This is a genomic window from Halorubrum rarum, from assembly GCF_048380895.1.
Classification (GTDB): domain Archaea; phylum Halobacteriota; class Halobacteria; order Halobacteriales; family Haloferacaceae; genus Halorubrum.
Map to the genome: position 1 here is coordinate 1 of NZ_JBLWMN010000006.1, position 225280 is coordinate 225280.

At 66.8% G+C, this 225280-nt stretch carries 223 protein-coding genes, 6 tRNA genes and 2 pseudogenes (1 of these 231 cut by a window edge); 124 read left to right on the forward strand and 107 right to left on the reverse strand.

Translation table 11 applies throughout. From position 1 onward, the window contains the following. Positions 1-203: 203 nt before the first annotated feature. The 3 genes from ACNSN7_RS05885 to ACNSN7_RS05895 form a co-directional block, all read right to left on the reverse strand. Positions 204-644 carry a DUF7346 family protein gene (locus tag ACNSN7_RS05885; protein WP_418281347.1) on the reverse strand — a complete coding sequence of 147 codons (441 nt, stop codon included), beginning with the start codon at positions 642-644 and terminating at the stop codon, positions 204-206. Positions 645-669: 25 nt separating this feature from the next. Continuing rightward, the gene (locus ACNSN7_RS05890) at positions 670-1197 is read right to left on the reverse strand and encodes a DUF7322 domain-containing protein (protein WP_418281348.1); all 528 of its coding nucleotides are present in this window, start codon (positions 1195-1197) and stop codon (positions 670-672) included. A 74-nt stretch (positions 1198-1271) separates the two neighbouring features. Further along, entirely contained in the window at positions 1272-1445 is a 174-nt protein-coding gene (locus ACNSN7_RS05895; RefSeq protein WP_418281349.1) for a DUF7331 family protein, read from the reverse strand. Positions 1446-1571: 126 nt separating this feature from the next. On the opposite strand from ACNSN7_RS05895, the gene ACNSN7_RS05900 reads away from it, so the two are divergent. The 4 genes from ACNSN7_RS05900 (at position 1572) to sufD (ending at position 10647) form a co-directional block, all read left to right on the forward strand. Further along, positions 1572-6899: a DNA polymerase domain-containing protein gene (locus ACNSN7_RS05900; protein WP_418281350.1), complete on the forward strand. Its 5328-nt coding sequence runs from the start codon at positions 1572-1574 to the stop codon at positions 6897-6899. 125 nt (positions 6900-7024) lie between these two features. After that, positions 7025-7948: an ABC transporter ATP-binding protein gene (locus ACNSN7_RS05905; protein WP_418281351.1), complete on the forward strand. Its 924-nt coding sequence runs from the start codon at positions 7025-7027 to the stop codon at positions 7946-7948. A gap of 52 nt (positions 7949-8000) precedes the next feature. Next, on the forward strand, positions 8001-9431 hold the full coding sequence (sufB, locus tag ACNSN7_RS05910) for a Fe-S cluster assembly protein SufB (protein ID WP_418281352.1): 1431 nt from the start codon (positions 8001-8003) through the stop codon (positions 9429-9431). 1 nt (position 9432) lies between these two features. Continuing rightward, entirely contained in the window at positions 9433-10647 is a 1215-nt protein-coding gene (gene sufD, locus ACNSN7_RS05915) for a Fe-S cluster assembly protein SufD (protein ID WP_418281353.1), read from the forward strand. Positions 10648-10736: 89 nt separating this feature from the next. On the opposite strand, the gene leuS is transcribed toward sufD, so the two are convergent. Both leuS and ACNSN7_RS05925 read right to left on the reverse strand, forming a co-directional pair. Then, the gene (gene leuS, locus ACNSN7_RS05920; RefSeq protein WP_418281354.1) at positions 10737-13481 is read right to left on the reverse strand and encodes a leucine--tRNA ligase; all 2745 of its coding nucleotides are present in this window, start codon (positions 13479-13481) and stop codon (positions 10737-10739) included. A 104-nt stretch (positions 13482-13585) separates the two neighbouring features. Further along, a complete protein-coding gene (locus tag ACNSN7_RS05925) occupies positions 13586-15787 on the reverse strand; it encodes a hypothetical protein (protein WP_418281355.1) in 2202 nt (733 codons plus the stop codon). A 227-nt stretch (positions 15788-16014) separates the two neighbouring features. Here ACNSN7_RS05925 and ACNSN7_RS05930 point away from each other — a divergent pair, with 227 nt between their 5' ends. Further along, positions 16015-16416, forward strand: coding sequence for an SHOCT domain-containing protein (locus ACNSN7_RS05930; RefSeq protein WP_418281356.1), 402 nt, complete (start codon positions 16015-16017; stop codon positions 16414-16416). A 43-nt stretch (positions 16417-16459) separates the two neighbouring features. Here the strand turns inward: ACNSN7_RS05930 and ACNSN7_RS05935 are convergent, their stop codons facing one another. Continuing rightward, positions 16460-17158 (reverse strand): queuosine precursor transporter, encoded by a 699-nt coding sequence (locus ACNSN7_RS05935; protein WP_418281357.1) that lies wholly within the window; start codon positions 17156-17158, stop codon positions 16460-16462. Beyond that, positions 17151-17354 (reverse strand): ribbon-helix-helix domain-containing protein, encoded by a 204-nt coding sequence (locus ACNSN7_RS05940; RefSeq protein WP_418281358.1) that lies wholly within the window; start codon positions 17352-17354, stop codon positions 17151-17153. Before ACNSN7_RS05940 ends, ACNSN7_RS05935 begins: the two co-directional genes overlap by 8 nt. Positions 17355-17652: 298 nt before the next feature. Between ACNSN7_RS05940 and ACNSN7_RS05945 the strand changes: the two genes are divergently transcribed. Together ACNSN7_RS05945 and ACNSN7_RS05950 are read left to right on the forward strand one after the other, a co-directional pair. Continuing rightward, positions 17653-19011, forward strand: a complete 1359-nt coding sequence (locus ACNSN7_RS05945) for a hypothetical protein (RefSeq protein ID WP_418281359.1) — start codon at positions 17653-17655, stop codon at positions 19009-19011. 238 nt (positions 19012-19249) lie between these two features. Continuing rightward, the gene (locus tag ACNSN7_RS05950) at positions 19250-19840 is read left to right on the forward strand and encodes a 50S ribosomal protein L15e (protein ID WP_418281360.1); all 591 of its coding nucleotides are present in this window, start codon (positions 19250-19252) and stop codon (positions 19838-19840) included. 142 nt (positions 19841-19982) lie between these two features. Here ACNSN7_RS05950 and ACNSN7_RS05955 read toward each other — a convergent pair whose 3' ends face one another. Continuing rightward, positions 19983-22151: a 4Fe-4S dicluster domain-containing protein gene (locus tag ACNSN7_RS05955; protein ID WP_418281361.1), complete on the reverse strand. Its 2169-nt coding sequence runs from the start codon at positions 22149-22151 to the stop codon at positions 19983-19985. A gap of 120 nt (positions 22152-22271) precedes the next feature. Next, positions 22272-24284, reverse strand: a complete 2013-nt coding sequence (locus tag ACNSN7_RS05960; RefSeq protein WP_418281362.1) for a helix-hairpin-helix domain-containing protein — start codon at positions 24282-24284, stop codon at positions 22272-22274. A 179-nt stretch (positions 24285-24463) separates the two neighbouring features. On the opposite strand from ACNSN7_RS05960, the gene ACNSN7_RS05965 reads away from it, so the two are divergent. The 4 genes from ACNSN7_RS05965 (at position 24464) to ACNSN7_RS05980 (ending at position 28015) form a co-directional block, all read left to right on the forward strand. Beyond that, positions 24464-26287, forward strand: a complete 1824-nt coding sequence (locus ACNSN7_RS05965; RefSeq protein ID WP_418281603.1) for an SLC13 family permease — start codon at positions 24464-24466, stop codon at positions 26285-26287. A 74-nt stretch (positions 26288-26361) separates the two neighbouring features. Next, entirely contained in the window at positions 26362-27318 is a 957-nt protein-coding gene (gene larE, locus ACNSN7_RS05970; RefSeq protein WP_418281363.1) for an ATP-dependent sacrificial sulfur transferase LarE, read from the forward strand. A gap of 100 nt (positions 27319-27418) precedes the next feature. Further along, positions 27419-27622, forward strand: a complete 204-nt coding sequence (locus ACNSN7_RS05975; protein ID WP_418281364.1) for a hypothetical protein — start codon at positions 27419-27421, stop codon at positions 27620-27622. 54 nt (positions 27623-27676) lie between these two features. Continuing rightward, positions 27677-28015 (forward strand): glutaredoxin family protein, encoded by a 339-nt coding sequence (locus tag ACNSN7_RS05980; protein WP_418281365.1) that lies wholly within the window; start codon positions 27677-27679, stop codon positions 28013-28015. Positions 28016-28083: 68 nt separating this feature from the next. Here the strand turns inward: ACNSN7_RS05980 and ACNSN7_RS05985 are convergent, their stop codons facing one another. From ACNSN7_RS05985 to ACNSN7_RS05995, 3 genes are all read right to left on the reverse strand, one after another. After that, positions 28084-30132, reverse strand: coding sequence for a DUF460 domain-containing protein (locus ACNSN7_RS05985; RefSeq protein ID WP_418281366.1), 2049 nt, complete (start codon positions 30130-30132; stop codon positions 28084-28086). An 81-nt stretch (positions 30133-30213) separates the two neighbouring features. Next, positions 30214-30693 (reverse strand): archaellin/type IV pilin N-terminal domain-containing protein, encoded by a 480-nt coding sequence (locus ACNSN7_RS05990; protein ID WP_418281367.1) that lies wholly within the window; start codon positions 30691-30693, stop codon positions 30214-30216. Positions 30694-30724: 31 nt separating this feature from the next. Then, on the reverse strand, positions 30725-32137 hold the full coding sequence (locus tag ACNSN7_RS05995) for a DUF7094 domain-containing protein (RefSeq protein WP_418281368.1): 1413 nt from the start codon (positions 32135-32137) through the stop codon (positions 30725-30727). Positions 32138-32373: 236 nt separating this feature from the next. Between ACNSN7_RS05995 and ACNSN7_RS06000 the strand changes: the two genes are divergently transcribed. The 7 genes from ACNSN7_RS06000 to ACNSN7_RS06030 all read left to right on the forward strand — a co-directional run bounded on the left by ACNSN7_RS06000 (position 32374) and on the right by ACNSN7_RS06030 (position 40519). Beyond that, entirely contained in the window at positions 32374-33648 is a 1275-nt protein-coding gene (locus ACNSN7_RS06000) for a helix-turn-helix transcriptional regulator (protein ID WP_418281369.1), read from the forward strand. 75 nt (positions 33649-33723) lie between these two features. Continuing rightward, positions 33724-34512 carry an electron transfer flavoprotein subunit beta/FixA family protein gene (locus ACNSN7_RS06005; protein ID WP_418281370.1) on the forward strand — a complete coding sequence of 263 codons (789 nt, stop codon included), beginning with the start codon at positions 33724-33726 and terminating at the stop codon, positions 34510-34512. Further along, positions 34512-35459, forward strand: a complete 948-nt coding sequence (locus ACNSN7_RS06010) for an electron transfer flavoprotein subunit alpha/FixB family protein (protein ID WP_418281371.1) — start codon at positions 34512-34514, stop codon at positions 35457-35459. The genes ACNSN7_RS06005 and ACNSN7_RS06010 overlap by 1 nt, the downstream gene beginning before the upstream one ends. A gap of 94 nt (positions 35460-35553) precedes the next feature. Continuing rightward, positions 35554-38481, forward strand: a complete 2928-nt coding sequence (locus tag ACNSN7_RS06015; RefSeq protein ID WP_418281372.1) for a replication factor C small subunit — start codon at positions 35554-35556, stop codon at positions 38479-38481. 94 nt (positions 38482-38575) lie between these two features. Further along, positions 38576-39439: a shikimate dehydrogenase family protein gene (locus tag ACNSN7_RS06020; RefSeq protein WP_418281373.1), complete on the forward strand. Its 864-nt coding sequence runs from the start codon at positions 38576-38578 to the stop codon at positions 39437-39439. Positions 39440-39528: 89 nt separating this feature from the next. Then, positions 39529-40014, forward strand: a complete 486-nt coding sequence (locus tag ACNSN7_RS06025) for a ferritin-like domain-containing protein (RefSeq protein WP_418281374.1) — start codon at positions 39529-39531, stop codon at positions 40012-40014. A 73-nt stretch (positions 40015-40087) separates the two neighbouring features. Beyond that, on the forward strand, positions 40088-40519 hold the full coding sequence (locus ACNSN7_RS06030; RefSeq protein WP_418281375.1) for a metal-dependent transcriptional regulator: 432 nt from the start codon (positions 40088-40090) through the stop codon (positions 40517-40519). Between the two features lie 34 nt (positions 40520-40553). Here ACNSN7_RS06030 and ACNSN7_RS06035 read toward each other — a convergent pair whose 3' ends face one another. Next, a complete protein-coding gene (locus ACNSN7_RS06035) occupies positions 40554-40838 on the reverse strand; it encodes a DUF7542 family protein (RefSeq protein WP_418281376.1) in 285 nt (94 codons plus the stop codon). A 189-nt stretch (positions 40839-41027) separates the two neighbouring features. Here ACNSN7_RS06035 and ACNSN7_RS06040 point away from each other — a divergent pair. Then, a tRNA-Gly gene (locus ACNSN7_RS06040) sits at positions 41028-41097 on the forward strand. A gap of 196 nt (positions 41098-41293) precedes the next feature. Here the strand turns inward: ACNSN7_RS06040 and ACNSN7_RS06045 are convergent. The 4 genes from ACNSN7_RS06045 to ACNSN7_RS06060 form a co-directional block, all read right to left on the reverse strand. Next, positions 41294-41369, reverse strand: a tRNA-Ile gene (locus ACNSN7_RS06045). Positions 41370-41410: 41 nt separating this feature from the next. Continuing rightward, a complete protein-coding gene (locus tag ACNSN7_RS06050; protein ID WP_418281377.1) occupies positions 41411-41563 on the reverse strand; it encodes a hypothetical protein in 153 nt (50 codons plus the stop codon). An 8-nt stretch (positions 41564-41571) separates the two neighbouring features. Then, a complete protein-coding gene (locus ACNSN7_RS06055) occupies positions 41572-41874 on the reverse strand; it encodes a group I intron-associated PD-(D/E)XK endonuclease (RefSeq protein ID WP_418281378.1) in 303 nt (100 codons plus the stop codon). 54 nt (positions 41875-41928) lie between these two features. Further along, a tRNA-Asn gene (locus tag ACNSN7_RS06060) sits at positions 41929-42037 on the reverse strand. A gap of 199 nt (positions 42038-42236) precedes the next feature. Between ACNSN7_RS06060 and cca the strand changes: the two genes are divergently transcribed. From cca to ACNSN7_RS06095, 7 genes are all read left to right on the forward strand, one after another. After that, a complete protein-coding gene (cca, locus tag ACNSN7_RS06065) occupies positions 42237-43637 on the forward strand; it encodes a CCA tRNA nucleotidyltransferase (RefSeq protein WP_418281379.1) in 1401 nt (466 codons plus the stop codon). Positions 43638-43825: 188 nt separating this feature from the next. Continuing rightward, positions 43826-44611, forward strand: coding sequence for a sulfite exporter TauE/SafE family protein (locus tag ACNSN7_RS06070; protein ID WP_418281380.1), 786 nt, complete (start codon positions 43826-43828; stop codon positions 44609-44611). Between the two features lie 99 nt (positions 44612-44710). Then, the gene (locus ACNSN7_RS06075; RefSeq protein WP_418281381.1) at positions 44711-45019 is read left to right on the forward strand and encodes a DUF7562 family protein; all 309 of its coding nucleotides are present in this window, start codon (positions 44711-44713) and stop codon (positions 45017-45019) included. 74 nt (positions 45020-45093) lie between these two features. Beyond that, the gene (locus tag ACNSN7_RS06080) at positions 45094-46395 is read left to right on the forward strand and encodes a ribonuclease catalytic domain-containing protein (protein ID WP_418281382.1); all 1302 of its coding nucleotides are present in this window, start codon (positions 45094-45096) and stop codon (positions 46393-46395) included. A gap of 286 nt (positions 46396-46681) precedes the next feature. Then, positions 46682-47017: a hypothetical protein gene (locus tag ACNSN7_RS06085; RefSeq protein ID WP_418281383.1), complete on the forward strand. Its 336-nt coding sequence runs from the start codon at positions 46682-46684 to the stop codon at positions 47015-47017. Between the two features lie 140 nt (positions 47018-47157). Further along, positions 47158-51072 carry an Eco57I restriction-modification methylase domain-containing protein gene (locus tag ACNSN7_RS06090; RefSeq protein ID WP_418281384.1) on the forward strand — a complete coding sequence of 1305 codons (3915 nt, stop codon included), beginning with the start codon at positions 47158-47160 and terminating at the stop codon, positions 51070-51072. Between the two features lie 455 nt (positions 51073-51527). Beyond that, on the forward strand, positions 51528-51839 hold the full coding sequence (locus ACNSN7_RS06095; protein ID WP_418281385.1) for a hypothetical protein: 312 nt from the start codon (positions 51528-51530) through the stop codon (positions 51837-51839). Positions 51840-52367: 528 nt separating this feature from the next. Here the strand turns inward: ACNSN7_RS06095 and ACNSN7_RS06100 are convergent. Next, positions 52368-52439: transfer RNA gene (locus ACNSN7_RS06100), tRNA-Ala, on the reverse strand. Positions 52440-52618: 179 nt separating this feature from the next. On the opposite strand from ACNSN7_RS06100, the gene ACNSN7_RS06105 reads away from it, so the two are divergent. The 4 genes from ACNSN7_RS06105 to ACNSN7_RS06120 all read left to right on the forward strand — a co-directional run bounded on the left by ACNSN7_RS06105 (position 52619) and on the right by ACNSN7_RS06120 (position 56776). Continuing rightward, entirely contained in the window at positions 52619-53179 is a 561-nt protein-coding gene (locus ACNSN7_RS06105) for a rhomboid family intramembrane serine protease (protein WP_418281386.1), read from the forward strand. 114 nt (positions 53180-53293) lie between these two features. Beyond that, complete coding sequence (locus ACNSN7_RS06110) at positions 53294-53794, forward strand: DUF5807 family protein (protein ID WP_418281387.1); 501 nt, start codon at positions 53294-53296, stop codon at positions 53792-53794. A gap of 68 nt (positions 53795-53862) precedes the next feature. Then, the gene (locus tag ACNSN7_RS06115; protein ID WP_418281388.1) at positions 53863-55371 is read left to right on the forward strand and encodes an RtcB family protein; all 1509 of its coding nucleotides are present in this window, start codon (positions 53863-53865) and stop codon (positions 55369-55371) included. Between the two features lie 100 nt (positions 55372-55471). After that, positions 55472-56776: an O-acetylhomoserine aminocarboxypropyltransferase/cysteine synthase family protein gene (locus tag ACNSN7_RS06120; RefSeq protein WP_418281389.1), complete on the forward strand. Its 1305-nt coding sequence runs from the start codon at positions 55472-55474 to the stop codon at positions 56774-56776. Positions 56777-56800: 24 nt separating this feature from the next. On the opposite strand, the gene ACNSN7_RS06125 is transcribed toward ACNSN7_RS06120, so the two are convergent. The 4 genes from ACNSN7_RS06125 to ACNSN7_RS06140 all read right to left on the reverse strand — a co-directional run bounded on the left by ACNSN7_RS06125 (position 56801) and on the right by ACNSN7_RS06140 (position 61283). Then, on the reverse strand, positions 56801-57616 hold the full coding sequence (locus tag ACNSN7_RS06125) for an ABC transporter permease subunit (protein ID WP_418281390.1): 816 nt from the start codon (positions 57614-57616) through the stop codon (positions 56801-56803). Then, complete coding sequence (locus ACNSN7_RS06130; protein WP_418281391.1) at positions 57613-58584, reverse strand: ABC transporter ATP-binding protein; 972 nt, start codon at positions 58582-58584, stop codon at positions 57613-57615. The genes ACNSN7_RS06125 and ACNSN7_RS06130 overlap by 4 nt, the downstream gene beginning before the upstream one ends. Positions 58585-58654: 70 nt before the next feature. Then, entirely contained in the window at positions 58655-60805 is a 2151-nt protein-coding gene (ligA, locus tag ACNSN7_RS06135) for an NAD-dependent DNA ligase LigA (RefSeq protein ID WP_418281392.1), read from the reverse strand. Between the two features lie 106 nt (positions 60806-60911). Further along, the gene (locus tag ACNSN7_RS06140) at positions 60912-61283 is read right to left on the reverse strand and encodes a hypothetical protein (RefSeq protein WP_418281393.1); all 372 of its coding nucleotides are present in this window, start codon (positions 61281-61283) and stop codon (positions 60912-60914) included. A 123-nt stretch (positions 61284-61406) separates the two neighbouring features. Here ACNSN7_RS06140 and ACNSN7_RS06145 point away from each other — a divergent pair, with 123 nt between their 5' ends. Together ACNSN7_RS06145 and ACNSN7_RS06150 are read left to right on the forward strand one after the other, a co-directional pair. Next, positions 61407-61871, forward strand: coding sequence for an SRPBCC family protein (locus ACNSN7_RS06145; protein ID WP_418281394.1), 465 nt, complete (start codon positions 61407-61409; stop codon positions 61869-61871). Between the two features lie 168 nt (positions 61872-62039). Next, positions 62040-64382, forward strand: a complete 2343-nt coding sequence (locus ACNSN7_RS06150) for a DEAD/DEAH box helicase (RefSeq protein ID WP_418281395.1) — start codon at positions 62040-62042, stop codon at positions 64380-64382. A 26-nt stretch (positions 64383-64408) separates the two neighbouring features. Here the strand turns inward: ACNSN7_RS06150 and ACNSN7_RS06155 are convergent, their stop codons facing one another. Both ACNSN7_RS06155 and ACNSN7_RS06160 read right to left on the reverse strand, forming a co-directional pair. Beyond that, complete coding sequence (locus ACNSN7_RS06155) at positions 64409-64882, reverse strand: pyridoxamine 5'-phosphate oxidase family protein (protein WP_418281396.1); 474 nt, start codon at positions 64880-64882, stop codon at positions 64409-64411. Between the two features lie 41 nt (positions 64883-64923). After that, positions 64924-66273, reverse strand: a complete 1350-nt coding sequence (locus ACNSN7_RS06160; RefSeq protein WP_418281397.1) for an ATP-grasp domain-containing protein — start codon at positions 66271-66273, stop codon at positions 64924-64926. 181 nt (positions 66274-66454) lie between these two features. On the opposite strand from ACNSN7_RS06160, the gene ACNSN7_RS06165 reads away from it, so the two are divergent. Then, positions 66455-67261 carry a DUF91 domain-containing protein gene (locus ACNSN7_RS06165; RefSeq protein ID WP_418281398.1) on the forward strand — a complete coding sequence of 269 codons (807 nt, stop codon included), beginning with the start codon at positions 66455-66457 and terminating at the stop codon, positions 67259-67261. Here the strand turns inward: ACNSN7_RS06165 and ACNSN7_RS06170 are convergent. Next, positions 67202-68137: a rhomboid family intramembrane serine protease gene (locus ACNSN7_RS06170; protein ID WP_418281399.1), complete on the reverse strand. Its 936-nt coding sequence runs from the start codon at positions 68135-68137 to the stop codon at positions 67202-67204. The two genes, ACNSN7_RS06165 and ACNSN7_RS06170, sit on opposite strands and share 60 nt — an antisense overlap. A 117-nt stretch (positions 68138-68254) precedes the next feature. Next, positions 68255-70516 (reverse strand): AAA family ATPase, encoded by a 2262-nt coding sequence (locus ACNSN7_RS06175; RefSeq protein WP_418281400.1) that lies wholly within the window; start codon positions 70514-70516, stop codon positions 68255-68257. Positions 70517-70653: 137 nt separating this feature from the next. On the opposite strand from ACNSN7_RS06175, the gene ACNSN7_RS06180 reads away from it, so the two are divergent. Together ACNSN7_RS06180 and ACNSN7_RS06185 are read left to right on the forward strand one after the other, a co-directional pair. Then, positions 70654-70788 (forward strand): DUF7128 family protein, encoded by a 135-nt coding sequence (locus ACNSN7_RS06180; protein ID WP_418281401.1) that lies wholly within the window; start codon positions 70654-70656, stop codon positions 70786-70788. Between the two features lie 105 nt (positions 70789-70893). Next, a complete protein-coding gene (locus ACNSN7_RS06185) occupies positions 70894-72945 on the forward strand; it encodes a formate/nitrite transporter family protein (protein ID WP_418281402.1) in 2052 nt (683 codons plus the stop codon). Between the two features lie 194 nt (positions 72946-73139). Here ACNSN7_RS06185 and ACNSN7_RS06190 read toward each other — a convergent pair whose 3' ends face one another. Next, complete coding sequence (locus tag ACNSN7_RS06190; protein ID WP_418281403.1) at positions 73140-74126, reverse strand: NOG1 family protein; 987 nt, start codon at positions 74124-74126, stop codon at positions 73140-73142. 160 nt (positions 74127-74286) lie between these two features. On the opposite strand from ACNSN7_RS06190, the gene ACNSN7_RS06195 reads away from it, so the two are divergent. Then, positions 74287-75507 carry an alanine--tRNA ligase-related protein gene (locus ACNSN7_RS06195; protein WP_418281404.1) on the forward strand — a complete coding sequence of 407 codons (1221 nt, stop codon included), beginning with the start codon at positions 74287-74289 and terminating at the stop codon, positions 75505-75507. Between the two features lie 31 nt (positions 75508-75538). Then, a complete protein-coding gene (locus ACNSN7_RS06200) occupies positions 75539-76552 on the forward strand; it encodes an AIR synthase family protein (protein ID WP_418281405.1) in 1014 nt (337 codons plus the stop codon). 95 nt (positions 76553-76647) lie between these two features. On the opposite strand, the gene rpsJ is transcribed toward ACNSN7_RS06200, so the two are convergent. The 6 genes from rpsJ to ACNSN7_RS06230 form a co-directional block, all read right to left on the reverse strand. Then, entirely contained in the window at positions 76648-76956 is a 309-nt protein-coding gene (gene rpsJ / locus ACNSN7_RS06205) for a 30S ribosomal protein S10 (protein WP_004048854.1), read from the reverse strand. A 3-nt stretch (positions 76957-76959) separates the two neighbouring features. Further along, positions 76960-78225, reverse strand: a complete 1266-nt coding sequence (gene tuf / locus ACNSN7_RS06210) for a translation elongation factor EF-1 subunit alpha (protein ID WP_418281406.1) — start codon at positions 78223-78225, stop codon at positions 76960-76962. Between the two features lie 175 nt (positions 78226-78400). Beyond that, entirely contained in the window at positions 78401-79369 is a 969-nt protein-coding gene (locus ACNSN7_RS06215; protein WP_418281407.1) for a homoserine dehydrogenase, read from the reverse strand. After that, on the reverse strand, positions 79366-79980 hold the full coding sequence (locus ACNSN7_RS06220; RefSeq protein WP_418281408.1) for an amino acid-binding protein: 615 nt from the start codon (positions 79978-79980) through the stop codon (positions 79366-79368). Before ACNSN7_RS06220 ends, ACNSN7_RS06215 begins: the two co-directional genes overlap by 4 nt. Next, positions 79977-80123: a hypothetical protein gene (locus ACNSN7_RS06225; protein WP_418281409.1), complete on the reverse strand. Its 147-nt coding sequence runs from the start codon at positions 80121-80123 to the stop codon at positions 79977-79979. Before ACNSN7_RS06225 ends, ACNSN7_RS06220 begins: the two co-directional genes overlap by 4 nt. A 294-nt stretch (positions 80124-80417) precedes the next feature. After that, positions 80418-82607, reverse strand: a complete 2190-nt coding sequence (locus ACNSN7_RS06230; RefSeq protein WP_418281410.1) for an elongation factor EF-2 — start codon at positions 82605-82607, stop codon at positions 80418-80420. Positions 82608-82826: 219 nt separating this feature from the next. On the opposite strand from ACNSN7_RS06230, the gene ACNSN7_RS06235 reads away from it, so the two are divergent. Next, a complete protein-coding gene (locus ACNSN7_RS06235) occupies positions 82827-83462 on the forward strand; it encodes a protein-L-isoaspartate(D-aspartate) O-methyltransferase (protein ID WP_418281411.1) in 636 nt (211 codons plus the stop codon). 122 nt (positions 83463-83584) lie between these two features. Continuing rightward, on the forward strand, positions 83585-84496 hold the full coding sequence (locus ACNSN7_RS06240) for a protein-L-isoaspartate O-methyltransferase family protein (protein ID WP_418281412.1): 912 nt from the start codon (positions 83585-83587) through the stop codon (positions 84494-84496). A 26-nt stretch (positions 84497-84522) separates the two neighbouring features. Here ACNSN7_RS06240 and ACNSN7_RS06245 read toward each other — a convergent pair whose 3' ends face one another. Next, a complete protein-coding gene (locus ACNSN7_RS06245) occupies positions 84523-84999 on the reverse strand; it encodes a DUF7382 domain-containing protein (protein ID WP_418281413.1) in 477 nt (158 codons plus the stop codon). A 124-nt stretch (positions 85000-85123) separates the two neighbouring features. Between ACNSN7_RS06245 and ACNSN7_RS06250 the strand changes: the two genes are divergently transcribed. From ACNSN7_RS06250 to metX, 6 genes are all read left to right on the forward strand, one after another. Next, positions 85124-86359 (forward strand): ATP-binding protein, encoded by a 1236-nt coding sequence (locus tag ACNSN7_RS06250; protein WP_418281414.1) that lies wholly within the window; start codon positions 85124-85126, stop codon positions 86357-86359. 72 nt (positions 86360-86431) lie between these two features. After that, the gene (locus ACNSN7_RS06255; RefSeq protein WP_418281415.1) at positions 86432-86779 is read left to right on the forward strand and encodes a fluoride efflux transporter FluC; all 348 of its coding nucleotides are present in this window, start codon (positions 86432-86434) and stop codon (positions 86777-86779) included. Then, positions 86776-87132 (forward strand): fluoride efflux transporter FluC, encoded by a 357-nt coding sequence (locus ACNSN7_RS06260; RefSeq protein ID WP_418281416.1) that lies wholly within the window; start codon positions 86776-86778, stop codon positions 87130-87132. The genes ACNSN7_RS06255 and ACNSN7_RS06260 overlap by 4 nt, the downstream gene beginning before the upstream one ends. A gap of 48 nt (positions 87133-87180) precedes the next feature. Next, a complete protein-coding gene (locus ACNSN7_RS06265; RefSeq protein ID WP_418281417.1) occupies positions 87181-87543 on the forward strand; it encodes a hypothetical protein in 363 nt (120 codons plus the stop codon). A 92-nt stretch (positions 87544-87635) separates the two neighbouring features. Then, positions 87636-88937 carry an O-acetylhomoserine aminocarboxypropyltransferase/cysteine synthase family protein gene (locus ACNSN7_RS06270; protein ID WP_418281418.1) on the forward strand — a complete coding sequence of 434 codons (1302 nt, stop codon included), beginning with the start codon at positions 87636-87638 and terminating at the stop codon, positions 88935-88937. Further along, entirely contained in the window at positions 88934-90298 is a 1365-nt protein-coding gene (gene metX, locus ACNSN7_RS06275) for a homoserine O-acetyltransferase MetX (RefSeq protein ID WP_418281419.1), read from the forward strand. Before ACNSN7_RS06270 ends, metX begins: the two co-directional genes overlap by 4 nt. A 103-nt stretch (positions 90299-90401) precedes the next feature. Here the strand turns inward: metX and ACNSN7_RS06280 are convergent, their stop codons facing one another. Continuing rightward, entirely contained in the window at positions 90402-90722 is a 321-nt protein-coding gene (locus tag ACNSN7_RS06280; protein WP_418281420.1) for a BolA family protein, read from the reverse strand. A gap of 98 nt (positions 90723-90820) precedes the next feature. On the opposite strand from ACNSN7_RS06280, the gene ACNSN7_RS06285 reads away from it, so the two are divergent. Beyond that, positions 90821-91264: a DUF7988 family protein gene (locus tag ACNSN7_RS06285; RefSeq protein WP_418281421.1), complete on the forward strand. Its 444-nt coding sequence runs from the start codon at positions 90821-90823 to the stop codon at positions 91262-91264. A 161-nt stretch (positions 91265-91425) separates the two neighbouring features. Here the strand turns inward: ACNSN7_RS06285 and ACNSN7_RS06290 are convergent, their stop codons facing one another. Continuing rightward, positions 91426-91764: a cupin domain-containing protein gene (locus tag ACNSN7_RS06290; RefSeq protein ID WP_418281422.1), complete on the reverse strand. Its 339-nt coding sequence runs from the start codon at positions 91762-91764 to the stop codon at positions 91426-91428. A gap of 134 nt (positions 91765-91898) precedes the next feature. Between ACNSN7_RS06290 and thrC the strand changes: the two genes are divergently transcribed. Next, complete coding sequence (thrC, locus tag ACNSN7_RS06295; RefSeq protein ID WP_418281423.1) at positions 91899-93182, forward strand: threonine synthase; 1284 nt, start codon at positions 91899-91901, stop codon at positions 93180-93182. Between the two features lie 25 nt (positions 93183-93207). Here the strand turns inward: thrC and ACNSN7_RS06300 are convergent, their stop codons facing one another. Next, positions 93208-94014 (reverse strand): N-acyl homoserine lactonase family protein, encoded by an 807-nt coding sequence (locus ACNSN7_RS06300; protein ID WP_418281424.1) that lies wholly within the window; start codon positions 94012-94014, stop codon positions 93208-93210. 105 nt (positions 94015-94119) lie between these two features. After that, positions 94120-95307 carry a twin-arginine translocase subunit TatC gene (tatC, locus tag ACNSN7_RS06305; protein ID WP_418281425.1) on the reverse strand — a complete coding sequence of 396 codons (1188 nt, stop codon included), beginning with the start codon at positions 95305-95307 and terminating at the stop codon, positions 94120-94122. 162 nt (positions 95308-95469) lie between these two features. Here tatC and ACNSN7_RS06310 point away from each other — a divergent pair, with 162 nt between their 5' ends. Beyond that, positions 95470-97659 carry a twin-arginine translocase subunit TatC gene (locus ACNSN7_RS06310; RefSeq protein WP_418281426.1) on the forward strand — a complete coding sequence of 730 codons (2190 nt, stop codon included), beginning with the start codon at positions 95470-95472 and terminating at the stop codon, positions 97657-97659. A 65-nt stretch (positions 97660-97724) separates the two neighbouring features. Here the strand turns inward: ACNSN7_RS06310 and ACNSN7_RS06315 are convergent, their stop codons facing one another. Then, the gene (locus ACNSN7_RS06315) at positions 97725-97985 is read right to left on the reverse strand and encodes a glycine zipper 2TM domain-containing protein (protein ID WP_418281427.1); all 261 of its coding nucleotides are present in this window, start codon (positions 97983-97985) and stop codon (positions 97725-97727) included. Positions 97986-98080: 95 nt separating this feature from the next. Between ACNSN7_RS06315 and ACNSN7_RS06320 the strand changes: the two genes are divergently transcribed. Further along, positions 98081-98581, forward strand: coding sequence for a dihydrofolate reductase (locus ACNSN7_RS06320; RefSeq protein ID WP_418281428.1), 501 nt, complete (start codon positions 98081-98083; stop codon positions 98579-98581). Between the two features lie 23 nt (positions 98582-98604). Here the strand turns inward: ACNSN7_RS06320 and ACNSN7_RS06325 are convergent, their stop codons facing one another. The 4 genes from ACNSN7_RS06325 to ACNSN7_RS06340 form a co-directional block, all read right to left on the reverse strand. Beyond that, the gene (locus ACNSN7_RS06325) at positions 98605-99609 is read right to left on the reverse strand and encodes a histone deacetylase family protein (protein WP_418281429.1); all 1005 of its coding nucleotides are present in this window, start codon (positions 99607-99609) and stop codon (positions 98605-98607) included. Then, positions 99610-100041 (reverse strand): histone, encoded by a 432-nt coding sequence (locus ACNSN7_RS06330; RefSeq protein WP_418281430.1) that lies wholly within the window; start codon positions 100039-100041, stop codon positions 99610-99612. It lies immediately after the preceding gene. Between the two features lie 92 nt (positions 100042-100133). Beyond that, complete coding sequence (locus ACNSN7_RS06335; protein WP_418281431.1) at positions 100134-101606, reverse strand: single-stranded DNA binding protein; 1473 nt, start codon at positions 101604-101606, stop codon at positions 100134-100136. Positions 101607-101773: 167 nt separating this feature from the next. Next, on the reverse strand, positions 101774-102391 hold the full coding sequence (locus ACNSN7_RS06340) for a riboflavin synthase (protein ID WP_418281432.1): 618 nt from the start codon (positions 102389-102391) through the stop codon (positions 101774-101776). Between the two features lie 145 nt (positions 102392-102536). On the opposite strand from ACNSN7_RS06340, the gene ACNSN7_RS06345 reads away from it, so the two are divergent. Next, positions 102537-102821 carry a DUF7533 family protein gene (locus ACNSN7_RS06345; protein ID WP_418281433.1) on the forward strand — a complete coding sequence of 95 codons (285 nt, stop codon included), beginning with the start codon at positions 102537-102539 and terminating at the stop codon, positions 102819-102821. Between the two features lie 253 nt (positions 102822-103074). Here the strand turns inward: ACNSN7_RS06345 and ACNSN7_RS06350 are convergent, their stop codons facing one another. From ACNSN7_RS06350 to ACNSN7_RS06365, 4 genes are all read right to left on the reverse strand, one after another. Further along, complete coding sequence (locus tag ACNSN7_RS06350) at positions 103075-104457, reverse strand: M24 family metallopeptidase (RefSeq protein ID WP_418281434.1); 1383 nt, start codon at positions 104455-104457, stop codon at positions 103075-103077. A 38-nt stretch (positions 104458-104495) separates the two neighbouring features. Then, a complete protein-coding gene (locus ACNSN7_RS06355) occupies positions 104496-106343 on the reverse strand; it encodes a UvrD-helicase domain-containing protein (RefSeq protein ID WP_418281435.1) in 1848 nt (615 codons plus the stop codon). 209 nt (positions 106344-106552) lie between these two features. Further along, a complete protein-coding gene (locus ACNSN7_RS06360) occupies positions 106553-106711 on the reverse strand; it encodes a DUF7563 family protein (protein ID WP_418281436.1) in 159 nt (52 codons plus the stop codon). Between the two features lie 117 nt (positions 106712-106828). Then, positions 106829-107008: an HVO_0416 family zinc finger protein gene (locus ACNSN7_RS06365; protein ID WP_418281437.1), complete on the reverse strand. Its 180-nt coding sequence runs from the start codon at positions 107006-107008 to the stop codon at positions 106829-106831. An 852-nt stretch (positions 107009-107860) separates the two neighbouring features. Here ACNSN7_RS06365 and ACNSN7_RS06370 point away from each other — a divergent pair. The 3 genes from ACNSN7_RS06370 (at position 107861) to ACNSN7_RS06380 (ending at position 111324) form a co-directional block, all read left to right on the forward strand. Continuing rightward, positions 107861-108544, forward strand: a complete 684-nt coding sequence (locus ACNSN7_RS06370; RefSeq protein WP_418281438.1) for a hypothetical protein — start codon at positions 107861-107863, stop codon at positions 108542-108544. A 195-nt stretch (positions 108545-108739) separates the two neighbouring features. Further along, complete coding sequence (gene npdG, locus ACNSN7_RS06375; protein ID WP_418281439.1) at positions 108740-109408, forward strand: NADPH-dependent F420 reductase; 669 nt, start codon at positions 108740-108742, stop codon at positions 109406-109408. A 197-nt stretch (positions 109409-109605) separates the two neighbouring features. Next, complete coding sequence (locus ACNSN7_RS06380) at positions 109606-111324, forward strand: L-lactate permease (RefSeq protein ID WP_418281440.1); 1719 nt, start codon at positions 109606-109608, stop codon at positions 111322-111324. Between the two features lie 45 nt (positions 111325-111369). Here the strand turns inward: ACNSN7_RS06380 and ACNSN7_RS06385 are convergent, their stop codons facing one another. The 3 genes from ACNSN7_RS06385 to ACNSN7_RS06395 all read right to left on the reverse strand — a co-directional run bounded on the left by ACNSN7_RS06385 (position 111370) and on the right by ACNSN7_RS06395 (position 114226). Beyond that, a complete protein-coding gene (locus ACNSN7_RS06385) occupies positions 111370-111792 on the reverse strand; it encodes a universal stress protein (protein WP_418281441.1) in 423 nt (140 codons plus the stop codon). 74 nt (positions 111793-111866) lie between these two features. Then, positions 111867-113039, reverse strand: a complete 1173-nt coding sequence (locus ACNSN7_RS06390; RefSeq protein WP_418281442.1) for a hypothetical protein — start codon at positions 113037-113039, stop codon at positions 111867-111869. A gap of 80 nt (positions 113040-113119) precedes the next feature. Next, positions 113120-114226, reverse strand: a complete 1107-nt coding sequence (locus ACNSN7_RS06395) for an asparaginase (protein ID WP_418281443.1) — start codon at positions 114224-114226, stop codon at positions 113120-113122. A gap of 302 nt (positions 114227-114528) precedes the next feature. Between ACNSN7_RS06395 and ACNSN7_RS06400 the strand changes: the two genes are divergently transcribed. From ACNSN7_RS06400 to ACNSN7_RS06410, 3 genes are all read left to right on the forward strand, one after another. Further along, positions 114529-114753: a DUF8028 family protein gene (locus ACNSN7_RS06400; protein WP_418281444.1), complete on the forward strand. Its 225-nt coding sequence runs from the start codon at positions 114529-114531 to the stop codon at positions 114751-114753. 195 nt (positions 114754-114948) lie between these two features. After that, complete coding sequence (locus tag ACNSN7_RS06405) at positions 114949-116607, forward strand: DUF255 domain-containing protein (RefSeq protein WP_418281445.1); 1659 nt, start codon at positions 114949-114951, stop codon at positions 116605-116607. Between the two features lie 109 nt (positions 116608-116716). Further along, the gene (locus ACNSN7_RS06410) at positions 116717-117523 is read left to right on the forward strand and encodes a TrmB family transcriptional regulator (RefSeq protein ID WP_418281446.1); all 807 of its coding nucleotides are present in this window, start codon (positions 116717-116719) and stop codon (positions 117521-117523) included. 51 nt (positions 117524-117574) lie between these two features. On the opposite strand, the gene mptA is transcribed toward ACNSN7_RS06410, so the two are convergent. Beyond that, complete coding sequence (mptA, locus tag ACNSN7_RS06415) at positions 117575-118501, reverse strand: GTP cyclohydrolase MptA (RefSeq protein WP_418281447.1); 927 nt, start codon at positions 118499-118501, stop codon at positions 117575-117577. Positions 118502-118645: 144 nt separating this feature from the next. Between mptA and ACNSN7_RS06420 the strand changes: the two genes are divergently transcribed. The 7 genes from ACNSN7_RS06420 to ACNSN7_RS06450 all read left to right on the forward strand — a co-directional run bounded on the left by ACNSN7_RS06420 (position 118646) and on the right by ACNSN7_RS06450 (position 126919). Beyond that, positions 118646-119602, forward strand: coding sequence for a 16S ribosomal RNA methyltransferase A (locus ACNSN7_RS06420; protein ID WP_418281448.1), 957 nt, complete (start codon positions 118646-118648; stop codon positions 119600-119602). A 1-nt stretch (position 119603) separates the two neighbouring features. Beyond that, positions 119604-120827: a mechanosensitive ion channel family protein gene (locus tag ACNSN7_RS06425; RefSeq protein ID WP_418281449.1), complete on the forward strand. Its 1224-nt coding sequence runs from the start codon at positions 119604-119606 to the stop codon at positions 120825-120827. Further along, entirely contained in the window at positions 120824-121405 is a 582-nt protein-coding gene (locus ACNSN7_RS06430; RefSeq protein WP_418281450.1) for a HemK2/MTQ2 family protein methyltransferase, read from the forward strand. Before ACNSN7_RS06425 ends, ACNSN7_RS06430 begins: the two co-directional genes overlap by 4 nt. A gap of 111 nt (positions 121406-121516) precedes the next feature. Beyond that, positions 121517-122518, forward strand: a complete 1002-nt coding sequence (locus ACNSN7_RS06435; RefSeq protein ID WP_418281451.1) for a 5-methyltetrahydropteroyltriglutamate--homocysteine methyltransferase — start codon at positions 121517-121519, stop codon at positions 122516-122518. Then, positions 122518-123591: a methionine synthase gene (locus ACNSN7_RS06440; protein WP_418281452.1), complete on the forward strand. Its 1074-nt coding sequence runs from the start codon at positions 122518-122520 to the stop codon at positions 123589-123591. The genes ACNSN7_RS06435 and ACNSN7_RS06440 overlap by 1 nt, the downstream gene beginning before the upstream one ends. Before the next feature lie 506 nt (positions 123592-124097). Next, positions 124098-125753 carry a thermosome subunit beta gene (gene thsB, locus ACNSN7_RS06445; protein ID WP_418281604.1) on the forward strand — a complete coding sequence of 552 codons (1656 nt, stop codon included), beginning with the start codon at positions 124098-124100 and terminating at the stop codon, positions 125751-125753. A 131-nt stretch (positions 125754-125884) separates the two neighbouring features. Further along, positions 125885-126919 carry an ornithine cyclodeaminase family protein gene (locus ACNSN7_RS06450; protein ID WP_418281453.1) on the forward strand — a complete coding sequence of 345 codons (1035 nt, stop codon included), beginning with the start codon at positions 125885-125887 and terminating at the stop codon, positions 126917-126919. Between the two features lie 42 nt (positions 126920-126961). Here ACNSN7_RS06450 and ACNSN7_RS06455 read toward each other — a convergent pair whose 3' ends face one another. Genes ACNSN7_RS06455 through pyrG form a run of 3 tightly spaced genes read right to left on the reverse strand, consistent with a single transcriptional unit; the run spans position 126962 to position 129885 of the window. Continuing rightward, positions 126962-127312 (reverse strand): DUF7126 family protein, encoded by a 351-nt coding sequence (locus tag ACNSN7_RS06455; protein ID WP_418281454.1) that lies wholly within the window; start codon positions 127310-127312, stop codon positions 126962-126964. Then, positions 127312-128229, reverse strand: a complete 918-nt coding sequence (gene guaA, locus ACNSN7_RS06460; RefSeq protein ID WP_418281455.1) for a glutamine-hydrolyzing GMP synthase — start codon at positions 128227-128229, stop codon at positions 127312-127314. Before guaA ends, ACNSN7_RS06455 begins: the two co-directional genes overlap by 1 nt. Continuing rightward, positions 128230-129885, reverse strand: coding sequence for a CTP synthase (gene pyrG, locus ACNSN7_RS06465; protein ID WP_418281456.1), 1656 nt, complete (start codon positions 129883-129885; stop codon positions 128230-128232). It abuts the gene before it with no gap. 398 nt (positions 129886-130283) lie between these two features. Between pyrG and ACNSN7_RS06470 the strand changes: the two genes are divergently transcribed. Beyond that, complete coding sequence (locus tag ACNSN7_RS06470; protein WP_418281457.1) at positions 130284-130772, forward strand: ester cyclase; 489 nt, start codon at positions 130284-130286, stop codon at positions 130770-130772. 72 nt (positions 130773-130844) lie between these two features. Here the strand turns inward: ACNSN7_RS06470 and ACNSN7_RS06475 are convergent, their stop codons facing one another. Continuing rightward, the gene (locus tag ACNSN7_RS06475) at positions 130845-132002 is read right to left on the reverse strand and encodes a metal-dependent hydrolase family protein (protein WP_418281458.1); all 1158 of its coding nucleotides are present in this window, start codon (positions 132000-132002) and stop codon (positions 130845-130847) included. A gap of 124 nt (positions 132003-132126) precedes the next feature. On the opposite strand from ACNSN7_RS06475, the pseudogene ACNSN7_RS06480 reads away from it, so the two are divergent. Then, positions 132127-133845, forward strand: a pseudogene (locus ACNSN7_RS06480) (HVO_2922 family protein). Between the two features lie 39 nt (positions 133846-133884). Here the strand turns inward: ACNSN7_RS06480 and rio1 are convergent. After that, positions 133885-134811 carry a serine/threonine-protein kinase Rio1 gene (gene rio1 / locus ACNSN7_RS06485; protein ID WP_418281459.1) on the reverse strand — a complete coding sequence of 309 codons (927 nt, stop codon included), beginning with the start codon at positions 134809-134811 and terminating at the stop codon, positions 133885-133887. Positions 134812-134901: 90 nt separating this feature from the next. Further along, a complete protein-coding gene (locus tag ACNSN7_RS06490; protein WP_418281460.1) occupies positions 134902-135525 on the reverse strand; it encodes a methyltransferase domain-containing protein in 624 nt (207 codons plus the stop codon). 153 nt (positions 135526-135678) lie between these two features. Between ACNSN7_RS06490 and ACNSN7_RS06495 the strand changes: the two genes are divergently transcribed. After that, entirely contained in the window at positions 135679-136374 is a 696-nt protein-coding gene (locus tag ACNSN7_RS06495; RefSeq protein ID WP_418281461.1) for a DUF6663 family protein, read from the forward strand. Between the two features lie 131 nt (positions 136375-136505). After that, positions 136506-137024, forward strand: coding sequence for a DUF4442 domain-containing protein (locus tag ACNSN7_RS06500; protein WP_418281462.1), 519 nt, complete (start codon positions 136506-136508; stop codon positions 137022-137024). A 61-nt stretch (positions 137025-137085) separates the two neighbouring features. Here ACNSN7_RS06500 and ACNSN7_RS06505 read toward each other — a convergent pair whose 3' ends face one another. The 3 genes from ACNSN7_RS06505 to ACNSN7_RS06515 all read right to left on the reverse strand — a co-directional run bounded on the left by ACNSN7_RS06505 (position 137086) and on the right by ACNSN7_RS06515 (position 139693). Further along, positions 137086-138018 (reverse strand): alpha/beta fold hydrolase, encoded by a 933-nt coding sequence (locus ACNSN7_RS06505; protein ID WP_418281463.1) that lies wholly within the window; start codon positions 138016-138018, stop codon positions 137086-137088. A gap of 109 nt (positions 138019-138127) precedes the next feature. Then, positions 138128-139273 carry a methylmalonyl Co-A mutase-associated GTPase MeaB gene (meaB, locus tag ACNSN7_RS06510; protein WP_418281464.1) on the reverse strand — a complete coding sequence of 382 codons (1146 nt, stop codon included), beginning with the start codon at positions 139271-139273 and terminating at the stop codon, positions 138128-138130. Beyond that, complete coding sequence (locus ACNSN7_RS06515; protein ID WP_418281465.1) at positions 139274-139693, reverse strand: cobalamin B12-binding domain-containing protein; 420 nt, start codon at positions 139691-139693, stop codon at positions 139274-139276. It abuts the gene before it with no gap. 114 nt (positions 139694-139807) lie between these two features. Here ACNSN7_RS06515 and ACNSN7_RS06520 point away from each other — a divergent pair, with 114 nt between their 5' ends. Further along, positions 139808-140230 (forward strand): RDD family protein, encoded by a 423-nt coding sequence (locus ACNSN7_RS06520; RefSeq protein WP_418281466.1) that lies wholly within the window; start codon positions 139808-139810, stop codon positions 140228-140230. Between the two features lie 27 nt (positions 140231-140257). On the opposite strand, the gene ACNSN7_RS06525 is transcribed toward ACNSN7_RS06520, so the two are convergent. Then, positions 140258-141718 carry a D-aminoacyl-tRNA deacylase gene (locus ACNSN7_RS06525; RefSeq protein WP_418281605.1) on the reverse strand — a complete coding sequence of 487 codons (1461 nt, stop codon included), beginning with the start codon at positions 141716-141718 and terminating at the stop codon, positions 140258-140260. Positions 141719-141793: 75 nt separating this feature from the next. Further along, entirely contained in the window at positions 141794-142744 is a 951-nt protein-coding gene (locus ACNSN7_RS06530) for a calcium/sodium antiporter (protein ID WP_418281467.1), read from the reverse strand. Positions 142745-142823: 79 nt separating this feature from the next. Between ACNSN7_RS06530 and ACNSN7_RS06535 the strand changes: the two genes are divergently transcribed. The 4 genes from ACNSN7_RS06535 (at position 142824) to mtnP (ending at position 145957) form a co-directional block, all read left to right on the forward strand. Next, on the forward strand, positions 142824-143333 hold the full coding sequence (locus ACNSN7_RS06535; RefSeq protein WP_418281468.1) for a metallophosphoesterase: 510 nt from the start codon (positions 142824-142826) through the stop codon (positions 143331-143333). Between the two features lie 331 nt (positions 143334-143664). Then, positions 143665-143793 (forward strand): DUF7859 family protein, encoded by a 129-nt coding sequence (locus ACNSN7_RS06540; RefSeq protein ID WP_418281469.1) that lies wholly within the window; start codon positions 143665-143667, stop codon positions 143791-143793. Between the two features lie 2 nt (positions 143794-143795). Further along, complete coding sequence (locus ACNSN7_RS06545) at positions 143796-144974, forward strand: inorganic phosphate transporter (RefSeq protein WP_418281470.1); 1179 nt, start codon at positions 143796-143798, stop codon at positions 144972-144974. Between the two features lie 116 nt (positions 144975-145090). Further along, a complete protein-coding gene (gene mtnP / locus ACNSN7_RS06550; protein WP_418281471.1) occupies positions 145091-145957 on the forward strand; it encodes an S-methyl-5'-thioadenosine phosphorylase in 867 nt (288 codons plus the stop codon). Between the two features lie 6 nt (positions 145958-145963). Here mtnP and ACNSN7_RS06555 read toward each other — a convergent pair whose 3' ends face one another. The 7 genes from ACNSN7_RS06555 to ACNSN7_RS06585 form a co-directional block, all read right to left on the reverse strand. Beyond that, positions 145964-147469 carry an ATPase domain-containing protein gene (locus tag ACNSN7_RS06555; RefSeq protein WP_418281472.1) on the reverse strand — a complete coding sequence of 502 codons (1506 nt, stop codon included), beginning with the start codon at positions 147467-147469 and terminating at the stop codon, positions 145964-145966. Continuing rightward, the gene (locus ACNSN7_RS06560) at positions 147466-147612 is read right to left on the reverse strand and encodes a hypothetical protein (RefSeq protein ID WP_418281473.1); all 147 of its coding nucleotides are present in this window, start codon (positions 147610-147612) and stop codon (positions 147466-147468) included. The genes ACNSN7_RS06555 and ACNSN7_RS06560 overlap by 4 nt, the downstream gene beginning before the upstream one ends. Next, positions 147605-149803, reverse strand: coding sequence for a PAS domain S-box protein (locus ACNSN7_RS06565; RefSeq protein WP_418281474.1), 2199 nt, complete (start codon positions 149801-149803; stop codon positions 147605-147607). Before ACNSN7_RS06565 ends, ACNSN7_RS06560 begins: the two co-directional genes overlap by 8 nt. Before the next feature lie 347 nt (positions 149804-150150). Continuing rightward, entirely contained in the window at positions 150151-150318 is a 168-nt protein-coding gene (locus tag ACNSN7_RS06570; RefSeq protein WP_418281475.1) for a hypothetical protein, read from the reverse strand. A 108-nt stretch (positions 150319-150426) separates the two neighbouring features. Then, positions 150427-150508 (reverse strand) — tRNA-Ser (locus tag ACNSN7_RS06575). A gap of 27 nt (positions 150509-150535) precedes the next feature. Next, positions 150536-150802, reverse strand: a complete 267-nt coding sequence (locus tag ACNSN7_RS06580) for a DUF7981 family protein (RefSeq protein WP_418281476.1) — start codon at positions 150800-150802, stop codon at positions 150536-150538. Then, positions 150803-151183 carry a Rid family detoxifying hydrolase gene (locus tag ACNSN7_RS06585; protein WP_418281477.1) on the reverse strand — a complete coding sequence of 127 codons (381 nt, stop codon included), beginning with the start codon at positions 151181-151183 and terminating at the stop codon, positions 150803-150805. It lies immediately after the preceding gene. Positions 151184-151236: 53 nt separating this feature from the next. Between ACNSN7_RS06585 and ACNSN7_RS06590 the strand changes: the two genes are divergently transcribed. After that, a complete protein-coding gene (locus tag ACNSN7_RS06590; RefSeq protein ID WP_418281478.1) occupies positions 151237-152235 on the forward strand; it encodes a hypothetical protein in 999 nt (332 codons plus the stop codon). Between the two features lie 29 nt (positions 152236-152264). Here ACNSN7_RS06590 and ACNSN7_RS06595 read toward each other — a convergent pair whose 3' ends face one another. The 7 genes from ACNSN7_RS06595 to ACNSN7_RS06625 all read right to left on the reverse strand — a co-directional run bounded on the left by ACNSN7_RS06595 (position 152265) and on the right by ACNSN7_RS06625 (position 157923). After that, a complete protein-coding gene (locus ACNSN7_RS06595; RefSeq protein WP_418281479.1) occupies positions 152265-152849 on the reverse strand; it encodes a hypothetical protein in 585 nt (194 codons plus the stop codon). 83 nt (positions 152850-152932) lie between these two features. Next, positions 152933-154090 carry a DR2241 family protein gene (locus tag ACNSN7_RS06600; protein WP_418281480.1) on the reverse strand — a complete coding sequence of 386 codons (1158 nt, stop codon included), beginning with the start codon at positions 154088-154090 and terminating at the stop codon, positions 152933-152935. A 2-nt stretch (positions 154091-154092) separates the two neighbouring features. Then, positions 154093-154962, reverse strand: a complete 870-nt coding sequence (locus ACNSN7_RS06605; protein ID WP_418281481.1) for a CbiX/SirB N-terminal domain-containing protein — start codon at positions 154960-154962, stop codon at positions 154093-154095. Between the two features lie 77 nt (positions 154963-155039). Beyond that, positions 155040-155489: a DUF7577 domain-containing protein gene (locus tag ACNSN7_RS06610; RefSeq protein ID WP_418281482.1), complete on the reverse strand. Its 450-nt coding sequence runs from the start codon at positions 155487-155489 to the stop codon at positions 155040-155042. A gap of 79 nt (positions 155490-155568) precedes the next feature. Continuing rightward, the gene (locus ACNSN7_RS06615; RefSeq protein WP_418281483.1) at positions 155569-155823 is read right to left on the reverse strand and encodes a glutathione S-transferase N-terminal domain-containing protein; all 255 of its coding nucleotides are present in this window, start codon (positions 155821-155823) and stop codon (positions 155569-155571) included. A 149-nt stretch (positions 155824-155972) separates the two neighbouring features. Beyond that, the gene (locus tag ACNSN7_RS06620; RefSeq protein ID WP_418281484.1) at positions 155973-156443 is read right to left on the reverse strand and encodes an HNH endonuclease; all 471 of its coding nucleotides are present in this window, start codon (positions 156441-156443) and stop codon (positions 155973-155975) included. A gap of 49 nt (positions 156444-156492) precedes the next feature. Further along, positions 156493-157923, reverse strand: coding sequence for an NCS2 family permease (locus ACNSN7_RS06625; RefSeq protein WP_418281485.1), 1431 nt, complete (start codon positions 157921-157923; stop codon positions 156493-156495). A 265-nt stretch (positions 157924-158188) separates the two neighbouring features. Between ACNSN7_RS06625 and ACNSN7_RS06630 the strand changes: the two genes are divergently transcribed. Beyond that, the gene (locus ACNSN7_RS06630; protein WP_418281486.1) at positions 158189-160321 is read left to right on the forward strand and encodes a helicase HerA domain-containing protein; all 2133 of its coding nucleotides are present in this window, start codon (positions 158189-158191) and stop codon (positions 160319-160321) included. 96 nt (positions 160322-160417) lie between these two features. Here ACNSN7_RS06630 and ACNSN7_RS06635 read toward each other — a convergent pair whose 3' ends face one another. Continuing rightward, positions 160418-161251, reverse strand: coding sequence for a methyltransferase domain-containing protein (locus ACNSN7_RS06635; protein ID WP_418281487.1), 834 nt, complete (start codon positions 161249-161251; stop codon positions 160418-160420). 113 nt (positions 161252-161364) lie between these two features. Beyond that, positions 161365-162183: a helix-turn-helix transcriptional regulator gene (locus tag ACNSN7_RS06640; RefSeq protein WP_418281606.1), complete on the reverse strand. Its 819-nt coding sequence runs from the start codon at positions 162181-162183 to the stop codon at positions 161365-161367. Between the two features lie 382 nt (positions 162184-162565). Here ACNSN7_RS06640 and ACNSN7_RS06645 point away from each other — a divergent pair, with 382 nt between their 5' ends. Both ACNSN7_RS06645 and ACNSN7_RS06650 read left to right on the forward strand, forming a co-directional pair. After that, entirely contained in the window at positions 162566-162811 is a 246-nt protein-coding gene (locus tag ACNSN7_RS06645) for an AbrB/MazE/SpoVT family DNA-binding domain-containing protein (RefSeq protein WP_418281488.1), read from the forward strand. Continuing rightward, entirely contained in the window at positions 162808-163194 is a 387-nt protein-coding gene (locus ACNSN7_RS06650; RefSeq protein ID WP_418281489.1) for a PIN domain-containing protein, read from the forward strand. Before ACNSN7_RS06645 ends, ACNSN7_RS06650 begins: the two co-directional genes overlap by 4 nt. Before the next feature lie 209 nt (positions 163195-163403). Here the strand turns inward: ACNSN7_RS06650 and ACNSN7_RS06655 are convergent, their stop codons facing one another. Next, positions 163404-163811, reverse strand: coding sequence for a nuclear transport factor 2 family protein (locus tag ACNSN7_RS06655; protein ID WP_418281490.1), 408 nt, complete (start codon positions 163809-163811; stop codon positions 163404-163406). 300 nt (positions 163812-164111) lie between these two features. Between ACNSN7_RS06655 and ACNSN7_RS06660 the strand changes: the two genes are divergently transcribed. From ACNSN7_RS06660 to ACNSN7_RS06690, 7 genes are all read left to right on the forward strand, one after another. After that, on the forward strand, positions 164112-164348 hold the full coding sequence (locus tag ACNSN7_RS06660; protein WP_418281491.1) for a hypothetical protein: 237 nt from the start codon (positions 164112-164114) through the stop codon (positions 164346-164348). Next, positions 164345-164695 (forward strand): type II toxin-antitoxin system PemK/MazF family toxin, encoded by a 351-nt coding sequence (locus ACNSN7_RS06665; protein ID WP_418281492.1) that lies wholly within the window; start codon positions 164345-164347, stop codon positions 164693-164695. Before ACNSN7_RS06660 ends, ACNSN7_RS06665 begins: the two co-directional genes overlap by 4 nt. 508 nt (positions 164696-165203) lie before the next feature. Next, entirely contained in the window at positions 165204-165638 is a 435-nt protein-coding gene (locus ACNSN7_RS06670; RefSeq protein WP_418281493.1) for a DUF7344 domain-containing protein, read from the forward strand. A gap of 60 nt (positions 165639-165698) precedes the next feature. Then, positions 165699-166208, forward strand: coding sequence for an Lrp/AsnC family transcriptional regulator (locus ACNSN7_RS06675; protein WP_418281494.1), 510 nt, complete (start codon positions 165699-165701; stop codon positions 166206-166208). A 165-nt stretch (positions 166209-166373) separates the two neighbouring features. Then, a complete protein-coding gene (locus ACNSN7_RS06680; RefSeq protein ID WP_418281495.1) occupies positions 166374-166670 on the forward strand; it encodes a HalOD1 output domain-containing protein in 297 nt (98 codons plus the stop codon). A gap of 76 nt (positions 166671-166746) precedes the next feature. Then, positions 166747-167391 (forward strand): helix-turn-helix domain-containing protein, encoded by a 645-nt coding sequence (locus ACNSN7_RS06685; RefSeq protein WP_418281496.1) that lies wholly within the window; start codon positions 166747-166749, stop codon positions 167389-167391. Between the two features lie 229 nt (positions 167392-167620). Then, a complete protein-coding gene (locus ACNSN7_RS06690) occupies positions 167621-167890 on the forward strand; it encodes a HalOD1 output domain-containing protein (RefSeq protein WP_418281497.1) in 270 nt (89 codons plus the stop codon). A gap of 253 nt (positions 167891-168143) precedes the next feature. Here ACNSN7_RS06690 and ACNSN7_RS06695 read toward each other — a convergent pair whose 3' ends face one another. The 5 genes from ACNSN7_RS06695 to ACNSN7_RS06715 all read right to left on the reverse strand — a co-directional run bounded on the left by ACNSN7_RS06695 (position 168144) and on the right by ACNSN7_RS06715 (position 171822). After that, entirely contained in the window at positions 168144-168440 is a 297-nt protein-coding gene (locus ACNSN7_RS06695) for a chorismate mutase (RefSeq protein WP_418281498.1), read from the reverse strand. Between the two features lie 21 nt (positions 168441-168461). After that, positions 168462-169361, reverse strand: a complete 900-nt coding sequence (locus tag ACNSN7_RS06700; RefSeq protein ID WP_418281499.1) for a shikimate kinase — start codon at positions 169359-169361, stop codon at positions 168462-168464. Between the two features lie 72 nt (positions 169362-169433). Continuing rightward, positions 169434-170036: a hypothetical protein gene (locus tag ACNSN7_RS06705; RefSeq protein ID WP_418281500.1), complete on the reverse strand. Its 603-nt coding sequence runs from the start codon at positions 170034-170036 to the stop codon at positions 169434-169436. A gap of 56 nt (positions 170037-170092) precedes the next feature. After that, entirely contained in the window at positions 170093-170554 is a 462-nt protein-coding gene (locus ACNSN7_RS06710) for a hypothetical protein (RefSeq protein ID WP_418281607.1), read from the reverse strand. Beyond that, on the reverse strand, positions 170554-171822 hold the full coding sequence (locus ACNSN7_RS06715; RefSeq protein ID WP_418281501.1) for a hypothetical protein: 1269 nt from the start codon (positions 171820-171822) through the stop codon (positions 170554-170556). The genes ACNSN7_RS06710 and ACNSN7_RS06715 overlap by 1 nt, the downstream gene beginning before the upstream one ends. Positions 171823-171919: 97 nt before the next feature. On the opposite strand from ACNSN7_RS06715, the gene ACNSN7_RS06720 reads away from it, so the two are divergent. From ACNSN7_RS06720 to ACNSN7_RS06745, 6 genes are all read left to right on the forward strand, one after another. Next, positions 171920-172378, forward strand: a complete 459-nt coding sequence (locus ACNSN7_RS06720; protein ID WP_418281502.1) for a DUF5796 family protein — start codon at positions 171920-171922, stop codon at positions 172376-172378. A 31-nt stretch (positions 172379-172409) separates the two neighbouring features. After that, the gene (locus ACNSN7_RS06725; RefSeq protein ID WP_418281503.1) at positions 172410-172652 is read left to right on the forward strand and encodes a DUF7508 domain-containing protein; all 243 of its coding nucleotides are present in this window, start codon (positions 172410-172412) and stop codon (positions 172650-172652) included. Between the two features lie 35 nt (positions 172653-172687). Next, the gene (locus ACNSN7_RS06730) at positions 172688-172897 is read left to right on the forward strand and encodes a hypothetical protein (RefSeq protein WP_418281504.1); all 210 of its coding nucleotides are present in this window, start codon (positions 172688-172690) and stop codon (positions 172895-172897) included. Positions 172898-172991: 94 nt separating this feature from the next. Then, entirely contained in the window at positions 172992-174272 is a 1281-nt protein-coding gene (hisD, locus tag ACNSN7_RS06735; protein ID WP_418281505.1) for a histidinol dehydrogenase, read from the forward strand. 487 nt (positions 174273-174759) lie between these two features. After that, positions 174760-175125 (forward strand): HesB/IscA family protein, encoded by a 366-nt coding sequence (locus ACNSN7_RS06740; RefSeq protein WP_418281506.1) that lies wholly within the window; start codon positions 174760-174762, stop codon positions 175123-175125. Between the two features lie 46 nt (positions 175126-175171). Then, on the forward strand, positions 175172-175417 hold the full coding sequence (locus tag ACNSN7_RS06745) for a DUF5816 domain-containing protein (protein ID WP_418281507.1): 246 nt from the start codon (positions 175172-175174) through the stop codon (positions 175415-175417). Between the two features lie 132 nt (positions 175418-175549). Here the strand turns inward: ACNSN7_RS06745 and ACNSN7_RS06750 are convergent. After that, positions 175550-175624: transfer RNA gene (locus ACNSN7_RS06750), tRNA-Arg, on the reverse strand. Positions 175625-175772: 148 nt separating this feature from the next. On the opposite strand from ACNSN7_RS06750, the gene ACNSN7_RS06755 reads away from it, so the two are divergent. The 5 genes from ACNSN7_RS06755 (at position 175773) to ACNSN7_RS06775 (ending at position 178380) form a co-directional block, all read left to right on the forward strand. Further along, a complete protein-coding gene (locus tag ACNSN7_RS06755; RefSeq protein WP_418281508.1) occupies positions 175773-176372 on the forward strand; it encodes an AAA family ATPase in 600 nt (199 codons plus the stop codon). Then, the gene (locus ACNSN7_RS06760) at positions 176369-176821 is read left to right on the forward strand and encodes an RNA-binding domain-containing protein (RefSeq protein WP_418281509.1); all 453 of its coding nucleotides are present in this window, start codon (positions 176369-176371) and stop codon (positions 176819-176821) included. The genes ACNSN7_RS06755 and ACNSN7_RS06760 overlap by 4 nt, the downstream gene beginning before the upstream one ends. 70 nt (positions 176822-176891) lie before the next feature. Next, complete coding sequence (locus tag ACNSN7_RS06765) at positions 176892-177239, forward strand: hypothetical protein (RefSeq protein WP_418281510.1); 348 nt, start codon at positions 176892-176894, stop codon at positions 177237-177239. Between the two features lie 72 nt (positions 177240-177311). Next, entirely contained in the window at positions 177312-177773 is a 462-nt protein-coding gene (locus tag ACNSN7_RS06770; RefSeq protein ID WP_418281511.1) for a TRAM domain-containing protein, read from the forward strand. A gap of 106 nt (positions 177774-177879) precedes the next feature. Further along, positions 177880-178380, forward strand: coding sequence for a Tfx family DNA-binding protein (locus ACNSN7_RS06775; RefSeq protein WP_418281512.1), 501 nt, complete (start codon positions 177880-177882; stop codon positions 178378-178380). A 39-nt stretch (positions 178381-178419) separates the two neighbouring features. Here ACNSN7_RS06775 and ACNSN7_RS06780 read toward each other — a convergent pair whose 3' ends face one another. The 9 genes from ACNSN7_RS06780 to ACNSN7_RS06820 form a co-directional block, all read right to left on the reverse strand. After that, entirely contained in the window at positions 178420-179994 is a 1575-nt protein-coding gene (locus ACNSN7_RS06780) for an ABC transporter permease (protein WP_418281513.1), read from the reverse strand. 111 nt (positions 179995-180105) lie between these two features. After that, entirely contained in the window at positions 180106-181290 is a 1185-nt protein-coding gene (locus ACNSN7_RS06785; RefSeq protein ID WP_418281514.1) for an extracellular solute-binding protein, read from the reverse strand. Positions 181291-181578: 288 nt separating this feature from the next. Beyond that, positions 181579-182538, reverse strand: a complete 960-nt coding sequence (locus ACNSN7_RS06790) for a phytoene/squalene synthase family protein (RefSeq protein WP_418281515.1) — start codon at positions 182536-182538, stop codon at positions 181579-181581. A gap of 126 nt (positions 182539-182664) precedes the next feature. Next, positions 182665-182892 carry an HVO_2523 family zinc finger protein gene (locus ACNSN7_RS06795; protein WP_418281516.1) on the reverse strand — a complete coding sequence of 76 codons (228 nt, stop codon included), beginning with the start codon at positions 182890-182892 and terminating at the stop codon, positions 182665-182667. 83 nt (positions 182893-182975) lie between these two features. Then, positions 182976-183515, reverse strand: a complete 540-nt coding sequence (locus ACNSN7_RS06800; RefSeq protein ID WP_418281517.1) for a hypothetical protein — start codon at positions 183513-183515, stop codon at positions 182976-182978. Between the two features lie 566 nt (positions 183516-184081). Further along, on the reverse strand, positions 184082-185800 hold the full coding sequence (locus ACNSN7_RS06805) for a methyl-accepting chemotaxis protein (RefSeq protein ID WP_418281608.1): 1719 nt from the start codon (positions 185798-185800) through the stop codon (positions 184082-184084). A 201-nt stretch (positions 185801-186001) separates the two neighbouring features. Further along, complete coding sequence (locus ACNSN7_RS06810) at positions 186002-186190, reverse strand: DUF8014 family protein (RefSeq protein WP_418281518.1); 189 nt, start codon at positions 186188-186190, stop codon at positions 186002-186004. 71 nt (positions 186191-186261) lie between these two features. Continuing rightward, positions 186262-187044: a CPBP family intramembrane glutamic endopeptidase gene (locus ACNSN7_RS06815; protein WP_418281519.1), complete on the reverse strand. Its 783-nt coding sequence runs from the start codon at positions 187042-187044 to the stop codon at positions 186262-186264. A gap of 65 nt (positions 187045-187109) precedes the next feature. Continuing rightward, positions 187110-188402, reverse strand: a complete 1293-nt coding sequence (locus tag ACNSN7_RS06820) for a phosphoglucose isomerase-related protein (protein ID WP_418281520.1) — start codon at positions 188400-188402, stop codon at positions 187110-187112. 235 nt (positions 188403-188637) lie between these two features. Between ACNSN7_RS06820 and cofD the strand changes: the two genes are divergently transcribed. From cofD to ACNSN7_RS06860, 8 genes are all read left to right on the forward strand, one after another. Then, the gene (gene cofD / locus ACNSN7_RS06825; RefSeq protein WP_418281521.1) at positions 188638-189684 is read left to right on the forward strand and encodes a 2-phospho-L-lactate transferase; all 1047 of its coding nucleotides are present in this window, start codon (positions 188638-188640) and stop codon (positions 189682-189684) included. Next, positions 189681-190535, forward strand: coding sequence for a tRNA-dihydrouridine synthase (locus tag ACNSN7_RS06830; protein WP_418281522.1), 855 nt, complete (start codon positions 189681-189683; stop codon positions 190533-190535). The genes cofD and ACNSN7_RS06830 overlap by 4 nt, the downstream gene beginning before the upstream one ends. Then, on the forward strand, positions 190532-191545 hold the full coding sequence (locus ACNSN7_RS06835; RefSeq protein WP_418281523.1) for a triphosphoribosyl-dephospho-CoA synthase: 1014 nt from the start codon (positions 190532-190534) through the stop codon (positions 191543-191545). Before ACNSN7_RS06830 ends, ACNSN7_RS06835 begins: the two co-directional genes overlap by 4 nt. Next, positions 191542-192225 (forward strand): DUF447 domain-containing protein, encoded by a 684-nt coding sequence (locus tag ACNSN7_RS06840; RefSeq protein ID WP_418281524.1) that lies wholly within the window; start codon positions 191542-191544, stop codon positions 192223-192225. The genes ACNSN7_RS06835 and ACNSN7_RS06840 overlap by 4 nt, the downstream gene beginning before the upstream one ends. 77 nt (positions 192226-192302) lie before the next feature. Further along, positions 192303-192497, forward strand: coding sequence for a 30S ribosomal protein S17e (locus ACNSN7_RS06845; protein WP_418281525.1), 195 nt, complete (start codon positions 192303-192305; stop codon positions 192495-192497). Between the two features lie 67 nt (positions 192498-192564). Continuing rightward, the gene (locus ACNSN7_RS06850) at positions 192565-193800 is read left to right on the forward strand and encodes a tripartite tricarboxylate transporter permease (RefSeq protein WP_418281526.1); all 1236 of its coding nucleotides are present in this window, start codon (positions 192565-192567) and stop codon (positions 193798-193800) included. 97 nt (positions 193801-193897) lie between these two features. After that, positions 193898-194077 (forward strand): HVO_2753 family zinc finger protein, encoded by a 180-nt coding sequence (locus ACNSN7_RS06855; protein ID WP_418281527.1) that lies wholly within the window; start codon positions 193898-193900, stop codon positions 194075-194077. A 1-nt stretch (position 194078) separates the two neighbouring features. Then, the gene (locus ACNSN7_RS06860; protein WP_418281528.1) at positions 194079-194345 is read left to right on the forward strand and encodes an elongation factor 1-beta; all 267 of its coding nucleotides are present in this window, start codon (positions 194079-194081) and stop codon (positions 194343-194345) included. A 129-nt stretch (positions 194346-194474) separates the two neighbouring features. Here the strand turns inward: ACNSN7_RS06860 and ACNSN7_RS06865 are convergent, their stop codons facing one another. Both ACNSN7_RS06865 and glmM read right to left on the reverse strand, forming a co-directional pair. Further along, positions 194475-195650 (reverse strand): inorganic phosphate transporter, encoded by a 1176-nt coding sequence (locus tag ACNSN7_RS06865; protein ID WP_418281529.1) that lies wholly within the window; start codon positions 195648-195650, stop codon positions 194475-194477. Positions 195651-195731: 81 nt separating this feature from the next. Beyond that, entirely contained in the window at positions 195732-197096 is a 1365-nt protein-coding gene (gene glmM / locus ACNSN7_RS06870) for a phosphoglucosamine mutase (RefSeq protein ID WP_418281530.1), read from the reverse strand. 156 nt (positions 197097-197252) lie between these two features. Between glmM and ACNSN7_RS06875 the strand changes: the two genes are divergently transcribed. From ACNSN7_RS06875 to ACNSN7_RS06890, 4 genes are all read left to right on the forward strand, one after another. After that, entirely contained in the window at positions 197253-197855 is a 603-nt protein-coding gene (locus ACNSN7_RS06875; protein WP_418281531.1) for a hypothetical protein, read from the forward strand. A 145-nt stretch (positions 197856-198000) separates the two neighbouring features. Continuing rightward, positions 198001-198297, forward strand: coding sequence for a DUF7990 family protein (locus ACNSN7_RS06880; RefSeq protein WP_418281532.1), 297 nt, complete (start codon positions 198001-198003; stop codon positions 198295-198297). Next, a complete protein-coding gene (locus tag ACNSN7_RS06885) occupies positions 198297-199292 on the forward strand; it encodes an ArsA family ATPase (RefSeq protein ID WP_418281533.1) in 996 nt (331 codons plus the stop codon). The genes ACNSN7_RS06880 and ACNSN7_RS06885 overlap by 1 nt, the downstream gene beginning before the upstream one ends. A 201-nt stretch (positions 199293-199493) precedes the next feature. Beyond that, the gene (locus tag ACNSN7_RS06890) at positions 199494-201341 is read left to right on the forward strand and encodes a carbon starvation CstA family protein (protein ID WP_418281534.1); all 1848 of its coding nucleotides are present in this window, start codon (positions 199494-199496) and stop codon (positions 201339-201341) included. Between the two features lie 114 nt (positions 201342-201455). On the opposite strand, the gene ACNSN7_RS06895 is transcribed toward ACNSN7_RS06890, so the two are convergent. After that, positions 201456-202112 (reverse strand): DUF8052 family protein, encoded by a 657-nt coding sequence (locus ACNSN7_RS06895; protein WP_418281535.1) that lies wholly within the window; start codon positions 202110-202112, stop codon positions 201456-201458. Positions 202113-202114: 2 nt separating this feature from the next. Then, complete coding sequence (locus ACNSN7_RS06900) at positions 202115-202516, reverse strand: cupin domain-containing protein (RefSeq protein WP_418281536.1); 402 nt, start codon at positions 202514-202516, stop codon at positions 202115-202117. Positions 202517-202624: 108 nt separating this feature from the next. On the opposite strand from ACNSN7_RS06900, the gene ACNSN7_RS06905 reads away from it, so the two are divergent. From ACNSN7_RS06905 to ACNSN7_RS06920, 4 genes are all read left to right on the forward strand, one after another. Beyond that, on the forward strand, positions 202625-202858 hold the full coding sequence (locus ACNSN7_RS06905; RefSeq protein WP_418281537.1) for a DUF8007 family protein: 234 nt from the start codon (positions 202625-202627) through the stop codon (positions 202856-202858). A 93-nt stretch (positions 202859-202951) separates the two neighbouring features. Next, positions 202952-203638: a DUF5828 family protein gene (locus ACNSN7_RS06910; RefSeq protein WP_418281538.1), complete on the forward strand. Its 687-nt coding sequence runs from the start codon at positions 202952-202954 to the stop codon at positions 203636-203638. Positions 203639-203648: 10 nt separating this feature from the next. Beyond that, the gene (locus tag ACNSN7_RS06915; protein ID WP_418281539.1) at positions 203649-203900 is read left to right on the forward strand and encodes a DUF8001 family protein; all 252 of its coding nucleotides are present in this window, start codon (positions 203649-203651) and stop codon (positions 203898-203900) included. A gap of 25 nt (positions 203901-203925) precedes the next feature. Next, positions 203926-204321 (forward strand): helix-turn-helix domain-containing protein, encoded by a 396-nt coding sequence (locus ACNSN7_RS06920; RefSeq protein ID WP_418281540.1) that lies wholly within the window; start codon positions 203926-203928, stop codon positions 204319-204321. Between the two features lie 41 nt (positions 204322-204362). Here the strand turns inward: ACNSN7_RS06920 and ACNSN7_RS06925 are convergent, their stop codons facing one another. Both ACNSN7_RS06925 and tbsP read right to left on the reverse strand, forming a co-directional pair. Then, a complete protein-coding gene (locus ACNSN7_RS06925; protein WP_418281541.1) occupies positions 204363-206054 on the reverse strand; it encodes a YcaO-like family protein in 1692 nt (563 codons plus the stop codon). Between the two features lie 111 nt (positions 206055-206165). Then, entirely contained in the window at positions 206166-206975 is an 810-nt protein-coding gene (gene tbsP / locus ACNSN7_RS06930) for a transcriptional regulator TbsP (RefSeq protein WP_418281542.1), read from the reverse strand. A gap of 262 nt (positions 206976-207237) precedes the next feature. Between tbsP and glyA the strand changes: the two genes are divergently transcribed. The 4 genes from glyA to ACNSN7_RS06950 all read left to right on the forward strand — a co-directional run bounded on the left by glyA (position 207238) and on the right by ACNSN7_RS06950 (position 211565). Beyond that, positions 207238-208485: a serine hydroxymethyltransferase gene (glyA, locus tag ACNSN7_RS06935; RefSeq protein WP_418281543.1), complete on the forward strand. Its 1248-nt coding sequence runs from the start codon at positions 207238-207240 to the stop codon at positions 208483-208485. A gap of 162 nt (positions 208486-208647) precedes the next feature. Continuing rightward, positions 208648-209610, forward strand: coding sequence for an HhH-GPD family protein (locus tag ACNSN7_RS06940; RefSeq protein WP_418281544.1), 963 nt, complete (start codon positions 208648-208650; stop codon positions 209608-209610). A gap of 252 nt (positions 209611-209862) precedes the next feature. Next, the gene (locus tag ACNSN7_RS06945) at positions 209863-211017 is read left to right on the forward strand and encodes an acyl-CoA dehydrogenase family protein (protein WP_418281545.1); all 1155 of its coding nucleotides are present in this window, start codon (positions 209863-209865) and stop codon (positions 211015-211017) included. After that, entirely contained in the window at positions 211014-211565 is a 552-nt protein-coding gene (locus ACNSN7_RS06950) for an HAD family hydrolase (RefSeq protein WP_418281546.1), read from the forward strand. Before ACNSN7_RS06945 ends, ACNSN7_RS06950 begins: the two co-directional genes overlap by 4 nt. A gap of 126 nt (positions 211566-211691) precedes the next feature. Here ACNSN7_RS06950 and ACNSN7_RS06955 read toward each other — a convergent pair. Beyond that, positions 211692-211931: pseudogene (locus ACNSN7_RS06955) on the reverse strand (DUF5822 domain-containing protein); the annotation flags it as partial. Positions 211932-212055: 124 nt separating this feature from the next. On the opposite strand from ACNSN7_RS06955, the gene panB reads away from it, so the two are divergent. The 7 genes from panB (at position 212056) to ACNSN7_RS06990 (ending at position 218029) form a co-directional block, all read left to right on the forward strand. Beyond that, a complete protein-coding gene (gene panB, locus ACNSN7_RS06960; protein ID WP_418281547.1) occupies positions 212056-212862 on the forward strand; it encodes a 3-methyl-2-oxobutanoate hydroxymethyltransferase in 807 nt (268 codons plus the stop codon). 114 nt (positions 212863-212976) lie between these two features. After that, positions 212977-213819, forward strand: coding sequence for a polyprenyl synthetase family protein (locus ACNSN7_RS06965; RefSeq protein ID WP_418281548.1), 843 nt, complete (start codon positions 212977-212979; stop codon positions 213817-213819). A gap of 44 nt (positions 213820-213863) precedes the next feature. Further along, positions 213864-214322 (forward strand): DUF7529 family protein, encoded by a 459-nt coding sequence (locus tag ACNSN7_RS06970; RefSeq protein WP_418281549.1) that lies wholly within the window; start codon positions 213864-213866, stop codon positions 214320-214322. A 104-nt stretch (positions 214323-214426) separates the two neighbouring features. Continuing rightward, entirely contained in the window at positions 214427-215140 is a 714-nt protein-coding gene (locus ACNSN7_RS06975) for a phosphoribosyltransferase family protein (protein WP_418281550.1), read from the forward strand. Positions 215141-215217: 77 nt separating this feature from the next. Continuing rightward, positions 215218-216093 (forward strand): molybdopterin synthase, encoded by an 876-nt coding sequence (locus ACNSN7_RS06980; RefSeq protein WP_418281551.1) that lies wholly within the window; start codon positions 215218-215220, stop codon positions 216091-216093. Positions 216094-216456: 363 nt separating this feature from the next. Then, a complete protein-coding gene (locus tag ACNSN7_RS06985; protein WP_418281552.1) occupies positions 216457-216717 on the forward strand; it encodes a DUF7123 family protein in 261 nt (86 codons plus the stop codon). Between the two features lie 160 nt (positions 216718-216877). Continuing rightward, positions 216878-218029, forward strand: a complete 1152-nt coding sequence (locus ACNSN7_RS06990) for a site-2 protease family protein (RefSeq protein ID WP_418281553.1) — start codon at positions 216878-216880, stop codon at positions 218027-218029. Between the two features lie 109 nt (positions 218030-218138). On the opposite strand, the gene icd is transcribed toward ACNSN7_RS06990, so the two are convergent. Together icd and ACNSN7_RS07000 are read right to left on the reverse strand one after the other, a co-directional pair. After that, positions 218139-219401, reverse strand: a complete 1263-nt coding sequence (gene icd, locus ACNSN7_RS06995) for an isocitrate dehydrogenase (NADP(+)) (RefSeq protein WP_418281554.1) — start codon at positions 219399-219401, stop codon at positions 218139-218141. A gap of 76 nt (positions 219402-219477) precedes the next feature. Next, entirely contained in the window at positions 219478-220395 is a 918-nt protein-coding gene (locus ACNSN7_RS07000) for a glycosyltransferase (RefSeq protein WP_418281555.1), read from the reverse strand. Between the two features lie 131 nt (positions 220396-220526). On the opposite strand from ACNSN7_RS07000, the gene ACNSN7_RS07005 reads away from it, so the two are divergent. Beyond that, entirely contained in the window at positions 220527-221441 is a 915-nt protein-coding gene (locus ACNSN7_RS07005) for an isoaspartyl peptidase/L-asparaginase (RefSeq protein WP_418281556.1), read from the forward strand. Between the two features lie 27 nt (positions 221442-221468). On the opposite strand, the gene ACNSN7_RS07010 is transcribed toward ACNSN7_RS07005, so the two are convergent. Then, complete coding sequence (locus tag ACNSN7_RS07010; RefSeq protein ID WP_418281557.1) at positions 221469-222212, reverse strand: DUF7409 domain-containing protein; 744 nt, start codon at positions 222210-222212, stop codon at positions 221469-221471. 142 nt (positions 222213-222354) lie between these two features. Between ACNSN7_RS07010 and ACNSN7_RS07015 the strand changes: the two genes are divergently transcribed. Next, positions 222355-223212, forward strand: a complete 858-nt coding sequence (locus tag ACNSN7_RS07015) for a 3-hydroxyacyl-CoA dehydrogenase family protein (protein WP_418281558.1) — start codon at positions 222355-222357, stop codon at positions 223210-223212. Positions 223213-223216: 4 nt separating this feature from the next. Here the strand turns inward: ACNSN7_RS07015 and ACNSN7_RS07020 are convergent, their stop codons facing one another. From ACNSN7_RS07020 to ACNSN7_RS07030, 3 genes are all read right to left on the reverse strand, one after another. Further along, on the reverse strand, positions 223217-223891 hold the full coding sequence (locus ACNSN7_RS07020) for a phosphate ABC transporter permease (protein WP_418281559.1): 675 nt from the start codon (positions 223889-223891) through the stop codon (positions 223217-223219). 200 nt (positions 223892-224091) lie between these two features. Continuing rightward, a complete protein-coding gene (locus ACNSN7_RS07025; RefSeq protein ID WP_496923305.1) occupies positions 224092-224487 on the reverse strand; it encodes a DUF8062 family protein in 396 nt (131 codons plus the stop codon). A 198-nt stretch (positions 224488-224685) separates the two neighbouring features. Next, complete coding sequence (locus tag ACNSN7_RS07030) at positions 224686-224964, reverse strand: zinc ribbon domain-containing protein (RefSeq protein WP_418281560.1); 279 nt, start codon at positions 224962-224964, stop codon at positions 224686-224688. A gap of 254 nt (positions 224965-225218) precedes the next feature. Here ACNSN7_RS07030 and ACNSN7_RS07035 point away from each other — a divergent pair, with 254 nt between their 5' ends. Next, positions 225219-225280 carry the beginning of a DNA polymerase Y family protein gene (locus ACNSN7_RS07035; protein ID WP_418281561.1) on the forward strand. The gene runs 1447 nt beyond the window's last position, so 62 of the gene's 1509 nt are visible here — the first part of the coding sequence; its start codon is at positions 225219-225221; its stop codon lies beyond the right edge, outside the window.

The window sequence follows — 225280 nt, forward strand, 5'->3', positions numbered from 1 at the left end:
CCTGGTGGGCGCTCGGAGGCACGCGCCACCGCGTCGTTCGTTTATAAGCGTCCGTCGCCGCTACTCACGGCCATTTAAATACTATGTCGCGACCGACGAACTGCAATACTCACTCCCGTCATCGATCGCCGCTGTGTCCGTACTGACCGTGATCGGGGCCCACATATGCCAAATATTACTTATTTAAACGGAGTCGGCTCTTCTTATGGCTCTCCGGAGTCGCTTCGGCGAAGTAGCCGGACGCCGTCCTCCGCGATCGCCGTGGCCTCGTAGCCTCGTCGTCCGGAGACCTCCGTCTCGTCGATCAGTCCGGCGGCGCGGAACTCCGCGAGTCGGCCGTGGAGGTCCGACTCGCACAGGTCGACGCGATCCATCAGTCCGAGCACGGACAGCGGCCCCTCGTCGACGATCACGACGAGCAGTCCCAACGCCCGGTCGTCGTGGACGGCACGGATCGTACGGCGGAGGGATTCCGGCACGCCGGCCGCCGCGGTCGCGAGCGCCGACGCGCCGTCGACGACCGTGAGCTCCGCGTTGTCGACGTAGCGCTCCGCTCCCGTCGCTGGGTCTCGAACCCGGCTTGACTCCTCGGACCGCTTCACGAGGAGATACGTCGCGCCGTCGGCGTCACGAACCGTCTGCATGGCCTGAAAACGGTCGGCCGACGGATTACCGTTCCGGGATCGGCGTCTTCTCTCCGTCACGGCCGCCGTCCGGTCCTTGGGCGTCGTCGTGGAGGTCGGTGTCGTCGTCCGGTCCTTGGGCGTCGTCGTGGAGGCCGGCGTCGTCGTCCGGTCCTTGGGCGTCGTCGTGGAGGTCGGTGTCGCCTCCCTCGTCGTTTCCGTCCGCATCCCGTTCGTCCCGAGACCGCTCCCACCCACGATACGTCTGGTACGTCCGGATTCCGGCGAGTATCCCGATAACGAACAGGGCGGGACCGACCCGCGTCCATCCCTCGAAGTACCACACCATCGGGCCGAGGCTGACGAGGAGAAGGGCCGCGTTCGCGTAGATAACGGCGAGCACGAACGCCCGGAGGGTATCCTGATCGACGTCCGCAGCGGCGCTGAAGTCACCGTCGTTGTCGAACGTCCGTACCGAGGGCGCTTTCGGAATGTCCGGGGTCATCTCGCGTTCGGCGGCCGAGCTCTCGCCGATGGAGATATCGCCCTCGTCGTCCTCGTCGAACGGGTTCACGAACCGACCTACGGTGTTGCGAAGCAAAAGGGGTTGTGTCACGCTTGGATCGGCCGTCGGCCCAGCGGTCCGTATTAGGCGGCGTCCGTGAGCCGAACGGTTCGGCTGGCCTCGACCCACGCGAGGGGATTCGCGGCGTCGAAAAGCACCACGCTCCCGCCGTCCTCGTACACCTCCACCTCGGCGTCGCCCGCGTCACGGTTGCCCGAGCGGTGCGTCTCGTCGTCCGCGTGTGGATTCGAGGTCACGAAGTCTGGTATGAGATACCATAATAAATGCCTTTCCGTGGTCGGGCTCATCGCTGGATCCGAAAGCCGGGCTCATCGCTGGACCCGAAAGCCGAGCTTTTTAGCACGGTACGCCGAAGGACCGCCATGAACCAGTCGGGTCTTTCGGACTTCTCAGCTCCCGACGCCGCGGACGGCGACGGCGCGGCGTCGCGAGCGGCGATCGCCGCCGAGGAGGCGCAGGTCGTCGCCGGCGGCGGTCGCGGTCACGTCAGCGACGTCGTCGATCTCGACGAGGCGAAGTTCCCGGAATCGACAGGGACCGTCGACCTGATGATCACCCAGATCGATTACGCCGTCGAGGGATACGGCAGCGACGAGTACCCCGTCGTCCACGTGTTCGGTCGCCGGCCGGTCGAGGGCGGCGACGACGAACACGAGCACGTCCGCGTACTGGGCGTCGAGCCGTACTTCTACGTCCCGACCGCCGACCTCGACGCGGATCCCGTCGAGTCGTACGACGTCGTCATCGGAACCCGTGAGGAGGGACCGGACGGCGAGCCCTACGAGAGCATTCGTGGCGAGCCGCTCACCCGGATCATCACCCGGACGCCCCGCGACGTCGGGAACATCCGCGACGACTTCGAGAACTCCTTCGAGGCGGACATCCTCTTTCCGAACCGCTTTCTGATCGACAACGGACTCACGGGCGGCCTCCGCGTCGAGGAGCGCCGGCTCGACGACGGCTCGGGGACGATCCAGGTCCACGAGGGCCACCTCGAACCCGCCGAGGTCGACGCCGAGATGCGAGTGAACACCTTCGACATCGAGGTCGACGACCGCCGCGGCTTCCCCGAGGACGGCGAGGAGCCGATCATCTGTCTCACGAGCCACGACTCCTACGACGACGAGTACGTCGTCTGGCTCTACGACGCGCCGGAAGCCGAGGTGCCACCGCCGCAGGATCTCCCCGACTACGAGGGGATCGTCGCCGATCAAGCGCTCAACTTCCGCGTCGAGACGTTCGACGAGGAGGCCGCAATGTTGGACGCGTTCGTCGAGTACATCGACGACACCGACGTCGATCTCATGACTGGGTGGAACTTCGAGGACTTCGACGCACCGTATCTCCTCGATCGCATGGAGGTCCTCGACGAGGAGACCGGCAGCGAGCACGACCTCTCGATCGACCGCCTCTCCCGGATCGGCGAGGTGTGGCGCTCCAGCTGGGGCGGCCCGGACATCAAGGGCCGGGTCGTCTTCGACCTGCTGTACGCGTACAAGCGCACGATGTTCACGGAACTGGAGTCGTACCGGCTCGACGCGGTCGGCGAGCGCGAACTCGGCGTCGGCAAGGAGCGGTACACGGGCGACATCGGTGATCTCTGGGAGCAAGACCCCGAACGGCTGCTGGAGTACAGCATCCGCGACGTGGAACTGTGCGTCGAGATCGACCGCGCGCAGGACGTGATCGCCTTCTGGGACGAGGTGCGAACGTTCGTCGGGTGTAAGATCGAGGACGCGCCGACGCCCGGCGACACCGTCGACATGTACGTCCTTCACAAAGCGTTCGGGAAGTTCGCGCTCCCGACGAAGGGCCAACAGGAGTCGGAGGAGTTCGAGGGCGGTGCCGTCTTCGATCCGATCACCGGCGTCAAGGAGATGGTGACGGTACAGGACTTAAAAAGCCTCTACCCGATGTGCATGGTGACGATCAACGCCGGCCCGGAGACGAAAGTCGAGGCGGACGAGTACGACGGGGAAACGTACGTCGCGCCCAACGGGACCCACTTCCGGAAGGAGCCGGACGGGATCATGCGCGAGATGGTCGACGAGCTCCTCTCCGAGCGCGAAGCAAAAAAGGCGCTCCGGAACGATCACGACCCCGGCACCGAACCCTACGAGCAGTACGACCGACAGCAGGGAGCTGTCAAGGTTATTATGAACTGCTTTACGCCGGATACCGAGGTCGTGACTCCCGAAGGCGTTCGGTCGATCACGGAGTTGGAGGTCGGCGACGCCGTGTACTCGCTCGACCCCGACACGGAGGAGATGGAGGTCAAGACCGTCGAGGAGACCCACGCGTACCCCGACTACCGGGGCGAACTCGTCGACATCGAGACCTCGAAGATCGACTTCCGAGTGACGCCGAACCACCGGATGCTGGTCCGGAAGAACGAGACGAACGGGATCACCGAAGACGGGTATAGCTTCGTGGAGGCCGGCGATCTCGATCGGGCGACCGACTACGAACTCCCCCATGATTGGGACGGACCGGACGGTGAGCGGATCGATGAGGTCGATCTGACCGAACTCGTCGATGACGAGTACGAAGTGTGGGTCCGGCCGAGCGTCCACGGTCACACGTTCACCGCTGAACTCGGTTGGACGCCTCGACGCGTTCCGAAGGCGGATGTCGGACGGACCGGCTACGTGTTCACGGCTTCGGAGTTCGAGGAACACCGCGAGTACGTCGAGTCGGTGTGTGAACGGAGCTTCATTCACCGTGAGTCCGGGCGAAAATGGGTCCCGCGGACGTTCGACGGCGACGACTTCCTCGAACTGCTCGCGTGGTACGTCACGGAAGGAAACGTGTACACGTCCGAGGAGAAGCAACTTGATGACGGGCTTCGTGGTTCCGCGACCACGGTGAGGATCGCACAGGGTGCCGTGGCGGACGGCGGCGACTCCGACCACGCGACGATCGGCGAGCTTCTCGATCGAATGGGGTTGGACTACGACGTCGACGAGCGCTGCTACCAGTTCACGTCGAAACTGCTCGGAGGCCTCCTCCGGGACCGCTGCGGAGACGGGAGCTTCGAGAAACGGATACCAGAGCGTGTCTTCGAGGCGACGAGGGCGCAGAAGCGCGCGTTCTTGGAAACGCTGATCGACGGCGACGGCGACCGCCGGACCGGATCGTGGCGATACACGACGTCGAGCGACGAGTTGCGGGACGGCGTGCTCCGTTTGTGTGCGCATCTCGGGATCACCGCGAGCTACAGTCACGACGGCGGGAGCTGGCGGATCTACGTCGCAGAAAACGCGAAGAACACGCTTCGGATGCATCGGAGCGGCTCGCGGAGCGAGGCCGAAGACGGCGTTTACTGTGTGACCGTCGAGGACAATCACACGCTCCTCGCAGGGCGGAACGGAACGTTCCAGTTCGTCGGTCAATCGCTCTACGGCGTGACGGGGTGGGATCGATTCCGCCTGTACGACAAAGAGGGTGCAGCAGCCGTCACAGCGACGGGTCGCGAAGTCATCGACTTCACCGAGGAGGCGGCTAACGAGCTAGGCCACGATGTCGCGTATGGGGACAGCGTCACGGGTGACAGGCCCGTCGTCGTGCGCGATCCGGACGGGACCGTTCGGATTCTTCCGATTGCTGACCTCTTCGAACGCTCTGACGCAACCGCGAACGAAGACGTGCTTATTACTGCCGACGGCGGATCGGTCGCTTCGGTGTCGATAGACAAGGAACGACGTCGCGTGGACGGGTGGGAGGCGCTTTCGGTGACCGAGAACGGCGAACCGGAGTGGCAGCCGATCGAGCAGGTGATCCGGCACGAGACCGACAAGCCGGTGGTCACTCTCCAGCACAAGTTCGGCGAGTCGACGACGACCAGAGACCACTCGTACGTCGTCGAAGACGACGGCGACCTCGTCGAAGCGAAGCCGGAGGAGGTCGAAGAGCCGCTTCGGGTACCCGGTCTCCCCGAGGTCGAAACGGTGGAGAGGATCGACGTGTACGACGTGCTGGAGGGATACACGCGGGAGTACGAGGACGGGCGAAGCGTCGGCAGTGAGGACGCGGAAACGAAAGTCAAGCGAGTCCACGCGGACGACGACTGGGTCTGGTTCGGCCACAAGCATCACGACACGATAGAGAAGAGCATCAAGGTACAGCGATACGTCGACTTGGACTCCGATGACGGACGGGCGTTCATCCGTTTGCTCGCCGCGTACGTTACTGAAGGGAGTGCCTCGACGATCGAGACGACCGATTCCAAGTTCGGTGCGAGTATCGCCGAATCCAGAACGGAATGGCTGGAGGGTCTCCGGGAGGACTACCAGCGTCTGTTCGACGGGGCGACTGCGAGTGTCATCGCGTCGGACGCGTCCGACGATCGAACCGTCGAGTACAAAACCGATAGCGGGGTTCAATCGGTGACGTACGACGATGGTACGAACAAACTCCAGATGATGAACGAGCTCTCGGCGGTGTTCTTCCGTGAGTTCGCCGGGCAAACGTCCCGGGGAAAACGGATCCCCGGGTTCGTGTTTAATCTCCCCGACGACCTCCAACAGCTCTTCGTCGACGTGCTCGTTGCGGGCGACGGGTCGCGTGAATTCCCGCGATACACGGCTGAGTACTGCGAGCAGAACTTCGACTTCGAGACGACGAGCCGAGAGCTCGCGGCGGGTCTCTCTACGCTTCTCACGCAGCGCGGAGAGAAGCACTCGCTGAAGTACAGGGAGAGCAAAAGGAGCTACACAATTCGAACGTGTGACTACTACAGAGGCGGCCGAGACCCGGTCGTCGAGGAGGTAGATCACGACGGATACGTCTACGATCTGAGCGTCGCTGAGAACGAGAACTTCGTCGACGGCGTCGGCGGAATCGTGCTCCACAACACCGACTCAGTCATGTTGTCTCTCGGACAGGAAGTCGATAAAGCGGAAGCGATCGAGACCTCCTTCGAGATCGAGGATCACATCAACGAGCGCTACGACGACTTCGCGCGCGAGGAGTTGAACGCCGAGATCCACCGCTTCCAGATCGAGTTCGAGAAGCTCTACCGGCGCTTTTTCCAAGCGGGCAAGAAGAAGCGGTACGCGGGCCACATCATCTGGAAGGAGGGAAAAGACGTCGACGACATCGACATCACCGGCTTCGAGTACAAGCGCTCTGACATCGCACAGATCACGAAGGAGGTCCAACAGAACGTCATCGAGACGATCGTCACGGGCGACGACATCGACGAGGACTTAGCGGCGGTGAAGTCGTACCTCGTGGACGTGATCGCCGAGGTGCTCGACGGCGACATCGACCTCGACGAGATCGGGATCCCGGGCGGGATCGGCAAGAAGCTGGACGCCTACGAGACCCCGACTGCGCAGGTACGCGGCGCGAAGTACGCCAACCACATGCTCGGTACGAACTTCGGGAACGGCTCGAAGCCCAAGCGGCTCTACCTGAAGAAGGTCCACCCCGACTTCTGGAAGCGAATGGAGTCGGAGAAGGGACTCGACCCGCAGCGCGATCCGCTCTACGGCGAGTTCAAGCGTGATCCGGACGTGATCTGCTTCGAGTACGCCGATCAGGTCCCCGAGGAGTTCGAGGTCGACTGGGAGAAGATGCTGGATAAGACGCTCAAAGGGCCGATCGAGCGGGTGATCGAGGCGCTCGGGCTGTCGTGGGAGGAGGTCAAAACCGGTCAGGAACAGACCGGACTCGGTTCCTTTATGTAGTCAATCGAGAGTTTCGTTTCTACATCTGAAAAATTTCTTTTTATAATTCGCTATTTGGACGGGGGATTCCGTAACCATTAACCCCGAGAACCCCTTCTCAACGGCCACGAGGAATCAGATTACATATGGCAACTCTCGAGATCAACAACCTCCACGCGCAGGTGGCCGAAGAGGACGGAGAACGGATCCTTCGAGGCGTCGACCTCGAAGTCGCGACGGGCGAGATCCACGCGCTGATGGGTCCGAACGGTTCGGGTAAGTCGACGCTCGCGAAAGTGATCGCCGGACATCCCGCCTACGAGGTAACGGACGGCGAGGTCCTGCTCCACCTCGAGGCGGAGGACGTCGCCGACGTCGACGCGGAGCTCGACGACGACGACTACCACTGGTCGCTCCTCGAGATGGAGCCGAACGAGCGTGCCGCGCTCGGCATCTTCCTCGGTTTCCAGTACCCGGCGGAGATCGAGGGCGTCACGATGACGAACTTCCTCCGACAGGCGCTCAACGCCAAGGCGGACGAGCGTGAGGAGCTGTTCGAGGGCGAGGAAGCGGACGAGGAGTCGGACGACGACGCGGAGGACACGGGCTACGACAGCTCTCCGATGGAGGGGCCGACGGACGACGGCGACATCGGCGTCGCCGAGTTCCAGTCGATCCTCAAAGAGAAGATGGAGCTGCTCGACATGGACGAGAAGTTCATGCAGCGGTACCTCAACGCCGGCTTCTCCGGCGGGGAGAAAAAGCAGAACGAGGTGCTGCAAGCCGCCATGCTCGAACCCGCGATCGCCGTGCTCGACGAGATCGACTCCGGGCTCGACATCGACCGTCTGCAGGACGTCTCCAAGGGGATCAACGCGCTCCGCGACGAGCAGGGCACGGGGATCCTCCAGATCACTCACTACCAGCGGATCCTCGAGTACGTCGAACCCGACTACGTCCACGTGATGCTCGACGGCGAGGTCGTCAAGAGCGGCGACGCCACGCTCGCCGAGGAGCTCGAGGACGAGGGGTACGACTGGGTCCGCGAGGAAGCGTTCGAGGCGGCGTAATCGGTTATGATTACTGATCACACATAAGCACCCGGAAACGTAAATCAATACCATGAGTTCAGAACAAGACCACCTGAAAGAGACCGACACCGAGGCCCGCTTCGAGTTCAAGAAGGAGGAGAAGTCCGCCTTCCGGACCGAGAAGGGCCTCACCGAGGAGACGGTCCGCGTCATCTCGGAGGACAAAGACGAACCGGAGTGGATGCTGGAGCGCCGGCTCCGCGCACTCGAACAGTTCCAGGCGATGCCGATGCCGACCGGCTGGCCCGAAGCGCCCGACCTCTCGGAGGTCGACATCGACGAGATCGTCCCGTACATCCGCCCGGACGTGGACGTCCGTGCGGGCGTCGACGACTGGACGGAGCTGCCGGACGAGATCAAGGACACGTTCGATAAGCTCGGCATCCCGGAAGCGGAGAAGAACGCGCTCTCGGGCGTCGGCGCACAGTACGAGTCCGAGGTCGTCTACCAGAACATGCAAGAACAGTGGGAGGAGAAGGGCGTTATCTTCTGTAACATGGACGAGGCCGTCCGTGAACACGAGGATCTCGTCCGCGAGCACTTCATGACGAAGTGCGTCCCCCCGAGCGACAACAAGTTCGCGGCGCTCCACGGCGCGATCTGGTCCGGCGGCTCGTTCGTTTACGTGCCGGAGAACACGACCGTCGACATGCCCGTGCAGGCGTACTTCCGGATGAACTCCGAGGGGATGGGCCAGTTCGAGCACACGCTCATCATCGCCGAGGAGGGCTCCGAGGTCCACTACATCGAGGGCTGTTCGGCCCCGAAGTACTCGGCGTTCAACCTCCACTCCGGCGGCGTCGAGGTGTTCGTCGGCGAGGACGCACACGTCCAGTACTCGACGGTGCAGAACTGGTCGAAGAACACGTACAACCTCAACACGAAACGCGCCATCGCCGAGAAGGGCGGGCGCATGGAGTGGATCTCCGGGTCGATGGGGTCGAAGGCGACGATGCTGTACCCCTCGACGATCCTCAAGGGCCGCGGTGCGTCGGACAACCACATCACGATCGCCATGGCCGGCGAGGGACAGGACATCGACACCGGCGCGAAGGTGTATCACAACGCGCCGAACACCAAATCCACCATCGAGTCGAAGTCGATCGCGAAGGACGGCGGCCGTACGAACTACCGCGGACTCGTCCACATCGCCGACGGCGCGGAAAATTCCTCGACGGCCGTCGAGTGTGACGCGCTGATGTTCGACAACGAGTCGACGTCGGACACGATGCCGTACATGGAGATCAACGAGTCGAAAGTCGACGTCGCTCACGAGGCGACGGTCGGCAAGATCGGCGACGAGGACATCTTCTATCTCCAGTCGCGCGGTCTCGACGACGACGACGCAAAGCAGATGATCGTTTCGGGCTTCATCGAGCCCATCACGGAGGAACTGCCCATCGAGTACGCCGTCGAGCTCAACCGGCTCGTCGAGCTGGAGATGGAGGGTTCACTCGGATAATATGAGTACGCAAGCTATCGAGAGCCTCTCTGAGGACACGGTACGACGTATCGCGGAGGAACGCGACGAGCCCGAGTGGCTCCTCGAAACCCGTCTCGACGCCCTCAACGCGTTGGAGGCGGCGGCACTACCGGACGTCATCCAGACGCCCGGCCGTCGCTGGACGGATCTGGAATCGCTCGACTTCGAGGCGCTCGTCGACCCCCTCAACCAGTCGGACGAGACCGAACGAGTCGGGGGCGACGACGAGGTCGTCGTCCTCCCGTTCACGGAGGCGCTCGACGAGTACGGCGACGTCATCGAGGCGAACTTCGGCTCCGTGATCGACTCCGAGGAGAACTACCTCACCGCCCTCTCGGTCGCCCTGTTCACGACCGGAACGTTCGTGTACGTTCCCGAGGGCGTCGACGTCGAGGACGTGACGGTCCGCGCGGAGATGAACTCCCGCTCGCTGTTCAGCCAGACGCTCGTCGTCGCCGAGGCGTCGTCGTCGATCACGATCCTCGAGTCGATATCGTCGGGTGACGGCGACGCCGAGGGAGACCGGTACTTCTCGAACCTCGTCGAGATCGTCGCCGGGGAGAACGCCAACGTCCAGTTCGGCTCGCTGCAGAACCTCGACGACGACACGTACACATACTCGCTGAAGCGCGGCGTGACCGACACGTACGCGACGGTGGACTGGATCGAGAGCAACTTCGGCTCGAAGCTCACGCGCTCCGACGTCGAGACCGAACTGACCGGCGACGGCTCCGAGAGCCAGATAGTCGGGACGTTCTTCGGCACCGAGGACCAGCACTTCGACGTCAACGCCCGCGTCTGGCACAAAGCCGAGCACACGACGGCCGATCTGGTCACGCGCGGCGTGCTCGACGACGTCGCCCGCTCGGTCTACGAGGGCGTACAGGACGTCGGTCAGGACGCGTGGAACACCTCCAGCTATCAGCGTGAGAACACGCTGATGCTGTCGGACGACGCCGAGGCCGACGCGTCGCCGAAGCTGATCATCCACAACCACGACACCGAGGCGTCCCACTCCGCGACGGTCGGACAGGTCGACGCCGAGGACCTGTTCTACCTGGAGAGCCGCTCGATCGATTCGCGGACCGCACGGAACATGCTCGTCGAGGGCTTCTTCGTGCCCGTGTTAGAGGAAATCGCCGTCGACGAGTTCCGCGACGACGTCGAGGCGCTCGTCGCCGAGCGGCTCCGGTAGTCGGAACTCACCGGGACGTTCGTGTTATTTCGACTCGAGAGAGACCGTGAGCCTCGCGGACCCACGACGTCGCCCGCATCCCGTGCGTACTACTCGCTGATGTCGATCGCCGGACGGCCCGGTTCGGCCTTTCGGACCACGCCGTCGTCGGCCTCGTCGGCCCGTTTCACCGTGACCGGCGCGTCGAACTCCCGCTCGATCAGCCACGCGGCGGCCGTCAGCGCCTCGTACTCCTCGTCGCTCGGGAGCGTCGCCGAGAGCGCCTCGCGTTCGGCCTGGAGATCCTGTCCGTAGGCGGCGGCGTCGTCGCCCCGCTCGCGGATGTGATCGTGTCTCATCAGCTCGCCGATGAGGTTGTCGGCGTCGCTGTCGATCGCGATCTCCAAGGCGTCGTACTTCCAGTCGGGTGCGACGACGACGTCGATGGCGCTGGGATCCTCGATGCCGGCGACGTCGACGATCTGGCGCACGTCCTCGCGGGTGTTCTCGACGAGACGGCGACGCAGCGCCGCGGCCTCGCGGTCGACGTCCGCGGTCGGCCAGTCGGCGTCGACGGCGAACTCGTCGGCATCGACGTCCACTCCGGCGTTCGCGTCGCCGCCGAGCTCAGCGTACAGTTCCTCGGCCAGATGGGGCGTGACCGGCGCGAGCAGGCGGACGGCGGCGGAGAGTCCCCGCTCGAACACGTCGGGATCCGGGTCGGCGTAATCGGCGTAGCTGCGCAGCGTCCCCACCAGCTCTTGGGCCTCCCGCAAGGCGACGTTGAACGTGAGATCGTCGTACTCCTCGGTGGCGATCGCCACCGTCGCGTCGGTCTCGGCGTCGACGTAGCTGGCGATCGCTGTGTCGGCCGCGGACGACTCCACAGCCGCCTCGGGGTCGTACCCCTCGACCAGCCGCTTCAACCGGGTCAAAAAGCGGTACGTCGACCTGACGCCCTCCTCGGACCAGTCGAAGTCGCGCTCGGGCTGAGCCGCCTGCATCATGAACAACCGGGCGGTGTCCGCACCGTACTCCTCGACGATCCGCTGCGGGGAGACGACGTTGCCGACCGACTTCGACATCTTCTCGCCGTCCAGTTGGACCATGCCCTGCGCCAGCAGGTTCGTGAACGGCTCGCGGTGCCGTAAGCCCTCCTCGTCGGCGAGCACCTTGGTGAAGAACCGCGAGTACAGCAGGTGCATCACGGCGTGCTCGATGCCGCCGACGTACTGGTCGACCGGCATCCAGTCGTTCGCGCGGTCCGGATCGAAGGGCACGTCGGTGGCGTCCGGAGAGACGTATCGCAGGAAGTACCACGAGGAGTCGACGAACGTGTCCATCGTGTCCGTCTCGCGGGTCGCGGGCTCACCGCAGTCCGGACAGGTCGTCCGCTTCCACTCCTCGGCCGCGTCGAGCGGGTTCCCGGTCGTGTTGATGAACTCCGGCAGCTCGACGGGGAGGTCCTCCTCGGGGACCATCACCGAACCGCAGTCGTCGCAGTGGACGACCGGGATCGGGGTTCCCCAGTAGCGCTGTCGGGAGATACCCCAATCGCGCAGCTGGTACTGGGTGCTCTCCTCGGCGCTCTCGATGTCCTCGGTCAGCCGCTCGCGGGCCGTCGCGCTGTCGAGCCCGCTGTACTCGCCGGAATCGATGACGACGCCGTCGGCGGTGAACGCTTCTTCGCTCACGTCGGGCGCGTCGGGGACCGTCTCGCCGTCCCAGTCGTCGGGTTCGGGCGCGATGACGGGCGTGATCTCGACGCCCATCTTCTCGGCGAACGCGTGATCGCGCTCGTCGTGGGCGGGGACGGCCATCAGCGCCCCCGTCCCGACGTCCGAGAGCACGAAGTCCGCCACGAACACCGGGATCTCCTCGCCGGTTGCGGGGTTGGTTGCGGTGAGATCGGTCGCGACGCCGTTCGGCTCGTCGCCCTCCGGATCCGCCTCGTGGTGGACGAACTCGTGGACCTCGTCGTTCTCGGCGGCCAGCTTCTCGCTGATCGGGTGGTCCGGCGCGAGCGCGAAGAACGTCGCGCCGTGGATCGTGTCGACGCGGGTGGTGAACGCCTCGACGGGGCCGTACTCCCGCGGCTCGGTTCCCTCGCCGCGTCCGTTCGAGGCGCTTCGCGCCTCGCTTACCTGAAAGTCCAGCGTCGTCCCGTACTGTCGGCCGATCCAGTTCCGTTGCATCTGCCGCACCGAGTTCGGCCAGCCCTCCAGGTCGTCGATGGCCTCCAACAGCTCGTCGGCGTACTCCGTAATCGACAGGAACCACTGGTCCAGCTCGCGGGCCTCGACGGGCGTGTCACAGCGCCAACACAGCTCGTCGTCGCCCTCGACCTGCTCGTCCGCGAGGACGGTCTCACAGGACGGACACCAGTTCACCTCGGCGTCCCGACGCTCGACGAGCCCCGCGTCGTGGAAGCGAGTGAACAGCCACTGGTTCCACTTGTAGTAGTCGGGCGTACAGGTGGTGATCTCCCGGTCCCAGTCGTAGCCGAACCCCATCGATCGCATCTGGTCGCGCATCGTGTCGATGCAGTCGAACGTCCAGTCGCGCGGGTTGGTGTCGCGCTCCTTGGCGGCGTTCTCCGCCGGAAGCCCGAACGCGTCCCACCCCATCGGATGGAGCACGTCGTCGCCGCGCATGCGACGGAAGCGGGCGTACGCGTCCGTGATGGTGTAGTTGCGGACGTGGCCCATGTGGAGCTTCCCGGACGGGTACGGATACATGCCGAGGACGTAGGTGGGATCGTCCACCTCGTCCGGCGTGCGATACACGGAGGCGTCGTCCCACGCCTCCTGCCACCGCTTTTCGACCGTCGTGTGGTCGTAGCCCTCCTGAGACATCTGCTTATATACGTCTGGTGCGGTCGGCGTCGTATACCTTTCCATCCAGTGCTGGCGGGTTGCACGGTCCGTGAGCCGGCGGAGACGGTCACCTCGGGATCCGGCTACAACGTCTTCGCGTCCTGTGCTTGCTCGGCGCGGCGCGTTGCCTGCTCGATCCGGTTCCCGGTTGCGGTTGCGAGCCTCGGCGGGAGGCCGTCTCGGGCCGCCGCGAGCCGCTCTTCGATCCGGTCTATCCGCTCGATGACGGTCTCCAGGTGGCGGTCCGTCCCCCCGCGGTCACCCTCGCGGGCACGCTCCTCCGCCCGCTCCGCGGCCTCGACCGCGGCGGCGAGAGCCCGTTCGAGCCCGTTCACCGCGTTCGACGGACCGCCGCCGGTGTCATCTTCGCTTCCCCCGTCTCCGGAGTCACCGTTATCGTCGTCGCCATCGTCGTCTCCGCCGTCGCCCTCCGCCGCCGCGGCCGCGACCTCGGCACGGGTCTCTTCGGCGACAGCCGCAACGAACCCGGCGAGCGAGGCCGCGCCCGTCTCGGGGCGTTCGATTCGGATCGGCTCCCCCGTCCCCGCGTCCTCCGAGGCCGGATTGACTCGATACGCACCAACCTCGTCGTTCGGGTCCCGCACCTCGGCCGTGTACGCGCCGCCGACGTGGACGTACATCGCGTCGCTCCCGTCGACCGCGGAGTCGTAGATCCGACCGGCGAAATCGTCCTCGATCGCCGCCCGAGTCACGTCCGCGTCGCTCTCGGCGTCGGACAGTTCGACCTTCGTCGCGTACTTGCGGGCGACAAGCGGAATCTCGCCGTCGGCACCGGCAACCGTGACGGGGTCGTCCTCCGAGACCACGAGCTGCTCGCTGTGGGGAGCCTGCCCGGCACCGTTGACGGTGAGCCTGTGCTCGCCGTCGGGCACCCCCTGAGCCACCGCGATCCCTCCGCCGAACGTCGGGACCGCTTCCGGATCGCTTTCGATCAGGACGAACGACTCGATGCTCGCGTCCGTTGTCGTCAGCCCTCCTCCGGCCGGCGCGTCCTCGCTCTCGGTCGCCTCGGTAACGCGGGCGACGACGCCGTCGAAGGCGTCGAGTACGTCGCCACCGATCCCGACCGCGTCGGCGATCGCGTCGTAGCGCTCCGCGAGTTCGGCGCGGTGGTTTCCGGCGGTGATGTCGGATGCTGGGTTCTCGTATCGGGGCTGTTCCCACGGGACATCGGTCGCCGTGATGTGCCCGGCGATGGCGTCCTCAGCGATCTTCGGAACCGTGAACTCGAAGCTCAGCTGCGGGCCGGTGAACGCCGAGATATCCTCCAGTTCGGTGCTCTCGACGAGTTCGTACGTGACGACCGACTCGATCCCCTCGTCGGCTGCCGCGGGCTCGGGATCGCCGTCCCTGCCGCGGTAGCGGAACGCGAGTCCCGTCTCCCGCAGCGGGAGGTCGGTCGGCGGGGATTCCAACGCGTCGAGCGAGCGAACGGTAAGCGCCTCGTCGACCAATGCGTCCGGAGTGACCGAAGGGAGTTCCGGATGCTCGTACAGCGGCTCGCCCTCGTATTCCGGAACGACGAACGGGAGCCGCATCCCCTCGTCGCGGGGAAGCCCGTACGCGAGCGGGATCCCGAGCAGGTCCTCGACGGTATCGACGGTCGTGTTCGTGATGTCCGCCAGGAGTCCCTCCTCGCCGACCCGCTGGAATCGATCGGGAGCGTCGTTTATCGAGAGCGTACTGGAGTGCGACCCGAGCTCGGGAAGGATGCGGGGAACGACGTCGGGGTCGGGATCGAGGAACTCGTTGTTCGGGACGCTGCGGGAATGCGAGCTGGCGACGTACAGCTGTGGATCGCCGGAGTCGAGATCGACGAAGACGTGGAACACCTCCCAGTCGTGCCAGTGGAAGTTGGCGGTGAACTGATCGAACGCCGAGTAGAACCAGAACTGCACCACGCCGAGCGACGAGTCCTCGTACCGAACCCCGTTGTAGAACACCGTCGGATCGGGGGGTTCACCCGCCTCCTCGTAGCGTTCGTGGTATCCGTCGAATGCGAGGAACCCGTCGACGACGGTTTCGCCGCCCTCCTCGACGGTGTAGGGGCGCGGATCGGTGGGAAACCACGGTTCGGCCGCGTCGAAGTACAGCGTCGGTGCGAATCGGGCGGCGAGCTCCTCGAGCGTTTCGCCGTCCATCGAGAGGGTCTCCGCGTCGTCGGGCTCCGAGCCCGAACAGCCCGCAACCGCAGCGCTCCCCGCGCCGGCGACCGCGCCGAGGACTGTCCGGCGGTTGATTCCGGCGTCAGGGCCATCGGTCACGGATCCACCTCGGTCCCGAGCGCTGTGCAAACACGACTCGATCGTGACGACAGTTCGGGACGCATTTCGTTCGGTTACGACCACAACGTCGGATAAGTCTTCTGACGAGAGAGCGCCCGCCCCGTGGCTGCGACCCTCGGTAACCCGGGGATGGCCGCGTTCGATCGCTCCGGGAGTTCGATCGCTCCGGGAGAAGGTATTTGCGCACGGGAGCGCGATAGCGGGGTATGGACGGGAAGAAGGCCCTCTACTACGGCGCGATCGCGCTCGCGATCCTGATCGCCGCCAGCGTCGTCGTCTCGATCGTCTCGGCGGTCCTGAGTCTGGCGTGGGCGGTCGTCTCCGCCGCGGTGTCGCTGGCGATCCTGATCGGCGTCGTCTACCTCGCGTATAAAGCGGGGGCGTGGCTGTTCGGCGGAAGCGACGACGGGCGAACGACGGCGGACGGGTTCGGATCGAACCGGTCGTCGTCGTCGACCGGGAGTTCGACGGATCCGCAGGAACGGCTCCGCACGGAGTACGTCGAAGGGCGGATCAGTGAGGAGGAGTTCGAGCGCCGGATCGCGAGCGAACTCGAAACGGAGTCGATCGAGGACGAACTCGACCGGGAACTGAACCGGGAGCGGTGAGTCCGGGTCGGTTCCGAACGCTCGCTCGGCGCTCCACTGGACGCTACCCTCGGACCGCGCGTACGACCAGATAGACGAACGGCGTGTCGAGGACGGCGATCAACAGCTTCAGGAGGTACTGTCCGACGACGAGCGTCGCCGCCGCACCGACCGACATCGGCATCCCGATACCGAGGACCGCGGGCGCGACGACGAACGCGACGCCGACGAAGATCACCGTATCGAGGATCTGGCTCGTCGCGGTCGACGCGAGGTTCCGGAGCCACAGCATCTCGGAGCCGGTGCGATCGCGAATCGCGTGGAACACGACCACGTCGTAGTTCTGGCTGACGACGTAGGCGAGGAGGCTCCCGATCACGACGTTCGTGGCGGGGCCGAGGGCGGTGTCGAACGCGGCGGTGACCTCGGGGTCGATGCCGGGCGCGGCGAGCGTCGACCACACCAGCGCGAGCACGACGAAGTTCATCGCGAACGCGACGTTGACGACGACCTGCGCGGCCCGTCGTCCGTACAGCTCCGCGTAACAGTCCGACGCGAAGAAGGTGAGCGCGTACGCGAGCGCCGCGCCGGGCAGCAGTATCTCCGGGCCGACCGCCGGGAGCGCGACCGGGAGCGGCAAGGCGAGCACCTTCGCGGCGGTCACCTGCGCGGTCGCCAGCGCGGTGACGAAAAGCGCCACGAGCCCGACCTGTGCCACCGCGGCCCGCCCCAACGGGTCGCCCGCGTACGGGTGCTCACTCATCGGTCCCGTCGTCGGCGTCCTCGGCGTCGTCCGACAGCCGACCGTGTCGCTCGTCGATGTCGTCGAGCACGTCCAGCGTCTTCCGGATCGACGCGCGCACCGCGTCGCTCCGGTTGACGAACTTCCCGTCGTCGCCGACGTGTTCGTCGAGGTCGTCGAGCAGTTCGCCCGGGATCTCGACGCTTATCTTGGGCATTCGTTGCCCACCCCTCGAGACCGGGTCGTCGGTTCGCGACTTCGGGCGACGACTCGCGCGGCTTCCTCAGTCGATATTCTCATGGTATTCGGCAGTGAATACTCACAGTAGTCGGTTCAAAAGCGCGTCGGATGTCGTTCGGGTCGTCGCTCCCGCGTTCGGCGGGCGGACGGGTCGACCGACGACCGGTCGGACGCGGTCCGCGGTGCGGTCGAGGTCGCCGGCGGGGTTCCGAGTATCATCACCATATTCGCGACAACGGTCCGTTAACAAAGCCGATGGATCCCCTCTCGCACGCATGCGCCACTCGCCGAGATCGAACCGTAGACGAGTCCTTGCGTCCACCGGGGCCGCACTCCTCGGAGTCTCGCTGCTTGGTCGGCCCGTCGCCGCGGACCACGAGTGGGACCCCGGCATCGAGATCCGTCACGACGGGCTCGTCGCGACGCTCGACCGTCGAGCGGCGCGGCCCGACGAGGTCACGGTGGAGACGACGACGGGGTACACCGAGACGTTCACGGGCGAGCAGAACTCGGAGCCGGAGTACGGATACACCACGTACGAATCCGGCAAGATCGACAGTTGGCGGGGTCATCTCGTCAGGGTGGAAGCCGTTCTCGGTGACGTCACACGGACGTACGCGTACGATCCGGGGTCGGACCCGACGAAGCCGACGTGTTCGCTGTGGCGCTACGATCCGCCGGTCCACGATCTGAACGTCCGTGGCGAGGGCTACGCCAAGAAGTACGACCCGGCGTTCGGACCGGTCCGAGTCTACGGATCCCCCGGCAGAACGCTCCACCGGGTCCGCGAGATCGAACTGTTCGACGTCACGTTCGACGTCGACTGCGAGCCGACCGAAGACAGGGGAGTGGTCTTCGACGGGGACGAAGTGACGGTCCGCGCGGAGGAGTTCGTGAACGGTTACGAACTCATCGTCCGTCCGGTATTGACGTTCCTCGACGGGGAACGCCAGCGGCTCGGCGAGCCGGGCGACGAGTGGACCCCGCCGCAGACGTTCGCCGGCGAGGGCGAACACGCGGGCAAGACGATCACCGGGTTCTCCATCTGGAACGACTCCGGCGGTGAAGCCATGTTCAGCTATTACCTGACCGACGAGCAACTCGCCGGGATCGAGGACGGGTCGGATGCGGACGCACACGAGACCGGCGAGGGACGTACGGACGACGCCGACGACGGGGGAAGCGTGGACGACGGTACTGGCGCGGACGACGGTACTGGCGCGGACGACGCCGATGACGTCGACGAGGGAAGCACGGACGACGCCGACGACGGGACCGAAGCGACCCCCGAGCCCTCGGAACCGTCCGAGTCGACACCCGAATCGTCCGAATCGACACCCGAATCGTCCGAATCGACATCCGGATCGTCCGAATCGACGCCGCTGGAGTCCCCCGATTCGGCATCCGTCATCGATGGCGGCGACGGCTCCGACGGAGACGCTATCGACGACGGGAGTACGGAAACGTCGTCGGAACCGGTCGTCGCGTCCGATGACGTCGAAACCGCCGACGGACACGCGGTCGGGTCTCGGACGGAGGACGACGTTCCGGGGTTCAGCGTCCTCGGTGGTCTCGCGTCACTGGGCGGCTTCGGGTACCTGATCAAGCGCTACGCCGATCGGGAGGACGACTGATCGTCCCGGCATCATCGGGACGGATCGATCGGCTCTGTCACTCTCACGCACACTCGTCGTGGAGCGAAGGCCTTACAACCGAACACGAGGTAGAGACGACAACTCGCTGGTACGGACGTCCAGCGGGCACTCGCCGCCGGGTCGTGACGTCGGGCGCGATCGACGCGCTCGCCGTCGCTCCGGGACGAGACGACATGTGGCCGCCTCGCGGCTGAATCGCAAGCGTCCGTGGACAACAATGGCACGAAGCTTCTACTCGCACATCAAGGACGCATGGCAGTCCCCCAAGGAGGGGAAACTCGCGGAGCTGCAGTGGCAGCGCAAACAGGAGTGGCGCGATCAGGGCGCGATCGAGCGGATCGAACGCCCCACTCGCCTCGATAAGGCCCGCGAACTGGGCTACAAGGCGAAACAGGGTATCGTCGTCGCCCGCGTGAGCGTCCGCAAGGGCGGTTCGCGCAAGCAGCGACACAAGGCCGGCCGCCGCTCGAAGCGCCAGGGTGTCAACCGCCTCTCGCGCCGCAAGTCGATCCAGCGCATCGCCGAGGAGCGCGCCTCCCGCAAGTACCGCAACCTGCGCGTGCTCAACTCCTACTGGGTCGGTGAGGACGGCTCTCAGAAGTGGCACGAAGTGATCCTCGTGGATCCCGCTCACCCCGCGATCGAGAACGACGACGACCTCAACTGGATCTGCTCGGACGACCACAAGGGTCGCGCGTTCCGCGGACTCACCTCCGCCGGTACCAAGGGCCGCGGCCAGCGCAAACGCGGTAAGGGTACGGAACACACCCGTCCGTCGATCGGCGGCGACCGGCGACGCGGCAAGTAACCCGACTCGACCCGGACGGTCCGCCCGTTCGGACCTCTCGTTCTTCGGTTATACGTCTCCTCGGAGACCTCTCGAACGGCGGCACGAACTGTCTCGCGATCGGTCCCGCTCGAGATGCTCTCGACCGAGTGCGGACGAGGTGCTACCGGCCGGCCTCGATCGCCTCGATCAGCAGTTCCGCGACGTCGACGATCTCGATGTCGGATTCGAACCCGCCGGTTTTGCGTCCGTCCTCGAACATGGTCGTACACATCGGGCAGGCGACGACGAACTTCTCGACCGCCTCGCCGGCGTCAGTGTCCTCGAGCGCCTCGCGAAGCCGCTCCTCGCTCGGCTTCGTCTCCTCGTCCACCTCGGTCCAGAGACCGCCGCCGCCGCCGCCACAGCAGAACGAGTCGTTGTGCGAGCGCGGCATCTCGTACAGGGTGGCCCCGGTCGCACGGATAAGCTCCCTGGGTGCCTCGTACTCGTCGTTGTACCGCCCCAAGTGACACGGGTCGTGGTAGGTGACCGTGTACTCGAGTTCGTCACCCGACAGTCCGAGCCGTCCGTCGGCGACGAGCTCCTCGACCGCCTGCGTCCAGTGTTGCACCTCGATCGATCCGTCGGGGTTCCACGGCTCCTCGCGGTCGAACGGCATCACGGGGTCGTCCGCGAACTCGGCCAGATCGAGTTCGGGATACTCGTTTCTGATGGTGTTGTACGAGTGCGGGTCCGTACAGACGATCCGATCGAACTCGCAGTCCGCGAACGTCTCGACGTGGTGACCGGCGAGCTCCAAGTAGAGGAACTCCTCGCCGATCCGCCGGATGTCGTTGCCGTCGTTCTTCTCGTCGTCGAAGAGGATCCCGAACTCGACGCCGGCCTCGTCGAACAGTCGAGCGAGCGCGCGCGCGACCTTCTTGTTGCGGTCGTCGTAGCTCGGGAAGTCGCCGACGTACCAGAGGTACTCCACTTCGGTCTCGCGGGCGTCCGCGACGTCGACGTCGACGTCCTCGGTCCAGTCGCCACGGGTCGACGCCGACTCGCCGAACGTGTTGCCGGTCCGCATCACGTCCTGGAACACGTCCTGGAGATGGGAGTCGACCGCGCCCTCGTCGGTGAGCTGGCGGTTGAGCCGGGTAAAGGAGGTGAGGTGTTCGATGTCGACCGGGCAGGCGTCCATACACGCCATACACGACATACACGACTCCATCGACTCGGCGGCGATCACGCCCCCCTCGTCCGCGACGATTGGGACCGAGCCGCCGTCGGACGCTGCCACGCCGCCGTCGGTCGCCATCTCGTCTCTGCCGACGACCGGATCGTCGCTAACGGACTCGCGGTACGCCTTGAGATCGAGGATGACGTCACGCGGATCGAGGTTTCGACCGACGGTCTTGGCGGGACACACCGACGAGCAGCGGCCGCACTTCGTGCAGGCGTCGCCGTCCATGAGCTCCTTCCAGGTGAAGTCCTCGATCGACTCGGCGTTCGTGTGATCGAGGTCAGCGGGCACGTTCGGGAGGCGTGCACCCGCCTTCTCGTCGCGAGCGACGACGTTCGCGAACGACGAGATCATGTGGAACGGCTTCGCGTACGGGATCCACGCGATAAACGCGAAGGCCAGCAGCGAGTGATGCCACCAGATGACGCCGTATGCGGCCTCCGCGCCCGCCTGCGTGAGTCCGGCCCACTGGAACCACGAGGCCATCGCCATCCCGACGAAACTCACCGTCTCGCCCGCGCGCTCGGGCTGACCGACGATGCCGATCGCCTGTACGAGGAAGCCGCCGACGCCCAGCAGGAACAGCGTCCAGACGAACGCGTCGTCCTCGAGAGAGGTGTGCTTCCCCCAGAGACGGCCCTCACGGGCCCGGTAGCGCTTATAAAGCGCCATGCCGACGCCGACGACGAACAGCAGCCCGAACGCGTCGACGACGAACTGGTAGGCGAGATAGAAGTCGCCGACCCAGAACGACTCGCCGGTCAGCGGGCGATACAGATCGATATCGATCCCGAGGATCGTCGTCGCGACGAGCAGGACGAGAAAGCCCCACAGCACGAACGTGTGCATCACGCCCGCGTACAGGTCTCGGTCGTACTGGTTGACGTTCGAGAGCACCGTCTTCGTCGCCGTCATCGTCCGGGACGGGAGATCCGAGAGCCGGTCCTGCGGGTCCGATCGACCCTGGGAGTACGCGGTAAAGCGCGCGTACACGCCGTACAGGAACACGAGGAGCGCGACGACCGCGAGCCAGTAGAACGCCGCCTTGCCGACTGGCCCGATCGTCCAGAACGTCTCTCGGGTCGCCGCCTGCAGTAGGTTCATGATCGATACCCCGAGCAGGATCGGGTTAAAAGTTGGCACAACTGCGTCCCCCGTGTCGATCGTTCCCAACGGGTTCCGCCGTCCGGCAGTGGTTTGGCGGTTTTCCGCCGATCGGGACCGTCAGAACTTCTCTAACAGGTCCGCGTAGAACGTTCCGCCGCGGTCGTCGGCGAGCTTCTCGACGATGAGCTCGGGGGTCGACCGCGCGAGGTGGTCCTTCTTCGGCGAGCGGTTCACTCTGAGCTCGCCGTCGACGAGCCCGACCGCCTCGATGCCGTCGACGGCGACGTCGGCGGCGGCCGCCTCGCGGATCTCCCTCGCGAGGTGGGAGACGAACACGGCGGTGGCGTCCTGTCCGTCCAACGCTTCGAGGATGCCCGCGATGATCTTCGCGGACGCGCCGGGCTCGGTGATCGACTCGAGCTCGTCCACGAGGACGAGTCGTCCGGCCGCGCCCTCGACGAGGTCGCCGAAGTCCCGGAGCGTCGCCTCGAACGCGCCCGCGTCGAGCGTCCCCTGCGATTTCGCGTAGTAGTGGAGCTCGGTGAACCGCTCCATCTCGACCTCCTCGGCGGGGACGGGCATCCCCATCCCCGCCAGGACGACGACGAGCGCGACGAGGTCGAGCGTCGACGTCTTGCCGCCGGAGTTCACGCCGGACAGAAGCGTCACGCCCGACACCTCGTAGTCGACCGGATCCACCTCGTCGAACCCGACGTCGAGCAGCGGAGACCGAGCCCCCTCGATCCTGAATCCGCCCGTGCCGGGACCGTCCGTCGGGTCCCGGACGGTCGGCATGACGCAGTCGAAATCGCGGGCGAACCGGGCGATCGCCAGCTCGACGTCGAGCTCCAGCGCGTCGCGGACCAGCGCCTCGACCGGCTCGCGAAGCTCGCCGAGATCGCTCGCGAGTTCCGATTTCAGTCGTCCGGCGCGCCGGTCCCGCCCGGCTGCGAGCTCCGTCCGGAGCCGGGAGACGGCGTCCGCCTCGTGTTCCACCGGAAACGTCGGGTCACCGCCGAAGACGCGCTCGGCGAGGTCGGACTCGCCCGGCTCCAGCCGGAGCGCGTCAACGAGATGCTCTCGAGCCCGAACGAGGGCGGTGTCGTACTCGTCCGCGAGCTCGCGGTCCAGCAGCGAATCGACGCGCGCGCCCTGCTCGACCAGCGAGAGGAAGTCGGTCCCCTCGATCGTGACGTCGCGCTCCCGGATCGCCTCACGGAGGTGGTCGTCGGCGACCGACTCCGCGGTCGACACCGCCGCGTCGAGGTCGTCGACGGCGTCGGCCAGCCGTTCCAGCTCCGCGTCCCCGACGATCGTTCCGTCGGCGTCGAGGCGGGCGAGCGCGCTCCGAAGCGCGGCGAGGTCGGCCGCGGGGGCCTCGCCGGAGCCGCCGTCGATGTCTCTCGACGCCTCGTGGACCTCGGCGGCGGCCTCCAGCCGGTCGCGGTTCGCGGCGAAGAAGGCCAGCAGCCGCTCCGGCACCGTCTCCGCGGGCGTCGCCAGCGCGTCCGGGCGGACGTGGACGTCGCCCTCAACGTCGAGTCCGGCGAACTCCTCGTCCAACACGATCACGGTCGCGTACGACCGCGCGAGCTCGGAGATCTCCCGCGCGTTCTCGACGGTCTCGATCGAGAGCTCCGGAACGGCCGCCTCCGCGCGGGCGTACACCTCCGCGTCGGCGGTCGCGAGACAGCGATCGCGGACGCGGACCGTGCCGGGGGTCTCGAGCGGTTCGACGCCGTCGAGCGCGTCGAGGACGGCGGGGTCCGGCTCTCGCTCCGTCGCCGCCTCGACGAACGCCTGCGCCTCCTCGATCCGGGACGCGGAGCCGCTCGGGTAGAACGTCTCCAGCCGCTTTTCGGCGTACTCCGTGACGGTTCGATCCTTTAACAGCCCCATCGCGTCTCGGTACACCTCTCGGGCGCGATCGGTCGCGAGAAGCCGGTCGTCGTCGTCGTGTCGCCGCCGTATCGCGCCGCGAGCGATCCGGGCCGCTCGAGCCTCGTTCACGCCGGGCGCGCGGGCGATCGCGGCGACGTCGCCGGACTCGACGGTCGCCTCCGGGTCGTCGAGCTCGCGCAGCGCCGTCGCCGTCTTCGCGCCGACGCCGGGGATCGCCTCCAACTCCATCTACTCGCGGGTCTCGCGGCAACGGCAAAAAGGGTACGGGCACGGGGGAGCGGGTCCAGGCGACGCCGAGCGACGATCCGCACGCGCTCGTCCTGCGGTACGCTTTTGAAGACTACGAGCATCCATCGATCCGAATGCCTCCGTCCTCGCTGCCGGTCCTCGCGCAGACGAGCGGCGGTATCCCGCCGCTCACGGCGGACATCCTGTTGATCTTCGCGATCATCGCGGTCGCGCTGGTCCTGTTCGTGACGGAGCCGGTCCCGATCGACGTGACCGCGATCGGCGTCATGTTCTCGCTGATCGTCTTGGAGCCCTGGACGCAGGTGGACCCCGCGACCGGGGTCGGCGGCTTCTCCAGTTCGGCGACGGTGACCGTCCTCGCGATGTTCATTCTCAGCGAGGGGATCCGCCAGTCGGGGCTGATCAACATCATCGGAGCGCGGATCGCCGAGGAGTTCGGTGACAGCCCGTTCAAACAGCTGCTCGCGGTGTTGGGTCTCTCCGGTGGAACGGCCGGGTTCATCAACAACACGCCGGTCGTCGCCATCATGATCCCGATGGTGAACACGATCTCGAAGAAGACGGGCGTATCCCCCTCCAAACTCCTGATGCCGGTGTCGTACGCCGCGATGCTCGGCGGGATGTTGACGCTGATCGGAACGTCGACGAACATCCTCGCGTCCGACGTCTCCGGTCGCCTCATCGGACGGCCGTTCTCGATGTTCGAGTTCACACAGCTCGGGGTCGTCGTCCTCGTGACCGGCGTCGTCTACCTCGCGACCGTCGGCCCCTATCTGCTTCCCGAACGGATCAAGATCGACGACGAGCTGATCGCGGGCTTCGAGATGACGGAGTACCTCACCGAAGTCGTCGTCCGCGACGACTCCCCGCTCGTCGGGAAGACGATCGATCGGAGCCTCGGGGACATCGACGTCGACGCGGACATCGTCCAACTGGTCCGCGGCGATCAGGTGTTCACCGAGCCGCTCGCGCCAAAGGAGATCCGAGCGGGGGACGTTCTCGTGTTACGCACCGACCGCGAGAGCCTCCTGACGCTCGTCGACGTCGAGGGACTCGACCTCGCGCCCGACGCCGACGTGAGCGAGGAGCGGCTGGAGGCCGAGGAGACGGACGTCGAGCCGGTCACGGAACAGAGCCTCGTCGAGGTCGTCATCTCTCCGGAGGCCTCGCTCATCGGGGAGACGCTGGAGTCGCTGAACTTCCGGAGCCGATACGACGCGACGGTCCTCGCCATCCGCCGCGGCGGGAAGGTCATCCACGCTCGCATGGACGAACGTCACCTCCGAGCGGGCGACACGCTGCTGTTGCAGGCGACCGAGGAGACGATCCAGCGGTTCAGCAACGACCGCAACTTCATCGTCGGCGGCGAGCTCACGCGGCCCGACTTCCGGACCGGTCGGATCCCCGTGGCGCTCGGCATCATCGCCGTCGTCGTCGCGCTCGCGGCGCTGAACGTCATGCCCATCGTCGTCAGCGCGCTCGGCGGGATCGTCGCGATGGTCGCGACGGGCTGTGTGAAGCCGAACGAGATGTACTCCGCGGTCGACTGGAGCGTGGTCTTCCTGCTCGCGGGACTCATTCCGCTCGGCGTCGCCATGGAGCGGACGGGTGCCGCCGAGTGGCTCGCGAGCGTCATCGTCGTCTCCTCGGGCGGGCTCGATACGGTCGTCGTGCTCGGGCTGTTCTACCTGTTTACCGCGCTGATCACGAACGTCGTCAGCAACAACGCCAGCGTCGTGCTCATGATACCGGTCGCCATCGACACCGCGCAGGCGATCGGAGCCGACCCCTTCTCGTTCGTGTTGGCCGTGACGTTCGCCGCGTCGACCGCGATGCTCACGCCGATCGGCTACCAGACGAACCTGATGGTGTACGGGCCGGGCGGGTACGAGTTCACGGACTTCTTCCGCGTCGGCGCGCCGCTCCAGTTGATCCTCACCGTGGTGACGACGCTCGGCATCGTCTTCTTCTGGGGGGTCTGACCGCTCGACGCGTCCGGCGAGTTCGGGCCTCCCGCTCCGATGCCCTTTTTCGCGCCCCTCACTAAACCGGTTCCATGACTCAGGACGCGCTCGACGCCGGCTCGGGTGAACTCGATCCCGAGACGGCCGAGAAAGCGGCGACCGCCCGCGCTCGGCTCGGCGAGCGCGACGGCGTTCTCGTCGCGTTCTCGGGCGGCGTCGACTCCTCCGTCGTGGCCGCGCTCGCGGCCGACGCGCTCGGCGACGACGCCGTCGCATGCACGGCCCGAAGCGAGACGCTCCCGGCCGCGGAGCTGGCGGACGCCGAGCGCGTCGCGGGGGAGATCGGGATCGCACACGAGACGGTGACGTTCTCCGAACTCGACGACCCGAACTTCGTCGAGAACGACGGTGACCGGTGTTACCACTGCCGAACGATGCGTCTCGGCGAGATGTACGACCGGGCCCGACAGCTCGGGATCGACACGGTCTGTGACGGGACGAACGCGGACGACCCCGGCGAGGGTCACCGTCCCGGACTGCGCGCCGTCGAGGAGCTCAATGTGTTCTCGCCGCTGCTCGACGCCGGAATCGACAAGTCGGCGGTCAGGGCGATCGCCGACGCGTACGGCCTGTCGGTCGCGGACAAGCCGTCGATGGCGTGTCTCTCCTCACGGATCCCGACCGGGCTGGCGGTGACTCCGGAGCGGCTCACGCGGGTCGAGAAGGCGGAGCGGCTGCTCCGCGAGTGGGGGTTCGAGGGCTTTCGCGTCCGCGACCACGACGGCCTCGCGCGCGTCGAGATCGCTCCCGACGAGTTGGCTCGGGCGCTCGATCCGGCGTTCGCCGACGCCGTCCACGAACACCTCTCCGATCTCGGCTTCGAGTACGTCACCCTCGACATGGCCGGCTACCGGACCGGAAGCGTGAGTCCGGGCGGGACCGAGGACGCCCCGGGCGACACCGACGACGACACGCGAAACGGCGATGGTGCGCGAAACGGCGACGGCCCCGCGGACGGACTCGACCTCGGTCGGGAGTATCCGCGGTAGCGCTCACGATCGCGGTCCCGGTGCCGTTGACTCGGCTCCCGTTATCAGTGTGGAGAACCCGACGCGAAGAGTTATTATCCGCTTGAAAGAAGTCGACGACATGAACGACGCGAGTACGCTCGCGATCATCGCGGGCGGCGTCGGGGGATCCGTCGGCGCGTTCGTCGGTGTCGCGATCGGCGGCGACGCGGTGACCGTCACGCTCGTCACGCTCGCCGTCGCGCTCGTCGTCGGCGGCGCAGTGATCGCGAGCGCGATGATCGCCGGCGACGTCGAGTTCGTCGTCGGGACCGACGCCGAGTGACCGACCCCTGCGCGAACCGAAACACACTCGCCGCGGGCGACCCGACGCCCGACCATGACCGACACCGCTTCGGACTCCGAACCCCCCGTCCGTGCGGACACCGCCGACGCCGCCTCCGGGGATGGCGACGACTCCGCCACCGATGGGGTCTCCGTGACGATCTACACCCGCGAGGGCTGTTCGCTGTGTGTCACCGCCCGAGAGACGGTCGAACGAGTCGCGGACGACGTCGGCGTCGCGGTCGATATCGCGATGATCGACGTCGACGAGGACCCCGAACTGGCCGCGGAGTACGGCGAGCGCGTCCCGTACGTCCTCGTCGACGGCCATCCGTCTTTCAAATACGAGATCGACGAGCGGGAGCTCCGGTTGAAGCTACTAGCGTCGTCGTGAGCCGACCGCGGCGTCTTCGTGGGTCGGCGGTGCCGTCTTCGTAACTCGACCGAACCGCCGTCGTCGGATCACTCCTCCGTCTCCGGGAGCGTCGTTCCCGCGCGATGTTCCGAGATGATCCGGTCGAGTCGTTCGGCCTTCTCCTCGCGTCGTCGCCGCTCGGCTCGGCGCGCCCAGTCGTCGACCGCGGCTTCGAGCTTCGACTCGCTGGCCACGGCGAGTTCGTCGATCTCGCGAACCGGGACCGCCTCCGCGGGGACGACCGGGACGTCGTGGTCGAACAGGACCTGGTCGGCCACCTCCGAGAGGTTCCCGTCGCGGATCACCGCCCGCGGATCGTGTGCCGCCAGCCGCTCCGCGGTCCGGCGGCCCGCCCCGGAGGCGTCTCGAAGGAAGACGACGTCGCCGGCCGCGATCCCGTACGCCTCGTCGGTCGCCTCGATCGCGTCGAGGGTGAACTGCTCGACCGTCTTCACGCTCACGAGGTCTCTCCCCTCGGCGACATCGCCGAAGTTCGAGTGATCGAGCTTCCAGATCTCCTTTAAACTCTCCACTTTCCCCTCCAGTTCCGCGACGGTCTCGCGGGCGTCGTCGCGCTCGCGCTCCAGCCGATCGGTCTCGCGCTCGAGTCGGGAGACGGCCCGGCGGCTCCGGGCCTCGATCCGTTCTTCACGTCTCGCCTCCTCCAGTTCGACCTCCAGTTCCTCGATGCGGTCGTCCCGTTCCGCGAGTTCCGCTTCCAACGTCTCCGCGTGCGTCTCCAACCGATCGACGCGTTCGCGGAGACGCCGGATCGTCTCCTCCTCTTCGGTCCGATCCGGTTCCGTTGGGTCCGCGTCGTCACCGTTCTCGTCGTCGCCACCTCCGCCGCCCGAGTCCTCACGGAGGTCGTCGACGACCGCCTCGACGGACGCGCCGCCGGCGACGACGCCCGCGATCACCTCCTCGCGGTCGAGCCGGGGTGGGGTCTTCTCGGAGATGCGCTCGAACTGGTCGGCGTGGTCGTCGTAGGCGTACAGCGCCGCCGCGAGCGCGTCGCGCTCGTGGTCGTTGTCGTAGCTGGCGTTCCGGGTGCGGTGGAGCTTCTCGTCGACCGGGAGGTCCGTGGTCGGCCGCCAGCCGGCGGCGTCGAACGACCGTCTGAACTTCTCGACGGTCTCGGGCATCGGCTCGACGTCGGCGGCGACGATGATCGGCCGCCCCTGTTCGACGATCCACTCGGTCACCGCGGCGGTGTCGCCGGTCCGCGAGGAGTAGAGCGCGTGGACGGTGCCGTCGAGGCCGACGACGGCGGCAGCGGTGGTCGTCCCCGGATCGATACCGACGATCACCCTGTCGCGGCGCTTCACGAGCGGCTCGTACTCGATGCCGTCGCGGCGCTCGCGCTCGACCACGACGCGGACGTCTCCCGCCCGCGAGTTCGACACCGGAATGTCCTCGGGCCGGGCCGAAACGGTGAACACGGCGTTCGAGTAGCCGCCGTACTTCTCGGTCACCTCGCGGTCGTACGCCAGGTTCGTGGAGCGTAGCTTCGATTCGACCTGTCGGCTCCGCTTCTTGACGTTGCCGTGGATCCGCCGCGTGTAGCGGTCCTGGCTCCACCCGCCCTTCCCGGTCGAGCGCCCCCGGGAGACCTTGACGGTCGTCTCGTCGGTGAACGCGGTCACCTCGTGGCCGACGTTCGCGGCCGCGAGTCTGGCCGACGCCTCCGCCTCCTTCATCGGCTCTTTTCCGTACGGGATCCCGTGCCGGGAGGCGACCCGCGAGAGCGGCTCCGGCCGCTCCGCACCGGTGACTTGAACGAGGCGGGTCCCGTCCGGAAGCGACCGGAGGAGGTTCACCAAGGCGCTCTTGTCCGCCGCCAGTTCGTAGGCGTTGTCCGTGGCGACGTACAGCGGCTCTCGGTCGTCGATGAGCCGGCGGAGCTTTCGGCGGGAGACGACGTCGCGAGTGACCCGTGCGAGCGGTCCGTCCGCGTCGGGTGCGTCGGGGTCGTCGTCGTCGACGGGGTCCAACACGACGAGAGCGTACGACGGATCGTCGCCGCGCACGTCGCCGCTCTGGACGTCGACGCCGAACACCGGTCGGTCGCGGGCCCGGATGGTTCGGGCGGTCACACCGTCGCGTAGGCGATCGGCGCGTATATACCCCACGCCGAATCCCGGGCCGTACCGCGCTCGCTGCACCCGATTTTCGGCTCATCCCGATCGAACCGTCGCGTCCAGCGTTACGATCTGTCGTCCGCGAGCGGACAGCCGGACCTCGACGGTCCGCCCCGGTTCGAGCGTGGGATCGTTGGTCCCGGCCACCGCGAACGACGCTGCCTCGCCGGGCTTCCAGACGTCATCGCTCGCGGCGTTGAACGGGCCGGTCGGTCCCGGTCGAAATCCGGCGGCCGAGAAGAACGGCACGGGCGGCTGCCGATCGAGCGGCTCGTCGTCGACTCGGACATGTATCGTCGCCTCCTCGATGTGGATCGGGTCGCCCGCACGGTGTCGGAGCTCGATCCGGTCGCCTTCGACGGAGAGCGACAGCGACGCCGTCGGTGCGGGCTCGGCCGGCGCGTCCAGAGTCGCCGCGGCGAGGCCGGCGGCGAGCACGACCGCGATAGCAACGAGGAGAACGACGCCGATCGGCGCTGTCCCGCGCCGCCGAGGCTCGTGGTGGTTCCGACGCACGGGGGGTCTGGCTCCCTATCCGGTTTAAGGATCAGGTGTCGCCGTCGTCGCCGCCGTTCTCGTCGTCGCCGTCGTCGCCGTCGTCGCCGCTCCCGCCTCCCGCGGCTTCGTCCGCGACTCGCGGCGTGTCGGTCGGAGCGATCCCGTCGAGGACGGCGACGCGCGGCTCGTCGACGACGGTGATACGGTAGGAGTCGGCGGGCGAGAGCGTCCACACGACGCCGTCGACGTCGGTCGTGTCGATCGCTTCGCTGTCGCCGCCCGAGACGCTCATCGTCACCGTCACGTCGGTGATCGGGTTGCCGTTCTCGTCGTCGAGAACGGCGACCTGCACCGGTCCGCCGGGGTAGCTTCGGTTGACGGTGACGTTGAACCCGTCCGCGGTCGTCGAGACGGGCTCGAAGTCCGGGAACGTCTCGAGGTCTATCCGCTGGTGTTCGACGAACACCCGATCGGTTCCGCCGCTGACGAACGTGCGGAGCTCGCCGAAGTCGTGCGAGACGGTGATCCGCTGGACCGCGCCGGCACCGAACGCGTCGGCCTCACGAATCGCGGCCGTCTCCGGGTAGCTCTCCGCCGTCGCGTTGATCGCGTCCTCGCTGCCGATCGTGCCGCCGCCCCGGTCCCAGCGGTCGGTCCGGAACGCCTCGCGAACGTACTCGTCGCCGTCGATCGTCGCGAGCACGACCGCACCATCGCTCGACTCGACGTGGATATCGCTGCCGCCGGTCTCGCCGCGCACGGTCGCAAGCGCGTGATCGCGGACCGGTCCCTCGTACACCTGCAACTGGATCTGCAGTTCGGCGAGTCGGCTCGGCGAGCTGAAGTCGTCGGTCTCCTCTGCCAACTCGTCGAGCACGTCGAGCCGCTCGTCGTACTCCTGGGCCGTGACCCCGATGGTCGCCAACTCGTCGAGCAGCTCCCTATCGGAGAGTTCCCCGGCCGCGTGCGCGTTGATCGCCGCGGTCTGTCGGCTGTTGAGGCTCACCTCGTCCTGCTCGATCTCGTTGATCGCGGCGAGGATGCGCCGCTGTCGCTGCTCCGAGCTTTCGGCGTTCTCGATCTCTCGAACGACCGCTTCGGTTTCGAGTGCCGCATCGACGTCTCCGACCTCCCACCCGAGTGCGGTTCCGAGGTTCGCCCCGTGGGTGCGAACGTCGGTTCTCGGCTCGGCGTCCGGAGGCGTCGACAGCACGCGGAAGGTCCGGCGCTCCTCCGCTAGCTGTGCGGTTTCGACGTCGGCGCTTCCGTCTCCGGCATCCGTGTTCGCGTCCTCGCCGCCGTTCGTGCCGTCGGACTCGTTCGAGCCATCCGACACGTCGGCGGCGTGTATCGACTCGGCGTCGGTCGTCGCTCCGTCGGCGTGTGGTTCCGCAGGAGCGACCGCTCCGGCGACCGGGGCGATCACCAGCAGCAGCGCGACGACGACCGGGAGGGCTCTCATCACCGTCCGTTCCGCCCCCGAGTACAAAAAATCCACCTCAATGTATCGAGCGTCCGGAGAGCCGACCGGATCTCGTCGGAGCCTCCCCGCTCCGCGCCGACGGAAACGGGACGGAACCGATCGACTCGTTCCGATCCGACCGTTCCGGAGCGATCCGGAGCCAACGCGTCGTATCCGACGGTCGAAAAGCCAAGTATGGAAAGGGTTTTGCCGAGGGGATGTGAGATTCGGGCTGTATGCGGTACCCCGCTCGCGTGCTCCTCGTCGCGGTCCTCGTCGTCGCCCTCGCGTCGGGCGTCGGTGTCGGCGGCGGCGAGAGCGCTCCGCTGGAGACGGCCGACACCCCCTCCCTCGTCGCCGAGACGTCCGTGCTGGGCAGCGAGACGGTAACCGACCGGTCCGTCGATCGTCACGCCATCGACCGTGGTCCCCATCGTGCACAGGTCGCGACGTTCGATCGACAGCCGGACACCGACATCCGGATCGATCTCCGTCCCGATCGCGACGCTCGCTGGGCGGTCGTCGTTCGCTACGAGCTCACCGACGCGAACGAGACGGCGGTGTTCGAGTCCGTCGGCGACCGGTTCGTCGACGGCGAGATCGGTCCGAGCGCGACCCTCTTCGAGCGACTCGCCGACGGGGCGAGCCGGAACGCCGACCGAGAGATGCGGATCGAGGACGTCGATCGGACCGTCGAGGTCCACGACGACGTCGAGGAGTTCGACGTCGACGAGGACGCCGTCGTGGCTGTGGGAGAGCTCCGACTCACGTTCGTCTGGACCGAGTTCCTGGCGGCGGACGGAGAGACTCTCGTGTTGGGCGACGCGCTCACGACGCCGACGAACGACACGTGGCTCCGGTCACTGGGGGAGGGACAGTCGATCGAGATCGCGACGCCGGACGGGTATTCGGTCTCGGGGACGCCGGGCGCGACCGTATCGCTCCGCGACAACGCCGTGATCATCGACGGCCCGAGAGCGTTTGACGACGAGGAACGCGTCGCAGTCGTGTACTCTCCGACGGGTACCGTCGGGTCGCCCCCGTGGACGATGCTCACCGTCGGAATCGTGCTCGCGGCGCTGCTCATCGCGGTCGGCCTTCTCGGCTACCGCCGGGTCGGATCCGGCGGCGGGTCGCCGGCGGTCGGTTCCGATGGTTCCGATCCGAAACCGGGTACCGGATCGGCCGCGGACGCCGACGGCGGCGTGGAAACCGGAACCGATGGGATGGGCGGAAGCGCGGCCGACGGATCCGAAGCGGACCTCTCGCTCCTCTCCGATGAGGAACGTGTCGAGCGACTGTTGGATCGACGGGGCGGCCGGATGCGGCAGGCGGACATCGTCGCCGAAACCGGCTGGTCGGACGCCAAAGTGTCACAGTTGCTCTCGACGATGGCCGCTGACGACCGCGTCGAGAAGCTTCGACTCGGACGGGAGAACCTCATTTCGCTCCCCGACGGCGACGATCCCGGCGTCGAGCAGGCGGACGGGATGAACTCCGAGAGCCGCTGAGGTCACAACGGCAACGGATCGTCCCGTGAAACGAGTTCCGAAAGCCCTTACATCACGACCCGCGGATCGTCGATCATGAAAGTCCTGGTAACCGTCAAGGAGATCGGTGAAGTCGACGACGACTTCGCGATCGATGGAACCGAGATCGCCGCATCCGATCTCGAGTACGACCTCAACGAGTGGGACGACTACGCCATCGAGGCGGGCGTCAGACTCGTTGAAGAGGGCCTCGCGGACGAGGTCGTGAGCGTCACAATCGGACCCAGCCGTGCCGAGGAGACGATTCGGATGGCGCTCGCGAAGGGCGTCGACCGCGCCGTGCGGGTCTGGGACGACGCGCTCGAGACGGAGTTCGCCGACGTCGAATCGAAGGTCGACGTGTTGGAGGCGGTCGTCGACGAGGAGGGCCCGGATCTCGTGTTGTCGGGCGTGCAGGCGGCGGACAACGCGTTCGGTGCGACCGGCGTGGCGCTCGCCGAGCGGATCGGCTTCGAGCACGCGGCGGTCGTCAACGACCTCGAGATCGACGCTGACGGCGGCATCGCGAACGTCCACCGGGAGCTGGAAGGCGGTATCGAGGAGCTGACGGAGGTCGACCTCCCGGCCGTGTTGACCGTCCAGACCGGTCTCAACGAGCCGCGATACGCGAGCCTTCGCGGGATCCGGCAGGCGCAACGCAAGGAGATCGCTGCCATGGACCTCGCGGATCTGGACCTTTCGGCCGCCGACGTCGAGAGCGCGCTGACGCTCACGTCGATGTACGAGCCCGAAAGCGAGTCGGACGCGGAGATGATCGAGGGTGACACCGGTGAGGCGGCCGGACGCCTTGCCGAGGTCCTCCGCGAGAAGGGGGTGGGCGCGTAATGAGCGACGTTCTCGTCGTCGCCGAACACCGTCGCGGCGACCTCCGTGACGTCTCCTACGAACTCGTCACTGCGGGCCGGGAGCTCGCGGACGAGCTCGGCGGGGACCTGAACCTCGCGGTGATCAGCGGCGACGTCGACAGCTTCGCCGAGCACCTCGATCGACCCGGAGTCGACACCATCTACACCGTCGAGGACGGCGAGGAGTTCGACCACAACGTCTACCAGTCGGCGATCGAGGAGCTACTCTCTCGGACCGACGCGACCGCGGTCATCATGCCGAACTCCGTCAACGGTCTCGATTACGCGCCCGCGCTCGCAGAGAGCGAGGGGATTCCACTCGTCACCGACGCGACCGCCATCGCGTACGACGACGGGCTCACCGTCACCCGCGATATGTACGGCTCGAAGGTGGAGACCACCGTCGACGTCGCGGGTGACCGATTCGCACTCACGATCCGCGACGGCGAGTGGGAGCCCGTAACGGGCGTCGGCGACGCGACGATCGAATCGATCACCATCGACACGCCGGAGTCGGGTGCGCGTGTAACGGGGTTCGAGGAGGTCGCGGCCGGCGACATCGACATCAGCGAGGCCGACGTGCTCGTCTCCGTCGGCCGCGGGATCGAGGAGGAGGACAACATCGACGTCGTTCAGGAGCTCGCGGACGCGCTCGGTGCGACGCTGTCCGCCTCCCGGCCGATAGTCGACAACGGCTGGCTCCCGAAGAGCCGGCAAGTCGGACAGAGCGGAAAGGTCGTCACTCCGGACGTGTACATCGCGATCGGCATCTCCGGCGCGGTCCAGCACGTCGCCGGGATGAAGGGCTCAGACACGATCGTCGCGATCAACACCGACCCGAACGCACCGATCTTCGACATCGCCGACTACGGGATCGTCGGCGACCTGTTCGACGTCGTCCCGGAACTCGTCGCGCAGTTCGAGTAAGGCGAACAGCAGCAGAGAATTATTTTGTGTTGACACGAGTGGTCGGTGGTGTGCTCTCGGGGCGTTTATCACCCCACCGACCCTCCGATCCGGCATGAGCGAGGCCGACGAGCAGACGGTTGCGACCGCGACCGGCCGGGAGATCTGGATCGAGAAGTACCGGCCGCAGTCGCTCGACGACATCCACGGGCAAGAGGCGATCGTCGAGCGGCTCCAGAGCTATATCGAGCAGGACGACATCCCCCACCTTCTTTTCAGCGGTCCTGCCGGTGTGGGGAAATGTGTCACCGGCGACTCTCCCGTCCTGACCGACGACGGTGTGAGACCGATCGAAGACGTAGTCGATAACGCGGATGGCTTCGACGCGCCCGAAGACGGGCTTCGCGTTGCGACATTAACAGACCGAAACCACTTCGAGTACGTCGAGCCGTCGCACGTGTTCGGGAAGCGGGCCGAGGAACTCGTCGAGGTGACGACCCGCGACGGATCTGCGTTCCGAGTCACGCCGGAGCACAAGTTCCGAGTCATCACCCACGACGGGTTCGAGTGGGTTCCCGCCGAAGATATGTCTGCCGACGACCGGATCGCCCGGCCCAGTCGGCTGCCGACGCCCTCGGACGATACGACGATCCGGTGGGACGACGAGATGAACCCAGAGTTGACCGAGGTAACACTCAACGCCGAAACCGCGAATCATCTGGGTCTCGATCGGACAATCTCCCTGTCGACACTTCGTTCGACGGCTGGTACTTCGGACGGGTGGGTAGACGGTGTCGAAACGATCGAGTACGTCACACAGGGTCGGCGGTCCCGGTCGATTACGCCGCCGACGAATGTGACACCCGAGCTCGCGCGCTTCGTCGGCCTCGCGATCAGTGAGGCACGGATCGACGACGGGCGAATCAAGTTCTACAACACCGACGACGCGCTCCTCGACGCGTTCGAGTCGGCCGCACACGACCTGTTCGACGTGGAGACGAGACGCGGGGTCCAGAAGGACGTCCCGTTCGTCGCGATCGGATCCCGAACTCTGACCCACTATCTGGAGTCGGTGTTCGACGTGTTCTCGAGCGCGAGCGGTAACGAGGGGATCGGCTCGACTCTCGTCACGGCCGGTGACGACGCGCGCGCCGCGTTCCTCCGGGCGATGTTCGACGCCGAGGCACACGTCGACGCCGGTGGGACAATCGAACTGACACAGCGAAACCCCGATCACATCACGCTGCTTTCGTACCTCCTCACGACGTTCGGTATCGCTTCTCGTCGAAAGGTAGTCCAGAAATCCGCAACCAACGGGTCCGGAATCGAACGGACGTACCACGCGCTGTACGTTTCGGGCGCACGGAACCTGCGTCGATTCGACGACGCGGTCGGGTTTTCGATCGCGTATAAGGCCGACCGACTCTCCGAGCACGCCGGCAAGGACGCCAATCCGAATCACGACACGATCCCGACACAGACCGTCCTTCGGGACCTCTGTCGACGACTCGATATCCCGATCACCGAACACCTCCCCAAGAGCCTCAATCCGGAATCGCCCGGCCGAGAGCGATACTGCTCGGTTCTCGACGACGTCGTCGATGCGGCGACCGAACGGATCGAAGACGCCCAGGAGGCGCTCGCTCGGCTTGAATCGCTTCGTCCCGAGCTGGAGGCGACGACGACCGTTCCGTCGAAGTGGGTCGATAGTCGGGAGGAACTGGCCCCGATAGAGACGCGGAAGGAGGTCTCTGCGGTCGTCGGCACACGTTCCGATCGACTGCTCGAGTACAGCGACGGACGCCGAACGCCACAGGCAAACCGGGCGATTGCGATTCTGGACGAACTGGATCGACCGGACGAAGATGCCCGCATCGACCACGTGAAAGCCGAACTACGAACGTGTGTCGACCTAATTGGCGCGGACTACGCGGAAATCGTGGACGGGCTCCGACTCGACACGCCGGATCTCACGAACCTCCTTCGGTCGGAAGATGCGATGCTCGCGTTGCTCACCCGACTCGAAACCGTCGCCGATCGACTTCGGGACATCGCCGTCGATCGGCTATCGGTGGAGACGATCGAACTCCTCGACGACGCGTCGCGAATCGCACGCGCCGATCTCCTGTACGACGAAATCGAAGCGGTCGAACGCGTTGAGACCGATGAGCGCGTCTACGACCTGACGGTCCCCGGTACGCGAAACTACGTCGCGGGTGAGGTTCCAACGGTCATGCACAACACCACCGCGGCCACCGCCATCGCCCGGCAGGTGTACGGCGACGACAACTGGCGCGGGAACTTCTTGGAACTCAACGCCTCCGACCAGCGCGGCATCGACGTGGTGCGCGATCGAATCAAGGGGTTCGCGCGGTCGTCGTTCGGCGGCGACTTCCGGATCGTGTTCCTTGATGAGGCCGACTCCCTCACCGACGACGCGCAGGCAGCGCTCCGCCGGACGATGGAGCAGTTCTCCGACAACACCCGATTCATCCTCTCGTGTAACTACTCGTCGAAGATCATCGACCCGATCCAGTCGCGGTGTGCCGTCTTCCGCTTCTCGCCGCTCACCGACGAGGCCGTCGCCGCCCAGACACGCGAGATCGCCGCAGCGGAGGGGATCGAGGTGACCGAGGCGGGCGTCGACGCCTTGGTGTACGCCGCCGACGGCGACATGCGACGCGCGATCAACTCCCTCCAGGCCGCGGCGACGACGGGCGAGATCGTCGACGAGGAGGCGGTGTACGCGATCACCGCGACCGCGCGGCCCGAGGAGATCGAGTCGATGGTGACGGACGCGCTCGCGGGCGACTTCGCGAAGGCGCGGGCAACGCTCGATACCCTGATCACGGAGACGGGGATGGCCGGCGGCGACGTGATCGACCAGCTCCACCGCTCAGTCTGGGAGTTCGACCTCTCCGAGCGGGAGGCGGTCCGGCTGATGGAGCGCGTCGGCGAGGTCGACTACCGGATCGCGGAGGGAGCGAACGAGCAGGTCCAACTGGAGGCGCTGCTCGCGTCGCTGGCGCTGAGCGACGAGTAGCCGTCGTCGAGCGACGAGCGCCCGGCGGCGACGGAGTGATTCCGATTCGACCCCGAACGGCGGCTTTTTACTCGCCGCACACGCGGTCCCGTCCATGGACGTCTACGGACTGATCGGGAACCCGGTCGGCCATTCGCTGTCGCCGCCGATGCACGAGGCGGGCTACGAAGCGCTCGACATCGATGCACGATACGTCACCTTCGAACCGGGGCTCGACGCCGCGGCTCGAGCGGTCGACGGGGCGGCCGCGCTCGGCGTTCGCGGACTCAACGTCACGATCCCGTTTAAACGGGACGTGCTCGATGCGGTCGATCCGGACCCGCTCGCCGAGCGGATCGGCGCGGTCAACACGATCGACTTCGGCCCCGTCTCCGGGACTGCCGATACTACTGACGACCGTACTGCCGACGGCGGGACCGCCGAACGTCGTCCGTCCGGGTACAACACCGACGCCGCCGGGGTGACGCGGGCGTTCACACACCACGGCGTCGAACTCGCCGGTGCTGACGCGCTCGTGATCGGCGCGGGGGGTGCCGGGCGCGCGGCGGCGTTCGCGCTGGCGGACGCCGGCGCGACGGTCCACGTCGCGAACCGCACCGTCGATCGTGCCGTCGCGCTGGCGGACGACGTCCCGGGCGCGACTGGCGGGGGGCTCGCGGATATGGCGGACCGGGTCTCGGCGGCGGACGTTCTGGTCAACGCGACGAGCGTCGGCATGGAGGACCCCGATTCGACGCCGGTCCCTGCCGAGGCGTTGCACTCGGACTTGGCCGTCCTCGATGCGGTGTACACGCCGATCGAGACGCGCCTGCTCCGCGATGCCGTGGATCGGGGGGCGACCGCCGTCGACGGCGCGTGGATGCTGCTGTTTCAGGGGATCGAGGCGTTCGAGATCTGGACCGGCGAGGCCGCACCGGTCGAGGCGATGAACGCGGCGCTGCGAGCCGAACTCGGGTGAGTCGTACGGATCGCATCGAGGGAACCCCTTAAGTCGGAGAGCCTCCGACGTCAACACATGCGAACGGGTGTATCGATCGGGTGGGTACCGTGAGTGTTGGTCGCCGGATCACGTCCGACGACCAGCTCGCACGTCTGCTCCAGATCGGGATCGTGTTAGAGGAGGTCGTCGAGGCGCGGGCGTACCACCACTATCGGAGCCTCGACGCGGCGCTCGACGACGACGTCGAGGAGCTGCTGGAACACGCGGCGACGGAATCGGCCGAACACCGGGAACGGCTCGAAGGACTCATCGAGGACCTCGACGTTCAGAGCGTCCCCTTCGACGAGATCGAATCGCTCGTCGAGGCGAGATACGGACGGACACAGCCCGACGACTTCGACGGCGTGTTGTACGACCAGCTGTGCAACGAGGAGACCGCCTACAAGTTCTACGACGATCTCATCGCGGCGATCGAGGAGTCGGACGCCGAGTTCTCGGTCGACCGCACGGAGCTACTCGACACGCTGCGAGCCATCCGTAACGAGGAGGCCGAGGGAGCCAAAGCGGTAACCGAGATCATGGAGGGACGATGATCGGAGGACCTGACGGGCGACGGACGATCACACGAACCGAACGATCACGGCGCGGCTGTGACGGAGGAAACGCGTGAACACCGCCGACCAGTATCTCAAAACGATCTACGTCATCCAGCAGTCGACTGACGGTCCCGCCTCCACCGGTGCCATCGCGGACGCGCTCGACGTCAGCCCGGCCAGCGCGAACGAGATGATCGGGAAACTGGAGGGTCGCGGGCTGGCCGAACACGAGAAGTACAAGGGCGTTCGCCTCACCGATGACGGGATCGTCCGCGCCCGCGACGCGCTCCAGACGTACTGTATCATCGAGCGGTTCCTCGCGAACGTGCTCGGCGTCGAGGAGTTCCGGGCGGAGGCCCGCGAACTCGAGGCCGTCATCGACGGTACCGTCGCCGAACGACTGGACACGATCATCGATCGCCGACCGGAGTGTCCCGACTGCTTCGATCCCGAGACGGACGCCTGCGCGTGTCTCGACGTGTCGTTCGACGTCTCCGACTGATCTCCACTCCAGATCGCCGAGTACGAACCGCGCGTCAGCGTTCCACGCCGTCCTCGCGTTCCACGCCGTCCTCGCGTTCCTCGTCGAACTCGCTCCGAACGAGCGGCGAGTCCGGGTTCTCACATCCGGACCGTCCGCACACCCCGGCGTCCGCGCCCGCCCGTTCGACGCCGGCAGCGAGCCGATCGATCTCCCAGTCGAGGTCGTGGCCCGTCTCCCGACCGTGCTCCGCGATGGCCATCCGTGCACGTCGAAGCGACCCGTACGTCTCCGCGAGCGTGCACGACTCACATCGGACCGTCACTCGAGTACGGGGCATACCCGAACTCCGTTGCCGACGACCGTTAACGTCTCGGGTCGACGCTGACGCGGCGATACACGCACCGTCGAACGGGCCGATACCGGGATTCCCGAAGCACACGTGAAAACACGACGTCAGTCGTCGACTACCGCTCGACAGCGACCGCATAACTTAGTCGGGATCGCCGGACGAGTCAAACGGGACCGCGCGACGGTGGTGTAGCGGAACACGTGGCTCATCCAGAGTCAAACCGGAGGTTCGAGTCCTCCCCGTCGCATTCCCTGCTCCGCTTCGACGGCACGACCCGGACTGCCGACTTGATCCGCCGCTCCGAGCTCGCGGCTCGCGAAGGTGCTCGCCGCGAGACATGGGCCTTGCCGGATTCGAACCCCAGTCGCTCCGCGTTGCTCCGCTCCCTGCTTCGAATCCGCCGCTCTGAACTCGCGGCTCGCGAAGGTGCTCGCCGCGAGACATGGGCCTTGCCGGATTCGAACCGGCGCTCGTCCCGTTATGAGCGGGAAGCTTTCGACCAGACTAAGCTAAAGGCCCTCGTAGGGTCGTATCCGAGGCGTACTCTTTAGCGTACCGAATTACTCCGATCGCAGCGCGTCCAATACGGTGTCCAAGAGATACTCCTCATGCCAGTTCACGTTCTTCCGGTTGTTGTTCGCTGCAGGTTCGTATCTGAGGTTCATCGCTGTATCCGGGGCGTCCTCGAATCGGACGAGATAGACGTCCTCCATTCTGACGTTCAGTACTGCGAAAACTCGATATCGTCTTCGTATCCCTCACGTTCGTAGCCGTCGCTTTTCGTGCGCGTGCTTCGTGTTCTGAACTGGACGACCCCGGCGATCGATGCGTCGTGTGCCGTCTTCGCTTGGATCCGGTGGAACTCGCCGTCCACCTCGACCACGAGATCGTACGGATCGTTGTCGTACTCCGGGGACAACACGGAGACGTCGCGTGCGAGCTGCTCCGCTTTCACGATCGCCTCCGTCGCCTGTCCGCGCTTCTGTGGCTCGCCGAGTCGGTCGTACTGGTCGCGTCTGGACACGTGGATCGTCGACTCGTTTCGTGTGAAAAACCCATGTGACCGGAGGAAAAGGGACGCCGAAGCCAGGACTCGAACCTGGGACCGCCTCGTCTCTGCGACGTCCGGGGGGAGATCCGCCGAGCGTCGTAACAGCGAGGCGCTCTACCAACTGAGCTACTTCGGCTCGCATCCTCTCGTACTCGCGTCGTTTTGATAGGGCTTTCGTTTCCACCCGACTGCGGGGACGGTCGACACGGTTGACGGACGCGACGTCCGTCGATCGGACCGGTGCACGCTCGCCGTCCCGTTCCCCGCTATCGGCCTCGACCGACACGGGCCCGAGGGACCGACACGCTTTCGGCCGAACCGCGAGACTCCCGACCATGAGCGAACTCGACGCGGTGCTGGCGCGCGTCCGTGAGCGCGTGACGCCGGAGCCGGCCGAGCGGGAGCGGCTTCGGGACACCGCCGCGGAACTCTCGGATCGCGCTCGTGACGCGATCGCGGAGCTGCCGGTCGACGCCGACGTGGTGCAGGTCGGCTCGACCGCACGCGGGACGTGGGTCGCCGGCGACCGCGACATCGACCTGTTCGTTCGGTTCCCGCCCGATCTCGATCGGGAGCTCCTGGAGACGTACGGGCTCGCAGTCGGTCACGCGGTGTTGCCGGACGGCCACGAGGAGTACGCCGAACACCCGTACGTCAAAGGCGAACACGACGGGTTCGACGTCGATCTCGTTCCCTGTTACCGCGTCGCTGCTGCCGCCGAGATGGTGTCCGCGGTCGACCGGACGCCGTTCCACGACGCCTACCTCACCGAACGGCTGGACGACGAGCTCGCGAGCGACGTCGTCCTCGCGAAGGCGTTCTTAAAAGGGGTCGGCGCGTACGGGAGCGACCTCCGTACCGAGGGGTTCTCGGGCTATCTCACGGAGCTGCTCGTCGTCGAACTCGGCGGGTTCGTACCGCTCGTCGAGTCGGCCCGGAGCTGGCACCCTCCCGTCGAATTCGACCCCGAGGGTCACGCCGAGACGACGTTCGACGATCCGCTCGTCGTCGTCGATCCCACGGATCCGAACCGGAACGTCGCGGCGGTCCTCTCGGCCTCGAATCTCGCCCGGTTCCAGCACTACGCGCGTGACCTGCTCGCGAACCCGCGCGAGGAGCCGTTTCTCGCGGCGGATCCCGACCCGCTCGATGCGGGCGAGGTCCGGGAGCATCTCGACCGGCGCGGTGCGACGCCCGTCGCCGTCGTCTTCGACGCGCCGGAGCTCGTCGACGATCAGCTGTGGCCCCAGCTTCGACGGTCGCTCGACGGTATCGTCCGCGGGCTGAACGGGCACGGTTTCGACGTCCTCCGCGCGCAGGCGATGGTGAGCGAGGAGCCGGCCGATCCGGCTGTCAGCGAGCGCGCCCGGCCGCACGACCGGGCCGCGCTGTATGCGGAGCTCGACGCCGCGGAGCGACCCCGCATCGAGCGACACGAGGGCCCGCCCGTCGCCGTACGGAAACACGCGGCGCGCTTTTACGAGACGTACGCGGACGACGTTGATCCCGACACGTACGGGCCGTTCATCGACGGGGATCGGTACGTCGTCGAGCGCGAACGCGAGTTCACGACGGCCCGCCAGTACCTCGAGAGCGACTCCGCGGGCGACGTGGCGCTCGGTGCGCACGTCGAGCGCGAGTTCGCTGACCGGGACGTGCTCGTCGGCGACGCCGTCGCGACGTTGACGGACGAGTTCGGGGGCGCGCTTCGGGAGTTCTACGAACCCCATCCGTGAGGGTCCGGTCGGCTGCAGGATTGCCTCCGGCGGGCGCTTCGGCACCCACTGTATCGTCTCCATCAACGCCCGCACGGGAAATTAACCCGTCGACACCGACCGTGATCGGTGAGCTTCGAAGGCGACGGTCGTGCGTTCCGTCCGCATTCGGGACCGGTTTTTACATAGGGAGCAAGCGACCGTTCGGCGTGTCGTTTCCGCTCACGCCGTCGTTCCTGTTGGCCGTTGCGCTGGTCGTCGCCGTCGCGGGCACCGTCAACGGCGTCGCGGGGTTCGGATTCGCGGTCGTCGGGACGATGGCGCTGGCCACCTTACTCGATCCGGCGACGGCGGTCGTGTTCATGATCGTTCCGATCCTCGCGGCGAACCTCTCGCTCGTCGACGAACTGTCCGGCGCGGAGCTCCGGTCGTGCGGTCGCCGTTTCGCGCCGCTTCTCGTCGCCGCGACCGTCGGCACGCTGCTCGGAATGGTACTGCTGGACCGACTTCCCGAGGCACCCCTTCGTCTCGGGCTCGGCGTCGTGACGCTCGCGTTCGTCGCCGTCAGCCAGCGGGTCGTCCCGATCGCCCTCCCGTCGAGCGTGACGGAGCCGAGGTTCGCGGAATCGCCGGGATGGATGGCGGCGATCGGAGGGGTGTCCGGCGTGTTGTTCGGTGCGACGAACGTCGGGGTCCAGATCGTCGCGTACGTCCGCAGCCGTGACCTCTCACACGGGGTGTTCGTCGGCGTGGTCGCGCTCGTGTTCCTCGGTGTCAACGGCGTTCGAGTCGTCGCCGCCGGCGCACTCGGGCTGTACTCGGGCGTGACGGTCGCTGCCGTCTCCGTCGCCGCCGCGGTTCCCGCAGCCGCCGGTGTCGCCGTCGGGAAGCGTCTTCGTCCCCGACTCGGCGCGTGTCGCCGCCGTGGGCTCGTATTCGGTCTCCTGACGGTCATCGGCGTTCGACTCGTGTTGGGCGGACTCGGTATCGTGTGAGTCGTCAGGCGCACCGAGCCGGGCACGTCGGGCCGGGGGCGTCGGACGGGCGTCTGCCGCGTACCAAACGCTAAGTGGACCGAGGTCGAGTGGATCGATATGTGGCGTGCCCGGAGGAGCCGGGAGCGGCGGACCGTGGTGTGTATCGCGTGTGGCGACTCGGTGTTGCGTGAGGACGCGCGCGAGTACGACAAGGAGGGGAACCGCTGGGACCGACTCGACAAGGAGTTCGAGTACCTCTGTACCGACTGCGACGACGAGATCTGTCACCAGCCGCGGGACGGGCTCGAATCGCTGATCCTCTCGATCGAGTCCGACGGCCTCTCACAGGAGGAGTTCCTCGACCGATACGCCGACGCCGTCGTCGCCGATGCCGGCTCCGAGACACGCACCGAACGCGACCGATAGCCGACGCGATCGGCCGTCTATCCGACGGCGCTCGCCCCGACAGGCCTTTCTAACGGACGCGCCTTGGTTCGCGTATGAGTGACGACGAGCCGAAACCCGGCTCCGCCGAGGACCAGGGTCCCGTAACGATCACCGAGGAGCTGGCGGATCGGCTGGCGGACAAACGCGAGGAGCTGTTCGAGGAGTTCGGCATCCGTGACGAGTTCCCCGCGGAGGTGCTCCGGGAGGCGGAGACTCGAACGGAGGGCGTGTACGACGAGATCGAGTCCGAGATCGACGAGCGCCGCGACCTCCGTGACCTGACGACGTGGACGACCGACCCGATCGACGCGCAGGACTTCGACGACGCCATCTCGATCGAACGCGAGGCGGACGCCTACCGACTGTGGGTGCACATCGCGGACGTCACCCACTACGTGACGCCCGACACCGCGATGTGGGACGAGGCGGTCGAGCGCGCGAACACCGTGTACCTGCCCGCGTACACGATCCACATGCTTCCGGCGGTCCTCGCCGAGACGGTCTGCTCGCTGGTGCCGGAGGAGGACCGACTCGCCCACACCGTCGAGATGGAGATCGACGACGAGACCCTCTCCTTCGAGAACATCGAGATCTACAAGTCCGTCATCAACTCCGACGAACGACTCACCTACAAGCAGTGTGAGGAGCGACTCGACGACCCGTCGCTCCCGCTCGGCGAGGAGAACGAGCTCGCCTTCGAGCTCGCCGATCGAATGCACGAACAGCGCAAAGCGGACGGATCGCTCGTCCTCAACCCGCGGCGCGACCGCGCCCACACGATCATCGAGGAGGCGATGTTGAAGGCGAACAAGGCGGTCACGCACACGCTCATGTGGGAGCGCGGCGTCGAGGCGATGTACCGCGTCCACCCGCAGCCGACGCCCGACCAGTGGAACGAGGCGCTTCGCGAGATACAGGAGCTGGAGTCCGTGTCGATCCCGGGCGACGCGTGGGGTGACGACCCGCGCAAGGCGGTCAACGCCGCCCTCGAGCAGTCGCCGGAGCGCCAGCTCAGTAAGATCCAGCGCGCCGTGTTGAAGGTGATGCCGCGAGCGAAGTACATGAACGACCCCTTCGGCGGGCACCACGCGCTCAACTTCGACATCTACGGACACTTCACCTCGCCGATCCGCCGGCTTTCGGACACGATCAACCACTGGATCGTCCACGAGAACGACGTCCCCGAGAACCTGATCGAGCTGTGTGACCGCGCCAGCGACAAACAGAAGGACGGTGAGACCGCCGAACGCCTCTACAAGCAGTTCCTCCAGGAGCAGGGCCTCGATCCGTACGCCGTGAACAATCGTGGGCTGGAGGTCGTCGAGGAGTCGGAGGAAGCGAAACACACGACGTGAGACGGTCTTCCGGATAGATCTCCTGAATCGGTCCGTGGTTGTGCTCGCCGTGAGCGTTCTGTACTCTTGTCGACGCTCCACTCGGTGTGCGGCGCAGCGTTGCTGACGACGGACATAGTGAGTCGTTTGGGCCACGCACTCCGTTCTCACTACGGATCACTTCGGATGGCGTCAGTGTGGACTCGACCGGCTTGCTGAATCCTATTCGGTCGATAAGAGCAACGCTGTTGAACACCTCGAATTTACCTCGCGCACGCTCAAGCGGGTTGAATGGAAACCGTGGGAAATGCCCGTGATCGGGCCGCACCTGATCGAAGTTACGAACGCGAGCTACGGCTTCGAGAAAGACGATCACTCGTACACGGTCGGCATGGATGTACCGGATGGTGTCGCAGTTCCGGTCAAGTGCGAGTGTCCAGCCGATATTCACCACGACACGGACTGTAAGCACAAGACCGCACTCGCGATCGTCGGGGGCCCGACCGTCTTGAACGCGGCCGTAAATTTCGAGGGCTCAAGCCCGGTCCTCGGCGTCGCTACCGACGGCGGGTGCGAGTGTGACGGAGACAGACTGCCCTGCTTTGACTACTTCTCCGCTGGCCGGCGAGAACTCCCTGAATAGGCGAGAACCCCGCCGCCCGCGATCCTTTGACTCGACGTTAGTGACTACCAGAAAGGACTATCCTCGCCGGCGGGTTCTATCGCTGTCGTGTATCCAAGTAGTCAGTAATCATTAAGGAACACCGGTCGACACAAGAGGCTATGCCTGACGCCGCCGCCGTCTCCGAGTCTCTCAAGGGAATTAGTACCCGCTCGGCGGGGGACATGAGCGAGCGCGACGTAGAGAATCTGTTTCTCGAAACGGGGTTCTACGACGCTCTCGGCTTCGAGGGAACCGGCACCGACCTCCGGAGCGAATTCACCCTCCCCGACGACCGCCGCCCCGACTACATCACGCTGGACTCGAACGAGGCCGTCACGACCGTCTACGAATTCAAGACCACCGGCGAATCCCTCCCGCAACACAAGTCACAGCTGTTCGGTTACATGGACTTCCTCCGGGCGGAACACGGCGTTCTGACGAACGGCGAGGAGCTACGCCTCTACCGACGCGGGGAGGACCGCCCCCAACTCGTACTCTCTCTCGACGCCGTCACCGACTCGGACGCCCGCGACCTCTTAAGCGCGCTTCAGAAACGCGAGTTCGACCTCACCGACCCCGACGACGTGAACAACTTCCTCGCGGACCTCGATCCGATCCCCTTGAACGAACAGGCGGAACTCGGGCAAGAGCATTTCTTCGACACGTTCCGACTTGAGGAGGGCAGCCCGTTTGCGGATCTCATTACGGGGATGATGGACCTTCTCGAAGAACTCCGCGACGATCAGGAAGCCAAGTTCGTCAAAGGGGCCTATGACTTCTGGGAGGCGACGTACGCGAGTGAACCCGACGAAGTGCCGGACTCGTGGGAGCCCTTTATCGGCGGGAACCAGTCACTCCGGGACTTCATGTTCTGTCTCGAAAGCGGGCACGCGCTTCTCGCCCGCCTTCTCCTCGCGAAAGCCACTGAGGACCACGACTTCTTCGCTGGCACTCCGTACGGAGGGATGGACGAGTACTTTCGCGGTCTCCAAGGATTCGGCCGGACGATCAATCTTGACGCGTTCCCCGTCGCCGCGGACAACCTGATCGACGACATGTCGGACCAACTCGTCGAGGGACTGTTTCAGGACGACATTTTCGTGTGGTGGACGGACGGCTACGCCGAGGAGCTATCTCGGGGACACGAAACGGGCGCAAGCCAGTTCGAGGAAGTCGCCAAGGAGACCAGTGGGATGGAACGGATCAGCGACGCGACCCGGGATCGATTCAGCCGGGCGGTGGCGGAGGTGTTCTTCAACGTACTCCGGTTCGACTTCGGAGACGTAGAAGGGGACCTTCTCGGAGACCTCTATCAACGGTACTTCGACCCGGAGACGCGGAAGGCCCTCGGAGAGTTCTACACGCCGCAGCCGGTGATCGACTACATCATGGACGGCGTCGGCTACGACCGCGGCGTCTCGAACGAGCGGCTCATCGATCCCGCCTGTGGCTCGGGGACGTTCCTCGTGGAGGCCGTCGAACGGTACATCGCGGACGTAGAGCAGTACGAGGAGGACCCAGACTGGAAAGACCATCTCCAAGACCTGTGTACCCGCCCGCGCGTGGTGGGGCTCGACATACACCCCTTTGCCGTTCTCATGGCGCAGATCCGCTTCGTCGTGGCAGTTCTCCCCGCGTATCGGAAGGCGAAACAGGAACACCCGGAGTACACGATCCGCCGGCTCCCGATCTACCGGACCGACACGCTCCGGAACGAGCGGGAACTGACTGGGACTGACCTCGGTGATGACGGGTCCCGACAGATGACCTTCGACGCGATGACCGACGACGAGCAGGACGTGCGGATCCCGGTTCCGCTCCCTGTCGAAGTAGACGAGGACGAAGTAGGCGAGACCGAGGACGGCTTCCTCGTTCGGCGGGTTCGGATGCCGCTGTTCGACACGATCCAGCTTGAGACGGGTGTGAGCAACTTCGGGGAGTACTTTGCCGCGTTACAGGGGGTTCTCGACACGGTGAAGGATCACATGGCACTCGCAGAGGAGTTCGGTGGGGACTTCGACTGGACCTATCAGAGCGGGCTTGAGGAGCGTATCCACCACCATACGGATCGCGAGTACGACGGCGTCGAGGAGTTCTTCGCCCCGTACGTGAACGACATGCTGGAGAACGTCCGGTATCTCAAAGAGGAACACAACGACGGGCGGCTATTCAAGATGTTCGAGGACACGGTTCTGGCGCTCGTCGCTAAGAATTATATGAAGTACGACTATGTCGTTGGTAATCCGCCGTACGTCCGTATCCAGAACCTCCCGGATAGTCAGAAGCAGATGATGAAGCAACTCTACGAGTCCACAACCGGGAACTACGATATTTACGGTCCGTTCTATGAGCGCGGCCTCGACTGGTTATCAGAGGATACGGGAAAACTCGGATTTATCACACCGAATCAGTTTATGACCACAGACTACGGCAAAGGGCTTCGTCGTGTGCTGTTGCGTGAAAGCCGAATCAAGGAGGTCTATGACTTCCGTGACTCGGGCGTGTTTGAGGATGCGAAGAACTACCCGGCTATCGTTATCCTCGAAGACGAGCCGGACGCGAACGAACGAAACGAGAATGAAATCCGGTGTGTTCGTGTAAAGGGAGATACGAAAGCGCCCACGAACCGGAGCCTCGATACCGCAATCCTCGACGCAGTCCGTCAACACCGTGACGAACCGGGATACGAAGACGAGTTCATCAACGTGTTCGACCATCCGCAGGGTGACTTAGATGACGGATATTGGGCGCTGATGCCACCAGAAGAACTGAATATTATTCACAAAATGGATGCGGCAAGTGACGCGACTGTGGGGGATGTGACGGACTCCGTTTTTGCTGGAACACAGACCAGCGCGAACGACGTGTTCCTCGTCACGCCAATTGATGCCGATCGGATTTCTGCCGACGAGACAGGTAACACGGTCACAGTTGTTCCGAAGGGGGCGAGCCGAGAGTACGAGATCGAGGCAGATACACTACGCCCTTGGTTACAGGGACGTGATATTAACCGATGGCGTGGAGACTGGTCTGGAGAACACGCGATCGTGCCGTACACACTCGACCGTGACGACGACGAGAATCTCACCTCGAACCTAATCACTCAGGAGAGACTCAAAAACGAATTACCCCTGACGTGGGAGTATCTGATGGAGCATCGGAATGCATTAGAAAGCCGTGAGGGTGGGAGGTTTGAAGACCGGGAGGATTGGTATGGATTCGGATACCCTAAGAGTATGACACGATTTGAAGATCCGAAGCTCATCTGCCCTGAAATCGCGGCAGAGGCGACGTTTATGCTGGATGAGGTCGGGACGTGGTTTTTCAAGGCCGCGTACGGTGTTCAACTCGAAGATGAGTTCAAGAGTCGGACAGATACGTTCGCCGCCCTGTTGAACTCTAATGCGTTAGACTTCTATCTCAAACACTATACGGCGCTGAAGGTCGATGGGTACTACAAGTACACGACGAACTATCTGACACCGCTTCCGATCACGTGGGGCGACGACGACAACCGCGACGAGATCCGGAAGTCTGTATCCACGATCACTACAGCGTTAGATACAGATACCAAGACTGCGCGATTCCCTGAAGCGTATCTTGGGGACTATGACGGTGAACTCGACTACATCACTTATGAATGGCAGACTCGCCGGTATCCGGTGAACGCCGAAGTACAGGGAGACGTAGAGGGCGACTTCACGGTACAGGCCGGTCGGTCGGACGTAATCAACGACCCGGCGATGTATTCCGACGACCGAGGAGCCCGGAAGCATCGTGCTGAGTACGTTCACGCCGCCGTGAATGGCCGGAGTGTCAAGAGCGGCGAGGAAACGACCATTCCTATTCCCCGAAGCGACGAGGGCGTGGTGGAGCTTCTGGAGCATCTGGAGGCGGATCGTGTCGAGGTAGAGGAGACGGACATCGAGGAACTGGAGAAAATGGTAAATGATGTTGTATACGATATGTTCGGAATCACCTCTGCGGAACAGGATGTGATTGAGGAGTTCTTAGAAACGTTCCGAGTATACTGATTTACCGAACCACCGTCGTTGAGGGTACTTCGAAGTGTTCTGAGCCGGGTGGGTGGTCGGGGGCGTTCTCACGCAAAATAGTCGTTTTTGTAACTTCTCAGGCACGTGTATATCAACCAACACCCCACGATTTCAGATACAACACGCTCTCCATCCTGTGATCTTTCTTTCCATCCTTTACTTTCACTCTGGTTCCAGCACAACTAAATTTCTCAAACACCACCTAATTGACATGGCATCAAGCCTGAATCTCGGAGACTTGCCGAGTTGGATCGTGGTACTGATAATCGGTCTCGGTATCGTGTGGGCCACCTCTAATGGTGTCCTTGGTAACGAGTATGAGTCGTGGGGTCGAATAATGATGATCGGCGCTGGCGGATTGGGGGCATTTTACTTTATGACCGATGTCGGACGGAAGCTCTGAAGATACACCCGCAGTTCCAGGGTAAACAACTATGAGATCAAAACGAAAATCCGGCGGAGGGTTGGTCGCGAAATTGATTTTTGTGAAGCGAGTAATCGGTGTTGTGGCAGTCTTAGGTGTGTTTTACCTAACAGTTCCATGGGCGATGATGAGCGCAGCCAGCCAAAGTGAAGGCCTCACCACGGCTGAGTTTATGAGTGCTATCAACGCATGGGCAACAGGGCTGATAGAGAATATACTGCTCGTTGTTTTGTTGCTGTTCATCGCTGTACTCACGTATGGCCCTGAGGTACTCGACCTCGTGGGAGGTCCGGGAAGACAGAACTCACCACCAAGATATTGAGATCCGATCAACGGTCTCGCCAGCGGTCACATTCTTCGGACAAATTACACCTATTTCAGAGTGTGATGTGTTCGGAAAGAGAGCCAACATTGCGATAGAACCGCCGCCGTCAACTTCCGTCCACCCTTGGACCAGTCCTACCCAAGTCTTCGCGGAATCGTATAGGACCGCCGTAAAATTCGAGATCGATTCTCGCCCGAACTCTGTGTCACGCACACAAATCGCCTGACCGTGATCTAACCGGTCCCCATGGGTCGTGTGGTATCGCCGGGAACGTTCTATCGCAACGAGGAGCTGCGCGAGGCTGCCAGCGAACGGACCCGCGCCTGAAGCTCGCCCCAATTCGGTTCCTTTGTACAGACCGCACCCCAGCTCACCCGCGACCCCGTTACCGAATCAAATGTTGGCGGCAATCTCGTCCGCGAGACCGAATCAAATGGCTCTCTCACGAGGTATCTGAATGCGAATATTGATGTAATAGGGCTTCTAAGGACTAGATACAGTTATTCGGCGGCTTCAAAAACTGAATGGACTCGCGGGGATTTGAACCCCGGGCCTCTTCCTTGCGAAGGAAGCGATCTGCCGCTGATCTACGAGCCCGCATCTCTTCGAAACCGTCGTTCGTACTTGTACCTTACCTTTCGACCGTCCGTGTGGGACCGTTCCCCTTGCGCTGTCGGAGGGCGTGCTCGGCTCGTCGCGTGTCGCTCCCTCGCAGTCGCCGGCGTCCCGATCGGTCGGTCGCGGGTTTATGAGCGCTCGTCCCCAACGATCGGGCGATGCGTGCCACGCTCGAAACGCTCGGGATCGTCGCCGTCGTCGGCGTCGTCCAGACCGCCTTGCGCGTCGTCGATCTCGCGTGGGCGCTCGCGCTGTCGGCCCCCGTCTCGGTCGCGCCGTGGACGGTCGTCACCAGCGTGTACGCACACGGCTCGCTCGCTCACCTGTTCGCGAACGCCGTCGGGCTCGCTCTCGTCGGTCCGCTCGTCGAGCGCCGAACGACTCGGCTTCGCTTTCACGCGTTCGTCGTCGCCACCGGCGCGCTCGCGGGCGTCTCACAGGTGACGCTCGGCTCGCTGATCGGCCCATCGCCAGCCGTACTGGGACTGAGCGGAGCCGTCTTCGCGCTCGGCGGCTACCTGCTCGCTGGCAACGTGGTGAGCACGACACTGTTCGACCGGCTCCGTCTCTCGACGCGCGCCCAGTTCGCGCTGTTCGGCCTCGTCGCCGTGTTCCTCACGCTCGCGACCGCCGCACCCGGCGTCGCGCTGATCGCCCACGCCACGGGGGCGTTCTGCGGGCTCGTCGCGGGTCGCGCGAGACTACTCGACGCGCAGTAGCGCCTCGCGACGACCGTGCTCGACGATCCCCCGTCGGCGTCGGCGACGGACTCGGCGGGTGTCGAGCTCGTCCCGACTCGGTCGCCTTTTAGGGTTCACGGCCGTGTCACCGACATGAGCAAACTCGACGAGTTCCTCGCCGGCGATCGACTCGACGACGTCGTCTTATTCATCAGCGACGCGTCCCTCGACGACGATTCCCGACTCCGGAACGTCGGCACCGAGACCGACGGTGGCGTTCGACTCGTTCTCGACGGAGAGACGGGTCGGGCGGCGTTCCAGGCAGGCACCGGGATGGGTGCGATGGAGTTCGCACAGACCGCGACACGAACGGAGGGCGAGATCGCGCGGTCGCTCGACGACGGGGACTGTCCGTTCGCGGACGACTCGGCGACGGAAGCCGGCGAGGAGTCGAACGACACCGGCGACGTGTCCGGTGACGCCGGCGAGTCGCCCGACGAGGACCACGAGATCAGTTTCGTGTTCGCGTTCGCGGAGGGACGAAACGAGGACGTCGGCGGCATCTACGCCGAGGGCGACGTCGTGCACGCGTACGCGCACTGTGCGTGCGGCGAGAGCTACTCGCAGAAGTGGGTCGTCGGGGACCGCGAGTAGACCGGCGTTCGCCCGAACACCGCCGACCGGACGCAACGCCCTTCCCCTCCGGTGGCGAAGCGATACGCATGACCACGCGCGAGTTCGACGACATCCGACTAGAGAAGCTCCGGGAGCACGTCTGGGAGATCCCGCGGGAGGGAGAGATGCGGGTTCCGGCGCGGGTGCTCGCCAGCGAGGCGCTCTTAGCGGAGATAAGCGAGGACAAGACGCTCCAACAACTGCGGAACGCGACGCACCTGCCGGGAATCGTCGAGCCGGCGATCTGTATGCCGGACGGCCATCAGGGGTACGGCTTCCCGGTCGGCGGCGTCGGCGCGATCGACGCCGAGACCGGCTGTATCTCGCCCGGAGCCATCGGCTACGACATCAACTGTGGCGTCCGAATGGTGCGCACGAGCCTGACGTACGACGACGTGCGCGGTCGCGAGGAGGAACTCGTTGACGCCCTGTTCGAGGCGGTCCCCTCGGGGCTCGGCGGCGGCGGCGTCATCGACGGCGGTATCGACGCGATCGAGGCGGCGCTCGAACGCGGCGTCGAGTGGGCGGTCGAGGCGGGCTACGGGATCGAAAGCGACCTCGACCACTGCGAGGACGAGGGTCGACGGCCGGACGCGCGCCCGGAGTACGTCTCCAAGAAGGCGAAGGACCGCGGGCGCAACCAGATGGGGTCGCTCGGGTCGGGGAACCACTTCCTCGAGGTGCAACGCGTCACGGACGTGTTCGACGACGCGACCGCGGAGGCGTACGGTCTCTCGGAGGGGCAGGTCGTCGTCCTGATCCACTGTGGGAGCCGCGGACTCGGCCACCAGACGTGTAACGACTACCTGCGCCGGATCGAGAAGGAACACGGCGACCTCCTCGATTCGCTGCCGGACAAGGAGCTGGCCGCCGCGCCGGCGGGCTCGGCGCTCGCCGAGGAGTACTACGGCGCGATGGGTGCGTGCATCAACTTCGCGTGGGTGAACCGCCAGCTCATCACCCACCGGACCCGAGAGGTGTTCGGCGACGTGTTCGACGCCGACCCGATCGAGGAGCTGGGAATGGAACTCCTCTACGACGTGGCCCACAACATCGGGAAAAAGGAGCGCCACGAGGTCGGCGTCGGTCCCGACGGCCTCCCCGCCGTGGGCGAGGACGTCGTCGACCGCGAAATGCGGGAGCTGTACGTCCACCGCAAGGGGGCGACGCGTGCGTTCCCCGCGGGTCACGAGGACGTGCCGAGCGCGTACCGCGCGGTCGGCCAACCCGTGATCATTCCGGGAAGCATGGGCGCGGGGTCGTACGTGCTCTCCGGCGGCGACGAGTCGATGCGCGTCTCGTTCGGCTCGACCGCCCACGGTGCCGGGCGGCTGATGAGCCGGACGCAGGCGAAACAGGAGTTCTGGGGCGGCGACGTCCGGGACGACCTCGCGGGGGGACAACAGATCTACGTGAAAGCGCAGTCGGGCGCGACGATCGCCGAGGAGGCACCCGGCGTGTACAAGGACGTCGACGAGGTGGTTCGCGTCAGCGACGAGCTCGGAATCGGAGACAAGGTCGCGCGGACGTTCCCGGTGTGCAATATTAAAGGGTAGCGCGAGTGCCTGCAACCGAACCCGTTCGGCCGCCTCTCAGATATCGGTAGGATACGTGACCGCCGGCCACTTTTAAGCGTCCGCCGGACGCAGGATCGGTATGGCACCCGACGACGCCGATGACGCCCCCAGGTTCAGCACGCGAAGCGTTCACGCGGGATCGGATCCCGATCCGACGACCGGAGCGCGAGCGACCCCGATCTATCAGACCACCTCCTACGAGTTCGACGACGCCGACCACGCGGCGCGGCTGTTCGCGTTAGAGGAGTTGGGCAACGTCTACTCGCGGATCATGAACCCGACGAACGCCGCCCTCGAAGAGCGGATCGCCTCGCTGGAGGGCGGCGTCGCCGCGATCGCCACCTCCTCCGGGATGGCGTCGTTCGATCTCGCGACGTTCATGCTCGCCTCGGCCGGCGACAACGTCGTCTCCTCGTCGGCGCTGTACGGCGGCACGTACACGTATCTCACCCACTCCGTCGAGCGACGTGGGATCTCGACGCGCTTCGTCGACCCGCTCGACTACGAGGGATACGCGGAGGCGATCGACGAGGACACCGCGTACGTCCACCTCGAGACGATCGGCAACCCCGCACTGGTCACGCCGGACATTCAGCGGATCGCCGACATCGCCCACGAGCACGGCGTGCCGCTGTTCGTCGACAACACGTTCGCGACGCCGTACCTGTGCCGGCCGCTGGAGCACGGGGCCGACCTCGTGTGGGAGTCGACGACGAAGTGGCTCACTGGTAACGGGACCACGGTCGGCGGCGTCCTGATCGACGGGGGATCGTTCCCGTGGGGCGAGTACCCCGAGAAGTTCCCCGAGATCGCACAGGACAACCCCGCATATCACGGGATCAACTACGTCGACGCGTTCGGCGAGGCCGCGTTCACCTTCGCCGCCGTCACCCGCGGCCTGCGCGATCTGGGCAACCAGCAGGCCCCCTTCGACGCGTGGAACACGCTCCAGCAGACGGAGTCGCTCCCCCTGCGGATGGAGCGTCACTGCGAGAACGCACAGGTCGTCGCCGAGTACCTCGACGAGCACGCCGACGTCGCGTGGGTGAACTACCCCGGCCTGGAGAGCCACGAGACCCACGAGGAAGCGAGCGAGTACCTCGAGGGAGGCTACGGCGGCATGATCACGTTCGGGCTGGAGGCCGGCTTCGACGCCGCGAAGGCGACCGTCGAGAACACGGAGCTCGCCTCGCTGTTGGCCAACGTCGGCGACGCGAAGACGCTCGTCATCCACCCCGCGTCGACGACCCACCAGCAGCTCACCGAGGACGAACAGGAGGCGGCGGGCGTCACCGGCGACATGGTTCGGATCTCGGTCGGCATCGAGGACCCCGCCGACATCGTCGCCGACCTGGAGGCGGCGATCGAGGCGGCGACCGAGTAATCCGGTCCGCGGCGCACAAACCGGTTACAAATCGTCGCGATCGAACTTCAACAGCCCGACGAGCGGCGGCGCGAGCGCCCAGAAGACCAGCATCGCCGCCGCCGAGATCTGTCGGTTCAACGTCTCGCCCGCGAACAGCTGATCACTGAGGAACGCGGTCGTCAGCACCTGCACGCCGGTGGTCGGGTTCGCGGTCTCGAGGAACGTTTGGATCTGTACCGTCGAGGCCGGGAGCCGTTCGACGACGGGATCGAACGCGCCGAGGAGCTGTCCGGTGAGCGTGCTCCAGAACAGCACGAACAGGAAGTAGATCCCGATCCCGCCGATCAGCGCGCGGCGCTGCGTCGAGGCGGCCGCCGAGCAGCCGACCGCGATGGAGACGAAGACGCTCCCGAGCACCGCGGCGAACACCGTGTATCCGAGGTACGACCCCGCGTTGAACGACACCGGGAGAACGATCAGCACGACCGCGGGCAGCAGGAACCCGGCGAACACCGCGAGCGACAGGGCGGCGGCGCGGCCGACGACCTTTCCGAAGACGACGTCCGCACGCGAGTGGGGCAGCGAGAGAAGCAGCTTCAGCGATCCCGACTCCCGTTCGCCGCTCACCGCGTTGTAGCCGACGACGACCGCGACGAGGGGGACGAGCGTCGTCACGAGGATGGGGCCGACGAAGATGCTGAGGAGGAGCTCCGTCGCGAACGCGTCGCTCTCCGGACCGGGACGGACCGCGTACGCCATCACGGCGACGAGCCCCGAAAAGAGCGCGACGAGCAGCAGCATCGCCCGCGATCGGACCGTGTCTTGGAAGTCCTTTTTCGCGACGGCGGGCAGGCTCATCGGTCCACCTCCTCGGTCGCGGCCTCGGCGTCGGGCGCTGCAGGCTCCTCAGCCCCCTCCGGCGCGTCGCCCTCCGTGTACGCCAAGAAGAGGTCCTCCAGCGACGCCGCCTCCGTACGGAAGTCCTCGACGTCGACGCCCGCGTCCTCCAACTCGGCGAGAACGCGAGTTTTCACCCCGCTCGCACAGCTCACGATCACCGTGTCTCCGTCGCGGTCGACGCGAGAGACGTCGTCGAGCGCGCGAACCGCCGCGAGGTCCTCGTCGCTCGCGCCGGCGGTCTCGATCTCCAGCGTCTCCTCGCCGCCGACCGCTTCGCGGAGCCCCTCCACGGAGTCCTGTGCGACGAGTTCGCCCTCGCGCATGATACCGACGCGATCGCACACCGCGTCGACCTGTCCGAGGACGTGCGAGGAGAAGAAGACGGTTGCGCCGCGATCGGCCTCCTCGCGGACGATCTCGCGCATCTCCTTTGCGCCCGCCGGGTCGAGTCCGGAGGACGGCTCGTCGAGGATGAGGAGGTCGGGATCGCCGACGAGCGCCATCCCGAGTGCGAGCCGCTGTTGCATGCCCTTCGAGTAGCCGCCCGCCGTACGGTCGCCGTCGTCGCCGAGACCGACGCGCTCCAGCACGGCGTCCGGGTCGACGTCCGCGTCCTTCGACTCTATCGCGAACTCGACGTGCTTCCGGCCGGAGAGTCGCTCGTACACCGAGAACCCCTCGGGGAGGACGCCGGTTCGTCGGCGGATCTCGACGCTGTCGGTCGTCGCATCTCGACCGAGGACCGTCACGGTACCCGCGGTCGGTCGAACGAGATCGAGGACCATGTTGATCGTCGTCGACTTGCCAGCCCCGTTCGGACCGAGGAAGCCGTACACCTCGCCCTCCTCGACGGTGAGATCGAGGTCTCGAACGGCGGTAACGTCGGCGAACTCCTTGGTCACGCCACGCAGCTCGATGGCGGTCATGGACACCGATTCACTCGGCGACCGATAAAGGGTTATGACTCGGCGATCACCCATCGGGCCGCGTTCCCGATCAGTCCTCGACGGGGGGCCACGTGACCCCGCGGTCTGCGAGGACCTCGGCGAACTCGTCCTCGTCGATGACGGGGACGTCGTTCGCCTCGGCGTCGTCGCGCTTCGAGCGCCCCGGGTTCTCGCCGACCACGAGGTAGTCGGTGTTTCCGGAGACGCTTCCGGTCGCGGATCCGCCGTGGCCCTCGACGACGTCCTCGGCCACCCGCCGAGTCGTCGACAGCGATCCGGTGAACACGAACGTGAGCCCGGCGAGCGCGTCGGCGGCCTCGTCGTCGTTCGACCCGACGTCACCCGACTCGGGTTCGATCCCGCGCTCGCGAAGCCCCTCGATGGCCGCGCGGTTCTCGGGCGTCGCGAGGAACTCGCGGATCGATCCGGCGACCTCGGGTCCGACGTCGTCGACCGCCCGCAGTTCGGCCTCGTCGGCGTCGAGCAACCGATCGAGGTCGCCGAACTCGCGGGCGAGCGCGCGCGCCGTGGTCGCGCCCACGTCCGGGATCCCGAGGCCGGCGAGGAACGCGCCGAGCGAGGGGCGCTTCGTCGACTCCAGCTCCTCGATCAGGTTGCGCGCGCTCGTTTCCCCCCAGCCGTCCAGGTCGGAGAGATCCTCGACGGTCAGGTCGTACAGCTCCGGCAGCGACTCGACGAGCCCCCGCTCCCTGAGGTCCGCGACGCGTTCGGGGCCCATCCCCTCGACGTCGAGCGCGTCGCGGCGCGCCCAGTGTTCGATCGCGCGGTCGAGCTGTGCGGGACAGCCGAGCCCGCCCGAGCAGAAGGCGAGCGGGCCGTCGCGCTCGACCGGTGCACCGCAGACGGGACACTCCTCGGGGAAGCCGTAGGTCCCGTCGGAGCGCTTCTCGACGACCTCGGGGACGTACGGGATCACGTCGCCCGCGCGGTAGATCCGGACGCGGTCGCCGACGTTCACGCCGAGCGCCTCGATCTCGGCGGGGTTGTGCAGCGTCGCGCGGGAGACGGTGACGCCGCCGACGTCGACCGGATCGAGCTCCGCGACGGGGGTGAGTCGTCCCGTCCGCCCGACCTGCACCGTGACGTCTCGGATCGTCGTCGTCGCGGTCCGCGGCGGGAACTTGTACGCGAACGCCCAGCGAGGTGCCCGCGAGGTGGAGCCGAGCGCCTCGCAGGCGGCCCGGTCGTTCAGCTTGATCACGACGCCGTCGATCTCGTAGTTCAGCCCGTCGCGCTCCTCGAGGATCCGGTCGCGGTAGTCGATCGCCGCCTCGACGTCATCGACCAGCTCGACCGCGCCGTTTCGACGGAGCCCGAACGCGTCGAACGCGTCGAGCTCGTCGCGGTGCGTTGCGGGGCGAGAGACGGCCCGATCGTCGGTGTCCGGCTCCCACGCCAACACGTCGAAGAAGAAGACCTCGAGGGGGCGCTCCGCGACCACCTCCGGGTCGAGCTGTCGGAGCGTCCCGGCGGCGGCGTTTCGGGGGTTCGCGAACGGCTCCTCGCCGCGCTCGATCAGCTCCTCGTTGTACGCCGCGAACGCGTCCCGCGGCATGTACGCCTCGCCGCGGACCGCGAGCAGGTCCGGCGGGTCGCCGCGAAGCCGTCCGGGAACCGACCGGATCGTGCGCACCTGTTCGGTGACGTCGTCGCCCACTCGTCCGTCGCCGCGGGTCGCCGCGCGGACGTACTCGCCGTCCTCGTAGACGACCTCGACGGAGAGCCCGTCGAACTTGGGCTCGCAGACGTACCGGCGCTCGTCCGGATCGAAGCCCGCGCCCGCGAGCCCGGAGCGGACGCGCTCGTCGAAATCCCGGACCGCGTCGGCGTCGACGCCGTTGTCGATCGACAGCATGGGCGCGACGTGCTCGACGGTGGCCAGTTCCGCGAGCGGCTCGCCGCCGACGCGCCCGGTCGGGGAGTTCTCGGTCGACAGACCGAACGCCGACTCCAACCGCTGGAGCCGGGTGAACAGTCGGTCGTACGTCTCGTCGTCGATGATCGGGTCCGCCTCGACGTAGTACCGATGGTCGTGTTCGCGGATCGCCGCCCGGAGCAGCTCCGCCTGCGTCTCAGCCGCTCCCTCGGACAGCTCGTCGACCGGATCGAAATCGGTCGGAGGAGCCTCCACGTAGGGGTTCTCGTCGGGATCGGCGTACCGGGGCGACGAGTTCGTCATGTACGGTCCGTTGGACGGCGATCGCTTAAAAGGGACCGAAGACGGCACACCGGTCGGCGACGTGGTGCGGTGACGCCGGCCGAGCGTAGTGACGTCGGCCGGGCGTTCAGGCCTCGGCGACGAACGTCGCGTCCGCGGAGGTCCGACCCTGATTGAACGACAGCACCTTCGCGCGGATCACGTCGCCCTCGTCGACGGAGCCGGGGATCCCCTCGGTGAACACGACGAATCCCTCCACCTTCCCGATCGCGACCTCCTCGCCGGAGTGGTGGTCCGTCAGTTCGGTCACTCCGAACTCGTAGGTCTCCCCGATCTCGACTGGCGGGTCGCGCCGTTTCGCCTGCTCGTGAGCGCGCTTCGATTCGCGAGCCGACGACGACGGACCGCGAACGCGGCGGACGGCGACGAGCAGGACGACGAGCAACAGAACGGCGAGAACGGCGGCCTCCCTGACACCGACGGCGGTGGCGAGTTCCATGGGATCCGGTCGTCGGGAGGCGTTTTAAGCGATCGGGACGGTGGCGATCGGGACGGAGGCAACCGCGGCCGACGGCGGCCACCGACCGTACACTCTTAAGGGCACGCCGAAAAGGGCGGATCGATGGCCGATCTGGGCGTGACGACGACGCTGCCGTGCGGGATCGAACGCGCCTACGAGCTGTCCCGCCGCGTCGGCGTTCACGAGCGCGCGATGGCGGGCTACGACGAACGAGTCGTCGACGGACCGGCAGACGGCGTCCTGGAGGCGGGCGACCGCGTGACTCGCGAGTCCCGGCATCTCGGGATGACCGTCACGCGAACGATCGAAGTCGTCGCCGCGACGCCGCCGCTGTCGGTCCGCGAGCGCGAGGTCGACGGCCCGTTCGTCGAGTTCGTCCACGACCACGAGTTCGAGCGGATCGACGCGACACACACGCTGGTCGACGACGCGATCAGCTACCGGCTTCCGGGCGGACGGCTCGGCGAGTTCGTCGACCGCCGGTACCTGAACGGGTATCTCCGACGCGTGCTGCGCGAGCGGAACCGACAGCTGGAGCGGATCGCCGAGACGACCGAAGAGTCGTAGTGGGCCGTCCTCCCCTCCGCTCGCGCGAGCCCCCTCGTCCGGGGCCTCGTCGCGGACGACCGCTCGCTGCGTGCCGCATGAGAAACGCCTTTCCCCGCGAAGCCCCCCTCACCGAGTAATGCGATCCAGCTCCCGGCGACGACGAGCCGTCCCCCGGCGTGGTGCGGCGTGAAGGTGGCGGAGGCGGTCCCGGAGTTCGCGGACGCGTTCGGCTTCGAGGAGTTCAACCGGATGCAACGGGAGGCGCTGCCCGGCATCATGGAGTCGGATCACAACGTCGTCGCGAGCGCGCCGACGGCGTCGGGTAAGACCGCCCTCGCCGAACTCGCCATCTGTAAGACCCTCTCGGAGGGCGGAACCGCGCTGTTCATCGCTCCCTTACGCGCGCTTACCAACGAGAAGGAGGACGAATGGGAACGCTTCGAGGAGCTCGGCTACTCCGTGTACGTCGTCTCCGGCGAGCGCGACCTCAATCCGCGGCGAGCCGAGCGCGCGGACGTGCTCGTCACGACCCCCGAGAAGGCCGACAGCGCCACTCGGAAGCACGACTCGACGCGGTACTCGTTTATCACCGACGTCGACTGCGTCGTCATCGACGAGGTTCACCTGCTCGACTCGGAGAAGCGCGGGGCCGTCCTCGAGGTAACCGTCTCCCGGCTCCGCCGGCTGCAGGCCCCCCGAATCGTCGCGCTGTCGGCGACGATGCCGAACGTCGGCGACGTCGCGGAGTGGCTCGACGCGCCGCCGGAGACGACCTACGAGTTCGGCGACGACTACCGACCCGTCGACCTCGAAACGGGTGTCAAGACGTACTCACACGGCTCGAACGCGTTCGCCGACAAGTACCGCCGGCTCTACCGCGCGCTCGATCTGGCCGAGCCGCACGTCCGCGAGGACGGGCAGGCGCTCGTGTTCGTTTCCTCGCGACAGGACACGGTACAGGCGGCGAAGAAGGCGCGCGACGAGATCTCGGAGCGTGACATCCCTATCGACTCGCGGGGCGATTACGACTTCCACAACGAGGCGAAAGAGCTGACGAACGACACGCTCCGCCAGTCCGTCACCGACGGCGTCGGGTTCCATCACGCGGGACTCGGCAAGGAGGACCGCGACAGGGTAGAGCAGTGGTTCAAGGAGGGGAAGATCAAGTTCCTCTTTTCGACCTCCACGCTGGCGTGGGGCGTCAACCTCCCTGCGCGCTGCGTGGTCATTCGCGACACGAAATACCACGACCCGCTGGAGGGGGAGACCGACATCTCTCCGCTGGACGTCCTCCAGATGCTCGGCCGTGCGGGACGACCCGGCTACGACGACGTCGGCTACGGCTGGGTCGTCTGTGACCGCGGTGACGCCGACAAGTACCGGACGCTGCTCCGGGAGGGCAAAGAGATAGAATCGCGGCTCGCGGCGGAGCTCGAGTCCCATCTCAACGCGGAGATCTCGATGGGGACGATCCGCGGCGTCGCGGACGTGATGGACTGGCTCGAAACGACGTTCTACTACGTCCGCGCGCGGTCGAAGCCGGACGAGTACGACTACGGGGGGCTTCGAGATCGGGTCCGGGAGACGCTCGACTCGCTCGTCTCGAACGGGTTCGTCGCGACGGACGACGACCTGTCGATCGAGCCCACGGCGCTCGGCCGGCTGGCCTCGAAGTACTATCTGCGGCTCGACACCGCCGACCGGTTCCACGCGCTCGCCGAGCGCGACACGCTCACGGTCGATGCCATCCTCGAAACGGTCGCGGCCGCGGGCGAGTTCGACTCGGTCTCCGCGCGCTCGGCGGAGGCGGACGCGATCGACCGGATCATCGACGGCCACGACACCGAGTTGGAGAACGGCCATCGAAAGGTGTTCGCCATCCTGCTCGCGGGGATGGCCGACTCGCTGCCGTCCGATCTCCGCGCCGACGCGTGGGTGATCCGGCAGAACGCGCTCCGGCTGATCGCGGCGCTGTGTGAGTTCCTCGACCGGTTCTCGGGACCGCGTGCGGCCAACCTCGCGCGCCGCGTCGAGGCGCGCGTCGAACACGGCGTGAGCCGAGACGCCGTCGCACTCACGGCGATCGACGGGGTCGGATCGACCCGCGCGGACCGCCTCGCGAACGCGGATCTCACCTCCCCGGCGGCCCTCGTCGACGCCGGCCCCGGCGCGCTGGAGCGCGCCGGCATGAGCGACTCGGTCGCCGAGCGTGTCGTCTCGGCCGCCGCCGACCTCCCGCGGATCGCGATCGAGTGGGGCGAGTTCCCGGAGACCGTCGCCGTGGGCGAGAACGAGCTGTGTGAGGTCGGCGTCCGGAACGCCGGCGGCGGCGCGCGGACCGGGATCCGGGTCACGGTCAACGACGTGGAGATGAACGAGACGACGACGTACCTCGACGGCGAGACGACGGTCCCGGTCGGCGTGTTCGGCACGCCGGAGGCAGAGGAACTCGAGTTCGTCGTCGAGATCGTCTTCCCCGACCGACCGTTGATGCCCGTCCGCGCGAGTCGGACGGTGCGGGTCGAGTGAACTAGCCCGCCCGTCCAGCGCCAGCCTCACTCGTCGAAGTCACTGTCCGGCGTGATACGACCGGTCACCCGCTCCGGTTCGAGCTCGACGATGGTGATCTCCACGTCCGCAATGGCTTCACCGAAGATGCGGATCGGAGAGAATCGGTCGTTGATCTCGGCAGTGTCGAACCGCTCGTACTCGTCGTCGGGGACCTCGGCGAGCCGTCCGGTGATCACGATGCTCCACGAGTCGAGCTCCCGAGGATCGTCCGTCGGATAGGTGTCGTAGAGCGTGTAACAGACCGTCTCCGCCGGCTCGACGAAGATTCGTTTCGTGCTGTCGTCGGTCGTTCCGAATCTGAAGTACAACTCGTCTCCGTCGTAGTAGTGGACCAGCGGGATCGCATGCACTTCCCCGTCGTGACACTGGGCGAGAACGCCCGAGTCGGTCTCGCGGAGCAGTTCGTCTACTTCCGCGTCGTCCATTCCTCTCGTGTACGCGTAGTCGATGTGTTTCATGTGGGTAACCCTCCGTTTGAATCGGTGTGGCTCGACGTCGCTCACTCCTCGGGAGCTCCCTTCGTGACGTTGATGCGGTACCCATCGAGGACGTCTCGACCGAGGAGCACGGGGTAGCTCATGTGGCTTCGGTTCTCGACGCTCGCGGTGACGGTGTGCCACCGGCCGCCGATCCGGACGTCGACCTCGACGAGCGCGCGCTTCCGCCGGCCCGTCCGCGATCCGGATTTCACCTGCGTCGTGTCGACGATCGGACCGGCACCGATCGTTGCCGCGACGTCGAGGTCGATGCTGGTCCGCCGCGCACCCGTGTCCGATTTGGCGATCACGTCGGCAGTTCCCTGTTCCGTGCTCACCGCCACGCGCTCGGTGTAGCCGATCGTCTCGGGCCCCTCGTCCGTCGGTTCGATCGGCGGTGTGCAGTCCGGGACCGAGTCATCGAGCGTCGTCGAGAGCGCCGTGACTCGGTCCGGGTCGACGCGACCGCCGGCACGCTCGATCGCGAGACGAGCGATGGACGGCGCGGGACTGATCCCGGTGGCGTCGAACAGTCCCTTGAATCCGGCCGTCACGTTTACCTCGAGGACGTACCACGCGTCGTCACGACACAGCAGGTCCACGCCGGCGTAATCGAGGTCGAGAGCGTCGGTCGCGTCCCGCGAGAGGCGCGCCGCCTCGTCAGGAAGAGCGGCGGTGAAATCCTCGACGTCACCACCCACGGCGACGTTCGTGCGCCACTCGTCGCTCGGCGCGTACCGCTTCATCGCACCGACGACGCGTCCGTCGACGACGTACACGCGGACGTCGAAGGCGCGTTCGGTACCCGTGTCGATGAACTCCTGTAAGAACGCGCGGCGGCGATCGATACGCGGGGAGACGGCGTCGGTTGCGTCGACCAGCGACATCCGATCGCCGTGCGTCCCGATCGCGGATTTGTGGACCACCGTTCCGGCCGTGAGCCGGTCGCGCTCATCGAGCGTTCGGTTGGTAAACGCCATGTACGCGTCCGGCACCGGCACTCCCGCTGTAGCGAGCAGCGCCGCGGCGGCGTACTTGTGGCTGGCTCGCATGACGGCGTCGGGCGGGTTCAGAACCGGTCGAGACGCGGTGTAGCCCGTTGCAACCCCGAGATCATCGAGCGGCTGCGAAGCCTTCGTCAGCAACAGTCGGTTTGCAACGACGTCCACGTCCGGATCGAAGCGAAGGGCTCCGGATTCGATCCACGTCCGAGCGCTCTCCTCCCGGAGCCACACCGGTTCATGCCCCAACGCACTGACTGCGTTGAGGATGGCTTTGGTCTCCTTGCTGTTGTGAAAGCTCAACACCCCGACGCGGACGCGAGACGATGGACCGTCCGAGTCCGAGGGTCCCGAACCGAGCGCGTTGCTCATACGTCCCTCTACGGACCCGGTCGTGTTAAATCAGTAATATTATTCACACTCCCCGAAGCAGCCCCGCGAGATCGACCGCCGCGGACGTCGCGTGACGGGTCACCGTCCGTCCCTTGACCTCGAATGTCTCGTAAGCCCCATCGGCTACCGCTTAAATCCGAAGCCGAGGCCATCCGACAGCATGCCCGAACGCCTTCGCGTGCTCGCCGGCGACTGTCACGTGACCGAACGCGGCGATCGAGCCCGCACCTATCGCGGGCGCGTCGTCGTCCTCATCAAGCCCGACGACACCACGCTCGTCCACGACGCGGACGGCTATCAACCGGTGGCGTGGCTCACGCGTCCCGACTCCGTCGTCGTCGAGGGCGACGGTGACGGGTTCACCGTCACGGCCCGCGACGGCACCCGCCGACTGCGTGTCGTCGCCGAGGAGGCCACCGCGAGCCGGGCACTGCCGATCACGGAGGCCGGCGTTCCGGTCGGAACGTGTCCCGACGACGGCGGTCCGCTCGTCAGATCCGGCGGCGACGTCGTCTGTCTCGACTGTGCGACCCGCTGGGGGCTTCCGGCAGGCGCGAGCGTCACCGACGCGACCTGCGAGGAGTGCGGGCTCCCGAAGCTCCGCGTGGAACGCGGCGAGCCGTTCCACCTCTGTCTCGATCCCGGATGCGACCCGCTCGCCGCGGCGGTCACGGAGCGGTTCGACCGCGTGTGGGACTGTCCCGACTGTGACGGCGAGCTGACCGTTCAGTCCGCGCCCGGCCGGGTGTTCCTCGCCTGCGAGGACGCCGCCGGCTGCGGGACGACGTTCTCGATCCCGAACGGCGTCGTCGTCGACGGCTGCGCCTGCGGCCTCCCCGTGTTCGAGACCGGGACGGGACGTCGCTGTCTCGACGGAACGTGTCCGGACGACGCGCCGCCCCGACGGTCATCCGTCGACGACGACGCCGAGGAACGCCACGGAGAACCCGACGACGTAGCCGACTAGGTGCGCGTACACGTTGCTTCCGAACGGCACGACCACGAGCGAGCCGAGCACGCCGGCGACGGCGACGCTCGCACCGGTCACGTACAGGAGCTCCCGTGCGGGCGTGAGGTTCAACCCGACGACCCGCGGGCGGCCGACGGCCCGGAACAGTCCGATGCCCGCGAGTCCGGCACCGATCGCGAACAGTCCCCCGACCGCTGGGATCGGCGGGAAGTAGTCCACGCCGCTCGGCGCGAGAAACGTCAGCGACAGCGACGCGAGGACGAGGACGAGCGCCCAGCGAGCGTCGACGCCGATCGGGCCCGGACCGTCCACGGTCGGCCGTTCGACGGCGTCCTCGGACCGTCCCTCGGTCGCCAGCGCGGCGAACCAGACGACGGCGAGGTAGCCCAGCAGCGCGCTGTTCACGTCGGAGAAGCCGGCCGCGGGCGCGTTCGTCACCGCACCGAGGACCGCGAGCGTCGCCCACGCGGAGACGAGCGGGACGACGGCGAGATAGACGACCGTCGCGTACAGGAGGCGGCGTTCCCAGCCCGCGATCGCTGAGAGCGGGTACGCGACGGCGACGAGGAGCCAGTAGTTGACGACGTTGTCGACGAGGTGTGTCGTGCTCGTGTGGACGAAGCTGGACGCGAACGCGGTCCACAGCGTCCACCGGCTCGCGAGAACGCCTTCGGCGGCCAGCGAGAGCCGCCAGGCGTCGCTTCCGGGGAGCAGCGAGACGGTCACCAAAAGCGTCGGGATCGGAACCGCGACGAGCGCGAGTTCGGCGCGAGGGCGCGAACGAATCGCTGCAATAACGGACGTGACGACGCTCCGGAGGGTGGGACCCGCCGCTGTCGTGCCGTCCACATCGGCGTCGCTCGCGTCGACCATACGTCCGGTCGGATGTGATCTCATAAAGGCGTTGCCCGAGACCGACTCCGGCGGAGACCATGTGCGGACGACGCCTGGCCTGGCGCGGGGACGAAGCGAGGGCGCGAACGCCGGCCGTCAGACCTGTGACGCCGACACGGTGGCCAGCGCCGCGGAGAAGTCGTCGTCCGTGATCCCGACATCGTCGGCGTGGTCGTTCGCGGCCTCGCCGTGCTCGTCGACGATCCGCTCGATCGCGAGGAGCGTGGCCTCCCGACAGACGGATGCGATCTCCGCGCCGGAGTAGCCCTCGGTCTCGTCGGCGAGTCGACCGAGGTCGACCCCGTCGACCACCGGTTTCCCGCGAGTGTGCACGTCGAGGATCTTCCGACGCGCGTCCCGATCGGGCTCGGGAACCTCGATGTGGGTTTCGAGTCGTCCCGGACGCAGGAGTGCGGGATCGAGTGCACCTCGGCGGTTCGTCGCCGCGAGCACGATCAGGTTCGGGTTATCGCTCGCGCGGTCCAGCTCCGTGAGCAGCTGGGAGACGACCCGGTCGCCGACTCCCGAATCGCCGCTCGCGGCGTCGCGGTCGGTCGCGATGGCGTCGATCTCATCGAAGAAGACGATCGCGGGCGCGGCCTGTCGCGCGCGGTCGAACAGGTCCCGAACCGCCTTTTCTGACTCGCCGACGTACCGGTCGAGCAGCTCCGGTCCGGCGACCTGAATGAAGTTGACGCCGCTCTCCCCGGCGATCCCGCGTGCGAGCAGCGTCTTTCCCGTGCCGGGCGGCCCGTGTAAGAGCACGCCGGTCGGCGGGTCGGCGTTGGACGCGTCGAACAACGGACCGTACGTCAGCGGCCACGTTACGGCTCGTCGGAGCTTCGCTTTTGCGTCCACCAGTCCCCCGACGTCCGAGAAGTCCGTCGTCGGCTTCTCGGCGACGTACTCGCGCATCGCGCTCGGCTCGACGGCGGCGTGTGCGGCCTCGAAATCCGCCTTCCCGACGGTCACCTCGTGGAGCGCCGTGGCGTCGGTCTCCCGTGCCCGCCGGAGCGCCGTCATCGCCGCCTCCTGTGTGAGCCCTTCGATGTCCGCACCGACGAACCCGTGCGTTCGGCTCGCGATCCGGTCGAGATCGACGTCGTCCGCGAGCGGCATCCGACGGGTGTGGACGTCGAGTATCTGTCTGCGGCCGGTCTCACCGGGGACGCCGATCTCGATCTCGCGGTCGAACCGGCCGCCGCGGCGGAGCGCGGGATCGAGGCTGTCGACGCGGTTCGTCGCACCGATGACGATCACGTCGCCGCGGGCGTCGAGCCCGTCCATCAGCGAGAGCAACTGACCGACGACGCGGTTCTCCACGTCGCCGCCGTCGTCGCGCTTGCCCGCGATGGAGTCCAGCTCGTCGAAGAAGACGATCGCGGGTGCCTCCTCGCTCGCGCGGTCGAACACCTCCCGGAGCCGCTCCTCGCTTTCGCCCTTGTACTTGGACATGATCTCCGGGCCGTCAATGGTGATGAACGTCGCGTCCACCTCGTTGGCGACGGCGCGGGCGATCAGCGTCTTCCCGGTTCCGGGCGGACCGTACAGGAGGACTCCTTTCGGTGGATCGACACCGAGACGGGTGAACACCTCCGGCTCGGAGAGCGGGAGCTCGATCGTCTCGCGGACGAGCTCCAGCTCCTCGTCCAACCCGCCGATGTCCTCGTAGGTCGCGCCCGCGGTCCGCTCCGCCGGCGGTGCGACCGCGTCGCCGTCACGCGTCCGCGACCGATCACCGTGATCGGACGCACCGTCACCGCCCCCCTCTCGCGGTCGTTGACGGGCCTGCTCGGGCGACGAGGCGCTCACGTCCCTCGGCGTCGTCGCCGCCCCACCGGCGCTCCCGCCGGCCCCGTATCGCACCGCCACGTCGGTTCCGGTCGTGACCCGGACCGTTCCGGGCGGCTCGGAGTCGGCGAGCACGAATCGGAGACCGCCGAGTCGCTCGACGTGGACCGCTTCCCCCGCCGTGACCGGACGGTCCCGGAGGTCGCGTGCGAGCGCGCGCTCGACGGCCTCACGGCTCACGTCGACGTCGGCGAGCCTGTCCGGCGCGGTAAACACCACCCGTTCCGCGTCGGCGACGTCGACGGGGGCCACCCGAACGGTGTCGCCGACCTTCACGCCGGCGTTGGCGCGGGTGTCCGCGTCGATGAGGATCGACTCCTCTCGCGCGTCGGCCCCGCCGGGCCACACCTTCGCGACCGTCGAGCGTTCGCCCCGTATCCTGACGGTATCGCCGCTGAGGAGGCCGAGCCGCTTCCGGGAGGATTCGGGGAGCCTGGCGATACCTCGTCCCGCGTCCCGCTTTTCGGCCGCTCGGACCGTGAGCCGGACGCCAGCGGTATCGTTCATACCGCTCGTTCCGCCCGGCGACTCTTTACGTTTGCCCGAACGCTCCGACGCGGACGCCCCCACGGAACGCCCCGATGCCCATCGGGTTCCCCGTGACGGCCGACAACCGTTTCACTCCTCGCGTGGTAGCAGGACGCATGGTCACGTCGACACGACGGGACGGCTCCACGTGGTTCGCCTGCGAGGTGTGCGGGCTCCTGTTCGCCGACGAGGAGGAGGCCGAAACACACGAGACCTCCTGTGACGGTGACGAGCCCGACTACCTCCAGTGAGGGCGGCTCCGACCGACACCGGTCGCGTCCGCCACCCGGGACGGCTGACCGTCTCGTCGATCGGAGAGACAAACGCTTTGGTTTTCCGCCTACGGTAGTAGGATAGTGACCGACGAAAATCGATCCGACGACTCGATACGAGAGGTCGTCGAGCGGTCCGCAAGCGGCGCTCCCGCCGTGGGCGAGGCCGTTCGAGACCGGTTCTCCTCCGACGAAGTGTTCCAACGGATCATCGCTGCCGCGGACGAGGAGGTGACCTCGGGAAGACGGGAACTGTTCTTCAGCGGAATCGCGGCGGGACTCGCGATCACGATCACGTTCCTGTTGTACGCCTCGATGACGGCGTCGACCGACGGTCATCCGGTGTTGAGCGTGCTTCTCTACCCGCTCGGCTTCATCTACATCATCGTCGGCGGCTACCAGCTGTTCACCGAGAACACGCTCCCGCCCGTCGCGCTGACGCTCGAGCGGCTCGCAAGCCTTCCCACGCTACTGCGGCACTGGAGTATCGTGCTCGCGGGCAACTTCGTCGGCGGCGCGATCGGTGCGTTGGTGCTGTCGTACGGCGGCGTCATTACCGGCGAGACGATCGAGTCGGCGATCTACGTCTCCAGCGCCGGCTTCGAGGTCGGCTGGTGGCCGCTGTTCTTCAAGGGGGCGGTGGCCGGCCTGATCGTCGCCGGCGTCGTCTGGGTCGGCTTCGCGTCGACGAACTCGGTGACCCGACTGCTCGTCGTCTACCTCGCCTTCCTCGCGATCCCGCTCGGCAACCTGTACCACGTCGTCGTCTCGTTCACGGAAGTGTTGTACCTACTGTTCGTCCAGAACATGGGGTTCCACGACGGCGGCATCACCCTGTACGGCGGCATGACGGAGTTCGTGCTTCCAGTGCTGCTCGGCAACACCGCCGGCGGGGTGGTGCTCGTCACGCTGGTGAACTACTTCCATACGAGCGAGAAGCGACTCGCGGAGGCGCGGTTCGAGGGCATGACGCGGCGGCTCTCGGTCCCCGAGTGGGTGCTCGGGCGGGCGGCCGGTCGCTCGTACGTCCCCATCCTCGACACCGCCGAGGCGGCGCTGTTCGCCAACGAGGGGTATCGCGTGATGGTGCCGATCACGAATCCCCGCACGGACGAGAAGACCGTCGAACTCGCGAGTGCGATCGCGAGCAACCACGACGACGGACTCGTCCACATCGTCCACGTCGTACAGGCTCCGAACCGGATGTCGCTCCGCTCCGGGGGCGACGGCGGTCGGATCGCGGACGTCTCCGAAGAACATATGAGGGGCCTCCGGGAGACCGCAGAAGAGTACGGCGTCGACGTGTCGACGTCGACGGTCGTCACCCACCGCTCGTTCGAGGAGGTGTTCAACATGGCCCGTCGGACCCGTCCCGAGACGGTGCTGATGGGATGGGGCGACGACCAGCTCTGGAACGCGGCGCGGGCCGAACGACCGATCGACGAGCTCACCAACCAGCTCCCCTGTGACTTCCTCATCCTGAGCGAAAAGGATCTCGACACCTCCCGGATCCTCCTGCCGACCGCGGGCGGTCCGGACTCGGCGCTCGCCGCCGAGGTCGCAAGCATCCTCTCGCGGACGGCCGGTGCCGAGGTGACGCTGCTACACGTCGTCGACGACCCCGACCACCGCGAGGAGGCCGAGGCGTCCCTCGCGGCGTGGGCGGCCGACCACGACCTGGCGGACGCCGAGATGACGGTCGACGACGGCGGCGACATCGAGGCGGCGATCGCCCGCGAAGCCGTCGATCACACGCTCGTCATCATCGGCGCGACGGAGAAAGGGCTGCTGTCGCGGCTCATCTCCGACTCGCTGCATCTCGACGTGCTCAAAGACGTCGACTGCTCGGTACTGCTCGCCGAGCGACCGCAGTACCGCTCGATCCGCGACCGGCTGTTCGGCAGCGGTCGCCGAAACGAGGGGTTGCCGACCGCCGCCGAACCGGACCGACCCGAGGGGGAATCCGTCTCTGGGGTCGACGGCCGAGACGGCGATCCCGATGCGGGGGCCGTGGAATCGCCGGAGGCGGACGGGGAGTTCCCGCCTGACAGGGCGATCGTCACCGATCACGACGACGAGCCGGAGGACGCGGACGCGGAGGCGGCGGAGTCCGACGACGACCCTCGATCGAACTGAGCGGTCGCCCGCCGCCGAGTTCGACCGATGAAAACGGCAGTTCGTGCCCTCGGCGACGTACTGTCCATATTCGACGTACTGTCCGTATTCGACGTACTGTCCGTATTCGACGTACTGTCCGTATTCGACGTACTGTCCGTATTCGACGTGCATCCGGATCTGAACCGGACACGAACGTGGACGCCGCGACGCTTCTACTCTCCGCCGTTGCGCGTCGGGAGGTCGGGCTCGAAGGCCGCGGCCTCGACCGCGAGATCGAGGACGTGTTCGACGTTCTCGTCCTCGGTGATGCTCATCGTGGCGTCGACCGACTCCGCTTGGACCGCCTCGAAGCGGTCGTGTTTGTTCGCCACCGTGAGGAACGGCACGTCGTCGCCGAACAGCTCGCGGATCTCCTCGCGGAGTTCGAGCTGCGATTCGAGCGGGTAGCCGCAGTCGCCGGACGGATCGAGCACGAACAGGACGACGTCCGCGAGGTGTTCGAGCGCGCTTATCGCCTGCGTCTCGATGTCGTTTCGCTCGTCGGCGGGGCGGTCGAGCAGTCCGGGCGTGTCGATGATCTGGTATCGGACGTGGTTCCGGTCGAAGTGGCCGATCTGAACGCCCTTCGTCGTGAACGGGTACTCGGCGATCTCGTTGGACGCGCGGGTCACTCGGTTGACGAACGACGACTTCCCGACGTTCGGGTAGCCGGCGACGACGATGGCGGGCTCGTCGGGACGGATGTCCGGCAGGTCACGGAGCGCGTCGCGGGCCTCGCCGATCGCGAGGAGGTCGTCGGCGATCTCGTCCATCAGGTCGGCCATGCGTGCGAACGCCTGCTTCCGGAGCTTCTTGGCCGTGTCGACGTCGGCGTTGCGGAGCCGTGAGGTGTAGTCGTCGCGGAGCGACTCGATCCGGCGTGCGGTCCACATCACTCGCGAGAGCGCCTGTCTGAGCTCGTCGACGTCGACGATCGCGTCCGCGAGCTCGTAGTAGAACGGGTCGACGTCGAAGCCGAAGTCCGGCCAGGAGACCACGACGTTCTCGAGGTTGTCCGAGAGGATGTTCCCCGCCGTCCGCAGCATCGACTCCTGGGCCTCGTGGCCGCTCTTGGCGTGGCCCGCACGCGCCGCCCGCGAGAACGCCTTGTCGAGGAGTTCCTCCGCACGGGGCGTCGTCGGGAGGCCCTCAAAGATCATGTTGTCCGTCTTTACCCGCCAACGCGTATAAGAGCGTCCGTTTCCCGACCCGAACGACACGCCGACACATGCCGCGGCGGACCGCCGCCACGACCGGTGACGGTTCGCCCCACGTTCCGCGGCGGCCAACTATTTATCCGACGCCGGACACCGCCAAACCATGACGGCATCACGCGCGCCCGAGTGCCCGGACGTCCGCGAGTTCGAGGCGACGGTCGAGTCGGTCGACGGCAGGGAGATCGTGCTCGACGAGACCTACTTTTATGCCGAGTCCGGCGGCCAGCCCGCCGATCGCGGTACGCTCGGCGGTATCGTCGTCGAGGACGTCGTCGACCGCGACGGCGACGTCGTTCACGTGCTCGCCGACGAACCCGGAACCGAGCGGGGAGCGACGATAGCCGGCGTCGTCGACGACGCGTTCCGGACGTACTGCGCCCGCGCACACACGGCCTCGCACGTCCTGTACGGCGCGGCACGGCGGATCACCGAGGAGCTCGGCTACGCCGGCTTCGACATCTCGCCGGAGAAGGTCCGCGTCGACCTCACGACCGCGGAGCCGCTCGACGACGACGATCTGATCGAACTGGAACGGCTCTCGAACCGCGCCGTGTGGGAGTCGCTGCCGGTGTCCTGGGAGACGATGCCGGAGGCGGACGCCCGTGCGCTGGCGGACATCGCGTTCAACGAGAAGACGGAGGAGGGGGCGATGGGCGGCGGCGGCTCCATCCGGGTCGTCACGGTCGACGACTGGGACGTCGCCGCCTGCGGCGGTACTCACGTCCGCAACACCGCGGAGATCGGACCGATCGAGGTGCTCGAGCGGTCGAACCCCGGTGAGGGGGTCACGCGCGTCGAGTTCGCGGTCGGTCCGACCGCGATCGACCGGGACGCCGCGGTGCACGCGGCCGCACTGGCGGCGTCCGCGGCCCTCGACGCCAACGTCGACGGGCTCGTCGACGCCGTCGAGCGGCTGCGCGAGGACAACGAGCGGCTCGAAGCCGAGCTCCGGGCGGTGCGAGCCGACCTCCTCGAAGCCACGCTCCGGGAGTTCCCGACGAGCGAGGTCGACGGAGCCGTCTGGGCGATCGGACCGATCGACGACGCCGACCCGAACGACCTCCAGGAGCCCGCACGCGAGGTCGTGAGCGGCGACGTCGATGCGCTCGCCGCGGTCGGTCCCGGACCCGCCCCGTTCGTCGTGGTTGCGGTCGACGGCGACACGGTCGACGACGGCGGCGTGGACCGCATCGACGCGGGCGACGTCGTCGAGGCCGTCACCGCCGAGTTCGGCGGTGGCGGCGGCGGCGGACCGACGTTCGCACAGGGTGGCGGGATCGACGCCGACCCGGAAGCAGTGGTCGAGTGGCTCCGCGACCGATGATCCGAACGACGGGGGAAGCGGGGGACGGTTGATGACCGGAAAGCTCGACCCGTCGGCGCTCGCGGCGCTCATCGGCGCGACGGGAGCGGACGATCCGGCGGTCCTCCAGGGTGCCGCCTACGGCGAGGACGCCGCGGCGATCGACCTCGGCGCGGGCGACGACCGGATCCTGGTCGTCAGTACGGACCCGCTCTCGCTGGCGGCCGAGGCGGTCGGGCGGCTCGCGGTCCACGTCGCCTGCAACGACGTGGCCGCGAGCGGCGCTGACCCGCGCTGGCTGACGAACACCGTGCTCCTCCCCGACGACGACCCGGAACCCCGACGAACCGTAGCCGAGCAGGTCGACGAGACGGCACGCGCGGTCGGCGTCGCGGTGGTCGGCGGCCACACGGAGGTGGTGCCGTCGTTGGAGCGACCCCTGCTTTCGATGACCGCGCTCGGGACGACCGACCGGTTCCTCCCGAGCGGGGGGGTCGAGCCCGGAGACCGGCTCCTGCTCACGAAGGGTGCGGGAATCGAGGCGACCGCGATCCTCGCGACCGACTTCCGCGAGGCGTGTCTCGACGACGGCGTCGACGCGGCGACCCTCGAGGCGGCCGCCGCGTTCCTCGACGACGTAAGCGTGATCGACGACGCGCGAGCGATCCGGGACCTCGCGACCGCGCTCCACGACCCGACCGAGGGCGGTGTGCTCACCGGGCTCGTCGAGATGGCGAGTGCAAGCGAGCTCGCGTTCGAGGTCGCACGCGAGCGCGTGCCGGTTCGACCCGAAACGCGGGCGTGCTGTGCTGCGTTGGGTATTGACCCGCTTGCGACGTTCGGATCGGGCGCGCTGTTGGCTGCGATCCCCGAGTCGCGCGTCGACGATGCGCTCGCGGCGCTTTCCGATATCGGGATCGACGGCGCGGTGATCGGGGAAGCGATCCGGCCGGACGGCGTCGATGCCGGCGACACCGACGCCACTCACGCTGCCGGCACCGTCCACCTCGATGGCGAGCCGATCACGGAGCCGCCGCGCGACGAGCTGTACCCGTTCTGGGAGTGACGGGACGGGAACCGTTCGGTTCCGCCGGTGGCCGCGCCGCTACTCGGGTGAAAAACATTGAGAGAGCGGCGGGTGGCGCGACTGCGCCCTAGCGCTTAGTCTTCGAGAACGATCTCGATGCTGACGTCGTTGGGCACTTGGACGCGCATCAGCTGGCGGAGCGCGCGTTCGTCGGCGTCGATGTCGATCAGACGCTTGTGGACGCGCATCTCCCAGTGCTCCCACGTCGCCGTCCCCTCACCGTCCGGGGACTTGCGCGACGGGATCTCGAGCGTCTTCGTCGGCAGCGGGATCGGGCCCGACAGGGCGACCCCCGTCGAGTCCGCGATCTCGCGGACGTCGTCGCAGATGTCGTCGAGGTCCTCGGGGCTCGTGCCGGCGAGGCGGACGCGTGCCTGCTGCATCGATTATCGCTCGTTGACTTCGAGCACCTTGCCGGCCGCGATGGTCTGACCCATGTCGCGGATGGCGAAGCTGCCGAGTTCCGGAATCTCGCCGGACGGCTCGATGCTGAGCGGTTTCTGCGGGCGAACGGTGACGACGGCGGCGTCGCCGGACTTGATGAAGTCCGGGTTCTCCTCGGCGACCTCACCCGACGACGGGTCGATCTTCTGGTTGATCTCCTCAACCGTACAGGCGACCTGCGCCGTGTGGGCGTGGAAGACGGGCGTGTAGCCGGCCGTGATCACGCTGGGGTGCTGCATGACGACGATCTGCGCTTTGAACGTCTCGGCGACGCTCGGCGGATCGTCGGCGGGACCACAGACGTCGCCGCGACGGATGTCGTCCTTACCGATACCGCGGACGTTGAACCCGACGTTGTCGCCGGGCTCGGCCTTGGGCACTTCCTCGTGGTGCATCTCGACCGTCTTCACCTCGCCGCCGACGTCCGACGGCTGGAAGGAGACGTTGTCGCCCGTGTTGAGGATCCCGGTCTCGATACGTCCGACGGGGACGGTCCCGATTCCGGAGATGGTGTACACGTCCTGGATGGGGAGACGCAGCGGTGCGTCCGTCGGCGGCTCCGACTCCGGAAGCTCGTTGAGAGCCTCGAGGAGGGTCGGACCGTCGTACCAGGGGGTGTTCTCGGACTCCTCGGCGACGTTGTCGCCGTCGAACGCCGAGATCGGGATGAACTTCGCGTTGTCGGCCTGGAAACGGACCTGGTTGAGGAGCTCCTTGACCTCCTCGACGACTCCATCGAACTTGGACTCGTCGTGGTCGACGATGTCCATCTTGTTGACCGCGATGATGAGCTCGTTGATACCCAGCGTGCGGGCCAGGAACACGTGCTCTCGGGTCTGGGGCGCGACGCCGTCGTCGGCCGCGACGACGAGCACCGCGTTGTCGGCCTGCGAGGCACCCGTGATCATGTTCTTCACGAAGTCACGGTGGCCCGGGCAGTCAACGATGGTGAAGTAGTACTTGTCCGTGTTGAACTCCTGGTGGGCGATGTCGATCGTGACGCCGCGCTCGCGCTCCTCGGCGAGGTTGTCCATCACGTAGGCGAACTCGAAGCCGCCCTTGCCCTTTTCTTCTGCTTCCTCGCGATGCTGCTCGATTACGTGCTCGGGGACGCTCCCCGTTTCGAAGAGGAGGCGGCCCACGAGCGTACTCTTGCCGTGGTCGACGTGGCCAATAATGGCCAGATTCTGGTGCGGTTTGTCACTCATGGGTAATCGCGCGCTAAGGCGCTCTGTGAGAACGTTTTCGGTTGATTCCACTAAAACGGTTTCGATACAGCCCACAGACTATCCCGCCGCCGTCCGGCGATTCTTGAGACACACACGCACGCGAAACCGACACACGCACGCGCAAAACCGGCACACGGTAGCGAGTCGCCGTCGACTACTGCAGCCGACCGACGTCGCCGAGGACCGCGCTCGCGGTCTCCGGACCGCCGGCACCGAGCCCGGAGATGTTGAGCCGTCCGGCGTGTGAGGTCTCGATCTGGACGATGTTCTGGGTCCCGGACACGGCGAGCGTGCCGTTCTCGGGGACGAGCCGCGGCGCGACTCGGACGGTCTCGCCGGTCGCCTCGCCGATCAATCGGACCGTCCGCCCGTCCTCCGCGGCCAGTCGCAGCGTCGAGCCAGGGACGTCCCTGATCCCCTCGACGTCGGCGTCGTCCAGCGTGAACTCTCGCGCGTCCGCCGGATCCTCGGCCGCACCGAACGAGAGCACGTTCGAGAGGATCACGCATTTCAGCGCCGCGTCGGTCCCGTCCACGTCGAAGGAGGGGTCCGCCTCCGCGACGCCGAGGTCCTGTGCCTCCGCGAGCACGTGTTCGTAGTCGAGCCCCTCCGCGGCCATCCGCGTGAGGATGAAGTTCGCCGTGCCGTTGAGCACGCCTCTGACCGCGGTGACGTGACCGGGCTCGACGTCCTCGACGGTCGACACCGCCGGGATCGCGCCGCCGACCGTCGCCTCGAAGCGCACGTCGCCCTCGCTGTCGGCCGCGAGCGCCTGCACCTCGCCGAACCGCTCCGCGACCGGCCCCTTGTTCGCCAACACGGCGTGCCGATCGCGCTCCAGTGCGGTCCGAACGTGGCTGAATCCGGGCTCCGCGTCGCCCAGCGTCGTCGGCGTCGCCTCGACGAGCGCGTCGTAGCCGGCCGCGAGCGCGTCGTCCGGGTCGTCGTCGCCGACGACATCGACCTCCGCCTTCCGCGTGAGGACGGCCTCGGCGTCCACGCCGTCCGGGTCGACGATGGCGCTCGAGGAGTCCGCGACCGCGACGACCTCGTGGCCGTATTCGCCCGCGAGTTCGACGACGGAACGGCCGACCGCTCCGGCTCCGATCACTGCGAGCTTCATGCCTCGACCCCCGTGAGCGGCTCGATCATGCGGAGCCCCTTCTCGTCGGCGAGCGACCGCACCGCCGACAGCGCCGTCGACGTCTCGCCCGCACGCGCCTCCAGCCGCAGCCGCGCGCTCGATGCCTCCTCGGTTCCCTGGGGTGCCGCGAGCGACACGTCGGCGACGGACGCCGATGCACACTCCTCGATCCGGGTGAGCGTGTCCGAGAGGTCGGTGTCGATGAGATGTCCGAACAGGACGATCGTGAGTTCCTCGGCGTACTCTTCCGTGCCGGCCTGCATCACGTTGACGCCCTCCGCTCGAAGCGCCTCGACGATACCGTCGAACCGGTCGTCGGTCGCCTCGAAGTCGACCTCGACCGGGATCCGACCGCGCGGCGTCTTGTTGCCCCGTTCGTGGTAGATCGACAGGAGATTTCCCCCGTTATCGGCGATCGGTTTCAGCGCTGCGAGCAGCTGTCCCGGCTCGTCGACGAGCTCGAGTCGAACCGTGTGCGTCGACGGGGCCGCCGCGTGGCCACCGTCGGGAGACGCGTCGTCGGGCCGTCCGTCCGGAGACGCGCTTGCCTCGCCGCCGTCGTCGCCATCGGACGTGGCGTCGTCGCTCATGCTGCCACCGTATCGAGCGCGTCCGTGATGGCGATCGATCCGTCTCGACGAACCGCGGTCCGGCACGTTCCTGTTGTCGGCGCGGAGCCGTCGCTTCCTTGCTCCATACCACTACGCCGATCGGGGATCGTGCCCGTCTGCATACACGAAGAAAGTCGCGGCAGGGTGTATAAGCCTTCGGCGTTGGCAGGCGTTGCCTCCCCTGATCGACAGTGAACTGTTGACACGGATCGATCTTCGCGAGATGCCATCGCGCCGATCCCAACCGACGCCTCGAACGGGCCAGTCGATCGTCAGCGACGTGGACCGGTCCCTACGAGACGGAGCGGTGTCCCTGCGCGCCGGAGAGATGTCTCTCCGAGACGGAGCGGTGTCCCTTGCGGGACGGAACAGGACGAAAAAACGAGCCTCGTGTGCGCGGCGTCCGACGTCGTCGACTAGATGTAGTCGATCGACGACGGCAGTTCCAGCTTCATGCCCTTGCGCTCGCGGATCTCCATGATCTTCTCGCGCTGGAGGTTGTCGACGAGCACGCGGAACCCGGCGTTCTCCGTGTTCCAGGAGGCACGCCCCTCGGTCGCGGAGCGGATGTCGGAGGAGAAGCCGATCATCTCCTCGACGGGCGCGATGCCCTCGACGACCATGAGGTCACCCTCCTGGTACATGTCGTCGACGCGGCCACGACGACCCTGGATCTCGCCGGAGGCGGCACCCATGTGCTCGCTCGGCACGTCGATCCGGACGTCCTGGATCGGCTCCAGCAGGCGGACCTCGCCGTCGATCAGCGCGCGGTGGACCGCGTTGCGGACGGCGGGAATGACCTGTGCGGGACCACGGTGGATGGTGTCCTCGTGGAGCTTCGCGTCGTGCAGGCGGAACAGCGACCCCTGGACCGGCTCGGCGGCGAGCGGACCGTCGTCGAGCGCCTCCTGAAGGCCCTCCAGGACGAGTTCCATCGTCTCGTTGAGGTGCTGGATACCCTTCGTGTCGTCGATGAGGATGTTCGTCCGGTGGATGTCCTCGACGTTCTGGGAGGTGTCCTTGTCCATGCCGGCCTCCTGGAGGGCCTCGCGGCGCTCCAGCTCGGGCATGTCCATCGAGACCTCACCGAGCTGGATCGCGTCGACGATCTCCTGGGCCATCGGCTCCACCGTGAGGTAGAACTTGTTGTGGCGGTTCGGCGACTGTCCCTCGACCTCGCGGGACGCCTCCTGTGGCTGTTCGCGGTAGACGACGATCGGTTCGCCGGTGATGACCGGAATACCCTGATTGTCGCGGATCCGCTGGGTGATCACTTCGAGGTGGAGCTCGCCCTGGCCGCTGATGAGGTGCTCGCCCGTGTCCTCGTTGATCTCGATCTGGATCGTCGGGTCCTCCTTGGCGACCTGCTGGAGCGTCTCGATGAGCTTCGGCAGGTCGTCCATGTTCTGGGCCTCGACGGACTTGGTGATGACCGGCTCGGAGATGTGCTCGATCGACTCGAACGGCGTCATCTCGACGGAGGAGACGGTCGATCCCGCGATGGCGTCACGCAGACCGGTGACGGACGCGATGTTACCGGCCGGGACGTGCTCGACCTCCTCACGTTCGCTCCCCATGAACAGGCCGACGCTCTGGATACGGTTCTTGCCCGCGGTGCCCGAGACGTACAGCTCTTGGCCCTTCTCCAGCGTACCGGAGAAGACCCGACCGGTCGCGATCTCGCCGGCGTGCGGGTCCATCGAGATGTCCGTCACCATGAAGACGACCTCGCCGTCCTCGTCGACCAGCCGCATCGTGTCGGCCAGTTCGGACTCGGGGTCACCGCGCCAGATGCGCGGGACACGACGGGGCTGTGCGTCGATGGGGTTCGGGAAGTGCTCACACACCATGTCGAGCACGACGTTCGACAGCGGCGTGCGCTCGTGAAGCTCGTCGCGCTTGTCGGCCTGTTCGAGGTCGATGATGTCGCCGAAGTCCATTCCGGTCCGCTGCATCGACGGCATGGAGACGCCCCACTTGTACAGTGCGGAGCCGAACCCGACCGTCCCGTCCTCGACGGAGACGGTCCAGTCCGTGGGAATGTCGTCCATGTTCTCGGCCATTCCGCGGATGAGCTCGTTGACGTCGGCGATGACGGCCATCAGCCGCTCCTGCATCTCTTGGGGTCCTTCCTGGAGCTCCGAGATGAGGCGGTCGACCTTGTTGATGAACAGCGCCGGCTTCACTCCCTCGCGGAGCGCTTGCCGGAGCACCGTCTCCGTCTGGGGCATCGCGCCCTCGACGGCGTCGACGACCACCAGCGCGCCGTCGACCGCGCGCATCGCGCGAGTGACGTCGCCACCGAAGTCGACGTGGCCGGGCGTGTCGATGAGGTTGATGAGGTGGTTGGTGTCGTCGTACTCGTGGGTCATCGAAACGTTCGCCGCGTCGATGGTGATCCCACGCTCCTGTTCGTCCTCTTTCGTGTCCATCGCGAGCTGCTCGCCCGCGGTGTCCTGTGAGATCATGCCGGCCCCGGCCAGCAGGTTGTCGGAGAGCGTCGTTTTGCCGTGGTCGACGTGGGCGGCGATGGCGATGTTCCGGATGTTCCCCGGCTCGTCCATCAACCGCTCACACTCTTGAACGATCTTCTTGCGTCGGCCCATTATACCGCTTGTTACCGACAGCAGGGTCAAAAGGGTAGTGTTTCTCTCCGGAGCCAACCACGGGATTCACCGTCTATCCTCGGCGTTTTCGTGTGGATCGGTCGCACGACCCGTTCGCGAATTCATCGCACGACTCGTTCGTGGCTCGGTCGCACGACTCATCAGATGACCGTCCGATCCACCGGAGGATTCACACGTTATCGTGTGGTATCACTACACATGGACGACACCGAGCAGGCGGTCGCTCGGCGACGATTGATCGAGCGGCTTCGCCGACGTACCGACGTCAGCGATCGGACGCTGGCCGCGCTCGAATCGGTGCCACGCCACGAGTTCGTCCCCGACCGCCTGCGGTCGGCGGCGTACGCGGACCGACCGCTTCCGATCGGACACGATCAGACGATCAGCGCGCCGCACATGGTCGCGATCATGACCGATCTGCTCGACGTCGACGAGGGCGATCGCGTCCTGGAGATCGGCACCGGCTGCGGCTACCACGCCGCGGTCGTCTCCGAGGTCGTGGGTCCGGAGACCGTGTACAGCGTCGAATACGTCCCGGAACTGGCGGCGGACGCACGACGCCGGTTCGATCGACTCGGCTACGACGTGAGCGTTCACGTCGGCGACGGCCGAGAGGGACTTCCCTCGGAAGCGCCGTTCGACGCCACCTATCTCACCTGTGCGGCGGCCGACGGCGTCCCGGATCCGCTGCTCGCGGACACCTGCGTCGGCGGCCGGATCGTCGCACCGATCGGTGGCGGACGCTCACAGCGACTCGTTCGGCTGACCGTTCGGGAGGGCGGCGACGTCGACCGCGAGGACCACGGCGGCGTCCGGTTCGTCCCGTTGCAGTGATCGCGCTCCGGCAGCGATCGTTCACCGACCGCGCCCGCGGTCGCCCGACGTCGGCGGTCAGTCGGCGAAGTCGGTGGGCGACCGAGCGTGCAGTTTTAAAGGAACCAGCGCCGAGAGCGGGTATGGACGAAGCGGCGCTGCGCGCGGACATGATCGAGGGGCTCGAGCACCGAATCGGCGAGCCGCTCGGCGCGTCCGTGTTGACCGCGCTCCAGCGGGTGCCCCGCGGGACGTTCGTCGACGACGACCCCTATGCGGACCGCGCCAGCGACGAGGTCGGAACGCGGGCGCTCGCGCCGGCGACGGTGGCGCGCATGCTCACCGCGCTCGCGGCCGACGAGGGCGACGAGATACTGATCGTCGGTGTCGGGATCGGCTACACCGCCGCGATGCTCGCCGAGATCGCCGGGGCGCGGCACGTTCACGCGATCGACATCGATCGTCGCGCGGTCCACGCCGCGAGATCGAACCTCTCCGAGGCGGGCTACGACGCCGTGCTCGTCGACCGCCGCGACGGCGCTCACGGGCTCCCGGAGTACGCCCCGTACGACCGGATACTGCTCGAGGCGGCGGTCGTCGAGCCGCCGCGCGCTCTCCGCGAGCAGCTCGCAGCCGACGGCCGGCTCGTCTATCCGAAGGGGACGGCGGTCCAGACGATCGCCGCGATCGAGCCGGAGCGAGAGAACGTGCCGGTCGGGGACGGCGAGACGGAGGGGCCCGTTTCCGAGCGGGCCGACGACGTTCCCGCTGACGGAGTGCCGGCTGACGGCGTTCTTGCTGACGACGTACCGGCGGACGACGTACCGGCAGACAACGTTCTTGCTGACGACGTGCCGGCCGCTCCACGAGGGTTCCGAACCGTTGAGACGGCCGGTCCTGCCCGGCTCAAGCCGATGCTCGTCGACGGCGAACAGGCCGGCGTCGAGCGCAACCGGACCCGCCGCGAGGACGCGGAGTTCGCCGAGCAGGGGTACTTCGCGAAGCACGGCTGGGAACAGGAGTGGATCGACTGGGACGACCGACTGTCGCGCTAGGCCCGACGGTCGCCAGCCCGTCACCGTCACTCGGCGACGACCAACACCGCCGTGTTCTCCCGCTCGTCGACGTAGTCGCTTCCCGCGGGCGGTTTGATGTCGATCGTGAGCGTGCCGTCGGGCTGGTTCGGCCCCAGTTCGGGTGCGACGTTCATCGTTGCGATCCCGTTCTCGTCGGTCGTCGCGGTGGCGACTCCGTCGATCCGGGCGGAGCCGCCACGGAGGATCACGGTCGCGTCCGCGACCCGAGTCCCGTCCGGATCGACGACGGCCACGTCGATCGACTGGCCGCCGGGCGTCGTCACCTCCGGCTGTGGCTGTGCGTCCAGTTCAGTCGCCGCGAGTCCATCGATGCTGCCGACCATCCCCATCATCACGCTGAGGCTGGCGACGCCGACGACCAAGGCGATCACGAGTCTGACCGGAAGCCCTTCGATCGCGCGGCGGTCCCTGCGGAACGCTCCGACCGCTCGACCGACCGTCTCCGAGTGCTGATCCGTCATGTGGCCCGATGGCCGCGGTATCCGTTATAAAGGGTCGGACGGAGCGGCGACCCGACGTCCCGTCCTTTTTGAGCCATCTCGAAACGTCCGACCACTTTTAACTCATGCCGAGGCCAGTCGCCCCATGCACGTGCTGGGCCGCGAGGTGGGAGCGAGTACCGGACGCGAACGCGGTCCGAGCGACGAACGCGAGACGGGGTCGGGGAGGTCACGGGAGGGGACCGTTCGGCTCGGATCGTTTCTCGCCCGCGACGGCAGCGCCGGAGCGACGGTCGGGCTCGACGTCGACGGGCCACACGCGGGCGTCGTGGTCGGAAAACGCGGGACCGGGAAGTCGTACACGCTCGGGGTCGTGGCCGAGGGACTCGCGGACGCGGCGGGGGTCGCACCCGTCGTCGTCGACCCGATGGGCGTGTTCGGCGGGCTGGAGGCGACGGGTGGGCACACGATCGATCCCGTCGTCCGTCCCGCGTCCGTCCCGCCGTCGGCGTGGCCGGAGCTGGTCGGTCTCGACCCGGAACGCGGGGCCGGAAGCCTGCTGTGGCGCGTCGTCGCCGATGCCGTTGACGGGACAGGGGTCGCCGGAACGGACTCTGACGGGACGGAGCCGACCGACTGTGCCTCCCCCTCCATCGCGATGCTCCGAGAGGCGGTCGAGCGAGCGGACGCCGCGCCCGCGGCCCGGCGCGCCGCGATCAATCACCTGGAGTTGGCGTCGTCGTGGGGCGTCTTCGACGCGGACGCGCCGCGCGTCTCCGCGCTGGTCGGCGACGGGGACCCGGTCGTGCTCGATCTCTCGGGCGCGCCGGAGACGGCCGCCGCGGCCGTGGTCAGGGCGGTCGCACGCGGCCTGTACGACGCACGGATCGCGGACGAGATCGACCGGCTTCCGTGGCTCCTGATAGACGAGGCGCACGCCTTCTTCGGTGGGATCGCTGACCCCGCGCTCCGAACGCTTCTGACACGGGGACGCGCGCCGGGCGTTTCGCTCGTCTGTGCGACCCAGCGTCCGGGCGTCCTCCCGCCGGTCGCGATCTCCCAGTCGGACCTCCTCGTCGCGCACCGGCTCACCGCCGAGCGCGACGTCGAACGGCTGGCCGACGCGGAGGCGACGTATCTCGCTGGCGACCTCGCCTCCCGACTCCCGACGGGAACGGGCGAGGCGCTCGTCGTCGACGACGCGACGGAGACGGCACACACGGTGCGAGTACGCGAACGACGGACCCCACACGGCGGCGGAAGCCCCCGAGCGAGCGAGACGGTCGCGGCACGGCGGCTCGGAGAGTCGACGCTCGGTGAGTCGACGCTCGGTGAGTCGACGCTCGGTGACGGTGGATCGACCGGCGGATCGATCGACTAACTACCGGACGGGGCACGGACCCTCCCTCTCGGCGATCCGAACACCCAACACGATCGCCGATGAGTGGCACGTATGGAACGGACGCCCGCCGGGTTCCTGCTCGTCGCGCTCGGCGGCTTCGTCGGTGCGGTCTCGCGTCACGGGGTCGACGTCGCGGTCGGTGACCTCACGGGGATCGGCACCCTCGTCGTGAACGTCGGCGGCTCGTTCGCGCTCGGGGTGCTGGTGACGCGTGCCGCGAGCCGTCGAACGCGACTGTTCGTCGGAACCGGTGCGCTCTCCTCGTTCACCACGTACAGCACGTTCGCGGGTGACGCGATCGCCTTGGGAACGACCGTCGGGACCGCCTACGTCATCGCCAGCTACGCCGTCGGCCTCGCGGCCGCGGTCGTCGGCCTCGCGGTCGGGAGGCGACTGTGACGGAGCCGCTGCTCGCGACCATGCTCGTCGGCGTCGGGGGCGCACTCGGCGCGTCGGCCCGACACGCAGTCGGGCTGGCGATCGACGGCCGGGAGTCCGTCGTCGTCGTCAACGCCGCAGGGAGCCTCGTCCTCGGTGGCGTGCTTGCGGCACCGCTCGGCTCGGCGGTGACGCTGGCCGTCGCGGTCGGGTTCTGTGGCGCGTTCACGACGTTCTCGTCGTTCGCGGTCGAGACCGTGACGACCGCGGACGGCGGTGAGATCGGGGTCGCGAGCGGATTCGCGGTCACGAACCTCGTCGCGGCGGTCCTCGCGCTGCTCGCCGGGTCCGGGATCGTCGCCGCGATCGTCTGACCCGCGGCGAACGACAGCTACAGGGGACCACGGTCCGTATCGAAGCGCGTGACTCAGGACGACACGCGATCGGACGGGGCGACGAGCGCCGATCGTGCGAGCGACGGGGACGGGGGCACCGACGATGCGGGAGCCGCGGTCGATGTCGACTCGGATGCGACCGGCGACGCCGCAGACGTTCCCGAAGACGTCGAATTCGGCGATCTCACGCTGCCACAGCGGGTGTTCGTCGCCGCAGTCCAGAACCCCACGCGCGGCGTCGTGATCGTCGCGCTGTTCGCGTTCGCCTTCTCGTTTTACGTCGCGTTCTGGATGGTGTTTCCGCGGGTCGCCGCCTTCCTCTCCGGGACCGCGGTCGTGCTCGCGCTGATGGCTCTTGGGATCTACTACCTGGTGAAACGGCTGTTCTGACCGATTCGGCGTGGTCGTTCACCGCTTCCGGGCCCGGCAGTCCTTGCCGTAACTGACAGTTATAGAAGTCTAAAGATATATGCACAGTATACATGACACGTGGGTTCAGCACCCGGAGTCTCCACGCCGGAGCCGAGCCGGATCCGGCGACCGGGGCGCGCGCGACGCCGATCCACCAGACGACGTCGTTCGTTTTCGAGGACGCCGACACGACCGCGGAGATGTACGCGCTCCGCGCGGACGGTTACATCTACTCCCGGCTCTCCAATCCGACGGTCAACGCCTTGGAGGACCGGATCGCCGACCTCGAAGGCGGTTCCGGTGCGGTCGCCACGGGTTCGGGTATGGCCGCGTTCGACACGATTACCACCGTGCTCGCGAGCGCGGGCGACAACGTCGTCGCCAGCTCCGAGATGTACGGCGGCACGTCCGCGTACCTCACGACCATCGCGAACCGCCGCGGGATCGAGGCCCGGCTCGTCGACACGCTGGACTACGAGGGGTACGAGGCGGCGATGAACGAGGACACGGCCTTCGTCCACGTCGAGACGATCGCGAACCCCTCGCTCGTGACGCCCGACCTCGAGCGGCTCGCGGAGATCGCCCACGATCACGCGGTCCCGCTCGTCGTCGACAACACGTTCGCGACGCCGTACCTCTGTCGACCGTTCGAGCACGGTGCCGATATCGTCTGGGAGTCGACGACGAAGTGGATCACCGGCAACGGGACCACGGTCGGCGGGGTCGTCGTCGACGGCGGGCAGTTCCCGTGGGACCACCCGGACGCCGACTACGACGAGCTCTCCGGTCGATCGCCGGCGTATCCGATCGATTTCGTCGAGCAGTTCGGCGACGCCGCGTTCGCCAACGTCGCTCGTCAGCGCGGCGTCCGCCCGACCGGGGGCCAACAGTCCCCGTTCGACGCCTGGCAGACGATACAGGGGCTCAACACGCTCTCGCTTCGGATGGACCGACACTGTGAGAACGCGCGTGCCGTCGCCGAGTTCCTCCGCGACGACGACCGCGTCGGATGGGTAACCTATCCCGGCTTCGAGGACCACCCGACCCACGAGGCGGCGAGCGAGTACCTCGACGGATACGGTGGCATGGTCACGTTCGGCGTCGACGGGGGCTACGAGGCGGCCAAAACGCTGTGTGAATCGGTCGATCTGACGAGCTTCCTCGCGAACGTCGGCGACGCGAAGACGCTCGTCATCCACCCCGCGTCGACGACTCACGCACAGATGTCGGAGATCGAACAGCACGCGGCCGGCGTGTTCCCGGACATGCTCCGGCTCTCCGTCGGCATCGAGGATCCCGAGGACGTCATCGCCGACCTGGACGCGGGGCTCGCTGCGGGCGAGCGGGCGGTCACGGAGCGTGAGCAGGAATGAGCACGACGGCAACGGATCGTGGCGTCGCTTCGCTCGGCGAGTTCACGTTCGAGTGCGGTCAGTCGATACCGGAGTTGGAGGTCGCCTACGAGACGTACGGCGAGTTCGACGGTGACAACACGGTGTTGGTCTGTCACGCGCTCACCGGCAGCCAGAACGTCGCACGAACGCCCGATCCGGTTGGCGGGGCGTCCGGCGGCGCGGACGCCGACTCGACGGACGCCGACTCGACGGATGGCGACTCGACGGACGACGCCGCCGTAATCGGACAGGCGGGGCAGGCCCGCGCGTGGTGGGACGACGTGGTCGGTCCGGGAAAGGCGATCGACACCACCGAGTACTACGTCGTCTGCGCGAACGTTCCCGGCTCCTGTTACGGTACCTCGGGGCCACCCAGCAAGCGACCCGTCGACCTCGATCTCCCGGAGGAGCCGGACCACGACCGCTGGGGGACCGCGTTCCCGCCCGTACAGGTGGAAGACTGGACCCGCGCGCAGCGCCGGCTCCTCGATCACCTCGGCGTCGGTCGGCTCCGAGCCGTCGTCGGCGGGAGCGTCGGCGGGATGAACGCCTTGGAGTGGGCGAAGCGCTACCCGGACGACGTGGACCGACTCCTGGTCATCGCCGCCGCCGCGCGGCTCGGTGCGCAGTGTCTCTCGCTTGATGCGATCGCCCGCCGCGCGATCCGTGCGGACCCGAACTGGGACGGCGGCAACTACTACGCGGACGGTCACCCGAAACCCGATCAGGGACTCGCGATCGCTCGACAGATCGGTCACGTGATGTACCTCTCGAAGGCGTCGATGGAGCGGAAGTTCGGCCGCAGATCCGCCGGTCGCGACTCGCTGAGCCGCGAGGAGGGCGGGTTGGGGTTGGAGACGGATCCCGCGGCAACCTTCTTCCCGTACCGCGAGGTCGAGTCGTACCTCGACTACCAGGCCGACGGGTTCTCCGACCGGTTCGACGCGAACAGCTACCTCTACCTCACGCGCGCGATGGACGAGTACGACCTCGCCGCGGGATACACGACCGACGCCGACGCGGTCGCCGCTTTCGAGGGCGAGACGCTACTCGTGAGCTTCACCGGTGACTGGCACTTCACGGTCGAACAGTCCGAGTCGCTCGCGACCGCGTTCCGCGACCGCGACGTCCCCGTCGCTCACCACGTCATCGACTCCGATCACGGTCACGACGCGTTCCTCGTCGAACCCGAGCGCGTCGGCCCCCCGATCCGCGACTTCCTCGTCGACGGCGTCGACGGCCGATCGGTCACCGACGGCGGTGGGGGCGGGGGCGACGACGGCTCGGCCCGCCCGGACTCCGACCACGCGCCCGTCCACGCGAGCCTGTTTAGCGGGTGAACCGCCTCGGGGTTCACCGGATAGACGCCGTCAGGGAGAGACGACTACGACCCGTCGCGCTCGTTCGCTTCTCGGCGTCTCGCGGCTCCTCGGCTGCGCGGGGTCAGTCCTCGACCGGAAGCAGTCCCGCGTCGCGGAGGTCGGCGTCGAGGCTCCCGTCGCCGTGCTCGGCGTACGCCTCCGGGGTGTACGTCTTGATCTCCAGTGCGTGGACCGATCGCGTCATGTGGTCGCCGACGGCGTCGTACACGCGCTGGTGTTGGTCGACGAGCGACTCGCCCTCGAACGCGGGCGAGACGACGAACGCCGCGAAGTGGGCGTCCTCGTCCTCGTCGTCGTGGATTCGCGGGGTGACGACGCGTGCGACGGCGTCCGGGATCCCGTCCTCGATCAGCTCCTCGACGGCTGCCGGCTGGATGGTCATGTCCGACCTATCGACCCGCGCGCGCAAAAACGGACCGCAACCGACGTTCGGCTCGACACACCACAACCGATTTTTCGACGCGACACGCAGCGGGGGTCGTGACGGACCGTCGTCCAACGCTCGACCCCGACGCGGCCCGCGAGCACCTGCTCGACGCGCACGGCGACCTCGTCGCGACGACCCTCGACTGCGCGGCCGCCGTCGCAGCCGACTTCGAGGACGTGGTCGGCGGCGACCCGGCGACGCGTGAGTCCCGCGCCGTCAGGTCCGCGCTTCGAGCCACGCTCGATCGAGCGGGTGTGCTCGACGAGTTCGCGGCCGCTCTGTCGGACCTCGTCGACGCCGCGGGCGGAGTGCTGTCCGTCTCACCCGTTCCGGCACCGCCGTACGTCGCGATCACCGCCGACGGTCCGGTGTTGCGTGCGACGGTGGACGAGCAGCGGCTGGTCGCCAGGATCGCGGTGTACGAGGTCGTCGACGGCGCGTTCGTCTGGCGGGACCCGTCGCCGGAGACAGCGGTTCGAGTCGAGATACGGGAGTGACGGCGGTCGATCGGAGGCGGATCGCCCGTCGAACGGCCCACGACCGCAGCCGTGTCCCGTCGGATCGTCGATTCGGACGGGCGTGTCTCGATCGAGTTCGGGGGCGAGTCGCGACTGGAGAGCGGTGAGCTGTTTATAAATATCGGGTGGACCCGTCCTCGTCACTCCCCCCAGTCCGGGTTCGGTCGCGCGGGCGAGAACACGTCGAACCCCTCGACCGGGTCCTCGCCGTCGTTGACGGCGGCGTGTGGCTCCCCGCCGGGGATCACGAACGTGTCGCCCTCGCCGACCGCGATCTCCTCGCCGTCGACGACGAACGTGAGGGTCCCTCGGGTGACCGTTCCGATCTGCTCGTGCGGGTGGTCGTGTTCGGGAACCTCCGCGCCCGGTTCGATAGTGAACCGCTGGATGCTCGCGTTCTCGCCCGCCGCACCCTGCGTGAGGTGGACGCCTTCGACGGCTTCGACCGGATCGACGTCGGTCTGGGAGGTGATCTCCATGCCGGGGACGGCGACGCGCGAACACTTAAAAACCTCGGCGGAGGCGCGGGCTCGTGCCCTTCGCCGACCGCGGCGTTCCGCGACGGCCGCTCGCATCGCCCGGCTTAAGAGGCGCGGGGCCCCACCTGCACGCAATGAGTCTCGCCATCGACGCGCCGACCCCGACGGCACCCGACTGCGCCGCGGACGGGACGTGGCTCGCCTGTATCGAGTGCGGGGAGACGTTCGCCCCCTTCGCGGGCGTTCGCTACACCTGTGACGACTGCGACGGCCTGCTGGAGGTCCGCTACGACGACCCGCCGACGTTCGAGGAGTTCGGATCCGGCGCGTCGACGGCGGGCCCGGACCGGGGGGTCTGGCGCTACCGCGAGGGACTCCCCTTCGATCTGGGCGTCACGCTCCCGGAGGGCGACACGCCGCTCCACCGCGTCCCGCGGATCGAGGAGTCGGTCGGCGTCGACGCGCTCCGGATCAAACACGAGGGGATGAACCCCACCGGCTCGTTTAAGGACCGCGGGATGACCGTCGGCGTTCGCGTCGCCGAGGAGCTCGGCGTCGGCGCGCTCGCGTGCGCCTCGACGGGCAACACGAGCGCGGCGCTGGCGGCGTACGGCGGTCGCGCCGGGCTCGAAACGCTCGTCCTCCTGCCGGAGGGGAAGGTCGCGGCCGGCAAGATCGCACAGGCGAGTCTCCACGGCGCGCGCATCCTTGAGGTCGACGGCAACTTCGACGCCTGTCTCGACATCGTTCAGGCGCTCGCCGCCCGCGGCGAGGCCTACCTGCTCAACTCCTTGAACCCGTTCCGGCTGGAGGGACAGAAGACGATCGGCTTCGAGATCTTAGAGGAGTTCCACGCCGACCACGGCACCTACCCCGACCGGATCGTTCTGCCGGTCGGCAACGCCGGCAACACCTCCGCACTTTATAAGGGATTCCGAGAGCTCGTCCAGTCGGGCGCGCTCGCGGTCGAGGACGTCCCCAAGCTGACGGGCGTACAGGCGGCGGGTGCCGCGCCGATGGTCGAGGCGATAGAGACGGGCGCGGACGAGGTCCGCCGTTGGGAGGACGTCGAGACGCGCGCGACCGCGATCCGCATCGGTAACCCCGTCAACGCGCCGAAGGCGATCCCCGGCATCCGGAACACCGGCGGCACCGCCGTCGCCGTCGAGGACGAGGAGATCACGGTTGCCCAGCGCGACCTCGCCGAGGAGGGCGTCGGCGTCGAGCCGGCCTCCGCCGCGAGTCTGGCGGGCCTTCGAAAGCTCCGCCGGCAGGGCGTCGTCGACGACGACGAGCGAGTCGTCTGCCTGACGACGGGACATCTCCTGAAGGACCCCGACGCCGCTTACGAGGCCGGCGGCGACCCCGAACCCGTCCCGAACGACGTCGACGCCGTCGTCGAGCACCTGGCGGAGTAGGACGCAGGCGGGGGACGAGGCGATCTCAGAGCCCCCAGCCGGGTCGCATCGCCTCGAACTGGTCGGGGTCGTGCCCGTACACGACCTCGGCGTCGTGGCGGCGCTCGATCGATTCGAGTCGTCTGAGGCTCTCGAACCACTCCGTTTTCCCCCACAGGAGCGACCCGCCGAGCGGAACCTCGCTCTCGTAGTTCTCCGCCATGTACACCTGATCGCCGGTGAACACGATCGTCCCCTCGTCGTCGAGATGGATCACTGAGCCGGTGAGTCCTGGCGTGTGGCCGGGAAACCGGACGAACTCCACGTCCTCGAAGCGTTCCTCGCGGTCTCGGTGAAGAATCCGCCAGTTCAGGTCGTGATCGAAGTCGTCGAGGACGTATCCGCTGGCTCCGTCCCTGACCTTCGCGTCGTAGTACGCGAACTTCAGCTCCCGCTCGTGGACGTACACGGGCGTGTCGGTCCCGTCGAAGACCTCCAGTCCGCCGGCGTGGTCGATGTGGAGGTGGCTCTGGAACACGGCGTCGATGTCGTCGACGTCGTAGCCCGCCGCGTCGAGGTCGTCCACGAGCCGGTGTTCGTGGGCGTCGTGCGGGTCGAACGCCTCGACGAACTCCGCTGGCCAGTGGCCCGCCGCCGCCTCGTGGTGGGAGCCCGTGTCCCAGAGGATCGTCGCTTCCGGATGGTCGATGACGAGACACCACACGGGAATCTCCCCGTAGTCGACGTCCGGGTTCGGATCCTCGCGCGTCCCGAGGACGTGTCCCTCCATCATGTAGTTCATGTCGCAGTACAGGCCGCCGCGGTCGATGACGTGGATCTCGGCGTCAACCATCTCTCTCCGGATCGGTCACGCTTCGGGATAAAGCTCGGTCCGGGAGCGGGCACGGAACCGCGCGTATCCGGGAAACCGCCGACGGTTGCGCGGACCGGCGGTGGGTCAGTTCCCGGTCCAACGCAGGATCGCGAGCGTCCCCTCGTACAACACGATCATCGTGAGCGTGACGATGATCGGGGCCATCCCGGTCGGATCCGGGCTGAAGAGGAACGCGATCCCGAGGAACGCCCCCCAGAAGATGAGACGTTTGTCCTCCAGCCACTGTCGGGTGACGAGGTTCATCATGATCGCGAGCATGATGAAAAGCGGGATCTGGAACACGATCGCCATGAACGCGAGCATGACGACGATGAGGTTGAACGTCTCCGCGAGCCCGAACGCGATCACGGCGGCGTCGGCGGTGTAGGTGGTGAAATACGAGAATATCGCGGGCAACACGAGGAAGTGCGCGAACGCGACGCCGATCGTCCCGAGCACGAGGCTGGTCGGCACCGCGGCGAGGTAGTAGCGCCGCTCGCTGTCGTACAGACCCGGTTTCATGAACCGGTACGTCTGGTAGACGAACGCCGGGAGCCCGACGACGACGCCGGCGATTCCCGCGACCTTCAACCGCGTCAGCGGAAGTTCGAGGGGGCCGTACAGCCGCGGCCGGTTCTCCATCGGTGCCGGGATGTGGTAGTCCCAGAAGTAGTTGATCATCACCGTCGACTCCGTCACCGCGACGAGCGTCGCGAGACCGCCGAAGAGGAACACGACCGCCAGCCGGCGCATCATCTCCTCGATGTGCTCCGCGAGCGGCATCTCCTCGTCGGTCTCGGGGCCGTCTATGCCGCCGATCCCGTCATCGAGATCGACGCCTCCGTCGTCGTCGTCACCGTCGTCGTCGTCACCGCCCTCGTCGTCTCCGTCGTCGTCGTCACCGCCCTCGTCGTCTCCGTCGTCGTCGTCACCGCCCTCGTCGTCTCCGTCGTCGTCGTCACCGCCCTCGTCGTCGTCACCGTCGTCGCCACCGTCGTCGTCCGTATCAGCCTCCGCTGCCTCGCTGTCGTCTGTCGGGTCGTCCGCGTCGGGGACGTAGAACAGTCCGTCCGCTTCGTCCTCGTCCTCGCCGGTCCCGTCCGCGGATGATTCCGCCTGCTCCTCGTCGTCGCCGTCGATGCTGTCGCCCGCAACGTTCCTCGCGTCTCCATCGGTCGATTCGTCGTCGGGGACCGCCCCGTCCTCGTCGCCCGTCTCCGAGGGTGTCTCGGGACCCGATGGCTCGTCACGCGACCGATCGGAATCGTCCATTCAGTTCTTCTACGCCGCCGGGTGATTATAGGCCTTTTCGGATGGCGCTGTCGACGCGGCGGGACGAGTCGTCCGTTTCCAGTCATCGATCGCCGTTCGACGGAGGGTCGATGTCGAGCGCGGTCGAAAAGGTTGATAACGGCGACGGACTTCGGAGTCGATATGGCGAGTGCCCTCGACGAGGATACCCAACAGTCGCTCGCGGCCGGCCGCGAGTCGGTGAAGGCCGTCCTTCGGTCGATCCAGAAGGACCTTCAGAAGGTCTTCATCGTCTTTATGTTGGGGTTTCTCGGAACGTTCTGGGCCCTCCGGATCTACGTGTGGGACTTCCTCAAGCGCGTCACCGAGGCGAACATGACGCCGGAAGTTGCGGAGCGGACCGAGATCATCGCGCAGACCCCCTTCGAGGTTATCCTCCTGCAAGCGAAGATCGGGCTGATAATCGGCGGGATCGTCGCGCTCCCGCCGCTGATCTACTTCGCCCGTGACGAGCTTCGCGACCGCGGGATGTGGCCGGACTCTCCCGTCGCCCGGTGGAAGCTCGTGGTGATCGGGCTGCTCGCGGTCGGGCTGTTCTCCGTCGGCGTCGCCTACGGGATCTACGCGTTCTTCCCGATCATGTTCTCGTTTTTAGCTGGGTTCGGGCTGGAGGCTGGCCTCCAGCCGACGTACTCCATCGTGATGTGGACGGAGTTCATCGTCTTCCTCTCGCTGTCGTTCGGCCTCGCCGGACAGATGCCGCTTCTGATCACCGGCCTCTCGTACTCGGGTATCGTCCAGTACGAGACGTTCCGTGACAAGTGGCGATATGCGGTCGTCGCCATCTTCGTGTTCGGCGCGCTGTTCTCGCCGCCGGACCCGTTCACACAGCTGATGTGGGCGTTTCCGCTGGTCGCGCTGTACGGGTTCAGCCTCTATCTGGCGAAGCTCGTCGTCACCGCTCAGCGGAGCTCCGACCGGATCGACGTGTTCGACGCGATACGGAACCACTGGAACGTCGTCGCCGGGGCGGGGGTGCTCGGCGGCGGCCTCGTGTACGCCTTCTACGAGTACGGCGGTCGAACCGGCGTGAACGACCTCCTTCGGTGGGCCGGGAGCGACTGGCGGTTTCTCCCGCCCGGCGGGGGGCTCGGTCTCGACCCGATCACGGCCGCGGCGCTGTACGCAGTCGGCTGGGCGGGTGCGTTCGCGTTCGTCGCGACTCTCTGGGCCGTGTACGTCGATCTCGACACGACGAGCGCGGGCTACCAGTACGGCGATCCGGCCGCCATCGACGTCGGCGAACTCGACGCCGCGGGCGTGCAGGCGGCCCCCGACGAGCCGTTCGTCGAGATGACCGAAGCGGAGTCGCTCGCGCTCGCACAGGCGGCACTCGACGACGACGACCCTGAAAAGGGACAGGCGATACTCGACCGCTTCGACGCGGTCGCGGACGAACGCGAGGCGGACGATGACGACGGATCCGACGGCGACGCCGCGTCCGACGGCATCACCAACAGCGTCGGTGACCGGACCTCTCGAGCGAGTTCGACGTTCCTCTCGGAGCTCACCGACGGCGAGGACGCCGAGGACGACATCGGCGGGTACTACAAGGACCTCCGATTCATCTTCGACTCGCTTCGTTCGCGCTCGTTCCGGATCGTCGCCGTCTTCGGCGGCGTGATGGCGGCCGTGTTCACGTGGCTGTATCTCGGTGGCCTCCGGACGATCGTCTCCGACCTCGAGTCGCGCGTTCCCGCCGAGATCGACGGCGGTATCAGCGTCATCACGCTCCACCCGGTCGAGGCGTTGATCTTCATGGTGAAGGTGTCCGTCCTGTTCGGGCTGATCGCGGTCTTCCCGGTCCTCCTGTACTACGCATGGCCCGCACTCCGCGAGCGCGGATTCGTCGCCGGACGGATCCGACAGGTGTACGTCTGGGCCGGCTCGCTGTTTGCCGGCCTCGTCGGCGGCTTCGCGCTCGGATACTCCTACATCGCTCCCGGGATCATCGGCTGGCTCGTGACCGACGCCGCGGACGCCCATATGATCATCACGTATCAGGTGAGCGACTTCCTCTGGCTCGTCATCTTCACCACGATCGGGATCGGGTTCCTTGCTGACGTGCCCGTCCTGATGGTGCTTTTGAACAAGGCGGGCGTCCCGTACGGCGCGTTCCGGGGACGCTGGCGGGAGGTCACCGTCGGCGTGCTGCTGTTCGCCGCCGTCTTCACTCCGGCGGACGTTATCACGATGTTCCTGATGACCGTCCCGCTCATGTTCGCGTACGGCGTCGGGCTCGGCGTGTTGTTCCTCGTCACCTTCGGCGGCAAGCGGAACCTCTCACCGCCGGCGGCGATCGTCGACCGGTAGCGTTTCGCTCCGACCTCGCGACGCGATACGGCAGTGCGATTCTGCACGCACAACGGAACTGCCCACTACTCCGTCGGCTCAGCGTCGTCGCTCCGGCGGTCCAACAGCTCGGTGACCACCGAGTCGACGTCGGTGCGCTTCTCGCCGACGATCGCTCCAAGGAGCGCGCCGAGCCCCGCGCCCGTGCTGGCCGCGTTCCGGCTGATCAGCCCGCCCGCTGCACCGCCGATCGCACCGCCGATGGCCGCGTATCGTGCACGCCCGAGCGCACGAACTATCCGTCCCTGAATCGTCGTCTGGACCGAACCGATCGTTTTGTCTTCCATACCATCATGTCCGACGCGAAGGGACATAAATCCGATGCCGATCGAACCGACGACGCCGGGATAGCTATTTGGGCTGCGCACACGGAGTAAAACGCGTGCAACTCGTGAGCGTGGCAGCGATCGCGGAGAACCGAGTGATCGGTGACGACGGGACGGTCCCGTGGCCGGATATCCCCGAGGACGTCCGGCAGTATCGCGAGCGCGTCGCGAACGCTCCCGTGATACTCGGCCGCCGGACCTTCGAGGCGATGCGCGGCGATCTCCCGGGATCCCGGCAGATAGTCGTCAGTCGGAGCGTCGAGACGGTGTCCGATCCATCCGCCGTCGTCGCGGCCGACGCCGAGAACGCACTGGCGTACGCCCGGGAGTTCGCTCCCGACGACGTCGTCTACGTGCTCGGCGGCGGTGCGATATACGACCTGTTCTTACCGTTCGTCGATCGAATGGTTCTCAGTCACGTTCACGGACGATACGAGGGCGACACTCGCTATCCGGCGTGGAACGACACGGAATGGGAGATCGTCTCGGAGACACCGTACGACGGGTTCACGCTGCGGGAATGGGTACGGACCGATAGCGCTCGGACCGAGCGATAGCCGTCCGTGAGCGGTCCCACGCGCTACAGACCGAACAGTCCGCGGAGCTCCTCGACGACCGATTCGGTCTTCGCGGACGGGTTCTCGTCGACCGCGACCGGATCGCGGCCGTCGTACGTCTCGTGGACCATCGCGACACCTTCCGCGAGCGTATCGAGCCCGTATCCTCCCTCGAGCACGTATGCGACGCTCGCGTCGACGCTCTCGGCGATCGTCCGGATCCGGTCGGTCATCAGTGCGTACCCCTCCGAGGAGACGCGCATCCGGGAGATCGGGTCGTGTCGATGCGCGTCGAAGCCGGCGGAGACGATCACCAATCCGGGGTCGAACCGGTCGAGTACGGGCGCGAGCGCCTCGTCGATGCAGTGGAGGTAGTCGGCGTCGCCGGCACCCGCGGCGATCGGCGCGTTCAGCGTCGCCAGTTCGCCGTCTCCGGTCCCCGTCTCCTCGATGTCGCCCGTGTCGGGATACAGCCCGTCCTCGTGGACCGACGCGTAGAGGACGTCACCCCGGTCGTAGAACACGTCCTGTGTGCCGTTTCCGTGGTGTACGTCCCAGTCGAAGATCGCGACGCGGTCCGCCAGCCCCTCGTCGAGGACGGTCTGGGCGGCGACCGCGGCGTTGTTGAAGAAGCAAAAGCCCATGGCGTCGTCAGTCACCGCGTGATGGCCCGGCGGGCGACCGAGCGCGAACGGCGTCTCTCGTCCGTTCGACCCGGACAGCGCCGTCGTTGCCGCCCACTGCGCTAGCCCGGCCGAGGCGAGCGCGGCGTCCCACGTCTCCACGCCCGCGACCGTGTCGGGGTCCCAGTTGCCCCCGCCGTCCTCACAGAACATCTCGAACTCGTCGACGTAGTCGTCGTCGTGGACGGCCGTCACTGCGGCGCGGCTCGCGGCGTCGGCGTCGACGTACTCGACGCCGTGTCGCTTCGCGAGCCCGCGACGGATGGCCCGAAGCCGGTCCGCACTCTCGGGATGGCGTTCCCCCGTATCGTGTGCGAGACACTGCTCGCTGTAGCCGAAGCGCATCTACTCGAACAACGCGAAGTACGTCTCGATGTCCTCGGCCTGTACGGTTCGGCGGTCGGCGTGTCGCGCGAGCGTCGCCGCCGCGCCCGCGACGTTGTCGGCATAATCCTCGAGTACGTCGGCCAACGCGATCCGCGCGTCGACGCCGACCCGATATCGGTCGCCGATCCGGAGTCGAGCGATCCGGTCGATCGGGGCGACCGGGAGGGTGAGCTGATCGCGGTCGATCACCTGTTCGACGCCGAAGTCCGACGCCATCAGCGTCTTCCGTCCGTCCGCGGTCGCCCGCTCCGCGGCGTCGATGGCGAGCTCCGCACCGTGTGACTGGATCCGTCGAGCCAACTCCTCGGCCGCATCGGCGCTCACCCGGAGCTCACCGGCGTTCCGCCGGATTATCTGGTCGACCGGCGCGAACGGTAACTCGACACTCATACACACACTGGTGTCCGTCCTCCGTATAACGCTTTCCGTTAGGCGGCGTCTCCACGGGCGAGCGGCGACATCGAAGCCACTCAGTACGTCGTTCAGAACACGTCTTCGGCGTGGATCGTCCCGTCTCGCTCCGGACCGCGGACCGTGATCTCCTCGCCGAGCCGGAGGTTCGCGTCCGTCTCGACGCTTTTCGTTCGCTGTCCGTCGTCGAGTACGACGGGCTCGCCGACCTGAACGACCGTGCCGGTGAACTCGGTGTCTCCCCCGGCTCCCTCGTCATCGACGGATGCGGACGCTGGCTCCGCGGTCGCCGTCGCGGTTCCCCCGGCGTCGCCGCCCGAGGTCGTGCCGCCGTTCGCATCACCGAACGCACCGAGTCCGGTGTCGGCGGTACCGTCTCCGGACTCCTCCTCCGACGACGCCCTCGCACTCGAGCCGGAACTCGATCCCGCACCCGCGTCCCCGTCCAGCACCGACACGGTCGACTGCCAGTTCGCGGACGCCTCCAGGTCGTCCTGCCAGCCGTCCTTGATCTGGACGTCGGTGAACACGACGTGGTCGGCCAGATCGATCTCCGAATCCGCCTTCTCTCCCCACAGTGCGACCCTGATCTCTCCCGTCTCGTCTTTGATCCGGACGTTTCTGACCTGCCCCTCGCTGCCGTCGTCGCGGTCGAAGGTACGCTTCGGGTCCGTCTCTATCACCCCGCCGGCGACGTCGACGGTGTCGCCGATCTCCAGGTCGGCGATGTCGGTCGTCTCGGGGACGTACTCGACGTCCTCGTCGACGCGCTCGACGGTCCCGCGGTCGCCGACGTGGAGCTCCAGATCGCCGTCGCGCTCGCGGACGTATCCGTCCCCGACCTCGACGACCTCGCCGGCCTCGAACTCCTCGGCGAGGTCGGTCTGCTCGTCCCACAGCGTGACGCGGACGCGACCCGTCTCGTCGCCGACGGTGAGGTTCGCGACCCGACCCTCGCTGCCGTCGTCGCGTGAGAACGTGCGGACGGAGTCGGTGTCGAGCACCTGGCCGACGAGATCGACGTCGGACGCGCCGAGCGAGAGGTCCTCGACGCGATACGTGTCGAGCAGTTGCACGTCGACCTCCGCGTCCTCGTCCGGTTCGACTTTGTCCGCGCTCACTTCGAGCCCGCTGTATCCCTCCTTCGGGCGACCCATGACGCGGATCACCTGCCCGACCTCCAGTTCCTCGTCCGCCGCGACCGCCATGTCGTCCCACAGCGCGACGCGGACGGAGCCCGAAGCGTCCGCGACGTCGACGTTACACACGCGTCCCTCCTCGGCGTCCTCGCCGTCGCGGTCGAACGTCCGCACGTCGCCGATCGAGGTCACCTTGCCGAGGAACTTCACGTCGTTCATGCCGGGCTCGATGTCGGCGATGGTGTCCGCCTCCTCGTCTCTCAGTTCGTGGGCGATGAGCATCGCGGCCGTCTCCTCGTCCGCGAGCCCCCCCATCTGCTCGACTTTGTCCTCGACCGCCGCCGTGAACTCCTCGATATCGACGTCGGTGTCGAGGTCCTCGTAGACGTCCTCGATCACTCCCATACTCGTACCTCGTGAGTCGACGAGCCCGCGCATAAGCGTTGTCCTTGGCCGGTTCTAACGCCCTCTGTCTCCCGTTTTCCGGCCGTCGTCGCCACACATCGGAACGGCTCGACGGACGGTCCGAACGCGGTCATGTCTCCGGATCGCTTCGGCACCGTATATAAACCTCAGCGATACCCTTCGATCATGTTCTCGACGTACTTGGCGATCACGTCGACTTCGAGGTGGACCGGGTCGCCCGCGACCTTCTCCGAGAGGGTCGTCAGCTCGTACGTCGTCGGGATGATCGCCACGTCGAACTCCCCGTCGCGCTTGTCGGCGATCGTCAACGAGATCCCGTCGAGCGTCACCGAACCCGTATCAACCAGATAGCGGTCGTGCCCCTCCGGGATGGAGAACGTGAACCGCCAGTCCTCGCCGACCCGATCGACCGCCCGGACCTCGGCGACGGTGTCGACGTGTCCCTGCACGACGTGACCGTCGAACCGGCCGTCCGCGGGCATCGCGCGCTCGACGTTGACCGCGTCGCCCTCGCGGAGGTCGCCGAGGTACGTCTTCGCGACCGTCTCCGCGGCGAGGAAGACCTCGAACCACTCGCCGTCGGCACCGTCGTGCGTCTCCACGCTCCCGTACTCCTCGACGGTGAGACAGACCCCGCTCACGCTTATCGACTGGCCGTGATGGAGGTCGTCGAACCCGTCGACGCCGATCCGGAGTCTGATCCCGTCGTCGGTCGCGGTCCGCCCCCGAACGATCCCGGTGTCCTCGACGATGCCGGTGAACATATCGGATGGCGGGGCGGGCGACACATAGCCGTTCGGGGTCGGTGCTTGCCGGCGTCGCCGTCGGCGCTCGCCCCGATCGTCGGGCGTGTCCCGTCCACCATCCGAGGCGCACCCCTTTTAAACGGCGACGGGCTACGGATCCGTGATGAAACTCGGGCTGTTCGACATGATCGGGTTGGCGACGACGCTCGTGTTCGCACTGCCGCTCGCGAACTACGCCGTCATCCGACTGCTCGCCGGCGAGACCGCCCTCGGGATCGGCCTGTTAGTCGTCGCCGCCGCGATGGTCATTCTCCCGCAGTACTTTCTCGATCCCGGTCGGCTGCTCCGGGGACTCGCCCGCGGACTCCTCCCGAGACGACTCCGCGGCGTCGACGCCCGCTCTGAGACCGATACCGACGAACACGCCGACGAACGCGTCGACGAGTAGCGTCCGACCCGACCGTCGGAGCGATGTGCCGGCCGTTCTCCATCTTCCTGCAAGGAGGGAATCCAGGCGATGACTCGCCACAGGACGGGAGCCGTAGTGACACGGCCACGACTCAGTGTGAGCAGAGCGAGACACCCTCGCAGATGACACTCACACCGTTTCAAGAGTCGAAACCCACTGCCAGCGACGACTAACTGGCATTCCCACCGTGTGGGAAGTCCCGTCGTTTACGACGGGGAGGATGTCACGGGAGTCAGCGTGACTCGGGAACCGTCCTCAACGGATACTCCGCGAGGACCTCGGAGCCGTCGTCCGTGACGACGATCAGGTCCCCCAGTCGGACGCCGCCCGTCTCCGGATCGTACACGCCCGGCTCGATCGCCACGACGTGGCCCGGTCGGAGCTCGGTGTCGCTCGACAGCGACGGCGCTTCGTGGAGGCTCATGCCGACGCCGTGACCGGTCCCGTGCGTGAACCCCGGCACCCCCTCCGTCGCGTTCGGATCGAAGCCGTACGCGGCCAACTCGGCTGCCGACTCCCGGTGGACCGCGTCGGCAGCCACGCCCGGTTCGATCTCGTCGAGCGCGGCCTCGCGAGCCGCCTCGACGGCGACGGACGCGCGCCGCTCCCAGCCGCCGTCGCCGTCGACGACGAACGTTCGAGTCATGTCGCCGTGGTAGCCGTGGGGGCCGCGCGGCGAGACGTCGATCAGCACGGTTTCTCCCGGTCGGATCGGGTCGGTTCCGGCGTCGTGGCGGTCCGCGGCGGTCGACCCCGACCCCGACTCGATCACCGTGTTGCCGGCGTCTCGAACCCCGCCGAGCGCGAGCGCCGCGTTCGCCTCCCGACGGAGCCGCTCGGTCGTCAGCAGTTCGTCGTTCCACACGAGAACGGGTCCGGGCGCGGCGTCGACCACCTCATCGTCGGGTTCGGATCGCACCTCGCGTTCGGATCGCACCTCGCTCTCGGCGAGCACCGTCTCCGCGTGGGCCATCGCCCGCGCCGCAGCGTGCTGGACGCGCCGCAGCCGACCGATCTCGGCCGCGGACTTGATCGCTCGCGCCTCGTCGACGACCGCCGTCGAGGCGAGCGTCGCGCCCGCACGTTCGAGGTACACTGCGGCGTCGTGGGGGATCGACCGCGGAACGAGCACCGTCGCGCCGTCCGTGGCTCCGTTCGCATCGTCCTCGTCGATTCGGACCGGCTCGCTTCCCTCGTCACACGCCTCTCTGACGACGGCGGCCGCACGCTCGCCGGCCGGGTCGCCGCCGTTCTCCGTTCGGACCTCGCGGGTGACGCCGTCGTGGAACGGTCCGTCGTCGCGTCGTGCGCCGTCGACGAACTCGCGGCGGGCTTGCTCGGCGTACAGCGATGGTGCACAGAGGACCGCGCGACCGCGCTCGTCGCCTTCGACCGCCTCGACGCGCTCCCGTTTCCGGCCTGCGGCGTCCGGCACCACGACCAGCGCGTACTCCCGATCCGGACCGGCAAAGCGGGTCAGATATCGCAGACCGTCGTCGGATCGGTCGCCGACCGCGACGAACGCGTCCGCGTCCGCCGCCTCGCAGGCCGCAACGACCGGGGACAGATCGGTTCGTGGGGACCCGTTTCCGTCCGGTTCGCCATCCTCGGTCACGGCCGGCTTGTCCTCCCCGGTCACGTCCGACCGCCCGCTCACGGCTCCGGTTCGGGAACCGCGACCTCCGCCTGGACCTCCTCGATCAGCTCTTGGGGCGGCTCGTCGCGGAGCTCGTTGAAGAGGAGAACGCTGATCGGAAGCGTCGGTGCGCCACTGATGAGGCTCTCGAGGATCACCAGTCGCTCGCGAGCGCGGGACATCCCGACGTAAAACACGCGACGCTCGTTGTCCGTGAGGATCGGGACGGGGCTCGTCGTCTTGGTGAACTCGTCGACGCCGTCGATGTCGGTCGGGTCGTCGATGGAGGCCGCCATCTGCTCGACGACCTTCTCCGTGAGGTCGGTCGCGACGAACACGTGGTCGGCCTCGCGACCCTTCGCGGAGTGGATGGTGCCGACGCGAACCTGCGTGGGGTCCATCCCCTCGTAGTCGCCGCCGAAGTACGCACCCATCGACTTCCGCTGGAAGCTCGTCACCTTCCGGACCATGTCGTCCGCGCTCGCCGTGTCGGGGAGGAAGGGGATGTGTTCTTTCAGTTCGTCGACCGTGACCGCGATCTCGGCGATGTCGTCGGCATCGACCGCCTCCTCGCGGTCCTCGATGAACGCGTAGAAGTCGTCTCGCTCCTTCGTGCCGAACGCGGACTCCTGGAGCATGTCGGCGAGCCGTCGGGCCTCCAGTCCGTTCACGGGATCGCCGGCGTCGCACTTCTCGATCGCGGAGACGTAGTCCTGCAGCCGGTCGGTCCACATTCGCCCGTCCGTCAGCATCGTGAAGGGGATCCCGTGATCGATGAACTCGTCGATGAAGTCGAACATCTGGTAGCGCGCCCGGAACAGACACATCACGCTCCCCTCGTCGTCGTCGTCGATCGTGTACCGGACGTTCCGGACGAGTTCGAGCATCGACGGCGACTCGATGGCCTCGACGGCCCCGCCCTCCTTGCGGGGGTGGAGGTCCTTCTCCTGCCGTTTGTCGATGTGACGGATCTCCGCGTTGACGACGTTGAGGATCTCCGAGGGGAGCCGGTAGGAGTTGGGGAGCACGACGTCCTCGTCGACCTCGGTGTCCAAGAGGAGGTCCGGATCCGCGCCCTGCCACGCGTACACGACCTGGTCGTCGTCGCCCGCGATGAGCACCTTCTCCATGTGCGGTTTCCACTCCTCGAACACGTTGTACTGCAGCGTCGTGATGTCCTGGAACTCGTCGATGATCAGGTAGTCGACGCTGGGGACGAGCGAGCGCTGTGCCACGCGCTCGAGCATGTCCGCGAAGCCGACGAGCTCGTTGTCGCCCTTGTATCCACGCCACGCGCGGATCGTCTCGGGGACGTCGATCCGGTCGTCGTCCGAGGGCCACGTCGGCGTGTACTTGTTGCCCTGCTGGGCGTTCGGGTCCTCCTCGGGCGGAAGCCGGACCTCCTCGACGTTCCACTGGAAGGGGACGTCGTACCAGTCGGCGACGTCGCGCTCCGTGCGCTGGAGCCACTGGGACGTCGCGATGATCTTGTTACCGATCGTCGTCGACCGGGCGGTCCGTCGTCCCGCGCCGCCGTGTTGGTCCTCGAACTCGATGCCGTACTCCTCGCAGAACTCCTCTTTGTCGCTCTCCCCGACGACGTCGCCCCGAGAGAGGTTCAACAGCTCGTACGCCTTCGCGTGCATCGTACAGACGTTCCCCTGAAGCGTTCGCGGGGAGATGTCCAGCCGATCGGCGAGCCGTTCGCGGATCTCGGCGGCGGCCGCTCGCGTGTACGACACGACGAGCACGTCGCGGACGTCCACGTCGTCGTTCTCCAGGATACCCTCGACGCGGTCGAGAAGCGCGGTCGTCTTCCCGCTGCCGGGACCGCCGAACAGCCGGGTGACGGTGGGGTCGGTCATTGTACACCAATATACCCGGTTCTTCTTAAGCGACGTGGCTCGAAGGCGACTCGTCGAGCCCCGTGGCGGCTCTCCACACCGTGTCGTGACGGGTCTCCGGGGAGAGCGGACGACTGCGGCGGGTCGGAGACGAACCGATGGCGGGTCGGAGACGAACCGATGGCGGGCCGGAGGCGGGGAACGAAGGTCGATCAGGTCGACGAGGTCGATCAGTTGCTTCGCGTCGCGCGCGCCTCTCGGACGTCGGCACCGTCGCGGACGAGGTCCTCGCAGTCGGGACAGACGCGGGGGCGCTCGACCCCGTTCGGCGCGAACACCCGGACGTAATCCCTCGTCACGAACGCGTCGCAGTTCTGGCACGTGGGCATATTCGGCAGTAAATGATGGTGATAAATAATACTACCGGCGGATCTGACGGCGAAAGAAACGGGACGAATCGGTTGCGTTATCCCCACCGAGGGGACCGACGAAGCCGTCGGGCGGCGCTAGGTTGGCCGCCAATCGCAGACGCCACACTGTGCCGTTCCCTCCTGATGAAGCGCACCACACTCGGGACACTGGAGCTTGTTATACGATCGTTCCCAGCGTACGATCTCCGTCTCGTGACCGCGGTCGGACAGGAACTCGTCGAACACGTCCTCGTTCGAGCTGGGTGCGCTAGACATTGCATGTCAACGTATACCACGATGCTATAAGTATCTTTCCGCGGCACGACGTCAGTCGTCCGGATCGGCGTTTATCCGGCCGATTTCGGAAGTCGAATCGACCGTTCGTCCGCTACGTCTCCGCAGAACTGAACGGACGTCCCCGATCGCTCGCCGGAGCCGGGATCACCCGTCTCGTCGATCCGGGCCTCGTACTTCTCGATGGCGACGTCGAGCACCTCACCTGCGTCGATGGCGACGTCGAGCGCCTCACCTGCGTCGATGGCGACGTCGAGCGCCTCCCCGCGTCGACGTCGACGGCTTCGGCGGTCGCCAGCTGCGAGAAGAGCGCGTCACCGAACTCATCGGCGGCGACGGTCGCCTCCTCGGGACGCGCTCCTGTTCGTGCATACAGATGCAACGCTACGGTTTCAAAAAGCGTCCATCGTTTGATCCAGCGGGTCGGATCGCCAAAAACGAGAATCAGCCTTAGCGTTCGGACACCAAATACCAGACGACCCCAGCGACCACGGCCGTGACTGCGAACGTAGTCATAAGGAGCACGGCACTGGTGCGGATATCGCTTGACAGCGCACCAGCGATAACGGCAATACCGGTAGCGAGCAACAAAATATCTAGTCCCCTATCAAAATGCTGCCCGACCGTCCTCCGATATTTCGTTGGAAGCATACTGGTTCCCTGTTGGCGGGACGTTGGTTTACATGATACTAAGACTTAACGAATGGTCGAAAGGTCGATATTTTGATAAGGACTCCACCGAAAAGTCAACGTTGTATGGTACTTCAGCCAAGTAGCAAATTTAATTTATATGATTTCTTTAGTGTTTTGCTACCGGGAGTCACGACGATACTCATGTTAGTACCGTTCGCTCCTGAGCAGGGGTTGCCAGAGTTCTTTCTGCTGCTACTGCTCTTGATCGTTTCCGGATATATATTTGGTCACATAATACACACGCTTTCAGTGATACTCCTGAAGTACTTCGATGGGAAATCTCACCGCGATCACTTCGTTGATCTGCTCAGCGACAACGGGCAGATTCCCGAAAACGTTCGGACATCGTTTATGATGGCTTGTCGGGAACGATTCGATACCTCTCGGGCTCCGCATCCGATACACCGTTCACAAACGTTGATAACTAATCCGGAAGACTGTGGAGAATACTACACGTTGGTGAGAACGTACATCGACATCGATGGTCGGGGACGATCTCGCACATACCAAGCATTATATGCTTTTTCTCGAAGTGTTTTCATGGGGTCGATGATCGTCGTCGCCGTTTACGGCTTGTACATCCTACTGCTCGTCTTTGAGGATACTCCGAAGATCGACGTCAGTTTGGAAACCGTTCTGTGGTACACCCCTTATATACAAACCGTCGACATTTCAGTTCCATACCTGGCATTAATCGTGTTCGGACTGGGGGTGCTCCTCGGACGGATCTTTTTGGACACGATGAGGATGTACCGCGGCCTGTTTGCGGCTTATATGATATCCGACTTTCTGATGATCGCAGAACACAAACGAGAAACTGATTGATATATACGGGGCGAGGGAAACACACGCGAGCTACCGGTACTAGATGCCTTTTGTACCGACGCTCATCACATCACTCGTCACATCACTTGTCACATCACTTGTCACATCACTCATCAGCGTGGATATACTGCTTCTGTCGACGGCGAGGACGGCCGGTCGCGCAACCCCTAAGACGCCACCGACCGCAGTACGGATATGCGAATCGCGTTGCTCGGCGGGACCGGCGACATCGGCGGCGGACTCGCTCTACGATGGGCGTACGACACGTCTCATACGGTGCTGATCGGATCGCGTGACGCCGAGAAGGCGCGCACGAAGGCCGAGGAGTACACGACCGAGCTCGACAGTCGGGGCGTCGACGTCGACGTGGCCGGCTTCGAGAATCGCGCCGCGGCCGATCGGGCGAACGTGGTCGTCCTCGCGGTCCCGCCCTACCACGTCGGTGACACCGTCGAGGCGATCGCGGACGCGCTCGACGAGGGGGACGTCCTCGTCTCCCCGGCGACGGGGATGAAACGCGACGAGGACGGCTTCCACTACCACAAGCCGGGCGCGGGATCGGTCACGCGGATCGTCGCTGACGCGGCACCGTCGGGCGTCGACGTCGTCGGCGCGTTCCACAACCTCGCGGCCGCGCGCCTCTCGAACCTCGACGCCGAGCTCGGCGTCGACACGCTCGTGATCGGCGACGACGAGGACGCGAAGCGGACCGTGACCGATCTCGCAGAGGGGATAGAGGGGCTGCGCGCGCTCGACGCCGGGGGAATCGCGAATGCACCCGAGATCGAGGCACTCACCCCGCTTTTAGTCAATATCGCACACAACAACGACGGACTCAACGACCTCGGCGTCGAGTTCAAGTAGGCGCTCGGTCCGGCGGTCCGCCGGCGTTGTGTCTATTGTTCACATGACGTCGCCAACCGGTAAAAACCACGGACAGCTCATACGTTATCTCGGATCGTTGTGAACGATGAGTCGGTGAGTTTCAGACAATGAAACCGATCGACACGGAGACGCGTCGATGAACGGATGGTGTGATCGATGATCGGACGGTGTGATCGATGATCGAAACGCTGCTCGCGCTCGTCCCGTTGGTGATCGTCGCCGTGCTGCTCGTCGGCTTCCTCTGGCCGGCCGCACGGGTGATGCCCGTCGCGTGGGCCGCCGCCGCCGGCATCGCGTTCGTCGTCTGGGAGATGCCGCTCGAGTTCGTCGCGGCGGCCAGCATCACCGGCGTCATGGCCGCCATCGAGATCCTCTGGATCGTGTTCGGGGCGCTCGTCCTCCTATATACCCTCATGCGCTCGGGTGCGGTCGACCGGATCAACGCCGGCTTCGCGAGCATCAGCGACGACCGTCGCGTGCAGGTCGTCCTGCTCGGCTTCTTCCTCGCGACGTTCATCGAGGGGGTCGCCGGCTTCGGAACGCCCGCCGCGGTCGTCGCACCGCTGCTGCTCGCACTTGGCTTCCCGGCGCTGGCTGCCGTCGTCGCCGCCCTGATCGGCCACGCCGTCGCGACGGTGTTCGGCGCGGTCGGAACGCCGATCATCGTCGGCTTCGAGACGCCGTTGTCGGCCGTCGAGGAGCCGATCGCCGCGGGGACCGGCCTGACCGTCGCGGAGTACGCCGCGGAGGCCGCCGTGTTCGCGGCCCTGTTCAACGGGGTGTTGGGTATCCTCATGCCGTTCGTCGCCGTTACGGTCGTCGTGTACTTCTTCGGAGAGGAGCGTTCGATCGCTCCCGCGCTCGAGGTCGCCCCGTTGGCGCTCGTCTCGGGCGTTCTCTTCGCGGTCCCGTACGTGGCGTCGGCGTATCTGATCGGTCCCGAGCTGCCGTCGCTGTTCGCCGCGATGATCGGTGGTGGACTCGTCGTACTCCTGCTTCGGGCCGGCTACCTCGAACCCGACACCCACTGGGAGTTCCCGGACCGCGAGGACTGGGCCGACCACTGGGTGGGCGAGATCGAACCCGGCGGCGATAACGCCGCGGACGAGGCCGGTATCGCGGACCCGGTGACCGACAATGGGGCTCCGTCGATGGGACTGCTCCGGGCGTGGTCCCCGTACCTCGTTCTCGTCGGGCTGTTGATCGTGACTCGCGTCGTCGGTCCGATCGCGACGTTCCTTCAGGAGGCACCCCTGCTGGCGGTCGAGTGGGACGTCTTCGGAACGGGACTCGAAGGCGGGATCGCGTGGGCGTACGTTCCGGGGACGTGGCTGCTCGTCAGCGCGTTGGTCGCGATTCCGATTTTCGGTATGCACACGACGGCGGTGGCCGGCGCGTGGCGTGAGGCCTTCGAGAAGATAACAACGCCGGCGGTCGTGTTGATGTTCGTCATCGCGATGGTCGAGATCATGCTCGGAACTAACGCCCACGGCGGCGCACCGGTCGGCGACAGCATGATCGTCGTGCTCGCGAACGGGACCGCCGCAGTCGTCGGCGGGGCGTATCCGATGTTCGCCCCGGTCGTCGGGCTGATCGGCTCGTTCGTCGCCGGCTCGATCACGGTGAGCAACATCACCTTCGCCGCGTTCCAGTTCGAGGTCGGCACCACGCTGGGGATGCCGACGATGATCCTCATCGCCGGCCAGTCGGTGGGCGCGGCGATCGGTAACGTGATCGCGATCCACAACGTGATCGCGGCGCTCGCGACGGTCGGACTCGTCGGGTCCACGGGTCGCGTGATCCGACTCAACCTCCTCCCGGTCGCGTACTACCTTCTCGCCGGCGGGATACTGACGACGCTCGGCGTGTACGTCGTGTTCCCGGCGGTGTTCTGAGCGGTCCGTCGGCTCCACGTCTCCTCGTCGAGGCAGGGAGCCGTCCTACGTCCTCGGGAGGACGACGACGGGGAGGTCGTTTTCGGTCGTCAGTTTCGTCCGAACGCTGCCGGAGAGGAACTCGACGAGCCGACCGCCACCGCGAGCGACGAACGCGATGGCCGTTGCGTCGAACTCGCGTGCGGCGTCCTCGATGGCGTCGGCGATGTCCGTCCCGTACCGGATCTCCGTTTCGACGGAGACGCCGTCCGCGGCCGCGAGCGATCGAAACACGTCGAACGACGCCTCGGCGACCTCCTCGCGCTGCTCGACGCTCGCCTTGTCGATGCCGCCGCCAGCCTTCTCGATCACGTTGATCAGGACCGGCTTCGAGTCGGCGTCGAGGTAGGGTTCGATGACCTCGTAGGTGTTCTCCGCGTCCGTTTCGCTGGCGACCGGGACCACCGGGCGGGCCATGAGATCGGTCATGTCTCGGCGTTCGCGGGCGGGGCGGTTAGTGATTCCGGGGGCTCTCCCCGATTGAAGCGCCCGCCCTCTCGAGATCACCCCTCGTAGTCGAACGCGACCGCGACGGGGGCCGTCCCCCAGAAGACGAACCGGTAGCGCCCCGGTCGGAGATCGGGGCAGACGCGGAGGTGGTCGCGGTATTGGTGTTCCGCGACGACGCCCTCCTCGGTCATCTCGAGGGTCCACGCGACCGTTTCACCCGGTGGGTGTAGGAGAAGCTCCTCGGTGTACTCGAACTGGCCCTCTCCGCCGCGGACCTCGGTCCAGCCGTCCTCGGCGTACACCTCGACGTTGTACATCCCGAGATTTCCGGTTCCGATGGGTGCCGCGGCAACGTTCGTCAGTTCCACGCGAACCTCGTCGCCGCGAGCGAACGCGGTCGTTCCGTCACCGTCGGGATCCACGACGCGCAGCTCCAGTCCGGGCGTGCCGTCGACTCCCGACGTCGATCCCCACGCCACCTCGTCGCGGTAGCCCGCGTAATGCCGTTCGAACCCCTCCTCGTCGCAGTCGAGCGCGGCGGGGACGGTCCGCGGGTCCCCGTCGGGCCGGACGGTTCCGGGAAGCGAGGCGGGGTCGATGAGTCCGTCCTCGGGGGTCATCTCGGCGGTGTTGCCCCAGCCGTCCGTGATCGCGATCCGTGCGGCGTCGGGCAGCGGATCGGTCGTGATCCGGATCAGCGCGCCGGGATACGTCAGGCTCGGTCCACAGACGTCGGCGTCCTCGTCGGACGTGTCGACCGCGGCGGCGTTCCCGACGACCGTCCCGTCCTCGACGGCGACATCCGTGACCGACAGCGCGTTATAACAGATGTTCGGGCCGACGGATTCGACGTACAGCAGGACCGACGACTCGAAGTCGGTCGCGTCCACGAACGCCGCCGTCTCCGCGTCCTCCTCGTCGAACAGCCACGAGGCGTCCCCCGGATCACGGACGAACGCACAGAACCCGGGTCGGTCGCGGTAGTCCCACGCCGAACCGGACCGATCGACCGCGACGTGGTGGATCTCGACCGCGTCGCCGTCGTTCGTCCCGTTGGCATCGCCGTTGGTGCCGTCGTCGTTCCCGGTTCCGTCGTCACCGGTGTCATCGCCGTCGTTCCCGTTTCCGGGGTCGGGATCGCCGCCGCTGTCGGAACAGCCCGCCAGCGCGACGACGCCGAACGCGCCGACCCCTCGAAGGGTCCGTCGCCGAGTGACTTGGTTCATACCCCACCTACGACGGCGACACGTAAGGAGTTCCCGTAGGCACAAAGGGACGCTTGTCGGAACTCGGTCGGGAGACGGGGTCAGGCTCGGTCGGGCGGTCGGAACAGCGACGATCGGTCCGCGGAGTCGAGACCGGCGGCGAGCCCCAACGCCAAGGCGATCCGAGCCTTCGAGGCGGGAAGATCGTCGGCGAAGACGACGCCGTGCGCGTCCAGCGTGACCGCACCGCCCGGCGTCCCGTACACCGGTTCCGTCGGTCCTGCGTGCGCGCGGCTGGCGACGACGACGGGACGGTCCGCGACGACCTCGCCGACGGCCTCTCCGATCGCGGCGGTCGCGTTGCCGAGGCCGGTCCCCTCGATCACGATGCCCCCCACGTCGCGGTCGACGGCGTCCTCGATCCCCGCGGCTCCGACCCCCGTTCCGGAGTGGATCACGGGCACCTCCGGAACCGTCCCGGCGAGACCGTCGAGTCGGGCGTCGTCGGGTCGGGCGTCGTCGGGTCGGGCGTCGTCGGTCACACCGTCTCCGTTCGGGACGACGAGCGGCTCGAGCGGCTCGACCGCGACCGCCCGGCGTGGTTCCCGCAGGACGCGGGAGGCCGCACGTGTGAAGGTTGCGACGGGCCCCGTTCCGGGCGAGGCGAACGTCGAGAGCGCGTTGGTGTGCGTCTTCACCGCGTCGCGTGCGGCGTGCAGCTCGTCGTCGAAGGCGACGTGGACGCCCGCGGCAAACCGGGCGTCGGCCGCCGCTCGAACGGCCAGCGTCAGGTTCGCCGGCACGTCGCTCGACGGCTCGTCGAGGCGGCGCTGCGCCCCGGTGACGACGACCGGAACCGGGAGGTCGGTCAACAGGTCGAGCGCGAACGCGGTGTCCGCCAGCGTGTCCGTTCCGTGCGTCACCACGACGCCGTCCGCGCCGTCCGCGACCGCCTCGCTCGCGGTGATCGCCGTCGCGAACACGTCTCGCCACCGGACGTCGAAGCCGGGCTGACGACACACCTCGCGGGTCGTCACGGTCGCGTGCTCTTCGACGCCGGGCACCGCAGCCACGAGGTCGTCGCCGGTCTTGGCCGGAGCCGCGCCGTCGTCGCCCGGTTCGGAGGCGATGGTTCCGCCACAGGCGACGACCGCGACGTGCGGCTCGCTCGCTGACGTCGTCGCAGCCGATCGGTCGGTCGCGTTCATACGTGGACGTCGCCGTCGAGCCGGAAACACGTTCGTGCTCCGGCAGCCGTCGATCGGAATCCGGCGGCCGTCGATCGGAATCCGGCGGCCGTCGATCGGAAACGTTGGACGGTTCGAGAGGACACCTCGATTCTCGAACACGATCTCGCCGATCGGGGTAACAAAGAATGAGCGGCGTCCGTGAACCGTCTCGGCCGATCTGAAACCGTTTTAAAAGGCCACTACCGCCCCGTTTTTGCGGTGAAATCTCACGAACCCTCGACGGGGTATATGGTCCCGTCTCCCGTACTATCGAGTGTCCCATGTCCACCCCCGCTCCGCTCAACCGTATCGGGTCCGGTCGTCACCTCGCAGGACTGATGTCCGGCACCGTGAAAGCCGCCGCGTTCTGGGCGGCCGTCGCCATCCCGCTCGCGTACCCCGTCCTCATGTACGCGGGCCTCGACGGCGTTAACGGCTACCTGTTCGTGAGCCTCCTGTTCGCGAATGCGCTCGCGCTCGCCATCGGCCACGACTACAATCGGTAACGCTCGCGTCCCGCGGTATCTCTCTCCGTCCGCTCCGCCCTCCGTTCCGTCCTCCGCTCCGCCCTCCGTCCGCTCAGCCCTCCGTTCCGCCCTCCGTCCGATTCGCCCTCCGTTCCCGACTCGTCTTCCCCATTCGTGACGGAAGTCCTCGCTCGGTCCCGAAGCGCTTACCCTCGCGCTCCTCCGACTCCGCGTATGACCGATGGGACGCACGTCGAGTGGCGCGACTGGGGCCGCGAGGCGTTCGCCGAGGCCGACGACGAGGACAAGCCGGTGTTGCTCTCGCTGTCCGCGACGTGGTGTGAGGGCTGTCACGAGATGGACGCGACCACCTACGCCGAGCCGCGGATCGCCGCCAACGTCAACGAGGGGTTCGTCCCCGTCCGCGTCGACGTCGACCGGCAGCCGCGAGTCCGCGAGCGCTACAACATGGGCGGGTTCCCGACGACCGCCTTCCTGACGCCGGAGGGTGAGCTGCTCACCGGTGCCGGCTACCTCGGCGTCGACGGGATGCGACAGGTGCTCGAGTCCGTCCGGGCCATGTGGGCCGAGAAGGGCCGCGACGCCGGGCGCGTTCCGCGCGCGCTGGACGCCGACCTCCCGCCGAGCGGCGAGCTGACCGAGGCGATCGAGAGCCACTTCGCGGGCCAGTTGGAGGTCACGTACGACGAGGAGTACGCCGGCTGGGGAACGGACGCGAAGTTTCCGCTCCCCCGGACGGTGGAGTTCGCCCTCAAATGCGACCGCGACCGCGCCCTCCGGACGCTCGACGCCGTTCGCGATCACCTCGCCGACGACGTCGCGGGCGGGTTCTTCCGCTTCGCCGGCACCAGCGACTGGGGCGACGTCGCCTACGAGAAGCCGATCGACACCAACGCGGCCGTGACGCGCGCGTTCGCGAACGCGTACCTCTACACGGGCGACGAGGCGTACCTCGATCCCGCGAGGGCGGCCGTCGACTTCCTCACCGACGACCTCTGGACCGGCTTCGGCGTCGGCGGCAGCCTCGGACCCGGACTCGGCCGCGCCTACTACGCCGCGTCCGCCGAGGACCGCGAGGAACTCGACTCGCCGCGCCGCGACCTCACCGTGTTCGCCGGCGGCAACGCGCTCGCCGCCGACGCGCTGCTGGCCGTCCACGCGTACACCGACGACGACCGCGCTCGCGAGTACGCGAGCCGGATCCTCGACGGGCTCGAACGCGACCTGATCGACGTCGAGACCGGCGAACTGACGCGCTACCGTTCCGGCGACGAGGTTGGCGAGCGAGATCTCCTGGCGGACGCGGCCCGCGTCGTCGCCGCCTACACCCGCGCGGCCGGCGTACTTGGGTCGGGCGCGCCGGTCGCCCGTGCGGTCGCTGATCGGGCGATCGAGGAGCTCCGCGTCGACGGCTCGTTCGTCGACGGGCCTCGCTCCGGTGCGGGACTGCTCGACCGGCCGTTCCGTCCGCTCGACGGCAACGTCGAGATGGCGACCGCGCTCGTCGATCTGGCTGCGCTGACCGGGGCGGACCGGTATCGACGGATCGCTCGTGAGACCGCCGAGTCGTTCGCGGGTGCGACCGACCGATTGGGCGTGCAGGTCGCGGCGTACGGCTCGCTCGTCGGGCGACTGCGCCGGGGCTCGACGGCCGTCGTCGTCGGCACGGAGCCCGGAAGCGACCTCCATCGTGCGGCGTGGCGCGTCGCCGACCACGAGAAGGTCGTCGTCCCGAACGCCCACCGTGAGGACGCGCCCGCCCCGCGATCGATCGCCGAGGGGACGGCGATCGTTCACGACGGTGAGTCCGTTTCCGAGCCGGCGACAACGCCGGAGGAGTTGATGAAACGCGTTTCGGAGACGGTTCAGTAGCACCGGCTCTCCGACTCTGCCGACCGAACCGATCTCCTCGACAGCTGTACACTCTCATACCGTGTAAACCGTCGGTGCGTTTATCATTGTCCGCACCGGACCGTGAGGTATGACGTCGCTTCGCGATCTGGGACTCTCCGAGTACGAGGCTCGTGCGTACCGTGCGCTGTTGCGGACCGGACCGACGACGGCCAAGGATCTCTCACGGGCGAGCGAGGTCCCGATGGGGCGGATCTACGACGTGCTCAACAGCTTAGAGCAGCACGACCTCGTCCGGAGTCAGGCGGCGAGCCGTCCGAAGAAGTACGTCGCCGTCGAGCCGGACGCGGGGCTCGACCGCCTGCTCGATGAGAAGAAACGCGAGCTACAGGAACGAGCAGCACAGTACGAGTCGGTCGTCGACGAGCTGTCGGCGGAGCTCGAGACGGGCGAACCGGTCGAGAGCGGGTTCTGGACCGCCGCCGTCGGCGGCGAGGAGACGACGGACCTCCTGCTCGAACGGATCGCCGCGGCCGAACAGCGAATGATCGTCGTGGTCGGCGCGCCCGCGACCGGATTCGACCTCGGAACGGTCGGCGAGCGAGTCACCGAGGAGCTGGAGACGGCGCTCGACCGCGGCGTCGATATCCGGGTGTTGCTGTCGCCCGAGACGGTGGACGCGCTTCCGCGAAGCGTGGGTCGTCGGTACTCCGCGGAGCTATCGGACCACGACGGGTTTGAGGTCCGCACGGTGTCCGGCGTGGACGGGACGTTCAACGTGTTCGACGGCGTCGAGGTGTGTATCGAGGTGCCGCATCCGCTGTCGGGAGACGAGCCGTTCGCGATGATCGATTTGAAGGACGTGGAGTTCGCGTCGGACGTCACCGACAGGTTCGAGCCGCGGTGGGCCGAGGCGGAACCGCTCACGTTCGGGTAGCGGACCGCTCCGGATTCGGGCCGTTCTACGGGCGGAGGGGGCCGAGGCGCTTCACTCGTCCAGCTCGTCGCGGAGATCGCCCATCGTGACCTCGCGTTCGGCGTGGGCGTTGTGCTGGTGGATCGACTCGTCGTTCGACTGTTTCATTCTGACGACGGCGTCGTCCGGGAGGGCCGCGAACTCCTCGACGGCCCCCTCGGCGAGCGCGCGGACGCAGTCCTCGACGAACTTCGCGTCGGCGTGCGCCTCGTAGGTCATGTGGTCCTCGTCTGGCCGTTTCGCCATGTTGTAGATGCGAGCGCTCATCGAGTCGCGAGCGACGTCGATCACGTCGCGGAGGTCGACGTCGGGATGCCCGTCGGTGGTGATCGTCAACGTCGCGTGGCCGCGCTGGGAGTGACCCGGTTGGGGGACGGCGTCGAGGAACGCCTCGGTCGTCTCCTCGTCGACGCCGAGGTCGCGGAGCTTATCGCGGGCACGGGACTCGCTCATTCCCTGCGAACAGGGACAGACGGTCATGCCGGTGACCTCCGCGCCGATCTCCTCGCGGGTCCCCTCCTCGGTCGCCGTCGCGCTGGCGACGATCTCCGACGTGTTCTGCGTTTCCAGTCCGGACGCGGGCGTCTCCTCTCTGGTGACGAGGTCCGCGGTCATCGACACCTCGGCGGTGGTGGTGTAGTCGTGTTTCTCCAGCAGTCGCTCGGCGGCGTCGCCGCACACCTCCTCGACGCGGTACGCCTCCTCGCGGGTGATCTCCTCTAAGATCTCGTCGATCGTCGCGAGGTTCCGGGACATGTCGATCCCCTTCCGGCCGCTCGGGAGGTCGACGAACACCTCGAACTCCGCCATGAGGACGATCGGTCGCTTGTCGCCGCGAGCGAGTTTGACGAGCTTCTCGACGCCGGTGACGCCGACCTGCGAGAGCCCGACGGCGACGTCGGGTGCCGACGCCTGCACGTCGGGCAGCTGATGACTCATTGTCGATCAATGGGGCAGAGTGCGATTAGTGCTTTCGAAAGGGGTGGTCGGATCGGCGTCCCCCGGGTCGAGACGGCCCGGCGCGCCGCTCCGTCCGGATCGCGAAACGGGACATTTACCCGGAATCGACGTGTATCGCCGTCAATGACCGATCGAGCGGTGGGCGACGCCGGCTCACGAGGCGGCGACGGGTCCGGAGCGTACGGCAGCCGCGATCCCGACGGGCTCGCGCGGCGGGCCGGCACCCGAGCGGACCCCGATCACGACCAGCACTTCCTCGTCGACGACCGCGTTCTCGACCGCATCCCGACGTACCTCCCGGACGACGCCGACCCGTCCCGTCTCCTCGAGATCGGGGGCGGTGCGGGCGCGCTCACCGACCGGCTGCTGGCGACGGTCGGGGCCGGGACGGACTCGCCCGTCGGGCGGGTGACCGTCGTCGAGCGCGACCGGACGTTCGCGGCGTTCCTCCGGACGGAGTTCGCGGCCGCGGTCGACGCCGGGAGCCTCGACGTGATCGAGGGTGACGCCCTGGACGTCGACCTCCCCGAGTTCACCGCCTGCGTCGCCAACCTCCCGTACGGCGTCTCCTCGGAGATAGCCTTCCGGCTGCTCCCCGAAGGGAAACCGCTCGTGTTGATGTTTCAAAAGGAGTTCGCCGAGCGGATGGTCGCAGCGCCGGACACGAGCGAGTACGGCCGGCTCTCCGTGTCCGCGGGCCACTACGCCGACGTGGAGATAGTCGAGACGGTTCCCAAGGAGGCGTTCGACCCCCAGCCGGCCGTCGAGAGCGCGATCGTTCGGTGTCTGCCGAGCACGCCGGAGTACGTCGTCGGCGACGAGGCGTTCTTCCTCCGGTTCGTGAAGGCGCTGTTCACGCAGCGACGAAAGACGGTGCGGAACGCGATCCGAAACACGGCACACATCTCCGGGTTGGACGACCCGGACGCGGTCGTCGAGGCGACCGACGAGGAGCTGCTCCGGCGACGGCCGGGAACCCTCGATCCGGCGTCGTTCGCCGCGCTCGCGGAACTGGCTCGCGAACACGGCTCGCCGTCGGACGGCGACGCTGACGACGACGGCGGCGACGCGGGGACGTGAGATGAACGGGATCCTCCCCTCTCTCGTGGCGATCGTCGATCTCATCGCCGACATCGAGCGGCTCGCGACCGGGAACGTCGAGCGGATCGCGCTCACGCTCGGGGTGCTCGCCGTCGTCGTCGTCGTCCGGATCGTAACCGGCCGGATCCGATCTCGGGACGGCGAGCTCTCCTCGAAACGGCGGCTGTTGCTCTCCTCCACGGTGGCGGCGACGACCGCACTCGGCGTCATCGCCGTGCTCGCGGTGTGGGGGCTCGGCGGCGCGCTTCTCGACGCACTCGCGGCCGCGGAGATCACCGATCACCTGTCGAACATCGTGCTCGCGATCGTGCTGCTCGCGAGCGCGTACGCACTCACGGACTTCCTCGGGGGCGTCATCCGCGAACTCGCCGCCGAGAGCGCGTCCGTCTCTGAACACCAGGAGGAGATGCTGCGCCGGACGATCCAGCTCACCGTCTACACGCTCGTCGTGCTCGTGACGATCGGGCTGTTCACGGACAACGTCGGTAGCCTCCTCGTCGGTGCCGGGTTCCTCGGGATCGTCGTCGGTATGGCGGCGAGACAGACGCTCGGCGCGGCGCTCGCGGGGTTCGTGTTGATGTTCTCGCGACCGTTCGAGGTCGGCGACTGGGTGTCGATCGGCGAGTACGAGGGAACGGTCACGGAGATATCGATCATCAACACGCGGCTCCGGTCGTTCGACGGCGAGGTCGTCACGATCTCGAACGACGAGGTGCGCTCGACCGCCGTGATCGACCGATCGCGGCGCAATCGGCTTCGGGTGGAGATCGAGGTCGGGGTCGACTACGACACCGACGTGGACCACGCGAGGGCGGTGGTCACCGACGCCGTCGTCGATGTCGACGACGTCGCCCGGATGCCCGCGCCGAACGTGGTCACGAAGCGGTTCGCCGACTCGTCGGTCGTGCTCGCCGTTCGCTACTGGATCACGGACCCGAGCATGCGGAAGCGGTGGCGCACGCAGACCGCCGCGATGAGCGCGATCAAATCCCGGTTCGAGGAGGAGGGGATCACCATCCCCTTCCCGCAGCAGACGCTGTCCGCCCGGAAGGAGGAGTTCGGCGTCCAACTCGACTCCACGATCGGGCGCGAAGCGGACGGAACCGACGTCGATGGTTCCGCCGACGGGTCCACGAGTGATATCGGGGGCGGCGGAGCCGGCAGTGTCGGGGGCGACGGGGGCGACGGAGGCGCGCCCCGATGACGGGCCTCGCCGAGCGGCGCGGACTCGACGTCGACGTGTACCAGCCGGCGGAGGACTCGGGACTGCTCGCCGAGGCGACCGTCGAAGGGGCTCACGGACGCGTGTTGGAGGTCGGAACCGGCTCCGGCTGGGTCGCCCAGCGGGTTCGCGAGGAGCGTGGGCTTCGCGTCGTCGGCAGCGACCTCAACCCCCACGCCGCGAAACGGGCGTCCGAGCGTGGCGTCGAGGGGGTCGTGGCGGATCTGCTCTCGCCGTTTCGTGCCGACGCGTTCGACACGATATGTTTCAACCCGCCGTACCTCCCGACCGACCCGGACAACGAGTGGGACGACTGGATGGAACACGCCTTGTCCGGCGGCGAGTCGGGACGGGCCCTCATCGAGCCGTTCCTCGCGGACGTGGGTCGGGTGCTCGCTCCCGGCGGCGACTGCTTCCTGCTCGTCTCCTCGCTGACCGGCTACGACGAGGTGATCGAGCTGATCGAGGCGGCCGGCTTCGAGCACGCGGTCGCCGTCGAGGAGTCGTTCCCGTTCGAGACGCTCACGGTCCTGCGGCTGTCCCGCGCGGACGCCGAGTAGGAGCGGAACGGTCCGTGCTCCCGTTCGTTCGATGGGATCTCATCGCTTAATAACCGTAGTGCATCAATCGGGTTCGCAAATATTATACAGCGGCATATCCAACGGTCGGTGATGACTGAACGAGTCGCGACCACGCCGGGGTTGTATCCGCTCCCGGACTGGGCGAAAGAGACGCTCTCGGAGCTGAAGGGTCACCAGAAGGGCGACCTGCTGAGCGGTGACGAGGGATCGGAGATCGAGGCGGCGTACGACGAGGTGCGCGGCGAGTACGTCGACGACCAGCTGGCGGCCGGACTCGACCGCGTCGTCGAGGGACAGGGCCGGTGGGACGACATGATCGCGCACCCGCTGACGGTCCACGACAACGTCGACACCGGCGGTATCGTGCGCTACTACGACAACAACAACTTCTACCGCGACCCGCAGGTGACCGGCGAGCTGACCGCGGACGGCGACGTCGCCGCGGAGCTCGAGGCGGCCGCCGACGTGTTGGCCGACGACGCGCCGCTGCAGGCGACGCTGCCGGGCCCGTACTCGCTCGCCGATCTGGCGACCGACGAGCACTACGGCGACGACGCCGACTTCCAGGCGGCCGTCGCAGAGTTCCTCGCCGGAGAGGTCGAGGCGTTCCCCGACCACGAGACGCTGTTCCTCCTGGAGCCGTCCCTGATCGAGAACCCGCCGGCGGACGGCGAGGAGACGGCTGCGACGGCCGCGATCCGAACGGTCGCGGACGCGACCGACGCCGACGTGGTCGTGCACACGTACTGGGGCGCGCTCGACGAGAAGCTGTACGCCCACCTCGTCGACGAGGCGGGAGCGGACGCGCTCGGCCTCGATCTGGTCGCGGGCGACCGCGACGATACGGTGTACAACGTCCAGGAGTACGGCGCGACCGACTCGCTGGCGCTCGGCGTCGTCGACGGGCAGAACACGCTCGTCGAGGACGCGGAGACGACGGCGGAGCGCGTCGAGTGGTTCGAATCGCAGGTGCCGGTCGAGGCGTTCGACGCGACGTATCTCACGTCGAACACGGAGCTGTTCTATCTCCCCGAGAACAAGTCGAAAGCGAAGCTCGCCGCGCTCGCCGCGGCTACGGAGGTGCTCGAATAATGGTCCGAAACCCGTCCGCCAACCGCGAACAGTTCCGCCCGACGACCCACCCGAACGACGCGTTCCTGCTCACGACCGTCGTCGGATCCTACCCCAAGCCGAAGTGGCTGAACCGCGTCGACGAGCTCGTCGACGACGCCGACTCGAAGTTCGACGGCGAGGACCTCGCGGAGGCGCACGACGACGCCTGTCGCCTGATCACGAACGAGCACGAGCGGGCCGGCCTCGACACCGTCGTCGACGGCGAGATGCGCCGCAACGAGATGGTGGAGTTCTTTGCCGACCGCATCGACGGCTACGAGTTCAACGGCCCCGTGAAGGTGTGGGGACACAACTACTTCGACAAGCCCTCGGTCGTCGAGCCGGTCGAGTACGACGAGCCGTGGCTCGTCGACGAGTTCGAGTTCACGACCGAAGTCGCCGAGAAGCCTGTCAAGGTGCCGATCACGGGTCCGTACACGCTCGGCTTCTGGGCGTTTAACGAGGCGTACCCCTCCACCGAGGAGCTCGTGTACGACCTCGCGGACCTGGTCAACGAGGAGGTCGAGAAGCTCGTGGAGGCGGGTGCCCGCTACATCCAGATCGACGAGCCCGCGCTGGCGACGACCCCCGAGGACCACGCCATCGTCGGCGAGGCGCTCGAACGCATCGTGAGCGGCATCCCCGAGGACGTCCGGATCGGCCTCCACGTCTGTTACGGCGACTACTCGCGCATCTACCCCGAGATCAACGACTACCCGATCGACGAGTTCGACGTCGAGCTGTGTAACGGCGACTACGAGCAGATCCCGGTCTTCGAGGAGCCCGAGTTCGAGCCGGATCTGGCGCTCGGCGTCGTCGACGCCCACACGGTTGAAGTCGAGCCCGTCGAGGAGATCAAGCGAAACGTGCTCCAGGGCCTCCGCGTCGTCCCGCCGGAGAAGCTCACGATCTCGCCGGACTGCGGCCTGAAGCTGCTCCCCCGCGAGATCGCGTACGGCAAGACCGAGAACATGGTGACGGCGGTCCGCGAGATCGAAGCCGAGATCGACGCGGGCGAGATCGACCTCGACGACCCGCTCGCGAACTACTGAGCGGTCGGATCACACGGTTTTTCGCGTACGCCTTTTACAGCTCGACGACGAGCGGTCGGCCCGACCCTCGTGAGATCGACTTCGGGTCGTCGCCGCGATCGTGAGCTCCAACCGATCATCCGAATCGCGTTGCTTCGTTGAAACACTTATTGAGTTTGAGACGGATTCGACGACGGCGACGATCATTGCCGATATACACGGGAATCCGATTATAAAGATCGAGTCACACCGGTAGGTGCGCCCCTCTCAGCGACCAGCTGTTTCGTTCCGTGCTCTCTCCGAAGGATGGGATCGCAACGGAGCCGATCACGTATATAAATCGCCGAGGACGACCCTGAACCGCTCATGCAGTGGCATGCTAACTACACTCATGAAAACCGACTAAAACGGCTGCAGTCATGCGGTTCTCTCGGTCATACACACGGATCTCCGGAGCCGCGATCTGTGTCCGTTGACGATGGGTTTATATAGAATCACAATCAATCATGCTCTGTATGAGCCAGCGAATGCAGCAGGGTCAGCCGATGATCATCATGGGCGACGACGCCCAACGCGTCAAGGACAAGGACGCACAGGAGTACAACATTTCCGCGGCACGCGGCGTCGCCGAGGCCGTGCGCTCGACGCTCGGACCGAAGGGAATGGACAAGATGCTCGTCGACTCGATGGGTGACGTAACCATCACGAACGACGGCGTCACCATCCTCCAGGAGATGGACATCGACAACCCGACGGCCGAGATGATCGTCGAAGTCGCCGAGACGCAGGAGGACGAGGCCGGCGACGGAACGACGAGCGCGGTCGCCATCGCGGGCGAGCTCCTGAAGAACGCCGAGGACCTCCTCGAGCAGGACATCCACCCGACGGCGGTTATCAAGGGCTTCCACCTCGCGAGCGAGTACGCCCGCGAGCAGATCGACGAGATCGCTCACGACGTCGACCCCGAGGACACGGAGACGCTGAAAAGCGTCGCCGAGACCTCGATGACGGGCAAGGGCGCGGAGCTCGAGAAGGAGGCGCTCGCCGACCTCGTCGTCCGCGCGATCCAGGGCGTCACGGTCGAGGCCGACGACGGCTCGCACGTCGTCGACATGGCGAACCTCAACATCGAGACCCGCACCGGTCGCTCGGCCGGTCAGTCCGAGCTGCTCTCGGGCGCGGTCATCGACAAGGACCCCGTCCACGACGACATGCCGACGGAGTTCGACGAGGCGAACGTGCTCCTCCTCAACGACCCGATCGAGATCGAGGAGGCCGACGTCGACACCGCGGTCAACATCGAGTCCCCCGACCAGCTCCAGAACTTCCTCGACAAGGAGGAGGCCCAGCTCCGCGAGAAGGTCGATGCCATCGTCGAGAGCGGCGCGGACGTCGTCTTCTGTCAGAAGGGGATCGACGACCTCGCACAGCATCTCCTCGCGAAGGCGGGCGTGCTGGCGGTTCGCCGGACGAAGAAGTCCGACATCAAGTTCCTCAAGAACGTGCTCGGCGCGAACGTCGTCACCGACCTCGACTCGCTGACGAGCGACGACCTCGCCGTCGGCTCCGTCCGTCGTGACGAGGCCGAGGGACTGTTCTACGTCGAGGGCGAGGACGCCCACGGCGTCACCCTCCTGCTGTACGGCTCCACCGACCACGTCGTCGACGAGCTCGAGCGCGGCGTCAACGACGCGCTCGACGTCGTCGCCACGACCGTCTCCGACGGGCGCACGCTCCCCGGCGGCGGCGCGATCGAGGTCGAACTCGCCGGCCGGCTCCGCGACTACGCGGACTCCGTCTCCGGTCGCGAGCAGCTCGCGGTCGAGGCGTTCGCCGACTCGCTGGAGCTGATCCCCCGCGTTCTCGCCGAGAACGCCGGACTCGACTCCATCGATCTCCTCGTGGATCTCCGATCGGCTCACGAGTCGGGCGAGCAGAACGCCGGCCTCAACGTGTTCACCGGCGAGGTCGAGGACACCTTCGACACGGGCGTCGTCGAGACGGCCCACGCCAAAGAGCAGGCCGTCTCCTCCGCCACCGAGGCCGCGAACCTCGTGTTGAAGATCGACGACATCATCGCGGCGGGCGACCTGTCCACCTCCGGCGGCGACGACGAGGGCGGCGCGCCCGGCGGTGCCGGCGGCATGGGCGGGATGGGCGGCGGCATGGGCGGCATGATGTAAGCTCGGCCGGACGCTTCCATCCCCGCACGACCCGATTCGCGTATCGTCTCACGAACGAGCGCTTTTTCGAACTCGATCCGACAGCCACGCGTCTCACATGAATTAAATACCTCTGTGGCAAATATCGCGACATGCAGACGCTGCTTCTCAACGGCGACGATGTCGACGAGAACGCGCAGATGGACCGCGTCATCGACGCGGTCGCGGGTGCATTCACGGCCTACGAACGCGGCGACGTCCAGATGCCGCCGAAGTCGTACATCGACCTCCCCGAGTACAACGGTGACTTCCGGTCGATGCCGGCGTACATGCGGGTTCACGGCGACGACGCCGAGGACGTGGCGGGCTGGGACGCCGCCGGGATCAAGTGGGTGAACGTCCACACGGACAACCCCGCCGACCACGACCTCCCCACCGTGATGGGGACGATGATCTACTCCGACCCCGAGACCGCGTTCCCGCTGGCGATCATGGACGGAACGGAGCTGACGATGAAGCGGACGGGTGCGGCCGCCGCCGTCGCCACGGATCACCTCGCCGTCGCGGACGCGACCTCGCTCGGTATCGTCGGTGCGGGCGTCCAGTCGTACACCCAACTCGAAGCGATAGCCGAGGTCCGTCCCATCGAGGAGGTCGTCGTCAGCGACCTCGACGAGGAGAGAGTCGCCCGGTTCATCGACGCGTTCGAGGACCGCTTCGACGTCCGGGCGGGCTCGATATCCGAGGCCGGACACTGCGACGTGCTCTCGACGGTGACGCCCGTCGAGGACCCGATCGTCGGCCCCGAGGACGTGGGCGAGCACACCCACGTCAACGCGATGGGCGCGGACGCCGAGGGGAAACACGAGCTCGCCGATGACCTCCTCCTCGACGCGACCGTCGTCATCGACGACCACGAGCAGTGTACCCACTCCGGCGAGATCAACGTCCCCTACGCCGCGGGCACGCTCACTGACGACGACATCTACGGGGAGATCGGCGAGATCGTCGTCGGAGATCGCGCGGGACGCGTCGGCGTCGACGGCGACGACGGCATCACCGGCGTCACGGTGTTCGACTCGACGGGACTCGCCATTCAGGACGTGGCGGCCGCTCGCGTCGTGTACGAGTACGCCGACGACAACGACAACGGCTATCCGTTCGACCTGCTCGGTCTGGCCGAGTGAGTCGAGCCGGGACGGTTGCGTCCGCCGACCGCTCTCGACGTCTCAGGCGTTCTCTCCGTCTCCGACCAACTCCTCGGCGACGGTGGCGGCGGGTAACAGCGCCGGGTCGATCGCCAGGTCGGCGACGGCGGCGACGAACTCCGGAAGCGATCGGTCCGAGTACGTCACCGCGATCACGTCGGGGTTGCGGTCCTTCGCGACGGCGATGCCGGTCGCCTCCTCGACGTCGGTGACGACGAGGTAGTCCGCCTCGTCGATCCCCGCGGCCGCAAGCGCGCTCGTCGTGACCGGTCCGTCGATCCCGGTCACGTCGACGCCGAGCGCCTCCAGTGCCTCTCCGAGTCCGTGCTCGTCCGGGCCGGCGACGATCGCGGTCGTTCGATCTCCCGCCATCACTCGTACTCGATCGTCGCGGGCGGTTTGTGCGTGACGTCGTAGACGACGCGGGCGACGTTGTCGTTCTCGCCGGTGATCCGGCTCTGGATCCGCTGGAGCGTGTTCCAGTCGATCTCCTGAGCGCGCGCGGTCATCCCGTCGCGGCTCTCGACGGACCGGACCGCGACGACCCAGCCGTGGACCCGGTTGTCGCCCTTCACGCCCGTCGCCTTCCCGATCACGGCTCCGAACGCCTGCCACGGATCGTGGTCCTCCAACTCCTCCTCGACGACGTGGCAGGCCTCCCGGGCGACCTCGGCCTTCTCGCGGGTCACCTCGCCGACGACCCGCACGGCGAGTCCGGGTCCGGGGAACGGCATCCGCTCGGAGATGATCTCCTCTAACCCGAGCGCGCGAGCGACCTCGCGAACCTCGTCTTTGTACAGGTCACGGACCGGCTCGACGATCCCCTCGAAGTCGACGACCTCGGGGAGCCCGCCGACGTTGTGATGGGACTTGATGTTCCCCTCCGACTCGATCCGGTCGGGGTAGATCGTTCCCTGCACGAGGTAGTCGGCGTCGACCTCGTTGGCGACCGTCTCGAACTCGTCGATGAACCCTTCGCCGATGACGTGGCGTTTCTCCTCGGGGTCGGTGACGCCCGCCAGCCGGTCGAAGAATCGGTCCTGCGCCTCGACGACCCGGAGCGACTCCATGAAGGAGAACGTCTCGCGGATCTCCTCGGTCTCGCCTTTCCGCATCAGCCCGGTGTCGACGTACACGGGAGTCAGTTGGTCGCCGACCGCCTCGTACGCGAGCGTCGCCGCGACCGAGGAGTCGACGCCGCCCGATAGCGCGATGACCGCGTTCGCGTCGCCGATCGTCTCGCGGATCTCCGATATCGCCTCGTCGATGAACTCGTCCGTCTCGACCATTTATAGGGTCACGTTCGCGTCGCGTTCGGTTGTGTCCGTCGATTCTAACGCCGCCTCGACGAGGGCGACGAACGGTGGGCTCGCCCGGTCCGGGCGAGAGCGGAACTCGGGGTGCGCCTGCGTCCCGAGGAAGAACGGGTGATCGTCGCGTTCGAGGATCTCCATTCGGTTGTCCGCCCGTCCCGAAAAGTGGAGTCCGTCGACCTCCAGCTCGTCGATGTACTCGGGGTTCACCTCGTAGCGGTGGCGATGTCGCTCGGTACACGAGTCGGCACCGTACACCTCGGCTGCGAGCGTGCCCGGTTCGATAGCCGTCTCGTGGGCACCGAGCCGCATCGTTCCGCCCATCTCCTCGGTCTCGTACTGGTCGGGAAGCAGGTCGATGACCGGGTACGGCGTGTCGGGATCGAGCTCGGCGGAGTGGGCGTCGGTCATCCCCAGTACGTTGCGCGCGTGCTCGACGACCGCCATCTGGAAGCCCAAACAGAGCCCCAAGAAGGGGACGTCGTTCTCGCGGGCGTGGCGGATCGCCTCGATCTTCCCGTCCGTACCGCGGGAACCGAACCCGCCGGGGACGACGACGGCGTCCGCGCTCGCGAGCCGCTCCTTGTGGTGGTCGCGGGTCTCGTCGGCGTCGACCCACTGGACGTTCACCTCCGTCTCCGTGTGGATCCCCGCGTGTTTCAGCGCCTCGTGGATCGACATGTACGCGTCTTCGAGGGCGTACTTGCCCACGAGCGCGACGTCGATCTCCGCATCTCGCTCGCGGGTGACGAGCTCTCGCCACTCCGTCGACCGTTCCGCCTTCGGGAGCGCCTCGTCGGCGATATCGAGCCGTTCCATCACGTACTCGTCTAACCCCTCGTCCTCGACCATCAGCGGGACGTGGTAGATGTCCTCGACGTCGGGATTCGAGAAGACGGCGTCGGTCGCCACGTCACAAAAGAGCGCGATCTTCTCTTTCGTCTCCGGTTCGAGCTCCTCCGCACAACGTCCGACCAGAACGTCCGGCTGGAGCCCGATCGAGCGAAGCTCCTTGACGGAGTGTTGGGTGGGCTTCGTCTTCTGCTCGCCGTTCTTCGAGTAGGGGACGAGCGTGACGTGCGTAAAGAGGATGTCCTCGGGGTCCTCCTCGTGGGCGAACTGTCGAAGCGCCTCGAGGAACGGCATCGACTCGATGTCGCCGACCGTCCCGCCGATCTCGATCAGACAGACGTCGCTGCCCTCGGCGGCCTCGCGGATGCGCCGCTTGATGTCGTCGGTGACGTGGGGAATGATCTGGACGGTCTTCCCGAGGTAGTCGCCGGCGCGCTCGCGCTCGATGACGTGCTGGTAGGTTTTCCCCGTGGTAACGTTGTGATCGAAGGTCATGTCCGCCCCCAGGAACCGCTCGTAGTTCCCCAGGTCGAGGTCGACCTCCCCCCCGTCTTTGAGCACGTACACCTCGCCGTGCTCGTAGGGGTTCATCGTTCCGGCGTCGACGTTGAGGTACGGGTCCACCTTCACGGCGGTCACGTCGAAGCCCGCGTTCGCGAGGAGTCGGCCGGTGCTGGCGGCGGTGATGCCCTTCCCCAACCCGGACATGACGCCCCCCGTTACGAACACGAACTTTCGACCCAGTGATGGATCGTACCCCGTATCGGGATCCGTCGGCATACCGACCGTCCGTCAGGCCTCGGCAAAACCGTTTCGGAGGGGCGGCCGGTAGTGAACGCGTGTCACGAACCGAACTGAGCTGACGGACGATCGAACATTCACCGTCATCGCGTGATTCGAATGCGACAGTCGTTGCGCTCTCGGTCCCTGTCGTGGCGCTCTTCGCTCTCCCGCGTGAGTGCCGCTCGGGGATCCGGTCCCGGTCGAATTCGGTCCCGCTCGGGGATCCGGTCCCGGTCGAATTCGGTCCCGCTCGGGGATCCGGTCCCGGTCGAATTCGGTCCCGCTCGGGGATCCGGTCCCGGTCGGATTCAGTCGTATCGCCACAGATCGGCGACGTGATAGCATCTCTCCTGCGATCCTTATCTCCTCACGGAACCTTCATTATCGTACACACCATGACTGCTCAAACCACCGTCAACCCGAACCGTGAACTCGCCGAACTCGCGTTCTCGGAGGTCCTCAACGGTCACGACCTCGAACGCATCCCCGACTACTACGCCGCCGACTGTCAGTATCACGGAATGATCGGTCCGGAGGCGATCGACAGCGACGAGTACGGCTCGTTCCTCTCGATGTACTTCGATGCGTTCCCGGACCTCTCGTTCGACATCGACGAGATCGTTACCGAAGCCGACGTCGCCGCCGTCCGGTGGACCGCTCGTGGGACACACGAGGGGAGTCTCATGGACATCCCCGCCACCGGCGAAGCGGTAACCGTCACCGGCATGTCCTTCCTTCACATCGAGGACGGAGAGATCAGTAGGGTTCACAGCAACCAGGACATGCTCGGCCTGCTCCGGCAACTCGACGCGATTCCGGACTCTCCCCGGAAGATCGTTCGGCTTCTGGCGGGCCAGATGAAACGCCGACTCACCCGCCGCTGACGTCTCATCGACGTCGCCGTCTCCCTCCGACCGGTCTCACCGTCAGATCGATCGTCACCGTCAGATCGATCGTCACCGTCCGACGACTCGGTCGCCGTCGACGAACACCGATTCGGGGTCGCGCCACGCCTCGACGGTCTCGTTGGGGTCGTCGTCGAGGACGACGAGATCCGCGCGATACCCCTCCCTGACCCGGCCGACGTCGTCGATCCCGAGGAGGTCGGCTCCGTTGACCGTGGCGGCCTCGAACGCTTCCGCCGGCGAGAGACCGTACTCGACCATGTACGCCAACTCGCCGGGGATCTTCTCGAAGAAGTTGAACGGTGTTCCGGCGTCGGTTCCCATCGCGATGGGGACGCCGGCGTCGAGCGCGTGCTCCCACGCGCCGCCGAAGCGCTCGGCCGCGTCCTCCGCTTTCGCGACTGCGTCCGCGGGGATACCGGCCTCGACGCCGTTGTCGACGATCCCGTGGAGCGCGCTCGCGGTCGGCACCCAGTAGGTGCCCTTCTCGGCCATCAGCCGGGCGGCCTCCGCGTCCATGAACGTCCCGTGTTCGATGCTCGTGATACCCGCGCGAACGGCGTTTTTGATCCCCCGTTCTCCGTGTGCGTGTGCCGCCGTCGGCGTGTCGGTCGGCGCGGCGGCGTCGGTGAACGCCGAGAGCTCCTCGGGAGTGAGCTCGGGCGCGCCCGTCACCGCGCCCTCGGTGAGCACGCCGCCGGTCGCCATACACTTGAGCACGTCCGCGCCGTCCTTCAGCTGTTCGCGGGCGGCCTTCCGGACCTCCGCGGGACCGTCGGCCTCGCGACCGAACCAGTTGCCGTGTCCGCCGGTCATGATCACGTTGCGTCCGCAGGCGACCACCCGTGGGCCGTCGAGGACTCCGTCCGCGACCGCCGCCGCGGCGTCGAGCGCGAGCGTCCCCCGCGCACCGAGGTCTCGGACCGTGGTGACGCCCGCGGCGACGGCCGCCTCGAGGTTCCGTGCGGTGCGGTAGCTCGCGGTGTAGTCGCTCTCGGAGACCGCGCTGGCGACGTCGGGGCGTCCGTCCATCATCAGGTGGACGTGTGCGTCGATCAGCCCCGGCGCGACGACCTTCCCCGAGACGTCCGTGCTCGTGTCTCCCCGTCCGATGTCGCCGACTGCGACGATCTCACCGTCCTCGATCGCGACGTCGGCCTCGCGTGTCCCGTCCACGTCGGCCACGCGACCGCCACTCAGTACGTGCATACGCCAGAAGGGACCGAACCGGAGGTAAAGGGTTGGATCGCGGAAGTCAACGAGACGACGGATGGATCCGCGAACGTGGTACGCTCCCTCACTTATAAGTATGCGGACGTGTCTTTATAAGAATATGGCAGATACGAAACCAACTGGAACGCTCGCGGAGCTGTACGAGGGGCGGATCGGCGAACCGACGACCGACGACGAGGTGCGGGGGTACTGGCTGTTCTCGTTGGGGGTGTTGATCGGTGTCCTCGGTGTCGTCCTGTTCGCGCTCACTGCACCGCGAACGTCCGCGCGTGCGATCGGGTATGCCCTCGTCGCCCTGTCGCCGCCGCTCGTGATGATCGGCGCGATCGTCCGATTCCCGCTGCGGCGGTCCGCGACGACGCTCGCGGCGCTCGGCGGACTGTTGACGCTCGCCGCGGTCGTCTACTTCCTCGTCGTCTTCCCCGACGGCTGGTCGCGTTCGACCGGGAACGGCGTCGTCAACGCACTGTACGCGGCCGGAGTCGTCGTGATCGGGCTCGCGGGAGCGATCGTCCCGCTCGTAACCGACCCCGTGCGAGCCGACTACGAGCGGATGCAGACGTCCTCGGCCGCGGCGGAGTCCGCTCGCGAGGAGACGGAAGCCGAGCTCGCGGAGGCGGAAACGGAGCTGGCGGCGATGGAGGTGGAGCTTGACGCGGCCGCCGAGGACCTCTCCGAGTCGGCGGCGCGTGCCGAGGAGCTCGACGCCGAACTGGCGGCCGTCCGGGCGGAGATCGAGTCGCTCCGGACGAGCAAAGCCCGGTTCGAGCTGTTCGAGGACCGCGCCGGCAAGGCGCGCTGGCGGCTCCGCCACCGCAACGGGAACGTCATCGCGACCGCCGGACAGGGGTACAGCAGCCGCGGGAAGGCACAACAGGGACTCCACAGCGTGAAACGGAACGCGCTCGGAGCGGGACTGCTGCGTATCGAGACCTCGCCCGAGGAGGCGGACGCGATCGCCGCCGACGACGGTCCCGAACCCGAGGACGCGGACGAGCCGGACGTCGCCGTCCCGAGCGACGACGAGGCGCTCGCGAGCATGGCGACCTTCGAGCTGTTCGAGGACTCGGCGGGCGAGTGGCGCTGGCGACTTCGCCACGACAACGGCAACGTCATCGGCGACTCCGGCGAGGGGTACGCCTCGAAGTCGAACGCGAAGCGGGCGCTCGCTCGGGTCCGCGAGCACGTCGCCGCCGCGGACTACCTCCGGGTCGATCCGGCCGCCTTCGAGATGTTTCAGGACCGGGCGGGCGAGTGGCGCTGGCGGTTGATCCACGAGAACGGCAACATACTCGCCGACTCCGGGGAGGGCTACTCCTCGCGGTCGAAGGCTCGACAGGGCCTCGAAAGCGTCCGGTCGAACGTCGCGGACGCCGACGTCGACGAGCAGTAACCGGCCGTCCGTCGGGTGCCGCCCGACGCGTACATTTATGATCTATCCGACTAATGTGCGTGTCGTATGAGCGCGACCTTCGAGCTGTACGAGGACAAGGCGGGCGAGTATCGCTGGCGGCTCCGCCACTCGAACGGGAACATCATCGCGGACTCCGGTGAGGGGTACGCCTCGAAGAGCGGGGCGAGGGACGCCATCGAACGCGTCCGCGACTACGGTCCCGACGCGGACGTCCTCGACGTCGGGAACGCCGCCTTCGAGATCTATGCGGACGCGGCCGACGAGTGGCGCTGGCGGCTCCGTCACCGGAACGGAAACATCATCGCGGACTCCGGTGAGGGGTACGCCTCCCGATCGAACGCCGTCGACGCCGTCACCGGCGTCAAGCGGAACGCGCCCGGTGCGGGAGCCGAGACGGCGGAGTGACGGCCGTCTCGGTGCGAGCCGGAGCCGAGGAATCGCGGCTCACTCGTTGACCGATTCGGGGTCGTCGGTCGGATCCGACTCCGGCTGGGTGACGTACGCCCGGAGGTCGTCGCCGTCGACGTCGATCCCCTGACGACTGAAGAAGGCGGCAACGTTCTCGCAGTCGCGATCGAGGAACTCCCCGGCGTTCGGGTGGTGGACGGTGACCGCCTGTCCCAGATCGATGACGACGAGTTCGCCCTCGTGGATTATCATGTTGTACTCCGACAGATCGCCGTGGATCAGGCCCGCACGGAACAGTCGTCGCATGTACTCGCGGACGACCTCGTAGGCGGTTTCGGGATTCTCGACGGTCACCTCCGAGAGCCGCCGCGCACGGTCGTCGGCGTGGCCGACCAGCTCCATCACGAGGACGTTCCGCTGGACGGCGATCGGCTCGGGGACGCGCACGCCCGCCTTGCGCGCGCGCTTGAGGTTCGCGTACTCCTTTTTCGTCCACGCCAACACGACCGCCTTCTTGTCGTTCGCGATCCCCTCGAAGCGGGGGTCACCCTCGAGATACTCGCGCATGTGGCGGAAGTTCGAGGAGTTGATCCGGTACACCTTCACCGCGACCTCCCGCGCCCGCTCGTCGGCCGCGGCGGCCGACCCCGGCTCCGGTCGTTCGCCGGCTTCTCCGCCGAGCGCCTCGAACACGTTCGCCTCCTTCCCCGTCGAGATGGGGCCGCCGAACGCGTCGACGTACCCGTCCTGGACGAGCTTGTACACGGCAGCGAGGGTCGCGTCGTCGAACACCGACTCCTGGAGTTTGAACCGCTCGGTGTCTTTTACCCGCTTGCGGAACTCGTCGAACTCCCGGTCCTGCCGGCGGGCGATCCGGTCGGCTTCCGTGTCGGAGACGTCAAGCTCCTCCCACTCGTCGCCCGGACTCTCCTCGGGTTCGAGCAGTACGAACTCCTCGCTCATTCGGTTCGACGTTCGCCCGCGTGACGTATAAGCGAGCGGGTCGGCCGGCCACCCTCGCGACCGGCTCCGTCCCGCGGGCGACGCGACCGGCTACTCCTCGGGGACCTGCGCGACGGTCGTGATCGCGCGGGGGCTCCGCGGCGTCGCGCGCTGGATGTGGTGTTCGAACTCCTCGTACCCCGCCTCGGCGAACATCCGGTCGCCCTCCTCCTCGTCGTAGAACAGCATTATCGCGTCCGCAACCCGCTGGAGGACGCGGTTGTGCGGGTAGTCGGGGCCGACGACGAGCACCTGCCCCCCCGGCTTCGCGACGCGGCGCATCTCGGCGAGCCCGTCGACCGGGTTCGGCCAGTACTCGATCGAGCCGGACGACCAGACGACGTCGAACGAGTCGTCGCGGAAGGGGAGTCGCTCGGCGTCGCCGCGATAGAAGCGCACCCGATCCCGTTTGCCGAACTTCTCGAACGCCTTCTCCATCTGGTGGACGCTCTGATCGAGCCCGTGGACGTCGTCGGCGTGTTCGAGCAGCCCCTCGGTGCCGAAGCCGGTACCGCAGCCCACGTCGAGTACCCTGTCGTCGTCGCCGAACTCCAGCCAGGAGAGCGCCTCCGTGCGCATCTCCTCCGTCCAGTTGAACCGGTTCACCCGGTCGTACACCTTCGAGAGGTACTTGTAGAACAGCCGGGCGTTCGACTTGTCCTCGAGGATCCCCATTTACCGCTCGGTTGGACTGCCCGCCCCATAACGACACGGATCCGCCTCGCGTATCCGACCGCCGGTCCACCTCGCGTATCCGACCGCCGATCCGCCTCGCGTATCCGACCGCCGATCCGCCTCGCTTATCCGACCGCCGGCCGATCCGCTCGTATGCACCCGACGACGAGCGGTCGGTTCCGCGTTCACGACCGTCGTCCGCGCCCGGACGTGGCGGACGACGCGCCCGACGAGTTCGTCCTCGTCGAACTCCCGTCGGAGCCGATCGACCCGACCGCGCCGGAGGCCGCGGACGTGTACGACCCGCTGTACGTCCTCGCGGACGGATACGACGCCGACCTCGCGGTCCGGATCGAAACGCTCGAGCCCGGCGTCGTCGTCGACGCGACGCTCGTGTGGGACGACGGCACCGCCCGCTTTTCGGAGCTCTCCGTCGTCCGCGAGAGCCGGTTCCGGTTCGCCGCCGACGTCGAAGGGATGTTCGAGGCGGCCGTCGAGACGTGGAGAGACGTCCGCGCGGCCGGCGAGTCGATGGGATCGATCACGACCCGATCGAACGACGGCGACCCGAACGGCGCGCTGTACCTGTTCGCCGACGGACCCGGAAGCGAGACCTTCGAGGATCTGCGGGCCGGCCGGGTCCCGATCGAGCCGCTCATCGCCCGCGTCAACGCCGAGCGCGGCGTGGAGCCACGAGCGGTGTTCGTGCTCCGGCCGGTCGATCACGAGTTCGTCGCCGTTCACGTCGTGTTCGACCGTGACGGCGTCCTCGCGCGGACGATCCGCGACACCTACGACCTCGAGAGCGGACTCGCGTCCCGACTCCCGTCCGAGGACGACGCGGAGTGATCGGCACCTCACCCTCGTCCTGTGACCGTCCCGTCACCGCTCACGGGGCGGTCGTCGCATCCACCGAACAACCGACGGCTCGTTGTCACCGGTTCCGACACGCGTTTCACTCCCGAGGCGAGTGAACGACCGTGGCAGACACGCCGACCGGTATCGACCGCGACCCGGACCCGAGACCGCTGCGAGCGGACCCGCCGGACGAGAGCCGCCGCACGCGGCTGTGGCGGTTCGCCTACAACGTCTTCCCCGCCTACCGAGGAACCGGCGCACGGGTCGTCCACATCGGTGGAAACTGGCAGTACGTTCGCGTACGGATCCCGTACAACTGGCGGACGCGAAACCTCCTCGGAGCGATCTTCGGAGGGAGCCTCTACGGCGCGGTCGACCCGGTGTACATGACCCTGCTTCGCCGTAACCTCGGCGACGCGTTCACGGTGTGGGACAAGTCGGCGGCGATCGAGTTCCTCCGGCCCGGGCGAGAGACGCTGTACGCCGAGTTCGCCGTCGACGACGAGGAAGTAGCCGAGATCCGTCGCTCGCTCGACCCCGGTGAGTCGACCGACCGGGAGTATCTCGTGTCGATCGTCGACGACGAGGGAACGGTGTACGCGGCCTGTCGGAAGACGCTGTACGTCCGACGGGACGAGTAGCCACGAGTCGCTGAACCGGCTGTGCTACTACGGCGCGCCGCTCAGGCGGTCGCGCCGGCGATCAGGCGGTCGCGCCGGCGATCAAACTCTCGCGAACGGTTTCCAGGAAGCGGTTCGGGTGTTCGACGTGCGGGAGCAGTCGTGCGCGATCGAAGACGACGAGCCGAGCGTCGGAGGCGTCCGCGAGTTCGCGTCCGTCGGATAGCGGACTCACATCGGCCTCTCGCCCCCAGACGATCGTCGGTGGGACGTCGAGGTCCGCGAGCGCGGCCGCCAGATCGAGGTCGCTGTTGAGGTAGCCGGAGACGAACGAGGCGGGCGCGAACCGGGCGTTCTCGACGTGGCTGGTGCGCCACTCGTAGTCGATCCAGTCGTCCGTGGCGCTGTTCGGGTCGTAGTAGCCGTGGTCCGCGTTGAAGTACCGGATCGACGGCTTCGAGGCGATCAGGTTGAACAGCGCGGTGCCGACGAGCGGCGACCGGAGCAACTCCAGCAGCCACGGCTTCGGTGGGCTCGGTCCGGCGGTCGTCGTCGGACAGACGCCGACGAACCCCGAGAGCTCGACGTCGTCCGCGGCCGCGGCGTAGGCGGCGGACAGCGACGACGCGACGACGGCGGGGTCGTCGAACGCCGCGAGGAAGTCGCGGACGAAGTCCTCGTACAGCGCGGCGGAGTACCTGACTGGCGGTCGGTCGGAGCGCCCGTAGCCGGGCAGGTCCGGCGCGACGACGTGGTAGTCGGCGGTCAGATCGCCGAACACCTCGCGCCACTCGCCCGAGGAGCCCGCCGCGTTGATCCCGTGCAGTAGGACGAGATCCGGGTCGTCGGGATCCCCGCCCTCGGTGTAGGCGACGTCGATCCCGCGCCAGCGGAACGTTCGTTGGTCGCCGGTCAGTGGCGACTCGAGCGTTCCGTCGTACCGAAGCCCGCTGTTCGCGCCCGCGACCGCGCCGACGCCGAGGAGGGCCGCCCCTGCGAGGCTCGTGAGTCTCATGGTAACCTGTTGTCCCGCTGGCGACTTATAGCTCGTGGAGCACAGCGAGTCTCGGAGGCCGCTCCCCGTCGCTTGCCGGCGTCATCCCGATTTCGGGGGCTGCTCTCGGTCACTCCTCGTCGGTGGCGTCGTCCGTCCGACCGGCCGCAGCGCCCTCGGTCACGCCGTCGACGCATGCCGCGATCGGGGCGATCACCTCGCTCGCGACCGTGTACGGGTCCGTCTCGCGCCGTCGAACGCGCTCCGCGAGCGCCTCCACGCCGCCGCGCCGCTCCAGTTCCGTGGTCGCGAGCTCGCCGATCTCCGACCGCACCAGCGTTCGGATCTCCTCGGCGTAGCGTCGTCGCTGCCGTCGCGTCGACTCTCCGGACGCCCGCAGGTGCGCTTCGTGTGCCTCGAACGTCTCGATGAGTTCGTCGATACCCTCTCCCGTCGTCGCGACGCTCCGGAGCACCGCCGGCGTCCACGAGTCGTCGTTCCAGCCATCCTTCTCCCCGGCGTCCCGGTCGCTCTCACCGGCGTCGTCCGGATGATCGGGCGTCTCGACGCCGTGATGGCCGGTGTCGAGTCCCGCCGTGGGACTCTCGCGTCTGTGAACCATCTCCTCTAACTCCGCGAGGGTTCGCTCCGCGCCGTCCATGTCCGCCTTGTTGACGACGAACACGTCGCCGATCTCCAGGATCCCGGCCTTCAGCGTCTGGACGTCGTCGCCCGATCCGGGCTGGACGAGGACCGCGACGGTGTCGGCGGTGCGGACGACGTCGACCTCGTTCTGTCCGGCCCCGACCGTCTCGATGATGACCACGTCCTTGCCGAACGCGTCGAGCGCTTTCACTGCGTCCGCGGTCGCCATCGAGAGCCCGCCGAGCTGTCCGCGCGCGCTCATCGAGCGGAAGAACACCTCCATATCGCCGACGTTCGACGCCATCCGGATCCGGTCTCCGAGCACTGCACCGCCCGTGTACGGCGAGGACGGATCGACCGCGACGACCCCGACCGTGTCGCCGCGCTCGCGGTACGCGGCAGCGAGCTTGTCGACGAGCGTCGACTTGCCCGCACCGGGCGCGCCCGTGATCCCGATCACCCGTGCCGATCCGGTGTGTGCGTGCAGCGCGGCGACGAGCTCGCGGTACCCCGGCGACCGGTTCTCGATGCGCGTGATTACACGGGCCAGCGCCCGCTGGCTCCCTCCGAGAAGCTCCTCGACCAGATCGATCGACTCGCCGGTATCCGAACCGCTCGACTCCGCGACCATCTACGTGCGCTCCGGGACGTTCGCCCGGATGAACTCGATCGTCTCCGCCATCGGCGTGCCGGGGCCGAACACCTCGGCGACGCCCAACTCCTTCAACGTCGCCTCGTCGTCGGCGGGAACGATCCCGCCGACGAGCACGAGGGTGTCCTCGAACGCGTCGTACTGTTTGAGCCCCTCGATCACCTTCGGGACGAGCGTGTTGTGTGCCCCCGAGAGGATCGAGATCCCCAGCACGTCGACGTCCTCCTGTACCGCCGCCTGGACGATCTCGTCGGGTGCGCGGTGGAGCCCCGAGTAGACCACCTCGAAGCCGGCGTCCCGGAACGCCCGCGCGATCACGTGCGCCCCCCTGTCGTGCCCGTCCAGTCCGACCTTCGCGACCAGACAGCGGATCGTCCGTTCCTCCGGTTCGGCGCTCATACCCGAAACTGCGTCGCCGCACCGTTTGATTCTAACGGACGATAGGGTAGGTCTCAGCCGGCGGCCGATCCCTTCAACCACCTTTTTATATCATCGCGAATTGATGTCCCGTCCATGGAACGTCCACGCCCACGGTTGGGCACCCACACGGAGACGCTGTTGCCCCGGATCGGTGCGTTCATTATCGACATCGTGCTCGTCGGGATCGCGCTCGGCATCGTCGTCGGTGCGATCTCCCTCGTGAGCGACACGCTCGGGGTGTTGTTCGCGGGACTGTCGACGATCGCCTTCTTCGCGTACTTCATCTACATGGAGGGAACATACGGCCAGACGATCGGCAAGCGACTGCTCGGCATCGTCGTCATCACCGAGGACGGCGGCGACTGCGACATGCGCGCGGCCGCGATCCGGAACGTCCTCCGGATCGTCGACGGCGCGTTCGGCTACCTCGTCGGACTCGTCGTCATCCTGCTCACCGACGACGACCAGCGCGTGGGCGACCTGGTCGGTGACACCGTCGTCGCCCGCGTCGAGTAGTCACGAGGGCGCGACTAACGGACGCGACTACTTCGCCCCAGTCGAGTCCGGCCCGTCGATCGGGAACCGGTCCTCGGTCGTCCGACTCACGTCGTCGGGTGCGATCGTCTCGCCGTCGACCTCGACGGCCTCGCCGCCGGAGAGCCGACCGAACGCCGGCCCCTCGGGGACGCCCCGCTCGGCCGCGAGAGCCGGATCGAACGCCTCGACGCGTGCGATCACCGCGTCGTCCGTGACGGTCACCTCGTCGTAGGCCGCCTCCAGCACCGCCGCGAGGTCGGCGACGAGGTCGACGGCGTCGGGTCGGCCCGGTCGATCCGAGGCGAACGCGCAGCCCCCGGCCGCCCGCGTTCCGGCCTGTTCGGTCTCGAACGCGACCGCACTGGCCTCGACCGCGGTACGCGTCGCGTCCGCGTCGACTCCCTGTGCCCTCGCCAGCAGCTCGGCGGGAAGCTCCCGCACGACGAACGGACCGTGGTCCCCATCCGCGTCCCGAACCGGATCCGGGACGACGTCGCCGAACCGAAGTCCGTCGTCGACCGGGCGGAGCGCGTCCTCCACCGCATCGACGAGCGCCAGCGGACGATCCCCGACCTCGCGGATCCACGTCTCGCTCACGACTCGGTGTCCGAGCCCCTCGATCACCGAGCGAAGCGCCGGTCGATCGCCCTCGATCACGGCGTGGGCAGCCCCGCTCCGCTCGAACGCGCGATCGATGACCGCCCGGTTCGCGTCGGGCGAACCCAACGCCGCGAGCCCCCAGTCGGCACCGACGTGCCCCACCGCCCACTCGGTGTCGCGGACGATCCGCGTGAACCGCGGTGCGTAGTGGCCGCCGCCGAACCCGACGACGTGTCGCGCCCGACCATCGGAACCGATCAGGTCGGGACTCGTCCCGCGGAGGTCGAGAACCGCTCGCGCGACCGCCCGGGCGGCATCCGGGTCCTCCCACTGGGGCGTGTCGGAGCCGAGCTCGACGAAAAGCGAGGGGACGGAGACGGCCGTGGGGCCGTGATGGGTGCACTCGATGCCGACGTCGTACCCCTCGGGCGCGTGGTCGTCGAGCGCCTCGACGACTCGCTTCTCGGTGCCGGGTGCGGCGCGCGCGAACTCGTCGGGCTCGCCGCCGTACTCCGCGGGTCCGAAGTTGCCGGTGACGTGGGCGGTCAACAGCGCGCCGGTGTCTCCCGAGTGCCGCGAGACGAACACGAGCGCATCCGGCTCTCCACCGTCGTCGCGGTTCGCGTCGTGATCTCCGTCCCCGTCGGTGCTGCCGTCGCCGCCGAACGCGGTGGCGGGGTCGTCGAGGTGGATGTGGAGGTCGTCGAACGTCCGGAGTTCGAAGCCGTCCGTGCGGTAGTACGTTCCGCCGCCCTCGCCGTCGGGGCGCGTGCGGTCCTCGTGTCGGTCCCACGCAGCGAGCTCGAGGAGGTGCTCGCCGATGTGCTCGGAGGCGTGATCCGCTCGACTGACGACGATCGCTATCACTGCAGGACGGTGGGTCATGCGGGTCCGAATAGTCGTCGGTTCGCGACGAGCGCGGTTCCGGGTGCGGATCAACGCTCACGGCAACAGCAGGTACACGAAGGCGACGTAGGCGATGACGAGGATCGCGCCGTCGACGCGGGAGAGCCGTCTCCCGCGATACATCAGCCCGACGAGAAGCAGGGTGAACGCGACGAGTGCGGGGAACTCGAACGCCCGAACGCTCGCGGCGATCTCGACGGGCGTGATCAGCGCGAGGATCCCGATCACGGCGAGGACGTTGTAGATGTTCGATCCGACGACGTTGCCGACGCTGAAACTCGCCTCGTCGCGGACGGCAGCGACGACGCTGGCGGCGAGCTCGGGGAGTGAGGTCCCGATCGCGAGAACGGTGAGCCCGATGAACAGGTCAGAGAACCCCGCGGCCGCGAGAAGCTCTCGACCGCCCTCGATCAGCCATCGCGATCCGACGACCAAGGCGACGATCCCGCCGAGGACGGTCGCGACGTCTCGGGGGGTCGCGTTCGGCATCTCCTCGCGTTCGGCCGCCGTGATCCCCGACTGCGTCCGCGTGATCCGTCGCAACACGACGAGCGTGAACCCGACGAGCACCGCGAGGAGGACGCCGCCCTCGGTCGCCGCGAGCCGCCCGTCCCAGCCGAGCGCGACGAGGAGGAACGCCGCCAACACCATGAACGGGACGTGTCGTTCCAACACCGTGTCCGAGACGTCGAGCGGTCGGATCAGGGCGGCAACGCCGAGCACGAGACCGACGTTGGCGATGTTCGAGCCGACGATCGCACCGAGTCCGATGTCCGTCGAAACGGTGAGCGCACCGAGCACGGCGACGAACAGCTCCGGTGCGGTCGTCGCGAACGCGACGACGGTGACACCGACCGTCGACGCCTTGAGCCCGATCGCAAGCGCGAGCTTGGCGGCCCCTTTCACCAGGAGCTCGGCACCGATATACAGGAGGCCGATCCCCACGGCAAGCAACAGGAGTTCGGTGACCGGTGACCCGAGAGGCACGCTCGTTGGTTCACGTCGTTCGGTCAAAAGCGCCGCGGTAGGACCGGCGGTTTAAGAGGTCCGCCACCGGAGTGCCGGTATGCTCGTCGTCGTCTCCGACACACACAGCACCGAGGGACATCGACTGCGCGGGCGGACCTACTCGGCGGTGCGGGAGGCGGAGCTCGTGATCCACGCGGGAGACTTCTATCGAGAGCCGGTGCTCGACGCCTTCTCCGACGAGGCACGGAGTTTGCGGGCGGTGTACGGGAACAACGCGGATCGACCGATCCGCGATCGACTGCCGGAGCACCGCGTCGTCGAGTACGGCGGGGCGCGGTTCGCGGTGACTCACCGGCACCGGAGCGGGGACACGGGACTGCTCATGTTCGGTCGGGAGCGGGACGCCGATGTCGTAATCCACGGCCACAGCCACGCACCGCGGTTCGACGGCTCCGGGGACGTCGCGCTTTTGAACCCGGGCAGCCACGCCCAACCGCGCGGAAATCGACCAGCACACGCCGAGTTGGAGCCGGTGCCCGACGGGCTGGCGGGTCGACTCGTCACACCCGACGGCGACGTCTTCGAGGAGTTCCGGATCGAACCGTAATGGACCGTGCTCGGTACGACCGATGGATCGCCGTACGGGGGCCGGTGATCGGTCGCGACACCCCGTTCGCGTCTCTCGGCGGGACGTCCGGAGGAGCACGCTCTCGCGGCGAGCGTGCGGGACGGATCGGGAACTGAGTCGGTGGACGAGAACTGAGTCGGTGGAGGGCCGAAGCGGGGGTCGCAGTCGTCCCTTTCGCTGCGGACAGCTTATACGTGGGGAAGGCACAAACGTCGATTTGAGTCATCGACCGATCCACCCCACGTACCCGGGGCGACCCGCACCGGAGAGCCGTCGAAACGCCTAACACGATGCCGACGGAACCGGGGGTATGGTTTCGATCGATCCGCTCGTGGCCCTCCTCCTCGTGGGCCTACTGGGGTTGTTCTTCTTCGGCTATCTCCTCGTACGCCGTACCCTCCTGGGACTCCGTGAGGGATACGAGGACGGCAAGCGATAGCGATGGTCGCCGTCACGATCCTCACGTTTCTCGTTGCCGGGCTTGCGAGCCTGTTCATGGCGTGGTCGATCGGTGCGGGATCGTCCGGTTCGACGCCGTTCGCGCCCGCCGTCGGTGCGAACGCCATCTCGGTCATGCGCGCCGGCCTCGTCGTCGGCGTGCTCGGCTTTTTCGGGGCCGTCCTGCAGGGAGCGAACGTCACCGAGGCGGTCGGGACTGAGCTGATCGGTGGAATGACGCTCACTGCGGGTGCCGCGATCGTCGCGCTGCTCACCGCGGCGGGGCTCGTCGCTATCGGCGTGTTCGCCGGCTACCCGATCGCGACCGCGTTCACGGTCACCGGCGCGGTCGTCGGTGTCGGTCTCGCGATGGGCGGGGATCCGGTGTGGCCGAAGTACGTGGAGATCCTCGCGCTGTGGCTGCTCACTCCGTTCGTCGGCGGCGGTGTCGCGTACGCCGTCGCGCGGGCGTTGATCGGCGATCGGCTCCCGGAGCGAGCGCTCACCGCGGTGCTCGCCGGGCTCGTCGGCGTCATCCTCGCGAACGTCGGGTTCGCACTGCTCGGTCCGGCCGGCGAACAGGCGTCAGTCGCCGAGGCGCTCGCGCTCGGACTCGATGCGCCCGGACCGCTCGGTGTCGTCGCCGTCACGGTCGCGTTCGCGGCGCTCATCGCCGCGGCCGTGTTCGCCGACATCGGACGGGACCGCGAGGGCGCACAGCGACGATTCCTCCTCGCGATGGGCGGACTTGTCGCGTTCTCCGCCGGCGGTTCGCAGGTCGGCCTCGCGATCGGCCCGCTGGTTCCGATCTTCGGCGACGTCGGGGTCCCGCTGTGGGCGCTGCTCGTCGGCGGCGGCGTCGGACTGCTCGCGGGGTCGTGGACGGGCGCGCCCCGAATGATCAAGGCGATCGCACAGGACTACGCCTCGATGGGGCCGCGACGGTCCATCGCTGCCCTCATCCCGTCGTTCGCGATCGCACAGACCGCCGTCGCGTTCGGGATCCCGGTCTCGTTCAACGAGATCATCGTCTCGGCGATCGTCGGTGCGGGGTACGCGGCCGGCGACGCAGGGGTGAGCCGCGCGAAGATGGGATACACCGTGCTTGCGTGGATCGCCTCGCTCGTGGGATCGCTCGCGATCGGATACGGCGCGTACTGGACGGTGTCGCTGGCGTTGTGAGCCACTCGCCCGCGCCGGAACAGTCGCCGTGCTGAACGACTCGCCTGCGGGCTGCGATCGGCCCCACCCGACCTCGGTTCATTCCTTATAAGTACCGAGCGACCGGAGTCACGGACATGTCCACGATCGGATTCATCGGCGGCAGCGGTATCTACGAGGCGCTCCCGCTGAACGACGTTCGCGAGGTCGAGTTCGACACCCCGTACGGGGAGCCGAGCGACGCCGTGACGATCGGCGAGTTCGCGGACACCGGCCGCGACGTCGCGTTCCTTCCCCGTCACGGGAGCGATCACGGGGTCTCCCCGACGGACCTCCCGTACCGCGCCAACATGTACGCACTCAAAAAGGCGGGGGTGACCCACGTGTTCGCGTCGAACGCGGTCGGGAGCTTGCGGGAGGAGCTGGAGCCGGGCACGCTCGTGGTCCCCGACCAGATCTTCGACCGCACGAGCAACCGCGACCTCTCCTTTTACGGCGACGGCGTCGTCGTCCACCAGCCGTTCGCCGACCCGTATAGCCCGGAACTCGTCGACCACCTGACGGCGGCCGCGAGCGCGACGACGACCGACGACACGAACGTGGTGAACGGCGGCACGTACGTCTGTATCGAGGGGCCACAGTACTCGACGCGCGCCGAGTCGGAGTTCTACAGGGCACAGGGGTGGGACGTCGTCGGCATGACGGCGATCCCCGAAGCGAAGCTCGCTCGCGAGGCGGAGATCGCGTACGCGACGATCGCGGGCGTCACCGACTACGACGTCTGGAAGGCGGACAGCGAGGTGACTCTCGCGGAGGTACTGGAGAACGCGGAGCGGAACCAAGCGGCGATCAAAGCCGCCATCGAGGAGGCCGTTCGGACGCTTCCGGACGACCACACCTGCGAGGCGCACACCGCGCTCGAGGGAACGATCAACACGCCGACGGACGCGATTCCGGAGGCGACCCGCGAGCGCGTCGACCTGCTTTTGGGCGAGTACTTGTAACCGCCCTCAGTCGGTACGCGATGGGGGTTCTTCGTCGGTCCATCGCGGCGTACCACTCAAGATGCCCTGGACCCCGGCGAGCGGCTCGCCGACGGTGATCCCGTGTTCGGTGATCTCGAACTCGCGAAGCGTCCGCTCGAAGTCACTGGTTCGCATCTTGAGGACGCCGATGAGCTTCCGCATCTCGCCCCGGAGCTCGAGGTGACGGAGGAAGACGATGTTGTCCGCGAGATAGCTGATCCCGCTGTTGGTAGCTTGAAACTCTCCCGTGATGTTCGCGACCTCCTCGACCATGATCACGGTCACGCCCATGTTCTTCAGATAGCGACCGAGCGTGTGGAGCTGCCTGACGAGCTCGTCGTCCGATCCGCGTAATGAGAGCTTGTAGCCGGACACACCGTCGATCATCACGACCTCGGTCCCCTTCGATTCGACCTCGCGACGGACCATGTCGGCGAACTCTTGGGGTGAGGTCGACAGCGCTTCGACCTCCTCGACGTGCAGCGTCCCTCGTTCGCGCATCTCCGTGACGGGGATGTCGATGGCCTCCGACCGGCGCATGAACGTCCCCTCGGTTTCCTCGAACAGATACATCACCGAGCGCTCTCCCCGCTCCGCCGCTTCCTTCATGAACTGCGTGCCGGTCGTCGTTTTACCGACGCCGGTCGGTCCGGTGATGACCGAGACGGTGCCGCGATCGAGCCCGCCGTCCAGCAACGCGTCCATCTCGGGGACCCCGGACGATATCGGTTCGTCGATGAACTCCTGTCCGTACTCGTCCGGATGGAGCTCCGGATACACGACGAGCCCCTCGTCGGTGATCGCCACCGAGTGATCGCCGCTTCTGGTCGCCGACCCTCGGAACTTCGGGACGCTGATCGTTCGGCCCGTCGAGCCGTATCCGAGCTCGATCGTGCCGTCGCTCATGAACTGCAGGTCGTCGTCGGGGGTCGCATCGGTCGCCTGCGTCGTGAACAACACGGTCGCGCCCTGTTCGCTGAGCAGCCGCATGAACGACAGCGACTGTTTGCGGAACTGGTACTCGTCGTTCGCGACGTACCGGAGCTGGCTGATCGGATCGACGAACACCCGATCCGGTTCGAGCGACGTCACTCGATCCGCGATCGCATCGATCGTTGGATCGCGTTCGACCTCGCTGGACTCGAAGATGTCGTATCCGCGGTCGCCCGCGAAGAAGTCGGACGTCGGGCTCAGATCGAGAAAGTGGATCCCGTCGGTGTCGAACCCGAGCGTGGACGCGTTCTGTTCGATGTCCGCGGTGGTCTCTTCGAGATTGATGTACAGCACCGTCTCGTCGCGTTCGACCCCGTCAGTCAGGAAGTGGAGCCCGAGGATCGTCTTTCCCGTTCCCGGCCGGCCGCGAACGAGATAGCTTCGCTCGGGGACGAGCCCCCCGTGCAGTATGCTGTCGAGACCCTCGACGCCGGTCGTGCAGCGTTCCGTCCGTCGCGTCGCGTCCGCCGCGGGTCGTGAGTGGGTGTCGTCCGTCATTGTTTGGTGATGTCCGTGTTCTCTCCGGAGTGAACCGTAACCGTTCCGCTCGTCGCGCCCGTCACACGGCAGTTGCCGTTCATCGCGGTCTCTCTGACGGCCTGCTTCGCGACCGGCGCGAACCGCTTTCGCCCCTCAGTCATCGGTCGCCACCACGGCCTCGTCTCCGACGAACTCGTCCGGCTCGACCGTCGGCAGATTCAGGCTCACGGACGCACCCCGTCCGTCGCGGTCCGAGAGCATCAGTTCGCCGCCGGCACTCGTCACGATCCAGTGGACGGCCCAGAGGCCGAGGCCGTTCCCGTGTTCGAGCTGCGTCTCCTCACCCTGTTGGAGGACCATCCGTTGTTCCTCCGGAACGCCGGGGCCGTCGTCCTCGACCGTGACGGTGATCCAACCCGCGTTCGCGGGATCGGTCTCGACGACGATCCGAACGCTCGGCTCGCGGCGATCGCTGTGGGTGACCGCGTTCTCACACAGCTCGCGGAGCGCCCGCTTCAACTGGACCGTCCCGGCCACGAACGCCTCGGTCTCCACGGTCACGTCGACCTCGGCGCGGGGATACTCCTCCCGTACCGACCGTCCGACCCGTTCGGCGACACCCGTGACGGAAACCGGTTCGTGGGCGTCGTGCGCACGCGCGTCTTTCGACAGTTCCCGTGCCGTCTCGCTCAGATCGAGGAGGTCGTCGATGGCTCGTGCTCCCGTCCGTACGAGGCCGTCCGACACCCCTTGTTCGGTCGACCGCGCCCGCTCGACGACGCCCTGAACGATGTTCAGTTTGTTTCGGAGGTTGTGCCGGAGGACGCGGTTGAGAACTTGTAGCTGTTGGTCGCGCCGTTTCTGCTCGGTGACGTCGGTGTACACGACGTACGCACCGAGGTTCGATCCGTTCCGTTGGATCGGTACGACGCGGATGAGGAACTCACGTCGGCCGGTTTCGGTGTCGCGACGCCCCTCTATCTCCGACGACTCCCCGGCCAACGCTCGTCGAATGAACGAGAGCGACTGTGACCGTTCGTCGGGGGGAACGACGAGCTCCGGGAGCGACTCGCCGCGGACCTCCGCGGCGTCGTATCCGAACACGCGCTCGAACGCCGGGTTGGCGTCGCGGATCCGTGGGGTCTTCTCGTCGAACGTGACGTCCACGATGCAGTCGGTCGTGTTCTCGAAGAGGCCGCTGAGATACTCTTTCCGTTCGTTCAGTGTCTGTTCGCGCTGGGCTCGAGTGAGCGCTGCCGCGACGTTCGTGGCGAGGATGCCGACGTGTTCGAGATCGGCGGCGGTGAACGCGTCCGGCTCGGTCACACCGATGCTCAAGACCCCGTGGTCTCCGAGCGGCAGATACATCACGCTCCTGATCGGATCGTACTCGAGAGGCGTGTCCTCGCAGCGGATGTCGTCGATGACGACTCGCTCTCCGCGATCGTACGCGCTTCCGACGACGCTCTCGCCGACCTCGTAGGCTACTGGCTCCGAGCCCAGCAGTTCGTACGCCTCGTCGGTCGCCGCCACGAGCTCGAGCGTCTCGGGTTCCGTCCCCTCGTCGAGGAGTCGGACGCCGGAGATGTCGTACCCGAACACCCGCGTCACGGCGATCACTGCGACGTCGGCGATCGCCCGTGGCGTCGGTGCCGCCATCAGCTCGGTCGTGACGTCGTGGAGGTTGTCGAGCACCCGACGCTGTTCGGTGCGCGTCGTGACGTCGCGGATGCTGGCCAACATGTGCGGACGACCGTCGACGTCGACCGTCGCTGCCGAGATCTCGACGTCCAAGCACTCACCGCCCTTCGTCCGGCAGCACAACGCGTCGGTCCATCCGTGTCCGTTCCGGAGGACGGTGGTATGGAACGCTCGAAACGCCGAGCGCTCTCCGTCGTGTATCTCTATCGGCGTGGTCGAGTGAAGCTCGTCCTGGGTGTAGCCGAGCAGCTCGCAGGCCTGTGGATTACACTCGCGGATCGTCTTTCCGTCCGGCTCGATGATGACGATCGCGTCGTTCGACGCCTCGAATATCTTGCGGAACAGGTCACGCTGTTGGTCGAGCTCGTCCGACAGTCGCGTGGATAGTTCGCGGCGTTCGAGCAGGTTCGTGAGACGGTTGTGGAGAACCGCCTTCTTCGTCGGGACCGACACGATCTCGTCGACGAGATCCCAGACGCGATCTCGTGTGTCACGCTGGCTCGCGGTGGTCGACACCAACAGGAACGGGAGGAACTCCGGTTGGCTCCGTGCTTTGAGCGCCTGTAACGCGTCGAGATGCTTCTCGAGCGCCCGTTCGTCGACGATGCAGAGATCGAACTCCGAGTCGTCCGAGAATCGACCGTCCGGCACGACCACCTCGTACCGTGACGACAACCACTCACGCAAGCGGGTACGGTTCTCCGCATGACCCACACAGATCGCGATCCGAGCGGATTCCCGTTGCTGTCCGACGAATATCGGGACAGCGTCGTCTTCGCGTTGGAACCCGCTCATGCGTGTGTTCACCTCGCTAAAGGTCTGTCACAACGTTGATTCGTTTACTCTTAAGGATGATGGCCTAAATACCGATACTGATATCTCACTTCATCGATCCGTCTCCGACCCGACCGTACACGATCGGGTATGAACACGGCACAGTTGATACGATCACGGCACGGACGACCGCGATCGGCTGAACAGTGATCCGCCTCGAGCGGTTACCCGTCGAGCTCGTCGAGGTCGACGAGATACTCCGTGTCGACGTCGTCCGTACTCGGCTCCGGCGGTTCGTCGGCGGCTTCGAGCTCCCGCTCGTTGAGGCGGCTCTCGAGCTGACGGCGCTTGTTCCTGCCTTTCCGCTCGCGGCCCGATTTCGTGTCTGGCATCGCTAGTCGTGTTAACAGTACCCATACTTATGAAGCTTGTGTCACCGGGGATGTCGGTCGGTCGGCGGTTCGTCGACGCCGCCGCTCGTCGGATGATGCATCGAAAAACGCCAGGAGAGGGATTTGAACCCCCGATCCCGGAAGGGAACACGCTTTCCAGGCGTGCGCCTTACCACTCGGCCATCCTGGCTCAGATGGACGTAATTCGCTGGGACTGTTAAGTCCTTCTCTTCGACCCTATCCGGTGCTCCGTGAGGTAGGTGAGACCGCCTGACACCGCGGTGACGCCGACCGCAACGACGAACAGCCACGCGTACGGAACGGGGAGATCCCCGCCGAGCAGGAGGTACCCCTGTGCGAGCACGAGGAACGCGAACCCGCCGACGACGCCCCACAGCGTCGCGGACTTCGCACGGGCTCGTTTCGTCGCCGGGACGCCGGGCGGATCGGGCGTCGATCCGCCCGCCTCGTTCGTCGACGACATCTACTCGAGCGTCGCGACGGCCTCGATCTCGACGCCGGCACCCTTCGGGAGCGCGCCCGCCTCCACGGCCGAACGGGCCGGTGGGGACTCCTCGAAGTAGCCGGCATACGCCTCGTTCATCTCCTCGAAATCGTCGATGTCGGCGAGGAACACGGTCGTTTTGAGCACGTCGGTCGGCTTCGCGCCGGCCTCGGCGAGCACCGCGAGGAGGTTGTCGAGCGCCTGCTCGGTCTGCTCGGCGATCGGCGCGTCGGCGCGGAGGTCGCCGTCGGGCGTCAACGCGATCTGTCCCGCGGTAAAGACCAACTCCCCGTTCGTCGCCGCCTGGCTGTACGCGCCGACCGCTTCGGGAGCCGCGTCCGTGTTGACGGTCTCTTTCATGCTCGGATCCCTGCCGTGCGAGTACTTAATCCTGTCCGGGGTCCTGTTCGACCATGGGAACCGTCAGGAAGTTCGTCAGGACGTGGATCGTCGGCCGGATGCTGCTCCGGAACCCCGTCGCGTTCGTCGCCATCTGGCTCGTGAACCGACTCCGGCGCGGACACCGGACCGCCAGCGAGGTGCCGCTCTCCACGCTCCGCGCTCGCGGTCGAGTGGGCGCGGACTTCCTCGATCGACGCGGGCTCGTCGACGAAAACGCGCCACAACCCACGGGCGAGATCGACGACCTCGACGCGTTTGCTCGCTCGAACGCGGAACCCTCCGACCGCGGATCCGACGGAAGCGACGGAAGCGACGGTGCGGGCGACGGGTTCGATCCGGCGGCGGTCGACGATCGCGTGCGGGAGTTCTGTGAACACACCGCGGCGTACCGGCTCGTCTACCGGGTCCGGTGGGGTCGGGGGTTTCGGCTCGGCGCACGGCTCGCGAGCCGGCTGACGAGTCGGATCGAACAGTTGAACCTCCCCGGCACGGACGTCGGCTGGCGTCGACTGCACAGCCGCTTCGTCGCGGTCGACCTTCCCGACGATACGCGGGACGGGGTCCGCGGCTGGGTCCGAACCGCCGACTGCGGTGACTGCGTGTTCCTCGCCCTGTACGGAACGTACGAGCACGACCCGGACGAGGTCGATCGCGGCGAGCGGTTCGTCAACGTCGCCGTCCCCCTGCCCGGCTGTACGCTCTCGACGGTGCTTCGCCCGCGAAACGTCGCCCGGCCGGACCGGGGACCGTTCGGTCGGCTCGCGAAGCGCTTCGGACGCGGCGTCGGCTCCGAGGACGTCACTGGCGGCGGGATCGAGTGGACGACCGCCGGCGGCGGACATCCGGGGCTGTACCTCCGGTTCCCGTGGGTCGCGTTCCGCCTGCCGGTCTCACAGCGCTTTCGCGTTCTCCCCGCCGGACCCGATGACTCCGGACAGCTCCATGCGACCCACGAGATGTGGCTGTTCGGGATACGGTTCCTCCGGATCGACTACCGGATGGAACGGTGAGCAGTCCCCGTGATCGCGGTATCGACCCGTCACCCGTCTCGGTCGGTCTCGTCCGAACGCTCTCCGTTCTCGCCGTCTTCGGCGACGCGATCCGCGATCCGCGTTGAGAGCGGGTCGACGGTCGCCGCCAGTCGGGCGGTGACGAAGACGACGGGAACGAGAGCGGCGAAGAGGAACGCGGCGTCGTACGTCCACGTCAGCCCGCCGAGCAGCGGCGGTACCGCGCCGGCGAACCCGCGGTGGACGACGATCACGGCCGCGAGCACGGCGAGCCAGTACGCGATCCCGGCGGCGTTCTCCGCGACCGGGTCTCGCGTCGGGGAGGTACCCGGTCCCACCCGCTCCGCGGCCACGCGGGTGAGCGTCGCGAGTTTCGGCGCGACGGACAGGACCAGTCCGGCGACGGCGACCGAGACGATCGCCGTCGCGAGCGCGGCGACGCTGACCGGGGTGGCCGGGACCAGTCGGTCGACTCCCGGCAGCAGCGTGACGAGATACAGCAGGAACACGAGCGCGAGCGCGGTTATCACCAGCCTGCTCGCGGACCGAACCGTTTCGTGATCGAACGTCGCTATCGCGGTGCGGCCGTCGGTCGCCGCTGGGTCGTCGGTCATGGCGTGACGACCGTGAGAGCGCGGTCGGCTTGAACCGTCGAGACCGTTACCCCGACTTGTCGCGATTTAAGTCGGTTGTCTCCTCACTCCTCGATACTGTCGTCCGGCTCCGTCGGGACGCCACAGAGGTTCCCGTCCTCGTCGAACAGCTTCGCGCGCAGGTAGCGCGTTCGGTAGCGGTTCGCGCCGTCGTAGATGTCGGCCTCGCGGATCTCGTGGGTCCGTCCGTCCGCGACCGCGTCGATGATCGCCTCGACCTGCTCTTTCTCGCTCGGCGTCAGCTCGAACTCGTAGGTCCGCGACTCCTCGCCCTCCAGTTGCGTCCACTTGCGGGCCGCGGAGACGACGAGCGAACAGGGCTCCCGACAGGGGAACACGCCGTCCCCGCCGTCGACGTCGAGGTCGGTGTCCTCGTCGTACTCCCACTCGCGACGTTTCAGACACTGCGAGTCGTCACAGCAGGCCGCCGCGACCCGGTTCACGTGTTCGTGACCCTCCCCGCGGTCCCACGTCCGGATCACGCCGTAGATCCCGGACTGTCGCTCCATCGTCTCACGCCAGTGGTCGACGTCGAGCGCTCCCTCCCGCTCGCGGTGCCAGTTGACCACGGTCGCGGGGTACACCGTCTCGACGGTCTCGTACACCGCCCGCGGCTCCAGTTCCGGGAACGCCCAGCCGGTCGGAAGCGACGGTGCGGTTTTCAGCGGTCGATATCGGCCGTCGTCGTCGAACTTCACCAGTCGGCGGGCGTCGAGCGGGTCGCGATACGTTTCCAGTTCCTCGTCGTCCGCCGCCGCGTCGTCGACGTGGCGCACGTCGTAGCGCCGCTCGCCGCGCTCCGTGATCCGAACGCGCACGCGAAGCTGTCCCCACTCGCGGGTGTCGCCGTCGCGGAGCGCGGCGTACCGCTCCTCGACCGTCGCGTCGTCGGCACCCTCCAGCCACCGGAGGAACCCGCGACGGGGAGCGTAGTCCCCGACGACGCGCTCGAAGAAGTACCAGTTCGTCACGAGCGCGGTGTGCGTCTCCGCGACCTCGTGGAGCGCGGCCTCCCCGTCCGTGACGTACCGCTCCTCGTCGGTCTCGACGACCACACTCTCCCCGTCGCGGCTCGCGCGCAGCTGCTCGAACCGCAGGACGTCCCCGTCATCGATCGCCTCGACCGCCGTTCGGAAGGCGTCGAACGCGTCGCTCGGGAGGTCGACGTCGACCGACTCGTCCGTGACGGCTCCGTTCGACACGGTCAGTCCCCCGTCGCGACGCGGGTCGTTTCACGCACGTCGGAGAGCGCACCGCCGAGGTCCGCGCCCGCGTCGGCCGCGCGTTCCAAGATCACGTCGGCCATCAGCGGCTCCGTGCCGACCGCACCGGCGTACCAGACGCGCGTCCCGTCGACGAGTTCCGGCACGTCGTACCCGTCCGCGTGGTCCGCACAGAGGCCGACGTCTTCGGGGATGTCCTCCTGGGTGTGATAGCCGTCCGAGACGAACAGCGGGACCAACACGACGTCGTCGCTCTCGAAGTGCTCCGTGAGGTCGTCGACCTCGGGCTCCTCGTCCATGTACAGCGTCCGTACCTCGTCGAACCGGTCGCGCTCGCGGATCCGGTCGGCGTGGTACTCGATCGCCTTCGCGGAGTTCTCGTTGCGCTCCGTACCGTGGCCGACGACAGCGAGCCCGAACCCCTCGCCGACGTCCGGATCGTCGGTCACCGACTCCGCTCGTCGGACGATCACGTCCGTCATCGCCTCGTGGGTCCCCACGGGGCCGCAGTAGTGGACCGTCCGGTCGACGTCCGCGGCGACGAGCGTCGCCTGATCGGCGGAGAGCCCGTCGGAGTCCCACTCGGTGACGTCCCAGTCGGCGAGCCGGAGCTCCCGAGGGATCACCTCCTCGGTGAAGTACCCCTCGGAGACGAACAGCGGGACGACGTAGATCTCCGTTCCCTCCACCGTTCGGAGGACCTCTCGAAGGTGCGGTTCCTCCTTCCAGAACCCGGTGCGAACCTCGTCGAACGCACCTGTCGCGCGGATCGTGTCGGCGTGGTCGTACGTCGGCGCGCTCGAATCGGGGTTGAGGTGCGATCCGTGGGCGACGATGACGAGCGACTGCATACGTTCACTGGGGTCGCGTCGTTCTTAGGGACTTCGGAGCCGGCGGCCCGATCTCACGAGGTCCACGCCGCGACGACTCAGAACGGTCGTTGCGTCGTTGCGGGGTCTCCCGCGTTCGCACGGGTGCCATCTACGAACCCCGAGCGAACACACCACCGACAGTATCGGTAGCCGGGCCGGTTCTCGGCCCCGCAGTGTCGACAGACGACGGCGTCGCAGTCGGACGAAAGCGGCGGCGGTGGGTCACCGTCCGGCCCCGCGTTCGACCCGTCCGGATCGATGTCGAGCCATTCCGGTGTGTCGTCGACCGCGTTCCGACCGGTGTCGTCCCGCTCAACGTCGTTGCCTTCACCGGATACGTCGTCTTCATCCGACCCGTTCCCGTCGTCGGACTTGCCGATCGGACGCCACGTGCCGCCGTCGAAGAACTCGCTGGGGTCGTGGTCGGCCCGAAGCATCAGCCAGGCGGCGATCAGGTTGATCGCGATCACCCCGGCGACGGCGGCGGCGAGCAGTTCCACCGACATGTGTGCCAAAAGTTACCACTCAACGTACTTATCTCTCTCGGCGGATCCACTCGACGAGCGCTCCTCGTCGGGGCTCGGCTTAGTTCGCGTTCCCGTACGTTTCCCGGAGGTACTCGACGATGTCGTTGCTTTCGGACATGCCGTCGACGCCGTTGGCCTCGTCGACGAGCACCGGGACGCCGGTCTGTCCGCTGATCGCCTCGACCTCGGTTCGCTCGCCGTGCGACCGCGGCACCATGATCGATTCGTACTCCAACTCGAGGTCGGCGAGCGTCTCCTTGACTTTCGCACAGTACGGACAGCCCGCGAGTTCGTACAGCTTCAGATCGGTCATCGCATCCGACTACGACACAGGCGGATAAAGAAGTCGTTGGTCGTTGCACGCGGCGTGCACGGCCGATCGGGTCCGCCGTGGCTGCTCGTCCGGCGTCGTGGTCACCCGATTGCTCCCGTCGTCATCGGCCCTCCATTTCGTTACCGTCGTCATCGGCCGTCGCCGTCAGCCTGCGTTCCCAGTGCGGGTCGCGTCCGGTCCCGCGGTATCCGGTCCGCCCGGTGGTTGTGGACGTCGGCGTGACAGTCGGGACACAGCGTGAGGAGGTTTTGGATGTCGTTCGGGCCACCGTTGGCGCGCGGCACGACGTGATGAACGTCGAGCCGTCGGGCCGCCGTCTCCTGTGTCGACGCCCCGGCCGGACGCTTCAGGCTTCGTCCGTCGCGGGCGAGCCAGCGCGTCGCGCCGTCGACCGTGTCGATCCGGCCGGCCGGACACAGCGCACAGGTGAACGCGTCTCGAAGTCGGACCCGGGCTTTCAGCTCCCACTCCGGCTGCGGCGATCGATACGCCAGCGGGCCGTTCTCGGAGAGCTTCGAGAGGAGCTGGCTCACGGTGAGGCTCGGCGGATCCGGAAGCTCTCGGAGCTTCCACGCTCGAACCTCCTCCCATCGCTCCATGGCCGGTGCTACGGGGCCGAACGGAAAACATCGCCGGATAGGTTCCGGTCTAGAGAACGAATCCGCCGGTCTGCAGGACGTAGTACGCGACCAGCAGCACGGCGAGGACCCACTGGCCGGGGTTGACGTCGTCGCCCTCGCCCATCGTCGCCTTGATGATCGGGAACGCGACGATGCCGGCCGCGAGCCCGTCGGCGATGGAGTAGGTGAGCGGCATCACGAGGATGGTCAGCGCGGCGGAGATCGCCCACGCCGGGTGGTCCCAGTCGATGTCGACAACGCCCTGGAACATCATCACGCCCACGACGACCAGCGCGAGGAAGGAGGCGTAGTCCGGGAGGATCGGGACGAGCGCGACGAAGGGGATGGCGAGGAGGAAACAGCCGGCGACCACCAACGCCGTGAGGCCGGTGCTGCCGCCTTCCTCGATGCCGGTCGACGACTCGATGTACGTCGTCACCGTGGAGGTGCCGAGCATCGCACCGACCGTGGTGCCGACCGCGTCCGCCATCAGGGGTTTATCCATCTCCGGGAGTTCGCCGTCCTCGTCGAGGAAATCTCCGAACTGGGAGACGCCGATGAGCGTTCCCGCGGTGTCGAAGAAGTCGACGAAGAAGAACGTGAACACGACGAACGTGAAGGTGATCGGGTCGATATCGGAGAGCCCGGCGACGAACGCGCCCGCCAGCGGCGTGAAGTCGAACTGGACCGCGGTGACGAGCGTGACCAAACCGCCGACGAGCCCCTGTTCGGCGAACGTCGCGTACAGTTGGCCGTCCACGACGTTCTCGGGACTCGTCAGGCCGGCGACGGCGACGACCCATCCCGCAAGCGCGGTGGTGAGAATGCCGATGACGATGGAGCCGGTGACGCCCCGTGCCCAGAGGATCAGCGTGAAGAGGACGCCGAGGACGCCCAGCAGCGCGGCGGGCGTGGCGGCGACGTCACCGAGCGTGACGAGCGTTCCCTCGTAGCCGACGATCACCTGCATCTCCTGGAGGCCGATGAACAGCAGGAAGGCACCGATACCGGCCCCGACCGCGTACTTCACCGGTTCCGGGAACAGGTTGATCACGTACTCCCGCGCGCCGACGGCGGTGAGCAGGATGAAGAGGATACCTTCCACGAAGACGGCCGCGAGCGCCGTCTGCCACGGGATGCCGAGCGCGATGACGACCGTGAACGCGAAGAAGGCGTTCAGCCCCATCCCCGGGGCCAACCCGAACGGTCGGTTGGCGTGCAACGCCATCACGAGCGTGGCGACGACCGACGCGAGGATCGTCGCTATCGCGATCATCTGGAACACTTCGATCGATTCGTACCCGTCGATGGTGATCGCCGCCGACAGGATCGCGGGGTTAACCACGATGATGTACGACATCGCCAGGAACGTCGTCACCCCGGCGATGAACTCCGTGCGAACGTCCGAGCCGTGCCCCCCGACGTCGAACCGCTCCGAAAGCGTCTCAGTAAGACCCATTGAACAGATGTGCGTATCTACGGATCGCCTTATAAGGATTACCTTCGGTGGTGGTCACTAATACACATGTGTGTACACATCACCGTTTTGACCCGCGGTGAATCGGGGATCTACCCCCTCGTACGTGAGCGACTGTCGACCTCCTCGTACGTGAGCGACTGTCGACCTCGGTCGTTCCGCCATCGGGCGTCGGCGGCGATTCCCGTCGTCGACGTGTCCGATTGGGAGGCGAAGGTCTTTGACACCCGCCGCTCCTGTGTACACCATGACCGACGAGGAGACGATCCACGTCGCGGACGTGAGCGATGGGATCGGTGGGGACGCGACCGCGGAGGCGGGAAGCTCAGTCGAGCTCCCGGTCGTCGACGTGTTGACGGGGCGATCCTTCATCACCGGAAAGAGCGGCTCCGGGAAGAGCAACACCGCGTCCGTGGTGATCGAGAACCTGCTGTCGAACAGCTTCCCCGTGATGATCGTCGACACGGACGGCGAGTACTACGGGCTCAAAGAGGAGTTCGAGATCCTCCACGTGGGCGCGGACGACGAGTGTGACATCGTCGTCTCGCCGGAGCACGCGGAGAAGATCGCGTCGCTCGCCTTGGAACAGAACGTGCCGATCATCCTCGACGTGTCGGGATATCTGGAGGAGTCGGTCGCAAACGAACTCCTATTGAACGTCGTCAAACAGCTGTTCGCGAAAGAGAAGAAGCTCAAGAAACCGTTCCTCCTCGTCGTCGAGGAGTGTCACGAGTACATCCCGGAGGGCGGCGGGATGGACGAGACGGGAAAGATGCTGATCAAGGTGGGAAAGCGCGGGCGGAAACACGGACTCGGCATCGTCGGGATCAGCCAGCGCCCGGCCGACGTGAAAAAGGACTTCATCACCCAGTGCGACTGGCTCTGCTGGCACCGGCTCACCTGGGACAACGACACGAAGGTCGTCGGGCGCATCCTCGGCTCGAAGTACGCCGACGCCGTCGAGGAACTCGACGACGGGGAGGCCTTCCTGATGACCGACTGGGACGAATCGATCCGCCGGATCCAGTTCCACCGTAAGCGAACGTTCGACGCCGGCGCGACCCCCGGACTCGACGACTTCGAGCGACCCGAGCTCAAGTCCGTCTCGGGCGATCTGGTGAACGAACTCGAGTCCATTTCCGACGAGCAGGCGCGACACGAATCCGAGCTGGCCGACCTCCGACAGGAGCTCGACCAGAAACGGTCGCGGATCAACCAGCTCGAACGCGAACTGGAGGACGCCCGCGACCTCAGCAACATGGCCGACCAGTTCGCACAGGCGCTGTTGGGGAAGGCCGAAGCGCCGTACCGCGGCGGCAGCGGTCGAACTCTCTCGGACCCGAACGACCGCGGACAGGCCGGACTCGACGACTACGACGAGGCCGTGGACAGGGTCGACACCACGGCGGCAGGCGCTGCGGACGGGACAACCGAAGCGATCCCGACCACGGCCTCCGATGACGACGGCGACGACGGCGACGGCGGCGATGCCGACGCGGAGCGAGACGCGAAAGCGAACCGACGCGGCCCGGACGCCCCCGACCGCACCGAGGACGATCGTGACCCGGACGCCGACGTCGACCCCGTCACGCGCGCGGACGTCGCGGAGGGCGCGCTTCGGTTCGACGACGCGATGGAGCTGGGCACCCGAGCGGCCGTCATCGACGAGCTTCGTGGCCGGATCGAGTCGCTCCCTGACCTGTCGCGAGCGATGCTCCGCCACTACCGTCGCGAGGGCGTCAGCGAGCCGATCGCGGCCCATATCGACGCCGGCGGCGACGGCGATTCCGGACACGCGTACAGCCGGCACCGACCGATCCGGAAGGCGGGGCTCATTCGACACGCCGGTCGGGGCCACTACGCGTACGCCGTTCCGGACCTGATCCGCGACGCGTACGCCGACCGCCTCGACGACGACGCGGTCCGAAAGATGGTCCGCGAGGTGGAGACGACGTTCGTCCCGCCCGCTGAGCGGACGTACGCCCCGAGTGCGGAGCCGTCGGAGATCGACGAAGTGGGCGTCGGCTCGGACGCCACCGACTCGGACGCCACCGACTCGGACGCAGGAACGGACGGGCCCGACGTCGCCCACGCCGAGAGCTCGGAACCGACTGACGACACGGACCGAGCCGACGGGAACACGGATCGAGCCGACGGCGAGACGATCGGAAAGAGGGACGGATTGAGCGAGGCTGCACGGCGACTCGCCGACCGCGGGATCGGGCCGTCGAATCCGGGGAACTCCGACGACGCCGCACCCCGAGACGGTCCGGGATCGAAGGGGTCAGCAAGCGGTGGGAGCGATCAAGCCGACGACGATTCGATATCCTCTCTCGTCATCGACCCCGACGACGACGCGGAGATACTCGATGAGGAGTGACTCGCGATCGTCGCTCCGTGTGTTGCCACGGCGGTAGCCGTTCGTGCTCGCTCTCGCACTCGTCACCGAGCGAACCAAGCAGTTCGTTGACATCCGCTACTGCTGCCTATCTGCAGTGACGACGTACGACTCCATCGGAGAGATGATTCCCTCGTCATCAATGTACGCACGTAATGCGTTCTCAACCTCGTCAACGAGGTTGTCCCGCACCTCTCGCTCGATGGCCGCGATTGGTTCAGCCAGCGGCGAGCTCGCCGCCTCGCGGCGAATGAACTCCCCGATCGACGGATAGCGAACCGAACCGATCTCAATGACGACTGATGTGTCACTGAATCCCGCGTCGCTGCCGAGTGTCCGTAGGTCCTCCCCGTCCCATGCGGGGAACGGAGAGCGCATCATGTCTCCCGCTTCGACACTGACGTGCCGCTCTAAGGCTTCGGCCAGTACCTCGTACGCAGGCTGGTAGTCGAGCGGTCGCCAGACGCTCAGTGCCGTGCGCCCACCCGGTGTGAGCACCCGACGCATTTCCTCGAGTGCGGCGACGGGACCGTCGAAAAACTGGAGCGCCTGCTGACAACAGACGACGTCGAAACGCTCGTCGGAGAACGGCAGGTCGGTCGCGTCGCCCTTTCGCCACTCGGTCGAAGGGTGGATGTCGCCAGCAGTTTCCTCCGCCACTGCAAGCATCCCCTCGTTGATATCGAACCCCGTGACAGACCCGCTAGTACCGACCCTGCGAGCGGCACGACGTGCCACGATACCGGTTCCGCACGCAACGTCCAGAACCCGATCCCCCTCGCGTACAGCGCTCGTCTCGATAAGTCGGTCGGCCCAGGATGAGAAAATCGGCGGTACAAGATACTGTTCATAGGCCTCGGGAGCACTCCGTTCGAGCTGCCAGCCGGTCGAGTTACTCGCGTGATTGCTCATCTGTTATCACCACGAGAGCGGGTACGCCGTCGACGAAAGTATAAATGCCTAGTGAAATATTTCACGGCGTGAAAGCACGATCGGCGGAGACGACCCGGGACGGGGAACGGCGATCAGCGGATCGATTCGGTCGAGACCAGGTCAGATGCGTCGTCGAGCGGTCGGGCCTCGGCTCGGAACTGCTCGTAGTAGGACTCCGCCCACGTACGCATCTCGTCGCTTCCGGTGTCGACGAACGACTGCAACGCCCCCGTATCGGTGTCGTAACAGCAGATGCTGACCCGGTCATCGAATAGGCTGATTCCACACCGGTCGTCGATCGGAAGGTTATCGTGTAGTAAGACGGTGTAGTTGGCTCGCGTCGCCGCCTCCACGACGGTCTCTTCGTCCCACGAGAGGAGACGCTCGAAAACGGTGGGTGGGTAGATGTATTCACACTCAAAGCCATCCAGGACGTGGTCGAAAAACGGCTCCAGATTACCCGACTTGAGCAGTGCCATGCCGAATCCACGCATCGTTCTCGTTGTCGTGATGAGCTCCGCCAGACGTTCGACGGACTTGTAAGGATAGCCGGGACCCGGATGAGAGACCACCACATCGGTGAACAACCCGACGTCGAATCCGTCGATATCGTGTGGCAGCCACGGCCAGACCTCCCGGAGTCGCCGCTGATACGCCATCGCGTCCACGAACCCCTCAAACTGGTCGGCAACGAACTCACCGAGACCGGTCAGCTGGTACGTCTTCCCGGTTCGTTCGATCCAGTGGCGGTTCTGGAAGTCGGCGAGGATTCTACCCATGGTCGGTGAGGATGCTCCCGTTGTGGAGCGCAGATCGTCTCGGTCACGTGACCCCTCAGCCAGTGCATTGAGCACCCCGACGCGATGGGACGAACTGACGAGGAACTCAATATCGTCGAGTGTCGAATCCATGGCCATGGTAGGTCGTGACACACAATAACCGTATAGCCGGACTTTCATTGAGTCGCTATCGTGTGCAACGCCACCCCGTTTCCGAGTGACTGAACTAGTCACTGTTTTGAAAGAGATTCCGTGGATACAGCCCCTGTATGCAGACGCGACTCCTGTCAGCTGAACGATCGAGAAACGAAAGAGCAACTGCGGGAAGAAGATTCACCCACCCGATACGTAATAGAGCCCCTGAAACGCCCGAATTCGGCTACCTGCTCTCCCGCTGCTCGACCTTGTTCAGGTAGCTGAAATCCACTATACTCACTGTTGAAAGAATCTTGTTTGAACCATCAGACCCAGTCTGATGGTAAGATTCTTTGTCTGTGGTAACGTATGCTTCTCTATGTCAGCAGAAACGGATGCACAGGGACGGCTGTACATCCCGAAGGAGGTGCGCGAGAAGTACGGCCAGAAGTATCACATCGTCATGTACGAGGACAGAATCGAGTTGATTCCGGTCGCGGACGATCCGCTCGCCGCTGTCCGCGAAGCGGCAGGCGAGCTTCACGATGCATCAGTCGAGGAAATTCGAGAGGACATCGAGGCGGAGGCGAAAGACGAGGCTGAGGAAGCCGGCGGCGACAGATGACGGTGTACGTCGAGACGGATTTCCTGCTTGCACTCGCCAAAGATACCGATTGGTTACAGGGCTCCGCAGAGGACGCCCTCGACGAGTACGACGTCGAAACGTCGCCGTTCTCGTACCTCGAACTCCTCCTCGCCCGGGAACGATACGAGTTCGACTACGTTCCGCTGGTGGCGAACCTGCTCGAACTCGTTCCCGTGCGAAACGAGGAAGAGAAACAGGTCGTTCTGAAAGCCGTCAACTACTACGACGAGGGAATGACGCCGTTCGACGCGTTCCACGCGGCGACTGCGGAAACGCGGGGGATGGACGTGCTCTCGTCCGAGAAGGACTACGAAGAGATCGAGGTCGAACGAGTGCCGCTCGAGCCGACCGACGAGGAATGACTCCGGACAGAGGATATAGTCCCAACTGAACGAAGCGTGGACTCGTAGTGGTTGTCGTGGCACGTGCAACAGATTTGCGTCGAATCTTCCGGCTGCTCATCAACTCTACAATTTCGTATGGTGGCGTCGAGAGACGACGCCTCTCTCACGAATACGTCGGTAGACGTCCTGTGAATCAAGCCATAGACCAGCCGCGTCGTACATGCAGACTAATCTTCGAGGGCGGCGTTGAACAACGCGGTATCAGCGTATGATCTCCACTGAACGATCTTCCTGTCCTCGAAACCGAAGACGTGTGCGTTCGGGAACTCCACTGACTTCCCCGTCTTGCTAGACGTACCACTCCACGTAAGAAGTACGACGACGGTCTCACCGTCTGCAAGGTATTGCTCTGGGACGACCGAAACATCCTCCCACTCCGTTCCTAGCCGCGAAAAGACGTTCTCGACGATCTCATCGAATCCGTGGTGCGTCTCGCCGCCGGCGAGCCCCCTAGGTTCGTGTAACACCACATCGGGCCTCATGATGTCTCGTATAGCCTCAAAATCGCCTTCGGCGAACGAATCGTATAGTTCCTGTACTCTCTCGGTGTTTGTTTTCTCTGTCTCTTCCGACATGTAGATCCTCAATGTACGATCGCCGCGAATATCCCCATTTCGATAATTCAGTGACCCCGGACGGCTACGTACCCGTGTCCGCTGTCACCGATCGAAGAACGAAAGAGCAACTGCCGGAAGAAGAATCATCTACCCAACTAGCAATAGATACCCTGAAACAGCCGTTCTCTTGGCTACCTGCTCTCCCGCTGCTCGACCTTGTTCAGTTCGATGAAATCCATGGTGCAAATCGGTGAAACAAACTTCTGTGGGTAATAGTGGGCAAGACTTATTCAGGGGTCGACCTTAGTGGATATCATCATGAAAGTCGATGCTCACGACCTGCGAACCAACGACACCGACGACCGGGGCCGAATCTACCTCGGAACGGAGTACGCGAACAAACGTGTGACCGTCGCAGTTGTCGACATCGAGTCCGACCAACCCGACGAGGATGACCTGGCCGCCGCGTACCGCGAGGCTTCTGAGAGTGCTGAAACTCTCACAGGGGAATGGGACGAAGCGTCAGACGAGGCGTGGCACGGGCTGTCTGAATGAGCAAGGACACGGAAGTCCGACGCGGCAACGTCGTCATCGTCCGGCTTGACCCCGCAGAAGGTCACGAGATGAAGAAAACTCGTCCTGCGGTGGTCGTCCAGAACGACGTGGGGAACAAAAATTCAAGCACGACTATCGTTGCACCCGCGACAGGCACGTATCGAGGCTACCCGTTCGAGGTGTTAGTCGAAGCAGAGGGGTCACCGTTCGAGAAGGATTCGTCCGTTCGTCTCGACCAGATTCGCGTCGTCTCCATCGAGAGTCGCATTCATTCGGTGGTCGGAAGTCTCGACACAGAAACGATGGAAGCTGTAGATGAAGCGTTGAAACTGAGTCTGGGTCTATAACGCTGATTACGACTACCGCTTGTTCCTTTGTTCCACTTTGTTCAGGTCAATAGCTTACGTAACACACCCCTGTGTACTTTTCCGCTTTCCGAACAATCCCTTTGTAGAAATTCGGTCGAAACAGTTGATCCGAAAACGCCGACCCGGAGTGTCGCACGGGATAAGGCGTTCCTGACGCATCTCTACTTCTTGATGAATCTAAACTTTGTCCCGTTACACATCGGGCAGGCATAGTGACTGGTTGGCGTCGCTCCCAGAGACTCGAACGTCAGTAAGGCCGTATCGCACGACTCACAACGAATGGTAAAAAGCACTACGTCTGGCCACCATCGATTTGAGAAGGGGCGATATCCCTATACCTTGTTTCGAGCAATTCGGCGACTTTGACACGTCTCACAGAGCATTCTGTACGGAGCCATAGTCACAGATATTCAAACCGAACGGCGACCGACATGAGTAGACCCTTCGGGCCTCGTATTTTGTCTTTTTCGCAATTGACGGAAGTATTATGCACATCGGAACAGAATACTACGCTAAGATTGCTATGGCTGAAGATCCCAGATCAGGAAACCAACAATCCATCGAGATCCATGATCTGCTGAGTCATCCGCTTCGACGCCGACTTCTGCTCGAACTTTCGAATCACGACAACCCTGTTCGTCTCAACGCACTCGTCGATGGAGTAACTAGTTCAGAGACACTGGGCGCAACAACACGTCACGACAGACCCACCAACCCCGATGCGGTCAGGGCCGAACTCCACCACAGCCACCTTCCGAAATTGGCGGCGGCTGACTGGATTGAGTACGATTCCGAAAATCAGACCATTCGATACGAGTCTCGAATCGGAACCATCCGATCAGCGCTCCAGACGACGGTAGACGAGCTTGACCAACTCCGAGTAGCATTCGACGAACGAACCAGAGAATCAGCCTCACGATAGGTCGGGACGAGCACGCCGTTCCATAGTCACTTTGTAGGGGGCTACCTATACATTCCATCTATGGGACGAGAACTCGACAACGTCGATCGCGGTATCCTCTACATGCTCCAGATGGACGCCCGGAACACCACGTCGGAGGAAATCGCCGACAAGACGGGTGTCTCCGCAAGCACCATCCGTAACCGCCTCGAACGCCTCGAAAACGACGGCGTCATCAAGGGCTACCATCCCGAAATCAATTACGAGTCGGCTAATCTCCCGCTTCGTGTGATGTTCGTCATCACTGCTCCGCCGAAAAAGCGGAGCGAGATCGTGGATCAACTCTTGGACATCCAGGGTGTCATAGACGTTAGTGAGATGATCACTGGCAAGCGGAACATCCAAGTCGAAGTAGTGGGCCGAGATACGAGCGACATCATTCGCATTACGGACGCCATCCACGACATGGGCGTCGAAGTCGAGAGTTCGGAGATCATGAAACAACGGAAAGTGCAACCGTTCAACCACTTCTATTTCTCGGAGGCGGCGGATGACATGACTCAACAGAACGTGGAGAGTGGTGAGGAGTGACCACCAATGGTGGTTGCTGAATTAGCAATTCCAACCCCATTTATTGGCATTTTGTCTCCGCTATTTTGCAAAAATAGCAATCTAAACCGGCTATTATGCTGTTCTGATAATATAGCAGTTTGTATATAAATAATACATATACGGCAGAGCAGCCTCGGCATAGATATGAGTGAACAGGAAGGTATCGAATATGATTCTACAACAGGGGGATATCACGCTACGTTCGATCCAACGTCCGAACCGGGAAGTGACGCCGTCGTTTCTTCGCTTTCGGAACTGGCTGGGACGGATACCGACGAGCTGGTGTCTATCAAATCCGTCATAGATCCGATTGTCTTCGACGCACTCGTCCGGCGATGCCGGCGTCCAATTCAGATTAGTTTTGTGTACAACGATCACGACGTGACCGTAGACACTAATGGAGAGATCTATATTCAAAAGCGACAGGGAGACCACTCTTGATGATACTCCACATCACTAATCGCTCTGCATCCGTCGCCGCTCAGTCACTACCGATTTTCGAATGTATAAGGTTTCTATGGCAACGGTAGCTGAGTTCACCCTGTCCTCCGAGAGATTTCCCCTGGGAACCATATTTGCAAAGCTGCCGGACGTGACCGTGTATCTCGAACGGGTAATTCCGGATGCCAACGGCACTGTCCCCTACTTTTGGGTGCGCGGAACCCAGACCGATTCGATCCTCGAACAGTTCTCGGAGCATCCAGGAGTGAGAGATATCCGATTGGTCGATAGCATCGGTGACGAGTACCTAATGCGGTGTCAGTGGGTGGCTGAGCACGATGGTGTACTGGACGCACTCCTCGACCCAGAAGTTGTTTTGCTCTCTGCAATCGGGACTACGCAAGAGTGGACGTTCGAGATCCGGGGGGAATCCAGAGAATCAATCGCTAAATTTCGACAGTACTGTCATGATCACGACGTGCCGATTACGCTTACCGAACTCCACGCTCTCCGGCCTCTCGAGGCGCAAAACGACCTCACTGAAAAACAACGCGACGCCTTGATCCTCGCGTTCAATCGCGGCTACTTCGACACACCCCGGAGAGCAACGTTGCAAGAGGTCGCTGACGAGTTCGGGATATCCCAGCAGGCGCTCGCCTCTCGACTACGGCGTGGTAACCGTCGGCTCATTCAGAACGCCCTCATCGAATCCTCCCCGTAGCCCCCTATCTCCATCGGGCTTAAAAGGCCCTTTGTACTGTGAACAGTCAGACTAACCCACGTAAGGCCGTTATAGAGAGAAGATGAGTAACGATGCTGAGTCTCCAGCGGGAGACCACACACGCCAGTCGGAGACACCGGCACCGTCCGCGGCGACCGGATCACTTGACTGTAACTTCTGCTCGTTCGAATCGTTCGAGTATCATCCCGATGAACGCGCGTATCGGGCTATGTTCGATGCCGAGATCGTTGAGCCGAGTACAGCGGTCGTCGGAGCAGTGGCCACCGTTGCCGGTAATGACCCACTCGATATCGAGCCGCTTTATTCAACAGTAGACCCCGACGCACTCGATGCCCTTTTCGATCGACGAAAACCAGTCGTGGGTGATCTGCATACTCGGTTCACGCTGGATGGGTACGACGTTACGCTCAGCAGTTACGGAAGTGTCGTCGTCCGACCACCAAATACCGACGAGAGCGCGGATAGAGACGAGGAGTAAGGACGAGGACTCAGTGTCTCCATCTTCGGCTGTTCCGGTTCAAACTGCGGGGCTAGACAAATACTGGTACCGGATACGATCACGGGTCGTTCTTCGAACGAATAACACGCACAGAGTCCATGCTGGTAGAACCGTCAGCGATCAACGCGTAAACTCAACCGAGCGGTTAGTCAGGCCGATCTCGTGTTAAAAGAAGGCGAATATTCTCGTGGTGAGCGACGATTCGCACTATCGCAAGAATTCATGTTGTGCGTTACCGCGACTCACGCTGCTCCACTTTGTTCAATTCGATCAGCAGTCTGAATATCGCCTTCACGAGATTGGCGTCGACGTCGAACTGCTCGGCGTTGTCGCCCGCACGTTCCATCACGCGAACCTCCTGTGACTCGTCGGTCGTCGGCAGGTCGTGTTCGGCTTTCACCTGTGCGACGGTGTCCGCGACGTACGTTCGGCGGGCGATCAGTTCGACGATCTCGTGGTCGATGTCCTCGATCTCCTGACGGAGTTCGTCGAGGGTCATCTCGTCCGGGTTGGGTGTGTTCGTGCTCATGGGTATAGTCGGTGTGGCCGATCAGTTATCGATGACGAAAGCGCCCGCGGAGTCGGTCGTCGCGTGCAGGACCGTACCGGGTCGGTCACTCCACAGCTTCGCGACGGCGTCGAGGTCGGTTTCCGGGTCGTCCGGGTCCGCGACGGCGACGACGCTCGGTCCGGTCCCCGACAGCGAGACGCCGGCGGCGTGGGGCATGGCGTCGACCGCGGGATCGGGATCGAACCCGAGCGCGGCCGAGAACGCGAGCCCGTTGACGCTCATCGCCTCCGCGTAGCGACCGTCGAGCGCGAGGTCCGCGACGAGGTCGGCCATCGACGCGATCGCCGCACACCGCGCGACGTCGGCGTCCGCGCTGTAGGCCCGATCCGGCGGCGTCCAGACGACGACGTCCCACTCGATCTCCGCTCGGGAGCGAAGCTCGTCCGCGCCGTTGTCCGTGACGCAGACGCCGCCGAGCATCGATGCGGTCGCGTCGTCGAACGCACCCGTCACCGTGACGCCGGCGTCACGGGCCGCCTCGACACCGAGCCGGCACGCGTCGAGACGGGTGACGTCGATGGCCGGATCGGTCGGGTCGTCGCCGACGGTCAGCCCCAGCGCGGCACACGTCGCGACCACGGTCGCGTTGGCGGCCGCGCTCGAACTCTTGAGCCCCGCGGCGAGCGGCACGTCGCTGTCGGTTCGGACCGTTCCCCCCTCGCCGTCACCCCACCGGTCGGTCGCGAGCGAGACGCATCGCTCGATGAGGTCGGTGTCGGCGTCCGGATCCTCCGCGATCGTTCCGACGACGCCATCGGCGTCCGGATCGAGTTCGACCGTCGCGCGCGTCTCGAGGTCGATCCCGAACGCCGCGCCGGTCCCCGTCGCGAGCGCGTTCAACACGGTGCCCGCGCCGAGCGCGGCTGCCCGTCCCTGCATACGTCCACGGCCGTCAAGCGGGAGCAAAGAGTTGGCGGTCCCGGCGAGTGTCCCGGCCGGCTCGGCGTCGGACTACTCGGTGACGTCCGACGGCTCCGCGCGGCGGACGGCGGCGTCGACGTCGTACCAGTCGGCAGTCGGTCGGAGGCTCGCGTCCCGGCTCGGAACCCCGATCTCGACACGAAACCGACGGGTACCGTCGTCGAATCGATTGCCCGAGTGAAACACCTCTGTCGTGTAGGTGGCCCCATCCCCGACGGCCTCGCGCTCGCGGGAGTTCGGGCTCGTGGTGTACGCGTCAACACGGAACTCCAAGCGTCCGTAGACGAACCGCCCGACGTTCTCCACGGTGATGTCGGCCGAAACCGTCGTCTCGCGTCCGCCGTCGCTCACGTCGGTGATCTCGACGTTCGTGACGACGATACCGGCGTTCTCGGGATCGACGCGATCAGGCGGTGCCTCGGTCTCCGGGGTCCGCGTCTCCGTGGGCTCGTCGTCGGTCGCGTCCGTCTCGCCCGAGCCACCGTCCTCGTCGACTTCGTCATCGTCCACCGGATCGTCGGTCGCTCCCTCGCCGTCGGGCACCGCCGACTCGTCGGGCTCCTCGAAACAGCCGGCGAGGAGAACCGGGACCCCGGCCACCAAGAGGCGACGTCGCGGGAGGGAACGCGTCATTATCGATCGATTACCGGGGAGAGAATTAAAGGTAGGTATCCGTTACCGAGGACCGGCTATCCGGCGGTCGAGCCCAACACGCCGGTCACGGACCCGACGATGGCGGACGCAACGACGGTCGCCCCCACCGGACCGAGCGTCTCGACGACGCCGTACGCCTGTCCGGCGGCGGATCCTTGGGAGCCGACGACGAAGGCGACGACGACGAGTCCGTATCCGAGCGCACCGATCCCGGCACCGATCCCGCACGTCGTCGCTGCCTCGGTGTGACCGTACGCACGGGATCCCACGAGGACACCCGTGACGGCGGCGAGCGCCGGCGCGACGACGAGTGCCGCGACCGTCACCGAGAGGTACAGCTGTGCGAGGAACACGGGGCCGAACCGCTCGGCGTCGCCGGTCGCGTCGGTCACGAACGCCGACTCTGCCCAGCCCGTCGCCGCCAGCGCGACGATTCCGACGCCGACTCCGACGATCACGAAGACGGCCGCGACGAAGCCGATCCCGTCCGAGTCCATCAGACGATCGCCCAGCCGTTCGCCAGTTTCCCCTGCCACCCGAGCCGTTCCTCCCACGCGTCCCCGGAGAACCCGGTCGCGAGCAGGAACTCTCCTGCACGGGTTACGTAGCCGTACTGGACGCCGGCGTGGTCGTCGAACCCGTACCGCTCGCCGCGCGCCTCGTGATGGAGGAGTCGATGCCAGTGAGTGGCCGCGTCCCGTCCGTCGACCGTGCTCGTCTCGGGATCGATGGGTTCGGCGTCCTCGGTCGATCCCGCGGTCGTCACCGCGTTCAGCCGATCGCGTGCCGTGTCGACGTCCGGGTATCGCTGGACGTAGACGACCGTCCCGTTCAGGTCGTGCGGCCACCCGACGAACACCTCCTCGGGGTCGTCGTTCGGTTGCGGACGAGTCGCGAACACGAAGAACAGCTCCGCCGTCCGGTCGTCGGGGCGGACGACGGGTCCGAACCGGGCGCGTATCTCCGTTTGTCGATCGGAGTCGATCGGGTCGCCGTACAGGCGCGGTATCTCCGCGCGATCGTACGCGTCGTCGTCGTACGGTCGCTTGGCGAGCGTCGTGAAGCCCTCGCTGGCGACACCGACCTCGACGAGCGTCGACTCGTACACGACCCGGCGCTCGTCGGCGTCGTCCGGAAGCGGGTGGAGAAGCCGACGAAGGAGCCGGTTGTGTATCGGATCGCGAGAAAACACGTCCTCGATGTACGGTCGGGTACGGATGCCCGAAAAGCCCGTCCGCATTCGATCGATTTCCTCGAGGAACCGGTCAACGTCGCCGCGCTCCGCGAAGGTCCGAAGTCGCTCAACGTGGCGCTCGGTTCGGTTCTCGATCCTGTTCCGGGGCCGGAAGTGGGGCTCCAACGCGTCAGCCGCGCGCTCGGCGGCGTCGAACCCGGAGGCTTCCAGTCGCTCCGCGAACTCGACGTTCGCGGCCGCCGAGTCGACGACTTCGTCCCGGACCTCGTCGACGTCGGCGACCACGTCTCCGATCGCGTCCCGATACGTTGCGATCGCCGCCTCGTACTCGGTTGCGAACCAGAGGGCGTCGTCGACGACTCGACGGGTTGCGTCCGCGAGCTCCTCGTTGTCGCGGTCGTCGGTCTCGAACGCGTCACCGTCATCACCCACCGCTTCGACGGCGCGTTCCGCCTCGCTTCTCCCTTCGACGGCCCCCTCCTCAGGGTACTCGACGCCGTCGGTGCCGACGCAGCCGGCGACGCCCGCGGCGAACGCGGCACCGAGGAGACGCCGTCGCGTCCGTTGCATGCGGATCGCTCCGCGCGGACGCGTCTTAAAAGGTGGCCACGACGGACGACCGCCACCGAACACGCCCCTTTTGAAGCGGCGCGTGTAACCGATTCGTATGTCCGCACCCTCACGCAGCGACGTTCCGCCGACGTCAATCGGTATCGACCTCCGCGAGGAGGGGATCGTCGTCGAGTACCTCGACGGCCGGACGACGCTGTACCGCGGCGCTCCCGAGCCGATCGAGGGAGCGATGACGACCGGCCCCGGCAAGGAGACGCACGTCCTCGTGACGGACCCCACCGAGACCGAGGGCGTGATGACGTACGTCAACGACTTCAAGACCGACGACGAGATCCTCCGCGATTCAGGCGTCGGCCGAGTCGTGTTGGAGCCGGACGAAACGGAGGAGCTGTTTCCGGGCGTGGTCGTCACGCGAACGGGCCAACGAAACGAGGTCGTCGCGGATCCGGCGGTCGCGGGCGGGCGCGTGTTCGTCTTCGTCGAGGACGAGTGGAGCGAGGGAAGCTACGAGATCGTCGAACCCCCCGAGGAAGGGCTCGACGCCCACCGATGAGGGGTGTCGAACCAGGAGGCAGTCACCCCTCATGAGTCTCCGAAAACCGTGGCGTGAACTGGATCGATCGACGGTCCGGAGCGCCCCCGACCGATACGCACTGTACGAGCTCGGCGACGCCGACGGCGACACGATCGGGTTCGGAACCGGCGTGTTGCGCGACGAGCTAAAGGAGGCACTCGCGTACGGCGACGCCGACCGGGTACGATGGAAACTCGCGGAGTCGGCCGAACACGCGGAGCGACTCTTCGCGGAGCACGCCGACGAGGAATAGGAACCGATTTCACGGTTCCTGAACCCCACTCGAACATGAACCGGTCCCGCTTCGTTCAACTGGCGCTCGTCGCGTTCGGACTCGTGTTCGTCTCCTTTCTCGTCCGAGGGACGACCAGGCTTGTCGCGCCGTACGACGTCGCAGTCGCCGTGTCAGCGCCGATCCTGTTTACGGCCGCGGCGCTCGTCGCCGGACTGTTCGTGCTCGCGGTGTTGGACGTGACGGGGATCCGACCGATGGAGTGATCGACCGGAGATGTCCCCTGGGCCCGAGACCCGCTGACCGACGACACGAACCCCGAGTCGGAACGTCCTTTTAACGTCGGCCCGAACCGATCGTATGAACGTACGAGCGGTCGCGGATCTCTCGCCCGCCGAGCGGCGCGCCTTCTTCGAGCGCGACGCCGGGGTCGACGCGGTCCGTGAGGACGTCAGAGGGATCATCGAGCGCGTCCGGGAGGAAGGCGACGTCGCGGTTCGAGCGTTCTCCGAGGAGTTCGACGGCGTGGCGGTCGGCAACGTCGACATCACCGACGACGCCGAGCGCGCACACGCCGAACTCGACGGGGACGGCGATCCGGTCCTCGACGCGATCCGCGAGGCCGCGGCGAACGTCCGCGAGTTCCACGAGCGGCAGGTCCCCGAGGACTGGCGCGACGACTTCGACGGTCGCGAGCTGGGTCGTCGATTCCGGCCGATCGACCGAGCGGGCGTGTACGTTCCGGGCGGGGCCGCGGCGTACCCGTCGAGCGCGCTGATGGGGGTGATCCCGGCCGTCGTCGCTGGCGTCGACCACGTCGCGGTCGCGACGCCGCCGGCCGACGAGATCAACCCGGCCACGCTCGCGGCGATCCACGAGGCGGGCGCGGACGCCGTGTATCAGGTCGGCGGCGCACAGGCGATCGCGGCGCTGGCGTACGGGACGGAGACGGTCACGAGCGCGGACAAAGTCGTCGGTCCCGGGAACAAGTGGGTGACGGCGGCGAAAGCCGAGGTACAAGGCGACGTGGAGATCGACTTCCTCGCCGGGCCGAGCGAGGTGCTCGTGCTCGCCGACGACACGGCCGATCCCGAGTTCGTCGCGGCCGAACTGCTCGCGCAGGCGGAGCACGACCCGAACGCCTCCGTCGTCGCCGTCACTGACGACGCCGACCTCTCCGCGACCGTTGCGGAGACGGTGACGGCGACGGTCGACGAGCGCGACCGCGCGGAGACGATCCGTGCCGCCCTCGACAACGACGCCTCCGGCGTGCTCCACGCGCGATCGATGTCCGAGGCGGTCCTCTTCGCCGAGGAGTACGCGGCCGAGCACCTCTCGATCATGGCCGACGACGACGAGGCGCTGCTCGACCGGATCACCAACGCGGGCTCCGTCTTCCTGGGGCCGTACTCGCCGGTCGCCGCCGGCGACTACGCGGCCGGACCGAACCACGTGCTGCCGACGAACGGCGGTGCGAAGCGCTACGGCGGTCTCTCGACGGACACGTTCCTCCGATCGTCGACGGTCCAGCGGCTCGACCGAGACGCACTCGACGACGTCGCCGACACGATCACGACGCTCGCGGACGCCGAGGGGTTGGAGGCGCACGCGGAGAGCGTGCACACGCGATTCGAGGACTGAGTCGGGTCACCGGATACAGTGAACCGTTTCAGTGGGACGTATGCATACGGGCGAACAGGCGGTGCGTGTCGCCGTCGTCGCGAACGGGGTGACGTCCGAAGCCACCGCAGTCACTCGACAGCGGCGATCCGTACGGGACCGCACCGCACACCCGCGTTCCCCCGCACGGCGCTCGGTCGGAGCACGGGCCGTCTGGTGCGCTATCACGTATAAACGATCGGTGGATCTGGACGTGTAGGGCTCGGAGTCTGAGCGTTCCTCACCAGCGCGTTTTGCGTGTCGGAGTGCGTTTCGCGTGTCGGAGTGCGTTTCGCATGCCGCGTCCCATTTCCGGCCCGCCTGCCGAGGCTGGGGAGGGTCGAGGCCACACCCCGCCGGGATGCGGACGGTGACTCGTGGTGTCGGTCAGAGAGATGCGACCGGACGGGACCGGATCCGCTTCTCGATCGCCGTCAGGGTTTTGCCCCTCCACGAGCTATACGTGTACATGAGTACCGAATCCGTCCAGCCGAGCGGCGATCCGGCGATCGAGGTCACTCCGGACGCCGCCGAGGAGGCGCTCTCGCTCCTTGCGGGCGAAGGGCTCGACACCGACGAGGCGGGGCTGCGGCTGTTCGTCCAGCAAGGGGGCTGTGCGGGGCTTTCCTACGGGATGCGCTTCGATACGGAGCCCGAAGAGGACGACCTCGTCGTCGAGCACCACGGACTGCGAGTGTTCGTCGATCCGGCGAGTCGAAACTACATCGGCGGGAGCAAACTCGACTACGAGTCGGGTCTGCAGGCCGCCGGCTTTCACGTCGAGAACCCGAACGTCGTCTCCGAGTGCGGCTGCGGCGAGTCGTTCCGGACGTGACACTCGAGTCCCGCATTTAAGTCATCCGAGCGGGTACGGGTGAGGTATGAAACTCGAAGCGACGTCGACGCCGGGCGGCGAGCAGGTGTACATCGACCGAACGCGCACCGAACGCGGCGCGGAGGGATCGTTTTACGTCGTGTTCTCCGAGGAGAGCGCTCGGGACCGATGGGGGTTTTACTGCGGCAACTGCGACTCGTTCGACACCGCGATGGACACGATGGGCCGGATCGAGTGTAACGACTGCGGAAACCTCCGGAAACCGGACGAGTGGGACGCCGCCCACGAGTGAGTCGGGCGGCGAGGCGTTTTAAAAAGAGCGCACACCGAAACGGTTCGGGTCGCTCACTTCGTTCGCTTCCCGGGCTGTGACTCGTCTGATTCGAATCCCGAAGCTCGCTCCGCTCACTGTCGTTCCCAGAAGCGAGCACGGTGGGATTCGAACCCACGACCATCGGATTAGAAGTCCGACGCTCTATCCTGGCTGAGCTACGCGCCCTCGTTTCCCCTCTGGGGGTCGTCGCTTAAAAACCTCCGAGGTTCGATTCGGGCGTGGAGACGGTCGCGAGTGCGGACGGTCACCCGGATCGAACGCGCTGCGCCGCCCAACAGCAGACCTAAGTCCGCGACGCCAGTATCCGGCGGTAATGAAGGTCTTCGGAACGGTCGGCCTCCCCGGCAGCGGAAAAGGCGAGGCGGCGAACGTCGCCGAGGCGGCCGGCGTCCCGGTCGTCGTCATGGGTGACGTGATCCGCGAGGAGTGCCGCCGGCGCGGGCTCGACCCGGCCGAACACCACGGTCGGATGGCCGGCACGCTCCGCGAGGAGGAGGGCGAGGACGCGATCGCCGCCCGAACGCTCCCGTTGATCCGGGAGGCGGGGGACGAAAGCGGCGCGGACGCAGTCCTCGTCGACGGGCTCCGGTCGACGGTGGAGCTCGACCGGTTCCGCGAGGCGTTCGGCGACGACTTCACGCTCGTCGCGATACGCGCCCCCTTCGAGCTCCGGGCGGAGCGGCTCGACGACCGCGGTCGAGACGACTCCGACTCCGATCTGGAAGCGCTCCGCGAGCGGGACGCCCGAGAGATCGAGCTCGGACTCGGCGAGACGCTCGACCGCGCGGACGTCGAGATCGACAACACCGGGACGCTCGCCGAGTTCCGCGAACGGGTCCGGGAGCTGCTCGACGTCGACGTGGATACGACCGTCGACACGGACGACGCGGCCGTCGGAGGTGGTCCCGCGTGATATACAGCATCGACGTCCGGATCGACACGCCGGTCCGGGACACGGAGGTAACGGATCGGGTCGCGGACGCCGTCCGAAACGTGTTTCCCGACGCCGACCCGGTCCACGAGGACGGCCGACTCGTCGCCGAGGCGCACACGCTCGACGCGTTCTCGGACGTCCTCCACGAACAGGAGATCCTCGACACCGCACGCCGCGTGTTCCGCCGCAACTCGACCGACGAGGGGTTCTCGTTCGCGCTGAAAAAGCAGGCCGCCTTCGAGGGGGTGGTCAACTTCTCCGTCGGCGAACCGGACGAGCTCGGCGACATCGCGGTCGACGTGCGCGTCCGAGAGCCGGGCGTCATGGAGTTCATCGACTACGTCGCGCCCGAAACCGACGACGGGCAGCCGGTCGATCCCGTCCGCGAGTACGGCGACCGGTACGAGCCGGACGTGGACGACTACTGACGGCGGTGACGACGAGCGAGCGGCGCGTTCCACCGACGCCGTTTAGGCGGACGCACCTGAACGGCGGGGTATGGAGCCGGTCGACGACTGGCGGGCGGCGCTCGACGAGGTCGGGGAGCTAACCGGTCCGATAGCCGCCGCCATCGTCGAGACGCACGGCGACCGCGGAAAGCGGGCGATCGAGGCGGTCGCCGAGGAGCGAGTGAAGCGGTACCGCGATTTCACGGTCGTCGTCGGCCACGAGGACGAGTACGTCGTCGAGGACGGCGTCTGTGACTGTGCGGACGCGACCTATAACCTCGATTCCGAGGACCCCGAGGCGCGGTGTTGGCATGCGCTCGCCGTCGACGTCGCCGACGGTGTCGGCGCGGTCGATCACCACGACATGTGGTACTCCGAGGTCCGGGAGTTCCTGTGACGCCGTCAACGCCCGGAGCGGCCGGGTCGCGTATGCGGAAACGTTTAGACGGCCCATGGGCTACCTGACTTCATGGCGGACTGTCCACTCGCCGACGATTGCCCCAGTTTCGACGAACGAATCGAGGGGATGGGGTGTCAACACTACGGCAACAAGGGAGGCGCGGAGTGGTGTAACCACTACGACATGCCGATCTACGAGCTCAAACAGCAGCCGGTCCAGCCCGGCGAGGAGGTCGTCGTCGAGGTCGACGACATGCACGAGAGCGGTGCGGGCGTGGGTCGTACGGAGGACGGATTCATCGTGCTCGTCGACGGGCTGCTCCCGCCGTCTCGCGCCCGGGTCGCCATCCATCGCGTGAAGTCGAACCACGCGACGGCACGGGAGATCCTCGAACGGCTCCCGGAGGATCCGGACGAGGAGGAAACGGACGGGGACACCGAGGCCGACGGTGACGACGCCGACGGCGACGACGGCCCGTCCCGACCGGATCGCGAGCGGCTCGGCAGCCGCGAGAACTTCTGGGGCAAGTGAACGCACTCGGGGTGGTTTCACCCCACGGACAGTCCGGACTCCGGCGGTCGGAGGCGGGGGCGACGCCTCCCGCCGTTTTTTCACGTCTGACCTCGTTTCGGTGTGCATGGTCGGAGACGACGATGAGTCCGCGGACGGCGGGGATGCGACCGAGAACGTCGACGCGGAGACGTTGTTGAAGCGTGCGGGGTTCGACGCCGACGCCAGCGTGCTGACTCGCCGACAGGCGGAGGTGTTGGCGCTTCGTGAACGGGGGCTCCGCCAATCGGATATCGCGGAGCGGCTGGGCACCTCCCGTGCAAACGTCTCCAGCGTCGAGGCAAGCGCTCGAAACAACGTCGAGCGCGCGAAGGAGACCGTCGCGTTCGCCGAGGCGCTGTCGGCTCCGGTTCGCATCGAGATCGAGGCACACACGGACCTGTACGACGCACCCAAACTCGTGTACGACGCCTGTGACGAGGCGGGCGTGAAAGTGAACAAGACCGCACCGGATCTGATGAAGACGATCGGCGACCGTGCCGGTGACGCGGTTCAGGGGAGAGAGGTCCGAAACCGGCTGTTCGTCACCGTCGCCGCCGACGGAACGCTCAGAGTCCGTAACCCGTAGTCGCCGCCGGCGTCGCGCCCAGCCGGATCGGCGGATCTCTCACCCGAGTCCCGACTCCTGTCTGAGCAGTACGACCATCGAGAGCCCCGAGATCAGCACGAGAATGAGCGCCGGTATCGCCGCGTACTGGTAGTACAGCGTCTCGTGGGCGGCCCAGATCACGGTGACCAGCGTGTCGACGCCGATCGGTTGGAGCATCAACGTCGCCGGCAGCTCCTTCATCGTCGTGAGAAAGACTAACACGCCACCGGCGACGACGCCGGGGAGGATCAGGGGGAGCGTCACCTTCCGGAACGTCTCCATCGGGCCGGCGTTCAGGGTTCGCGCAGCCTCGACGAGCCGGTCGTCGACCTGTAACACCGCCGAACGCGTGGTTCCGACGACCTGTGGAAGGAAGCGGACGACGTACGCGAACACCAAAAGCGGGACCGTCCGGTAGATCCACGGCGCGTAGTTCGCACCGAAGAACACGAGCGCCAGCCCGATGACGATTCCGGGAACCGCGAAGCCGACGTACGTCGCACGCTCGAACAGCCTGGAGAGCGGGGAGTCCGACCGAGCCGAGTAGTACGCGACGGGGATCGCGAACACGCACGCGAGCGCCGCCGCCAGCGTCGCGAGGTACACGGAGTTCAGCGCCATCCCCCACTCGAACGCGAGCGAGGGAACGCTGCCGTCGGGACCGCGAAGCGCCCAGACGCCGAAGACGGCGACGGGAACCACGAGCGTGACGACGCCGATCGTGGTGATGGCGGTCATCGCGACCCACTTCCAGCGCCCGAGCCGGATACGGGCCGTACGTCCGCCGCCGGTGGACCCGGAGTCGCGTCCGACTCGCGCCTCGATCAGGAGGATGACGGCGGTGACCGCGAGCAGTTGCATCGACAACAGCGCGGCGTACTCGACGTTGAACGAGCCGTACTCGACGTATATCTCGTAAGTGAACACGCTGACGCGCATGAACGCCGGCGTCCCGAAGTCCGAGACCGCGTACAGCGCCACCAGCAGCGCGCCGGCCGCGATCGCGGGGCGTATCTGCGGGAACACGACCCGTCGATACGCCTCGATCGGCGACACGTTGAGGCTACGGGCGGCCTCGACGAGCTCCATGTCCAACGATAACAGCGCCGCTCGCGTCGAGAGGAACACGTACGGGTACGTGTACAGCGTGATGACGAGCACCGCGCCCCAGAAGCCCTCGACCGCCGGCAGCGGGACGCCGATCGCCTCGCTCACCTCGCCGCCGCTGCCGAACGTACGAACGAACGCGAACGCGCCGATATAGCTCGGGATGACCAGCGGGAGCGCGGCGGTGATCGTCCAGAACCGGTCGTACGGGAGGTCCGTCCCGGTCGTGAGCACCGCGAGCGGGACGCCGATGGCGATCGACAGGAGGGTTACGCCGGCCATCAGTCCGACGCTGTTCGCGAGTATCTCGACGGTCCGGGTCGAGACGACGAGCGAGAACGCGCGCTCCGGATCGACCTGTGCCGCACGGAGGAACAGCCAGAGCAACGGCGACGTGACGAGAACGGCGATGACGCCGCTTAAAAGGAACAGCCCGAAGGCTGACCGGTCCTCGTCATCGTCGGTGCGGCGGATGGTCTCGAACACGAACTACTGTGAGCGAATTCACTCTACGGGAATATACCGCTTCTGAAAACCGGCTCGCGAGCGCGACGAGCCGAAGTGCCCACGGAAGTCGTCGAGTGGTCGGCTTCCCCGTTAAACGGTCATGCCCTCCTCACGAAGCAGGTCGACCGCCCGTTCGACGTCGGCGAGGGCGTTGAGGTCGAACTCCGGTGGGTTGATCTCCGAGAGGGCCGGGAGGTCACCGACGTAGTCGACGCCGTCGACGACGGGGTACTCGCCGTTCGTCTCGACGAAGAACTCCTGGCCCTCGGCGGCGAGGACGTGTCGGCAGAACTCCGCGGCGAGACTCACGTTGTCGGTCGCCTGCGGGATCGCGACTCCCGAGACGTTGAACAGACAGCCGGGATCGTTGTTGGTGAACGCGACGTCGAGCGGCGAGTCGGGGTTGTTGCTCAAGATTCGGCCGGCGTAGTACTGGTTACCCAGTCCGACGACTTGGTTCCCGGAGTGAACTTCCTCGGCCTGCTGGGAGCCGCTGGAGTACAGCGTTGCGTCCTGGTCTTCGACCATCCCGCGGATCCACTCGCGGGTCGCCTCCTCCCCTTCCATCTCGATCATCGCGACGATGAACGACCGGAACGTCCCGGAGTTCGGCCGGGTGGAGATGATTCCTTCGAACCGGTCGTCTTCCGCGTACGCGAAGATGTCGTCGGGCAAGTCGTCCGCGTCGCCGTCCCACAGCTCGGTGTTGTACTGGATCGCCCGAACGCGGCCGGATACGCCGGTCCACTGTCCGTCGGGGTCGCTGTAGTTGCCGTCGATCGCGTCGACGACGTCGGCCGGGAGATCGCGTGTGAGCCCGTCCTGCTTGAACGCGGCGAGCGCACCCGACGACTGGGTGTAAAAGACGTCGGCGGGGGAGGCGTCACCCTCCTCGCGGAGCTTGTTGAGTTGGGCCGAATTGTCGTCGTAGTCGCGGTTGATCGTCAGGTCCGGGTACTCCGATTCGAGCGCCTCGAACAGCGGATCGATCTGGTCTCTGGTCCGTCCGGAGTACACCGTGATCTCACCCTCCAAGTCGCCGAGATCGTCCCACGAAACCGCCGTGGAGTCGAGCGGCGCGTCCCACGGCTCGTCGTCGGGGCTCCCCGTCGAACCGTCGGAGCCGTCACCGCCCGTCGAATCGCCTGAATCGCCCGTTTCGTCGTCTCCACCGAGACAACCGACGACGCCGACGGCACCGGCGGTTGCTGTGAGCCCGAGGAACCGGCGGCGTCCGGTGAGCGATTCGGATCGACTGGGGGATTCATCCACCATATCTTATTTAGGCCGACCTAAATTAAAAAAGCCTTCCGATTTAGGCCGACCAAAACCTGTTTGAGACGCCGTGGCCAACGAGGGCGATCCGGTCCCAGAACACACGGAGTAGAACGGGAAACGATGGAGCGAACGAGAGAACAGACGAGAGAACAGACGGGGAATTCGATGGAACGGAAGACGGAGCGGTTCGGAGCGAAAGCTCGGTCCGGAATCCCATCGAGGGCGCGACGATCCGCCGGTGGTCCCTGCCGGGGGCAGGTCAACCGGTTCGGAGGATCGTCGGGTTCAGTCGGTTCGGAGGATCGTCGGGTCCGGCGGCCCGTGTCCGTGACGCCCCGCGTCGGAGTCGAACCCGTGAGACACCTCATAGAAGATCGACTCGGGGTCGCGGTTCCACTGCCACTTCCAGCGGGTCCGCACGAGCAACCCGATCTTCCGGCGGAAGGAGAGCGCTGGGGTCGTCGACAGCGTGTCGTACCCCAGGTTCCGGATCAGTCGGTGGTGGTCCGCGTACAGCACCGCCGCCAGCAACACCGCCAGCTGGCAGTCCTCGGGGAGGTACTTGATCCCCGCAACGCCCTCCTCGTACAGTCGCTCGGTTCGCGTGAGCTCCGTCCTGATCGCGGCAGCGACGTCGTCGTCGAACTCCAGATTCAGGATCTGACGCTCGTCGACGCCGTGATCGCGGAGCGTCTCGACGGGGAGGTACACCCGGTCGCGATCGACGACGTCCTCGCGAACGTCCCGGAGGAAGTTCGTCATCTGGAACGCCTCGCCGAGTTTGGTCGCATGCGGGAGCGCGAGTTCCGGACGCTCCACGTCCATGATCGTGGTCATCATGCGCCCGACCGCGGCCGCCGACCCGTTCATGTACGCCTCGAGTTCCGCGTACGTCTCGTACCGCTCGGTGTCGATGTCGCTTTCCATGGCGTCGAGGAACGCGTGGACGTCGGCAGCGGCTATCCCGTGTTCCTCGCGAACCGTCGCGAACGCGTCGAGGACAGGGTCGTCGGTCGGCTCCTCGCCGACCGCTATCCGACGAAGCCGCTCGAACTCCGCCCGCTGTTCGTCCGGAGGGAGCGTCTCCTCCGCGTCGACGATCTCGTCGGCCGTGCGGAAGAACCCGTACAACACGTACGTCGGGTGACGTATCCGCTTCGGAAGCAGCCGCGTGGCGACGTGGAACGTCTTCCCGGTGCGTCGCTGGATCCGCTTGCTCCGAGCGACCTGGGTCCTCCCTACCATGGCGACATCGATCGGTCGGGTCGGAGGGTTGAAAGCGGGTCAGTCATACGCGAAAAGAACGGACTCCAAAGGCATAACAGTTCGCACGCGGGCGCGCGAGGAGAGCGATGGGCCACCGACGAACCATCAGTAGAAGGTGTCACTACAGTCGTACACGACGCCGTGAGCGGGACAGACGTACTTGCAGTGTCGATGGAACATCGACGCGCCACACAACGGGCACGGACGCCCCGTTGGTCGTCGCGACTCGGCGTCGTCCTCGGTGTCCGTCTCGTCGTCGTCCTCGGTGTCCGTCCCGGCGTCTCCCCTCTCGTCGACCTCGCTACCCCCGTCCGGTCCGCTCGCGTCTCCCATGCACACCCCCTCGACCGCACGGAAGTTAACGGCTGTCACGTCGTCGGGCTCGACACGCAACGGGGCACACCGTCCCCCTGAGTTCACTCGGCCGCGAGCGACTCGTACACGTCCTCGGCGACGTCGGGGTCCTCGAACGGGAGCGTGACGACGCCCTGCCAGGAGTCATCGCGTAGCGCGTCGACGGTCGCGTCGTCCAGTTCGATCCGACGGATCTCCACGTCGTCGAGGGTCATCCTGATCTCGAAGGCCGACGGCTCGTCGACGACCCCACGCTCGTCGAGTTCGGCGCGAACCGCGTCGACCGCCCCCTCGCCCAGTTCGATGACGACGAGGTGCTCGCCGTCGTCCGGATGGACGCCCTCGACGTGGACCAGCCCGCTCGCGTCGAACAGATCGTAGGTCGCGTCCGCGCCGACGAGTCGCGCCTCGAACGGTGCGGTCGGATCCGCGTCGACGTACATCGCGTCCCCCTCGTCCGATCCCGTCGTCGTGTCGTCGGTTCCGCTCGGCTCGTTCTCGCCCGACGGGTCGTCGACGCTGGACGCGCCGACGAACCCGATCGCGCCGATCGCACAGACGGAACCGATTCCGCCGAGCACGCCGCGTCGAGACAGTTCCATGTCCGACGCTCACCGTCCCGGGTGAAAAGGGTTACACGCCGATTAACGCCGTTGATAATCGACTGTTGTGGAAAATCACGGAGACGGACCCAGGCTTTAGCGCGAGGATGAATCCGACAGTTCCCTCCTCATCCACGCACACCGTTCTGAACGGACATTTTGGCTCCATCGAGATCACGTATCCAGACGTACTACAGCGTGAAACGGTATGATCGTTTCATTATCTCATCGGGTGGAAATAACGGGCCCGTTCGTGGACTTGGAGCGAGAAGCATATTCACACGTTAACTATATGTGTAGGATTTGAGATGGGATCATGGCGCATAGCCCAGAACACGTCGAAGAGTTCGTTTGTGAGAACTGCCAAGTAACCCATGCGGGTACGCCGGTTCAGGATTCATCCGGCGAGCGTGCGTTCGAACCACCCGTATCCTGCGGCGCGTGTGGCGAGACCGAATTCGTTCCGATCGGAGAGTGGGTCCGCCACCATAACGAATAGCCAGGAACAAACGAAACCAGTTTGCTGATCGAAGCGTGAGTCCCCGTCCTGATCGGCGGGGAGGACGTCAATCCTGCCCGACTTCCATCGGGGCCCGCGTCGACGACGTCGCGCCGAGCGGGGAACCGTTGTTGTGACCGGAGCCGTCGTTGTGACCGGAGCCGTCGTTGTGACCGGAGCCGTCGTTGTGACCGGAGCCGTTGACGACGAAGCCGTCGAGCAGCGACCGGAGGTCGTCCGACCGTTCCGACAGCGCGTGGGTCCGTTCGGTCACTTCCGAGACCGTCGCAGTCTGCTGTTCGGCCGCCGCCGCGACGGTCTCCGACTCCGTCGCAGTTTGGCGGCTGATGTCGGCGATCTCGTCGACCATGTCGACGACCTCCTGGGTCGTTTTCGCCTGATCGTCGGTCGCATTACTGATCTCTTGGACCGTTTCGTTGACCGTGGACACCTCCTCGCCGACCTCTTCGAACTCCCGCAGCGTGGTTTCGATGGTGTGAACGCTGTCGGACACTCGCGACTCCATCGCCTGCACGTCCGCGGCGGTGTCGGCGGACGCCTCCTGCACGTCGTCGATCCGACCGGATATCTCCGCGGCCGACTCGCGAGTCTCCTCGGCGAGCCCCTTTACCTCGTCGGCGACGACCGCGAATCCGTTTCCGGAGCTGCCAGCACGCGCCGCCTCGATCGACGCGTTGAGCGCGAGCAGGTTCGTCTCCTCCGCGATCTCGTCGATGAAGGACACGATCTCGTCGATCTCTCCGATCCGCTCGACGAGCTCTTGGACCGCGGTCGCCGTGTCACCGATCCGCGTCTCGAGCTGGTCGAGTTCCGCGATCGCCTCCTCGGCCGCCTCGCGACCGGAGCGGCTCCTGTCGGCGGCACCCTGCGCGGTGTGGGCCGCGTCGTCCGCCGAGGCCGCGATCTCCTCGACTGTCGCCGACAGCGTGCTCATCTCGTCTGCGACCGCCTGCAGCTCCTCGGTCTGTTCGGTCGCTCCGTCGGAGATCGCCTGCACCGACTGTGCGACCTCCGCGCTCGCGTCGTCGACCTCGTCCATACTGACGGTGACGTCGTCGCTCGCGCCGTCGACGTCGACCGTGAACGACTGGACCTGCGCGAGCGTCTCCGCGAGCGTTCCGACGAGTCGGTTGTAGTTGTCCACTAACTCGGCGTACCGTTCCCGGTCGTCGAGCGCCAGCGCCGACGCGTCGATGGTCGCCGTGAGATCGCCGCCCTGTGCGCGCTCGGCCGCGTCGCCGAACGCGTCGACGAGGGTTTCGAGCTCCGTGGTGTACGCCTCGAGGTTCTCGGCCATCCGCGAGAGCGACTCGCCGAACGCGCCCGGCACCGCCTCGTCGAGCGCGGGGTCGTCGAACTCCTGGTCCGCGAGCGCCTCCGCCTGCGAGGACACCGTATCGAGGTATCCCTGTAGTCCCACGAACGATTCGGTGAGTCCGCCGATCTCGTCGGACTGGTCGGCGGCCGTCGCGAGCACGTCATCGCCGACTCCGTCGCTTCGGGCTCCCTCGACGTCGCCCGCGGCGACGGCGTCTGCACGCCGCTCCAGTTCGCGGATCGGCTCGGAGAAGTCCCGCCGAATGATGAGTACGGTGTTGTAGATCGCGACGACCGCGCCACCGAACAGCGCGCCGGAGAGAACGTACCAAGCCGTCCCGGAGAACACGAACGGAGTGACGAAGATCGCGAGCGTGACGAGAAACTGGATCCCGACCGCCGCGATCACCTTGCGTTCGATCGACTCCGTCACGCCCACCGCGTCCATCGTCCACCAGAGCAACGCCTCGTACCTGTCCTGCAGACCGAGGCCTCGACGCCGTGTGATCGACATACGCGAACGTCTGATCGACCGGGTGATGAATCCGGGGGTCCAGTTATCGAATCGGAGAAACGCACGGCGTCCCCACCCCGACCGAACGCGCCATCCGACCGAACGCGTCATCCGACCGGCCGAGCGAGACGCTTGCTAGGGCCACTCGTCCTCGCGTCCGTCGAGCGGTTCGGCGACGACGCCGTCTCGCTGGACGAGCGCCCGCGCGCAGGCCGGACAGACGACTCGGTCCTCGTCCCACGGGACGGAGAGTCGAACGGCGGCCGCCCGATCGCAGTCGGGTTCCGCACACGCGAACCCCGGTCCGTCGTCTCCGGAGGCCATCGACCGTCCCGTCACGGGCCGGGGACTTCGGTGTTTCGTGCGGCGTCGGTGCGCTCGACCCCCGAAGCGAGTCACGCGACGCCGACCAACAGGAACGCGTAGATCGCCGCGTTGTACGCGCCGTGGGCGAGTCCGGGAACGAGCACGTTGTTCGTTCGTTCGTAGAGAAAGCCGAGCAGGCAGCCGAGCCCGACGACCACGCCGACGTACGCGAGCTGCTCGAGAGACGACCCGTCGACGGCCGGCAGATGGACGATCCCGAAGAGGAGGCTCGCGATCAGGATCGCCGGGAGCGCGTCGAACGTCCGCCGGAGTCCGCCCTGTACGACGCCGCGGAACAGCAGCTCCTCGACCGGACCGACGACGAGCAGGGAGACGACGATCATCGCGAGGTAGTAGCTCGCGGGGTCGCCCGCCGCGACCGTCGCCGTGTTCTGTCCGGTCGTCACCCCGAATCTCCCGAGGACGAACAGCGCGCCGTACTGGAGCACCAACAGCGCGAGGCCGACGACGACGACGAGGCCGGCATCAGTGAGCGTCGGGCGCTCGATCCCGACGACGTCCCACTCTCCCGTGATCGCGAGGTAGCCGAGCGCTGCAAGCAGGAATCCGCCGAACTGGACGACCGTTCGAAGCACCTGCCACGCGTTCGTCTCCTCGGTCACGACGCCGAGATCGACCGCGATCCCGGTCACCGGCGCGGTGATCGCGGATGCGACGACCAGCGCGAACACGACCGCGAAGGCGGCGCTCGCGAGCCGTGCGAGCTCCTCGATCGGTGTGCCGACGGCGTCGAGCGGCGTCGACCCGCCGTCCGCCTCGTTTCCGGTGCCGTCCTCGGGACCACCGCTCATTACCGTTCGGTACGGACGGAGACGGTTTATCCGCTCCGAAAGACGCGCTCGCCGGTCGGCCGCGATCAGGACCGATCGATCCGGAGTTCCCGCTTGTCCGCGACCGCCTCGGCCTCCGGGAACTCACCGCCACCGAGGAGGCCGCGGGCCGCGCGCTTCCCCCACTCGACCGCGGGCTGGGTGAACGTCGAGACGCTCGCGAGCTCGCCGTACAGCACGCATGCCGCCTCCATCCCGAACAGCAACTCGCCGAGCGCACGCTCGTCGACGCGGTCGATCTCGACGCGCACGTTCGGGACGCCCGCGGCCGCGAGGCTCGCCTCGGTCGCCTCGAACTCGGCGTCGAGCAGCTCGCCGAGCGAGGAGCCGCCGAGGTACGCGAGCCCCTCCAGTTCCGTTTCGGGAATCGGGGTCGTCGCGCGCTCCTCGGGGCGGACCAGCGTGACGAGCTTGTCCGGCGGACCCGCCCGATACAGCTGGAGCTGGGAGTGCTGGTCGGTCGCGCCGAGCGCGCGAGCGGGCGTCTGTCCGAGCCCGTCCTTACCGAGGCTCTCGGCCCACAGCTGTGCGAACCACTCGGCGAACGTCTCCAGCGACTCCGCGTACGGCATCACCGCGTTCGTGAGCGCGCCGCGCTGGGCGAGCGCGTACGTCGTCGCACCGTAGGCGTACGCGGGCGACTCGAACAGGGACCCCGCGAGCGCGTCCATCCCGTCGCGACCGCCCGCGAGCACCGCCTCGACGTCGTGCCCCTGCAGCGCCGCGGCCGCGAGGCCGACCGTCGAGAGCACCGAGAAGCGCCCGGGAACCCCCTCGGGCACGTCGAGCGCGGGGAGGTCGTGCCGGTTGGCGAGCCGCCGGAGGTTCCCCTCCTCGCCGGTCGTGACGAGGGTTCGCTCGGTCCAATCGACGCCGGCGTCGGTCATCGCCTCGCGGACGACGAGGAAGTTCGCGAGCGTCTCCGCGGTCGTCCCCGAGTTGGAGACGACGTTGACGACGGTGTCCGCGAGCGGGAGGTCCGCGAGGAACCGCTCGACGTGATCGGGGTCGACGTTGTCGAGCGCGTACGCGTCGACGTCGCCGCCGAGCGCGTCCGACAGCGTCATCGCGCCCAGCGCGCTCCCGCCGATGCCGACCGTGAGCACGGCCTCGGGCGTGCCGAACGGCTCGGTCGCCGCGCGGATCGCCGCCGGGTCAGCGGTCTCCGGCAGGTTCAGGGAGGCGTACCCGAACTCGTCGGTTCCCATCCCACGCTCGATCCGTTCGTGTGCGGCCGCGACCCGGTCGTCGAGTCGCTCCAATCCCGCCTCCGTGACGCCCGGTGTGGTTCCGAGCGCGTTGCCGATATCCACGTTCATACTACGCCTCGCGGGCGACTCGGGCTTAAACGTGGGCGGTTCGGGCGACGATCGCGAGCGGCGATCGTGGGCGGTTCGGGCGACGATCGCGAGCGGCGATCGTGGGCGGTTCGGGCGACGATCGAGGTGTTGGGTCCCGATCACGGTTCCCGTGGAGCGGTGATGGCCGTTCCCACGGTCGCGGTCGCCCGTCCCGGAGCCGAGGATACAAACCCCCCCACGACCTTGCGCCGGTATGGTCACGTTCCTCGCCGGCGGGACGGGGACGCCGAAGCTGCTCGACGGGGCGACGGGAGCGTCGCATCGCGAGAACGCGACGCGCGTCTGGGATCCCGCCGACGTGACGGTCGTCGGCAACACGGGCGACGACGTCGAGCTCGGCGGTCACCTCGTCTGTCCGGACGTCGACACGGTGCTTTTCGCTGGCGGCGACGTCCTCGACCGAGAGACGTGGTGGGGGATCGCCGACGACACCACGGCGACCCACGACGAACTGGTGCGTCTCGCCGAGGCGGCGGAGCTCGACGGCGGCCCGCGCTACCTCGACGACGACGCACAGACCGCGGGTCGGGAGATCGCGAGATGGCGGCGCTTCTCCGGGATCGCGGAGTTCATGGAGATCGGCGACCGCGACCGCGCGGTCCACGTCACGCGAACGAGTCTCCTCGACGAGGGGTCGACGCTCACCGAGGCGACACGCGTCCTCGCGGACGCGTTCGGTCTCGACGTCGAACTCCTCCCGATGTCGGACGACCCGGTCGCGACGCTGATTCACACGACCGACGGAGCGCGGATCCACTTCCAGGAGTACTGGGTCGCGCGCCGCGGCGAGCCCGCGGTCGCCGACGTGGAGTTCCGCGGCGCGGAGGCGGCCGAGCCGACCGACGCCGTGCTCGACGCGCTCGCCGACCCGGTCGTCGTCGGCCCGTCGAACCCCGTTACGAGCATCGGACCGATGCTCGCGGTGCCCGGAATCGCCGAGGCGCTCGCCGACACGCCCGTCGTCGCCGTCTCCCCGTTCGTCGGAGACGACGTCTTTTCGGGGCCCGCAGCGGAGCTGATGGCCGGCGTCGGCTACGAACCATCGACCGCGGGCGTCGCGACGGCGTACCCGTTCGCGGACGCGTTCGTCCTCGACGACGCGGACGACACCGACCTCGAGCGAGCCGTCGACGACGACCGCGACCGCCACGTCGAGTACACCGACACCCGTATCGACGACGCGAACGACGCCGAACGAGTCGCTCGCGCCTGCAAGCGAGCGCTGGAGGCGGTCGCGTGACGTCACCGCCGAGTCGCGGACCTCCCTCGTCGAACGCCGAACGCGAGTCGCGGGACGACCCGTTCCTCGTCGCCGCCAGCCTCAGCGGCGAGGCCGACGCGGCGTGGGCGCGAGCGGTCGGCGGGCACGTCGACGCCGCGATCCTGGGTGGGATCGCGCTCGACCCCGCGAGCCGGGCGGCCGCACGCGACCTGGTCGCCCGCGATCGGTCGGAGTTCCTCCCCGCGGATCCGGTCGAGTTCATAACCGAACAGCTCGCGGCCGTCGCCGATGTACCGATCCGCCCGGGATTCAACGTCCGGAGCGCGAGCGTCGACCCGATCCGGGAGGCTGCGGCGGTGTGTGCGGACCACGGTGCGGTCTGCGAGATCAACGCCCACTGTCGGCAGCCGGAGCTGTGTGCGGTCGGCTGCGGCGAGAGTCTGTTACGGGACGTCGACCGGCTCGCGACGTTCGTCGCCGCGGCGGCCGATCGGACGGGAGCGACGGTCAGCGTGAAGGTTCGGACGGAGGTTCCCGGCGTCGACCTCTCCGCAGTCGCGGAGACGGTCGCGGCGGCGGGAGCCGACTGGCTTCACGTCGACGCGATGGACTCCGAGCCGGTCGTCGCCGCTCTCGCGACCGATATCGCGACGAACGATCTCGGGCTCACGCTCGTCGCGAACAACGGCGTTCGGGGAAGGGAAACCGTCGCGGAGTACGCCGCCCACGGCGCGGACGCGGTGAGCGTCGGTCGACCGACTCGCCCGGACGACCACCGCGTCCTCCGTCGGGTCGCCGACGCGGTCGCGGCGTGGCGCGACGGCGAGTTGAACCCGTCGGCGAACGCCGGTACGGAGGAGCTAGCATGACCGGATCCGACCCGAACGGCGGAGCCGGACGCCGTTCGTCGCCGCCCCGACGCACCCCGGCCGACGACGCGACCCTCGCGCTCCTCCTCGAGGTCGCCGGGACGCCCAAACCCGGAAACGTCGATCGCGAGCGCGATCTCACCGACCTCCGGTTCGAGTCGTTCCTCGGCGGCGCGGTCGGCGCGCGGGACGGACTTGAGCGGGCCGAGCGCGGGGAGCCGGTCGGTGTCGCCTTCGAGCGCGCCGTCGCCGGCATGGCCGACCGCGCGGGGACGAACACGCAGTTCGGCTGTCTGCTCCTCCTGATCCCACTTATAAAAGCAACCGTCGACGGCGACCGATCCGTCAACGGCGACCGATCCGTCGACGGCGACCGATCCGTCGACGGCGACTGTTCTCGAACGGACGTCGACCGCGTGACGCGGGACACGACGGTCGACGACGCGGTCGCCTTTTATACCGCGTTCGAGCACGTCGACGTCGCGGTCGGGGAGCCGCCGGCCGACGCCGCGGACCTCGACGTGCGTCGCGGACGCACCGTCGAGGCGACCCTTCGGGATCGGGGGCTCACGCTTCGCGACGTGCTGGCGCTCGGAGCCGGTTCCGACGACGAGCGCGGGGAGCCCGAATCGATCCCCGACCGCAACGCACAGGAGTGGATGGAGGGGTTCCCGCGGACGTTCCGGGCGGCCGAGCGGATCGCGGCCGACGAGGGGCCGGTCGTAGACCGGGCCGCTCGAGCGTTCATCACGCTCCTCGCGGCGGAGCCGGACACGCTCGTGGCGACGAACCACGGCCCGGACGTCGCCCGGGAGGCGAGCCGTCGAGCGGCGGAGTTGGTCGACGGCGACGACACGGACGCCCCCCTCGCCGACCGGATCGACCTCGACGCCGCCGAGCGCCTCGCGGACGCGTTCGTCGAGGAGGGGATCAATCCGGGCACGACGGCCGACCTGACGTGTGCGGCGCTGTACGTCGCCCTCCGCCGAGGCGTGGAGGTGCGAGCATGAGCGATCCGACTGGCGAGGGGAGCGCCGAGGCCGGCGAGGGGAGCGCCGAGGCCGGCGAGGGGACCCCGTCCGGCTGGCCCGTCGAGCTCCGCGGCGTCACCGAGGCCGTCGTTGCGACGCTCGGGCCGAACGACCTGTGGAACGTCGCGGCGCTCGGGCTCCACGCGCCCGAGGACCCGACGGGTCCGGACGCGGCGGTAACCGCCCGGACGTACGGTCGGACCCGGACCTGGCGCAACTTCACGGAGCGGGGCGAGGGCGTGGTGCAGTTCACGTCGGACCCGCGGGAGTTCGTCGACGCCGCGCTGACGGTCCACGAGTCCGCGGAGCCCGTGGTACCGAACGCGGACGCGTACGTCGAGGTGACCGTCGAGCGGGTCGACGAACGCACCGAGGGCGAGACGACGGTCCGAACGTGGGAGCTGGACCCGGTCGAGAGCGCGGTCCTCGCCGAGCGGGTGCCGACGATCAACCGCGGGTTCGGCGCGGTCATCGACGCCACGGTGGCCGCCTCGCGGCTCGACGTGGCCGGATTCGACGATGACGTGCTCGTCGACCGGCTTCGCTACTTCGCTGACGTCGTCGAGCGCTGCGGCGGCCCGCGCGAGCGCGAGGCGTTCGCACGGATCGACGAGGCGACCGGCTGGTGCGACCGCGCCAGTGGTCGGATCGACGAATGACCGGGAGGGTGAGACGCGCTCACAGCCGCTCGCGGCGGAACGAACCCTTTTAGTTCGGGCCGGCGGTACCGCTCCGTATGGCCATCAAACCCAAGTACATCAAGCAGCTCGGGAAGGTCCTGCTGGAGCGATACCCCGACTCCTTTAACACGGACTTCGAGACGAACAAGGAGAGCGTCACGGCGCTGACGACCGTCGAGTCGAAGGGCGTCCGCAACCGCATCGCCGGGTATATCACCCGCAAGAAGGCGCAGTCGGCCCAACTCGCGTAGTTCCGCTCGTCGTCGCGACGACGTACTCCCCGACCTTTATCCCGAAAGCCGCGGCCACCTCGCCGGGATGGACGCGTTGGTCCACCCCGTCGTCGACCCGACGTTCGCGGCCGCGGCGCTCGCGTTTCTCGCCGCCGGCGCGGCGCTCGGCACCGTGAGCGGGCTCGTTCCGGGGCTCCACGCGAACAACTTCGCCCTGCTGCTCGCGGGGGTCGCCCCCTCGATCCCCGCGGACCCGCTCCTCGTCGGCGTCGCCATGCTCGGCGCGGGCGTGGTCCACTCCTTTCTCGACATCGTGCCCGCGCTGGCGTTGGGGGTCCCGGACGCGGCGACGGCGATCGCCGCGCTGCCCGGCCACCGACTCGTGATCGCCGGCCGTGGCCGCGAGGCGCTCCGGCTCTCCGCGGTCGGCTCCGGGCTGGCGGTCGCGCTCGCGGTTCCCCTCGCGGTACCGATAACGTGGGTAATGGTCCGCGGCTACCCGACGGTTCGAGCACACCTCCCGTGGCTGTTGGCGGGTGTCGTCGCCCTGCTCGTGCTCACGGAGTCATCGAGACGCGCCGCGGTCGGCGGGTTCGTTGCCTTCCTCGCGAGCGCCGCGCTCGGCGTCGTGACGCTCGACGTCGATCCGGCGGCCCCGCTCGAGGCGGGCGGGATGCTCGCGCCGCTTTTCACCGGGCTGTTCGGCGCACCGGTCCTCGTCGACGCGCTCGGCGGCGACGGCGTCCCGCCGCAGTCGGACGCCCGGATAACGATGGGGAGACGTGATCTCGGCGTCACCGCGGGTGCCGGCTCGCTGTCGGGCGCGGTCGTCGGCTACGTGCCCGGCGTCTCGGCCGCCATCGCCGCCGTCGCCGCGCTTCCGGCCGTCCCGCGCCGAGAGGCGGATCGCGGGTTCGTCGTCGCCACGAGCGGGGCGAACACGGCGAACACCGTCTTCGCGCTGTTCGCGCTCGCGGCGCTCGGAACGCCCCGGACCGGCGTCATGGTCGCCGTCGAGCGCGCGTCCGTCCCGCTCGCGCTCCCGATCTTACTCGTCTCGGTCGCCATCGCCGCCGTCTGCGGATTCGCGCTCGTAGTACTTCTCGGGGACGCGTACCTCCGCGTCGTGGGGAACGCCGACTACACCCGGATCTCGGTCGGGGTCCTCTGTCTCCTCGCGGGACTCTCCTTCGCGTTCGCCGGCGGCGTCGGCGTCGCGGTGTTCGTCGTTGCCGGCATCCTCGGGCTCGTTCCGCCGCGTCTCGACGCCCGGCGCGTCCACCTGATGGGTGTGTTGATCGGGCCGTTGATACTCCCGTGAGCGCGGAACGGACCGCCGACGCACCGTGGGACGTGAACCGTCGCCGAGGCGGGGGCAAAGAACAACGGTTAAAAGTCGCGCGATGGTGTGATCCGGTATGAGCGAGAGTAAGACGCGGGCCACGCGGAAGTGTGTCTCGTGTGGAATTCAGGTGTCCGGCATGAACGCCGCGACGTTCGCCTGCCCCGACTGTGGGACGACCATCCACCGGTGCGCGAAGTGCCGGAAGCAGAGCAACCTCTATGAGTGTCCCGACTGCGAGTTCCGAGGGCCCTGAGATGGGGGACGTCGCAGCCAAGATCAAGGTCATGCCGAACAGCCCCGACGTCGATCTCGACGAGCTGCAGGACCTCCTCGAGGAGTCGCTTCCACAGGGAGCGAAGATCCGCGGCTTCGAGCGCGACGACGTCGCGTTCGGTCTCGTCGCGCTCCTCCCGACCGTCATCGTCCCCGACGGTGCCGGCGGGACGGAGGCCGTCGAGGAGGCGTTCGAGGACGTCGAGGGCGTCGAATCCGTCGCCGTCGAGAACGTCGGCCGTCTGTAAGGTCGAACCCGTGTTACGTTCCGCCACGACCGACGAGCCGTGGCCGTGGTGTGTCACTCTCCGCGAGCCGTCCGTCTCCGCGAGTCGTCCGTCTCCGCGAGTCGTCCGTCTCCGGCCGATCCCGGGCGACTACCACCAGACGCTAAAGAGCACGTAGAAGGTCACGAGCGCACCGATCGTCGAGAGCAGCGGAACAACGTTCTGCATCACGATCACGCGGGCCGTCGTCGTCGGATCGAACAGGTCTGACGCCGAGGGAATATCGGCCGGCTCCTCCTCGCCGATCCCGGGTACCTCGTCGCCGGGGTCGTCAGCCTTCAGCGCGCCGACGGTGACGCTCGTCTCCTCCTCGCCGCGGATCCCCTCGCTGACGGTGACGGTGCGGGTCGCTCGACCCCAGCCGAGCCCGACGATCGACATCGTCGCGATGATCACGAACGACGCCGGGATACCGATCGCGGACAGACCGATGACGATCCCCGAGGAGACGACGGCGACGACGATCGCCGCGGTCAACGGGAGATCGGTGATGTCGTTGCCGAGCGTGTCGAGCGTCCGGCGGGCGATCGTGAACGCGCCGATGGCGACGGCCGCGCCGCCGAGCAGGATCAGTGGGTTCATCTCGACGCCCGCACCGACCAAGGGTGCGATCGCGTTCGCGATGTTGGAGGTCCCCGAGGAGAAGGCCATCAGACAGCCGATTGCGACGACGACGATCGCCCCGACGACCTCCCGACGGGTCGTCTCCGGCCCCGTGATCGGCCTCGGAATCGTGCCCGAGCGATCGAGCTGGAGCAACGAGCCGTCGGTGCTCTCGATGGCGACCCATCGGTTGATCGTCGGGTAGAAGTAGCGGCCGATAACGCCGGACACCCAGAAGCCGATGATCGGCGCGACGATCCACCAGACGGCGATCTCCCCCATGACGGCCCAGTCGAGGCTTCCCGTCGCGACGCCGAGACCCGCGATCGCGCCGACCGCGGTCATCGACGTCGACGCCGGGACGCCGTAGTAGTTACCGACGAACAGCGCGCCACCGATGAAAAACAGGACGACGATGCTCGTCTCCAGGGTGAACACGTTCGACTGTGTGACGAGGTCCTCGCCCAGCGTCCCGACGACGCGACGGCCGAGCGTCCACGCGCCGATGAAAAAGAAGATCGACATCAATGCGGCCGCACCCGCCTTCGAGATCACGTTCGCGCCGACCGCGGGCCCGAAGGCGGGCCCGGTCGTCGCGCCACCGATGTTGTATCCGACGAACGCGGCGACGACGATTCCGACCAGAAGGAGAAGCTCCACCATACGTACTGAACCACTCGGCCCGCCGGGTTAAGCCTCCTGACTCCGCGGCGGATCGCGTGGGTTCGGACGGGAGTCGTCCGATCAGCGACCGGCCTCGACCGCCTCGCGCATCTCCGCTGCCAATCGCTCGGAGCGGGTGGCGTCTGCGGACTCCGCGTAGATCCGGATCTTCGGTTCGGTTCCGGAGGGCCGAACGAGCACCCACGCGTCGCCGTAGTCGAGCCGGTAGCCGTCGGTCGTGTTCGGCTCCGCGTCAGCGGTCTCGACGTACGCGCGGGCGGCAGACAGCATCTGCTCGCGCTCGCCGGCGTCGTCGTATTCGATGTTGAGCCGGACGACGTGGTAATCGGTGTACGGCGCAACGACCTCGCTGACGGGGTCGCTACCCGCGTTCGCGAGCAGTTCGAGGAACTTCGCGCCGATGTACGCGCCGTCCCGTGAGAGCCGGTAGGGTGGAAAGAACACGCCGCCGTTTCCCTCGCCCGCGATCGGAACGCGGACGTCCTCGTCGTCCAACTCTCGCGTCCGGGTGATGATGTTGGTCGCACCGATCGGCGTCAGTTCGAGGGCGGCGTCGTTGGCGTCACACACGTCGACGAGCCGCTGGGAGACGTTGACGGCGCTGACGACCGCGTCGCCCGCTTCGAGTTCGGCGTCCGCGAGCGCGGCGAAGGAGGTGTCGCCGTCGACGAACGCCCCCGTTTCGTCGACGAACACCGCACGGTCGGCGTCGCCGTCGTGGGCGATCCCCACGTCGGCGTCGGAGGTCGCGACGAGCCGTGAGAGATCGGCGAGGTTCTCCGGAACGGGCTCTGACTCCCGGCCGGGGAAGTGACCGTCCGGGGTCGCGTTCACGGTCCGCACCGCACAGCCGAGTTCGCGGTAGAACCGCGGCGAGGAGCTCGAGGCGGCCCCGTGGCCGGGGTCGACCGCCACCGTCAGCTCGGCGTCGGCGATCGCCTCGCGGTCGACGCTCGCGATCAGCTGATCGATGTAGTCGTCGACGACTCCCTCGATCGTCGTCGTCACGCCGGCGTCCCGCCAGGTAGCGTGGTCGTACTCGTCGTCGAGGACCCGCCGTTCGATCCGCTCGAGGACGTCGACCGAGAGCTCGACGCCGTCGTCACCGACGAGCTTGACCCCGTTGAACTCCGGCGGGTTGTGCGACGCAGTGACGAGCACGCACGGAACGCCGGCGGACTCACAGTAGTTCCCGACCGCCGGCGTCGGGACGACGCCCAGTCGCTCGACGTCGCAACCGACCGCTGCCAGCCCGCTCGCGGCGGCATTGGCGAACAGCTCACCCGTGGTTCGGGTGTCGCGCGCGACCGCGACCCGGTCGGCGTCCCAGGTCGTTCCGGCCGCCTTGGCGATGTCGAGGACGAGCTCCGGCGTGAGATACCGGAGCGCAACCCCCCGAATGCCACTGGATCCGAACAGTTCCATATCGGCTGTGCGCCGGCCGACGGGAAAGCGGTTCCGAACGCGAGACGACGGAACGGGCGGTGGCGTCCGACACCGAGCGTGATCGGGACTGACGGGATCGGGACTGACGGGATCGGGACTCGCGGGGTTGAAACCCGTGCCGTCCGTTCGTCCCGCATGAAGCGGACGCGACGGGAGCTGTTGTCGGCGACGGGGGTCGTACTCGCTGCGACGGGAACGCTCGGCCTGTCGGGATGTCTCGACTTCGCGGCGGGCGACGGCCCGCAGGGCCCGGACGGGATTCCGGACGCACTAACGTGCGCGAGCGAGGGGTTCGTGCGCCTCGACGCGCCGTTTTCCGAGCCGATCGAGGAACGGACTGCGGAGACGTCGACGACGACGATCGAGCTGTCGACCGAGAGCACCTCGGAGACCTACGGCTCGGCGCTTCGACTCGCGCTCCGTAACTCCGGGACCGGTCCCGTGACCGCGCTCGGCGAACACGCGTACGCGATACAGCGTGAGACGACGGAGGGATGGGTGGACGTTCGTGGATCGACGACCGGCGAGGCCGCGGACCTCCCGCTCGCCGAGGAGACGCTCGAACCGAACGACGGCTACTCGTGGTCGCTCACCCTGCGCGAATCGGCGATCGCCGACGCCGTTCCCGACGTCGAACTCGACGTCTGTCCGCCCCTGGGTGCCGGTACGCATCGGTTCGTCTACTGGGGGATCGACGACGCGCCCCCGGTCGGGATCGTGTTCGAACTGGTCGGGTGACCGGACGACGTCGACGCCCGGCGGTGCCGCGTCGGCGGCGTGCGTCCGCGGTGTGCGTCGGCGGCGTGCGTCGGCGACGGGCCGTCGAACCGTCAACGGGCCGGAGCCGAGACACCTTTTAGGCCCCCGCTCATCGTGTGTACCAATGACAGTGGCCGATCGGATAGCCGTCTTCCGTGAGCACCTCGAGGAGTGGCTCCGCGGACTGTATCACGGGATGATCACGCATCCGGCCTACGAGAAGATCGAGAACGAAGCGGAGGACACCGAAGACGAGTTCATGCTGGCGTGTTTCCCCGACGCGTTCGGGATTCCCTCGCCCGTCTCGTACTACACCGCCGAGCTGCTCCCGTACCTCGAAGACGAGTTCGAGGCGTGGGAGCGTCGGCTGTGGGACCGGGGCACCCTGCTCGAGCGAAAGGGGCAGCAGTACCACTTCTGATGGAACGGTTCGTCTTCTTCGGCGGCAAAGGCGGGGTCGGTAAGACGACCGTCTCGTGTGCGTACGCTCGAAAATGTGCCGACGACGGGGTTCGAACGCTCGTCGTCTCCACGGACCCGGCACACTCCGTGTCGGACGTGTTCGACCAGGCGTTCGGCGACGATCCGGAGTCGGTCGACGGCGTCGACGGACTCGACGCCCTGGAGATCGATCCGGACGAGGAGGTGCAACGACACCTCCAGGAGATCCGAGAGGGGCTCTCCGAGCAGGTGTCCGCCGCGATGGTCTCGGAGATCAATCGCCAACTGGAGATGTCACACGGGACGCCGGGCGCGTACGAGGCGGCGCTGTTCGACGCGTTCGTCGAGGTGATGCGCGAGGAGAGCGACCCGTACGACCGCGTCGTCTTCGACACCGCACCGACCGGATCGACGCTCCGGCTGCTCGGGCTCCCGGAGTTTCTCGAGGGCTGGATCGACCGGCTGATGTACAAGCGCCGGCAGTCGATCGACCTGTTCGAGAAGGCGGCGATCGGCGACATGGAACCACGGCGCGTGATGGACGGTGATCCCGTTCTCGCACGGCTCCAGTCCCGCAAGGAGTTCTTCGAGTACGCCGGGCGAACGCTCCGAAACGACGCCGCGTTCTTCCTCGTGTTGAACCCCGATCAGCTGTCGGTCAACGAGACGGAGCGCGCGATAGGAGGGTTCGCCGACCGGGATCTGACCGTCCGGGGGCTCGTCGCCAACAAGCTCACACCCAAGCCCGACGACGACGAGACGGGTCGCGGCGGACGGTACCTCCGCGAGCGCGTCGCCACCGAGAGCGAGCGGCTCACACAGGTTCGGGAGGGGTTCGAACCGCCGCTCGTCGCCGAGATCGAGTCCCGTACGCGGGAGGTTCGCGGCGACCTCCTCGGCGAGGTCGCCCGCGAGTTGGACGTCGAAACCGCGGTGTCGGTGGCGAGCGAACGCGCGACGCGAAACGAGGAGTGACGCGTCGCGACTGAGCCGTCTCACGCCGTCGGTGAGTTCCCTCCGACACGGAGCCGAGTAGTTTCGAAGCGACTCTTCTGAGATACCACGTCGATCGATCCCGACATGGTCCCCCGGTTCCGTGTTCATCCGAGATCCGTCATGAACGAAGCCAATGTTTAAGTAGCGTATCGTGGATCGATAGCACGAGGCAGGGAATCTATGACAAGCGTAATCTGGATCGTAGTTGCCGTGCTGGCGACGTTCACCGTCGGGTACATGGGGTACTCGCGATACCTCTCGCAGTTCGTCGAACTCGATGACGAGCGCGAGACGCCGGCACACAAATACGAGGATGGACAGGAGTACGTACCGGCGAAAAAGCCGGTACTACTGGGGCATCACTTCTCAAGCATCGCGGGCGGCGCACCGATCGTCGGTCCGATCACGGCCGGAGCCGTATGGGGATGGCTCCCAGCACTGTTGTGGGTCGCCATCGGCAACCCGCTGATGGGGGCGGTTCACGACTTCATTTCGCTGTCGAGTTCGATCCGACACGAGGGACGGTCGATCGGGTACATCGTCGGCCAGTACGTCGGTGAGAAGGGGAAGAACCTGCTGTTGTGGTTCGCGTTCCTCACGATCATCCTCGTGGTCGCGGTGTTCGCCCTGGTCGTGGGCATCGTGTTCAACGCGTTCCCACAGGTGACGACCGCGAGCTTCGTGTACATCGCGCTCGCGCTCGGCTTCGGCATCTACCTGTACCAGCTGAACGGACCGTTCATCCCGGGGACGGTCCTGTTCGTCGCCGGCGTGTTCGCCGGCGTCTGGCTCGGCATTCAGTACCCGTTCGCGCTGTTCGCCGGCGACTACCCGGCGGGGACGTTCGTCCTGTTCAGTAGCGCCGGCGACTGGGTCCCGGGCGCAGCCGCGCTCGGCGGCAACACCGCCGCATGGGTGCCAGTCATCATGATCTACGGCGCGATCGCGAGCGCGCTTCCGGTCTGGGTGCTGCTCCAGCCGCGCGACTATCTCTCGTCGTTCCTGTTGTACACCGGCGTGGGTGGTGGGATCCTCGCTATCATCGTCGGAGTCGTGCTGGGAACGTCCAGCCAGCCGCTGGTCGTCGACCCCTCGGTGCCGATGTACGGCGGGTTCTTCGGCAGCGAGACGGCGATCGACGTTCGCGGCATCGCGCCGTTGTTCCCGTTGTTGTTCATCACCATCGCGTGCGGAACGATCAGCGGGTTCCACTCGCTGGTCTCTTCGGGGACGACATCGAAACAGCTGAACAAGGAGTCGGACGCCAGGCTCATCGGATACGGTGGGATGCTCGGCGAGGGGCTCCTCGCAGCGCTCGCGCTGGCGACACTCGCGGTGGCTGGGTTCGCGGACCCGGCCGGTGGGATCGGCGCGGCGCTTCCGAACTTCGCGACCGGCGGCGGCATCATCCTGACGAGCCTTGGCATCCCCGCGACCGTCGGGAGCGTGTTCATGGCGCTGGTGCTCGTGAGCTTCCTGCTCACCTCGACTGACACCGCCGTCAGGCTCGGACGGTACATGATGGAGGAAATCGTCGGAATAGAGGACGGAATGACCGTCTCCGGTCTCTCGACTGACCTCGGGTCGCTCGCCCGTGGCCGGTACACCAACCCGATCATCCAAACTCTCATCGCGTACGCCCTCGTCATCTCCGGCGAGTGGCTCACGCTCTGGGCACTGTTCGGCGGAGCGAACCAGCTGCTCGCGGCGCTTGCACTGTTGACCGCGACGATCTGGCTCGCCAACTGGGACGACTCCAAGCAGCTCATGACCACCGGGATACCGATGGCGATCATGGTGACGATCACCATCCTCGGGCTGTTGTGGCTCGCGCTCTGGGAGAACCTCTACAACAGCCTCATTCTCGGCGGGGCGGAGACGCTCGGCGCGCAGATATCGTCCGGCGTCCAGATGCTTCTCGCGTTGGTGCTGATCTGGCTCGCACTGTCGCTGGTGCGGATCGGTATCAGCAACCTCCGAACCGTTCGGGGCAGCGACACAGCCGCCGTCGAGCCCAGCGACGACTAGCGTCGTCCGGGTATCGGCCCCGTCACGGCCTAATTTTCCGTTTTCTCGACGTATCGGCGAGCCGCACGCGAAACGTCCGCGAGCCCTCGGCTCGGTCAGCTCACCGCGGCAGCGTCACTTCCAGAACCGCTTGGCGAACCGCGAGAGGAACCCCTCCTTCGGTGGCTCGATGCGCTCCCAGAGTCGAAACGCGCCGGCGACGTCCGCCGCCTCGCTGGCGACGATCCGCTCTTCTTCGGGAGCGACGACAACGAGGTTCACCTCGTAGTGGCCGTAGTAGCCGAACTTCAGGAGGGTGCGGTCGCGGAAGCCGTCGACGAAGTCGACGACGTCGTCGGATATCCGGTCCGCGACGAGCACGACGGTGACGTCGGTGCCGAAGTGCTGTTCGCTACCGTCGACGCGCTCGTCGGCGACGCCGTGCGCGAACTCGACGAGCCGCTCTAACTCGCCGACGGTCGGGGACGACACCCGTCGCGCGAAAAGGTACTCCATCATGTCGTGGTCGGCGTAGCTCAACGCGGGGTGGAGGAACTGTTTCTGGCTACGCATTCGCATCTCCGCGTACAGTTCGAACCGCTCGCCGTCAACGACGACGTCGCGGTCCAAGTCGTAGCTGTACATGAGCCGATCGGAGACGCGATCGAGGTACTCGTCGTCGTAGTCGGGGACCTCCTCCCGGATCTCGGCCGGAAGCTCCTCCGTGTCGCGCCCCGGAGCGCCCCCCGTCTCCGCCGGCTCGCCCTCGTCGACGACGTCACTCTCGGACATCGTCAGTCGTCCGCGTTCCCGCCCGTTTCGTCGTCCGGTTCGTACGGGACGGCGTCGCCGTCCACCGCGGGCGCGCCGACCGCGAGGAGCTCCACGGCCTCGGTCGCGTCCGACGGGTTGTACGCCCGCTGCGGGCTCCCGGGGTCGACGGCGAACAGCGACCCCTCGGCGACCTCGTACGTTCGATCGGGCGTCTCGACCGACAGCGTCCCGGAGAGCACGTAAAAGGCCTCCTCCTGTGTCTCGTGCGAGTGATACGCGAGCGGAGCCTGCTCGCCCGGCTCTGCGCGAAACCGGTTGATCGCCATCTCGGAGAGTCCGACAGCGCCTCCCAGCTTCCGGCATTCACACGGGCGATCGGATTCGGGTTCGACCGAGTCGGCGTCGACGACGCGATATCCCATGTGCCCATGTTTCCCACGGTGTTTAAAAGGCCGTCGACGGTGGAGCCCACCGCGGATCGGGCCGCTGGTGTTAAATTCGTGGGTTCCTAACACATGTCAAGAATACACATGACTGAGGGAGAAAAGCGGACCGAAGCGTGCGGTCGGTGTTCGATGTCGACGGTCGTCGACGCGGTGAGCGGCGACAAGTCGGCGGCGGAGCGAGCCGAACACGACCCGTTCGGCGGTGAGCGGATCGAGGTCGACGAGGAGGACCTCCGTCGGGTGTCGCCGGGGGGCTGGCTCGCGGATCGAAAGGCGACGCTCGACGCGCTCGCCCGCCGGATCGCGTACGGGAAGTGACGCGAACGACCGGGTCGCGATCGAACGCGTGAGCGTGTGTGAACACACCGCGTCGGAGACACTTATACGGGCTCGTTACATAGATGGCCAGCAATGGAAGAGAGTATCTCCGGCTTCAAACAGCGCGGAGACTGGGGCGACGTCGTCGAACACGGGGAGCGGATCACGCTGGCACTCCGCGAGACGGGTGCCGACGGCGATGCGTTCCACGAGTTCGACGACTGGCGTCCAAAGACGCACGAACGGATCGACGAGGACGTCTCGGAGAAGACGGCCGATCAGGCGTCCATCAGCGAGGGAGACGGCGAGAAAGCCGGGAAGACGGCGGGTGATGACCTCCAGACCGCCGGCGAGAAGCTCACCGAGTCCTACGAGAAGGTGGAAGACGACGATGCGGAGGGTGCAGTCGAGAGCTGGGGAGAATCAATCGGGCACGTCGCCCGCGCGGCCGACTCGGCGAGCCGCAAGGCGCTCCGCAAGGTCGAGGACACCGTCTATCGGAAGGTGATGACACAGCTCGCTCCGTACTACTTCGACAACGAACTGGTCAGCGCTAACGTTCAACAGGTCGGTCGCGGCGAGAACGGCGAGACGTTCGTCTTCGAGGTGAACGTCAACGACGACGAGCTGAAAGGCGAGGTGAGCCGGATCCTCGCGGAGTACGAATCGGAGATCGATCGCTGGCACGTGGAAGCCGAGAAAGCGACCGACAACGTCGCCGCCGCGGAGGGCGTCGAACCGCCGGAGGAGGAAGGCGGTCCGGAGTCGACGACCACGTGAGTTCCGCGTCATGACGGCTCCACTCCGGATCGAGGCCGGTGAACTGACCGCCGCCGAGCTGCTCGCGACGATGCACGACGGACGCCGCGTCGTCATCAGCGTTGAGGTCGCCGGTGACACCCACGAGGTCGTGCTCCGATACGACGGCGAGACGTATCTCTGTGACACGCCGACGAGGCTCCACAGACACGCGAACGAGTCGGAGATGCGCGGCTGTATCGACCGCATGGGATACGCTGCGGACGAGGACGAGGGTTTTTAACTCGGTCGCACCTGGATCCGATCCCATGAGCGACCCCGGCTCCACGAGCGAGCCCGACATCGAGGACCTCGTCGGCGACGTCTCCCCGCCGTTCGACCACGTACTCTCGTGTGTGTTCGGCGTTCGAGACCACGAGAGCCGCACGTATCTGACGCTGGTCGATCATCCGGGAAGCACCGTCTCCGAGCTCGCCGACGTACTCGAGCGCGACCGGTCGAACGTGAACCGGTCGCTGTCGACGCTCCGCGAGAAGGGACTGATCGAGCGACGACGACGTCTGCTCGACTCCGGAGGCTACGTGTACCAGTACACCGCGATCCCGATCCCGGAGGCGAAAGACAAGCTCCACGCCGCGCTCGACGAGTGGGTCGACGGGGTCCACGACGCGATCAACGCGTTCCACCCCGAAGCGGAGCCCTGACGAGTCTATCCTGACTCGGATCTGACCGCTGCCGATCCCCGCTACGGGAAGGGATGATACTCGTGATCGAGTCGCGGCTCGAACCCCATCGATTCCGGGACCTCGCGTGCGCGTTCGCCGAAGAAGGGGTCGCCGGTGAACAACGGTTGTGCGCCCGGCACGAGCACGCGGACGGCCTCGAAGCCGAGCGTCTCCAGATCCCGCGTCGTCGTTCGCGCGACGTACGGGTCCAGTCCGACGTCCGCGACCCGGTCGACGGCCGCATCGAGCTCCTCGCTCCCGGCGAGTGCTGGCTCGCCGAGTCCGTCGAGCGACACCGTCGCGTCGGGGTCGAAGAACGCCCGAGTCGAGTCGGGGAACCCGGCGTGGTGGCCGATCGCGGCGCTCTCGTTCTCGGCGGCAGCCTCGCCCATCGACCGGAGCTCGGTCCAGTTCTGGAGCGCCTCCGCGAGCGCGCTTCGGGCGGCGGCGGCCGGATCCAGGTCCGCGCCCGAGCCCGCGGCGAACCGGGGCCACTCCCCGTCTCGGTGGACGCCCACGGCGACGACGGGTACGTCGACGTCCGTCGTCACTAACAGCGGCGTCACCGACAGCGACTCGGCGCGCGCACGTTTCGTGAGCTCCGTGAACGTCTCGTCGTCGACGTCGAGGCCGAGCGGCTCCGTCGTCGAGTACCACGTCGTCATCGTCGCATCCCGCTCGATCGTCTCGTACAGCCCGGACAGCGCGGCCTCCGGGCCGGAGTTCCCGAGCCCGAGTCCGGTGGTGATCGCCGGTCGGTACCGCTTTTCGGGCGGCGGGAAGAACACGAACTCGGCCGGGAGCGAGGCGACCTCACCCGTCGCGAGTCGCTCGCCCGTCGTCCACGGGAGCGCGTCGTCCGGATCGTAGGCCGGGCGTTCGTCCGGGCGGACGAACGCGTCCGGCGGAACCGGGTTCGGAACGTCGGCGGCAGTCGCGGTCGTGAACGACGCCGACCGATACACGCCCGCGGCGTACCGCTCTAACCCCTCCCCGAGCGCCTTCATGAACGCGGCGTCCCAGTCGGCGTCGACGCCGCCGGCGAACTCGGCCGCACGGACGTCCGAGAACGCGGTCGTGTCCGCCGTCGCGGCGACGTAGTACGGGACCGGGAACGACGACTGCTCGCCGACCTCTCGGAGCGGACCGACTCGTCCGTCGACGGCGCGTTCCGCGCGTGCGATCGCGTCCGACAGCGACCGCTCCTCGTGTGCTCGCGGGAGGCTCCCGTCGGGGGACGGCCCACACCCACAGCCCGGAACCGGGAGCAGCGTTCGGTCGGGCCCCGGTACCTCCGACACCGTATCGCCGATCGGTTCGCCGGCGAGCAGTCGGATCGTCCGACGTCCGGCGGTCGCGCCGGCGAATCTGACCGCCGATCTCGTTCCGCGCGGCTCCGGCGCGACGTCCGGATCGGCGCTCTCGACGCGAGTACGGAGGCAGTCGTAACAGGCGTCCTCGAAGGCGGTGATCGCGGCGTCGACGTCCGCGAGCGGAACGCCACCGACGCCGCCGACCTCGACCGCGATCCACCGGTCGAGATACTCGTCGGCGACGGCGAACGTCTCCGATCCCGTCGTGTCGACTACGACCGCGAAGTCGAACCCGTCGAGCAGGCGGCCCTCGACCCGCATCACGTTCACGTCGACGTCGCCGAGCGCGGCGGCGACGGCGTCGACCGCCGGCCCGTCACCGACCAATCCGATGTCCATGTCCGAGTCGACACACAGCGGAGAGAAAAATCCAATGGGGACGCCGGTCAATGTCGGTGGTGTCGACCGGGCGATCGATGGACCGCCTCAGTTCAACAACGGTGGACCGCCTCAGTTCAGCGATCGACGGGCGACCGCGACGAGCTCGCTCGCGTCCACGCCGATCAGGCGCTCGTCGCCGAGCTTGAGCCGGAGTCGCGGACGGCCGACGTCGATCGGGACCTTCTCGGTGTCGATGAGCCCCATGTCCTCGAGGCGGGTTTTCGTCCGAGAGAACGTCGCCTTCGAGGCGATCCCGACGTCCTCACCCCACTTCGAGATGTCGTACAGGAGCACGTCGTTCTTCGCGGCGACGAGCAGCGAGACGGTCACCTCGTCGAGCGGCTCGCCGTCGTCGTTCTCCATCGATTCGAGGACGGCGTCGAAGTCCGTGCGGGTGGCCTCGCCGATCTCCGCGTCCATCGTCTCGCGGACGCGGCTGATCGGCGGGGTCCGAAGCGGGAACTCCTCGGCGTCGGCGAACGCGTCGCGGTACGTCTCCGAGACGTCCGCGACGAACTCGGGATCGTCGGTCGACAGCGCAGCGACGTTCGTGCCGGTGCTGACGAGCGCTAACACGCGCGAATCGGAGACGAACAGCGTGTTGTCCGCGCCGTCGGGGAGCAGACGGAGGGATAAGCGCCCGTCCGCGACGAGGTCGGCAGCCCGCGACGCGACGAGGAACTCGTTCATCACGTCCTTCAGCGTACGTTCGGCGACGAGCATCGACAGACGTGGGAGATCGGAGCGTTCGATACCCGCTTCCACGAGCGCGACGACCGTCTCCCCCGACGGATCGACGACGAGTAGCTCGTCGTCGACGTCGGCGAGTACCGTCTCGAAGATATCTTCGACGTTCGCTTGGAGTAAATTCGACACCATTCGTTATCATGTATAAAAGTCATATCCGTATTTAATATTAACGGGATATTGAAGCGAACAACCCACGGACAGCCCGTCTACCGTCCTATTTCGAGGGGTATCCGTTCTGACACACGGCCGACTGATATCGGACGGGCGAACATGAGAACCCGGTCGAACTCACGGGGCGCAACCCTCCAGTACGGACCAGACGAAACAGTGCGAGCGTGTCGGAGACTGCCGGACGGACAGGCTTATTGTGCAGTCGTGCCCGCACATACGTATGGATTACGGGAAGGTTCGAGAGGTCGACCCAGCCGTCGCCGACGCGCTCGTCGGCGAGCGAAACCGACAGGAACAGACGCTCGCGATGATCGCCAGCGAGAACCACGTCAGCGAGGCGGTGCTCGAAGCGCAGGGAAGCGTCCTCACGAACAAGTACGCCGAGGGGTACCCCGGCGAGCGCTACTACGCGGGCTGTGAGTACGCCGACGACGTCGAGTCTCTCGCGATCGAGCGCGCCACGGAGCTGTGGGGTGCCGAACACGTCAACGTTCAGCCGCACTCCGGCACGCAGGCGAACCAGGCGGTGTACTACGCCGTGTTAGAGCCGGGCGATAAGATCCTGTCTCTCGATCTCACGCACGGGGGGCACCTCTCACACGGCCACCCCGCGAACTTCGCCGGACAGATCTACGACGTCGAGCAGTACGAGGTCGACGCCGACACGGGGCGGATCGACTACGAGGACCTCCACGCGACCGCCGAGGAGTTCGATCCCGACATCGTCGTCTCCGGTTACTCCGCGTACCCGCGTGCGGTCGACTGGGAGGAGATACAGGCTGCCGCCGACGCCGTCGACGCATACCACCTCGCCGACATCGCACACATCACCGGGCTGGTCGCGGCCGGCGTCCACCCCTCGCCGGTCGGCGTCGCCGACTTCGTCACCGGATCCACGCACAAGACGATCCGCGCCGGACGCGGCGGGATCGTGATGTGTGACGCCGAGTACGCCGACGACATCGACAACGCCGTGTTCCCCGGCGGACAGGGCGGTCCCCTGATGCACAACATCGCGGGGAAGGCGGTCGGCTTCAAGGAGGCACTCGAACCGGAGTTCGAGGAGTACGCACGAGCAGTCATCGATAACGCCCGAACGCTCGGTGACACGCTCTCGGCGCACGGCCTCTCGCTCGTCTCCGGCGGGACCGACACCCACCTCGTGTTGGCCGACCTCCGCGAGTCGCATCCGGACCTGTCCGGCGGCGACGCGGAGGACGCGCTCGCGGCCGCGAACATCGTGCTCAACGGGAACACCGTCCCTGGCGAGACGCGCTCGCCGTTCGATCCCTCGGGGATCCGCGCTGGCACCGCCGGGTTGACCACCCGCGGATTCGACGAGGCGGCGATGGAGGAGGTCGGCGATCTCATCTATCGCGTCGTCGACGCCGCCGACAGCGACGACGTCATCTACGAGGTCGGCGAGCGCGTCGTCGAGCTCTGCGAGGAGTACCCGCTGTACGCCTGAGAACCGACCGGATCCCGTTCGATCGCTTTCCGAGCCGCCGCTCGGGTCGTACACGCCAGGTGGTCCGAACCGCGAGCGTCGACGCTCCCGGTCATCGCCGTGGGCTCGATCGCGGGCCCGTCGATCGAGGGTTCTAACCGGAACGGTCCCCGACGGAACGCTATGACCGAACCGGACGGCGGAACCGGGGTGTCGCCGCTCGACGACGGCGACGCACGTACGCTCCCCGAGGACCTCGACGTGGTCCGCGAGGCGCTCGTCGACTGGTACGAGACGGACAACCGGTCGTTCCCGTGGCGGCGCACCGAGGACCCGTACGAGATCCTCGTCAGCGAGGTGATGAGCCAGCAGACCCAGCTGGGCCGGGTCGTACCCGCGTGGGAGGCGTTCCTCGACCAATGGCCGACGACCGCCGCGCTCGCCGACGCCGACCGGAGCGACGTCGTCGCCTTCTGGTCGAGCCACTCGCTCGGCTACAACAACCGCGCGACGTACCTCCACGAGGCCGCCACACAGGTGGAAACGGAGTACGACGGCGAGTTCCCCCGGACGCCGGACGAGCTCGAGGAACTGATGGGAGTCGGGCCGTACACCGCGAACGCAGTCGCGTCGTTCGCGTTCGACGCGGGCGACGCCGTCGTCGACACGAACGTGAAACGCGTGCTCCACCGCGCGTTTGCAGAAATCCATACCGCGGACGATCCGGACTACGAAACCCTTTCGAACGCGCTCATGCCGGCCGGAGAGTCCCGAGTCTGGAACAACGCGATCATGGAACTGGGCGGTGTCGCCTGCGGGAAGAACCCTCGGTGTGACGAGGCCAGTTGCCCGTGGCGCGAGTGGTGTCACGCCTACCGGACCGGCGACTTCACCGCACCCGACGTGCCCACGCAGCCGAGCTTCGAGGGGAGCCGTCGGCAGTTCCGCGGGCGCGTGGTTCGACTCCTCGGCGAACACGACGAGATGGATCTCGATACGCTCGGGCATCGGATCCGCGTGGACTACACGCCCGACGGCGAGCACGGGCGAGCGTGGCTTCGAGGCCTCCTTGCGGACCTTGTTGATGATGGGCTCGTTGAGGTTGATGAGCCCGGAGATGAGACGATCGCTCGTCTTCAGCGGTAGCGGTCGTTCCGAGCAGTCGTGCTTTCCCGTGATTTCCCGTAAGTCGAACACCCGCAGGCCATCGCGCTCGGACACGGCCTCCCGGATCGCGTTACCCGCTTCGTGTCGAACTTCTTCCGATGGCTCGACGGACACGACGGAGGGCGTTCGTTCGAGCTATCGGCGACTACGCTGTGGCAAGCAGTACCCCGCTGTCGAGTTCTCTCCCACCCGATCGCTCACCTTTTTCCGTGTGGGATCGAACGCCGAGGCATGACTGGCGCACGCGTCGGGTCGGGGCTCACCGACGAACAGCAGGCGGTCAGGGAACTCGTTCGTGAGTTCGCGGTCGAGGAGATCCGCCCCGTAGCTCGCGAGGCCGACGCCGAGGAGTCGTTTCCCGAGGAGGTGTGGGACGGGCTCGCGGAGCTCGGTATAACCGGACTCACGGTCCCGGAGGAGTACGGCGGCTTCGCCGCCGACGAGACGACGTACGCGGTCGTCAACGAGGAGCTCGCGTACGGCGCGCTCGCGGTCGCGACCGCCCTGTCGGTCCACTGTCTCGTCACGTCCTGTCTCGCCGAGTTCGGTACCGACGACCAGCGGGAGCGCTGGCTCCCCGAGATGGCCGACGGACGGCCGGTCGGTGCCTTCTGCCTCTCCGAGCCGCACGCGGGGTCGAACCCGGCGGAGATGTCGACGACGGCGACACGCGACGGCGACGAATACGTGCTGAACGGGACGAAACAGTGGATCACCAACGGTGAGCGGTGTGGGGTCGCGGTCGTGTTCGCGAAGACTGATCCCGCCGATTCGGGATCGATCACCCAGTTCCTCGTCCCGGCCGACGGCGAGGGGTTCGAGGTCGGCCCGAGAGAGGAGAAGCTCGGCCTCCGGGCGTCGGACACGACCTCGATCACGTTCGACGACTGCCGGATCCCTGCGGTGAACCGGCTGACTGCGGAGGGGGCCGGCCTGTCGGCCGCGTTCCGGATCCTGACGGGCGGCCGGATCGGCATCGCGGCGCAGGCGGTCGGGCTCGCGCAGGCCGCCTTCGACGAGGCGCGCGAGTACGCGGGCGAGCGCGAGCAGTTCGACCGCCCGATCGCCGATATCGGGGCGATCCGCGGGACGTTCGCGGAGATGTCGACCGGGATCGCCGCCTCCCGGCTGCTCGTTCGCGAGGCGTGTCGACAGGCGGAGGCGGGTGAGGACAACCGTGTCGCCGCCTCGCAGGCGAAGCTCTCGGCGTCGGAGACGGCGATGTCCGTGACGAACGAGGCCGTCCAGATCCACGGCGGGTACGGCTACACGACGGAGTTCGACGTCGAACGGTTCTACCGCGACGCGAAGATCACGGAGATCTACGAGGGGACCTCCGAGATCCAAAAGAAGATCATCGCCCGGGGCGTACTGGACGACCGATGACGTTCGATCCGAGCGAGTACGACGCCGTCGTGTATGACCTGGACGGGACCCTCGTCGACCTCGCGGTCGACTGGGACGCCGTTGCGGACGACGTTATCGCCGTCTACACCGACAACGCGATCAAACCGCCCGGCGACGGGCTCTGGGACCTGCTCGGCGCGGCCGACCAGTACGGGATCCGCGCGGACGTCGAGGCGGTGATCGGGTCCCACGAACGCGTCGGGGCACGCGAATCGACCCGGCTCCCGCTCGCGGACGTGCTCGCGGCGGGGGACCCGACCCGGGCGGCCGTCTGTTCGCTCAACTGCGAGGACGCCTGTCGAGTGGCCCTGGAAACGCACGACGTCGACGACGCCGTCTCGGCGGTCGTCGGTCGCGACACGGTCGACACGCACAAACCCGATCCGGAGTCGCTGCTCGCGGCGGTCGACGCGCTGGGCGTGGACGCCGCGAACGCCGTCTTCGTCGGTGACTCCGCGCGGGACGCCACCACCGCGGAGCGGGCGGGCGTGCCGTTCGTGTGGACCGCCGACGTGACCCAGGAGTAGCCGACGCGATCGACGGGGTGGAGCGAGGGGTGACGGAGTGAAGCGAGGGTCGATACATCGAAGCGAGAATCCACGAGCGCCCCGTCCTATTATACGAGGTCGCCTCGGCGACGGCTACACTGACCGTCCCCCGTCGCCCGCGCCGGTCCGTTTCGCGTACACGGCGGCGGCGACGGCCGTCAGGAACCAGATCGGCGCGCCGACCCGGATCGCGAACGCGGCTCGGGCCCCCCACGTGTCGAGCGTCACCTGCGTAGAGAGGAGCGCAACGATCGGGGCACCGATCAGGATGGTAACGACGAACGTCGTCTGCATCACCCAGCCGTAGTCGATCCCTTCGACCTCCGTTCGCTCGACGGGTTGCACGCGTCGACGTCGGTGGGCGATCGTCAAATCGGTGCCGGTCGCTCGGTCCGAGCAGGGTGGGACACGGAACGGTTGTTTCCGGTTCCCGTCGATTTTAACCGCGAGCGGTAGCCATACTCCGGGTATGACCACGACGCGGGGACTCCGGGACCGCGAGGGGCCGATCACGATGTTGACCGCCTACGACGCGCCGACCGCGGCGGTCGTCGACGAGGCGGGGATCGACGTCGTCCTCGTCGGCGACAGTATGGGCAACGCGACGATGGGGTACGACTCCACGCTCCCGGTGACGATGGCGGACGTGGCGAGTCGAACCGGGGCGGTCGCACGCGCGGTCGACGACGCCCTCGTCGTCGCGGACATGCCGTTCCTCTCCTTCGGCGTCGACGAGGCGGAGTCGGTTCGGAACGCGGGCGAACTGTTGAAGGAGGCGGACGCCGACGCCGTGAAGATCGAGAGCGGCCCCCACACGGTCGAAACCACGCGGCGCATGGTCGACGTCGGCATCCCCGTGATGGGACACCTCGGGCTCACTCCCCAGCACGTCAATCGGCTCGGCGGCTACACCCGACAGGGGACCGACAGCGACGCCGCGGCGGAGATCCTCGAACTCGCCCGCGACCACGAGGCGGCCGGCGCGTTCTCGCTCGTGTTGGAACACGTACCCGCGAACCTCGCGGCGAACATCACCGAGGCGATCGATATCCCGACGATCGGGATCGGCGCGGGACCCGACTGCGACGGCCAAGTGCTCGTGATCAACGACGTGATCGGGCTCGGCGAGTGGTCGCCACCGTTCTCCGAGCAGTTCGGCGACGTCCGGGGTGAGATGGAACGTGCGGTCTCGAAGTACAGAGACGCCGTCGAGAGCGGAGCGTTCCCCGCCGAGGAGCACTCACACGTCGAGGAGGGTGTCGACGACGTGTACTGATGGTCGGGTCGCTCGTCTCGAACCGACCCCGAGCGTAACGACCCGCACGCAACGACCCGCACCTAACGACGCGTTCCGTTAGGCCTTTGCGCCACCGGCTCGTTTTATAAGTCGATGGAGTATCTGGAGCGTCGGGTCGCGCTCGTCGACGAGCGGATCGAGGCGGTCATCGACGACGTCGAGCCCGACGAGCTGTCCGCGGAGCTCGAACACGTCGTGCTCGCCGGCGGGAAGCGCGTCCGCCCCGCGGTGACGATCCTCGCCTGCGAGGCGTTCGACGGCGACCCCGAGGACGCCGTCGACTTCGCCGCAGGGATCGAGTTCGTCCACAACGCCTCGCTCGTGATCGACGACATCATCGACCGGTCGGCGGTGCGGCGCGGAACGCCCTCGGCGTGGTCGGCGTTCGGGTACGGGCCCGCGATCATCACGAGCGACGGGCTGCTCGGCGAGGCGTTCGCGCTCTTTTCGACCGACCCGCAAGCGATGTCGATCGTTGCCGAGGCGATGATCGAGCTCGGGGAGGGCGAGGCGACGGAGCTCGCCGCGCGCCCGACGACCGAGGCGGAGTACATGGAGCTCGCGCGACGGAAGACGGGCGCGCTGTTTCGGGCCGCCGCGGAGTTGGGCGCGGTCGCCGGCGGCGCGGACCCGGACGCCGTCGAGTCGTTCGGCGAGTACGCGGAGCGGGTCGGCGTCGCGTTCCAGATGCGGGACGACGTCCTCGACGCGACCGCGGACGCCGACGATCTCGGCAAGCCGACCGGCCAGGACGCCGAGATGGATCGGCCATCCGTGGTGCAGGTGACGTCGTTGAGCCCCGAAGAGGTGAACGAACGTGCACGCACGCAGTCGGATCTCGCGCTCGATGCCCTCGACGACGCGAACCCGCCCGAGACGGAGGCGATCGAGTACCTCCGCGATCTCGCGGAGTTCGTCGTCGTCCGCGAGCGGTAAGCGCAAACGAACCATTAAGAAGGCTGGGACGTCCCATGGTCCGTATGAGCGAGCGCGCGCTAAACGAACGCTGGGACGACGTGTTGGCCGACGCGGACGCGACCGTCGCGGAGTACCGCGATCAGGGATGGGAGGCGATCGGCGTCCACCCGGGCGACGTAAACCCCGTCGCCGACGCCGGGCGACTCGACGTCCTCCTGCCGGGATCGGAGTTCGACGAGGTCCGCGACCGGATGGACGCCGTCGACATCGACACGTTCCGGGTGTACGCGGCGTATCAGAGCGGCGTCGGGTTCCGGCTCGTCGCCGCAGAGGACGCCGACAGTGGGTTCGCGCTGTGTATCCCGACGTATCTCGCCGATCCGGACGCCGAACCGCTGCGGCGCGCCGCGATGGAGGCGGGCGAGTTCATCATCCGGCTCCGCCCGCTCGACGACCGTGACGTCGTCGAACTCACCCTGTCCGACCCGGAGCCGTTTTTCGACGCGGAACCGGCGGAGTGAGCGGACGAGGGGGCGGCGGACGGGCTATTGATAACCACACTCATGAATATTCGTCGAACGTTCGACTTCGGAGTATTCATAGTTGTGTAATCACGATCATCGGTATGAACCGAGCCGAAAAGGCGGCCCTCCAGCTGCAGGCGGTCGCCGTGTTACGGATGTTAAAGGAGACGCGGACGTACGAGGAGCTGTCGGCCGTGACCGGGCTACCGGCGGGGGACCTGAACCGCTACGTGAACGGACACGTGTTGCCCGGCACGGATCGGGCACGGGAGGTCGTCGGCGGCGTCGGACGCGACGCGCTTGCCGACGAGCTGACGGCTCGCGTCGAGTTCGACGAGGAGGGGTACGTCGACAACTCCGGCGTCGTCTTCGACCAGTCGTTCCTCGATTTGGTCGCACCGGTCGCCGCCGAGACGTTCGCGTTCGAGTCGCCCGACGTCGTGTTGACCGCCGCCACCGACGGGATCACGCTCGGCGCGGCGATGGCCTCCTTTTTCGACGCACGGCTCGGGTACGCCAAGAAGTCGAAAGAGACAGCAGTCGAGGAGTTCATCGAGTCGCGTCAGCGGCTCGCGTCCGGGATCGAACTCACCTACTACCTCCCCGCGCGGGCGATCGACGAGGGCGACACGGTGCTCGTCGTCGACGACCTGATCCGGTCGGGCGAGACCCAGGAGCTCCTCTTGGACATCGCCCTCCAGGCCGACGCCGACGTCACCGGCGTGTTCACCCTCATCGCGATCGGCGACGAGGGGATGGGTCGCGCCCGCGAGCTCACCGACGCACCCGTCGGCGCGCTCGAGACGTTCGAGTAATGGGACCGAACGACGGCCACGGCCCCGTGTCGGCTCCGTCGGGAAACGCCTAAGCCGATCGCTACCCGCCTTCCGGTATGCAACCGATCTCGATCCTCGGTCCGGGAGCGACGACGCTCGCCGACGTGCTCGCGGAGCGAGTCGACGGACGGGTCGCCGTCGTCGTCCGTGACGAGGGAACCGACGACGGCGGGTTTCCGGTCGCAACCGACGACAGAGTCGACGGGGCCGGTGGGGACGACACCGATGCCGGCGGATCGGCCGATCCGGACCCCGTCCACGGCGACACGACGCTCGCGCTCGCGTCGGACGGCTCGTGGCACGGACGCGGGACCGTCGGCGGGTTCGATGACCTGCTCGACCGTCTCGCACCCGATCACGACTACCTCGTCGCCGTCGACTACGGCCGGCTGCGTGTCCCCACCGTGCTCCTCGGCGATGACCTCGACCCGGACGAGGTGCCCGGAACGGTCGTCGCGACGGCGACCGAACCGAGCGACGTCGATGTCGACACGCTCCTCGCCGACCTCGCGGACGCCGAACCGTGGATACCCCTCGAGAAACTCGTCGAACGGATCCGAACCGATCCCGGATCCGAACGCTCCGGGGCGATCGCGACGTTTACGGGACGTGTCCGGGCGAAGGACGGGCCCGACGACGACAGAACGACCCATCTCGCGTTCGAGAAGTACGAGGGAGTCGCCCGCGAACGGATGGACGACATCTCCGCGGAGCTAACCGATCGGGACGGCGTGTTCGCGGTCCGTATGCATCACCGGACGGGCGTTATCGAAGCGGGCGAGGACATCGTGTTCGTCGTCGTGCTGGCCGGCCATCGGGACGAGGCGTTCCGTACCGTTAAAGACGGGATCGATCGTCTGAAAGACGAGGTCCCGATATTTAAAAAGGAGACGACGGACGCCGAGGAGTTCTGGGTCCATCATCGGGAGTAGTCCGACCGTATCGCCGAGCCGGATCGCAACAACGTGTCCGTACTCACCAGCGTTCGTCCCGAGACGTATTCGTCGCCAGCGTTCGCCCGTGATCGGAGCGCGCACGGGTCGGATCCCGCATAGAAACCGGTCTTGTTCACTGCATTCTTCCGTACTACCGGATACTATCTACCGGTTCTCTCCGAGTATCCCTGTTGCTTTTTAACGGTTTAAATTGTCCTATAAAACGTCTAAAGGGATCTAAAAGAGTTATAAACGGTTCGGCTAATACCTTTCACCCCTCGTCGAACGCTGAAAGCCCCTGAACGCTGCCGAACGTTGTGGCCTTTATAACACCCTCCAGAACTGAACGGAGCATGTATCATGAGCGCGACTGCAAACCCCTCCACGACCGCCACCGCGACCGACGACCTCAGCAAGGAAGAGCGACTGAAGCGTTACCTGCTCGACCGCGCCGAGGACGGAGAGATGTACTTCAAAGGGAAGTTCATCTCCGACGACGTCGACCTCTCGCCGAAGGAGATCGGCGCGCTGATGGTGAACCTCAGCGAGTCGGCCACCGAACTCACCGTCGAGAAGTGGTCGTACACGGGCGCGACGACGTGGCGCGTCGAACCCGCGTAAGGCGATCTCCAGACCTGATTCAGGGCGCGTGCGACCGCGTCCCCGCTCACCGTACAGTACTCTCAATCCCCGCTCAACTCTCCAACCCGTTTCAACCACCTCGACCGGCCGATCGGCCGGTGGCGCGGGATTTATAGCCGCCCATGGCTAACGGCTGACGATGCCAGAACGCGAGGACGGGGCCACGTCGGTCGATCCCGACGTTCCCCGTCCGGAGCCGCTTCGAACGTTCTTCCGGATCGACGACGTGCGCCTCGATGACGGTCGCATCCGCTACGTCGGCGAGTCGTACATCCCCGAGCGGACGCTTCTCCGGAGGGTCGTTCCCACGTTTCGGGAGGCCGGCTACGACGTCGACCTCGAACGGACTGCGGGTGGTCACGTCCTCGTCGCGACGCCGTTCGGCCACGGCGAGGGTGAGATCCCGTGGGTGAACGTCACCCTGTTCGTTGCGACCGTACTCACGACGCTTTTCGTCGGCGCATACGGCTGGTACTACGTCCCGCTCGCGGAGATCCGGTCGAATCCGCTCACGATGCTGCAGGCGTGGCCGTTCACCGCCGCCGTGCTCGGCGTCCTGATGGTCCACGAGTTCGGGCACTACGCCGCGGGTCGGTACCACGGCGTCAACGTGTCGCTGCCGTACGTGATCCCGTTCGTCTTCCCGTTCGGGACTCTCGGCGCGGTCATCCGAATGCGCGGGCGGATGCCGTCCCGAAAAGTGTTGTTCGATATCGGTGCCGCCGGACCGATCGCCGGACTGATCGCGACCGTCGTCGTCACCGCGATCGGCCTCTCGCTCGATCCGATCCGCGTGCCCGCGGAGGTCGCCGCCCAGTCGGGGACGATGATCCGATTCAACAACCCGCCGCTACTGACGCTTATCGCCGACCTCCTCGGCCAGCAGACGTCGTACTCGGAGTCCGGCCTCTCCGCGCACCCGGTCGTTATCGGCGGCTGGGTCGGGATGTTCTTCACGCTGTTGAACCTCCTTCCCGTCGGCCAGCTCGACGGCGGCCACATGATCCGTGCGATGGTCGGTCCGCGTCAGGAGACGATCGCATCGTTCGTGCCGGGCTTCCTCTTCGGGATCGCCGCCTACCTCTACTTCTGGCGCGGATTCGGCCTCGACGAATCCGTCGGACTCTGGGCGTTCTGGGGCGTGTTCGCCATGGTGATCGCGTTTAACGGTCCGGCGAACCCGACCGACGAGGAGCGGCTCGACTGGCCGCGGCTTGCAGTCGGCGTCCTCACGTTCGTCGTCGGGGCGCTCTGCTTTTTGCTCGTTCCGATCGAGATCGTCAGCTCGTAGGGAGGAGACGACCCGCAGCTGGTGAGTACTCGTCGGTCGACATCGATCTCAAAAAAACACGTTTCAGGCGTCTGTTCCCCTTCTCGACGCGAGGGGGCGGAGATGCGCTCTAGGCGAGCTCGTCGATGTTCTCGACGATGGCGTCGGCGAACTCGCTGGTGGCGAGTTTCTCGCCGCCCTCGATCTGGCGGTGCAGGTCGTAGGTGACTTTGCCCGAGGAGATCGTCTCTTCGACCGCGTCACGCACGAGGTCCGCGGCGTCCGACCAGCCGAGGTACTCGAGCATTTCGCGGCCCGAGAGGATCATTGCAGTGGGGTTGACCTTGTCCTGGCCGGCGTATTTGGGCGCGGAGCCGTGGACGGGTTCCGCGAGTGCGCGGCCGTGGCCGCGGTTGATCCCCGGTGCGATGCCGAGGCCGCCGATCTGTGCGCCCGCCGCGTCCGAGAAGTAGTCGCCGTTCAGGTTCATCGTGGCGATCACGTCGTAGTCCTCCGTGCGCGTGAGCACCTGCTGGAGCATGTTGTCGGCGATGCGGTCTTTGACCACGACCGTTCCGTCCGGCTGGTCGCCGTCGTGCTCCTCCCAGAGGGCGTCCTCGGAGAGGACGTCCTCGCCGTACTCCTCGTCGGCGAGTTCGTAGCCCCAGTCGCGGAACGCGCCCTCGGTGAACTTCATGATGTTGCCCTTGTGGACGAGCGTGACCGAGTCGCGGTCGTTCGCGAGCGCGTAGTCGATCGCTTCGCGGATGAGCCGCTTCGAGCCGAACTCGGTGATCGGCTTGATGCCGATGCCGACCGGGCCGTCGTGGATGATGTCGTCGACGCCCATCTCCGCTTCGACGAACTCGCGGACCTGCTCGACCTCGTCGGTGCCGGACTCCCACTCGATGCCGGCGTACACGTCCTCGGTGTTCTCACGGAACGTGACCATGTCCATCGCCTCGGGGTTCGTGACGGGCGAGGGAACGCCGTCGAGATAGTACGTGGCGCGAACGTTGGCGTAGAGATCGAGCCTCTTTCGGAGCGCGACGTTGAGCGAGCGGAAGCCCGCGCCCACGGGCGTGGTGAGCGGGCCCTTGATGGCGACGCGGTGCTCGCGAATGGCGGACACGGTGTCCTCGGGCAGGTTCTCGCCGTACATGTCGCGAGCCGCACTCCCCGCGTACACGCGCATCCACGCGATCGACCGACCGGTCGCCTCCGCGGCCGCGTCCAACACCTGCTGGGCGGCCGGCCCCACGTCCGAACCGATCCCGTCGCCGTGAATGATCGGAATCACCGGATTCGACGGCACGTCCAACTCACCCGTCTCCTCGTCCGCCAGCGAAATCGCCTCACCCTCCTCCGGTACCGTAACCTTGTCGTAACTCATGAACGTTCGCGAGTTCTCGTACCGCCCTAAAGTGCCTGCCGCTTTGCCACCGGTCGACGTCGATACCGTTCGCGACTCACTCCGGGAGCACGGTCACGTCGAACCGGTCTCGCCAGCGATATCGGCGGCCTCCCCAGACGAACGTTCGCCGCATGAGCGCGTAGCCGAGCAACGGCGGCGCTGCGAGCACCGCGGGAACGGAAAGCAGGAACGACGCTCGATCGACGCCGAACCACGCGTACGTCCCCGCCGACACGGCCGTGAGCACCGCCGCCGTCGGGACCGGCGCGACCACACACAACACCGAGAGGACCACGGCGAGCACGACGTTCGCCGCGGCCGCCCGCGGCGCGTGGCGTCGGAGGATCCACGTGAACCGGACGAACCGTTCCAGCGAATCACGAACGGAGCCGCCCGCGGGAACGGTTCTGGTCCGCTTTACCGCCGTGACGTCGAGGTGTTCCGAGAGCGTCCCGTCGTCGCTTATCGTCCGCCTGAGGTCCGCGAGGAACGCGTCCTCGTCGAGGTCGTTCCGCTCGAAGACGACCGACCCTCCCCACGCGATCCCGCCGCGATCCACCGCCAGCGTCCCCCCGATGACGTACGCCGGTTCCAGCAGCACGCCGAGCGGATCGCGGCCGACGAACACCGGACACTCCGTCGTCGGGCCGTTGCGTTCGTACTCCGCGTGCAGTGCCGCGAGCCAGTCGGGAGGGTGATGGAAGTCGTCGTCGGTCCAGACGATCCGGTCGTGTTCGGCCGCCTCCATACCGGCGGCGATGGCGTTCGCCTTGCCCGAACAACCGACTGGTTCCCCGGCGAGGAGGAGAGTGACTCCATCGGGGAGGTCGCCGCGACGGTCCGCGATCGGGTCCGCCGTCGTGTCGGCGACGAGGAGGAGCTCGTCGTCCGCTCGGAGTCCCGCGGCGACCTCCGAGCACGCCTCAGTCCAGCGAACGGTCGGCAGGAGGACGGAGGTCGGAGGCGGCCCCATACGCGGTCCTCGTCGTGACGGCGTGAAAAAGTACCGTCGAGCGAGCGTCGACGATCGACCGGTTTCCCCTTTCGGCCTTCCCTTCCCGGTGGTTCCCCGACGCTTAAGCGGTCGCCGTCGGACACTCCCGTATGCGCGTTATCGTCCACGGCGGTGCCGGCGGCGTCCCCGACGATCCCATCCCTCGACAGTCGGTCCTCGACGAGGCGGCGGCGATCGGATCCGAAACCGACACGCCCCTCGACGCGGTCGAACGGGCGGTTCGGGTCCTCGAGTCGAACCCCCGATTTAACGCGGGCGTCGGCGGCGCGGTCCAGTCGGACGGCGTCGTCCGCACGGACGCGGGCGTGATGACCTCGGACCGCGAGATCGGAGCGGTCTGCTCGATGGCCGGCGTCGAGCACGCCGTCTCCGTCGCTCGGGTGGTCCACTCCGAGACTCCGCATATCTCCGTCTCCGGCGACCACGCCGTCGACCTCGCGGACGACTTCGGAATCGAGACCGACGTCGACCTACTGACCGACGAGACGCGCGAGCGCTACGAGGCCGAGGCCCCGCCGCAGGGCGGTTCCCGCGAGCACCTCGACTGGCTCGACACGCGGTTCGGGTCCGGTTCCGACCGGGCCGGCGACGGCTCCGACGGGACGGGAGCCACGAGACGAGCGGCTCCCGATCACGACACCGTCGGGGCGGTCGCGTCGGACGGCGAGTCGTTCGCCGCGGCGACGTCGACCGGCGGGCGTTCGTTCGCGCTCGCGGGTCGGGTCGGCGACGTCCCGCACGCCGGGTCGGGATTCTTCTGTACCGACGCCGGCGGCGCGAGCGCGACCGGTGCGGGCGAGGACATCGCGCGAGTCACCCTGACGGAGCGTGCGGTCCGCCGTCTCCAAGAGGGTGCTAACGCGGAGGTGGCCGCCAGACGGGCGATCGAGGAGTTCGAGGCGCTCACGGGGTCCGGGGCTGGCGTCATCGTCCTCGGCGAGGACGGGGTCGGCAGCGCGTTCAACACCGACGGGATGCAGACGAGCGTCGCGGTCGACCGGTGATCCGGAAGCGGACGTCCGCGCGGGCCGTCAGTCGTGTTCGGCGCGAGCGTCCTCGTACCACGCCGTGACCCGGCTCGGGTCGAGATCGAGCACGTCGGCGACGTGCTCGGGGTCCGCGGTCGCGAGGCTCCGAACGGAGGTGATGCCCGCGTCCGCCAGCAGCTCCGCTGCGCCCTCGTCGCCGTCGACGGCGGGCAGCGTCGAGAGCGGGGTCGGCTTCGAGCGCGATCGCCACGCCGCCTCCGCGGCGACCGGATCACCGCTTCCGTCGGCCGCCGCCGAGTCGGCCCCCGGTGCCGTTCCCGAAGCCGAAACCCAGTCGGCCTCGCCGTCAGCGTCCGTCTCGGCGTCGGAGACATCGGACCGCTCGGTCGACGACTCCCAGTCGCCGGCGCTGGCGGCGACCCACGCGGCCTCGTCGGTTCCGAGCCCGCGGACCTGCGTCGAGCGGCGGTCCAGTCCGTCGCCGGCCTCGAACGACCACGACAGCGAGTACTCGCGGCGGATCTTCGCCGCCACGCCGGGGTTGACACCCGCGTCGACGAGCCGTCGGTAGGAGACGCGCTTGTCGCGGACGTCCGCCGTCTCCAGTCCCGTCTCCGCGAACACCGCCGCGGTCGCCGGACCGACCCATCGGAGGTCACTCGGGCTCGACGACTCTGATGGACCCGACGGTTCGGGTCGTTCTGACCGCGACGACGACTCCGACGGCGATCCGTCGGTATCGAGGGTATCGCAGGTACCGCCGTCGTCGACGTCGTCCTCGCCCATTTCGGTCTCGTCTCGTCGTAACGCCGACCGGATACAAGAGCGTTCCCCCGCGTGTCATCGAGTCTGAGAATCGGAAGCGTCTCGGGACCCGATCCCGTGCGGTTCCGCAATACTTACCACTCGCGGCTCGGCAGCGGTTCACATGCGCGAGCTATCCGATATCGACGTCGTCGGGGTGGTCGGAGCCGGGACCATGGGACACGGAATCGCACAGGTGGCGGCGACCGCCGGCTACGACGTCGTGATGCGTGACGTCGAGCCGGAGTACGTGGATCGCGGACTCGACGCGATCGGAGCCAGCCTCGGTCGCCTCGCGGAGGCGGACCGGCTCGACGAGGCTCCCGACGCCGTCCGCTCGCGGATCGCCGGGACCACCGATCTCGCGGACCTCGCCGACGCGGACCTCGTCGTCGAGGCGGTCATCGAGGACCTGGCCGTCAAACGCGAGGTGTTCGCCGACCTCGACGAGTTCACCGACGACGACGTCGTGTTGGCGACCAACACCTCCACGCTGTCTATCACCGCCATCGCGAGCGCGACGGACCGCGCGAGCGACGTGGTCGGCCTCCACTTCATGAACCCCGTCCCGGTGATGGACGGCGTCGAGGTGGTCGTCGGCGAGCGCACCGCCGACGCGGTCGTCGAGTTCGCACACGCGTTCGCCGAGGACCTCGGCAAGGAGACGTGGGAGTCCGACGACAAACCCGGCTTCGTCACCAACCGGATCCTGATGCCGTGGATAAACGAAGGCGTCCGCGCGTACGACGAGGGCGTCGCCTCGAAGACGGACATCGATCGCGGGATGACGCTCGGCACCAACGTCCCCATGGGACCGCTGGAACTAGCCGACCACATCGGACTCGACGTGGTGCTCGACGCCAGCGAAACGCTCCACGAGGAGCTCGGCGACCGGTACAAGCCGGCGTATCTCGTGAAGCGCAAGGTCGTCGCCGGCGACCTCGGGAAGAAGACCGGACGCGGGTTCTACGAGTACGAATAGCTCGCTACGCCGCCGACTCCTCGCGGTCGTCGCTCGCCGTCCATCGCCGTGCACCGGGGAGGGACCCGACGAGCGTCGTCACGTAGCCGAACTTGAACAGACCGACCTGTGAGAGGACGCCGAGGACGAACACGGCGAGGAACGCGGGTGCAGTGATGTCGAACAGGATCGGATCGACGGTCAGGCCCTCGGCGGCAGCGCCGAACGCGGCGGGAGTGAGCGACCGCGACGCGAACGCGGCACCGATGAAGGCGGTCGAGACGACGAGCGTCGTCCGGGTGAGAACGAACCCGAACAGCGCGCCGACGGCGACGCCCGCGAGCGTCGCACCGACGAGCAGCAGCGTTCCCTCGATCCCCGCGGCGTCCGCGGCGTAGACGGGTCCGATCGCGAATCGACCCGCGAACCCGCCGACGATGCCGCCGATCACGAGCACGGCCACGGAGAGCCCGGCGTACGCGAGGAACCCGCCGACCGCGGCACCGAGGACGACCGCGCCGCCAGTGATCGCGAGCGCGTCGACGGCGACGAGGCCGACGAGGTTCGGCGCGACCACGTAGCCCGCACCCGCCCCGACCAGGAGCCCGGTCAGCGTGACGGCATACACGGACACGGCCGCGCCGACGAACGCGAGCAACAGCCCCGCGACGACCAATCCCGCGTCGAGTGGTGTAACCATGGGGAGAGGTGTACCGTGACCATACTTAAAACGTCGCGCTCCATCGGACCCCTCGAGGTCGGCGTCGGCGAGTTCGTCGGGCCCCTCGAGGTCGGCGTCGGCGAGTTCGTCGGGCCCTTCGAGGTCGTCGGCGGTAGATCTCCGGCCGCGAGTTCGTTGCAACCGTTGGTATCGCAGTCGACCGATCGCTGACGGATCGGTCACTTATCAGTCCTTTTCTCCTCGCTGACCGTCTCGGTAACGTCCGCGTCGGGCTTCGAGAGGTCGACGGGGTGGCCCGTGTGTCGGGCGTGAGTGCGGGCGAATCGCCGAGCGGGCCGCTCCGCGAGGAACCGGCTCCCGTCCGGACAGACCCGGCAGTCCGCGATCCACGGCGTCACGCCGTCCGGGTAGTGGCCGGTGTGCCGCTCGTGGTCCATCGCGAACTGCTCGACGGCGCGGTTTCCCGCGGCCAGTTCGTCGAGCTCGTACGCGAGGTCCCACTCGTGGTCGCACCGCGAACAGGCGACGGTCGGCACGTCGTCGACGGCGTCCGGATCGGTGAACGCGCCGCCGGACGGGTCCGCGGGGTCGCGCTCGGGCGGGACGTCCGGCACCCTCGGATCCGATCCGGGAAACGCCGGCAGGTCGTCACCGTCCGTCGGGTCCGACGCGTCGTCGACGCCGTCGTCCGATGGATCCTCTGACACGGTGTCACCCTCCGTCGGCCGTCCACTTAAGAACACGGCGTCGGTCACGGCGTCGGTCGCGGCGTCGGACACGACGGCGCTCCATCTCGCGCGGGTCGTTTCGACCTACCGCGCCCGACGCTCCGCCTGCCTGTCGACGTACCGGGTGTAGCCGCCCGCGGTCAGTCCGGCTCCGAGCATGACGAGCGTGAATCCGATGAGACGGGACGTTCCGAGCGTCATCACTGCGAGGATCACGCCGAAGAGGAACGCGAACACGCCGGCGACGACGAGTCCGGCGTCGAGCAGCGGCGACGGCTGCACGGTGTTGCAGTGCGGACAGATGCGTGCGTCGCTCGATATCGGCTCCCGACAGTCGATACAGCGGACGCGATCGCGGGTCACGTCCGGGCGTTCGGTCCTCGGTGACTTATAAACTTCAATCGACGAGACGGCCGGCGATCGATCCCGTCCTCCCCTGTGTTCGTTTCCGTCCTCCCCCGTGTTCGTCCCCGTCCTCTCCCGTGTTCGTCCCCGTCCTCTCCCGTGTTCTTCCCCGTCCTCTCCCATGTTCGTCTCCGTCCGGTCCGATCGGCTCGGCTTCCACTTCCGCCACGCGTGGCGTCTTTTTAAGGGTACGCGACCCCGAACGACGGACGATGGGCGGGAGGACTCTCCCCGGCGCAGGCGCGACCGACGAGGGCCCGGACCGGGTCGTGTT

Coding starts and splice junctions, on each gene's coding strand:
- ACNSN7_RS06560 (WP_418281473.1), bottom strand. CDS start 147,612: ATGACTGAGGGGCGAAAGCGGTTCGCGCCGGTCGCGAAGCAGGCCGTC.
- ACNSN7_RS06835 (WP_418281523.1), top strand. CDS start 190,532: ATGACCGGATCCGACCCGAACGGCGGAGCCGGACGCCGTTCGTCGCCG.
- ACNSN7_RS06705 (WP_418281500.1), bottom strand. CDS start 170,036: ATGACGCGTTCCCTCCCGCGACGTCGCCTCTTGGTGGCCGGGGTCCCG.
- ACNSN7_RS06270 (WP_418281418.1), top strand. CDS start 87,636: ATGACACGTGGGTTCAGCACCCGGAGTCTCCACGCCGGAGCCGAGCCG.
- ACNSN7_RS06940 (WP_418281544.1), top strand. CDS start 208,648: ATGACCGAACCGGACGGCGGAACCGGGGTGTCGCCGCTCGACGACGGC.
- ACNSN7_RS06330 (WP_418281430.1), bottom strand. CDS start 100,041: ATGAGTGTCGAGTTACCGTTCGCGCCGGTCGACCAGATAATCCGGCGG.
- ACNSN7_RS06905 (WP_418281537.1), top strand. CDS start 202,625: ATGACTGAGGGAGAAAAGCGGACCGAAGCGTGCGGTCGGTGTTCGATG.
- ACNSN7_RS06985 (WP_418281552.1), top strand. CDS start 216,457: ATGAGCGCGACTGCAAACCCCTCCACGACCGCCACCGCGACCGACGAC.
- ACNSN7_RS06160 (WP_418281397.1), bottom strand. CDS start 66,273: ATGAGCAACGCGCTCGGTTCGGGACCCTCGGACTCGGACGGTCCATCG.
- ACNSN7_RS06015 (WP_418281372.1), top strand. CDS start 35,554: ATGAGCGAGGCCGACGAGCAGACGGTTGCGACCGCGACCGGCCGGGAG.
- ACNSN7_RS06770 (WP_418281511.1), top strand. CDS start 177,312: ATGGCGGACTGTCCACTCGCCGACGATTGCCCCAGTTTCGACGAACGA.
- ACNSN7_RS06005 (WP_418281370.1), top strand. CDS start 33,724: ATGAAAGTCCTGGTAACCGTCAAGGAGATCGGTGAAGTCGACGACGAC.
- rio1 (WP_418281459.1), bottom strand. CDS start 134,811: ATGAGCGAGGAGTTCGTACTGCTCGAACCCGAGGAGAGTCCGGGCGAC.
- ACNSN7_RS06865 (WP_418281529.1), bottom strand. CDS start 195,650: ATGGTGGAGCTTCTCCTTCTGGTCGGAATCGTCGTCGCCGCGTTCGTC.
- ACNSN7_RS06440 (WP_418281452.1), top strand. CDS start 122,518: ATGGTCCGAAACCCGTCCGCCAACCGCGAACAGTTCCGCCCGACGACC.
- ACNSN7_RS07005 (WP_418281556.1), top strand. CDS start 220,527: ATGCGCGTTATCGTCCACGGCGGTGCCGGCGGCGTCCCCGACGATCCC.
- ACNSN7_RS06175 (WP_418281400.1), bottom strand. CDS start 70,516: ATGAACGATACCGCTGGCGTCCGGCTCACGGTCCGAGCGGCCGAAAAG.
- ACNSN7_RS06535 (WP_418281468.1), top strand. CDS start 142,824: ATGCTCGTCGTCGTCTCCGACACACACAGCACCGAGGGACATCGACTG.
- ACNSN7_RS06595 (WP_418281479.1), bottom strand. CDS start 152,849: ATGACCGACGACCCAGCGGCGACCGACGGCCGCACCGCGATAGCGACG.
- ACNSN7_RS06395 (WP_418281443.1), bottom strand. CDS start 114,226: ATGAACGCGACCGACCGATCGGCTGCGACGACGTCAGCGAGCGAGCCG.
- icd (WP_418281554.1), bottom strand. CDS start 219,401: ATGAGTTACGACAAGGTTACGGTACCGGAGGAGGGTGAGGCGATTTCG.
- ACNSN7_RS06240 (WP_418281412.1), top strand. CDS start 83,585: ATGGACGAAGCGGCGCTGCGCGCGGACATGATCGAGGGGCTCGAGCAC.
- ACNSN7_RS07015 (WP_418281558.1), top strand. CDS start 222,355: ATGCGCGAGCTATCCGATATCGACGTCGTCGGGGTGGTCGGAGCCGGG.
- ACNSN7_RS06915 (WP_418281539.1), top strand. CDS start 203,649: ATGACGGCTCCACTCCGGATCGAGGCCGGTGAACTGACCGCCGCCGAG.
- ACNSN7_RS06090 (WP_418281384.1), top strand. CDS start 47,158: ATGCCTGACGCCGCCGCCGTCTCCGAGTCTCTCAAGGGAATTAGTACC.
- cofD (WP_418281521.1), top strand. CDS start 188,638: ATGGTCACGTTCCTCGCCGGCGGGACGGGGACGCCGAAGCTGCTCGAC.
- ACNSN7_RS06820 (WP_418281520.1), bottom strand. CDS start 188,402: ATGAACGTGGATATCGGCAACGCGCTCGGAACCACACCGGGCGTCACG.
- ACNSN7_RS05945 (WP_418281359.1), top strand. CDS start 17,653: ATGCGCCACTCGCCGAGATCGAACCGTAGACGAGTCCTTGCGTCCACC.
- ACNSN7_RS06225 (WP_418281409.1), bottom strand. CDS start 80,123: ATGCAGACGGGCACGATCCCCGATCGGCGTAGTGGTATGGAGCAAGGA.
- ACNSN7_RS07000 (WP_418281555.1), bottom strand. CDS start 220,395: ATGGGGCCGCCTCCGACCTCCGTCCTCCTGCCGACCGTTCGCTGGACT.
- ACNSN7_RS06800 (WP_418281517.1), bottom strand. CDS start 183,515: ATGGAACTGTCTCGACGCGGCGTGCTCGGCGGAATCGGTTCCGTCTGT.
- ACNSN7_RS06615 (WP_418281483.1), bottom strand. CDS start 155,823: ATGACCGATCTGAAGCTGTACGAACTCGCGGGCTGTCCGTACTGTGCG.
- ACNSN7_RS06470 (WP_418281457.1), top strand. CDS start 130,284: ATGACTGCTCAAACCACCGTCAACCCGAACCGTGAACTCGCCGAACTC.
- ACNSN7_RS06515 (WP_418281465.1), bottom strand. CDS start 139,693: ATGAGCGCCGAACCGGAGGAACGGACGATCCGCTGTCTGGTCGCGAAG.
- ACNSN7_RS06115 (WP_418281388.1), top strand. CDS start 53,863: ATGACCACGCGCGAGTTCGACGACATCCGACTAGAGAAGCTCCGGGAG.
- hisD (WP_418281505.1), top strand. CDS start 172,992: ATGAACGTACGAGCGGTCGCGGATCTCTCGCCCGCCGAGCGGCGCGCC.
- ACNSN7_RS06690 (WP_418281497.1), top strand. CDS start 167,621: ATGTTCGATGCCGAGATCGTTGAGCCGAGTACAGCGGTCGTCGGAGCA.
- ACNSN7_RS06650 (WP_418281489.1), top strand. CDS start 162,808: ATGACGGTGTACGTCGAGACGGATTTCCTGCTTGCACTCGCCAAAGAT.
- ACNSN7_RS06570 (WP_418281475.1), bottom strand. CDS start 150,318: ATGCCAGACACGAAATCGGGCCGCGAGCGGAAAGGCAGGAACAAGCGC.
- ACNSN7_RS05980 (WP_418281365.1), top strand. CDS start 27,677: ATGACCGACACCGCTTCGGACTCCGAACCCCCCGTCCGTGCGGACACC.
- mptA (WP_418281447.1), bottom strand. CDS start 118,501: ATGAGTCATCAGCTGCCCGACGTGCAGGCGTCGGCACCCGACGTCGCC.
- ACNSN7_RS06010 (WP_418281371.1), top strand. CDS start 34,512: ATGAGCGACGTTCTCGTCGTCGCCGAACACCGTCGCGGCGACCTCCGT.
- thsB (WP_418281604.1), top strand. CDS start 124,098: ATGCAGCAGGGTCAGCCGATGATCATCATGGGCGACGACGCCCAACGC.
- ACNSN7_RS06660 (WP_418281491.1), top strand. CDS start 164,112: ATGAAAGTCGATGCTCACGACCTGCGAACCAACGACACCGACGACCGG.
- ACNSN7_RS06310 (WP_418281426.1), top strand. CDS start 95,470: ATGGCGAGTGCCCTCGACGAGGATACCCAACAGTCGCTCGCGGCCGGC.
- ACNSN7_RS06540 (WP_418281469.1), top strand. CDS start 143,665: ATGGTTTCGATCGATCCGCTCGTGGCCCTCCTCCTCGTGGGCCTACTG.
- guaA (WP_418281455.1), bottom strand. CDS start 128,229: ATGGTCGAGACGGACGAGTTCATCGACGAGGCGATATCGGAGATCCGC.
- ACNSN7_RS06145 (WP_418281394.1), top strand. CDS start 61,407: ATGGCCGATCTGGGCGTGACGACGACGCTGCCGTGCGGGATCGAACGC.
- ACNSN7_RS06215 (WP_418281407.1), bottom strand. CDS start 79,369: ATGAAGCTCGCAGTGATCGGAGCCGGAGCGGTCGGCCGTTCCGTCGTC.
- ACNSN7_RS06605 (WP_418281481.1), bottom strand. CDS start 154,962: ATGCAGTCGCTCGTCATCGTCGCCCACGGATCGCACCTCAACCCCGAT.
- ACNSN7_RS05950 (WP_418281360.1), top strand. CDS start 19,250: ATGGCACGAAGCTTCTACTCGCACATCAAGGACGCATGGCAGTCCCCC.
- ACNSN7_RS06405 (WP_418281445.1), top strand. CDS start 114,949: ATGACCGATGGGACGCACGTCGAGTGGCGCGACTGGGGCCGCGAGGCG.
- ACNSN7_RS06665 (WP_418281492.1), top strand. CDS start 164,345: ATGAGCAAGGACACGGAAGTCCGACGCGGCAACGTCGTCATCGTCCGG.
- npdG (WP_418281439.1), top strand. CDS start 108,740: ATGCGAATCGCGTTGCTCGGCGGGACCGGCGACATCGGCGGCGGACTC.
- meaB (WP_418281464.1), bottom strand. CDS start 139,273: ATGGTCGCGGAGTCGAGCGGTTCGGATACCGGCGAGTCGATCGATCTG.
- ACNSN7_RS06725 (WP_418281503.1), top strand. CDS start 172,410: ATGAGTCTCCGAAAACCGTGGCGTGAACTGGATCGATCGACGGTCCGG.
- ACNSN7_RS06795 (WP_418281516.1), bottom strand. CDS start 182,892: ATGGGAGACGCGAGCGGACCGGACGGGGGTAGCGAGGTCGACGAGAGG.
- ACNSN7_RS06000 (WP_418281369.1), top strand. CDS start 32,374: ATGCGGTACCCCGCTCGCGTGCTCCTCGTCGCGGTCCTCGTCGTCGCC.
- ACNSN7_RS06555 (WP_418281472.1), bottom strand. CDS start 147,469: ATGACGGACGACACCCACTCACGACCCGCGGCGGACGCGACGCGACGG.
- ACNSN7_RS06860 (WP_418281528.1), top strand. CDS start 194,079: ATGGGGGACGTCGCAGCCAAGATCAAGGTCATGCCGAACAGCCCCGAC.
- ACNSN7_RS06425 (WP_418281449.1), top strand. CDS start 119,604: ATGAACGGGATCCTCCCCTCTCTCGTGGCGATCGTCGATCTCATCGCC.
- ACNSN7_RS06670 (WP_418281493.1), top strand. CDS start 165,204: ATGCACATCGGAACAGAATACTACGCTAAGATTGCTATGGCTGAAGAT.
- ACNSN7_RS06280 (WP_418281420.1), bottom strand. CDS start 90,722: ATGACCATCCAGCCGGCAGCCGTCGAGGAGCTGATCGAGGACGGGATC.
- ACNSN7_RS05995 (WP_418281368.1), bottom strand. CDS start 32,137: ATGAGAGCCCTCCCGGTCGTCGTCGCGCTGCTGCTGGTGATCGCCCCG.
- ACNSN7_RS06740 (WP_418281506.1), top strand. CDS start 174,760: ATGAGTACCGAATCCGTCCAGCCGAGCGGCGATCCGGCGATCGAGGTC.
- ACNSN7_RS06355 (WP_418281435.1), bottom strand. CDS start 106,343: ATGACCGACCCCACCGTCACCCGGCTGTTCGGCGGTCCCGGCAGCGGG.
- ACNSN7_RS06105 (WP_418281386.1), top strand. CDS start 52,619: ATGCGTGCCACGCTCGAAACGCTCGGGATCGTCGCCGTCGTCGGCGTC.
- ACNSN7_RS07020 (WP_418281559.1), bottom strand. CDS start 223,891: ATGGTTACACCACTCGACGCGGGATTGGTCGTCGCGGGGCTGTTGCTC.
- ACNSN7_RS06545 (WP_418281470.1), top strand. CDS start 143,796: ATGGTCGCCGTCACGATCCTCACGTTTCTCGTTGCCGGGCTTGCGAGC.
- ACNSN7_RS06695 (WP_418281498.1), bottom strand. CDS start 168,440: ATGAGCACGAACACACCCAACCCGGACGAGATGACCCTCGACGAACTC.
- ACNSN7_RS06080 (WP_418281382.1), top strand. CDS start 45,094: ATGAGTGACGACGAGCCGAAACCCGGCTCCGCCGAGGACCAGGGTCCC.
- ACNSN7_RS06900 (WP_418281536.1), bottom strand. CDS start 202,516: ATGGGATATCGCGTCGTCGACGCCGACTCGGTCGAACCCGAATCCGAT.
- ACNSN7_RS06765 (WP_418281510.1), top strand. CDS start 176,892: ATGGAGCCGGTCGACGACTGGCGGGCGGCGCTCGACGAGGTCGGGGAG.
- ACNSN7_RS05975 (WP_418281364.1), top strand. CDS start 27,419: ATGAACGACGCGAGTACGCTCGCGATCATCGCGGGCGGCGTCGGGGGA.
- ACNSN7_RS06715 (WP_418281501.1), bottom strand. CDS start 171,822: ATGCAACGGACGCGACGGCGTCTCCTCGGTGCCGCGTTCGCCGCGGGC.
- ACNSN7_RS06840 (WP_418281524.1), top strand. CDS start 191,542: ATGAGCGATCCGACTGGCGAGGGGAGCGCCGAGGCCGGCGAGGGGAGC.
- ACNSN7_RS06380 (WP_418281440.1), top strand. CDS start 109,606: ATGATCGAAACGCTGCTCGCGCTCGTCCCGTTGGTGATCGTCGCCGTG.
- ACNSN7_RS06700 (WP_418281499.1), bottom strand. CDS start 169,361: ATGCAGGGACGGGCAGCCGCGCTCGGCGCGGGCACCGTGTTGAACGCG.
- metX (WP_418281419.1), top strand. CDS start 88,934: ATGAGCACGACGGCAACGGATCGTGGCGTCGCTTCGCTCGGCGAGTTC.
- ACNSN7_RS06635 (WP_418281487.1), bottom strand. CDS start 161,251: ATGAGCAATCACGCGAGTAACTCGACCGGCTGGCAGCTCGAACGGAGT.
- ACNSN7_RS06085 (WP_418281383.1), top strand. CDS start 46,682: ATGCCCGTGATCGGGCCGCACCTGATCGAAGTTACGAACGCGAGCTAC.
- ACNSN7_RS06155 (WP_418281396.1), bottom strand. CDS start 64,882: ATGAAACACATCGACTACGCGTACACGAGAGGAATGGACGACGCGGAA.
- ACNSN7_RS06640 (WP_418281606.1), bottom strand. CDS start 162,183: ATGGATTCGACACTCGACGATATTGAGTTCCTCGTCAGTTCGTCCCAT.
- ACNSN7_RS06255 (WP_418281415.1), top strand. CDS start 86,432: ATGGAACGGACGCCCGCCGGGTTCCTGCTCGTCGCGCTCGGCGGCTTC.
- ACNSN7_RS05900 (WP_418281350.1), top strand. CDS start 1,572: ATGAACCAGTCGGGTCTTTCGGACTTCTCAGCTCCCGACGCCGCGGAC.
- ACNSN7_RS06885 (WP_418281533.1), top strand. CDS start 198,297: ATGGAACGGTTCGTCTTCTTCGGCGGCAAAGGCGGGGTCGGTAAGACG.
- ACNSN7_RS06365 (WP_418281437.1), bottom strand. CDS start 107,008: ATGTCTAGCGCACCCAGCTCGAACGAGGACGTGTTCGACGAGTTCCTG.
- ACNSN7_RS06290 (WP_418281422.1), bottom strand. CDS start 91,764: ATGGAGATCACCTCCCAGACCGACGTCGATCCGGTCGAAGCCGTCGAA.
- ACNSN7_RS06195 (WP_418281404.1), top strand. CDS start 74,287: ATGACGGCATCACGCGCGCCCGAGTGCCCGGACGTCCGCGAGTTCGAG.
- ACNSN7_RS06630 (WP_418281486.1), top strand. CDS start 158,189: ATGACCGACGAGGAGACGATCCACGTCGCGGACGTGAGCGATGGGATC.
- tatC (WP_418281425.1), bottom strand. CDS start 95,307: ATGGACGATTCCGATCGGTCGCGTGACGAGCCATCGGGTCCCGAGACA.
- ACNSN7_RS06755 (WP_418281508.1), top strand. CDS start 175,773: ATGAAGGTCTTCGGAACGGTCGGCCTCCCCGGCAGCGGAAAAGGCGAG.
- tuf (WP_418281406.1), bottom strand. CDS start 78,225: ATGAGTGACAAACCGCACCAGAATCTGGCCATTATTGGCCACGTCGAC.
- ACNSN7_RS06790 (WP_418281515.1), bottom strand. CDS start 182,538: ATGGTAGGGAGGACCCAGGTCGCTCGGAGCAAGCGGATCCAGCGACGC.
- sufB (WP_418281352.1), top strand. CDS start 8,001: ATGAGTTCAGAACAAGACCACCTGAAAGAGACCGACACCGAGGCCCGC.
- ACNSN7_RS06200 (WP_418281405.1), top strand. CDS start 75,539: ATGACCGGAAAGCTCGACCCGTCGGCGCTCGCGGCGCTCATCGGCGCG.
- ACNSN7_RS06945 (WP_418281545.1), top strand. CDS start 209,863: ATGACTGGCGCACGCGTCGGGTCGGGGCTCACCGACGAACAGCAGGCG.
- ACNSN7_RS06385 (WP_418281441.1), bottom strand. CDS start 111,792: ATGACCGATCTCATGGCCCGCCCGGTGGTCCCGGTCGCCAGCGAAACG.
- ACNSN7_RS06685 (WP_418281496.1), top strand. CDS start 166,747: ATGGCAACGGTAGCTGAGTTCACCCTGTCCTCCGAGAGATTTCCCCTG.
- ACNSN7_RS06875 (WP_418281531.1), top strand. CDS start 197,253: ATGAAGCGGACGCGACGGGAGCTGTTGTCGGCGACGGGGGTCGTACTC.
- ACNSN7_RS06230 (WP_418281410.1), bottom strand. CDS start 82,607: ATGGGCCGACGCAAGAAGATCGTTCAAGAGTGTGAGCGGTTGATGGAC.
- ACNSN7_RS06645 (WP_418281488.1), top strand. CDS start 162,566: ATGTCAGCAGAAACGGATGCACAGGGACGGCTGTACATCCCGAAGGAG.
- thrC (WP_418281423.1), top strand. CDS start 91,899: ATGAGTCTCGCCATCGACGCGCCGACCCCGACGGCACCCGACTGCGCC.
- ACNSN7_RS06235 (WP_418281411.1), top strand. CDS start 82,827: ATGGACGACACCGAGCAGGCGGTCGCTCGGCGACGATTGATCGAGCGG.
- ACNSN7_RS06855 (WP_418281527.1), top strand. CDS start 193,898: ATGAGCGAGAGTAAGACGCGGGCCACGCGGAAGTGTGTCTCGTGTGGA.
- ACNSN7_RS06170 (WP_418281399.1), bottom strand. CDS start 68,137: ATGGTCGACGCGAGCGACGCCGATGTGGACGGCACGACAGCGGCGGGT.
- ACNSN7_RS06400 (WP_418281444.1), top strand. CDS start 114,529: ATGTCCACCCCCGCTCCGCTCAACCGTATCGGGTCCGGTCGTCACCTC.
- ACNSN7_RS06585 (WP_418281477.1), bottom strand. CDS start 151,183: ATGAAAGAGACCGTCAACACGGACGCGGCTCCCGAAGCGGTCGGCGCG.
- ACNSN7_RS06775 (WP_418281512.1), top strand. CDS start 177,880: ATGGTCGGAGACGACGATGAGTCCGCGGACGGCGGGGATGCGACCGAG.
- ACNSN7_RS06345 (WP_418281433.1), top strand. CDS start 102,537: ATGAAACTCGGGCTGTTCGACATGATCGGGTTGGCGACGACGCTCGTG.
- ACNSN7_RS06140 (WP_418281393.1), bottom strand. CDS start 61,283: ATGGAACTCGCCACCGCCGTCGGTGTCAGGGAGGCCGCCGTTCTCGCC.
- ACNSN7_RS06850 (WP_418281526.1), top strand. CDS start 192,565: ATGGACGCGTTGGTCCACCCCGTCGTCGACCCGACGTTCGCGGCCGCG.
- ACNSN7_RS05960 (WP_418281362.1), bottom strand. CDS start 24,284: ATGGAGTTGGAGGCGATCCCCGGCGTCGGCGCGAAGACGGCGACGGCG.
- ACNSN7_RS06745 (WP_418281507.1), top strand. CDS start 175,172: ATGAAACTCGAAGCGACGTCGACGCCGGGCGGCGAGCAGGTGTACATC.
- ACNSN7_RS06095 (WP_418281385.1), top strand. CDS start 51,528: ATGAGATCAAAACGAAAATCCGGCGGAGGGTTGGTCGCGAAATTGATT.
- ACNSN7_RS06950 (WP_418281546.1), top strand. CDS start 211,014: ATGACGTTCGATCCGAGCGAGTACGACGCCGTCGTGTATGACCTGGAC.
- ACNSN7_RS06245 (WP_418281413.1), bottom strand. CDS start 84,999: ATGACGGATCAGCACTCGGAGACGGTCGGTCGAGCGGTCGGAGCGTTC.
- ACNSN7_RS06020 (WP_418281373.1), top strand. CDS start 38,576: ATGGACGTCTACGGACTGATCGGGAACCCGGTCGGCCATTCGCTGTCG.
- ACNSN7_RS06495 (WP_418281461.1), top strand. CDS start 135,679: ATGCACCCGACGACGAGCGGTCGGTTCCGCGTTCACGACCGTCGTCCG.
- ACNSN7_RS06675 (WP_418281494.1), top strand. CDS start 165,699: ATGGGACGAGAACTCGACAACGTCGATCGCGGTATCCTCTACATGCTC.
- ACNSN7_RS06335 (WP_418281431.1), bottom strand. CDS start 101,606: ATGGGAGTGATCGAGGACGTCTACGAGGACCTCGACACCGACGTCGAT.
- rpsJ (WP_004048854.1), bottom strand. CDS start 76,956: ATGCAGCAGGCACGCGTCCGCCTCGCCGGCACGAGCCCCGAGGACCTC.
- ACNSN7_RS06580 (WP_418281476.1), bottom strand. CDS start 150,802: ATGTCGTCGACGAACGAGGCGGGCGGATCGACGCCCGATCCGCCCGGC.
- ACNSN7_RS06130 (WP_418281391.1), bottom strand. CDS start 58,584: ATGACCGCCATCGAGCTGCGTGGCGTGACCAAGGAGTTCGCCGACGTT.
- ACNSN7_RS05905 (WP_418281351.1), top strand. CDS start 7,025: ATGGCAACTCTCGAGATCAACAACCTCCACGCGCAGGTGGCCGAAGAG.
- ACNSN7_RS06785 (WP_418281514.1), bottom strand. CDS start 181,290: ATGGTGGATGAATCCCCCAGTCGATCCGAATCGCTCACCGGACGCCGC.
- ACNSN7_RS06880 (WP_418281532.1), top strand. CDS start 198,001: ATGACAGTGGCCGATCGGATAGCCGTCTTCCGTGAGCACCTCGAGGAG.
- ACNSN7_RS06980 (WP_418281551.1), top strand. CDS start 215,218: ATGCAACCGATCTCGATCCTCGGTCCGGGAGCGACGACGCTCGCCGAC.
- leuS (WP_418281354.1), bottom strand. CDS start 13,481: ATGTCTCAGGAGGGCTACGACCACACGACGGTCGAAAAGCGGTGGCAG.
- ACNSN7_RS06890 (WP_418281534.1), top strand. CDS start 199,494: ATGACAAGCGTAATCTGGATCGTAGTTGCCGTGCTGGCGACGTTCACC.
- ACNSN7_RS06845 (WP_418281525.1), top strand. CDS start 192,303: ATGGCCATCAAACCCAAGTACATCAAGCAGCTCGGGAAGGTCCTGCTG.
- ACNSN7_RS06895 (WP_418281535.1), bottom strand. CDS start 202,112: ATGTCCGAGAGTGACGTCGTCGACGAGGGCGAGCCGGCGGAGACGGGG.
- ACNSN7_RS06490 (WP_418281460.1), bottom strand. CDS start 135,525: ATGGGGATCCTCGAGGACAAGTCGAACGCCCGGCTGTTCTACAAGTAC.
- glyA (WP_418281543.1), top strand. CDS start 207,238: ATGGATTACGGGAAGGTTCGAGAGGTCGACCCAGCCGTCGCCGACGCG.
- ACNSN7_RS06120 (WP_418281389.1), top strand. CDS start 55,472: ATGGCACCCGACGACGCCGATGACGCCCCCAGGTTCAGCACGCGAAGC.
- ACNSN7_RS06190 (WP_418281403.1), bottom strand. CDS start 74,126: ATGATCTTTGAGGGCCTCCCGACGACGCCCCGTGCGGAGGAACTCCTC.
- ACNSN7_RS06340 (WP_418281432.1), bottom strand. CDS start 102,391: ATGTTCACCGGCATCGTCGAGGACACCGGGATCGTTCGGGGGCGGACC.
- ACNSN7_RS06815 (WP_418281519.1), bottom strand. CDS start 187,044: ATGAGCGGTGGTCCCGAGGACGGCACCGGAAACGAGGCGGACGGCGGG.
- ACNSN7_RS06165 (WP_418281398.1), top strand. CDS start 66,455: ATGCCCGAACGCCTTCGCGTGCTCGCCGGCGACTGTCACGTGACCGAA.
- ACNSN7_RS06975 (WP_418281550.1), top strand. CDS start 214,427: ATGAACCGAGCCGAAAAGGCGGCCCTCCAGCTGCAGGCGGTCGCCGTG.
- ACNSN7_RS06455 (WP_418281454.1), bottom strand. CDS start 127,312: ATGGCGGGAGATCGAACGACCGCGATCGTCGCCGGCCCGGACGAGCAC.
- ACNSN7_RS06360 (WP_418281436.1), bottom strand. CDS start 106,711: ATGCCCACGTGCCAGAACTGCGACGCGTTCGTGACGAGGGATTACGTC.
- ACNSN7_RS06325 (WP_418281429.1), bottom strand. CDS start 99,609: ATGCGCTTCGGCTACAGCGAGCAGTGTCTCGCACACGATACGGGGGAA.
- ACNSN7_RS06655 (WP_418281490.1), bottom strand. CDS start 163,811: ATGTCGGAAGAGACAGAGAAAACAAACACCGAGAGAGTACAGGAACTA.
- ACNSN7_RS07010 (WP_418281557.1), bottom strand. CDS start 222,212: ATGGGCGAGGACGACGTCGACGACGGCGGTACCTGCGATACCCTCGAT.
- ACNSN7_RS06450 (WP_418281453.1), top strand. CDS start 125,885: ATGCAGACGCTGCTTCTCAACGGCGACGATGTCGACGAGAACGCGCAG.
- ACNSN7_RS06810 (WP_418281518.1), bottom strand. CDS start 186,190: ATGGCCTCCGGAGACGACGGACCGGGGTTCGCGTGTGCGGAACCCGAC.
- glmM (WP_418281530.1), bottom strand. CDS start 197,096: ATGGAACTGTTCGGATCCAGTGGCATTCGGGGGGTTGCGCTCCGGTAT.
- ACNSN7_RS06390 (WP_418281442.1), bottom strand. CDS start 113,039: ATGAACCAAGTCACTCGGCGACGGACCCTTCGAGGGGTCGGCGCGTTC.
- larE (WP_418281363.1), top strand. CDS start 26,362: ATGACTCAGGACGCGCTCGACGCCGGCTCGGGTGAACTCGATCCCGAG.
- ACNSN7_RS06110 (WP_418281387.1), top strand. CDS start 53,294: ATGAGCAAACTCGACGAGTTCCTCGCCGGCGATCGACTCGACGACGTC.
- ACNSN7_RS06590 (WP_418281478.1), top strand. CDS start 151,237: ATGGGAACCGTCAGGAAGTTCGTCAGGACGTGGATCGTCGGCCGGATG.
- ACNSN7_RS05885 (WP_418281347.1), bottom strand. CDS start 644: ATGCAGACGGTTCGTGACGCCGACGGCGCGACGTATCTCCTCGTGAAG.
- ACNSN7_RS05930 (WP_418281356.1), top strand. CDS start 16,015: ATGGACGGGAAGAAGGCCCTCTACTACGGCGCGATCGCGCTCGCGATC.
- sufD (WP_418281353.1), top strand. CDS start 9,433: ATGAGTACGCAAGCTATCGAGAGCCTCTCTGAGGACACGGTACGACGT.
- ACNSN7_RS06220 (WP_418281408.1), bottom strand. CDS start 79,980: ATGAGCGACGACGCCACGTCCGATGGCGACGACGGCGGCGAGGCAAGC.
- ACNSN7_RS05935 (WP_418281357.1), bottom strand. CDS start 17,158: ATGAGTGAGCACCCGTACGCGGGCGACCCGTTGGGGCGGGCCGCGGTG.
- ACNSN7_RS06720 (WP_418281502.1), top strand. CDS start 171,920: ATGTCCGCACCCTCACGCAGCGACGTTCCGCCGACGTCAATCGGTATC.
- ACNSN7_RS06730 (WP_418281504.1), top strand. CDS start 172,688: ATGAACCGGTCCCGCTTCGTTCAACTGGCGCTCGTCGCGTTCGGACTC.
- ACNSN7_RS06920 (WP_418281540.1), top strand. CDS start 203,926: ATGAGCGACCCCGGCTCCACGAGCGAGCCCGACATCGAGGACCTCGTC.
- ACNSN7_RS06520 (WP_418281466.1), top strand. CDS start 139,808: ATGGAACGTCCACGCCCACGGTTGGGCACCCACACGGAGACGCTGTTG.
- ACNSN7_RS06610 (WP_418281482.1), bottom strand. CDS start 155,489: ATGTCGGTGGAACTGCTCGCCGCCGCCGTCGCCGGGGTGATCGCGATC.
- ACNSN7_RS06300 (WP_418281424.1), bottom strand. CDS start 94,014: ATGGTTGACGCCGAGATCCACGTCATCGACCGCGGCGGCCTGTACTGC.
- ACNSN7_RS05940 (WP_418281358.1), bottom strand. CDS start 17,354: ATGCCCAAGATAAGCGTCGAGATCCCGGGCGAACTGCTCGACGACCTC.
- panB (WP_418281547.1), top strand. CDS start 212,056: ATGACCACGACGCGGGGACTCCGGGACCGCGAGGGGCCGATCACGATG.
- ACNSN7_RS06925 (WP_418281541.1), bottom strand. CDS start 206,054: ATGGACATCGGATTGGTCGGTGACGGGCCGGCGGTCGACGCCGTCGCC.
- ACNSN7_RS06910 (WP_418281538.1), top strand. CDS start 202,952: ATGGAAGAGAGTATCTCCGGCTTCAAACAGCGCGGAGACTGGGGCGAC.
- ACNSN7_RS06125 (WP_418281390.1), bottom strand. CDS start 57,616: ATGAGCCTGCCCGCCGTCGCGAAAAAGGACTTCCAAGACACGGTCCGA.
- ACNSN7_RS06250 (WP_418281414.1), top strand. CDS start 85,124: ATGCACGTGCTGGGCCGCGAGGTGGGAGCGAGTACCGGACGCGAACGC.
- ACNSN7_RS06970 (WP_418281549.1), top strand. CDS start 213,864: ATGAGCGAGCGCGCGCTAAACGAACGCTGGGACGACGTGTTGGCCGAC.
- ACNSN7_RS06315 (WP_418281427.1), bottom strand. CDS start 97,985: ATGGAAGACAAAACGATCGGTTCGGTCCAGACGACGATTCAGGGACGG.
- ACNSN7_RS06410 (WP_418281446.1), top strand. CDS start 116,717: ATGACGTCGCTTCGCGATCTGGGACTCTCCGAGTACGAGGCTCGTGCG.
- ACNSN7_RS06505 (WP_418281463.1), bottom strand. CDS start 138,018: ATGAGACTCACGAGCCTCGCAGGGGCGGCCCTCCTCGGCGTCGGCGCG.
- ACNSN7_RS06620 (WP_418281484.1), bottom strand. CDS start 156,443: ATGGAGCGATGGGAGGAGGTTCGAGCGTGGAAGCTCCGAGAGCTTCCG.
- ACNSN7_RS06990 (WP_418281553.1), top strand. CDS start 216,878: ATGCCAGAACGCGAGGACGGGGCCACGTCGGTCGATCCCGACGTTCCC.
- ACNSN7_RS06805 (WP_418281608.1), bottom strand. CDS start 185,800: ATGGACGCGGTGGGCGTGACGGAGTCGATCGAACGCAAGGTGATCGCG.
- ligA (WP_418281392.1), bottom strand. CDS start 60,805: ATGACGAACTCGTCGCCCCGGTACGCCGATCCCGACGAGAACCCCTAC.
- ACNSN7_RS06035 (WP_418281376.1), bottom strand. CDS start 40,838: ATGCCCCGTACTCGAGTGACGGTCCGATGTGAGTCGTGCACGCTCGCG.
- ACNSN7_RS06370 (WP_418281438.1), top strand. CDS start 107,861: ATGTTAGTACCGTTCGCTCCTGAGCAGGGGTTGCCAGAGTTCTTTCTG.
- ACNSN7_RS06430 (WP_418281450.1), top strand. CDS start 120,824: ATGACGGGCCTCGCCGAGCGGCGCGGACTCGACGTCGACGTGTACCAG.
- ACNSN7_RS06625 (WP_418281485.1), bottom strand. CDS start 157,923: ATGGGTCTTACTGAGACGCTTTCGGAGCGGTTCGACGTCGGGGGGCAC.
- ACNSN7_RS05955 (WP_418281361.1), bottom strand. CDS start 22,151: ATGAACCTACTGCAGGCGGCGACCCGAGAGACGTTCTGGACGATCGGG.
- tbsP (WP_418281542.1), bottom strand. CDS start 206,975: ATGGTGTCGAATTTACTCCAAGCGAACGTCGAAGATATCTTCGAGACG.
- pyrG (WP_418281456.1), bottom strand. CDS start 129,885: ATGCCGACGGATCCCGATACGGGGTACGATCCATCACTGGGTCGAAAG.
- ACNSN7_RS06965 (WP_418281548.1), top strand. CDS start 212,977: ATGGAGTATCTGGAGCGTCGGGTCGCGCTCGTCGACGAGCGGATCGAG.
- ACNSN7_RS06075 (WP_418281381.1), top strand. CDS start 44,711: ATGTGGCGTGCCCGGAGGAGCCGGGAGCGGCGGACCGTGGTGTGTATC.
- ACNSN7_RS06420 (WP_418281448.1), top strand. CDS start 118,646: ATGACCGATCGAGCGGTGGGCGACGCCGGCTCACGAGGCGGCGACGGG.
- ACNSN7_RS06050 (WP_418281377.1), bottom strand. CDS start 41,563: ATGGAGGACGTCTATCTCGTCCGATTCGAGGACGCCCCGGATACAGCG.
- ACNSN7_RS06710 (WP_418281607.1), bottom strand. CDS start 170,554: ATGGACTCGGACGGGATCGGCTTCGTCGCGGCCGTCTTCGTGATCGTC.
- ACNSN7_RS06680 (WP_418281495.1), top strand. CDS start 166,374: ATGAGTGAACAGGAAGGTATCGAATATGATTCTACAACAGGGGGATAT.
- ACNSN7_RS06180 (WP_418281401.1), top strand. CDS start 70,654: ATGGTCACGTCGACACGACGGGACGGCTCCACGTGGTTCGCCTGCGAG.
- mtnP (WP_418281471.1), top strand. CDS start 145,091: ATGTCCACGATCGGATTCATCGGCGGCAGCGGTATCTACGAGGCGCTC.
- ACNSN7_RS06475 (WP_418281458.1), bottom strand. CDS start 132,002: ATGCACGTACTGAGTGGCGGTCGCGTGGCCGACGTGGACGGGACACGC.
- cca (WP_418281379.1), top strand. CDS start 42,237: ATGAGCGAACTCGACGCGGTGCTGGCGCGCGTCCGTGAGCGCGTGACG.
- ACNSN7_RS06435 (WP_418281451.1), top strand. CDS start 121,517: ATGACTGAACGAGTCGCGACCACGCCGGGGTTGTATCCGCTCCCGGAC.